Origin of the sequence: Pseudomonas peli, assembly GCF_900099645.1 — a bacterium.
Taxonomy (GTDB): domain Bacteria; phylum Pseudomonadota; class Gammaproteobacteria; order Pseudomonadales; family Pseudomonadaceae; genus Aquipseudomonas; species Aquipseudomonas peli.
On the sequence record NZ_FMTL01000001.1, the window covers coordinates 681,059 to 907,851 of the forward strand.

General features: G+C 60.6%; 219 protein-coding genes and 3 pseudogenes (2 of these 222 running past the window's edge). 121 read left to right on the forward strand and 101 right to left on the reverse strand.

Annotation, left to right across the window (positions count from 1 at the left end):
* The 14 genes from BLO50_RS03380 to BLO50_RS03445 all read right to left on the reverse strand — a co-directional run.
* On the reverse strand, positions 1–33 hold the 5' portion of the coding sequence (locus tag BLO50_RS03380; protein ID WP_090248690.1) for a head decoration protein. Its footprint begins 603 nt before the window's first position; 33 of the gene's 636 nt are visible here — the first part of the coding sequence; the start codon lies at positions 31–33; the stop codon falls past the left edge of the window.
* Positions 30–1,223, reverse strand: a complete 1,194-nt coding sequence (locus tag BLO50_RS03385; RefSeq protein ID WP_090248692.1) for a head maturation protease, ClpP-related — start codon at positions 1,221–1,223, stop codon at positions 30–32. The genes BLO50_RS03380 and BLO50_RS03385 overlap by 4 nt, the downstream gene beginning before the upstream one ends.
* Positions 1,220–2,671 (reverse strand): phage portal protein, encoded by a 1,452-nt coding sequence (locus tag BLO50_RS03390; RefSeq protein ID WP_090248693.1) that lies wholly within the window; start codon positions 2,669–2,671, stop codon positions 1,220–1,222. Before BLO50_RS03390 ends, BLO50_RS03385 begins: the two co-directional genes overlap by 4 nt.
* Positions 2,671–2,895, reverse strand: a complete 225-nt coding sequence (locus BLO50_RS03395) for a hypothetical protein (RefSeq protein WP_090248695.1) — start codon at positions 2,893–2,895, stop codon at positions 2,671–2,673. Before BLO50_RS03395 ends, BLO50_RS03390 begins: the two co-directional genes overlap by 1 nt.
* A 17-nt stretch (positions 2,896–2,912) precedes the next feature.
* Positions 2,913–4,898, reverse strand: coding sequence for a phage terminase large subunit family protein (locus BLO50_RS03400; RefSeq protein WP_090248698.1), 1,986 nt, complete (start codon positions 4,896–4,898; stop codon positions 2,913–2,915).
* A 3-nt stretch (positions 4,899–4,901) separates the two neighbouring features.
* Entirely contained in the window at positions 4,902–5,495 is a 594-nt protein-coding gene (locus tag BLO50_RS03405; protein WP_090248700.1) for a terminase small subunit, read from the reverse strand.
* 184 nt (positions 5,496–5,679) lie between these two features.
* The gene (locus BLO50_RS03410) at positions 5,680–6,447 is read right to left on the reverse strand and encodes a hypothetical protein (protein ID WP_090248702.1); all 768 of its coding nucleotides are present in this window, start codon (positions 6,445–6,447) and stop codon (positions 5,680–5,682) included.
* Entirely contained in the window at positions 6,444–6,758 is a 315-nt protein-coding gene (locus BLO50_RS03415; RefSeq protein WP_090248704.1) for a phage holin family protein, read from the reverse strand. The genes BLO50_RS03410 and BLO50_RS03415 overlap by 4 nt, the downstream gene beginning before the upstream one ends.
* Positions 6,751–7,143, reverse strand: coding sequence for a putative holin (locus BLO50_RS03420; protein WP_090248706.1), 393 nt, complete (start codon positions 7,141–7,143; stop codon positions 6,751–6,753). The genes BLO50_RS03415 and BLO50_RS03420 overlap by 8 nt, the downstream gene beginning before the upstream one ends.
* Before the next feature lie 279 nt (positions 7,144–7,422).
* The gene (locus tag BLO50_RS03425; RefSeq protein WP_090248707.1) at positions 7,423–7,968 is read right to left on the reverse strand and encodes a hypothetical protein; all 546 of its coding nucleotides are present in this window, start codon (positions 7,966–7,968) and stop codon (positions 7,423–7,425) included.
* Between the two features lie 340 nt (positions 7,969–8,308).
* Positions 8,309–11,029, reverse strand: coding sequence for a DUF5906 domain-containing protein (locus tag BLO50_RS03430; protein WP_090248709.1), 2,721 nt, complete (start codon positions 11,027–11,029; stop codon positions 8,309–8,311).
* The gene (locus tag BLO50_RS03435) at positions 11,022–11,228 is read right to left on the reverse strand and encodes a TraR/DksA C4-type zinc finger protein (RefSeq protein ID WP_090248712.1); all 207 of its coding nucleotides are present in this window, start codon (positions 11,226–11,228) and stop codon (positions 11,022–11,024) included. The genes BLO50_RS03430 and BLO50_RS03435 overlap by 8 nt, the downstream gene beginning before the upstream one ends.
* Complete coding sequence (locus BLO50_RS03440; protein WP_090248714.1) at positions 11,221–11,706, reverse strand: hypothetical protein; 486 nt, start codon at positions 11,704–11,706, stop codon at positions 11,221–11,223. The genes BLO50_RS03435 and BLO50_RS03440 overlap by 8 nt, the downstream gene beginning before the upstream one ends.
* Before the next feature lie 243 nt (positions 11,707–11,949).
* Positions 11,950–12,144, reverse strand: coding sequence for a hypothetical protein (locus tag BLO50_RS03445; protein WP_090248716.1), 195 nt, complete (start codon positions 12,142–12,144; stop codon positions 11,950–11,952).
* A gap of 95 nt (positions 12,145–12,239) precedes the next feature.
* On the opposite strand from BLO50_RS03445, the gene BLO50_RS03450 reads away from it, so the two are divergent.
* Genes BLO50_RS03450 through BLO50_RS03460 form a run of 3 tightly spaced genes read left to right on the forward strand, consistent with a single transcriptional unit; the run spans position 12,240 to position 14,734 of the window.
* Entirely contained in the window at positions 12,240–13,064 is an 825-nt protein-coding gene (locus tag BLO50_RS03450; protein WP_090248718.1) for an XRE family transcriptional regulator, read from the forward strand.
* Between the two features lie 44 nt (positions 13,065–13,108).
* A complete protein-coding gene (locus tag BLO50_RS03455; RefSeq protein WP_090248720.1) occupies positions 13,109–13,909 on the forward strand; it encodes a hypothetical protein in 801 nt (266 codons plus the stop codon).
* Positions 13,910–14,734, forward strand: coding sequence for a DUF3037 domain-containing protein (locus BLO50_RS03460; RefSeq protein ID WP_090248722.1), 825 nt, complete (start codon positions 13,910–13,912; stop codon positions 14,732–14,734).
* 57 nt (positions 14,735–14,791) lie between these two features.
* On the opposite strand, the gene BLO50_RS03465 is transcribed toward BLO50_RS03460, so the two are convergent.
* Positions 14,792–15,103: a DUF1654 domain-containing protein gene (locus BLO50_RS03465; protein WP_090248724.1), complete on the reverse strand. Its 312-nt coding sequence runs from the start codon at positions 15,101–15,103 to the stop codon at positions 14,792–14,794.
* Between the two features lie 185 nt (positions 15,104–15,288).
* Here BLO50_RS03465 and BLO50_RS03470 point away from each other — a divergent pair, with 185 nt between their 5' ends.
* Genes BLO50_RS03470 through BLO50_RS03525 form a run of 12 tightly spaced genes read left to right on the forward strand, consistent with a single transcriptional unit; the run spans position 15,289 to position 20,438 of the window.
* Entirely contained in the window at positions 15,289–15,483 is a 195-nt protein-coding gene (locus BLO50_RS03470) for a hypothetical protein (RefSeq protein ID WP_090248725.1), read from the forward strand.
* A complete protein-coding gene (locus tag BLO50_RS03475; protein WP_090248726.1) occupies positions 15,480–15,791 on the forward strand; it encodes a hypothetical protein in 312 nt (103 codons plus the stop codon). Before BLO50_RS03470 ends, BLO50_RS03475 begins: the two co-directional genes overlap by 4 nt.
* Positions 15,788–16,318 carry a hypothetical protein gene (locus BLO50_RS21910; RefSeq protein WP_186343797.1) on the forward strand — a complete coding sequence of 177 codons (531 nt, stop codon included), beginning with the start codon at positions 15,788–15,790 and terminating at the stop codon, positions 16,316–16,318. The genes BLO50_RS03475 and BLO50_RS21910 overlap by 4 nt, the downstream gene beginning before the upstream one ends.
* A 10-nt stretch (positions 16,319–16,328) precedes the next feature.
* Positions 16,329–16,601, forward strand: a complete 273-nt coding sequence (locus BLO50_RS03485; protein WP_090248728.1) for a phage antirepressor KilAC domain-containing protein — start codon at positions 16,329–16,331, stop codon at positions 16,599–16,601.
* Positions 16,598–16,960 (forward strand): hypothetical protein, encoded by a 363-nt coding sequence (locus tag BLO50_RS03490; RefSeq protein ID WP_090248730.1) that lies wholly within the window; start codon positions 16,598–16,600, stop codon positions 16,958–16,960. Before BLO50_RS03485 ends, BLO50_RS03490 begins: the two co-directional genes overlap by 4 nt.
* Positions 16,957–17,205, forward strand: coding sequence for a pyocin activator PrtN family protein (locus BLO50_RS03495; protein ID WP_090248732.1), 249 nt, complete (start codon positions 16,957–16,959; stop codon positions 17,203–17,205). Before BLO50_RS03490 ends, BLO50_RS03495 begins: the two co-directional genes overlap by 4 nt.
* Before the next feature lie 37 nt (positions 17,206–17,242).
* Positions 17,243–17,590 carry a hypothetical protein gene (locus BLO50_RS03500; RefSeq protein ID WP_090248734.1) on the forward strand — a complete coding sequence of 116 codons (348 nt, stop codon included), beginning with the start codon at positions 17,243–17,245 and terminating at the stop codon, positions 17,588–17,590.
* A 54-nt stretch (positions 17,591–17,644) separates the two neighbouring features.
* Positions 17,645–18,475, forward strand: a complete 831-nt coding sequence (locus tag BLO50_RS03505) for a DUF2303 family protein (protein ID WP_090248736.1) — start codon at positions 17,645–17,647, stop codon at positions 18,473–18,475.
* 55 nt (positions 18,476–18,530) lie between these two features.
* The gene (locus BLO50_RS03510; RefSeq protein WP_090248738.1) at positions 18,531–19,088 is read left to right on the forward strand and encodes a hypothetical protein; all 558 of its coding nucleotides are present in this window, start codon (positions 18,531–18,533) and stop codon (positions 19,086–19,088) included.
* Entirely contained in the window at positions 19,088–19,300 is a 213-nt protein-coding gene (locus BLO50_RS03515; RefSeq protein WP_090248740.1) for a hypothetical protein, read from the forward strand. Before BLO50_RS03510 ends, BLO50_RS03515 begins: the two co-directional genes overlap by 1 nt.
* Positions 19,297–19,866: a 3'-5' exonuclease gene (locus BLO50_RS03520; RefSeq protein ID WP_090248742.1), complete on the forward strand. Its 570-nt coding sequence runs from the start codon at positions 19,297–19,299 to the stop codon at positions 19,864–19,866. The genes BLO50_RS03515 and BLO50_RS03520 overlap by 4 nt, the downstream gene beginning before the upstream one ends.
* On the forward strand, positions 19,863–20,438 hold the full coding sequence (locus BLO50_RS03525; RefSeq protein ID WP_169852819.1) for a phosphohydrolase: 576 nt from the start codon (positions 19,863–19,865) through the stop codon (positions 20,436–20,438). Before BLO50_RS03520 ends, BLO50_RS03525 begins: the two co-directional genes overlap by 4 nt.
* Here BLO50_RS03525 and BLO50_RS03530 read toward each other — a convergent pair.
* Positions 20,414–21,034: a hypothetical protein gene (locus tag BLO50_RS03530; protein ID WP_208597418.1), complete on the reverse strand. Its 621-nt coding sequence runs from the start codon at positions 21,032–21,034 to the stop codon at positions 20,414–20,416. The genes BLO50_RS03525 and BLO50_RS03530 overlap by 25 nt on opposite strands.
* A gap of 71 nt (positions 21,035–21,105) precedes the next feature.
* On the opposite strand from BLO50_RS03530, the gene BLO50_RS03535 reads away from it, so the two are divergent.
* The 4 genes from BLO50_RS03535 to BLO50_RS03550 all read left to right on the forward strand — a co-directional run bounded on the left by BLO50_RS03535 (position 21,106) and on the right by BLO50_RS03550 (position 23,673).
* A complete protein-coding gene (locus tag BLO50_RS03535) occupies positions 21,106–22,587 on the forward strand; it encodes a DNA cytosine methyltransferase (RefSeq protein ID WP_090248748.1) in 1,482 nt (493 codons plus the stop codon).
* A 161-nt stretch (positions 22,588–22,748) separates the two neighbouring features.
* Complete coding sequence (locus BLO50_RS21785; RefSeq protein WP_167354423.1) at positions 22,749–22,904, forward strand: hypothetical protein; 156 nt, start codon at positions 22,749–22,751, stop codon at positions 22,902–22,904.
* A complete protein-coding gene (locus tag BLO50_RS03545) occupies positions 22,901–23,368 on the forward strand; it encodes a hypothetical protein (RefSeq protein WP_090248752.1) in 468 nt (155 codons plus the stop codon). Before BLO50_RS21785 ends, BLO50_RS03545 begins: the two co-directional genes overlap by 4 nt.
* On the forward strand, positions 23,365–23,673 hold the full coding sequence (locus tag BLO50_RS03550) for a helix-turn-helix transcriptional regulator (RefSeq protein WP_090248753.1): 309 nt from the start codon (positions 23,365–23,367) through the stop codon (positions 23,671–23,673). Before BLO50_RS03545 ends, BLO50_RS03550 begins: the two co-directional genes overlap by 4 nt.
* Before the next feature lie 40 nt (positions 23,674–23,713).
* On the opposite strand, the gene BLO50_RS21790 is transcribed toward BLO50_RS03550, so the two are convergent.
* The 3 genes from BLO50_RS21790 to BLO50_RS03560 form a co-directional block, all read right to left on the reverse strand.
* On the reverse strand, positions 23,714–23,872 hold the full coding sequence (locus tag BLO50_RS21790; protein ID WP_167354424.1) for a hypothetical protein: 159 nt from the start codon (positions 23,870–23,872) through the stop codon (positions 23,714–23,716).
* Between the two features lie 11 nt (positions 23,873–23,883).
* The gene (locus BLO50_RS03555; protein WP_090248755.1) at positions 23,884–24,435 is read right to left on the reverse strand and encodes a hypothetical protein; all 552 of its coding nucleotides are present in this window, start codon (positions 24,433–24,435) and stop codon (positions 23,884–23,886) included.
* A gap of 77 nt (positions 24,436–24,512) precedes the next feature.
* Positions 24,513–25,511 (reverse strand): tyrosine-type recombinase/integrase, encoded by a 999-nt coding sequence (locus BLO50_RS03560; RefSeq protein WP_090248757.1) that lies wholly within the window; start codon positions 25,509–25,511, stop codon positions 24,513–24,515.
* Positions 25,512–25,889: 378 nt separating this feature from the next.
* On the opposite strand from BLO50_RS03560, the gene BLO50_RS03565 reads away from it, so the two are divergent.
* The 15 genes from BLO50_RS03565 to BLO50_RS03630 all read left to right on the forward strand — a co-directional run bounded on the left by BLO50_RS03565 (position 25,890) and on the right by BLO50_RS03630 (position 36,621).
* On the forward strand, positions 25,890–27,098 hold the full coding sequence (locus BLO50_RS03565) for a tyrosine-type recombinase/integrase (protein ID WP_090248758.1): 1,209 nt from the start codon (positions 25,890–25,892) through the stop codon (positions 27,096–27,098).
* A 99-nt stretch (positions 27,099–27,197) separates the two neighbouring features.
* Positions 27,198–27,938, forward strand: coding sequence for a hypothetical protein (locus tag BLO50_RS03570; protein ID WP_090248759.1), 741 nt, complete (start codon positions 27,198–27,200; stop codon positions 27,936–27,938).
* A gap of 119 nt (positions 27,939–28,057) precedes the next feature.
* Positions 28,058–28,276: a helix-turn-helix transcriptional regulator gene (locus tag BLO50_RS03575; protein ID WP_090248761.1), complete on the forward strand. Its 219-nt coding sequence runs from the start codon at positions 28,058–28,060 to the stop codon at positions 28,274–28,276.
* Positions 28,277–28,654: a hypothetical protein gene (locus BLO50_RS03580; protein ID WP_090248763.1), complete on the forward strand. Its 378-nt coding sequence runs from the start codon at positions 28,277–28,279 to the stop codon at positions 28,652–28,654.
* Between the two features lie 296 nt (positions 28,655–28,950).
* A complete protein-coding gene (locus BLO50_RS21795) occupies positions 28,951–29,118 on the forward strand; it encodes a hypothetical protein (RefSeq protein ID WP_167354425.1) in 168 nt (55 codons plus the stop codon).
* Positions 29,115–29,411 carry a hypothetical protein gene (locus tag BLO50_RS03590; protein ID WP_090248767.1) on the forward strand — a complete coding sequence of 99 codons (297 nt, stop codon included), beginning with the start codon at positions 29,115–29,117 and terminating at the stop codon, positions 29,409–29,411. The genes BLO50_RS21795 and BLO50_RS03590 overlap by 4 nt, the downstream gene beginning before the upstream one ends.
* The gene (locus tag BLO50_RS03595; RefSeq protein WP_090248769.1) at positions 29,408–29,701 is read left to right on the forward strand and encodes a hypothetical protein; all 294 of its coding nucleotides are present in this window, start codon (positions 29,408–29,410) and stop codon (positions 29,699–29,701) included. Before BLO50_RS03590 ends, BLO50_RS03595 begins: the two co-directional genes overlap by 4 nt.
* Positions 29,698–30,027 carry a hypothetical protein gene (locus BLO50_RS03600; protein ID WP_090248771.1) on the forward strand — a complete coding sequence of 110 codons (330 nt, stop codon included), beginning with the start codon at positions 29,698–29,700 and terminating at the stop codon, positions 30,025–30,027. Before BLO50_RS03595 ends, BLO50_RS03600 begins: the two co-directional genes overlap by 4 nt.
* A 231-nt stretch (positions 30,028–30,258) precedes the next feature.
* The gene (locus BLO50_RS03605) at positions 30,259–31,893 is read left to right on the forward strand and encodes a DUF3987 domain-containing protein (RefSeq protein ID WP_244152861.1); all 1,635 of its coding nucleotides are present in this window, start codon (positions 30,259–30,261) and stop codon (positions 31,891–31,893) included.
* Positions 31,890–32,492: a hypothetical protein gene (locus BLO50_RS03610; protein WP_090248775.1), complete on the forward strand. Its 603-nt coding sequence runs from the start codon at positions 31,890–31,892 to the stop codon at positions 32,490–32,492. Before BLO50_RS03605 ends, BLO50_RS03610 begins: the two co-directional genes overlap by 4 nt.
* 346 nt (positions 32,493–32,838) lie before the next feature.
* Positions 32,839–33,018, forward strand: coding sequence for a hypothetical protein (locus tag BLO50_RS21630; RefSeq protein WP_143003797.1), 180 nt, complete (start codon positions 32,839–32,841; stop codon positions 33,016–33,018).
* A 561-nt stretch (positions 33,019–33,579) separates the two neighbouring features.
* Positions 33,580–33,903, forward strand: a complete 324-nt coding sequence (locus BLO50_RS21635; protein ID WP_143003798.1) for a hypothetical protein — start codon at positions 33,580–33,582, stop codon at positions 33,901–33,903.
* A gap of 159 nt (positions 33,904–34,062) precedes the next feature.
* Entirely contained in the window at positions 34,063–35,136 is a 1,074-nt protein-coding gene (locus tag BLO50_RS03620; protein ID WP_090248779.1) for a phage major capsid protein, read from the forward strand.
* 584 nt (positions 35,137–35,720) lie between these two features.
* On the forward strand, positions 35,721–35,933 hold the full coding sequence (locus tag BLO50_RS03625; RefSeq protein WP_090248782.1) for a cold-shock protein: 213 nt from the start codon (positions 35,721–35,723) through the stop codon (positions 35,931–35,933).
* 193 nt (positions 35,934–36,126) lie between these two features.
* On the forward strand, positions 36,127–36,621 hold the full coding sequence (locus BLO50_RS03630) for an RDD family protein (RefSeq protein WP_090248784.1): 495 nt from the start codon (positions 36,127–36,129) through the stop codon (positions 36,619–36,621).
* A gap of 61 nt (positions 36,622–36,682) precedes the next feature.
* Here BLO50_RS03630 and lptG read toward each other — a convergent pair whose 3' ends face one another.
* A complete protein-coding gene (gene lptG, locus BLO50_RS03635) occupies positions 36,683–37,744 on the reverse strand; it encodes an LPS export ABC transporter permease LptG (protein ID WP_090248786.1) in 1,062 nt (353 codons plus the stop codon).
* Entirely contained in the window at positions 37,737–38,858 is a 1,122-nt protein-coding gene (gene lptF, locus BLO50_RS03640) for an LPS export ABC transporter permease LptF (protein WP_090248788.1), read from the reverse strand. Before lptF ends, lptG begins: the two co-directional genes overlap by 8 nt.
* A 143-nt stretch (positions 38,859–39,001) precedes the next feature.
* Between lptF and BLO50_RS03645 the strand changes: the two genes are divergently transcribed.
* The 9 genes from BLO50_RS03645 (at position 39,002) to rlmF (ending at position 49,561) form a co-directional block, all read left to right on the forward strand.
* Positions 39,002–40,492: a leucyl aminopeptidase gene (locus BLO50_RS03645; RefSeq protein WP_090248790.1), complete on the forward strand. Its 1,491-nt coding sequence runs from the start codon at positions 39,002–39,004 to the stop codon at positions 40,490–40,492.
* A gap of 101 nt (positions 40,493–40,593) precedes the next feature.
* Entirely contained in the window at positions 40,594–41,013 is a 420-nt protein-coding gene (locus tag BLO50_RS03650) for a DNA polymerase III subunit chi (RefSeq protein ID WP_090248792.1), read from the forward strand.
* A 9-nt stretch (positions 41,014–41,022) separates the two neighbouring features.
* Positions 41,023–41,415 (forward strand): DNA polymerase III subunit chi, encoded by a 393-nt coding sequence (locus BLO50_RS03655; protein ID WP_090248794.1) that lies wholly within the window; start codon positions 41,023–41,025, stop codon positions 41,413–41,415.
* A gap of 112 nt (positions 41,416–41,527) precedes the next feature.
* Positions 41,528–44,359 (forward strand): valine--tRNA ligase, encoded by a 2,832-nt coding sequence (locus tag BLO50_RS03660; protein ID WP_090248796.1) that lies wholly within the window; start codon positions 41,528–41,530, stop codon positions 44,357–44,359.
* Positions 44,360–44,460: 101 nt separating this feature from the next.
* Entirely contained in the window at positions 44,461–45,924 is a 1,464-nt protein-coding gene (nhaC, locus tag BLO50_RS03665) for a Na+/H+ antiporter NhaC (RefSeq protein WP_090248798.1), read from the forward strand.
* A 213-nt stretch (positions 45,925–46,137) separates the two neighbouring features.
* On the forward strand, positions 46,138–47,514 hold the full coding sequence (gene nhaD, locus BLO50_RS03670) for a sodium:proton antiporter NhaD (protein WP_090248800.1): 1,377 nt from the start codon (positions 46,138–46,140) through the stop codon (positions 47,512–47,514).
* Between the two features lie 52 nt (positions 47,515–47,566).
* Positions 47,567–47,863, forward strand: a complete 297-nt coding sequence (locus BLO50_RS03675; protein WP_090248802.1) for a winged helix-turn-helix domain-containing protein — start codon at positions 47,567–47,569, stop codon at positions 47,861–47,863.
* 15 nt (positions 47,864–47,878) lie between these two features.
* Positions 47,879–48,442, forward strand: a complete 564-nt coding sequence (locus tag BLO50_RS03680) for a VTT domain-containing protein (protein WP_090248804.1) — start codon at positions 47,879–47,881, stop codon at positions 48,440–48,442.
* A 90-nt stretch (positions 48,443–48,532) separates the two neighbouring features.
* The gene (gene rlmF, locus BLO50_RS03685; RefSeq protein ID WP_090248806.1) at positions 48,533–49,561 is read left to right on the forward strand and encodes a 23S rRNA (adenine(1618)-N(6))-methyltransferase RlmF; all 1,029 of its coding nucleotides are present in this window, start codon (positions 48,533–48,535) and stop codon (positions 49,559–49,561) included.
* A gap of 10 nt (positions 49,562–49,571) precedes the next feature.
* On the opposite strand, the gene BLO50_RS03690 is transcribed toward rlmF, so the two are convergent.
* Positions 49,572–50,810, reverse strand: a complete 1,239-nt coding sequence (locus BLO50_RS03690) for an SLC13 family permease (protein WP_090248808.1) — start codon at positions 50,808–50,810, stop codon at positions 49,572–49,574.
* A gap of 233 nt (positions 50,811–51,043) precedes the next feature.
* Complete coding sequence (locus tag BLO50_RS03695) at positions 51,044–52,411, reverse strand: choice-of-anchor I domain-containing protein (protein WP_090248810.1); 1,368 nt, start codon at positions 52,409–52,411, stop codon at positions 51,044–51,046.
* Between the two features lie 172 nt (positions 52,412–52,583).
* On the opposite strand from BLO50_RS03695, the gene BLO50_RS03700 reads away from it, so the two are divergent.
* On the forward strand, positions 52,584–53,378 hold the full coding sequence (locus tag BLO50_RS03700) for a substrate-binding periplasmic protein (protein ID WP_090248813.1): 795 nt from the start codon (positions 52,584–52,586) through the stop codon (positions 53,376–53,378).
* 121 nt (positions 53,379–53,499) lie between these two features.
* The gene (locus tag BLO50_RS03705) at positions 53,500–54,642 is read left to right on the forward strand and encodes an ABC transporter substrate-binding protein (protein ID WP_167354426.1); all 1,143 of its coding nucleotides are present in this window, start codon (positions 53,500–53,502) and stop codon (positions 54,640–54,642) included.
* On the opposite strand, the gene BLO50_RS03710 is transcribed toward BLO50_RS03705, so the two are convergent.
* The 5 genes from BLO50_RS03710 to BLO50_RS03730 all read right to left on the reverse strand — a co-directional run bounded on the left by BLO50_RS03710 (position 54,639) and on the right by BLO50_RS03730 (position 61,972).
* Entirely contained in the window at positions 54,639–55,925 is a 1,287-nt protein-coding gene (locus BLO50_RS03710) for an ABC1 kinase family protein (protein WP_090251199.1), read from the reverse strand. The genes BLO50_RS03705 and BLO50_RS03710 overlap by 4 nt on opposite strands.
* Positions 55,926–55,994: 69 nt before the next feature.
* A complete protein-coding gene (locus BLO50_RS03715) occupies positions 55,995–56,786 on the reverse strand; it encodes a substrate-binding periplasmic protein (protein WP_169852818.1) in 792 nt (263 codons plus the stop codon).
* Positions 56,787–56,898: 112 nt separating this feature from the next.
* Complete coding sequence (locus BLO50_RS03720; RefSeq protein WP_090248816.1) at positions 56,899–60,333, reverse strand: SbcC/MukB-like Walker B domain-containing protein; 3,435 nt, start codon at positions 60,331–60,333, stop codon at positions 56,899–56,901.
* Entirely contained in the window at positions 60,330–61,550 is a 1,221-nt protein-coding gene (gene sbcD, locus BLO50_RS03725; RefSeq protein WP_090248818.1) for an exonuclease subunit SbcD, read from the reverse strand. The genes BLO50_RS03720 and sbcD overlap by 4 nt, the downstream gene beginning before the upstream one ends.
* Before the next feature lie 2 nt (positions 61,551–61,552).
* A complete protein-coding gene (locus tag BLO50_RS03730) occupies positions 61,553–61,972 on the reverse strand; it encodes an Lrp/AsnC family transcriptional regulator (protein ID WP_090248820.1) in 420 nt (139 codons plus the stop codon).
* Positions 61,973–62,100: 128 nt separating this feature from the next.
* Between BLO50_RS03730 and yjeH the strand changes: the two genes are divergently transcribed.
* Positions 62,101–63,369: an L-methionine/branched-chain amino acid transporter gene (yjeH, locus tag BLO50_RS03735; RefSeq protein WP_090248822.1), complete on the forward strand. Its 1,269-nt coding sequence runs from the start codon at positions 62,101–62,103 to the stop codon at positions 63,367–63,369.
* Positions 63,370–63,419: 50 nt separating this feature from the next.
* On the opposite strand, the gene mep72 is transcribed toward yjeH, so the two are convergent.
* A complete protein-coding gene (gene mep72 / locus BLO50_RS03740; RefSeq protein ID WP_090248824.1) occupies positions 63,420–65,276 on the reverse strand; it encodes a biofilm-associated metzincin protease Mep72 in 1,857 nt (618 codons plus the stop codon).
* Positions 65,277–65,296: 20 nt separating this feature from the next.
* Positions 65,297–65,989 (reverse strand): biofilm-associated metzincin protease inhibitor BamI, encoded by a 693-nt coding sequence (bamI, locus tag BLO50_RS03745; RefSeq protein WP_090248826.1) that lies wholly within the window; start codon positions 65,987–65,989, stop codon positions 65,297–65,299.
* A gap of 358 nt (positions 65,990–66,347) precedes the next feature.
* On the opposite strand from bamI, the gene BLO50_RS03750 reads away from it, so the two are divergent.
* Genes BLO50_RS03750 through BLO50_RS03765 form a run of 4 tightly spaced genes read left to right on the forward strand, consistent with a single transcriptional unit; the run spans position 66,348 to position 69,912 of the window.
* On the forward strand, positions 66,348–67,682 hold the full coding sequence (locus BLO50_RS03750; protein WP_090248828.1) for a TAXI family TRAP transporter solute-binding subunit: 1,335 nt from the start codon (positions 66,348–66,350) through the stop codon (positions 67,680–67,682).
* Between the two features lie 36 nt (positions 67,683–67,718).
* Positions 67,719–68,726, forward strand: coding sequence for a nucleoid-associated protein YejK (gene yejK / locus BLO50_RS03755; RefSeq protein ID WP_090248829.1), 1,008 nt, complete (start codon positions 67,719–67,721; stop codon positions 68,724–68,726).
* A gap of 2 nt (positions 68,727–68,728) precedes the next feature.
* A complete protein-coding gene (locus tag BLO50_RS03760; protein WP_090248831.1) occupies positions 68,729–69,547 on the forward strand; it encodes a polyphosphate kinase 2 family protein in 819 nt (272 codons plus the stop codon).
* Between the two features lie 47 nt (positions 69,548–69,594).
* Positions 69,595–69,912 carry a glutaredoxin family protein gene (locus BLO50_RS03765; RefSeq protein ID WP_090248834.1) on the forward strand — a complete coding sequence of 106 codons (318 nt, stop codon included), beginning with the start codon at positions 69,595–69,597 and terminating at the stop codon, positions 69,910–69,912.
* A gap of 33 nt (positions 69,913–69,945) precedes the next feature.
* Here the strand turns inward: BLO50_RS03765 and BLO50_RS03770 are convergent, their stop codons facing one another.
* The 3 genes from BLO50_RS03770 to BLO50_RS03780 form a co-directional block, all read right to left on the reverse strand.
* Positions 69,946–70,881, reverse strand: a complete 936-nt coding sequence (locus tag BLO50_RS03770) for a glutathione S-transferase family protein (RefSeq protein WP_090248836.1) — start codon at positions 70,879–70,881, stop codon at positions 69,946–69,948.
* A 66-nt stretch (positions 70,882–70,947) separates the two neighbouring features.
* Positions 70,948–71,268, reverse strand: a complete 321-nt coding sequence (locus tag BLO50_RS03775; protein ID WP_090248838.1) for a GIY-YIG nuclease family protein — start codon at positions 71,266–71,268, stop codon at positions 70,948–70,950.
* A 38-nt stretch (positions 71,269–71,306) separates the two neighbouring features.
* Positions 71,307–71,777, reverse strand: a complete 471-nt coding sequence (locus BLO50_RS03780; RefSeq protein ID WP_090248840.1) for a nuclear transport factor 2 family protein — start codon at positions 71,775–71,777, stop codon at positions 71,307–71,309.
* Positions 71,778–71,896: 119 nt separating this feature from the next.
* Here BLO50_RS03780 and BLO50_RS03785 point away from each other — a divergent pair, with 119 nt between their 5' ends.
* From BLO50_RS03785 to BLO50_RS03810, 6 genes are all read left to right on the forward strand, one after another.
* On the forward strand, positions 71,897–72,844 hold the full coding sequence (locus BLO50_RS03785) for a GlxA family transcriptional regulator (protein WP_090248841.1): 948 nt from the start codon (positions 71,897–71,899) through the stop codon (positions 72,842–72,844).
* Positions 72,845–72,943: 99 nt separating this feature from the next.
* Positions 72,944–73,897 carry an ornithine cyclodeaminase family protein gene (locus BLO50_RS03790; protein WP_090248843.1) on the forward strand — a complete coding sequence of 318 codons (954 nt, stop codon included), beginning with the start codon at positions 72,944–72,946 and terminating at the stop codon, positions 73,895–73,897.
* The gene (locus tag BLO50_RS03795; RefSeq protein WP_090248845.1) at positions 73,897–75,024 is read left to right on the forward strand and encodes an NAD(P)/FAD-dependent oxidoreductase; all 1,128 of its coding nucleotides are present in this window, start codon (positions 73,897–73,899) and stop codon (positions 75,022–75,024) included. The genes BLO50_RS03790 and BLO50_RS03795 overlap by 1 nt, the downstream gene beginning before the upstream one ends.
* An 81-nt stretch (positions 75,025–75,105) precedes the next feature.
* Positions 75,106–75,735: a helix-turn-helix transcriptional regulator gene (locus BLO50_RS03800; RefSeq protein ID WP_090248847.1), complete on the forward strand. Its 630-nt coding sequence runs from the start codon at positions 75,106–75,108 to the stop codon at positions 75,733–75,735.
* Positions 75,736–75,939: 204 nt separating this feature from the next.
* Positions 75,940–77,778: a sulfatase-like hydrolase/transferase gene (locus tag BLO50_RS03805; protein ID WP_090248850.1), complete on the forward strand. Its 1,839-nt coding sequence runs from the start codon at positions 75,940–75,942 to the stop codon at positions 77,776–77,778.
* A 66-nt stretch (positions 77,779–77,844) separates the two neighbouring features.
* Entirely contained in the window at positions 77,845–78,276 is a 432-nt protein-coding gene (locus BLO50_RS03810) for a group II truncated hemoglobin (RefSeq protein ID WP_090248852.1), read from the forward strand.
* A 58-nt stretch (positions 78,277–78,334) separates the two neighbouring features.
* On the opposite strand, the gene BLO50_RS03815 is transcribed toward BLO50_RS03810, so the two are convergent.
* The 6 genes from BLO50_RS03815 to dmeF all read right to left on the reverse strand — a co-directional run bounded on the left by BLO50_RS03815 (position 78,335) and on the right by dmeF (position 83,399).
* Entirely contained in the window at positions 78,335–79,111 is a 777-nt protein-coding gene (locus tag BLO50_RS03815; protein ID WP_090248854.1) for an ABC transporter substrate-binding protein, read from the reverse strand.
* Between the two features lie 277 nt (positions 79,112–79,388).
* Complete coding sequence (moaE, locus tag BLO50_RS03820) at positions 79,389–79,847, reverse strand: molybdopterin synthase catalytic subunit MoaE (protein WP_090248856.1); 459 nt, start codon at positions 79,845–79,847, stop codon at positions 79,389–79,391.
* A 2-nt stretch (positions 79,848–79,849) separates the two neighbouring features.
* Entirely contained in the window at positions 79,850–80,092 is a 243-nt protein-coding gene (locus tag BLO50_RS03825) for a MoaD/ThiS family protein (protein WP_090248858.1), read from the reverse strand.
* Positions 80,089–80,565, reverse strand: coding sequence for a cyclic pyranopterin monophosphate synthase MoaC (moaC, locus tag BLO50_RS03830; protein WP_090248860.1), 477 nt, complete (start codon positions 80,563–80,565; stop codon positions 80,089–80,091). Before moaC ends, BLO50_RS03825 begins: the two co-directional genes overlap by 4 nt.
* A gap of 145 nt (positions 80,566–80,710) precedes the next feature.
* Complete coding sequence (locus tag BLO50_RS03835; RefSeq protein WP_090248862.1) at positions 80,711–82,102, reverse strand: PhoH family protein; 1,392 nt, start codon at positions 82,100–82,102, stop codon at positions 80,711–80,713.
* Positions 82,103–82,403: 301 nt separating this feature from the next.
* Complete coding sequence (dmeF, locus tag BLO50_RS03840) at positions 82,404–83,399, reverse strand: CDF family Co(II)/Ni(II) efflux transporter DmeF (protein ID WP_090248864.1); 996 nt, start codon at positions 83,397–83,399, stop codon at positions 82,404–82,406.
* 139 nt (positions 83,400–83,538) lie between these two features.
* On the opposite strand from dmeF, the gene yaaA reads away from it, so the two are divergent.
* The 5 genes from yaaA to BLO50_RS03865 are packed head-to-tail and all read left to right on the forward strand — an operon-like array spanning position 83,539 to position 86,956.
* Positions 83,539–84,318 (forward strand): peroxide stress protein YaaA, encoded by a 780-nt coding sequence (gene yaaA, locus BLO50_RS03845; protein ID WP_090248867.1) that lies wholly within the window; start codon positions 83,539–83,541, stop codon positions 84,316–84,318.
* A gap of 3 nt (positions 84,319–84,321) precedes the next feature.
* On the forward strand, positions 84,322–84,786 hold the full coding sequence (locus BLO50_RS03850; RefSeq protein WP_090248869.1) for a multidrug transporter: 465 nt from the start codon (positions 84,322–84,324) through the stop codon (positions 84,784–84,786).
* 34 nt (positions 84,787–84,820) lie between these two features.
* Entirely contained in the window at positions 84,821–85,651 is an 831-nt protein-coding gene (locus BLO50_RS03855; RefSeq protein ID WP_090248871.1) for an SDR family oxidoreductase, read from the forward strand.
* A gap of 11 nt (positions 85,652–85,662) precedes the next feature.
* Positions 85,663–86,052: a hypothetical protein gene (locus tag BLO50_RS03860; RefSeq protein ID WP_090248873.1), complete on the forward strand. Its 390-nt coding sequence runs from the start codon at positions 85,663–85,665 to the stop codon at positions 86,050–86,052.
* Between the two features lie 43 nt (positions 86,053–86,095).
* The gene (locus BLO50_RS03865; RefSeq protein WP_090248875.1) at positions 86,096–86,956 is read left to right on the forward strand and encodes a DMT family transporter; all 861 of its coding nucleotides are present in this window, start codon (positions 86,096–86,098) and stop codon (positions 86,954–86,956) included.
* Between the two features lie 29 nt (positions 86,957–86,985).
* On the opposite strand, the gene BLO50_RS03870 is transcribed toward BLO50_RS03865, so the two are convergent.
* The gene (locus tag BLO50_RS03870) at positions 86,986–88,983 is read right to left on the reverse strand and encodes a peptidase U32 family protein (RefSeq protein WP_090248877.1); all 1,998 of its coding nucleotides are present in this window, start codon (positions 88,981–88,983) and stop codon (positions 86,986–86,988) included.
* A gap of 152 nt (positions 88,984–89,135) precedes the next feature.
* Here BLO50_RS03870 and BLO50_RS03875 point away from each other — a divergent pair, with 152 nt between their 5' ends.
* Positions 89,136–91,505 carry a DNA polymerase II gene (locus BLO50_RS03875; protein ID WP_090248879.1) on the forward strand — a complete coding sequence of 790 codons (2,370 nt, stop codon included), beginning with the start codon at positions 89,136–89,138 and terminating at the stop codon, positions 91,503–91,505.
* A 48-nt stretch (positions 91,506–91,553) separates the two neighbouring features.
* Positions 91,554–92,735, forward strand: coding sequence for an AAA family ATPase (locus BLO50_RS03880; RefSeq protein WP_090248881.1), 1,182 nt, complete (start codon positions 91,554–91,556; stop codon positions 92,733–92,735).
* Here BLO50_RS03880 and BLO50_RS03885 read toward each other — a convergent pair.
* The 6 genes from BLO50_RS03885 to BLO50_RS03910 all read right to left on the reverse strand — a co-directional run bounded on the left by BLO50_RS03885 (position 92,732) and on the right by BLO50_RS03910 (position 98,174).
* Positions 92,732–93,637 (reverse strand): DMT family transporter, encoded by a 906-nt coding sequence (locus BLO50_RS03885; RefSeq protein WP_090248883.1) that lies wholly within the window; start codon positions 93,635–93,637, stop codon positions 92,732–92,734. The two genes, BLO50_RS03880 and BLO50_RS03885, sit on opposite strands and share 4 nt — an antisense overlap.
* A gap of 148 nt (positions 93,638–93,785) precedes the next feature.
* Entirely contained in the window at positions 93,786–95,006 is a 1,221-nt protein-coding gene (gene arsJ, locus BLO50_RS03890; RefSeq protein WP_090248885.1) for an organoarsenical effux MFS transporter ArsJ, read from the reverse strand.
* Between the two features lie 244 nt (positions 95,007–95,250).
* A complete protein-coding gene (locus tag BLO50_RS03895) occupies positions 95,251–96,252 on the reverse strand; it encodes an ArsJ-associated glyceraldehyde-3-phosphate dehydrogenase (RefSeq protein ID WP_090248887.1) in 1,002 nt (333 codons plus the stop codon).
* 24 nt (positions 96,253–96,276) lie between these two features.
* Positions 96,277–96,603, reverse strand: a complete 327-nt coding sequence (locus tag BLO50_RS03900) for a YnfA family protein (RefSeq protein WP_090248888.1) — start codon at positions 96,601–96,603, stop codon at positions 96,277–96,279.
* Positions 96,604–96,665: 62 nt separating this feature from the next.
* Positions 96,666–97,376 (reverse strand): arsenical resistance protein ArsH, encoded by a 711-nt coding sequence (gene arsH / locus BLO50_RS03905; protein WP_090248890.1) that lies wholly within the window; start codon positions 97,374–97,376, stop codon positions 96,666–96,668.
* 24 nt (positions 97,377–97,400) lie between these two features.
* Positions 97,401–98,174 (reverse strand): metalloregulator ArsR/SmtB family transcription factor, encoded by a 774-nt coding sequence (locus BLO50_RS03910; protein WP_090251206.1) that lies wholly within the window; start codon positions 98,172–98,174, stop codon positions 97,401–97,403.
* 150 nt (positions 98,175–98,324) lie between these two features.
* On the opposite strand from BLO50_RS03910, the gene arsB reads away from it, so the two are divergent.
* The 5 genes from arsB to BLO50_RS03935 all read left to right on the forward strand — a co-directional run bounded on the left by arsB (position 98,325) and on the right by BLO50_RS03935 (position 104,456).
* Positions 98,325–99,401 carry an ACR3 family arsenite efflux transporter gene (arsB, locus tag BLO50_RS03915; protein WP_090248892.1) on the forward strand — a complete coding sequence of 359 codons (1,077 nt, stop codon included), beginning with the start codon at positions 98,325–98,327 and terminating at the stop codon, positions 99,399–99,401.
* Between the two features lie 9 nt (positions 99,402–99,410).
* Complete coding sequence (locus BLO50_RS03920; protein WP_090248894.1) at positions 99,411–100,415, forward strand: permease; 1,005 nt, start codon at positions 99,411–99,413, stop codon at positions 100,413–100,415.
* A gap of 15 nt (positions 100,416–100,430) precedes the next feature.
* A complete protein-coding gene (locus tag BLO50_RS03925; RefSeq protein ID WP_090248896.1) occupies positions 100,431–100,664 on the forward strand; it encodes a thioredoxin family protein in 234 nt (77 codons plus the stop codon).
* A gap of 101 nt (positions 100,665–100,765) precedes the next feature.
* Positions 100,766–101,644 (forward strand): helix-turn-helix domain-containing protein, encoded by an 879-nt coding sequence (locus tag BLO50_RS03930; RefSeq protein ID WP_090248898.1) that lies wholly within the window; start codon positions 100,766–100,768, stop codon positions 101,642–101,644.
* A 175-nt stretch (positions 101,645–101,819) separates the two neighbouring features.
* The gene (locus BLO50_RS03935) at positions 101,820–104,456 is read left to right on the forward strand and encodes a DEAD/DEAH box helicase (RefSeq protein WP_090251208.1); all 2,637 of its coding nucleotides are present in this window, start codon (positions 101,820–101,822) and stop codon (positions 104,454–104,456) included.
* Positions 104,457–104,469: 13 nt separating this feature from the next.
* On the opposite strand, the gene BLO50_RS03940 is transcribed toward BLO50_RS03935, so the two are convergent.
* A complete protein-coding gene (locus BLO50_RS03940) occupies positions 104,470–104,973 on the reverse strand; it encodes a phosphate-starvation-inducible protein PsiE (protein WP_420875453.1) in 504 nt (167 codons plus the stop codon).
* A gap of 121 nt (positions 104,974–105,094) precedes the next feature.
* Positions 105,095–106,276 carry a diguanylate cyclase domain-containing protein gene (locus tag BLO50_RS03945; RefSeq protein WP_090248900.1) on the reverse strand — a complete coding sequence of 394 codons (1,182 nt, stop codon included), beginning with the start codon at positions 106,274–106,276 and terminating at the stop codon, positions 105,095–105,097.
* A gap of 144 nt (positions 106,277–106,420) precedes the next feature.
* On the opposite strand from BLO50_RS03945, the gene BLO50_RS03950 reads away from it, so the two are divergent.
* Positions 106,421–107,419 (forward strand): MBL fold metallo-hydrolase, encoded by a 999-nt coding sequence (locus tag BLO50_RS03950; RefSeq protein ID WP_090248901.1) that lies wholly within the window; start codon positions 106,421–106,423, stop codon positions 107,417–107,419.
* A 147-nt stretch (positions 107,420–107,566) separates the two neighbouring features.
* Positions 107,567–107,827 (forward strand): YebG family protein, encoded by a 261-nt coding sequence (locus tag BLO50_RS03955; protein ID WP_090248903.1) that lies wholly within the window; start codon positions 107,567–107,569, stop codon positions 107,825–107,827.
* Between the two features lie 65 nt (positions 107,828–107,892).
* Here BLO50_RS03955 and BLO50_RS03960 read toward each other — a convergent pair whose 3' ends face one another.
* Together BLO50_RS03960 and BLO50_RS03965 are read right to left on the reverse strand one after the other, a co-directional pair.
* Positions 107,893–108,912: a Leu/Phe/Val dehydrogenase gene (locus tag BLO50_RS03960; RefSeq protein ID WP_090248905.1), complete on the reverse strand. Its 1,020-nt coding sequence runs from the start codon at positions 108,910–108,912 to the stop codon at positions 107,893–107,895.
* A 66-nt stretch (positions 108,913–108,978) separates the two neighbouring features.
* Positions 108,979–109,710 (reverse strand): hypothetical protein, encoded by a 732-nt coding sequence (locus BLO50_RS03965; protein WP_090248907.1) that lies wholly within the window; start codon positions 109,708–109,710, stop codon positions 108,979–108,981.
* A 115-nt stretch (positions 109,711–109,825) separates the two neighbouring features.
* Here BLO50_RS03965 and BLO50_RS03970 point away from each other — a divergent pair, with 115 nt between their 5' ends.
* Entirely contained in the window at positions 109,826–110,629 is an 804-nt protein-coding gene (locus BLO50_RS03970; RefSeq protein WP_090248909.1) for a transglutaminase family protein, read from the forward strand.
* Here the strand turns inward: BLO50_RS03970 and BLO50_RS22225 are convergent.
* From BLO50_RS22225 to BLO50_RS03985, 4 genes and pseudogenes are all read right to left on the reverse strand, one after another.
* Positions 110,626–110,811, reverse strand: a pseudogene (locus tag BLO50_RS22225) (response regulator transcription factor); the annotation flags it as partial. The gene BLO50_RS03970 and the pseudogene BLO50_RS22225 sit on opposite strands and share 4 nt — an antisense overlap.
* 129 nt (positions 110,812–110,940) lie before the next feature.
* Positions 110,941–113,166 (reverse strand): annotated as a pseudogene (locus BLO50_RS03975) (winged helix-turn-helix domain-containing protein); the annotation flags it as partial.
* Positions 113,167–113,322: 156 nt separating this feature from the next.
* Positions 113,323–114,693 (reverse strand): DUF1329 domain-containing protein, encoded by a 1,371-nt coding sequence (locus BLO50_RS03980; protein ID WP_090248913.1) that lies wholly within the window; start codon positions 114,691–114,693, stop codon positions 113,323–113,325.
* A gap of 29 nt (positions 114,694–114,722) precedes the next feature.
* Complete coding sequence (locus tag BLO50_RS03985) at positions 114,723–116,474, reverse strand: DUF1302 domain-containing protein (protein ID WP_090248915.1); 1,752 nt, start codon at positions 116,472–116,474, stop codon at positions 114,723–114,725.
* Positions 116,475–117,041: 567 nt separating this feature from the next.
* On the opposite strand from BLO50_RS03985, the gene gcvH reads away from it, so the two are divergent.
* From gcvH to gcvT, 5 genes are all read left to right on the forward strand, one after another.
* Positions 117,042–117,425, forward strand: coding sequence for a glycine cleavage system protein GcvH (gene gcvH / locus BLO50_RS03990; RefSeq protein WP_090248917.1), 384 nt, complete (start codon positions 117,042–117,044; stop codon positions 117,423–117,425).
* Positions 117,426–117,434: 9 nt separating this feature from the next.
* Positions 117,435–120,287: an aminomethyl-transferring glycine dehydrogenase gene (gene gcvP, locus BLO50_RS03995; RefSeq protein ID WP_090248919.1), complete on the forward strand. Its 2,853-nt coding sequence runs from the start codon at positions 117,435–117,437 to the stop codon at positions 120,285–120,287.
* 118 nt (positions 120,288–120,405) lie between these two features.
* On the forward strand, positions 120,406–121,659 hold the full coding sequence (glyA, locus tag BLO50_RS04000) for a serine hydroxymethyltransferase (protein ID WP_090248921.1): 1,254 nt from the start codon (positions 120,406–120,408) through the stop codon (positions 121,657–121,659).
* Positions 121,660–121,757: 98 nt separating this feature from the next.
* Positions 121,758–123,134 (forward strand): L-serine ammonia-lyase, encoded by a 1,377-nt coding sequence (locus BLO50_RS04005; protein WP_090248923.1) that lies wholly within the window; start codon positions 121,758–121,760, stop codon positions 123,132–123,134.
* 81 nt (positions 123,135–123,215) lie between these two features.
* Complete coding sequence (gene gcvT, locus BLO50_RS04010; RefSeq protein WP_090248926.1) at positions 123,216–124,340, forward strand: glycine cleavage system aminomethyltransferase GcvT; 1,125 nt, start codon at positions 123,216–123,218, stop codon at positions 124,338–124,340.
* Between the two features lie 59 nt (positions 124,341–124,399).
* Here gcvT and BLO50_RS04015 read toward each other — a convergent pair whose 3' ends face one another.
* The gene (locus BLO50_RS04015; RefSeq protein ID WP_090248928.1) at positions 124,400–125,533 is read right to left on the reverse strand and encodes a M14 family metallopeptidase; all 1,134 of its coding nucleotides are present in this window, start codon (positions 125,531–125,533) and stop codon (positions 124,400–124,402) included.
* 230 nt (positions 125,534–125,763) lie between these two features.
* Here BLO50_RS04015 and BLO50_RS04020 point away from each other — a divergent pair, with 230 nt between their 5' ends.
* Positions 125,764–126,309, forward strand: a complete 546-nt coding sequence (locus BLO50_RS04020) for a tetratricopeptide repeat protein (RefSeq protein WP_090248929.1) — start codon at positions 125,764–125,766, stop codon at positions 126,307–126,309.
* Between the two features lie 10 nt (positions 126,310–126,319).
* Here the strand turns inward: BLO50_RS04020 and BLO50_RS04025 are convergent, their stop codons facing one another.
* A complete protein-coding gene (locus tag BLO50_RS04025) occupies positions 126,320–126,604 on the reverse strand; it encodes a hypothetical protein (protein ID WP_090248931.1) in 285 nt (94 codons plus the stop codon).
* A 339-nt stretch (positions 126,605–126,943) separates the two neighbouring features.
* Between BLO50_RS04025 and BLO50_RS04030 the strand changes: the two genes are divergently transcribed.
* Together BLO50_RS04030 and BLO50_RS04035 are read left to right on the forward strand one after the other, a co-directional pair.
* Positions 126,944–127,699 carry a substrate-binding periplasmic protein gene (locus BLO50_RS04030; RefSeq protein ID WP_244152836.1) on the forward strand — a complete coding sequence of 252 codons (756 nt, stop codon included), beginning with the start codon at positions 126,944–126,946 and terminating at the stop codon, positions 127,697–127,699.
* A gap of 243 nt (positions 127,700–127,942) precedes the next feature.
* On the forward strand, positions 127,943–128,155 hold the full coding sequence (locus BLO50_RS04035) for a hypothetical protein (protein WP_090251216.1): 213 nt from the start codon (positions 127,943–127,945) through the stop codon (positions 128,153–128,155).
* Between the two features lie 55 nt (positions 128,156–128,210).
* Here BLO50_RS04035 and BLO50_RS04040 read toward each other — a convergent pair whose 3' ends face one another.
* The gene (locus BLO50_RS04040) at positions 128,211–129,707 is read right to left on the reverse strand and encodes a helicase HerA-like domain-containing protein (RefSeq protein WP_090248933.1); all 1,497 of its coding nucleotides are present in this window, start codon (positions 129,705–129,707) and stop codon (positions 128,211–128,213) included.
* 122 nt (positions 129,708–129,829) lie between these two features.
* Between BLO50_RS04040 and BLO50_RS04045 the strand changes: the two genes are divergently transcribed.
* Positions 129,830–131,707 carry a methyl-accepting chemotaxis protein gene (locus tag BLO50_RS04045; RefSeq protein ID WP_090248935.1) on the forward strand — a complete coding sequence of 626 codons (1,878 nt, stop codon included), beginning with the start codon at positions 129,830–129,832 and terminating at the stop codon, positions 131,705–131,707.
* Positions 131,708–131,750: 43 nt separating this feature from the next.
* Here the strand turns inward: BLO50_RS04045 and BLO50_RS04050 are convergent, their stop codons facing one another.
* Genes BLO50_RS04050 through purU form a run of 3 tightly spaced genes read right to left on the reverse strand, consistent with a single transcriptional unit; the run spans position 131,751 to position 133,285 of the window.
* Positions 131,751–131,936 carry a hypothetical protein gene (locus BLO50_RS04050; protein WP_090248936.1) on the reverse strand — a complete coding sequence of 62 codons (186 nt, stop codon included), beginning with the start codon at positions 131,934–131,936 and terminating at the stop codon, positions 131,751–131,753.
* Positions 131,937–131,963: 27 nt separating this feature from the next.
* Complete coding sequence (locus tag BLO50_RS04055) at positions 131,964–132,389, reverse strand: CBS domain-containing protein (RefSeq protein WP_090248937.1); 426 nt, start codon at positions 132,387–132,389, stop codon at positions 131,964–131,966.
* 44 nt (positions 132,390–132,433) lie between these two features.
* Positions 132,434–133,285 carry a formyltetrahydrofolate deformylase gene (gene purU / locus BLO50_RS04060; RefSeq protein WP_090248938.1) on the reverse strand — a complete coding sequence of 284 codons (852 nt, stop codon included), beginning with the start codon at positions 133,283–133,285 and terminating at the stop codon, positions 132,434–132,436.
* Positions 133,286–133,580: 295 nt separating this feature from the next.
* Here purU and mvaT point away from each other — a divergent pair, with 295 nt between their 5' ends.
* A complete protein-coding gene (gene mvaT, locus BLO50_RS04065; protein WP_090248939.1) occupies positions 133,581–133,955 on the forward strand; it encodes a histone-like nucleoid-structuring protein MvaT in 375 nt (124 codons plus the stop codon).
* A gap of 103 nt (positions 133,956–134,058) precedes the next feature.
* Here the strand turns inward: mvaT and sbcB are convergent, their stop codons facing one another.
* Positions 134,059–135,489, reverse strand: a complete 1,431-nt coding sequence (sbcB, locus tag BLO50_RS04070) for an exodeoxyribonuclease I (protein WP_090248941.1) — start codon at positions 135,487–135,489, stop codon at positions 134,059–134,061.
* A 171-nt stretch (positions 135,490–135,660) separates the two neighbouring features.
* Here sbcB and BLO50_RS04075 point away from each other — a divergent pair, with 171 nt between their 5' ends.
* The 7 genes from BLO50_RS04075 (at position 135,661) to BLO50_RS04105 (ending at position 143,524) form a co-directional block, all read left to right on the forward strand.
* Positions 135,661–136,422 carry a hypothetical protein gene (locus tag BLO50_RS04075; protein ID WP_090248943.1) on the forward strand — a complete coding sequence of 254 codons (762 nt, stop codon included), beginning with the start codon at positions 135,661–135,663 and terminating at the stop codon, positions 136,420–136,422.
* A 101-nt stretch (positions 136,423–136,523) separates the two neighbouring features.
* Entirely contained in the window at positions 136,524–137,246 is a 723-nt protein-coding gene (locus BLO50_RS04080; protein WP_090248944.1) for an RDD family protein, read from the forward strand.
* A complete protein-coding gene (locus BLO50_RS04085) occupies positions 137,243–138,223 on the forward strand; it encodes a stage II sporulation protein M (RefSeq protein WP_090248946.1) in 981 nt (326 codons plus the stop codon). The genes BLO50_RS04080 and BLO50_RS04085 overlap by 4 nt, the downstream gene beginning before the upstream one ends.
* Positions 138,210–139,799 (forward strand): DUF4129 domain-containing protein, encoded by a 1,590-nt coding sequence (locus tag BLO50_RS04090; protein ID WP_090251218.1) that lies wholly within the window; start codon positions 138,210–138,212, stop codon positions 139,797–139,799. Before BLO50_RS04085 ends, BLO50_RS04090 begins: the two co-directional genes overlap by 14 nt.
* The gene (locus BLO50_RS04095; protein ID WP_090248948.1) at positions 139,796–141,043 is read left to right on the forward strand and encodes a DUF4350 domain-containing protein; all 1,248 of its coding nucleotides are present in this window, start codon (positions 139,796–139,798) and stop codon (positions 141,041–141,043) included. The genes BLO50_RS04090 and BLO50_RS04095 overlap by 4 nt, the downstream gene beginning before the upstream one ends.
* Complete coding sequence (locus tag BLO50_RS04100; RefSeq protein WP_090248950.1) at positions 141,040–142,152, forward strand: AAA family ATPase; 1,113 nt, start codon at positions 141,040–141,042, stop codon at positions 142,150–142,152. The genes BLO50_RS04095 and BLO50_RS04100 overlap by 4 nt, the downstream gene beginning before the upstream one ends.
* Positions 142,153–142,192: 40 nt before the next feature.
* A complete protein-coding gene (locus BLO50_RS04105) occupies positions 142,193–143,524 on the forward strand; it encodes a DUF58 domain-containing protein (protein WP_090248952.1) in 1,332 nt (443 codons plus the stop codon).
* Between the two features lie 58 nt (positions 143,525–143,582).
* Here BLO50_RS04105 and BLO50_RS04110 read toward each other — a convergent pair whose 3' ends face one another.
* The 3 genes from BLO50_RS04110 to BLO50_RS04120 all read right to left on the reverse strand — a co-directional run bounded on the left by BLO50_RS04110 (position 143,583) and on the right by BLO50_RS04120 (position 145,611).
* A complete protein-coding gene (locus BLO50_RS04110; RefSeq protein ID WP_090248955.1) occupies positions 143,583–144,320 on the reverse strand; it encodes a nitroreductase family protein in 738 nt (245 codons plus the stop codon).
* Positions 144,321–144,416: 96 nt separating this feature from the next.
* Positions 144,417–144,899 (reverse strand): glutathione peroxidase, encoded by a 483-nt coding sequence (locus BLO50_RS04115; protein ID WP_090248957.1) that lies wholly within the window; start codon positions 144,897–144,899, stop codon positions 144,417–144,419.
* A gap of 226 nt (positions 144,900–145,125) precedes the next feature.
* Positions 145,126–145,611, reverse strand: a complete 486-nt coding sequence (locus tag BLO50_RS04120) for an FKBP-type peptidyl-prolyl cis-trans isomerase (protein WP_090248959.1) — start codon at positions 145,609–145,611, stop codon at positions 145,126–145,128.
* On the opposite strand from BLO50_RS04120, the gene BLO50_RS04125 reads away from it, so the two are divergent.
* The 4 genes from BLO50_RS04125 (at position 145,580) to BLO50_RS04140 (ending at position 150,405) form a co-directional block, all read left to right on the forward strand.
* A complete protein-coding gene (locus tag BLO50_RS04125) occupies positions 145,580–145,951 on the forward strand; it encodes a DUF3565 domain-containing protein (RefSeq protein WP_090248961.1) in 372 nt (123 codons plus the stop codon). The two genes, BLO50_RS04120 and BLO50_RS04125, sit on opposite strands and share 32 nt — an antisense overlap.
* Positions 145,952–147,139 (forward strand): acetate kinase, encoded by a 1,188-nt coding sequence (locus tag BLO50_RS04130; RefSeq protein ID WP_090248963.1) that lies wholly within the window; start codon positions 145,952–145,954, stop codon positions 147,137–147,139.
* A gap of 27 nt (positions 147,140–147,166) precedes the next feature.
* Positions 147,167–149,260 (forward strand): phosphate acetyltransferase, encoded by a 2,094-nt coding sequence (gene pta, locus BLO50_RS04135; protein WP_090248965.1) that lies wholly within the window; start codon positions 147,167–147,169, stop codon positions 149,258–149,260.
* Between the two features lie 239 nt (positions 149,261–149,499).
* The gene (locus BLO50_RS04140; RefSeq protein ID WP_090248967.1) at positions 149,500–150,405 is read left to right on the forward strand and encodes an acyltransferase; all 906 of its coding nucleotides are present in this window, start codon (positions 149,500–149,502) and stop codon (positions 150,403–150,405) included.
* Between the two features lie 28 nt (positions 150,406–150,433).
* Here BLO50_RS04140 and BLO50_RS04145 read toward each other — a convergent pair whose 3' ends face one another.
* The 5 genes from BLO50_RS04145 to BLO50_RS04165 form a co-directional block, all read right to left on the reverse strand.
* Positions 150,434–152,584 (reverse strand): EAL domain-containing response regulator, encoded by a 2,151-nt coding sequence (locus BLO50_RS04145; RefSeq protein ID WP_090248969.1) that lies wholly within the window; start codon positions 152,582–152,584, stop codon positions 150,434–150,436.
* A 71-nt stretch (positions 152,585–152,655) separates the two neighbouring features.
* Complete coding sequence (locus BLO50_RS04150) at positions 152,656–156,417, reverse strand: CHASE domain-containing protein (protein ID WP_090248971.1); 3,762 nt, start codon at positions 156,415–156,417, stop codon at positions 152,656–152,658.
* A gap of 171 nt (positions 156,418–156,588) precedes the next feature.
* Entirely contained in the window at positions 156,589–157,245 is a 657-nt protein-coding gene (locus BLO50_RS04155) for a YiaD family glycine zipper/OmpA-like lipoprotein (protein WP_090248973.1), read from the reverse strand.
* A gap of 107 nt (positions 157,246–157,352) precedes the next feature.
* A complete protein-coding gene (locus BLO50_RS04160) occupies positions 157,353–158,000 on the reverse strand; it encodes an MBL fold metallo-hydrolase (RefSeq protein ID WP_090248975.1) in 648 nt (215 codons plus the stop codon).
* A gap of 2 nt (positions 158,001–158,002) precedes the next feature.
* Positions 158,003–159,022: an AraC family transcriptional regulator gene (locus BLO50_RS04165; RefSeq protein ID WP_090248977.1), complete on the reverse strand. Its 1,020-nt coding sequence runs from the start codon at positions 159,020–159,022 to the stop codon at positions 158,003–158,005.
* Positions 159,023–159,410: 388 nt separating this feature from the next.
* On the opposite strand from BLO50_RS04165, the gene BLO50_RS04170 reads away from it, so the two are divergent.
* Positions 159,411–160,250, forward strand: coding sequence for a metal-dependent hydrolase (locus tag BLO50_RS04170; RefSeq protein ID WP_090248979.1), 840 nt, complete (start codon positions 159,411–159,413; stop codon positions 160,248–160,250).
* A 106-nt stretch (positions 160,251–160,356) separates the two neighbouring features.
* On the opposite strand, the gene BLO50_RS04175 is transcribed toward BLO50_RS04170, so the two are convergent.
* Positions 160,357–161,298 (reverse strand): alpha/beta fold hydrolase, encoded by a 942-nt coding sequence (locus BLO50_RS04175; RefSeq protein WP_090248981.1) that lies wholly within the window; start codon positions 161,296–161,298, stop codon positions 160,357–160,359.
* A 79-nt stretch (positions 161,299–161,377) separates the two neighbouring features.
* Positions 161,378–162,058, reverse strand: coding sequence for a TetR/AcrR family transcriptional regulator (locus BLO50_RS04180; protein ID WP_090248983.1), 681 nt, complete (start codon positions 162,056–162,058; stop codon positions 161,378–161,380).
* 99 nt (positions 162,059–162,157) lie between these two features.
* On the opposite strand from BLO50_RS04180, the gene BLO50_RS04185 reads away from it, so the two are divergent.
* Complete coding sequence (locus BLO50_RS04185) at positions 162,158–163,024, forward strand: hypothetical protein (protein ID WP_090251223.1); 867 nt, start codon at positions 162,158–162,160, stop codon at positions 163,022–163,024.
* Here BLO50_RS04185 and BLO50_RS04190 read toward each other — a convergent pair.
* The 4 genes from BLO50_RS04190 to BLO50_RS04205 all read right to left on the reverse strand — a co-directional run bounded on the left by BLO50_RS04190 (position 163,013) and on the right by BLO50_RS04205 (position 171,464).
* Positions 163,013–165,736 (reverse strand): winged helix-turn-helix domain-containing protein, encoded by a 2,724-nt coding sequence (locus tag BLO50_RS04190; protein ID WP_090251220.1) that lies wholly within the window; start codon positions 165,734–165,736, stop codon positions 163,013–163,015. The two genes, BLO50_RS04185 and BLO50_RS04190, sit on opposite strands and share 12 nt — an antisense overlap.
* A gap of 277 nt (positions 165,737–166,013) precedes the next feature.
* Positions 166,014–167,381 (reverse strand): DUF1329 domain-containing protein, encoded by a 1,368-nt coding sequence (locus BLO50_RS04195; RefSeq protein WP_090251225.1) that lies wholly within the window; start codon positions 167,379–167,381, stop codon positions 166,014–166,016.
* A gap of 34 nt (positions 167,382–167,415) precedes the next feature.
* Complete coding sequence (locus BLO50_RS04200) at positions 167,416–169,410, reverse strand: DUF1302 domain-containing protein (protein WP_090248985.1); 1,995 nt, start codon at positions 169,408–169,410, stop codon at positions 167,416–167,418.
* Positions 169,411–169,781: 371 nt separating this feature from the next.
* Positions 169,782–171,464, reverse strand: a complete 1,683-nt coding sequence (locus BLO50_RS04205) for a fatty acid--CoA ligase (protein ID WP_090248987.1) — start codon at positions 171,462–171,464, stop codon at positions 169,782–169,784.
* A 182-nt stretch (positions 171,465–171,646) separates the two neighbouring features.
* Here BLO50_RS04205 and BLO50_RS04210 point away from each other — a divergent pair, with 182 nt between their 5' ends.
* Entirely contained in the window at positions 171,647–172,822 is a 1,176-nt protein-coding gene (locus BLO50_RS04210; protein WP_090248990.1) for a thiolase family protein, read from the forward strand.
* 75 nt (positions 172,823–172,897) lie between these two features.
* Here BLO50_RS04210 and BLO50_RS04215 read toward each other — a convergent pair whose 3' ends face one another.
* From BLO50_RS04215 to BLO50_RS04240, 6 genes are all read right to left on the reverse strand, one after another.
* A complete protein-coding gene (locus BLO50_RS04215) occupies positions 172,898–173,509 on the reverse strand; it encodes a DUF2846 domain-containing protein (protein WP_090248991.1) in 612 nt (203 codons plus the stop codon).
* A gap of 90 nt (positions 173,510–173,599) precedes the next feature.
* On the reverse strand, positions 173,600–174,757 hold the full coding sequence (locus BLO50_RS04220; protein WP_090248993.1) for a phospholipase D-like domain-containing protein: 1,158 nt from the start codon (positions 174,755–174,757) through the stop codon (positions 173,600–173,602).
* Between the two features lie 123 nt (positions 174,758–174,880).
* Complete coding sequence (locus BLO50_RS04225; RefSeq protein WP_090248995.1) at positions 174,881–175,213, reverse strand: amidase; 333 nt, start codon at positions 175,211–175,213, stop codon at positions 174,881–174,883.
* Complete coding sequence (locus tag BLO50_RS04230) at positions 175,210–176,301, reverse strand: serine hydrolase domain-containing protein (protein ID WP_244152863.1); 1,092 nt, start codon at positions 176,299–176,301, stop codon at positions 175,210–175,212. The genes BLO50_RS04225 and BLO50_RS04230 overlap by 4 nt, the downstream gene beginning before the upstream one ends.
* Positions 176,302–176,527: 226 nt before the next feature.
* Positions 176,528–177,313 (reverse strand): oxygen-binding di-iron domain-containing protein, encoded by a 786-nt coding sequence (locus tag BLO50_RS04235; RefSeq protein WP_090249000.1) that lies wholly within the window; start codon positions 177,311–177,313, stop codon positions 176,528–176,530.
* A gap of 87 nt (positions 177,314–177,400) precedes the next feature.
* On the reverse strand, positions 177,401–178,288 hold the full coding sequence (locus BLO50_RS04240) for an acyl-CoA dehydrogenase middle domain-containing protein (RefSeq protein WP_090249002.1): 888 nt from the start codon (positions 178,286–178,288) through the stop codon (positions 177,401–177,403).
* Positions 178,289–178,579: 291 nt separating this feature from the next.
* Between BLO50_RS04240 and olsB the strand changes: the two genes are divergently transcribed.
* Complete coding sequence (gene olsB / locus BLO50_RS04245; RefSeq protein WP_090249004.1) at positions 178,580–179,338, forward strand: L-ornithine N(alpha)-acyltransferase; 759 nt, start codon at positions 178,580–178,582, stop codon at positions 179,336–179,338.
* Positions 179,339–179,421: 83 nt separating this feature from the next.
* The gene (locus BLO50_RS04250) at positions 179,422–180,201 is read left to right on the forward strand and encodes a lysophospholipid acyltransferase family protein (protein WP_090249006.1); all 780 of its coding nucleotides are present in this window, start codon (positions 179,422–179,424) and stop codon (positions 180,199–180,201) included.
* On the opposite strand, the gene BLO50_RS04255 is transcribed toward BLO50_RS04250, so the two are convergent.
* Positions 180,198–180,782, reverse strand: a complete 585-nt coding sequence (locus BLO50_RS04255) for an acyl carrier protein phosphodiesterase (protein WP_090249008.1) — start codon at positions 180,780–180,782, stop codon at positions 180,198–180,200. The genes BLO50_RS04250 and BLO50_RS04255 overlap by 4 nt on opposite strands.
* Positions 180,783–180,909: 127 nt before the next feature.
* Between BLO50_RS04255 and BLO50_RS04260 the strand changes: the two genes are divergently transcribed.
* From BLO50_RS04260 to BLO50_RS04270, 3 genes are read left to right on the forward strand one after another with little or no spacing between them, the layout of a single operon-like run.
* Positions 180,910–181,212 (forward strand): ArsR/SmtB family transcription factor, encoded by a 303-nt coding sequence (locus tag BLO50_RS04260; protein ID WP_090249010.1) that lies wholly within the window; start codon positions 180,910–180,912, stop codon positions 181,210–181,212.
* A 39-nt stretch (positions 181,213–181,251) separates the two neighbouring features.
* Positions 181,252–182,418, forward strand: a complete 1,167-nt coding sequence (locus BLO50_RS04265) for an MFS transporter (RefSeq protein ID WP_090249012.1) — start codon at positions 181,252–181,254, stop codon at positions 182,416–182,418.
* 17 nt (positions 182,419–182,435) lie between these two features.
* Positions 182,436–183,485, forward strand: a complete 1,050-nt coding sequence (locus BLO50_RS04270; RefSeq protein ID WP_090249014.1) for an alkene reductase — start codon at positions 182,436–182,438, stop codon at positions 183,483–183,485.
* Positions 183,486–183,738: 253 nt separating this feature from the next.
* On the opposite strand, the gene BLO50_RS04275 is transcribed toward BLO50_RS04270, so the two are convergent.
* Entirely contained in the window at positions 183,739–184,584 is an 846-nt protein-coding gene (locus tag BLO50_RS04275; RefSeq protein WP_090249016.1) for an ATPase, read from the reverse strand.
* Positions 184,585–184,895: 311 nt separating this feature from the next.
* Here BLO50_RS04275 and BLO50_RS04280 point away from each other — a divergent pair, with 311 nt between their 5' ends.
* Complete coding sequence (locus BLO50_RS04280; protein ID WP_090249018.1) at positions 184,896–185,207, forward strand: hypothetical protein; 312 nt, start codon at positions 184,896–184,898, stop codon at positions 185,205–185,207.
* A gap of 17 nt (positions 185,208–185,224) precedes the next feature.
* On the opposite strand, the gene BLO50_RS04285 is transcribed toward BLO50_RS04280, so the two are convergent.
* A complete protein-coding gene (locus tag BLO50_RS04285) occupies positions 185,225–186,217 on the reverse strand; it encodes an NAD-dependent epimerase/dehydratase family protein (RefSeq protein ID WP_090249020.1) in 993 nt (330 codons plus the stop codon).
* Positions 186,218–186,383: 166 nt separating this feature from the next.
* Here BLO50_RS04285 and BLO50_RS04290 point away from each other — a divergent pair, with 166 nt between their 5' ends.
* The gene (locus BLO50_RS04290; protein ID WP_090249022.1) at positions 186,384–187,439 is read left to right on the forward strand and encodes a saccharopine dehydrogenase family protein; all 1,056 of its coding nucleotides are present in this window, start codon (positions 186,384–186,386) and stop codon (positions 187,437–187,439) included.
* Here the strand turns inward: BLO50_RS04290 and BLO50_RS04295 are convergent.
* A complete protein-coding gene (locus BLO50_RS04295; RefSeq protein WP_167354446.1) occupies positions 187,429–188,331 on the reverse strand; it encodes a LysR family transcriptional regulator ArgP in 903 nt (300 codons plus the stop codon). The two genes, BLO50_RS04290 and BLO50_RS04295, sit on opposite strands and share 11 nt — an antisense overlap.
* Before the next feature lie 92 nt (positions 188,332–188,423).
* Between BLO50_RS04295 and BLO50_RS04300 the strand changes: the two genes are divergently transcribed.
* The 3 genes from BLO50_RS04300 (at position 188,424) to BLO50_RS04310 (ending at position 190,200) form a co-directional block, all read left to right on the forward strand.
* Positions 188,424–188,825, forward strand: a complete 402-nt coding sequence (locus BLO50_RS04300) for an ACT domain-containing protein (protein ID WP_090251228.1) — start codon at positions 188,424–188,426, stop codon at positions 188,823–188,825.
* 5 nt (positions 188,826–188,830) lie between these two features.
* Positions 188,831–189,442 (forward strand): LysE/ArgO family amino acid transporter, encoded by a 612-nt coding sequence (locus tag BLO50_RS04305; RefSeq protein WP_090249026.1) that lies wholly within the window; start codon positions 188,831–188,833, stop codon positions 189,440–189,442.
* Between the two features lie 176 nt (positions 189,443–189,618).
* The gene (locus BLO50_RS04310) at positions 189,619–190,200 is read left to right on the forward strand and encodes a superoxide dismutase (RefSeq protein WP_090249029.1); all 582 of its coding nucleotides are present in this window, start codon (positions 189,619–189,621) and stop codon (positions 190,198–190,200) included.
* Between the two features lie 60 nt (positions 190,201–190,260).
* On the opposite strand, the gene BLO50_RS04315 is transcribed toward BLO50_RS04310, so the two are convergent.
* Together BLO50_RS04315 and BLO50_RS04320 are read right to left on the reverse strand one after the other, a co-directional pair.
* Complete coding sequence (locus tag BLO50_RS04315) at positions 190,261–190,905, reverse strand: hypothetical protein (protein ID WP_090249031.1); 645 nt, start codon at positions 190,903–190,905, stop codon at positions 190,261–190,263.
* Between the two features lies 1 nt (position 190,906).
* Positions 190,907–192,202, reverse strand: coding sequence for an ammonium transporter (locus BLO50_RS04320; protein WP_090251230.1), 1,296 nt, complete (start codon positions 192,200–192,202; stop codon positions 190,907–190,909).
* 256 nt (positions 192,203–192,458) lie between these two features.
* Here BLO50_RS04320 and BLO50_RS04325 point away from each other — a divergent pair, with 256 nt between their 5' ends.
* On the forward strand, positions 192,459–194,522 hold the full coding sequence (locus BLO50_RS04325) for a putative bifunctional diguanylate cyclase/phosphodiesterase (RefSeq protein WP_090249034.1): 2,064 nt from the start codon (positions 192,459–192,461) through the stop codon (positions 194,520–194,522).
* A gap of 60 nt (positions 194,523–194,582) precedes the next feature.
* Here BLO50_RS04325 and BLO50_RS04330 read toward each other — a convergent pair whose 3' ends face one another.
* The gene (locus BLO50_RS04330) at positions 194,583–195,479 is read right to left on the reverse strand and encodes a GIDE domain-containing protein (RefSeq protein WP_090249036.1); all 897 of its coding nucleotides are present in this window, start codon (positions 195,477–195,479) and stop codon (positions 194,583–194,585) included.
* 3 nt (positions 195,480–195,482) lie between these two features.
* The gene (locus tag BLO50_RS04335; protein WP_090249038.1) at positions 195,483–196,055 is read right to left on the reverse strand and encodes a LemA family protein; all 573 of its coding nucleotides are present in this window, start codon (positions 196,053–196,055) and stop codon (positions 195,483–195,485) included.
* Positions 196,056–196,255: 200 nt separating this feature from the next.
* On the opposite strand from BLO50_RS04335, the gene BLO50_RS04340 reads away from it, so the two are divergent.
* The 7 genes from BLO50_RS04340 to BLO50_RS04370 all read left to right on the forward strand — a co-directional run bounded on the left by BLO50_RS04340 (position 196,256) and on the right by BLO50_RS04370 (position 207,685).
* Positions 196,256–197,590: an imelysin family protein gene (locus BLO50_RS04340; protein ID WP_090249040.1), complete on the forward strand. Its 1,335-nt coding sequence runs from the start codon at positions 196,256–196,258 to the stop codon at positions 197,588–197,590.
* A 270-nt stretch (positions 197,591–197,860) separates the two neighbouring features.
* Positions 197,861–199,276 (forward strand): di-heme oxidoreductase family protein, encoded by a 1,416-nt coding sequence (locus tag BLO50_RS04345; RefSeq protein WP_090249042.1) that lies wholly within the window; start codon positions 197,861–197,863, stop codon positions 199,274–199,276.
* Positions 199,277–199,287: 11 nt separating this feature from the next.
* The gene (locus BLO50_RS04350; protein ID WP_090249044.1) at positions 199,288–200,349 is read left to right on the forward strand and encodes an imelysin family protein; all 1,062 of its coding nucleotides are present in this window, start codon (positions 199,288–199,290) and stop codon (positions 200,347–200,349) included.
* A 9-nt stretch (positions 200,350–200,358) separates the two neighbouring features.
* Positions 200,359–201,468, forward strand: a complete 1,110-nt coding sequence (locus BLO50_RS04355; RefSeq protein ID WP_169852829.1) for a DUF1513 domain-containing protein — start codon at positions 200,359–200,361, stop codon at positions 201,466–201,468.
* Between the two features lie 190 nt (positions 201,469–201,658).
* Positions 201,659–203,284, forward strand: coding sequence for a methyl-accepting chemotaxis protein (locus tag BLO50_RS04360; protein ID WP_090249048.1), 1,626 nt, complete (start codon positions 201,659–201,661; stop codon positions 203,282–203,284).
* A 189-nt stretch (positions 203,285–203,473) separates the two neighbouring features.
* Positions 203,474–204,610, forward strand: coding sequence for an efflux RND transporter periplasmic adaptor subunit (locus BLO50_RS04365; protein WP_090249050.1), 1,137 nt, complete (start codon positions 203,474–203,476; stop codon positions 204,608–204,610).
* A gap of 27 nt (positions 204,611–204,637) precedes the next feature.
* Positions 204,638–207,685 carry a multidrug efflux RND transporter permease subunit gene (locus tag BLO50_RS04370; RefSeq protein WP_090249052.1) on the forward strand — a complete coding sequence of 1,016 codons (3,048 nt, stop codon included), beginning with the start codon at positions 204,638–204,640 and terminating at the stop codon, positions 207,683–207,685.
* 74 nt (positions 207,686–207,759) lie between these two features.
* Here BLO50_RS04370 and BLO50_RS04375 read toward each other — a convergent pair whose 3' ends face one another.
* From BLO50_RS04375 to BLO50_RS04395, 5 genes are all read right to left on the reverse strand, one after another.
* Complete coding sequence (locus BLO50_RS04375) at positions 207,760–207,984, reverse strand: hypothetical protein (RefSeq protein WP_090249054.1); 225 nt, start codon at positions 207,982–207,984, stop codon at positions 207,760–207,762.
* 595 nt (positions 207,985–208,579) lie between these two features.
* The gene (gene groL / locus BLO50_RS04380; RefSeq protein WP_090249056.1) at positions 208,580–210,223 is read right to left on the reverse strand and encodes a chaperonin GroEL; all 1,644 of its coding nucleotides are present in this window, start codon (positions 210,221–210,223) and stop codon (positions 208,580–208,582) included.
* 59 nt (positions 210,224–210,282) lie between these two features.
* Entirely contained in the window at positions 210,283–210,576 is a 294-nt protein-coding gene (locus BLO50_RS04385; RefSeq protein ID WP_090249058.1) for a co-chaperone GroES, read from the reverse strand.
* Between the two features lie 221 nt (positions 210,577–210,797).
* Positions 210,798–211,247 (reverse strand): FxsA family protein, encoded by a 450-nt coding sequence (locus tag BLO50_RS04390; RefSeq protein WP_090249060.1) that lies wholly within the window; start codon positions 211,245–211,247, stop codon positions 210,798–210,800.
* Positions 211,248–211,310: 63 nt separating this feature from the next.
* Positions 211,311–212,042: a HugZ family pyridoxamine 5'-phosphate oxidase gene (locus BLO50_RS04395; RefSeq protein ID WP_090249062.1), complete on the reverse strand. Its 732-nt coding sequence runs from the start codon at positions 212,040–212,042 to the stop codon at positions 211,311–211,313.
* A 93-nt stretch (positions 212,043–212,135) separates the two neighbouring features.
* Between BLO50_RS04395 and BLO50_RS04400 the strand changes: the two genes are divergently transcribed.
* On the forward strand, positions 212,136–212,894 hold the full coding sequence (locus tag BLO50_RS04400) for an SDR family oxidoreductase (protein ID WP_090249064.1): 759 nt from the start codon (positions 212,136–212,138) through the stop codon (positions 212,892–212,894).
* 212 nt (positions 212,895–213,106) lie between these two features.
* Here the strand turns inward: BLO50_RS04400 and BLO50_RS04405 are convergent, their stop codons facing one another.
* Positions 213,107–214,111, reverse strand: coding sequence for a DUF481 domain-containing protein (locus BLO50_RS04405; protein WP_090249066.1), 1,005 nt, complete (start codon positions 214,109–214,111; stop codon positions 213,107–213,109).
* Positions 214,112–214,221: 110 nt separating this feature from the next.
* Complete coding sequence (locus BLO50_RS04410; RefSeq protein WP_090249068.1) at positions 214,222–215,220, reverse strand: DUF481 domain-containing protein; 999 nt, start codon at positions 215,218–215,220, stop codon at positions 214,222–214,224.
* 1 nt (position 215,221) lies between these two features.
* Here BLO50_RS04410 and BLO50_RS04415 point away from each other — a divergent pair, with 1 nt between their 5' ends.
* Genes BLO50_RS04415 through BLO50_RS04425 form a run of 3 tightly spaced genes read left to right on the forward strand, consistent with a single transcriptional unit; the run spans position 215,222 to position 217,979 of the window.
* Positions 215,222–215,611: an MGMT family protein gene (locus BLO50_RS04415; RefSeq protein ID WP_090249070.1), complete on the forward strand. Its 390-nt coding sequence runs from the start codon at positions 215,222–215,224 to the stop codon at positions 215,609–215,611.
* 43 nt (positions 215,612–215,654) lie between these two features.
* Entirely contained in the window at positions 215,655–217,202 is a 1,548-nt protein-coding gene (locus BLO50_RS04420) for an AmpG family muropeptide MFS transporter (RefSeq protein WP_090249072.1), read from the forward strand.
* Between the two features lie 51 nt (positions 217,203–217,253).
* On the forward strand, positions 217,254–217,979 hold the full coding sequence (locus tag BLO50_RS04425; protein WP_090249073.1) for a lipopolysaccharide kinase InaA family protein: 726 nt from the start codon (positions 217,254–217,256) through the stop codon (positions 217,977–217,979).
* 12 nt (positions 217,980–217,991) lie between these two features.
* On the opposite strand, the gene BLO50_RS04430 is transcribed toward BLO50_RS04425, so the two are convergent.
* Both BLO50_RS04430 and BLO50_RS04435 read right to left on the reverse strand, forming a co-directional pair.
* The gene (locus BLO50_RS04430) at positions 217,992–218,825 is read right to left on the reverse strand and encodes a mechanosensitive ion channel family protein (RefSeq protein ID WP_090249075.1); all 834 of its coding nucleotides are present in this window, start codon (positions 218,823–218,825) and stop codon (positions 217,992–217,994) included.
* Between the two features lie 112 nt (positions 218,826–218,937).
* A complete protein-coding gene (locus tag BLO50_RS04435; protein WP_090249077.1) occupies positions 218,938–219,417 on the reverse strand; it encodes a YajQ family cyclic di-GMP-binding protein in 480 nt (159 codons plus the stop codon).
* Positions 219,418–219,559: 142 nt separating this feature from the next.
* Between BLO50_RS04435 and BLO50_RS04440 the strand changes: the two are divergent.
* The 4 genes and pseudogenes from BLO50_RS04440 to BLO50_RS04455 form a co-directional block, all read left to right on the forward strand.
* Positions 219,560–220,436: pseudogene (locus tag BLO50_RS04440) on the forward strand (GGDEF domain-containing response regulator); the annotation flags it as partial.
* A 110-nt stretch (positions 220,437–220,546) separates the two neighbouring features.
* Positions 220,547–221,455 (forward strand): putative 2-dehydropantoate 2-reductase, encoded by a 909-nt coding sequence (locus tag BLO50_RS04445; protein WP_090249081.1) that lies wholly within the window; start codon positions 220,547–220,549, stop codon positions 221,453–221,455.
* Between the two features lie 45 nt (positions 221,456–221,500).
* Positions 221,501–223,519 carry a sensor histidine kinase gene (locus tag BLO50_RS04450; RefSeq protein WP_090249083.1) on the forward strand — a complete coding sequence of 673 codons (2,019 nt, stop codon included), beginning with the start codon at positions 221,501–221,503 and terminating at the stop codon, positions 223,517–223,519.
* 2 nt (positions 223,520–223,521) lie between these two features.
* The gene (locus BLO50_RS04455; protein WP_090249084.1) at positions 223,522–224,097 is read left to right on the forward strand and encodes a cob(I)yrinic acid a,c-diamide adenosyltransferase; all 576 of its coding nucleotides are present in this window, start codon (positions 223,522–223,524) and stop codon (positions 224,095–224,097) included.
* Positions 224,098–224,241: 144 nt separating this feature from the next.
* On the opposite strand, the gene BLO50_RS04460 is transcribed toward BLO50_RS04455, so the two are convergent.
* The 3 genes from BLO50_RS04460 to BLO50_RS04470 all read right to left on the reverse strand — a co-directional run.
* Entirely contained in the window at positions 224,242–225,135 is an 894-nt protein-coding gene (locus BLO50_RS04460; RefSeq protein WP_090249086.1) for an RluA family pseudouridine synthase, read from the reverse strand.
* A gap of 54 nt (positions 225,136–225,189) precedes the next feature.
* Positions 225,190–226,290, reverse strand: a complete 1,101-nt coding sequence (locus BLO50_RS04465) for an HPP family protein (RefSeq protein WP_208597420.1) — start codon at positions 226,288–226,290, stop codon at positions 225,190–225,192.
* A 79-nt stretch (positions 226,291–226,369) separates the two neighbouring features.
* On the reverse strand, positions 226,370–226,793 hold the 3' portion of the coding sequence (locus BLO50_RS04470) for a Nudix family hydrolase (protein WP_090249088.1). Its footprint extends 518 nt past the window's final position; the window shows 424 of its 942 coding nt (coding positions 519–942); the start codon falls outside the window, past its right edge; it ends in the stop codon at positions 226,370–226,372.

Genomic DNA, 226,793 nt, shown 5'->3' on the forward strand with positions numbered 1-226,793 from the left:
ACCGGCGTGCACGCCTTCTGTTTTGATGCTCATTGATGCGCTCCTTTCGAGGCATTGGGTTTGCGGCTGGCGTAGACAGCCTTGGGGGTTACTGCGTTGAGCGTCGGCGCCGGGTCATCCGGCAACGGCGGGTGGTTGTTGAGCTCAACCTTGTTGCTATTGGCGAGCAGCTTGTCGAACAGCTTGGCTCGGGCCTGATCGGCATTCAGGCCGTCTTTGATGAACTGCTCGGCCTCGCCGGGGTGCTTGGCCACCACGCAGATATCGCGAACAGCAATGGCGTTTTTCACCGCCGCCTGGACAGCGCCGACACTCTTCAAACCGCAGGCGTTGATGAGCACATGAGCAACGTTGGCTAGACCGGCGGCCTGGCAATCAGCAGTTAGCTGGGCAGCCAGGGCTACCAGGTCAGGGGCTGGTTCCGGATCAGGATCAGTCGGGGGGATCGAGGCGGGTTCGGGTTCCGGGTCAGACGGTTGGTTGCTGACCAGATCCAGTGCCGCCTGAGGCGTATTTCGGTAACGATTGAGGATTTTGCCGTGGGCACTGTTACTAACCTGAGGAAGGCTACCCTCAAGTACTTCGTCCACGAAGCCCATCGATTTTGCTTCGGTTGGTGTCAGCCAGGTCTCTTCATTGATGAGACGCCGAAGCTCCGCTTCATCAATTGTCAAAGGGCGGCGCTGATAGCTGACAACAATGCCATCCAGCGCCTTGTCCATCATGTCCGCCATTTTCCGAAGCTCATCGCTGCCACCAGCTATAAACGTCCAGGGGTTGTGGATCATGAACAGTGCGTTGTCGGCCATTTCCAAACGATGCGCACCACAAGCAGCAACACTGGCGGCGCTGAAGCAGGCACCCACAATCCGAGCAGTGCAACGTTCACCCAGCGCGTTGAGAGTGTTGTGGATAGCAATGCCGTCGAAGAGATCGCCACCGATGCTGTCAAAGAAAACCATCACCGGTGACGTGCCATCGTCCTTAGACTTGAGGTCACGGATAAAGTCGCCGGAGGTGATTCCCCAGTATCCGATCTCGCCGTAGAAGTAGATTTCAATGGTCTTCTGTTCGGCCTCACCGACTGCGCGGATGTTATACCAGTGCTCGGCTTGCAGTTCCGGAGCGCCGATTTTGTTCATGATGCGGGGATGATCGATGGTGCACGCCGCCATCCCCGCCATGGCGCAGGCTAAAGCCAGCGCACTTGGAATTCGTTTCATTTCTGATCCTCTTTTTCGGGTGCCAGGTCGGCGGTGTCAGTGGAGTAGTTGAGGCCGAGCTTTTCGGCGCGCTGATTGTCCTGGGCGTTCTCCTGGTCAATGAGCTCCGCGTCATAGCCGGTGCGCAGCACTTGTTCGCTACGGCTAGTGAGGCCTGCGCGGATTTCCAGAATCTTGCCCTGTGGATCTTGAACGGGATGAATGTAGGTCCAACCTTGCGGAACCCAGCGGGTGCGCAGGTAATCACGGCGGCGGGCTGCGTAGTCCGGCAGACTGACAACGCCCGAGAGCACTGCTGCGTCCATCCAGGCAGCACGGATGGGCCTGCACAGCTGGTGAACGTAAACAGCAAACTGCAGCTGCTCGATGCGCCGCCGGAAGTCGTTGAGCAACACGCGCAACACTCGGTCGCTGATGTCGCCCATATCACCGGTCAACAGTTCATAGGGCAGCTCAACACCCACCGCAGCGGCCTGTAGTTGCTGCCGCATAAAGTCGATATAGGTATTGCCTGCATCCGGCGGGTCAGAGAACTCAACCTCCTCGCCATCGAGCAGTTCCTGCATTGAGCCAGGCTCAAGGGCGACTAGCGGCGAACCGTCACGGTCGGCCTGGACCGGCTGCCCTGTCATCGGGTCTAACGCTGGTGGGCCTTCCGATGCTGGGCGTTTGATGAAGCCGGCGAACAGGTTGCTGACTTCCTGCCTGAACAGCACCGCATCGTCATAGTTGTCCAATGAACGCAGACGCAGCAGCACCGGAGCCAAGCGCGGAATGCCGCGTAGTTGACCGGCATCGACTACTTCATAGATATGCAGCACCTGGTCGGCTGGAACGCGGTGCAGGGTGTTGAAGCGGTACCCGGCCGAGATCGCGTCTCCGGGGTTACTTTGGTACATCCAGTACGCAACCCGCTTGCCGATACTGTTGAACTCAATGCCAGCGCGCACAGTGTTGCCAGCTCGGGTTTTGAAGTTCTTGTCCAACGGCACGAACTCCGCCGGCAGCAATTGCAGCTGCAGGGGAACCGCTAAGCCATCCTCGGGGCGACGAAGACGCAGGCGCACAAAACACTCGCCAGCTTCCTCAACCATGCGACATACCAGCGCCTGTAGGCCGTAAAAATCGGAGCGGTCGTCAGCATCAGCTTCGTCTACCCAGTCCTCCCACAATTGGTGCAGTGCTGAGCGCTGAGCAGCATCGGCCAATTGCGAGCGCGGCACGATACCGGTTCCGATGATGTTGGTTACGCGCTTGGAGATAGCGCTGAACGCATACGGATCATTGCGCACCGCGGCTCTGGCACGCTTACGCAAGGCTGGCAGAGCAGGGATCGCGACGGCGTTGAGTGCGGCGTCTGGGGCGTCCCAACCTTTGGCCCGGCGGCCAGTACCGGCGCCTTCGTAACTGTTGCGGATGCGCTTGGGGGTGTTTCGGATGTGATTCATCAGATGCCTTTGCCCCCGTGGTAAAGCCGCGTAATGCGCGGTCGCCCGTCCTTCGCGGCCGCCTCGCGGCCGGCCTGTTTTGCATACTGTTCTTCCAGCATGCGCAGGCTCGCGAGCTCGGCGCGCTGCACCTCACGGTCGCCCTTACGAAGCCGCTGGCCTTTGCGCAGGACTTCATCGATTTCCGCCCGGACGTTATCCAGACGCTCTTGTGCCGTTGTCATACAGGCCTCGTCTTGGCTCAACGCCGTTTCAGGTAACCGCTACTGGAACTGCGGCGGGTGCCGGTCTTCGCCGGCTGGGGAGCAGGCGTAGCAGCGCGCGACGGCTCAGCCTGGGAAGGCTCTTCGTCGTCTGCCGCACTGGGGACAGGTGCAACACGCTCGCCAAACAAGCTCCCTTGGCCTACTGCCGCGCGCAGGTTGCTCCACTGGGGTTCGTGGTATCGATGCAACCCAAGGAACTGGGCGGCAGCCAGGTTGTAAACCATCAAGTCGAGACCTTCGTTTCTCTCTGACTTAGCCTTCACCCAATCGATACGCTTAAAGCCCTTCACGAAGCGGACTACCTTGCGCTCCGCTACGCACTGGTCGAAGAACTCATCAGGCAAGTCCGCCGAAAAATGCAGCGCACCCGCCCCCTCTTCCAGGTGGTAGCGGTTGTAGATCCAGTCCTTCGCCGTGTCGGTGCCGATCATCCAAAGCTCGGCGCCATGCTTTTCTGTACGGCCGCGCGACGTAACGTCGACCTTGGAAGGACGCTGAGCCACCACGGGGCGACCACGCCGACTGGATCCCTTCACTGCCAGCACATTTCGCCAGCGGCGCAGGCGGGTGAATTGGTACACCTCGTCGGTGTGGTGACCACCAGAGTCGATGCAAACGGCACAGATGGACAAATCCACACCGCTGACATGGCGATATCGACCCTTGAGTTTCTCGTCGAGCAAGGCCCAGGTGCGCTCATCTGCTGGGTCTCCAGGGATCACCTGGAAATCCACCGTCCAGCGTTCCATTCCTTCACCCCACCCCATAACCAGCAGCTCGAGACGGTTATGCTGGGTATCTACTGCGGCTGTTAGGATCAGCGCACCCGCTGGCACCAGGCCGAGCCGGTGGCCTTCTGCCTCGGCACGCTTGCGCAGTTCAGTTGCCTTGGTAATTTCCTCGGCGCTGTCCCAGAGCCTGGAAAGACGGGTGTTGTAGAAAACTTGCATGGAGCCGGGGTCGCCCTTCTCCTGCAACTTCTTGGCTTCGTCGAATTCCTTGGCCATGTCCGTCCAGCTCAACCACCCGGCAGGCGCATACAGTGCGCTCAGGGTGAAGCTGACTGTCTCGCCATCGCCCGGGGCATGCGCGCGCCACTCGCCCGCCGCCAGCATCTTTGCCTTATGGTGTTCTTCGATCAGTGCGCAACCAGGGGTGACACACTGGTACTGCACCATCCGGTAGTTGTCGGTGTATTTGAGACCTTCCCACTCCAGCACCTGCATGGTTCCGCAGTGCGGACACGGCACGTAGTAGTGGCGCTGATCGCCCTGATCGAACAGATCCGAGATGCGAGAGATGCCCTTCAGCGTGGGAGAACTACAGTAGTAGAACTTCGCACGACGGCCGAATGTGGAACCACGAGCCTCAGCCTGTTTTACAGGATCACCGTCGTTGTCGACGTCCAGCTCCCAACGGTCGATCTCATCGCCCAGGATGTACCGGGCTGATAGTTCAGCAAGGTTGGAGGCGGATGCAGCTGTGAGGCAGTACAGGGCACCGCCCTCGAACTCTTTGGTGTCGAGCGTATTCCGCGCATCGCGAGAGCGGGATTTGGCCACTCGCTCCGTCAGGATCGGAACTGCCTTTATCGTTTTGTCGATGCGGCCCGATACGCGCTTGCTCAGCTTCTCAGTGGGCAGCAGCACCAGGATGTTGGCCGGAGCCATGTGGATGCACCCGCCGATCCAGTTCAACGCTACCTGCGTCTTCATGAGCTGGGAGGCGATCATGGTGACCACCCGCTTTGCTGGGTGGACCGGTGACAAGCAGCGCATCACGTCGCGGGCATAGGGTGTGCGATCGGTGTGGTACTTGCCAGGCTCGGCCGCGCCGGTGTCGGCCGGGATCATCTGATACTTGTCGGCCCACTCATCGATCCACAACTCAGGATCGGGCATCAGCCCTCGGCGGTATGCCGCCAGGTACGCGGCGGCACCATCAGCATACTGTTGTTCCATGGCTCAGTTCGGTTCCTTGCCTCCCTGCTCAATCTCAGCATCGAGTTGCAGCAGCCGGTCGGCGTCTTCAAGGGCGCGACGCAGCGCCTGTGTCAGACGCCGTTCAATTTCCCAGGGGTCAGTGAGGGTGACCAGTTCGCCCGCGATCTTCGGCGGGATACCCATCAGCAGGTCACGTAGTGCGCGTGCAGCAGTAAAAGCGGCGGAATCAACAAGCGCCCGCTCGACCAACTCGCCGCGGCTTTTTCGATGCTCGTCCTCAGCCAGCAATGCGAGAGCGAACTCTCGGCGTGCTCGGGCTTTCTGGTAGTCCGGTGGCACTCCCACACCAGTGCCCACCGAATGCAGTGCCGGGCTGGGTTCGGCGTTCGGGGAAATGTGTGCATAAACGCCTTTATCGACACGTTCTTGGTGGTGTCTTTCGACCACACCCACTTTGCTCGGGTCGGCGCTGGCAGCCAGTTTGGCGTCACTCGCATCAGCGTCGACTTTCCCATCGGCTGTGAGTACTAGTCGGCCCTGCTTCACCAGCTTGGAAACATACGCGCGTGACCAGCCGCGCCGATCCGCGTAATCAGCTTTGGTCATCAACGCCATGAGGAATACCTGTTAACCACAATGAACCACAGGGGTTAACCGGATTAACCCTGTTAACTAACTTGCAGGCCCAGCCACTAGAGCGAAAACGTGGCTTGAATTACCCTTGCCGCCTCCAGCGCCCCAGGGGCCCCGGCAGGTTGGGGCCCCGCCCCGGCCCGACAAGTCCGTGTGTGGCACGCCACTAGCCGCGCCTGCCGCGCAGTTTCGGCAGCCGCCCGGACAGTGCATCGGCAATCGCTTTGTCGATGTTCGCTTCAAGCTGTCCATCGTTCTCAGCCACCCGCCGCACCACGTCATGAAACTTGAAGCGCTCGCGGTACTGCGGCTGACGCACGAATGCGAGCACCATCACCACGTCCTTCCCGCGCCGCTCTGCAATGCCGATGGGCGTCTTGCCGCGCCTCAGCACGAAGAACGCCAGTGCGTTCCCCTTACGCAGTGAGCGCTTGCTGTCGGTCGCTGCGTTGTCCGAGCCTGATAGCTTCATCGCCTTGAGGCCGGACAATATCTGCATCATGTGGCCCTTCTGGATGTTCCCGTAGCTATCCAGTCGTGCACCGGCAGCAGGAACAACAAACCGGCCAGCTGGCAGAATCCCCGACTCGCGCAGGTATCCCTCGCTCCGACGCTGGAAGCGCTCGCCCCCTTCAACCTGGGGCATCAGGTAATCCTCAGCACTGAACGGATTCTTGCCACCCGACACGTCCTGCACCCACACCGCCGCCTCAGGTACAGCAGACGGCTTGGCCTGCAGGATGCGGATCGAGTTCAGCGCCCAAGGTGTGGGCCGGTCGAACACGCTGGCCATCTCAACCTGCAACTGCTGCCGCGCCTGGTTGGCAGTGTGGTTAAGCGCATCGGCCAGAGCGCGTGGCGCCAACCCATCACCTAGCCGGGCCAGCGCTGCCAGCGCATCGTCCAGACCATCAGCAGTGATCGACCCTCTCATACACGCCGGCCGGCGCGCCGATCAGTCCAGTCGAGCTGGATGATACGCGCCACGTTCCCGCGCGCCCGATACACCAGCATCAGCACGGCACCCAAGACGATCAGCAGGAATGGCGATATCGCCGGCAAAGGCTGCCGCCCGAACACGGCCAGGCAAACCGAAAGCGCATAACAACCCGTGCCCACAGCCAGCGCGTATGCCAACAAAGAGACTCCAGGCCGATATCGAGCATCACCGCGCCGGTACGAAACAATGCGCAGACAGATCGCGCCGCACATCGCAGCAGCCAGCAGAGTCCAGGGGTCAACCATTACGGCCTCCCGATGCGCCGAACGCCGCGCGCACCACACCAATCACATAGCCCAGCCAACCCGGCAGCTTGCCGCCCTCGACCCATTCCAAGAGGCTGACGCAAACCACCACCGTGAACAGCGCACCGCTAAATGCGACCACGCCCGAGGTTTTTGCCCAGGACTGGCCGACGACTTCAGCGGCGAAGTAGTACCCAAGAATCCAGCTGGCCACGAAGTAGCCGAGCCGTGCCCAACCAGACAGGTTCGCCTTCCACACGATGAAGAACAGCGCACCGGCAAACGCACCAATTACGGCGTTGGCATCAACACCCGGTACTAGGCTGGCAGTGGTAACGCCTACAACACCGCTGGCAGCAATCACTGCGGTCGTGGCATCAGCCATAGCAAAACTCCAATGCCAGGAATGAAAAAGCCCCGCCGATTGGCGAGGCCTTTGAATGAAAGCCCCTTGCGGGGCAGTGACCGGAGCAGGAACCGGTCGGGGCGCACAGCACGTGCTTGGTGTTTATCGCTGACGCAGCAATAAATCTTGGGCACTTTGTACCTCTTGACATGCAACCCCAGCAACCGCGAAAAATCAGCACCCTGCGCGAACCGTGTACGAACCTGCAACGAACTGAGTTAAACCCTGTTCACGACAAACCGCGCCGACGAACGGTAGCTAAGAGGCATCCTTAAACAACCACTGCGCCACCCGGCGATCCAGTTCTCGCTGCTCGGCACGGGAGACTTTCACCGCCTGCCGCCCGCGCTCAACCCGCGCCACTGTGGCAGGCAACTGCTGCTCAGCTTTACGCAAGGCCACCGCCACGCCCGGCAACACCCGCGCCAGTTCAACATGCAGCGCATCCACCCGTGTGCGATACGTGCGCACAGATACGCCCAACCGGTGCGCCTGCTGGGCAACGGGTACCGGCCGCTCTTGGCAGTAACGCACATGCGCCAACTGGACCATGGTGCGGCCAACAACCCCAAGCCCGGCAGGTGCATCAAGCGCCAGGTCATGCAGCGCCTTGTCCACCGCCTGAGCCGCGCGGCTCATCGCCACCCAGCACTCAACCGTCGAGAGGCAGCGACTACCCGGCGCCCTGACTGCGCCGCCCTCATCATCCATCCGGCCAAGCGGTGAAGGGATGCTCACCTCCACTGCAGGGTTCACAGCCTCACGGCCCCAGGCGCAAAGCAGCACCTCCATTGCCTTAATCATTGCGCCACCTCCGGTTTTTGCATCAACCCAACACAAAACGCCCAACCCAACACAAACCCAACACACTTAAAACCCTTACAAATCAACACTTTCAAAGCATCTGTGCTGAGTGTGTTGGGTGTGCTGGGTTTTTGAGTCCTCGCGTAGAGCTTTTTTTGCTGCCGTGATGCTGCTTTATCAGTTGTCGCGCATTTGTGTGCGCATGCGTGCGCGCGCGTACAAACCCAACACACCCAACACACACCCGGCAAAGCCGCGCCGTTGCTGGCCTCAACCTGTGTTGGGTAGGCAAAAGCAACCCAACACACACCCGACACACCCAACACACTTTTAGGCGTAGTCATGCTGCAGCCGCCTTGACGTGATCCCACGCCCCCACGCTCCAGCCCGCAGCCCGCGCGGAATCGCGCCACTTTTCCACCATCACACCCAACTGGGCTGCCGTGAAGGATGGGGCCGGGGAAGGTTCCAAGTCGTGCGGGAAGAAGAACGCACCAAAGCGCCGACTTGTGCCCTCATGCCAGGGGATACTGCGCGTCTTCTCAATCTCAGCGCTCACGAACAGGCTGAACTTCGTTTGGCTCAACGCATGCTCTTTGTTGCGCTGACACCACTCGGTAAACAGCGCGTAGAGGTCAGTGCTCAAACAACCGCCCCACAGCCCGCCGCCAAGTTCACCCACACGCCACAAATGCACAAAGGTCTGCCAACCCGCCCGGCTCAGGGCAACCAAGCGTTCACGCGCCTCGGTTTTGGGTGGGCGCGTGCGCTGGTCAAAGTCGGCCAGGTCAACACCCAACAGCCAGCCATACAGCGCCGCCACCCCGCCATTGCGCAGCTCAGCACCAATCGCCTTTTGCCGCGCAGCAGGCAGGGTTTCTTGTGGCCACATCACCAAAAAGCGGCGATCGCTCTCGCTGATCGGCCACGGCAGGATTTCGTTCGAGAGGAACACCGCATTCATGTGGTTGGCTTCTTCCCAACCGTTGATGAATTTGGACTCCATGCGCACCGTCTTACCGGTGATCAAATGCTTGATCTTGCCCACCTGGTTGTAACGCTGATCGCGGCTCACAACCTCTTCAAACACCGCCCACAGCTTGCGGCTCTGCCATGCGTTGAAGTTGCTCTCAAGCTGCGTCTGCCCAACCGTAGCCGCGTACTGGCCGTACAACTCACCCAGCGCATCCGCAAACAACAGGCTCTTGCCCGAGCCTTCCATGATCGAGTGCATCAGCACCGCCGTATCCATCTTCGCGCCGGGATGCTGCAGCGGATACGCCAACCAGCGCACCAACCAATCGCACGCCGCCTCATCGTGGTTACACAAAAAGCTGATCAGCCAGATCAAGTTCGCGCAGGCCGCATCATCACGCACCGGCTCAAGCGGCAAACCGTCATAGGTGTTGATGTAAACGCTGGGGTCTTTCGTCATCGTCGGGTCAAACACAATGTGGTCAACATCCACCACCCGCCGCTCAGCACTGTTCAACCACAACGCATAAGCATCACCGAGGGCCATCTTCACCGCGCCCTCAGGCACCCGGCGCTTCTTTTGCCGATCCCACACATCCTTGGTGCCATCGATGTACACATAGCGCTCAACCGGCGGCATACCTAAGGCACCGCCCTTCTTGCCGGTCAGCCGCTGGGCCTGCTGGATATCGCGCACCTGGTCAGCACTTACCGCCTTGCGCGTACCATCCACCAGCGCCATCCAATCTTTCGCCAAGGGCTTGCCCACCAACGCCTCAAAGGCTGGCTTCTTCATCAGCAGGGCTTTATCGATATCCCACACCTGCGTAGTGCCTTCCACCAACGCATAGCGCCTTACCACCTGGGCAAGCGCCAGCGCCTCCCCCGCGCCCCCGGTAGTGACGGTGGTGCGATTTTCCGGCGCGCAGTCATCAGATGGGGCGCGGGGAAGATCCACAGCAGGCTCCACGCTCAAAGCCGCCAGCAACTGCTCACGCACGGCATCCAAACCCAACGCCGCGTGCAGATCATTCCAATCCTTGCCATCAACCCCCAGCGGGAAGGCAGCCACGCCGCCGCATTGCGCAGCGGCCAACTCAGCCTTGGTGCGGCCGGGGTTGCCGTCCACGGTGGGGTCATCATCACCGCACAGCACAATGCGCGCGGCTGGGTTAAGTGCACGCAGCGCCGTGGCCACCTTCGGCAGGTTGCCCGAATCAATGCCCGCCACCATCGCCCAGCCGGTGGCCATCTGGCAGCTCGCCGCCGTGGCATAACCCTCGGCCAGGCCAATCACATCAACCTGCGCCAACTCAGCCTCACTCAACCGAGCCAACACATGAAAACAGCCGCTCTTGCGGCCGTACTTCGGAAACAGCTTCTTACCCGTACTGGTCACCTGCTGCAGGCTGTGCAACCGCCCGGCCTCATCGCGCAGCGGCATAATCAAATCACCACGGCGCAACACCAGCATCGACAAATGCGCAGGGCGCGGGTTTGGCACGCTCTTCAAGTAGCGCTGCGCATCCTCACCCACCCACAGCTGGCAGCGCTCGGCTTGGTCATCAATCTCCAGCACCACGGTGTGGCGCATAAAGGCCACACCAAAAGCGCCCACCTGTTTGTTGTCCAGGTAGGCGCTCTTACCGTCTGCTGCTGTGTGTTGCGCCCAAATCACCGCGCACTCGGCGGCAACCTTGGCGCGCATGCGCTCAAGCAACGCCTCATCGGCTTCAATCTCAGCTTGGCGGGCAATGCGGCGGGCTTCGTGCTCACGCGCAAAGCGGCGCTTATCCTCGGCTGTCAGCTCGGTTTTCTCCGGCGTCCAACCGTTATCCATCGCCAGCTTAATCACCGTGCCCAGCCCGGTACCGGCCTTGCGAAAGCTTTTCCACACCGTCTTCGCATCGCTCAACTTGTACCCGGTACCGGACTGGCTCCACGTGTCCCAGGCATCCCAACCGTTGGTGCCAAACTCAGCCTTGATGCCCATCCCAACCTGTACCCAGGTCTCGCGATCAGTCGCGGGGATGAACCGCAGCAGCACGCGCAAATCTTCAAGTGAAACCGGGATCTGATCAGCCACGTTTCAACTCCCGCAGCTGCTGGCAATCAATGCAGCACTGGCAACCCGGTACCGCCACACGGCGCGCCTCAGGTATGTCGCTGCCACACTCAACGCATTCAAGGGCGCTTACGCCCTGGTACTGCACACGGTTGGCCATTGCGGCTACACGCTGCTGCTCTTCGAGTTCCTGCGCGCGCTCAAATTGGTTCTCATCCATGCTGGCAGCCCTCCATTTCCTTGCGCGCCCCAGCCATGATGCCCAGCAGCTTGCCGATCAACGCATAGCCGTGCTCTTCCAGCTTGGCCACCTCTGCAGCCTCCCAACGGCTATCCGCTGCACCGCCTGCCAGGCTGGCCACAAACTCACCCTCTTTGGCCAACAACTTGCCCAGCGCCTGCATGGCATCGCGCGTGGCAGGCACAGGCGTAGGCTCATACGTCACCACCCCATACACCTGCTCAAACCACGCACGCACAGCCGGGCCGCGCACAAGCTGCACAACACGGGAGAGGTCATCGGGGCGTAAGTGGTGGTCCGGGTAAGCACCCGAAAGGCGCTTTTGGAAGGGGCCATACGGTTCGCCAAGAATGGCGCACACCGCCTTATGGCCACCGCGAAAATCACGGCAATCGTTATCGACTGCCACATCCAGCGGCATGACTGGCCCGCTGTAATCGTCGTGCTGATGCTTCATGGTAGTAATTCCTGCCAACTACCATAGCCACAGGCAGGGCCGCGCCCTATCCTATGCCTACAGCAGCCAAAACCCCCTGTGTACGTGCTGTGCCTCGGGGGCTTCGGTTGTTGAGGTGTTGCGGCTGGTAACCGCTCCACCGGAACGCCGTGACCAGGGCTGAAACTTTGGTGAGTGGACTGCCCTGTGTCCCGGCCTCTATTGCACCTGCCGCCGAGGCGTCAGGTTTGTTGCTCGCTCAACCTAAGCCGCCGTTTTTTTGGGTCTAATCACCGAGGTTTCATAAAGGCGCTCAATAGCTTTGCCGGTCTCATACAACACACCAGCGCCCTTTGCCGCTCTATGAATTGTTGGCTGCGTAGTTCCGACAAGATCGGCAATAGCCTTCTGGGAGAGTCCTGTGCCAACCAAGCCTGCGATCATTTCTTGTACGGTCACAGTGACCTCCAATTCGCATTCGTATGACCGATAATACGCAATCGTATTGAATCGAGCAATACACTCAACAAATACGTTTATTTATTGGCTTCGATATGAAAATCGGCGAACGCATTGAAGCGCAGATGAAGCGCAGGGAGTGGAGCGAGGCCGAGCTTGCCCGGCGCGCCTCTATTACTCAGCCCACCGTGCATCGAATCATCAAAGGCGAGTCAAAAAACCCGAGGCAAGACAACATCCAGGCCATTGCCAAGGCCTTTGGTTGTTCGGCCGAATGGCTCTGGACTGGCCAAGGCAAAGCTCCAAGTGGCATTGATGGCAGCCAGGAATCGTCGCCAGCCGGGGCTGCTGCCATAGTTCTCGACATGCTCAAGAAGCACGGCAAGGGATTGACTGAAGAGGCCCAGCAAAAGATCTGCACGGCCGTGACTGAAAGCCTCGCGGAAGCTACATCCAACGTCATCACTGCCGACTTCCGACGCGCCGGCCCGGTTGGCGATGAAATCCGCATAGCGCACTACGACGTCCAGGGCGCGATGGGTTCTGGCGAACTCGTGCACGATTTCCCGGAGATGTTTCGCGACTTGACGGTGAGCCAGCAGCACCTCAAAGAGCTTGGTGTAACCTACAAAGACCCGGCGCACCTGAAGCTGATCACCGGCACAGGCCAGTCCATGACCCCGACCATCCAAGATAAAGACCCTCTGATCAGCGACGCGAGCATCAGGGAGTTCGTGGGCGACGGCATATACGCATTCGCATGGCAGGGCCTGTTCTACATAAAGCGCCTACAGGTGGCTGATTCCGAGCACTTCGAGATGATATCCGACAACCCGAGCCACAAGGATCGGCTGATCAGGATCGACGAGACCTATATTCAGGCCAGGATTCTGCTGGTTTGGAATGCTAAACGGCTATAGTTGTGAAATTTACTCAGCACAGTGCACCTCAAAGGGAACCGAGAATGTCTCAATCCAAACATCTAGGAAAAGCGACAAAAAATACACAGGCTGCTAGTCAAGCCATAGGCAGCCAGAAGAGACTTTTCCCAGTAGACATTCTTACGGAGTACCCAAACAATCAAGGTAGCGCGGACTTACAGCTAATAATCAATGGTCGAGACGGCAGAGATTATGCAGTTAAAAAACCCAGCGACGGGAATGGGAAAATCCCTGCAAGCGAATTTTTTTGTTATGAGCTTGCCTATAGAGTAACAATCCCCACACCTAACTGGGCCTACATAAATTTAACAGATGGTGACCTAGGTTTTGGCTCTGCCTGGGAGGGGGGAGTTAAGTCATTCTCCCCAGCCTTGGTTCTACAGATTCTTCATAATAAAATTAAGGTTAGTAATTTAAAAGTATTTCTAAGCAGGCTTTATGCCTTTGACCTTTTCGTTAACAATGTCGATAGACATTGGGGAAATTACATTTGGCGAGAGGGCTACGATCAAAACCTGATCGCCTTAGCCTTTGATTTCAGCCGCGCGTGCTTCGAGGTTGGCCACACTGGATACGACGCCCTCAGACCTGGGTGTAATACCCAAGAATCGTTCAAGCTGATCAATCTCACTCTAAACTATGATAGGTCAGAAGCTTTAAGGTGTTTAGACATCATCGCCTCGATCACGGCGTCAGAAATAGAGGACATGATTAGTGAAATACCGACAACATGGATGACTGACAAAGACAAAACCAGCTATATTGACTGGTGGGGCTCTCAAGCAAGATTAGACCGAATTGTAATGATCAAGGGGAACATTTGAATGCTAAAGTTCAAATATTCGATTATCAAATACATGCCCGACCCTAGGCGCGGTGAAATCGTCAACGTCGGCCTTGTTGTATTCAAACCCAATCAGCTTGATGTTCACGTCATCAATGCTTCTGCAAAGCTTCGCATGCTTGACGGCTCATCTAGCGTTGACGACATCGAAAGCCTTAAGAGCGCAATGGAAGAAATCGGCGCAATTGCGGGGGACATTGAAACAGCCAAAGGTATTCTTCGCTCATTTAAACTTGCTAGTTTTCTATCGGAAGAAGCGGAGTTCGTGCTGGACAATATAAACCAGTATGACCAACGAGTAAGATCGCTTTTCAATCTTCTTGTAAAGCCACACGCCTCGAAAGAAAGAACCGTCAAAACACATAGAATTTTAACGAACATCAAGGAGCGCTTCGAGTCCCTGGACCTTCTTGCCAAGTCAACTGATGATCTAAGCCGCCACAAGGTTGTATACAACTACCCTTTAAATGAAAAAAGTGGTTTTCATGCGGACTTTCTCTTAAAGAATGGAAAGTTTCATATCACAGAGGCTATTGATTTCAACGTCAATGACTTGAACTCAAAATTTAAAGAAACCTCTTTGAAAATGATGACGTTCATGGAGGGCCGAAAAGCCCTTGGGGAGGATACTGGTAGCTTTTTCGTCTACTCAGCCAGTATGGCCACTAAAAAGGAAATCACCTCTCATTTAAACTTGGCCAGCGACTACAGTGACCAGATTTTCAATCTTGACTGCCCCAAAGAGAACGCAAGATATTTCGATACTATTTGTTCTCTGGCTGGCCAAAACCGGTTGATTCACTGACATTCGAAGCCCGGCCTAGAGCCGGGCTTTTCGTTTCCGGAAATCGCACAGTCAGCACTAGCAGTTTAACTCTTCAGCTCCCGGCACAGCCTTTTCAACATCCGCCACCCGGTCATCGTCGGCGATCGCATCCCAGCGCACAATAACGTCACCATCGGCTGCAAACTCTAAATGCAGTCCGTCTGTCTCCCCTAGCAGCTCCATGAGCCCATCCCACGCCTCGTCCGTATCTGAGTCAAGCCGATGAATCCTCGCCTGGCGTTCTAGCTGCGCCTTGGGCGAGCCGATCATCGCAGACACCCGCAGCCCCAGCTTCTCCAGTGGAGCTAGCTCACGACTTTCCTGCTGTTGGATTTTCTTCTTAGCCATTCGCCTTCGCCTCTCCTTTTGCTGTATGCACATACAGTATTAAATTATGAATACCCCTGCAATCCGGACCTGCAACTTTTCCGATCCATACGGAAACGGCAAATAAATGCATTTGCGTATTGATAAATGCAATACGCTTTCGTATTGTTGCACTCGTACCCCTTACCAAGGTCACGGAGCAACCCATGCACACAGCACAGCACGCCAACACCCGCTGCCCGGTGTACCTACACCCGGCCTGCGCATCCAAACCCGCCACCATTCTCAGCATCCAGCAGGCCACCGGCCAGTTGGTGGTGATCACTGGCACCCGCACCCAGCTCAAACCCGCCACCACCCACGCCGATGACTTCGGCCCGTTTGGGGGTGACGCAGCATGAGCACCAATCAGCTCACCATCGTCTTTCACCAGTTTTTGCAGGCGCTTCTCAACGAAATCAAAGAGTGCCGCCTAGCACCCTATGACTTTGCTGTGGAAAACCGCTGCTACCACGCCCTAGGGCAACTCGCCGCCGCGCTAAATCTGGAAGCCATCGACGGCCAGCAGTACGACCGCCTTTCAGCCCTACTGCTCAACGCCGCAGCGCTACGCAGCGAAGAGCTGCTGACCAAGCAGCCATTGCACAGCCGCCCTGCCTTGTACGCTTACCTGCAAGCCCGGGCCGACAAAAAGCAGGTGGCCGCATGAACTACTACAGCATCCCCCTCGCCAAGCAAGAGCTGCTCTACCACATGCTCCAAGTCGGCGGCGCTGCCACCGTGCACCTGCACAGCCGCGAGCAAGTCATTGAAGCCAGCTTTACCGTTGAGCTCACCGAAGCTCAGGCCATCAGCAAAGTGCAGCTTGGCCAGCACACCGGCACGCTGGCCCTGCGCCGCTCAAACCTTGCCAACCACCTCGCACTGCGCGACTTCATTGAAGACATGGCCAACGGCAGGCATGAAAGCGCAGCGCCACGCCCTGCGTCCGCCTGCCAACCTCTAAACACTGCGCCACTTTGCCAAGCCACGCTCAGCGAGCTAAACCGCGTCACCAAACACGGCGGCAGCTTCAGCCCATGGCAGGGCGCAGTAATCGCGGTGCACGCGCAGCCCGATCACGATGGCCGCACGGCCGTGGTGGTTCTCGGCAACGCCACCCGCATGTTTTGCGGCGGCTCAAGCGCATTGCACCTTGAGCTGGCCGACCACCTCATCCAGCACCAAGCAGCCTGAGGCCACGCCCATGAACCGCGACCTTAACCAGGCTGCCGCCGTGCTCGGCATTGGCCCGCGCAAGCTGCGCGACCAGCTGCGCGAGCGCGGCATCATCAACCACCAGGGCGAACTGGCCTGCCGCTACCGCGACAAAGGCCACCTCTACACCGAAACCCGCAGCCGCTGGAACAAAGCCATCAAAGGCTGGAGCCACTACGGCGTGGTGATAGTGACCGAGGCAGGCATTGGCTGGCTTGCACAGCAGCTCGCCAAGCCCATCGTCCAAAAGGATGCAGCATGACCAGCCCAGCCAACCACGCCATCGGCGCGCTCAAACTGGCCGTGCTGAACATCGACCACCCCGGCGTAGTCGCCCGCAGCACCGTGCAAAGCGCGTGCGCCGAGGCCATTGGCCGCCTGCAAAGCAACCAGCCCCACGCGGACGATCTGGTGCGCCTGTACACCCAGCTCTTCAGCGTCACGCCAGACGGCTACCTGCCCCACGTCACCCTGATTGACAGCACCCCGGCCAAGTTCGGCTGCGTCATCACCGATATCGACGGCAACGTGGTGGATCGCCAAGTGGGCAAAACCATTGAAGGCATCACCGAAATCATCCGCCTGCGCTTCACGCGCCCCAACGCGGAGGCCGCACCGTGAGCAGCACCCTCGAACAACTGCGCAAGCAATACGCAGCCAGCTACATCACGGCCGAGCAACTGCTGGCCGACCACCTGCCCCACATCGGCAGCGTGAACCACCTGCGCCGCAAAATCCGCGCGGGCCACCTTGACCTCAAGCTGCAACAGATCGACCCCAGCTCCAACCGCAGCCCTTGGGTCATCTACCTAACCAACCTGGCCGACTGGCTAGACAAACAAGCCGCCGCATCCGCAGCGGCCTAACCGGCCCACCAAGGCCATCACCACCGAGGCACAGCACATGAAAGCAACCGACACCACAGAGTTTTTGAACTCACTCAACGCCGGCGTATTCGCCCAACAAGTGGGCCGCGCCCTCTCGGACGTAGCAGCAGGCGTTATCGACCACGGCAAAAAGGGCAAGGTCGTACTCACCTTCGAGCTGAGCCAAATCGGCGAAAGCAACCAGGTGAAGATCAACCACAAGCTCGACTTCGCCCAGCCCACCAAACGCGGCACCAAGCGCGAAGACACCGCCCTCGACACGCCCATGTATGTCGGCCCCAACGGCATTGAGTTGTTCCAAAACGACCCAACCGCCCAGCTATTCAACAAGCAAGACACGCCCGTGCGCGCCCAAGAGGTTTAAGCGTCCGCTGCCTGCTTAACGCATCACAGAAATCACTCACCAAGGAACAAACCCATGCTTAACAAAGAAACCTTGCAGCACATCGAAGCCCAAGCACTGGCTGCTGCAGCCAAGCCCATTAGCATCGACGGCGGCAGCAACGTGGTTGTACTGCCCAACTCCGTCAACCTGCACAGCCTCGAACAGTACCAACCAGCCCGCGATCGCTTTCGCGGCGGCTTGAAAACCCAATCCCTGCGCGACTTCAGCAAGTATGTCGAGCGCCACATCCGCGCCGGGCTGGAAATCGAATCGGCGGGCTTTATTGATCAAGACGCCATGTCGGCCACCGTCATCTTCAACCTTGGCAACCCAGACTGGCCCGGCCACGGTGACGACCGCGCCACGCTCACCCTCAAGCCATCCGCTGCCTACACCGCCGTGCAAGCAATTGCGGGCAAAGCCCTTGGCCAGCAAGCCCTAGCCGAATGGCTGGAAGACTGGGCACCGCACATCATCGCCACCGCAAGCGACGAAACGCTGACCATCGCCGCCGCCATCAGCGGCATCCGCAAGATGACCATCAAAGCCACCAGCCAACGTGACAGCTCGGTTGGCGACTTCAGCGCCTCTCGCAGCGCGATGGACGACATTGAGGCCAAAAGCCAAGAAACCCTGCCGCAGGCTTTCATGTTCCAGGTCGTGCCGTTCGAGGGCCTGGGCGAATCCACCATCAACCTGCGCCTGTCGGTCATCACCGGCGAAGCCAACCCCGTGCTCAAGCTGCGCTGGGTGGGCGAAGAGGCACAGCGCGAAGCCTTTGCTATCGAGTTCAAGCACGTGCTTGAGCGCGAGGTAGGCGGCTTTGTACCGCTCACCATCGGCACCTTCGCAATCGGCAACTAACCCCACCCACCCCTGCCGGGCTTACCACCCGGCATCCACCCCAAAGGCACAGCACATGACCCTTACCAACTTCGTCTTTATCGCCCTGCTCAGCGCCGCATTTGCCGCCCTGCTCGCCTACCGCGTAGGCCTCGGCACCGGCGCACGCGCACAGCGGCTCAACAACCAAGCGCTGTTTAACCAGCAAGGCAAAGAACTCCAGAACGCCAAGCGCTCAATCGAGAGCCTCACCGCCCGCCTGGCCGCGCTGCTAACCCGCCAAACGGAAACAGCCGAACGCGCCACCCGCTGCGAGGCACAAGCAAGCGAGCTGGAAGCCAAACAGCAACACCACCAAGCCCAGCTTGAAGCCATCATGCAAGACGCCGACGCGCGTGTGGCCACCTACGCCCGCCGCGCCAACCCCTTTAACCATGATGACCGCATCACCCTGCAAGCCGCGGCTAACCAACTGGCCGAAGCTGCAGACACCTACCGCAAGCTGCAGCTGGACGACAACCGCCGCTTCGCCACACAAATGCAGCAGCGCGTGCTGAGCATGGCCGAGCGCCTGCAAACCACCCTCGCCGCCCAAGAAGCCACCGAGCAGCAAGCTGCCAAGGCGGCTGCCTAATGGACACCGCCATCACCACCAACGACCAACTGCGCGCCCGCGCCGCCCACATGGACAACCTCAAACGCCTGCGCCACCAGATTTACAGCCTCAACGCCAAAGACGCGGCCCGCGCAGAAACCACCATGGCCAACCTCATGCAGCAGGTCTACGACATCGACGAAGCCCTGCGCATCAAAGGCAAACAACCTGCAGAGTGGGGTGACGCATGATCAACTCAACCCACTACGTGCTCGACCTCGAAACCATGGGAAAAGGCCCGAACTCAGCCATCGTTGCTATCGGCTGCGTACGCATCGAGCAAGGCACCATCACCGGCAGCCTCTACCGCCGCGTCAGCCTGGAAACCTCCCTGCTGGCAGGCCTGCAGGTGGACGCCAGCACCATCGAGTGGTGGCTGCAGCAGGACGAAGCCGCGCGGGAAGAGATCCACAAGCCCGGCGCGATCCGCCTCGAGTCGGCCCTGGCCCAGCTGGCGGAGTTCATGGGCTGCAACCACCTCCACAAGCCAAACCCCAAGGCCCTCCTGTGGGGCAACGGCAGCAGCTTCGACAACGTCATCGTCGGCAACGCCTTCGACGCCTGTGGCATCCAGCGCCCTTGGATGTTCTGGAACGACCGCGACCTGCGCACCCTGCTGTCCCTCTACCCCGAGGCCAAGGCGCTGCCGTTCGAGGGCACCAAGCACCACGCCCTCGATGACGCCATGCACGAGGCCAAGCAGCTGCTGATGGCGCTGAACATTCACCAGACACTGCAAGTGGGGGCATTGGTATGAGCTGGATACTCACCCGCAGCGGCCGCAAGTTCGACCTCGCCAACCCCACCGCCGACATGGTGGACCCGGCCGATATCGCCCACAGCCTCAGCATGCAATGCCGCTTTAACGGCCACACCAGCAGCTTCTACAGCGTGGCGCAGCACTGCTACTTAGTGGCCGATCTGGTACCGGCAGAAGATCAACTCGCCGCCCTGCTGCACGACGCCACCGAAGCCTACGTGGGCGACATGGTGCGGCCCCTGAAAGAAGAAATGCGCGAGTGCGCCCGCTACAACGGCACCACCTGCATGTATGACGTGACCGAGCAGAGCGTATGGGAAGCCATCTGCGAGCGCTTCGACCTCTCCCCGGTTCTGCCTCCCAGCGTAAAACACGCCGACCTGGTTGCACTGGCCACCGAGAAGCGCGACCTCATGCCCAGCCATCCAGAGCCTTGGCCCTGCCTGGCAGGCATCACACCTGCACCGGAACAGATTCACACATGGACGCCCGCCACGGCCGCCATCCACTTCCAGGCGCGCCTAATGCAGTTGCTGAACACTACTCACAGATTGAGGTATGTCGTATGAACTCGCGTCTCAATGTGACCCTGCAGGATCCTGAAGTTGAGCCACGCTCCATGAAGGATGACCGAGATTGCTTTGAGGCTCTCAAGCTTATCTTGCGCCGCCTCCCTATCAACAAGTTCAGTTACCAAATCAGCACACTGGATCGCGTACTCAAGATTGGCGATAACGAGCATGACCTGATCAACCATTCTTGTATCGGGCAGGGAGAGCAGATCAATACGTTGAAACTCGCCCAACCGAGCCCTAACCGTCTCTTTCTCGTACTCCGCCCTTCTAGATGGGCCAAGCGCCTCACCCAGTTTTGTCACATAGTGCGTGGCTTGCCGGGCCATTTCCGTCAGCCCCTTTGCGGTAATCATGTACTGAAAGAGCAATTTCTGGCGCTCTGCCGCCTGCTGTTGCCTAACCGTCCATATAGCGGCGAAAACTGCGGCCACAGTACCAATTGCCTGAGCCCAGCCAGCCGCATCAGCTGCAATACCAAAAAAACTGAGCACAACCAAAAGCGTCCAGAAAAACGATCCAAGGCAGAACCATATCCACACGGTCGACAAACCAACCTCAGTCATCCATGGCTTCCATTTAGAAGGTTTCATCGCGAGCATTTCTCCTATCAATCAGAGTTGAGAGTGCACGGTTCCTCCGCATACGTCCACGGAGGTAAAACATGACCAACCTCTACCGCATCCACCCCCAGCCCAGCTTCAACTTCGGCGGTTTGGTTATCGACAACTTTGCAGGCGGGGGCGGCGCGTCCACCGGCATCGAGCTTGGCCTCGGTCGCCCGGTCGATATCGCCATCAACCACGCCCCCGATGCCGTGGCCATGCACACCACCAACCACCCGCACACCCGCCACTTTTGCGAATCAGTGTGGGAGGTAAACCCGCGCGACATCGTAGGCACGCAGCCGGTGGAACTGTGCTGGTTTAGCCCGGACTGCAAACACTTCAGCAAAGCCAAAGGCAATGTGCCGGTGAGCAAAGAGATACGCGGCCTCGCGTGGGTGGCCCTGCGTTACGCCGCCACCGTGCGCCCGCGCGTCATCATGCTGGAGAACGTCGAAGAGTTCGTGACCTGGGGGCCAATCAACCAAGAAGGCCGCCCATGCCCCAAGAACAAAGGCCGCACCTTCACCACCTTCGTCAACGCGCTGCGCCGCCAAGGCTACCAGGTGGAATGGAAAGAGCTGCGCGGCTGCGACTACGGTGCTGCCACCATCCGCAAGCGCTTGTTTATGATCTGCCGCCGCGATGGCCAGCCCATCACGTGGCCAGCCCCCACCCACGCCGAGCCAACACACCCCGCCGTCAAAAGCGGGCAGCTCAAACCGTGGCGCACAGCGGGCGATATCATCGACTGGTCCATCCCCTGCCCATCGATCTTCACCCGCAAAAAGCCACTGGCCGACAAAACCTTGGCCCGCATTGCCCGGGGCTTAAAGCGCTTCGTGATCGATTCGCGCACGCCTTACATCGTCAACAACAACAAGGCGGGTTTCATCACCGAGCACGCCAACGGCAGCAGCCAGCGCAACATGCCCGCCGCCGAGCCGGTGCGCACCATCTGCGCTGAGGTAAAAGGTGGGCACTTTGCATTGGTCACCGCGTTTTTGGCCAAGCACTACGGCGGCAACTACACCGGCCCGGGCAGCAACCTGACCGACCCGCTCTCAACCGTGACCACCGTTGACCATAACGCCTTGGTCACGGCCCACATCCAGCGCGACTTCGGTACTAGCACCGGCCACGCCAAGGATCGCCCACTCGGCACCATCACGGCAGACGGTGGCGGCGGCAAGTCTGCCTTGGTGCAGGCGTTCCTGATCAAGTACTACGGCCAAGTCCAAGGCCAAACACTGGCCGACCCGCTGCACACCATCACCACAGTAGATCGCATGGGCTTGGTAATGGTACGCGGCGAGCCGTGGCGCATTGTTGATATCGGCATGCGCATGCTTGAGCCACACGAACTGTTCGCCGCCCAAGGCTTCCCCGCCGACTACATCCACGACCGCCTGGCAGACGGCACCAAGCTGAGCAAAAAAGCCCAGGTGCGCATGGTCGGCAACAGCGTCTGCCCACCGGTTGCTGCCGCACTGGTTCGCGCCAACCTGGTGGATCAGCAAACTGGGGAGGTGGCGGCATGAGCCAGCTTGAACTATTCACGGCCCCAAGCCGAGGCACAGCCACTAGGCACGAACCCTACGCGCCGTTCGACAGCACGAAAGCACGCAGCCTCATACTCAGCCGCTTGCATGATGCAGCAGGTGGATGGGTTCGCCGGCAGGCATTGAGAAAGGCGACCGGGATGCGGCCAGCCCACGTGAGTGGCGTACTGGCTGAGCTGTGTAGCAGCGGCCTTATTGAGCAAACCTACACGATGCCCATCATCCACCCCATGCATGGCCACATGGGGCAAACCACAGGCTACCGCATCCGCGCGACCCTGCAGGAGGCCGCATGAGCAAGCGCAAACCCAACAGCGCCCACGCCCGCATGGTGCGCTACAGCCGCGCCATGCTGCGCACCAACCATGTGGCCGTACTGGATCTGGAGAGCAGCAACCTGCACACGCTGATCAACTGGAAGAGCGCAGCCGCCATCACCACCAACGCCCGCCGCGCCCTGGTGGATTCGCTCTGCGATATCCCGCACAACTGGACGATCTACTTGGCAGGCCTGCACCGCTCACCCAAAGGCGAGCACTACATGAAAAGCGAAGAACTGGCGCTGGACGGCATCTACCTCGCCGCCCACTTAGAAGACGTAATCGGCCCAAGGGCCGAGGTGCTTCGCGCCACCTGCAACCCTAAACACTTTGTCGGCATGGCGTGGATTGCCATGCCCTACGACACCACACTGACAGAAACCCACGCCGCCTACATCTTTGAACGGTTCGGCGCATGGTCTGCAAAGGAGGCCGCATGAACCAGATCGATCCAGCAGAATTGGTGGCGGCTATTCACTCGCTGGTCACCCAGCTAAGCACCCCGCGCGTGATGCCAGCCGATGAACTTTGGACGGCAGAAGACATTGCTGCCTATCTCAAGCTGGCCACCGACACCACAGAGCGCCGCGTGGTTAGCCGCCCGGACTTCCCAGCACCTCTGCAACCCTGCCTGACTGGCGCCAGAGCAGCAAAGCGTTGGTTTGCGGCCGAGGTCATCACTTGGGCTCGGCAGAACCGCAGCAAGTTACCTTTAAAAAGAGTACGGGTGAAAAATGCAGCATAAAAAAACCGGGCCTGAGCCCGGTTTTTTTTATAAATGAAGCTCAAGCCAGTACTACTGGCTGAGGCAGGCCTTGCTTAGCAAATTCAGCTTTCAGTTCTGCGCCGTCACGATTGAAGCGGCGAAACCGTTCCACCATATCTTCACGGCTGCGCTGCTGAATCTTCCGGGAGTCAATGTCTTTAAGGCCTTTAGTCAGCATAAAAACCCTCCTTAGGCTGGAAAAATACAGTCTTGATTAGCGTAGTAGGCCAGTTTCATGTGATGAAGCTGGTGCGTGTAATCTGTGCCATCTTTTGTAAGAGGGCTCCCGTTATTCTCTTCGTACCCAAAGCTACTAAGGACTAGGTCAAACAGGCTGTCAAATAGTTCTGTGTAATGACGAAGGTACTTGTGATAAGGGTCACCTTCGTTCAAGTGCTCAAGAAAAGCTATATGGTCTGAAATGCACATTCTAGGCCGGTGGTAGATGATTAGAGCCCTCTCCCCTAGGGTTCTAACTCTCACATGCTCCATCGGCTTGAAGAAAAACCAACAATAGATAAATGCTGCTGCGCTAGCTACATAGCGATCGATTTCAATCCAGACTTCAGCCTTGGTTTCGAGTATGGAATCGAGCACATCGATCGCAGCCTCTACGTCACCACCATCGTTATAAGGCATCCGGATTACAATAACATCGCCATCCACCGCCCCATCAAGATCCTGAACCAGGCTTCTGACGCCAGCGGGCGTGATGTTCTCCAATAGGACATGCTCAATCATTATAGGTCACGCATGCACGTCCATGTCGCCCTAAAAAAAGGTCGCTTATTCTACGCTAATTTTCTCATAGGGCAATATCAATCCAACCGACCGGCCACCTCGGTGGCCGTGGCGTTGTAGTACACCATCAGCGAACGCGGGTCACGGTGCCCAGTCATCCGGGCCAGATCAAGCACATCCAACTTCCTGGCCAAGCGCGTGGTCGCCTCATGCCGCGTGTCATGGAAGTGCAGATCCACAATCTCCAGCTCATCACGCACCTTGCGGAACATCGCATCGGCCGAGGCAGACTTGAGCCGGAACAGGTTTTGCCGATCGCCAGCCGCATCCAGCATCAGCTGCAGCAGACCTACAGCCCGCAAGCTCAAAGGCACGTCACGGCTGTCACCATTCTTTGTGGCATCCAGCCGCACATAGCGCTTGGCCAAGTGAGTGGTGGCCTTGGTTAACCCCAGAATCTCACCCTGGCGCATGGCCGTTTCGATGGCAATTAGGAAGGCATAGGCTAATTCCTGCTGCAGGGTCTCAGGCTTCGCACCCTCAACATAGCCAAGCCTATCGAGCAGCTTGCGTTCTTCCTCAGGCTGAATACGCCGGTCACGTGGCCGCGCATTGCTTGGGCGCTTCACTTCCCGCACCGGGTTGGTCGCGCACCAACGCCACTCACGCTTTGCGATCTCAAACACTGATGACAGCAACGTCATCTCACGCCGCACCGTTGGCGAGGCGACTTTCTTCAGCCGAGCATCGCGCCACTCTGCAATCTGGTCAGCCGTCACATCACCAATACGCTCGCCGGCAAACTCCAGGTCATTGTCCAGCTTGTCCAGCCGCACCTCTTCCCAGCGCTGCCCGGCTTTAGTCGGCGATACTTCTTCCTTGTATCGTTTGAGTGCATCTGAAAGACTCGAACTTACACCAGCGGAGTGCCCAGGAACGCCGGCCAGTATCTCGGCCTCGCGCTGAGTAGCCCAAGCCTGAGCCTGAGCTTTAGTCGGGAAAGTCTGCGACTCCCGCACACCGCGCTTAACGACCTCGGCACGCCAGCCACCGCTCCGTTTTCTGAATGACGCCACAACCGCCCCCTTGGCGTAATTTTGGCGTAAAGGCTATCACGGAACTGCACGAAACCGCCCGAAACTGACAGCAGCAAAAACCCTGAAAGCCCCACTAATGCTGGGCCTGACGGAAACTGCCGAAAACTGGCGACAACTGCCAAAGGCTTTAGAGTCCCCCCCGGGGCACCATTAGATTTTCTCAGGACGTACCGAAACGACCTGAAACCCTTGAAAACCGGCCACTTGAGCCGGTTTTTTATTGCCCGCAGTTCCCTACCCTTTCCTTGTAAGCCCGCAGTATTGTGAGTAGATTTGTGAGTAGATCGAGTTTGGTCTAGAAATCTACTCACACCTGAGCCGCCAAACGCCGCCCGGCGTGGCTCACACGGGGGCACCATGCCGCTGACTGATTCCGCCATCAAAACAGCCAAGCCCAAAGACAAGCTGTATCGCCTGGCCGACGGCAACGGGCTGTGCCTGGAAGTCACCCCCACCAGTTCCAAGCTGTGGCGCTACCGCTACCGCTTCAACGGCAAAGCCAAAATGCTGTCCCTTGGCGGCTACCCTGCCGTCACGCTGGCACAGGCGCGCCGCAAACGTGATGACGCCCGCCTTTTGCTGGACGCAGGCACAGACCCCGGCGCGGAACGGCAAGCCGCCAAGCAAGCGCAAGTGCTGGACTCGCTGACGTTCGAGGATCTGGCCAGGGAGTGGCACGCCTACCGCGCCCCACGCTGGGCGAAATCTACCGCCGACAAAGCCGCCGCCTATCTGGAGTCTGATTTGCTGCCAGCCCTTGGCCACCGACCGGTAAAATCAATCACACGCCCCGACCTGGTGGCACTGATCCGCAAAATCGAATCACGCGGCGCACACAACGTGGCCAAGAAGGCGCGCCAGTGGCTCAGCCAGATCTTCCGCTTTGGCCTAGCTCAGGGAATTGTCGAGGCAAACCCCGCCACTGACCTGGACGTAATCGCCGCCCACGCCCCAGCAACGCGCCACCACCCGCACGTCACGTTTGCCGAACTGCCCGAACTGCTGGGCAAGATCGAGGCGGCCAAGATCAACACACTGACCCGGCAAGCCATCCGCCTGCTGGTGCTGACCGCCGTACGCCCTGGTGAATTACGCGCCGCGCCCTGGGCTGAGTTCGACTTAGACGCCGCCACCTGGACCATCCCGAAAGAACGCATGAAAGCCAGGCGCGACCATCAAGTACCACTGCCCCGCCAGGCTGTGGCCATCCTGCGCAACCTGCAGGAAATAACCGGGCGCTATCCCCTAATTTTTGCCGGCCGCAACAGCACCAGCCGCCCAATGAGTGAAAACACCGTCAACAAGGCATTGGCAGACGTTGGCTATAAAGGGCGCCAAACCGGCCACGGCTTCCGCCACCTGCTGAGCACTGAGCTTAACGGGCGCGGCTATAACCGGGATTGGATCGAGCGCCAGCTTGCCCACGGTGACGCCGACGAGATCCGCGACACCTACAACCATGCAACCTACCTGGAGCAGCGCCGGGACATGATGCAAGCGTGGGCCGATTCGATAGACGCCCTGTGCGCTGGCGCCAACGTGGTGAGCATCAAGCGCAAGGCTTAACGGTTTTGGCTGGCCTAGCCCGACGGGGCGAAAAGCGGACACCCACCCGCCTGACCAGCCGATCTATTCACGCAGTGGGCGCGCCTGGGAGGGTGCCGAATGGCTTGCTATTACCTGCGCCATATCGACTTGTACGCAGTTTATGAGCAGTTGCCCGAATATGAATGCGGGCCGCTCGCAAACATCCCGCCGCCGCTGTGCGAGGCGCTGGCACTCTATTTTGAGCAAATCGCAGAAGTTGCCGCCGAAAGCAGCCCATTATTCCCTTACTGGCACCAATGGGACTCATCAGACCTGGCCGCCGAAGTGGGCGACCTGATCGAAATAGAGATAGAGCACTTAGGGCTAGCCACAAGCTGCTTAGCCCCTACGGACGAAGATGTATTAACTCACGGGGAGACGCTTGATTCTTTTCTGTCGTTTATCAACGACGCGCTGTCAATTGTGCAAACCGAAAAGAATTACTTTCCTTTGCTTTGCCTGCTGGTCTATCAATACGACGCCCTTTGCTCGCTCTACGCCAGCGGGCATATGGAGGCCGCTCTAGGGGTTTTCGAGTCGATAGCTGAGGCACGGGAAACGCTTACGCATAGCCACTGGCTTAGCCAAAAGGAGCGCATACGTTCACATGAGGCGTCCATTACTGCCAAGGCCAGGCACAAAGAAACAAACGCACACCGCGCCGCCGCTATCGAGCACTGGAATGCAGGGGGGCACCAATTCAGCTCTATGCGGGCATTTGCACGTAACAGGTTTAAAGACTTTGGCGTTACCGACTACATGACGGTTTACAACTGGCTGCGCAAGGCACGCCGGGAGAACGAAGACGACCAAGACTGAACCTGTATGGTCTGCATGCAGGCCATACAGCCTGCACGCAGCACACACTATGGCCTCCCAACTTTGCGGCATAACTTGCACATCGTCTGTTACCCAAACTGCCCAGGAGGGCTTAGACGATGGCTGCACATACCAACGCAAACCAGACCCCGCGCCGCTTTATCAAGCTGGCCGAAGTTAAAACCCTGACTACCCTTTCCACGTCCGAGATTTACCGGCGCATTGCCGCTGGCACCTTCCCCGCTCAAGTAACCCTTGGCCCTAAGTCGGTCGCCTGGATCGAGGCCGAGGTGCTGGCCTGGTGTGACGCGTTGGTCGCCCAGCGCAAGGCGGCCTAAATGAAAAAGGCCAGCCTCCCAATACATGCAGAAGCCAGCCCGTCGCAAGGCCAGAATATCACCAGCCCCGCAGAACTGCTGCGCAAGGCACCCAGCAAGATTGCCCGCGTCCTGGTGTACCTGCGCCACATCGACACGCTTAACCGGTTTGAGGCGGCCCGCAAGGTCGGTGACACCTGCCTTAACTCGACTATCCCGGCCCTGGAAAGCAACCACGGGCTGACCTTCGAGCACATACCGGAAAAGGCCGCCAACCATTGGGGCGACCCGTGCGGCGTCACCCGCTACCGCCTCCCAGCAAGCCAGCATGAGCAGGCTGACAAAGTGATCGCCATGATGTTTACCCGCCGCGCCAGAGCGCAGAAGGCCGCAGCATGAGCGCAAACCTCACCCGGGCCATTGCCAGGCACAACCAGTCGCGCTATGGTTTGACCGTCGCTGCAAAATCAGCGGCCAGGTTTGGCGACCTGAACACCTCTAGGCGCAACAGCGCCCATCATCCGAAAGCAGGCGCTTTTTTTGTGTCCGCGTTTTCGAGTTATGGCGGCTGTGCGTGGGATACCTTCGGGTATGCCGGGTGCCTAGAGTCCCGGTTCGCCAACCTGCGTACAGCTGCCACCCTAAATCGTTTGGCGACGATTCGTGGCAGCTCCTCAACTCTAGGAGCCGCAACCATGAAACACGCCCTCAATCCGTCCACCCCTAGCACCCATGCCGACGCCTACAAGGCTATGGCACTTGCCGCCCTGCGCGCTGATTCGTCCCTTTCTGTGCGCCTGGCGCGCTACAACAGTCACATGGCCAAGGCACGCACCCTGGAAGCTCAGGGGGTGGCCAAATGAGCAAGCCAAATACTGCCCTTAAACTGCATGCCCTACGCCATGAGCTCAACTGGCGCTCTGAAACTGTACAAGCTGCCGGCATTGGCCTTTGCGCTATCGCCAGCCTGCTGGGTGCGGACGGCGAAGATCACCAGCTAAGCGAAGAGTTGACGTCAGGCCTGGCTCACGCCGCCTTGGCGCTGGGTGAGCTGATCAAGGAGACCGGCTCCAGGATGTGGGAAATCAGTGCGCCGGCCGCGCCTACCGAATTCCAGAAACAAGATGGCGCAGCCGCTGTAGGGAGTGCCGTATGAGTAATGCACCCGCAATAGCCACCGTGGCTGGAGATGCAATCGACCTGCTGACAGCTACCTGTGAGCAGCTCGATATGCAGGCCGCCACCCTGCGCGCAATCCGCAAAGCCTACCCCGAGGTATTCGCTGAAATGAGCGACACAGTTCGGAGCGGCCTACTCGATACCCGCCACCTCTCAGACCTTGGGCTTAACGCTGTTACCGACTGGCGCGAGTACCTGGCCGAGCAAGCCAGCGAACTGACCGCCCAGCTCGACTACGCAACCGAGAATGCCGGGGGTGCGCAATGATCCGTCAACACCTGCAGCAAGGCGCCAGCCTTGGCCACGTCGTCACCGTTTGCCACCCAAGCGACGGCCGCCGCCGCGAACTACCACCGCTGACTATTGGCGGCCTGGCGCTGGAGTTGGCCGGCATGATCCGCGAAACAATGCCCGCGGCCCTGGTGAGCATCGTACGTATCGACCTCACGCCCAACACACGCCCCAAAGCCGAGCAACAGACGCACACCATCAAGCGTCTGGTTATTGAAGCCCGCGAAGCTGAGCAACCCGGGCACGCCTTCTTGAGCGCTTCCGGCTACTGGCCGCAAAACGCCCTGACGGCCAAGGAGTAACCCCATGCAAATCAAAAACGGCGCATGTGCGCCGACGGGTTCGGCTTGCCCAAATAAAGCCAATCAAGCGACCTGCGTAACCATCAGCACCACACGGGCCGGGGGTGAAAAGTGAGTATTTTGGAGAAAAACCCCGACCTAGCCGACGTGATCCGCAGCGACGAACACGCCCAAGCATTGATCGCAGAGAGTGAGGAAAACCGCCGGAGGCTTGAGGCTTGGGGGAGCACCTTGGCACCTGAGCCGCGCCCCCTTCTGCCGGACTTACAAGCGCCTGAACCCTACCCCCTGGAGGCACTGCCGCCGCTTATGCGCGATGCCGCCCAAGCAATTGCCGAGCATGTACAGGCACCGCTTGCGCTGGCCGGGCAGTGCGTTATTGGCGCGGGCGTATACCTAGCCCAAACGCGAGTGAACGCACCGCACATCCACCGACAAAGCGGCATGCCCTGCTCCATGTTCCTGCTGACCTTGGCCGACTCTGGCGACCGCAAAAGCGAATGCAGACGCCTGGCGTTCAAGACTGCCGACGAAGCAGAGGAAAAGGCCCGCACCGAGCACCGCAAAGCCTGCGATGAAATCACCAACATGGCCGGCGGCTTGAAGGGTAAGGCGCTCGAGCAGTTCAATGCCGAGCACCCGCTGCCCTTCGATCCACGCACGCAGTACAGCGACGCCACCTATGAGCGCATCGCCGGCGACATGATCCGGGGGGCGTCTGCCGCATCATGGGACACCGACGAGGGCGGGCAGGTATTGGGCGGAGTCTCGCTCAAGGCTGACACCCGCGCTGCTACCCTGGGCGGCCTGGTAAAGGCGTTCGATACAGGCACTTTCGAGCGCACCCGATCGCACGGCAACGCCGAGGGCTCAGGCTTTGCTTATAACCGCCGACTGAGCGTGCACCTGCTGGCTCAGGCCGTGACGGTAGCAGCGGCGCTTGATGATCCACTGTTACGCGGGCAGGGCTTCCTGCCGCGCTTCCTGTTCGCCAGCCCTGCCAGCCTAGCCGGCACGCGCTTTCTGACCACTGACCAGCTCAGCCGCAAGGCATACGCCGACCCACGCCTGCAGCGTTACTGGTCTCGCTGCGAGGCTATCAGCGCAACCCCTCAAGCAATCGACCCGCAGACCGGCGAAGTTTCGCCGCTGGTGCTGGATCTAGACGAAGAAGCCGCCGCCGAATGGCTGGAGTTCTACAACGAAGTGGAAGGCGAGCAATCAGCCTTTGGCAAGTTCGGCAATCTGCGCCCCTTTGCTGGCCGCGCCGGTGAGCTGGTGCGCCGCCTGGCTGCTGTATTTGCGTGCTTTGAGGGGCAACAGCTTATCGATGGCGAATGCCTGCGCCGTGCCGCCGTGCTGGTGCGGCATTCCCTGGGCGAATGGGCGCGCTACACAGACAGCGAGGCAGTAAACCCCAAGCTGCAACAAGCTGCTTTATTGCTGGATTGGCTGAAAGCAAATCAGTGGCATACGTTCGACGCCCGAGCGCTTCAACGGGAAGGCCCACGATTTGCGAGAAAAAGTGCGGCTTACCGCGACACGCTTCTGGGCATTCTTGCAGAGCATTGCCAGCTTCTTACGACAAATGGAAAACAGTTCACCATCAACCCACTGGCGACAACGGCGACAACGGCGACAACGGCGACAACGGCGACAACGGCGACAAGTCACGCAGCTAAAGGCTTTGCCACTGGCGACGCAATGGCGACAGTTGGCGACAAATCACCTTGCGCGCACATTTTGTCGCCAAGTGTCGCCAACCTGTCGCCGGTAGGTAGTCCAGCAACGGTGCGACCTGTCGCCAGTGTCGCCGCTGTCGCCAACACCAAACAAAAATATAAACACGGAGGCCGCGTCCAATGAGCCAAAACCTACTGCTGACGCTGGCCACCATTGCCGAAAAGCCGAACACCACCAAACGCGATGCCCTGACCATTACCCGCCGTGCCCTGCGCCACATCTGCCAACAAAAGGCACAGATTCAAGCAGAGCGGCGCGCCATGAATCGACAGGCCCGCAAGTTACGCCAGTACCTGCCATTCACGGCCAAAGCCGCCGACGACCTGGAGCAGCGGGCCAGCGACCACCACGCCGAAGCCCTGGCAGCATTCCGCCGCGTTCTGGTCGCCTATGGCGAGGTCATCATTCACGACCGGGAGGGAATCGCTGCGGCGCTTGGTTTTGACCAAATGGCCGACCTGCTGAGCATCAACCCAGCGCACCGGGAGCAAGCCAGGCAGGACGGCGGGGAGAGCCTGCAAGGGCTGGCGTATATCGCTCGCATGGAAGACAGCGCCGCAGGGTACGGCAACCAATGGGGCGCGGGCGGGCCGCTGTATCAGGCGTGCCAGGCGGCCATGATGGACTTTATCCGCACCTGCCCTGACCACCTGCTGCCGGACCCGTTCGCTCCTGGTGCGCCGTTCGGCCCGCCAATACCGCCTGAACTGCGCGTGGTCTGATCCACCTGGGCACTACCTTTTTTGTGTAGTGCCCAGCGCCCCTCAGCTTAAATGGTGCTGTTTCCTGCATATTCATAAAAAACCCCAAAGCCCCGCCAGCCGTGCGCCGCCGCTGATTCCTGCATATTCCAATTGAGAGGATGAAAGAGGGGCAAAAGGCGGGATATTCCCTCACTTTCAAGGGAGTTAAGCGGGCACAAGCAGAGCGCTTAACGTTAACCCAGCGTTAGCCAACGTTAGCCTGACTGCATAGTTACACCAGCAACACCGGGCACCAAAGCCCTGCGCCAGTGGCGCTCAGCCTCACTATTGCTATGCTGAGTGAGCAGGCAAGGAGGCCATACGCATGACCAAGACCACACCACCACGACTAGACCCCACCGCCCTGGCTGAGCTGCTGGAGCGCACGCGCCAAGACGTGAAGCGTTATCGTCTGTTGCATCCTGAGTGGTGCCGCCCCGTTGATGACACCAGCCCTGTACAACCAGACCAGCCCAACACGGCACCAGCTAAGCCGCGAGAGTGATCCCCTGATTGCTCAGGCCATCACATAGCTGAGAGCCACACCAAAGCCAGCACCAACCCAGCGGCATGGTGAAGGCACAGAGCATGGTCATCATGCCCAGCCAGCTCACACCAAACCCAGCGCTAACCCATCAGTAACCCAGCGTTAACCCACTGGGTTTGGCTATGCCCACCACCCACACAAAAGGTACTCCCGGACACCGCGGCCCCTGCGGGTAATTCGAGCCCCGCCGCCGGACTATGTACGAGTGTTTCATGCGCTGCCCGCTTCCGGTTCCTGGTGGCCCCGGAGGCTTCGCAAACACTGGCCGCAGCCCAACGCAGAACCGGAACCGAAAACCCGTCCAAACCGCTCCGCTCGCAGCCAGGGAGGGGGAGGGTAAAAAGTCCGCGCTTTGCCTGCCTCCGAACGACGGGGGGAGCCTTTTTCTCACGTCTCCAAAATAATGGTTTTCAAAAGCGGTCTATCGAACCCAGAAAACAGGTCAACATAGTTGACCTATTTTTGTATCAGGCGCTTAATTCAGCCTAATTAGGTTTTAAACCAGCATCAGGGGCCGACATGGAAACCAGCGCACGACCAACACGGGGCCGCCAAGCAGCCCCAACAAAACCCGAAATTAACGAGGCTTTAGCGGGGGTTCGCCAGGAGGCAACAGCCGGCAATCTGTACGCGATGATCGCACTGATTTTTTCGGCGAAGTTTGACGAGCAGACATCAACGCTTAAGGCTCTGCGTGATGATGTGAGCGACCTAGCGCTGACCATCAAGGCCGACTCAATGCGCCGCTTGAATGCTCAGCTAATGGGTGAGTTTACCGGTGCAATCGACAGCCTCCGGGTGGCCATGCTTGCCGCTGCAGAAACCGCAGCCGCGAAACAGTAAATAGCACTCGATTGCCCGTGCGCGATGCCCGCGGCAGTCAAAACCCAAGGTAAGCCGCTCGCTACCTGGGTAGCTCTTCAATAAGCAGAGTGATTCTGTGGCGCGAAGATCAAGAGCACAGACGCCCAACGGCGAATTTGATTTTCAGAGGAATCAGCAATGCCTGAAGTTATTGAAGTGGTACGCGATGGCCTTAAAAAGGTCGATGAAAAATTTACAGCTCAAATTTCCGAGCTGAAAAACCAGCTAGTAGACCTGGCTCAAAAAGGTCAAGGACTGACCCCAGGCGCTGGCGAGAATGCCACAGCCGCAAGCCAGTTCCTAAAGTCCGCCCAACTCGCAGCGATGATTCAGGGCGCTCCGAGCACTGGCCGAGTTGAGCTGAAAAGCGCTGCCGCCAATCAGAAAGCAGCCGTGACCAGTTCGACCTACAGCGTGCAACCTATGCGCGAACCTGGCCTGTTCAATAACCCGCAACGGCCGCTGACCCTGCTGGAAAGCATGGCAAGCCTAAAGGTTACGGCAGGCTCTTTTGAGTATGTCCGCCTTAATGGCTACACCAACGCCGCCGCCGTGCAAGTTGCCGAAGGTGACGAAAAAGCCGAGGCCAGTGTGCCGAGTGTTTTGGTCACTGCGAACATCGCGACCATAGCCCACTGGACGCGCGCCTCGCTGCAGGTGCTTAGCGATGCGCCGGCGCTGAGTCAGCAACTCGACAATCTGCTGTCTTATGGCGTGCGCGCCAAGCTGGAGAACGAGCTGCTTAATGGCCCTGGAGGCTCTGGCCGCATTCATGGCTTGGTTCCGCAGGCTACCGCCTTCACTCCGACCGCTGGCGCTAAAGCTGCTGACGCAATCGGGGAAGCCAAGACCGCACTCGAGGCAGCGGGCTGGGTTCCGTCGCTGATCGTGATGAATCCTGCAGACTGGTTTGCTATTGCCAGTGAGCGCGCTGACTCAGGTGATGGCCAGTATGTCTTGGGTAGCCCCCGTGATCCGTCCGGCCCAAGCCTGTGGGGCGTGCCGGTAGTCACCACCCCAAGCCTTGCATCAGGCACCACCCTGGTACTGGATGCCGGCCAAGTAGCGTTGCTGGATCGTGAAAACGTGACCGTGATGGCGAGTCGTGAGGATGGCACCAACTTCACCACAAACATGGTCACGCTACTGGCAGAAATGCGCGCCGGCCTGGCTGTGTTCTCGGCTGGGGCCGTGCTTAAGATCGTTGCTTAAGTGATACCGCTGCCGGCGCGGCCCGAAAGGGAAGCCGGCCGGGCGTTAGTCGATGAGTGGCCCGCTCCAAGATAACCTTCGACAGCCGGCGCAACACTGGCGTTGGTGGCCGGCACCACCAAAAATAGTGAGTAGATTTGTGAGTAGATCGAAAACCGAACAGATCAACAACCCAGTAATAAAGGCACTTTAGGCGCTTGGTTCGAGTCTCCCCCGGGCACCATAGATTCGAAGAAAGGCCTTGAGATTCAAGGCCTTTTTTATTGCCTACGAAAAAGCCGGGCGCATGCAGATGCGACCTCTTTCTCACGCGCAAACGCGACATAAAGGCACACTCAACGCGCCGCAGAAAACACCTGAACCCCAGCAATTACATGCCCTGCACGGGCTTGGCATTTGCCGGGAAGTTGGCGTAAAGTCTGCCCCACTGTGTTTGCATGGGTCGCCGAAAATCGTGACCTGGTGCAGTAGATCATCCAGATCCGCTACATCCCGCTCGACGTCGCCTGCCACCTTGCAACCAGTATTCAGCCCCTCATGTCGAGTAGCGGCTGTCATCAACTCAAGGTTCAAGGAAATACATCATGTCGAATCGTCAGAACGGTACCGTGAAGTGGTTTAACGACGAGAAAGGTTTTGGCTTTATCACGCCAGAAAGCGGTCCGGATCTGTTCGTGCACTTCCGCGCGATCCAAGGCAACGGCTTCAAGAGCCTGAAAGAAGGTCAGAAAGTCAGCTTTATCGCGGTGCAAGGCCAGAAAGGCATGCAGGCTGACGAAGTACAAATCCAGGAATAATCCTGCCGCTTTGAAGAACCCCTGATGGCAACATCAGGGGTTTTTTGTGCCTTGTTATCCATGATGACCATCCTTGGGAGCCGTCACTGGACAAGGCTAAAAATGATTACCGATCATTTTTTATGGCCGACCAGCCCCACGGATGCCTTATTGTTGCCGCCATTCCGCCAGCCGAATAACTAAAGAGCCGACCATGCCGAAACACCTGCTGCGCCCGCAGGGTGAATTCCCCAGCGCCGGGCTGCACCGCCGCCTCGCTGCGATGTTTTATGACTTTCTGCTGTGCATCGCACTGCTGATCGTCGTGACCTTTATCTACAAGCTGATCCTGATGGGTTTCTACGGCGAGGCGCAGCTCAAGCAGATGTCCGACGCTGGCGCTCTGGATGGCGATCCTCTGCTCTCGACTCTGCTGTTTCTCAGCCTGTTTGGCTTCTTCGCCAAGTTCTGGACGCATAACGGCCAGACACTGGGCATGCAGGTGTGGGGCCTGCGCATTCAGAATCCCGACGGTACGGCGATCAGCCTATGGCAGGCATTGCTGCGTTTTCTGGTTGCCATCGGCTCCTGGCTACTGCTGGGCCTGGGCTTTTTCTGGGTGCTTTGGGATAAAGAAAAGCGCAGCTGGCATGACATCTACTCGGACAGCCAGGTGATTCAACTGCCGAAGAACATCCACAAGAAGTAACTCGCAGGTACAAAAAAGCCGGCGTACACACTGGGTGTACGCCGGCTTTTTTACGCCTGAATCAACCGGCGCGGCGCAGCAACCAGACGCCGGCCAGCGCGCAGATACCGGCTGGAATCAACACCGCCAGCAGCGGCGAGAAGCCGAACACCAGGCTCGACGGGCCGAGCAAGTCCTGGCTGATCTTGAACACGAAACCCACCAGCACCCCGGTAAACACCCGCTGCCCCAAAGTCACAGAGCGCAGCGGGCCGAAGATAAAGGAAATCGCCATCAGCACCAGCGCCGCCGTCACCAGCGGCTGCAGCACCTTGGTCCAGAACGACAACCAGTACTGACTGTTATTCAGCCCCTGCTCGGCCAGGTAGTGGATATAGCTCCACAACCCAGTCATCGACAGCGCATCAGGTGCCAGGACCACGGTACCAAGCAGCTGCGGCGTCAACTCGACATCCCAGCGCTCATTGTCCTGCTTGATGACCTCACTGCTGCGCTCACGGAAGTACGTGGTTGCAACATCTTCCAACTGCCAGTGATCACCCTGGTACTGCGCACGTCGAGCGAAGCTGGAGGACTGCATACGCTTGTGGTCGTCGAAGCGGTAGCGAGTCACCCCGAGCAGCACGCCATTGGGCTGCACGGCGTTGATGTGCACATATTCCTGCCCCTGGCGATGCCACAGGCCACGCTTGGCGCTCTGTGCTTCGCCGCCGCCTTGGGCCATGGCGCGACTGGCCTGAGCCTGATTTTCGCTGTAAGGCGCCAGGTACTCGCCAATCAGCACGCCGACCAGCATCAGCACCAGCATCGGCTTCATCACCGCCCAGACAATCCGCCCGATCGATACACCCGCCGCACGCATGATGGTCAGCTCGCTGTTACTGGCCAGCGAGCCCAACCCGATCAAACAGCCAATCAAGGCGGCCATCGGCAACATTTCATAAATTCGCCGCGGTGACGTCAGCAGCACATACCCCAGGGCATCAAGCAGGCCGTAGTTGCCTTCGACATCCCCCAGCTCATCGATAAAGGCAAACAGCAGTGCCAGACCGACGATGATGCCTAGCACAGCAAGAATGGCGACAAACACCTGTGCGCCGATGTAGCGATCCAACTTAACCACGGGCCACCTCCAACGCCACACGACGGGCCGCCCAGCGCAAGCGCAACGGCTCCCAATACAGCAACAGCAGCCCGATCAATGCGAACAGCCCATGCACCCACCACAAGCCCAGGGCTGCGGGGATCTTTTCTTTATCCAAAGCACCGCGCGCGCCAATCAGCAGCGCCAGGTAAGCCATGTACAGCAGAATGGCCGGCAACAGCTTGAGAAAGCGCCCCTGCCGTGGGTTAACCCGCGACAGAGGCACGGCCAGCAGAGTGACGACAAAGACCAGTACTGGAATCGACAAACGCCACTGCAGCTCAGACTGCATACGCGGCTTGTCGCTGCCAATTAGCTCGCGCGTAGGCATGGCCTCGCGGTCGGTGATTTCCACTGCCACTTCCGGCTTGGGCAATAGCACGCCGTAGGTTTCGTACTGGATGGCGCGGTAGTCCGCCTGGCCAGGGTTACCGTCATAGCGGTAGCCATTTTCCAGAATCAGGTAGCGACTGCCGTCCGCTTGAATCTCCTGGCGGCCGGATTCAGCCACCAGCACGGAGATACCACGCTCCTTATCACCACTGCTGGACAGCTGCTTCTCAGAGATAAACACCCCAGCCAGCGAGCCGCGGTCCTCGGACAACTCCTCGGTGTAGGTCACCCGCGAGCCATTCTTCATCGACTGAAAACGCCCAGGCTCCAGGGTATCCAGCTCCGTCATGGCGCTCTGCTGGTTCAAAATCCGCGCCACATGCTCAATGCCTTGCGGTGCCAGTCCCAGGCTCAACCAGCCAGCCAGCAGTGCCACCAGGGTTGCGGGCGCCAGGCTGTAGGCAAACAAGCGTTGCTGGCTCATGCCGGTGGCCGACAACACGGTCATCTCGCTGTCGAGGTACATGCGGCCATACGCCAGCAGGATGCCGAGAAACAACGCCAGCGGCAGGATCAGCTGCAAAAAACCAGGAATGCGGTACGCCATGATCAGCAGCAGCACACCGGGATCGAGCAACCCTTGCGCTGCCTGAGCCAGGTAACGGATAAAACGGCCACTCATAATGATGACCAGCAGCACCGCGCTCACGGCACTCAGGGTCAACAACACTTCACGGGACAGATAACGGAAGACGATCAAACCAGACACTCCAGGGTTGTCAGGCTCAGGCGGCTAAGATCAAACTAGCCGCACTGCTTGCCGGCTCGCCCAACTGGCGAACCATCGAAAAATAGCCGGCATTATCCTGCAATACCGACGCCTTGTCTTGGGGACACCACGTAATGGAATTTATTGTTAAAAGCGCACGCCCAGAAACACTAAAAACCGCCACCCTGGTTATCCCTGTTGGTGAGGGCAAAAAACTCGGCGAAACCGCCAAGGCTATCGACACCGCCAGTGCTGGAGCGATCAGCGCTCTGCTCAAGCGCGGCGACCTGGCCGGCAAGGTCGGCCAGACCCTGCTGGTGCACAACCTGCCAAACCTGAAGGCCGAACGCGTACTGCTGGTCGGCACCGGTAAAGACAGCGAATTGTCTGACCGCCAACTGCGTAAATTGATCACCAGCGTTTACAGCAGCCTGAAAAACCTCGGCGGCAGCGACGCCGTACTCGCGCTCGACGAGCTGCAGGTCAAGGGCCGCGAAACCTACGGCAAAACCCGCCTGATGGTGGAAAGCCTGGCCGACGCCGGCTACTGCTTCGACCGCTTCAAGAGCCAGAAGGCCGAAGTCGGCGCGCTGAAGAAGCTCACCCTGCTCACGGACAAAGCCAACCTGGCCGACGCTGAGCGCGCTAGCACGCACGCCCAGGCGATTGCCGCCGGCATGGCCTTTACCAAAGACCTTGGCAATCTGCCGCCGAATCTCTGCCACCCAAGCTATCTCGCCGAAGAAGCCAAGAACCTGGGCAAGGCCTACAAGAACCTCAAGGTCGAAATCCTTGATGAGAAAAAGCTCAAGGAGCTCGGCGCCGGCGCCTTCCTCGCCGTGGCCCAGGGCAGCGACCAACCGCCACGGATGATCGTGCTCAACTATCAGGGCGGCAAAAAGAACGAGAAACCCTACGCACTGGTTGGCAAAGGCATCACCTTCGACACCGGCGGCATCAGCATCAAGCCGGCTGCCGGCATGGATGAGATGAAGTACGACATGTGCGGCGCCGCCAGCGTGTTCGGCACCCTCAAGGCCGTGCTTGAGCTGCAACTACCGATCAACCTGGTGTGCCTGCTGGCCTGTGCCGAGAACATGCCAAGCGGCGGCGCGACTCGCCCTGGCGATATTGTCACCACCATGAGCGGGCAGACCGTGGAAATCCTCAACACCGACGCCGAAGGCCGCCTGGTGCTGTGCGACACCCTGACCTATGCCGAGCGCTTCAAGCCGCAAGCGGTGATCGACATCGCCACCCTTACCGGCGCCTGCATCGTTGCCCTGGGCAGCAATGTGTCCGGTTTGATGGGTAACAACGACGAACTGGTGCAGCAGATTCTCGGCGCCGGCCTGACCGCCGATGACCGCGCCTGGCAGTTGCCGCTGTATGACGAGTACCAGGAACAGCTCGACAGCCCGTTTGCCGATATCGCCAACATCGGCGGGCCAAAAGCCGGCACCATTACCGCTGGCTGCTTCCTTTCGCGCTTTGCCAAGGCCTACAACTGGGCGCACCTGGATATCGCCGGCACCGCTTGGATCAGTGGTGGCAAGGACAAAGGCGCGACCGGTCGTCCGGTGCCGATGCTGACGCAGTATTTGCTGGATCGCAGCAACGCCTGAGTTCCGGGCGAATTAGTAGGAGCGGTGTTAACCGCGATTGACTGGTAAGCTGCGCGCCTGTCAGCAAGCCGCTCCTGCAACTAACGCCAAACCGTGCCGTCATGCCCCGAATAGAATTCTATGTACTGTCTACTGCCGTGCCGGCCGAGCGCCTGCGCGCAGCCTGCCAGCTGGCGATGAAAGCCTGGCGCGCCGGCCTGCCGGTGTTTCTGCGCGGCAGCGATGCGCAGCAATGCAGCGAGGTGGATGAACTGTTGTGGCGTTTCAAGGCGGAAAGCTTTGTGCCGCACAGCCTCTACCAGGATGACGCGCACGCACCGGTGGTGATTGGCCAGGACGAAGAACCCAGCAGCACTCAGGGCGTGCTGATCAACCTCGGCAGCACCCTTTCACCCCAGGTCGAGCGCTTTAGCCGGGTGATTGAAATCGTCAACCAGGAACCCGACCTGCTGACCGCCTGCCGGGAGAATTTCCGCAGCTACCGGCAGCGCGGGTATGATCCCAAACGAGTCGAACTCTAGTTGCACAGTATGGACACCCCAAAACCGCCGCAAAAACCCGCCCAACTGCTGAACGACCTGGAGTCGATCCGCCAACTGCTGGGCGATGAAAACCTCGAACCACCGCTGCTGGTCGACTCGCTCGACCCGGATAGCATCCCCCTGCTCTCGGAGATCGTCACTCCACCGCCCATGGCCGCAGCTGTCGCACCTATTGCTCCAGCCGTGCCAACCCTGCGTGAAACCGTCAACCAGAGCGTCAGTCGCGACAGCGAGATGAACCGCCTGGATAGCGAACTGCGCGCTGCAGCCCAGTTGATCCTGCAGGATGTGATCGACGATTTCGTGCCGCAGATCGAGGCCGAGCTGAAACGCCGCCTGGATGCGCGCCTGACGCGACTGCTTCCGCCGCGTCGTCCGTAACCACACGCACGCCCACCAGTCAGCCACACCACGCGCGCCCTTACGTCATATAGGCCATCCCCGCTATACTTGCCGGCTTTTCCGTCTAGCCGTCATAAGGGTCCCGCCGCGCATGGACAAGACCTACCAGCCGCACGCCATTGAAACCGCCCTGTACCAGAACTGGGAGGCGAACAACTATTTCGCCCCGCAGGGTTCAGGCGAGCCCTACACCATCATGATCCCGCCGCCGAACGTCACCGGCAGCCTGCACATGGGCCATGGTTTCAACAACTCGATCATGGATGCGCTGATCCGTTTCCGCCGCATGCAGGGCCGCAACACCCTGTGGCAGCCGGGCACCGACCACGCCGGTATCGCCACCCAGATGGTGGTAGAGCGCCAGCTGGCCGCCGATGGCATTGGCCGTCACGATCTGGGCCGCGAGAAATTCCTGGAGAAAGTCTGGGAATGGAAGGAACAATCCGGCGGCACCATCACCCGGCAGATCCGTCGCCTGGGCAGCTCGGTGGACTGGTCGCGCGAACGCTTCACCATGGACGACGGCTTGTCCGAGTCGGTTAAAGAAGCCTTCGTGCGCCTTCACAAAGATGGCCTGATCTACCGCGGCAAGCGCCTGGTCAACTGGGACACCAAGTTCCACACCGCTATCTCCGACCTTGAAGTGGAAAACCACGACGAGAAAGGCAGCCTGTGGAACCTGCGCTACCCGCTGGCTGACGGCAACACCACCGCCGACGGCAAGGATTACCTGATCGTCGCCACCACTCGCCCGGAAACCATGCTCGGCGACAGCGCCGTGGCCGTGCACCCGGAAGACGAGCGCTACAAAGCCCTGATCGGCACCTTTGTCGAGTTGCCACTGGTTGGCCGTCGTATCCCGATCATCGCCGACGATTATTGCGACCCTGAGTTCGGCACCGGCTGCGTGAAGATCACCCCGGCCCACGACTTCAACGACTATGAAGTCGGCAAGCGCCACAACCTGCCGCTGCTGAATATCTTCGACAAGAACGCCGCCGTGCTCGCACAGGTCCAGGCGTTCAATGTCGATGGCAGCGTCAACAGCCAGATCGACTGCAGCTTGCCGGCCGAATACGCCGGCCTGGATCGTTTCGAGGCGCGCAAACAGATAGTTGCCGCCTTCGAGGCCGCCGGCCTGCTGGAAAGCATCGACGCTCACGCCCTGAAAGTGCCGAAAGGCGACCGCTCCGGCACCATCATCGAGCCGTGGCTGACGGACCAGTGGTACGTCAGCACCAAGCCGCTGGCCGAAAAAGCCATCGCCGTGGTCGAGAGCGGTGAAATCCAGTTTGTGCCCAAGCAGTACGAAAACATGTACTTCAGCTGGATGCGCGATATCCAGGACTGGTGCATCAGCCGTCAGCTCTGGTGGGGCCACCGCATTCCAGCCTGGTACGACGATGCCGGCAACGTCTATGTTGGCCGTGACGAGGCGGAAGTACGCTCCACCCATAACCTGGGCGACGCCAACCTGCGCCAGGACGAAGACGTTCTGGACACCTGGTTCAGCTCGGGCCTGTGGACCTTCTCCACCCTCGGCTGGCCGCAGCAGACTGCCGAACTGAAGACTTTCCACCCGACCGACGTGCTGGTCACCGGCTTCGACATCATCTTCTTCTGGGTCGCCCGGATGATCATGCTGTCCACCCACCTGACCGGGCAGATCCCGTTCAAGACCGTGTACGTACACGGCCTGGTGCGCGATGGCCAGGGCCAGAAGATGTCCAAGTCCAAGGGCAACGTGCTCGACCCGCTGGATATCGTCGATGGCATTACCCTCGACGAGCTGCTGGAAAAACGCACCAGCGGCATGATGCAGCCCAAGCTCGCCGAGAAAATCGCCAAGCAGACCCGCGCCGAGTTCCCTGAAGGCATCGCCGCCTACGGCACCGACGCCCTGCGCTTCACCAACCTGGCGCTGGCCTCCACCGGTCGTGACATCAAGTTCGACATGGGCCGCGTCGAGGGTTACCGCAACTTCTGCAACAAGATCTGGAACGCCGCCAACTTCGTATTGGAAAACACCGACGGCCAGGACACCGGCGTCAACGGTGAACCGGTCGAACTGTCCTCGGTGGACCGCTGGATCATCTCCGCCCTGCAGCGCACCGAAGCCGAAGTCACCCGCCAGCTCGACGCTTTCCGCTTCGACCTGGCCGCGCAAGCGCTCTACGAGTTTATCTGGGACGAGTACTGCGCCTGGTACCTGGAGCTGGTCAAGCCCGTGCTGTGGGACGAAGCCGCGCCAATCGAACGCCAGCGCGGCACCCGCCGCACGTTGATTCGCGTGCTGGAAGTGGCGCTGCGTCTGGCCCATCCGTTTATGCCGTTTATCACCGAAGAAATCTGGCAGCGCATCAAGGCGCAAGCCGGCGTCAATGGCGAAACCATCATGTTGCAGGCCTGGCCGGTGGCCAATGAAAGCCGCATCGATGCCGCCGCCGAAGGCGATATCGAGTGGGTCAAGCAGCTGATGCTCGGCCTGCGGCAGATCCGTGGCGAGATGAAAATCTCCATGGCCAAACGCATCGATATCATCCTGCAGAACGCCAGCGCGGAAGACCTGCGTCGCCTGGCCGACAACGCGCCGCTGCTGAATAAGCTGGCCAAACTGGAGTCGGTACGCGTGCTGGAAGCGGGCGAAGAAGCGCCGATGTCCGCCACCGCCCTGGTTGGCGATATGCAAGTGCTGGTGCCAATGGCCGGGCTGATCGATAAGGACGCCGAGCTGGCGCGCCTGGACAAGGAAATCGCCCGTCTGAGCGGTGAAGTGCAGCGGGTTGGTGGCAAGCTGAGCAACGAAGGCTTCGTCGCCAAGGCGCCGGCCGAGGTGCTCGATAAAGAGCGCGCCAAGCTGGCTGAAGCTGAGCAAGCCCTGAGCAAGATGGTTGAGCAGCGCGGCAAGATCGCCGCACTCTGATCCTCTGGCAACACCCGCAGCCCGCGCCCTTACCGGCGCGGGTTTCGTTTTTTCTGGGTTGGGCTTTCCAGCCACAGTTTCATTGATCTACCGGTACACCCATGACTGATACACGCTCCCCTTCCCTGCTCGATGCCCTGCTGCCGATTGGCGTGCTGGTTTTGCTGCTGGGCCTCTCCGTCTACCTGTACGGCGACAGCTCCTCCAGCGGGCCGAACCAGATCGCGCTGATGAGCGCCGCCTTTGTCGCCGGCCTGGTCGGTCTGAAGAATGGCCTGCAGTGGGCGCAGATCGAGGAAGGCATCCTCGCTGGCATCCATATGGCGATGAAGGCCAACCTGATTCTGCTGGCGGTCGGCGCGCTGATCGGCACCTGGATTCTTTCCGGCACCGTGCCGACCATGATCTGGCTCGGCCTCAAGCAGATTTCCGCAGAATACTTCTACGTCACCAGCTGCCTGATCTGCGCCCTCACCGCGCTGTCCATCGGCAGCTCCTGGACCGTGGCCGGCACCCTGGGCATCGGCCTGATGGGCGTAGCGGCGGGCCTGGGTCTGGACCCGGCGATTACCGCCGGTGCGATCATTTCTGGCGCCTACTTTGGCGACAAGCTCTCGCCGCTGTCGGATACCACCAATCTGGCGCCCGCGGCAGCTGGAGCGGAGCTGTTTGCGCATATCCGCCTGATGCTGCGCACCACGGTGCCGGCCCTAGGCATTGCCCTGGTGCTGTTCTTTATCCTCGGTCAGCAGGCTGACGGTAGCCATGACACCGCGCGCATCGCCGAAGTGCTGCGGGCGCTGGAAAGCCAGTTCAGCCTGGGCTGGCATCTGCTGCTGCCAGTAGCCCTGCTGCTGTTTCTCGCGGTGCGCCAGTGGGCGGCCTTTCCAGCGGTGTTTGTCGCCGCGCTGCTGGGCGGGGTGTTTGCGGTGGTGTTCCAGCCGGAAGTGATGACGCGCCTGGCCGATCCAGCCGCCGGCAGCCTGGCGCCGCTGAAAACCGTGTGGACGGCGCTGTTCGCCGGTTATGAATCCAGCAGCGGTAACCCGGAGCTGGACGGCCTGTTGTCCAAGGGCGGTATGGCCAGCATGCTCACCACAGTGTGGCTGATCATCTGCGCCATGTGTTTTGGCGGCGTACTGGAAAAACTCGGCCTACTCCAGCGCCTGCTGCAAAGCACCCTGCACCTGGCGAAAAGCACCAGCAGTCTGATCGCCAGCACCATTGCCACCACCATCGGCACCAATATCATCACCGCCGACCAGTACATCGCCCTGGTACTGCCGGGTCGCATGTACCGCGCCGAGTATGAAAAACGTGGCCTGGCTCCGGTCAACCTGTCGCGCGCCCTAGAAGACGGCGGCACCCTGACCTCAGTACTGGTGCCATGGAACACCTGCGGCGCCTATATGGCTGCGACCCTCGGCGTGGCGACCCTGAGCTACCTGCCGTACTGCTTCTTCAACCTGCTGATGCCGCTGCTGGCAATCACACTGGCCTTTATCTTCCCGCCGCAGGCCATCATGCCCGTTCAGGCCGAACGCGACGACCAGTCGCAAGCCTGAAGCTAGGTTCGCCCGCCACCGCGCATCGCCGCGCGGTTCGTGCAGCATAGGACTAACCCATCAGTCAGAAAACACCCGCTTAGGTCTCAGTGGGACTCTCTGCACGATATTTACCCTCCCAATTTCTGAGCATTTCAGGCATCTTCGTCCACGCATCAAAAGCTCGCGGCACCTCTAAATCAATAAAAAAGCCCTGCAAATGGAATTCTGACCATGTATGCGTTGATGGCATTGATCTTTGTCCTCGGTTACCTGTGCATCGCCCTCGAACACCCCCTGAAAATCGATAAAGCCGCGTCGGCCATCCTGACTGCCGTCATTTGCTGGACCCTGCTGGTACTCGGCGCGGACAGCATTCTGCCGCTGATCGGAGCCGCCACCCCTGGCGCCACGGGCAATGACCATCACGTGACTGAAGAGCTGCGCCATCACCTGGGTGAGATCTCCGAGATCCTGTTCTTCCTCATGGGCGCCATGACCATCGTCGAACTGATCGATGCCCATGAAGGCTTCAAGGTCATCACCGACCGCATCCGCACCAACAAACGCGTCACGCTGCTCTGGGTGGTGGGGCTGATTACCTTCTTCCTCTCGGCCGTACTGGACAACCTGACCACCACCATCGTCATGGTTTCGCTGCTGCGCAAACTGGTCGATGACCAAAAGGAACGCTGGTTCTACGTCGGCATCGTGGTGATTGCCGCCAACGCCGGCGGCGCCTGGTCACCGATAGGTGACGTGACCACCACCATGCTGTGGATCGGCAACCAGATCAGCGCCAGCGGCATCGTCCTCAGCCTGTTCATCCCCAGCCTGGTCTGCCTACTGGTACCGCTGCTGATTCTGAGCATGACCATGAAGGGCGAAATCCAGCGTCCGCTGCTCAGCGAATCGGACGAGGAACGCCGCGACCCGACCACGCCCTTCGAGCGCAACCTGGTGTTTGCCCTGGGCATCGGCGCCCTGCTATTCGTCCCTGTATTCAAGACCGTGACCCACCTGCCGCCTTACATGGGCATCCTTTTCGGTCTCGGCGTGCTCTGGGTGGTCACCGAGGTGATTCACCGCGGCAAGAACGACGAAGACAAGCACCCACTCTCGGTGGTTGGCGTTCTGCGGCGCATCGACACCACCAGCGTGCTGTTCTTCCTCGGCATCCTGCTGGCAGTCTCCAGCCTGGCCACCGCCGGCCACCTGACCCAGGTGGCGACTCTGCTGCGCGAAAGCCTGGGCAATGTCTATGCGATCAACATTGCCATCGGCCTGCTCTCCGCCGTGGTCGACAACGTACCGCTGGTGGCCGGCGCCATGAAGATGTACCCACTAGTCACCCCGGAGGTGCTGGCGCTGGCCGGTGCCGACACCGCCTGGCTGAGCAATTTCCAGATTAACGGTACCTTCTGGGAAATGCTCGCCTACTGCGCCGGCACCGGCGGCAGCTGCCTGATCATCGGCTCGGCAGCCGGTGTGGCGGCCATGGGCATGGAGAAGATCAACTTCATCTGGTACCTGAAAAGGATCAGCCTGCTGGCCTTCCTCGGCTACATTTCCGGTGCTGCGACCTATATCGCGATTGCCACCTTGAGCTGACCCTTCATCAGGCCGTGCGCCCTGCGCATGGCATAACACCAGGTACATGCCCATGGATGTCAGCAAAACCCGCAGCAGCTTCTACCGCCGCCTGTACGTGGCCTGGCTGATCGACAGCGGCACGGCGACCAACGTACCCGCCTTGATGGACGCCACCGGCATGCCCCGGCGTACCGCCCAGGACACCCTGAGCGCCCTGGCCGAGCTGGATATCGAGTGCACCTTTGCCCAGCAAAGCGGTGAGCGCAATAACGCCGGGCACTACGAGATTCGTGACTGGGGCGCGATCAATCCGCAGTGGATTGCCGCCAACCTGGCGCAGATAAAAGCCGTACTCGGCTACCCCTGAAGCCACGAGGCCGCCATGCGCAGTTCCTCCCGCCTGCTGCTGGTCATCCTGTTTCTGCTGGCTCTGTTCGTGCTGTTCGAAACCCTGGGCATCCGCGCGCAGTTCAACCTCGACGCCTTGCAGGCGCTGCTCCTGATGCATCCGGCCGTCGGTCTGCTGCTGTTTACCCTGCTATTTGCCCTGGGCAATCTGATCCAGATTCCCGGCTGGGTATTTCTCGCCGCTGCGGTGCTGGCCCTGGGACGGGTGTATGGCGGTGTAGTCACCTATATCGCGGCCTGCGTGTCCTGCACCGTCACCTACATCACCATTCGCTATCTGGGCGGAAACGCCCTGCGTGAGTTGAATAACCCGCTGGCGCAACGCCTGCTAAGCGGCCTTGATCGCCATCCGCTGGCCAGCATCATCAGTCTACGCATGCTGTTTCAGACCGTGCCGGCCTTGAACTACGCGTTGGCCTTGTCTGGCGTGCGCTTTCGCACCTACCTGCTCGGCACCCTGCTCGGCCTGCCGCTGCCCATTGCCCTGTACTGCATGTTCTTCGACTACCTGGCCATGTTGCTCAATATTGCCCACTAGCGCCGGCATCCAGCGTTTACCTACAGTCGGCAAGCAACCTGCGCCCAGCTGTGGGAAAATCCCGCGCCCCACGCCTTAGATCCGTCTGCCATGTCCTTGCCGCCGAAACGCCCCAGCCGAAAACCTGCCGCACCGCGCACCGCGCCCAGTAAACCTGAGGCCAACAAGGCCGATGCGAGCAAAGGCCAGCTGCACCCACGCAATCGCCATCAGGGCCGTTATGACTTCCCCGCGCTGATCAAGACCAGCCCTGAGCTGGCAACCTTCGTGATCATCAACCCCTATGGCAAGGAAAGCATCGACTTCGCCAATCCGGCGGCGGTCAAGGTGTTCAACCGGGCGCTGCTCAAGCAGTTCTATGGCATCCAGCATTGGGATATTCCGGCGGATTATCTGTGCCCGCCGATCCCAGGCCGCGCCGATTACCTGCATTACCTGGCCGACCTGCTGGCCGCCAGTAACGGCGGCGAAATCCCGCGCGGCGCCAAAGTGCGTGCGCTGGATATTGGCGTAGGGGCCAACTGCATCTACCCAATGCTGGGCCACCGCGAATACGCCTGGCAGTTTCTCGGCTCGGACATCGCTGCCAACGCCATCGCCTCGGCCAAGACCATCGTGCAGGGCAATCCGGGCTTGAGCGATGCGATTGAGCTGCGCCAGCAGCGCGACAGCACGCATATCTTCCAGGGTTTGCTGCATGCCGATGAGCGCTTCGACCTGACTCTGTGTAACCCACCCTTCCATGCCAGTGCGGAAGAAGCCAGCAGCGGCAGCAAGCGCAAATGGCGCAACCTCGGCAAACTCGACCCCAAGCGCAAACTGCCAGTGCTGAACTTCGGCGGTCAGGCGGCAGAGCTGTGGTGCAAGGGCGGTGAAGCGGCGTTTGTCAGCCAGCTGGTCAAGGAAAGCGCCGAAATCGGCCAGCAGGTGCTGTGGTTCAGCAGCCTGATTTCCAAGGCCGGTAACCTGCCAGGCGTGTACAGCGCGTTGAAGAAAGCCGGCGCGCTGCAGGTACAGACCGTGGAGATGGCGCAGGGGCAGAAGCAGAGCCGCTTTGTCGCCTGGACCTTCCAGACGCCGGAACAGCAACAGCGCTGGCGGCAGAACCGCTGGCAATAACCGCGGAGACTTACCAGGGCAGCCAGCCGCCCAACGCCAGCCATACCCCAGCCAGGCCCATGCTCAGCAGGGTCACCGGCACGCCGCTGCGGGCAAAGTCGATAAAACTCAGCGGCACACCCTGACGCCGCGCGCTTTCGGCGACGATCAGGTTGACCACGCTGCCGATCAGCAGCAAGTTGCCGGCCAGCGTCGACATGATCGCCAGGCCCACCAACAAGGCCTCACTGGCCTCCGGCAACACGCCCAACAGCAACATCACATACGGCACATTGCCGATCAGGTTACCGGCAAACAGCGACAGGCTCGCCAGCGTGATCACCCCGTGCGGTAACAGGCCCAATTCGGCTAGAGTGCCCGCCAGACCCGCGACCTGCGGCAGGCTCATCGCCGCGCCCGTCACCACGAACAACCCGGCAAACAGCAGTAATAGGTTCCAGTCGACCTTCTGCACATAGTCGCGACTGTCCACCCGCCGCGAGATCATCACCAGCACCGCGATCAACAGGGCAGAAATCTCCCGCGGCATGCTGGTGGAAAACAGCCCGAGCAGCACCAGGCTGGCCAGCAGCGGTTTCAGGTAACTGCGCACACCATAAATATGCTGCACCGGGGTTTCTGCCTGCACCGCCGGCTTGGCCGTGCCCCAGCGTTTGCGCCACTGCAGCCAGATCACCGCGTAAGTAATAGCCAGTGCGGCCAGCGCAGGTGGCCCGGCGATAAAGGTGTAAGACCAGAAGTCCAGGCCGCCGGCCTGGCCGATCAAAATGTTCTGCGGGTTGCCGATCAGGCTCGCGGAGGAGCCGGCATTGCACGACAGCGCCAGGGCCAGGAGAAACGGCCGCGGATCGAGACCACGGGCCAGCAGGCTATGGCACAGCAACGGGGTCAGGGCAAAGGCGACGATGTCATTAACCAGCAGCGCCGACAGCACGCCGCCCAACAGAACCACGCCCAACAGCAGCAGCGCCGGCTGCTCGGCATAGTGGCTGAGCTGCTGGTTAAGCCAGGCGTACACGCCGGAGAAATCGAACTGCGCACTGATCAGCATCAGCGCCAACAGCAGCAAGAGTGCACCGGCATCCAGATGGCTGGCCGCCTCGGCCGGGGATTGTGCGCCGCTGACCAGCAGCAACACCGCCGCGCAGCCAGCAATCCAGCTGCGATCAACGCGCAAGCCACGGATGCCCCCGGCGGCCATGCCCAGGTAGGTCAGTACAAACAGAATTGAAACGACCCAAACGGTCATGCGTCAGCTATCCCCCTCATACCCGCGCGATTGCGCTGCAGCACTCTAAAGGGCCTGAAGCTGACGGGGAACTGGCCGTAAAGAAAAAAGCGTCTGCCGCGATTTCCAACCTCGCGCAGCGACGACGCGAGAGTTGGCCGCCAGGGATGGCAGTCCATAAAAAGCCGGCGCAAAGGCCGGCTTGTTTGAGACTCGGCCAGGCGCAGACAGCGCGCCTGACCGCAACAGGCGTATTACTTAAGCAGCTCGAACACCGCCACGTTGCCGCTCTTCTCCAGGCCAGTGACCAGGAAATGCCGACCCTCACGTTCAACATGGGCCAGCCCTTCCGGCGCCAGGTTGCCGGAGCCGGCGCCTTCACCGGCACCCACCACTTGCAGCACCTTGGGTTGCTCGGCCTGGTCCAGATCAATCAGGGCCAGGGCATCGGCGCGCTCCAGAGTTGCCACAGCCAGACGTTTGCCGAAGGCATCGAAACTCACCACACCTTCAGGCTCGCTGCCTTTGTTGGGGCTGCGCGCATCCGGGTAAACACCGGCCTGGGCGGCCATATCGTCGAGCTGGCTGCCGGTATCACCGAGCAGCTTGCCGCTCATGGCATCGAACACACTGACCGTGCGCCCGCCACCGCTGGGCAGGCCATCCTTAGTTTTAGCGATTTTCGGGTCGGTATCGCCTTCATCAGCGCTGACCAGGTAACGGCCATCGGCACTCACCGCCAGCGCATCGGGTTCGCGCAGAGCAAACAGCTCGGCCGCCGGGGCGTACTTGCCGTCATCGATGATGTCCGCGGCATGACGCACGGTGCCCAGGCCAAACACTTTGTCCAGCTTGCCTTGCAGCACATCCACCACAGCAATCGCGTTGTTCTCTTGCAGGCTTACGTAGGCGCGCGCGCCGTCCGGGCTGAAGGTCACGTATTCCGGTTCGATATGCTCAGGGCTGGTGCCGAACGGCACTTTCAACTCTTCGCCGTCGATCACCCGCTCCACCAGACGCTTGTGCTCAACCTGGATCGCGCCTTCGACACCTTTCAGGTCCGGCAGGGTGATCAGGCTGTGCTTGGCCGCCGCCACGCCGCCACGCAGGTCAATCAGGCTGATTGAGCCTTCACCGCTGCGGAAACCCTCGCCGTCACGCACATAGCCTTCGCCTTCGTTGGCCACCACGATGAAGTCGCCCTTGGGCGAAAACGCCAGGCTGTCAGGCCAGATGCCAATTTCAACGGTATTGAGCAGCTTGCCATCGGCCACCGAACGCAACTCGACGCGACCGTTTTTCAGGCCATCGCTGTTGCGGATGCACACGGCAAACAGGTCTTCGCTGGGGTGGAAAATCGCCGAGGTGATTTCCCCCGTGCCGGCTGCCACCAGGTTATGCCGGGCAATGCGATTGAGACCCTTGGCCGGGTCCAGGTGCAGCACATCGACCAGGCCTTCGGCGCTATTGGACACAATCACGCGCATGCTCGAGGCCTGCGCGCTGACAATTTCAGTGCCGGCCGCAAAGCCGCTCTCGTACAGTGCCAGGGGTTTAAGCTCAAGGGCAGAGGCCAACGGAGCCAGGGCAAACAGCGCGCAAAGTGTAGGGATTCGCAGCACAGCAACTATCCTTATGAAGAGACATGGGGATTGAACAAATCCGCAGCAGTCTTCACCCGCACGATGACGTTTTAATGAAACATTAATGGCGTTTTATCTGCGCCTGCGCAGTGGTATTACTAGGTCATAAACACGTGTAGGCGATATTCCCGGTAGTCACTAAGGGGCTTTGATGAAGTGGAAAAACCTGTTCATTGGACTCTGCCTGTTGCTGGGGCTGCCCGCGCAAGCCAGCGAACAGCCAGAACTGAAGATCAGCGTCGGCGACTGGCCGCCTTATCTGTCCAGCGAGTTGCGACACAACGGGGTAATCGCCCACCTGATCAGTGACCTGCTGGCCGATGAAGGCTATCGCGTCACCTTTCAATTTCTGCCCTGGCCACGCGCTTATTCATCAGCTGCGGCGGGCCGCTTTGATGCCAGTGCGGTGTGGATGCACAAGGCCGAGCGCGAGGCTGACTTTCTCTTCAGTGCGCCATTGCTCGACGAACAATTCGTGTTCTTTCACCTGAAAAGCCTGCCCTTTGACTGGCAGCACTTTGATGATCTCACCGGCATGACCCTCGGCGGCGGCCTGGAATACAGTTATGGCCCGCAGTTCGATGCCTTTCTCGCCGAGAACAAGGTAAAGATGGAGCGCGTCTCCAGCGACCAGCAGAACTTCGAGAAGCTGCTCAAGGAGCGTGTAGTGCTCTACCCGCAGGAAATGAACGTCGGCTACGCCGCCCTGCGCAGCCACTTCAGCGCGGAAGACCAAGCCAAGATCACCCACCACCCTAAACCGCTGCTGGTCAACCTCAGCTACCTGATGCTGCCGAAAAGCCTGGAAGGCAGTCCGGCGCTGCTCGAACGCTTCAATAAGCGCCTGCAGCTTTACCGTGACAGCGGCCGTTACCAGCGTTATTTCGATGATCTACAGCAAGGCAAGTACCAGCTGGAGCCGTCAGCATCACCCACAAATGAGTAAAAACCGGTCTTTTATGCACAACTGACTAGAGTGCTTTAGAGAATCATATGCACAGCCAGAACAAGAAGAAATGGACGAGCAGGCCCTGCAGTCGCCTGCGATCAGGGCAAGGAGCGTATCGATGACATCTCGACAGCTGCTGCGTGGCCTGGTGATCAGCTGCCTGCTGATACCGGGTTTTGCCAGCGCAGCGGAGCCAGGCCTGAGCACAAATGAAGTGCGGATCGGCATGGTCAATGCGCAGAGCGGCCCGGCGGCAGCTCTGGGGTTGGGCATGCTCAATGGCGCTCAGGCCTACTTCAAACGCGTCAACGCCGAAGGCGGGGTGCATGGCCGGCGGATCAACCTGCTCAGCCGGGACGATGGCTACGAGCCCAGCCAGACTGCCGCACACACCCGCAGCATGCTGAAAACCCAGCAGGTGTTCGCCCTGCTCGGCTATGTCGGCACGCCCACCTCACGCGCCGCCGTACCGCTGGCGTTGCGCGCGCAAGTGCCTTACCTGTTCCCCTTTACCGGCGCCGAGTTTCTGCGCACACCGGCAAGACCTGGGGTGTTCAATATTCGCGCGTCCTACATCGAGGAAACCGAGCATCTGGTCGAGCGCATGACCCAGGACCTCAAGCTGAGCAAGATCGCCATCCTGATGCAGGACGACTCCTTCGGTGAGTCGGTCAAGGGCGGCCTCAACGGCGCGCTGGTCAAGCGTGACCTAACGATTCATGCGCAGGCGCGCATCCAGCGCAATTCGCTGGACGTGACTGCGGCCATCCAGGCCCTTCAGCGCACCCAGCCGGAAGCGGTGTTCTTTGTCGGCACTTACAGGCAACTGGCGGCCGCGATCAAGCAGGCGAAAGCGCTGGGCTTCAATACACGCTTTGTCAGCGTGTCGTTTATCGGCACCGAGGGGTTTATCCGTGAGATCGGCAGTGACGGCGATGGGGTGTATATATCCCAGGTAGTGCCCTCTCCTGACGACAGCTCGCTGGCGCTGGTGCGCGCCTATCAGGCCGATATGCAACCCGGCGATTTTGACCATGCCTCGCTGGAGGGCTATATCGGCGCGGCGGTGTTTACTCAGGCGTTGCGCAAAGCCGGTACTGAGCCTACGCGCGAGACGTTTCTCGATGCGCTTGAACACCTCGAAACGGACCTGGGCGGCTTCAAGGTGGCGTTCTCGCGCAGCCAGCATCAGGGCTCCAGCGCGGTATACCTGACCCGTATCGAAAATGGCCAAGCCTTACCCGTCGAGACCATGCGCTAACGCCCAGCCAGCTGCACCTGCAACAGATCGGCCACCGGCAGCGCCACGCCGAGGCGGCTGAGGTTCCAGTAATGCCCTTCCAACGTGCGATTGACCAGCAAGGTGGCCGGTGCCGGTTGCAGGCTGCCCAACGCACCCAGCACATCGGGTAGCAGCCGTTGCACCTGTTCATGCAACGGCGTGGCGGCAAAGTCCCAATGCACACCAGGTTGCAACAGCGGACCGAGCAAACCATGCAGCTGACGGTACAAGCCATAGGGTGTGGTGGATTGCGGCTGGCGTGTTCCCAGCGCCTGGAAGGCCTTTTCCAGCTGCTCACCGTCGCGAGCCTGCAGCGCCTTGTAGGTTTGCACATAGGCCGCCAGCAAGGGCGCGGACAGCGCCTGTACACAGCCGAAGTCATACACCACCAGCTCACCGGCGGCAGTGTAGGCGAAATTGCCCGGATGCGGATCGGCATGCAGCAGGCCCAGCTCAAAGGCTTGGGCACTCAACCAGCGCACCAGCGTCAGGGCCAGGCGCTCACGCACTTCGGCACTGGCCTGGCTGACCTCGGCAAACGGCAAACCGGCCTCCTCACTGAGCGCCAGCACACCGGGCCGGCACAGGTCTTCCTGCGGCTGCGGCAGGCGCAAGCCAGGCCAATCGGCGAAATGCGCGCGAAAGTCCTGCAAGCGGCGCATCTCGGCTGGGTAGTCCAACTCAGCTTCAATCACGGCTGCCAGCTCTTGATACAGCCCTTCCAGCTGTGCGGCCGGCGCGCGGAACAGACGCCCTAGCGGCAATAAGCGGCGCAGCTGGCGCAGATCCGCCTGGCAGATCTCGGCGATGCCTGGGTATTGCACCTTGAGCACCAGCGCCCGACCATCCGCCGCGATAGCGCGATGCACCTGGCCAAGGGACGCAGCGGCGAAAGGCTGCTCATCAATCTGCTGGAAGAACTGCCCGAGGTCCGCGCCGTACACCTGCTGCAGGTGCCCGCGAAGTGCGCTAAAGGGCAAGGCCGGTACGCGGTTCTGCAGCGAGGCCAGCGCCTTGGCCACCGGCTCAGGCAACACACCCTGCCACTGCGAAGCCATTTGCCCCAGCTTCAGCACCGGGCCTTTCATCTCACCCAGGACATCGGTGAGCAGATCGCCCACCGGCTGCCAATCAATCGCGCTGCGCCCTGGACGCAACCGTTGTCCCAATACGCTACCGCCGATACGCGTTGCAGTGCCGGCCAAGGTCAGAAAGCGCCCAAGCGCAGAGGCAGACGGTGGAGCGGCGGGAGGCTTGGCCATGCAGCAATACTCATCGAGGCGAAGCACGATCATGCACCTGCCCTTGACAGGCTCCAAGCATTAACCGACTCAGGGCTGCGAGCGTGCCAGAAAATCCCGCACCTGCTGCCGATACGTCACCGACTCGCGCTGACGCTCAATTTCATCCCAGATACGCGCGGCATACGCGGGGTTATCCGCCACATAGGCGTTGGACAGCATCAGGTAGTAGGCCTTCTCTTCCAGCGGCAGTTTGACCTTCTCCAGCAGCGCTGCCAGCTCAGGATTGCTCTGCAGCACAAAGTCGCCACGCAGGCTCTGTAGCGCCGCCGCTTCGATGCGTTTAAGGCTGAGCATCTGCAACAGCGCCAGGGGATCACGGCTGGTTTCATCCACCTCGGCGCCCTGAGCGCGAATAAAATCGGCAATCGAAAAGCCGCTCAAAGCCCCCACCCGCCCATGCAGTTGGCGAAACTCTTCACCGTTCCAGCTCACCGGACTGTCTTTGCGTCGGTACAGGGCATAGATCGAGGTGTGCAGTCGCTTGCGTTCATCCAGCCGGCCATCGGCATCCTGTGGGTAGCGACCGAGAAGCAAACGTTCCTCCTTAAAGCTGGAGGCAAAAGCGCCGTCATAAGTACCTTGAGCAAGCCCGGACAGGCAGCGTTTCCAGGGTACGGCAACAAAGCTGAACTGCACTGGCAAGGCATCGGCAACCAGGCGCAGCAGCTGCAGATTGAGCCCGCGGCCGTCGGTCATCACCCAGGGGTAGGAGTTCTGATCCTCATAGCAGAGGGTCAAGGCCTCGGCCGAACGCGGGGCCGCATGGACATCAACAACCAGGCAACAGCAGCACAGCAGGCAGATCAACACCTTGGCCAAGTGCAATGCTCCGAGACAGTGGTAACCGCCGCTTTCTGGCGGATTTAAAGACCGCTTCCTGCGCGCTAACCCTCAGTATAGGTAGGCATGGCCAAGGCAACGCTGGCGCAGATCAATTGTCCTGCGCATTCACCGCAAAGCGCTTATCCAGGCCGCTGTAGCCCATGCCAACGCCCTTGTGCACTTTTAGCTGCACCGGGATGCGCTCCTTGAGTGCCTCGACGTGGCTGATCACGCCAATCATCTTGCCGCTGGCGTTGAGGTTATCCAGGGCATCCAGCGCCACCTCCAGGGTTTCCCCGTCCAACGTGCCGAAGCCTTCATCGAGAAACAGTGAGTCGATGCTGGTCTTGTGGCTGACCAGATCGGACAGCGCCAAGGCCAGGGCCAGGCTGACCAGAAAGCTCTCGCCGCCGGACAAGGTTTTGGTGTCGCGCGCCGCATCGGCCTGCCAGGTGTCGATCACCTCCAGCTCCAGTTCTCCGCTGCTGCGTCGCGCCAACTGGTAGCGGCCGTGCAGACGTTCCAGCTGCTGATTGGCCAGGTAGACCAGATGATCCAGAGTCAGGCCCTGGGCGAACTTGCGGTACTTGGCGCCATCGGCCGAGCCGATCAGGCTGTTAAGTTGCTGCCATAAGTCGTATTCACCCTGCTTGGCGGTGATCGCGGCAAACAGGCTTTGCTGTCCTTGCCGGCGCATGTCATCACCTTGCAGCTGGGCGCGGATTTCGCCCTGGCGTTCGCTTAGGGCTTTTAGCTGGGCGTTCAGAGCAAGCAGCTGCTCATCCAACTGCGCCAGGCTAAGCGCGGTGGCCGGGCTGGCTTGTAGAGCGGCCAATTGCTGCTTGGCGGCACGGACCAAGGCCTGCGCATCGTTCAAGGCTTTATCCAGACGCTGACGCAATTGCTGCAACGCGGCACGCTGCGCCTCATCCAGCAAGGCGACCAGATAATCAGCTTCGGCATTAAAGGGGCTGGCAACCAGAGCGGCCATCCACTGCTGCTCGGTCTGTTGCAGGCGCGCCTGATCATCCTGCAGACGGCTGGCTAGGGCCTGATGGCTACCGGACAGCTGCTGCTGGCGGCGCTGCGCCTCTTCCAGTTGCATCTGCGCCTGCTGCAAAGCCGCCTGCGCATCGGCGGGCTTGGCCAAGGCCGGTTGATCGGCCAGGCCCAATACATCCCAGCGTTGCTGCCAGAGCCGGGCAAGCTGAGCTGCGTTTTGTAGCCCATGATCCAGCTCGCTTAACTCGCGCTGTAAATCCAGGCTCTGCTGCTGATTGTGCTGCCAGCGCTGCCACTCGGCCTGACGCTCAGCCAGCCAGGCGCTGGCGTCGTCCGGCAGCTGATAGTCGAACTCGGCCAAAGCTTGGCTTAGGCTGGCGCTACGCTCGCTGGCAACCTCCAGCAACTGCTGCACGCGCAATTGCCCTTGCTCACTCTGCTCCTGACGTTGCTGCAGTAGCAGGCGATTAAGCGCCTGCTGCTGTTCCAGCTCGCTGCACAGTTGCTGCAAACCCAACCGCGCCTGCTGGCGTTGCTCAAGTTGGCTGTTGAGCTGTTGCAGCTGTTCAAGACACTGCTGCAGTTGTTGCAACTCAACGCTCTGCTGCGCCTGCTGATCAGCCAGGGCAATGGCATCGGTCAGCGGGTTTTCCAGCTGCGCGCTAAGCGCCTGCCAGCGCTCGCCCTGCTCGGCCTGGGTCTGCTGGCCACGCTCGAACTGCTGCTCTTGCTGCTCCAGGCGCGCGGCGAGCTTTTCCAGCTCGCCAGCCAGTTGCCGACCTTGTTCAGTCAGGGCTTCCAGCTCAGTGCGCTTGCTATTGAGCAGCGTCTTGGTCGCCGACACATCCAGGGCCTGGTAGGCGCTGATCGCCGGGTGCGACTCGGAGCCACACAACGGGCAGGCCTCCCCGGGTTGCAGCTGTGCACGATGGGCTTCCAGGGCCTGAATGCGCTGCTCCTGCTCCAGTAATTTCTCCTGGGCCTGCACCTGTTGCTGCAGGTCCTTGTAGCTCAGACGCAGCTGCGCCACTTCGGCGTTCTTGGTTTGATGCTGCTCGCGCAATAGCGTCAGCGCACGGGCCAACTGCTCTTGCTCGACCGTTAGGCGCTGTTGCGCACCGACCAACTCTCCCAGCTGAGTCAGCACACCGCCCTGGATATGCAGCTGCTGCCAGCGCTCACGCAGGGCCCCTTCGCTGCGCCCAACCAATAATTCATCGCGTTGCTGTTGTGCGACCTTTTCCTGCTCGCGGGCCTGCTGCAGGCGATTCTGTTCGGCACCAAGTTGCTCAGTCTGCTGGCGCAGTTGCGTCTGCAACGCGGTGATAGTTTCTTGCAGCTGCTGTTGACTGAGTTGCAGCTGGGCGATTTCTTCAGCCATCTGCTGACGCGCCTTTAGCTGCTCGCCCCAGCTACCCAGTTGCTCACCCAGACGGCCATGCTGCGGCTGCGCGGCCAGTTGTTGCTGCAACTGCTGCAGGCGTTCGGCCAGTTGCTGGCGCTGCGCCTGGCAATCGGCGAGCAGCGCCGCGCTAAGTTCGCGGGCCTGCCAACTGTGCTCGGCAATCGCCTGCTCAACCTGGCGCTGTTCGACGGCATTCTGTTGCAGGCCCTGCTCGGTCTGCTCCAGGCTCTGGCGGGCCTGCTGCCAGTCATGGTGCAGCGGCAGCAAACGCAGCGCCGGTTCGCTGGAAGCCAGTTGCGCCAACTGCGGCTGGGCCAGCTGTAAATCATCCAGCGCCGCCTGCTCGGCCTGCTGGCTGGTGTGCAACTGAGCCTGGGTCTTGCTCAGCTCCTCGCACCAGCGGCGCTGGCGCTGCAACTCGGTTTGCTCTGTGCCCAGGGCAGCTTCATCAATAGCCAGCTGCTCGGCCTGCGCCTGCAGCTCGCTACGCTGCTCTTCGCTTAGCAGCTCGACACCATCGGCACGGGCGCGCAGCTGGTCGAGAGCGACTTTCACCTCGCGACACTGCTCGAACACCCGCTGGGAAATCTGCCCGTAGATATCGGTGCCGGTTAGTTCTTCCAGCAACTCGGCGCGCTGGTTGGCGTTGGCTTCGAGAAAAGCGGCGAAACCACCCTGAGCCAGCAGCATGGATTTGGTAAAGCGCTCGAAATCGAGACCCGTGAGGCGCTCGGTCTCACGCAGCTTCTCGTTGATCTTGTCGGTGATGATCTGCCCATCGGCAGCCGCCAGCTCGACCTTGGGCGATTGCAGCGCACCATCGGCCTTGTCGCGGGCGCGGCGCTGGCTCCAGAAGGCGCGGTAACCCATGCCCTTAACCTCAAATTCGACCTCGGCCAAACAGTCGGCGGTGTGCCGGCTCATCAGTTCGTTGGCACTGGCCGACACCGTGCTCATACGCGGCGTGCGGTGGTAAAGCGCCAGGCAGATGGCATCCAGCAACGTGGTCTTGCCCGCGCCAGTCGGGCCGGTGATCGCAAACAGGCCGTTGTCCTTAAACGGCTCGGCGGTGAAATCGATCTTCCATTCGCCTTTCAGCGAATTGAGGTTTTTCAGGCGCAGGCTAAGGATCTTCATAGCTCGCCCTCGCGCAGCTCACTGACCACCTGTTGATACAGCCCCAGCAGGCGCGCCTGCTCAGTTTCGTCCAGGCTTTCGCTGCTTAGGCGTTGGGCGAATACATCCTCGACACTTAGCTCATCCAGGGTTTCCCTGGCCTGGCCCTGCAAGCTCGCGCAGGCATTACCGCGCTCGCGGCGAATGCGCAGCACCTCCACCGGCAGGCCCTCGCATAGGGCGGCGATACGCAACTGCAAGTCACTCAGGTAATCGTCGGTACCGACCAGCACTTCCAACCATACCGGCAGCTCGACACTGCCCTGCTCCGCCGCTTGCTTGATCTGCACGTCCAGCTCTTTTAGTGAGCCGCGCAAGGACAGCAGCGGCTGAAAACGCGGTACCGGCAGCGCGCTGATCTGGCGCATGCCACTGCTATCCAGCTCGACCAATAGCACTTCTTTCTGCTGTTTGGCTTCATCGAAGCTCAGCGCAATGGGCGAACCGCAGTAGCGGATATGCTCCAGCCCGCTGACCTTCTGCGGGCGGTGAATATGCCCCAGGGCGATGTAAGCAGCAGGCGGAAAAGCGCTGGTGGGAAAGGCCTCCAGGCTGCCGACATAAATCTCGCGCACCGAATCGCTGGCACTGGCACCCACAGTAGTGAGATGCCCCGTGGCAATAATCGGCAGATCGCCGCCCAGTGCATCGCGCTTGCTCACCGCCAGGGCATAGAGGTCCTGATAGTGCTGCTGAATAGCCTGTTGCAACGACTGCTGCTTGTCCTGCGCACTCTGCCCGGCCTGGCTAAGCAATACATCGCGTGGGCGGATAAAGGGGATGCCACAGAGAATCGCACCCGGCGAGCCGTCGCGCCGATGCAACACCAGCAGCTGTTCATCCAGCTGCTCGCAGACGCCGGGAATTACCCGCGTCCCCAACTGCGCCAGCAGCGTCTTGCTCTCACCGAGCATGGCCACTGAATCGTGATTGCCGCCCAGCACCACCAACTCGCAGCCGGTGCCACGCAACTCGACGATAAAGCGGTTGTACTGTTCGCGGGCGTAGCTCGGCGGCGCGCCGGTGTCGAAGATATCGCCGGCGATCAGCACGGCATCGACCGCCTGCTCGCGTACCCGATCGATTAGCCAGGCACAGAACGCCTGGTGCTCGGCCTGGCGGGTCTTGCCCATAAAGTGCTGGCCGAGGTGCCAGTCGGAGGTGTGCAGGATGCGCATGCTCAGAACACCCAATCCTTGACCACCATATGGGTCTTCACTTTCTGCATACCGGGGAAGTTTTCGATCTCGCCGCGAATCTCGCTCAGGCGTTGCATCGACGCGGCCTCGATGGACACCAGCATATCGGTCTCGCCGCTGATGCCGCTGCAACGGCGCACTTCCGGGTATACGCGCATCAGCTCGACATAGTGCTCGCAGCGACCGCCCTGGTAGAACAGCTCCAGATAGGCCTTGATCCCAGCAACGCCCGGCACCGTCACCTGGGCTTGATAGCCGCTGATCACGCCAGTGTGTTCCAACTGACGAATGCGCTCGCTGACTGCCGAACGCGACAGGTTGACCTCGCGGGCGATCTGGCTGACGGGTAAGCGCGCATCGGCGCGCAACAGGGCGAGTATCTGCTGATCGAACTTGTCCACGCGGGGCTCTCGAAAAAGGCAATTTGACGGCCAAATGCGCCAGATCGTCGGTTAAAGCCGACGCTTCGCCAGCAGCCTGTAACAGGCGGGCGATTTAACATGGCGAACGAAACCGCAGAGCATACAACATGAGTCGTCTGAACCCGGAATTGGGCCTGCTGCAAGGGATTGGCCTGCTAAGTACTTCACTGCTGGGCACCGGAATTTTTGTGATCCCAGCGCTGGCCGCCACTGCTGCCGGCGAGGCGTCGTTATGGGCCTGGATGCTGCTGATCGCTCTGGTGCTGCCAGTGGCGTTTACCTTCGCTCAGCTGGGTCGGCACTTTCCCCATGCTGGCGGCGCGCCGCATTTGATAGGCCGCGCCTTTGGACCGCGGATGGAGCGTATCAGCGCGCTGCTGTTTCTAGCGGTGTTGCCGGTGGGTTTGCCGGCAGCGCTGAATATTTCCACCGGTTTTTTCCAGGCCTTGTTTGCCATCGGCCGCGGTGAAGCGCTGCTGATTCAGCTCGCCACGCTGGGGGCGATGTTGCTCCTCGGCCAACGTCCGGCAAAGGCCTCGGGCATGGTGCAGGGGGCGATTGCCTTGGCGATTATTGCCACGGTGGGGTTGATCTGGTGGGCCGGTGATTTGCCCAACGCCAATCAACCTTTGCTGCCAGAACTGAGTGGTTCCTGGCATCTGTTGCCCGTCGCGCTGGGGGTGATGTTCTGGTGTTTTGTCGGCATCGAAGCCTTTACCCATATGGGCGAGGAGTTCAAGAACCCTGAACGCGACTTCCCACTGGCGCTGCTGTTGGGTGTGCTGCTGGCAGGCCTGGTGTACTGGGCCTTTTCGGTGGCGGTGTTGAGCTTTCAAGCCTACGGCGATGTGCAGAACGATGCCGCGTCCCTGCCGCGTATGCTCGACCAACTGTTCGGCGCCAAGGCCCGTTGGCTTAGTGCGCTGATCGGCTACTTGGCCTGCTTTGCTTCGATGAATGTCTATGTGCAGGGCTTTGCGCGGTTGATCTGGAGCCTGGCCGATGAAGGCAAATTGCCGCGCCCGCTGGCCCAACGCAACCATCACGGTGTGCCGGCTCGCGCCTTGTTGCTGGTGGTGATTATCTGCGCCCTGTGCGCTAGTTTGGCAGCGGTGATGCAACTGTCGGTGGACCAACTCATCCGCTATGCCAATGGCAACTTTGTGCTGATTTATCTGTTCAGCATGGCCGCTGGTTGGGTGCTGTTAAAAGGACTGTGGCGTTGGGTAGCGGCGTTTAGCGCGTTGCTCTGTGCCCTGGTGATGATCGCCCTGGGTAACGACGCCTGGTATGCCATGGGCCTGCTGCTGGCCTTGGCGGCGCTGGACTCTATTCGCAGCCGTCGTGCACCGACGTCACCCTCTTCGGCGCATTAACTGCAGGCAAAAAACCTGGCGCCCCAACCACGGGCGCCAGTTTTTTTCGGCTAGAGCCGGTTAAGGCTGATGTTATCCAGGTACAGCGATTGGTCTGGGCGGGTACCAAGCACCAGCAGTTCCATGCGTCGATAAGCGCCGGCCGGCACCTGGAAGGTCTGCTGCAACTTGCTCCAAACGCCGCCCTTGGTATTCACCACACCGAGTGACAGCGTACGAGCTTTGCCGGACGTGTCCTCAAGGTAGAGGTAGGCATAGGACAGCGCAGCGACGCTGGCGGTGCGGCTCACCATCACGTCAGCACTAAAGCGATACGACAAACCTGGCTGCACCTTGCCCGCTAGCAACAGGCTAGCGCCAGTGCCATCGGCCTTACGCGCATACACCTCCAGCGACTTGCCGGTCTTCGCCAGCGCGGTGAGCCGATTGCTGCCGTAGAAGCCAGTCCACTCCCCGATAGCGCTGTCGAACGTCCAACTGAATGCCGCTGGCGTAACTGGCTTGACCGCGGTGGTGGGCGTCACTTCGCTGAGCTGAACTTCGTCCAGCAGCACACCCAAACGGTTGACGCTTAATAGACCCAGGTAGGTGTTACGAATGACGGTGGGGGGCGGCTGGTAGGTAAAGGTCATGTCGATGGGCGTGAACTCGCTGCTGGTCACCGACTTGATCACGCCGTTGGCGCTGCTGTAGCTGATACCGGCGTTTTCCTCATGGACCATGCCCAGGTACACGTTGCCGCGCACGTTGGCGCCCTTGAGCATGACCTTGGCTTTCAACCGGTAGGTGGCGCCCACCTTGAGCGCGCCGACAGAGGTGGCGAGCATATCGTCGCGACCAGCCGGCAGGTCGAATTGCAACGCGTCGTCACGGCAGGTTTTACCGACGTTAAGTTGGCTCAGCTTGGCCACGTTAAGTAAGGTTTTCCAACCATCCAGGGTGCGGAACTCACCGTTGGTTACCAAGCTTGTGAGGGCGGGCTTGGCGCACCAGGCCGTTACCGGCGGTGCTACGGGCGGGGCCGGTGTGGTGGGTGCAGTGGGCGTGGTCGGCGTAGTAGGTTTGGTCGGCGTGCTGGTGGGGTTGACCGTTTCGGGCACTTTTGTCGGACGCAGTGCGGCGATGTGTGCGGCCATGTCATTTAGCGCGCGAGCGGAGTCAGCATAGCTGGCACGGCCACACGCCTGGTTGGCACAGGTACTGTCAGCCAGCGCTGGGGTGGAAAACAACGGCGCCTGCACCGACGCATTAAACGCCTGCGGGTAGGCCATGATGGTCGCGAAACGACCCTGTACGCCATAACCGCGGCCCCACTCATAGGTGCCTTGGTGAATGCCACGGGCCAGGTAGGTGTAGTAACCCTCGGTCTGGTCTTGCTCGTAGGAGTGACGCAGCCCAAGGTTGTGGCCAATCTCGTGAGCCATGGTGCTCAGGCTGCAATCCACGCCGGTGATGCCGTAGGCACTGGCCCAGGCGCCATTCTGGAACGTGCCGCTGTTCTTCGGGCCGGAGAGCACGTAACCAATGCCGCACACCCCATAGCCCTGGCCCACTTGGGTACGGCTGATCAGTTGCACCACGTCAGCGCCGTAGGTTTCACGCAGTTGTTGTACCCGCGGGTCGGCGGCGAACGCAGACAAATCTTTGCCAGATATGGTCGGGTAGCTGGCCCAGTTCAGCAGTTGCCGGTTGACCAAGCGCAGACGCAGGTTGACGTTACTTTTCTTGAACGCGTTGTTGGCAAATTCGATGTAGCTGGCGATGCGTGCGTAAATGTCACGCCCATTAGGCAGGGCTTGCGCCTCTTTGGTGTAGAGCACCAGCAGATCGACGGTGCGCGGTTCGGTGGCAGCTTGAGTCAACGGGGCCAGCAAGAGCATGGCCAGGCAGACGAATAATTTTTTCATGATGTCTAATCCTGTAGCACTCAGCCGCGGGTTGGCGGTGGGAGTGGCTGCAACGGCGTGGATTCAGGGGTCACGAGGGCGTCCGGGGTGGCACGCAGCAGCAGCTCGTTCTGGTCGGTAATCAGCGTGCTGCCGGTGGCGTTGTCCACCACAAACGACAGGGTCTTATCGCTGGTCGCCAGGGTGATGTGGGTCTCCAGTTGCCCGCGCACGACGGTCAGCGAGTCTTCCGGCTGCCCCCCTTGCACCGACCCGCTCCAAACGGCGACACCGGTGTTGTGGGTCTCGTCCAGCGTGGCGCGTAGCGGTTCTTTGCGCCCCGGCACGGCCAGCTGCAGGGTTTTGCCCACGGCCAGGGTGCCAAGGGCAGAAACCGGTATGTTGGTGCGGTAGAGGGTCATTTCGTCTTGCTGCTCAGGCACCAACGAACGGCTGTCCCAGAGCTCAATCACGTTGTCAGTCGGGGCAGCCGTTTGTACCGTGACATCTTTAACTGGCGTACTCGCAACCACGCCCGCAGCAGCAACCGACGGCGAACTGAACGGCCTGAACGGCAGCAAACCGGTGGACGGCGCCGCAGCAGCCAAGGCAGAAGGCAACGGGGCAGAAGGCGTAACAGCGACGTTGGCCGTTGAAGGCTCGTGCAGTAAAAATGCAAGCGTGGCACCTGAGGCAAGCAGGGCTACTGCAACATAAAGCAGGGTTCGGGGCATAGGCCACCTTCCTACGTTCAACCCGCAACAGCCGGGTTAGAGCGAAACCACGGAAGAGCATCCCTGACAGACCGCGGAACAGGTTAAACCGTCGTGGAGCTACGGCCGGTTGCTGTTCGTTTTATTGACGTCAAAATATTGATATCACAGTGCCATCACTGCCCACAAAGACGAATTCGCTATAGAGAAACCCTGAAAAACGCATTCCAGAAGCTTATAAAGCTGCCTGACGCTTCGTTTGCGCTCTAAATCGAGCGCCAGGCAAAGCCCCGCACGACGCACGTGTACAAAGGCAACAGGCGAAAAAGACGCCGGACGGTTAACCTTTACGCACTCAGAGCAAGGCCAAGGAACTGCAATGCGAAGAATCCTGCGCGACCTAAAGATTATGTTGTTGACCAACCTGTGGATCGTGCCCGTAGTGGCCGCCTTGGTCGGTGCCCTCTTCTACTTTGTCGCCCCACCACCGCCCATGCATGCCCGCATGGCGACCGGCGCGGTGGGCGGTGGCTACCATGCATTTGGCGAGCGGCTGCGGGACGAACTGGCGCTGCAGGGTTTCAGCCTGGAACTGGTGGAGAGCGCGGGCTCTGCAGACAATCTGGGCAAACTGGGTCGCGGCGACGTGGAACTGGCCATGGTCCAGAGCGGCCAGGAGCTGACCCTTAGCGACGAGGCGCGCAGCACCCTCAATGGCCTGGGTGTTATGTACCGCGAACCGCTGTGGCTGTTTCTCGGTGACACGGTCAAATTCGAACGCCTGAGCGATCTGATCAAGCTGCGCCTGGCCATCGGCTCCGCCAACAGTGGTACCCAGGCAGTAACCGCGGCACTTTTTTCCGCCAACCGCATCGAGCCGCCACAGTACCCACAGCGCTGGCAACAAATGGGCGGCAGCAAGGCCGCTGATGCGCTGATAGCGGGCGAGCTGGACGCGGCCTTCTTCGTGGGCCCCGCCGAAAATGCATTGATCCAGCGCCTGGCTGCGGAGCCCAAAGTACGCCTGGTCAGCTTGCGCCGCACCGAAGCCTACCTCGCACGCCTGCCCTACTTGAGTCAGTTGCAGGTGGGCGAAGGCATGCTCGATATGCAGCACAACACGCCAGACCGTGACATCGTCACCCTCGGCCCGGTTGCCACGCTGGTCGCCGGCGAGGAATTCCACCCGTCACTCACCCCGCTGATCCTCGAAGCGGCGAAAACCGTGCTGAAGAATGGCAGCCTGCTCGACCCAGCCGGCAGCTATCCAGCCAAGCCGCCGCTGTCACTCAATACCCTTAACGAAGCCGAGTACTACTACGACAAGGGTCTGCCCATCCTGCAGCGCTATCTGCCGTTCCGTATTGCCTCCCTGGCTGACCGCTACATCATCCTGGCTATTCCACTGTTGGTGCTGTTGTTCCCGCTGTTCAAGGCCATCGGCCCGATCTACCAGTGGCGCATCCGCGCGCGCATCTACCGTTGGTACAAACACCTGCGTGAGATCGACCAGCAGCTCTACAAAGGCAAACTGCCCAGCGACCTGGATGCTGAGATCCTCCGCTTGGAACGCCTGGAGGATGAGTTGGCGCGGATTGAAGTACCGCTGTCCTACTCCAGCGAGCTGTACCAGTTGCATATGCACCTGCGCTACATGATCGAACGCCTGAATGCACTGCAGCAGCGCACGACTGCCAAGCAGCTGGTCGGGTAAGATGCGCGCTTTCCGTTTACGCACCACGAGGCCGCTATGCCGATCCGCCACTGCATCGTTCACCTGATCGACAAAAAGCCTGATGGCACCCCCGCCGTGCTGCATGCTCGCGACACCGAGCTGGCCGCCTCGCAAGCCATTGAAAATATGCTCGCCGACCTCAACGAGAGCTATAACGCCAAGCAAGGCAAGGCCTGGGGTTTTTTCCACGAGGAGTCCGGTGCCTATCCGTTCAGCGGCTGGTTGAAGCACTACCTCGACGAAGGTCAGGACTTTGCCGCATTCAGCCGTCAGGCGGTCGAGCAGCTGCAGAAGCTAATGGAAGAATCGAACCTGTCCACCGGCGGCCATGTGCTGTTCGCTCATTATCAGCAAGGCATGACCGACTACCTGTCGATCGCCCTGCTGCACCACAGTGAAGGCGTGGCGGTGAACGAGGCGTTGGACGTGACCGCCGCCAAGCACCTGGACCTGAGCCAGCTGCACCTGGCGGCGCGCATCAACATCTCCGAGTGGCGCAACAACGCCAACTCCAAGCAATACATCTCCTTTATCAAGGGCAAGAACGGCAAGAAGGTCTCGGAGTACTTCCGCGACTTTATCGGCTGCCAGGAAGGTGTCGACGGGCCAGGCGAAACGCGCACCCTACTGAAAGCCTTCAGTGACTTCGTGGAAAGTGAAGACCTGCCGGAAGAACAGGCCCGTGAGAAGACCAAGACCTTGGTCAGCTATGCGGCGAACCAGGCCAAACAAGGCGAGCCCATCACCCTCGATGAGCTATCCGGACTGATCGACGAAGAACGGCCCAAGGCCTTCTTTGAGCATATCCGCAACAAGGATTACGGCATGGCCCCGGAATTTCCGGCGGACAAACGCACCCTCAGCCAGTTCCAGCGCTTTACCGGGCGCGCCGAAGGCCTGTCGATCAGCTTTGAAGCCCACCTGCTCGGCTCGAAGATCGAGTACGACGAAAGCACTGACACCCTGGTGATCCGTAACCTGCCGACGCAGCTGACCGATCAGCTCAAGCGCCGCAAAAACTAAGCATGAGCCGCCTGCCGGATAGCCTGCTGGATGCCTGCCGCTGTGACCCGGCAGCACCCTTTGCTCAGGATCCGGCGCGCGACTTCGGCCTGAACAAGCAGGCGGCGCAGCTAGCCCTGGCTGAACTGCGCCCCTGGCTCAATCAGCAACAGCGCATGCTCTGGGCCAACCGGCGTAATGCCCTGCTGCTGATCCTGCAAGGCACCGATTGCTCCGGTAAGGATGGCGTGATTCGCCGGGTGATCAGCAGCTTCGATCCCCAGGGTCTGCGCATCCACAGTTTTCAGAAACCCGATGCCTGCGAACAGCGCCATGACTTTCTCTGGCGCTATCAACGGCGTTTGCCGGGGCTGGGCCTGCTCGGGGTATTCAACCGCAGTTACTACGAAGGGCTGATCAGCGATCCGCTGGATGGCCTGTGCAGCGCCGCCGAACTCCCCGCGCGCCAACTGGCGATTCACGCCTTCGAGGCGCAGCTGATCAGCCAGTCGATTCAACCGCTGAAATGCTTTTTGCAGCTATCCAGAGATGAACAAAAGCACCGCCTGCAAGAGCGCCTGGAAAAACCTCATAAACGCTGGAAACTGCACAGCAGCGACCTGCAGTCCTACCGCGAATTTGACCTGCGCCAACAGCGCTGGGCCGAACAGCTAACGGTCAGTCAAAGCGACGCCGCGCCTTGGTATGTAATTCCGGCGGATCATCGCTGGCTGCGCGACTGGCTGGTGGCAAGCCTGCTGGCCCGCGAGCTGGAGCGGCTAAAACTGGATTGGCCGGATACCCCGCCGCCGTTCAGTCTGGAAGACTTGCAGCGCAGCTAGCACAAGCTTCACCAGATCATCGACACAAGCAGGCAAAGGAACGCCCCATGAAGAAAGTCATTCTGCTGCTTAGCGCCCTGGCGCTCTTCCAACACTGGGACACGGTGCAACGCTGGTTTCAACCGCCGCTGGCTGATCGGCCGGGCGAGGTGGTGTTGTATGCCACGCAATGGTGCGGCTACTGCGCGAAAACCCGCGAGCAACTGGCACAGGATCAGATTGCCTACCGGGAAATTGATATCGAGAAAGACCCCGCCGGCCAGGCGACCTTCAAGGCTTTGGGTGGGCGCGGCGTGCCCTTGCTGGATATCAAGGGCACGCTGATTCACGGTTACGATCCGCAGGCGATGCGCGCTGCCTACTGAAAAGCCAGCGCGCAGTAGGTCGTAACCTGGTGCTTACAGCGCCTTGATGGCAAAACCGAGTCGCGGGAAGTGCACATGCACCGTCCCCGCACGCGGATCTTCACGACGAAGGATAAGCTCTTCGCTGCCGCTGAACACCAGTTCACCCTCAACCGCATCCACACCGTAATCAATGGCAGAAATCGCCACCTGCTGACCAATAGCAAAACCGTTGGGATCAGCCAACGCGGCCGCCGGCAGAGCCGCTGGAGTGGCTTCACGGGCCACCTCGATGGCATCTGCAGCGCTCATTTCACTGAATGAGCCGTGACCGAAGTCCAACACCCGCGCCAACCAGGCCGCCACATCCGGGTAGGCATCAACCAGCGGCGCTGTCACCGGGGTGCCGCGCAGGAACCACAACGGGTGAGCCATGGCGATGTCGGCCAGCGACGGCTCGCCAAACAGGAAATCACCCGGCTCACGGGCCAGCTGTTGCTGCAGGCGCGTCATCAGCGTGGGCCACTGATGCTTGGCCACTTCAAGCGGGATGCGTGTCGCAAGGCCGCCGTTGAACAGCGTCGAGCGGTCAGCGATAAAGGTCTTGAGAAACTCTGGCGGTAGTTTGCCGAAACGCGCCGCGATGGATTCCGGCTGGAACACCAAGCTCACCGCATGCAGGAAGACCTGGGAGTCGGCCCACTGGGCGAAGCAGGCAACGTTAAATTCCTGGCCCTCGGGGAACAGCGCAGGGGTGGCTTTTTCGGCTTCCAGGCGACGGGCGATCAGCGCGGTATCGCAGTAGATATCCGCGCCCACCTGCAACACTGGCGTCTTGCGGTAGCCGCCAGTCAGGGCCGTCAAATCCGGCTTGGGCATGATCGGCGGGATCATCACCGAGCGCCAGGACAGCTGCTTGAAACCGAGCATCAGCCGCGCCTTCTCGGCAAAGGGCGAGGTCGGGTAATGGTGCAGGATCAACTCGTGCATGGCAGGCTCCGCAAGGGGTCAGGTAAACCAGCAGCTTAACCGCGCAAGCCGAAGCAGCCTACCCGCTTAGCCTGATGGTGCGTTATCAGCTACGGCGATAACAGGCACGGCGGCCACCAGGGTTTCCTTGGCCAACTTGCTCATGGCCTTGATCGCCCGTTCACGGCGTAATGCATCACCTTTGCCGGCGCACGGCTCGATATACACCAGTGCCTGCGCCGGACTGGAGTGGAAGAAACGCGCACCTTTACCGCTTTGGTGCTTGGCAAAACGCTTGTGCGGATCGTCGCTGATGCCGCAGTACAGCGCACCATTGGCCGCACGCACCAGGTAGACAAACCAGGGCTTGGCGACGGCAGGAGTTTCCACAGAGATCACATCAGGCATCACGAAGATCGGCAGACAGGCAAAGAAGGTCGCTGAGCTTAACGGCTCTTCTGAAAAGCCGCTAAGCCTTTGGCTGCCTGCTGGCGAATGGCGTTCTGTACAAAGGGCGCCCAGCCCAACAGCAGGCCCTTGATACCCAGCGCCTGGCCGGCCCAGCGCCACAGATCGAAGTGATCACGGTGCTCGACGATCTTGCCATCGCGAAAGCGGAAGTTGGCCTCGATATGGTTGACCACCTGATTACCGGTCTGGCTGAAGGTATAGGTCGCCACCCAGCGAGCCTTGCCGGAGTGCTCATCGGCGGTCACGCCATCAAAGGTCAGGGAAAAACCCTGGGCCTTGGCAGAGAGCATGCGCCACATATCGCCAGCAGACGCACCACGTAAATCGGTAAAAACCGGGTCGCTGAACTGCACATCCTCGCTGTAACAGCTGGCCATGGTTTCGGCATCCAGCTGCTGGAAGGCTTGGTAGAAACGGGTGATCAGCTCGGCGTTGGGGTGGGTCATGGGGCGAACTCCGGTAGGGAACGTGCGAGCAGTATTGTCGTTAAATCGCCGCCGCGCGATTGGCGCAAAAGACATACTTGTGTCAATAATCGCCAAATTTCATCGCACCTGAGCACGTCATGCTGAAGATCGCCCTGTACGTCTGCCCGCAAACCGTGTGCTCCAGCCTGAGCATGGCCATGGATGCTTTTGTGCTGGCCAACCGCCTGGCCGAGCAACGGTTGTTCGAGTTGCAGCGCGTCAGTCTGGATGGGAAGGCGGTTGATCTGGGCTTTGCGCAGATCCAGGTCGATGGCGACCTGAGCCTGGCCGAGGATGCCGAGCTGATTCTGCTCGCCGCCAGCGGCAGCGCCATCGATACCACCCTGAGCGATAACGCCGCCCTGCTGCCCTGGCTGGCGCAACGCGCACCCACCCAACACCTGGCCAGTCTGTGCAGCAGCGCCTTTCTGCTGGGCGCCGCCGGCGTGCTCGACGGGCGCCGCGCCACCACCCACTGGGCGCTGGCCAGCCAGTTCCGCCAGCGTTTTCCGCTGGTCAATTTGCAGATCGAGCAACTGATCTGCGAGGACGGCCATCTGCTCAGCTCCGGCGGTGCGCATGCCGGGCTCGACCTGTGCCTGCATCTGATCGCCCAGCATGGCGGCGACGGCCTAGCGCAACAGGTGGCCAATGCCCTGGTCTTCGACAGCCAGCGCGGCCAGCAATCACGCTTTGCCCCGCTACTGCCGCCGCCCAGCACGGATTGCCAACTCACGCCCGTGCTGCAGTGGCTGCAGCGTCATCATGGCGAAAATATCGACCTCAATCGCCTGGCCGCCCAAGCCAACTGCTCATCGCGCACTCTGCTGCGGCGATTCAAGGCCAGCACCGGGCTAACGCCCAACGACTACCTGCAGCGGGTACGCATCAGCGCCGCGCAGCGCGCCCTGCGCAGCCCGGCGTCATTGGAGCAGATCGCCGAACAGGTCGGTTACGCCGACCGCGCCACCTTCGCCAAGCTGTTCAAGCAGCTCTGCGGGGAAAGCCCAGGGGCGTTTCGCAAGCGCCTGCGTCAGCCAGGCTAAACGTCGCAGCAACGTATCAAGATGCCGCGTCGGCGCTTGTCGAAAAAGACCATAAAGTCCAGAATGGATTTAATTGTTTAATTCGTTACGGAGCCGCCCATGTCGACCACCCCTTATGTGCTGGATAAAACCGCCGCCGAGCAGTTGCTCGCTCAGGTCGATGTGCACCAGGCCATGGTCGCCATGTTCCGGGAGCTGGCCGCCGGCAATGCGGTGCAGCCGGCGCAGCAACTGGTGGAGTTTCCCAACGGGGCTGGCGACTTTATCAACTACCTCGGTGTGCTCGCCGGAGCGGGTGTGTACGGGGTGAAAACCTCACCTTATATCGTCCGTGAGCAAGGCCCGCTGATTACCGCCTGGACCCTGCTGATGTCGATGCAGACCGGCCAGCCGTTGCTGCTGTGCGACGCCGGCAGCCTGACCACCGCGCGCACCGCGGCCACCACCGCAGTGGCGGTGGATGCCCTGGCCGCGCCCGAGGCCAGCCGCCTGGCGGTGATCGGCAGCGGCGCCGTGGCCCAGGCCCATGTGCATTACGCAAAGCAGTTGCGCCCCTGGCAAAGCATCCGCATCTACTCCCCAGGCCTGGCTGGCAAAACTGGTGCGCAGCTGCTCAAGCTGCAGCAACTCGACTCGCGCATCCAGCTGTGTGCCAGCCAGGCGGACGCCATTCGCGATGCCGACGTGGTGATGCTCTGCACCTCCTCGGCGAAACCGCTGCTCGATCCCGCCGAGCTGGATAAACCGGCGCTGATCACCTCGATCAGCACCAACGCACCGCGCGCCCATGAGGTGACGCCCGCCAGCCTGCTGAATATGGATGTCTACTGCGACTACCGCGCGACCACACCGGACAGCGCCGGGGAAATGCTCCTGGCCAGCCGACTGGGCTGGAGCAGTGCCGACATCCTGGGTGATCTGGCCGAACTCGTCAGCGGTAAGGCAGCTCACCCGGACTACCGCCGTTCGGTATTTTTCCGCTCCATCGGCCTGGGCCTGGAAGATGTCGCCCTGGCCCACGCGCTCTACCAGCTCAAGCAGGAGGCCTGCTGATGCACCAGGCCGATTACCTGATCATCGGCGCCGGCATCGCCGGGGCCTCCACCGGCTACTTTCTCGCCGCCCACGGCAAAACCATCCTGCTGGAACGTGAGCAGCTACCGGGCTATCACTCCACCGGCCGCTCTGCCGCGCTCTACACCGTGGCCTACGGCACGCCCCAGGTGCGCGCCCTGACCGCAGCCAGCCGCGCCTTCTACGATGTGCCTCCGGCCGGTTTTGCTGAACACCCGTTGCTGAGCCCGCGCGGCGAACTGGTGGTGGACTTCACTGGTGATGCCGCCGAGCTGCAACACCAGTTCGACAGCGGCAAAGCCAGCGTGCCCGATATGCGTCTGTTGAGCGCCGATGAAGCCTGCGCCCTGGTGCCGGTGCTGCGCCGCGACAAGGTGCAGGCCGCCATGCTCGACCCCAGCGCCGCCGATATCGACACCGACGCCCTGCACCAAGGCTACTTGCGCGGCATTCGCCAGCAGGGCGGGGAAATCCACACTAGCTGCGAAGTGCTGCGCATCCAGCGCGACGGCGATGTCTGGTTGGTGGACTGCGGCAGCGCGCAATACCGCGCCAAGGTGCTGATCAACGCCGCCGGCGGCTGGTGCGACCAGATCGCCGCTCTGGCGGGTGTGACACCCATCGGCCTGATCCCAAAACGTCGTGCGGCCTTTACCTTTAACGGACCGGAAGGCATCGACTGCCATGCCTGGCCCTGCGTGGTCAGCCTCGACGAATCCTTCTACTTCAAGCCCGATGCCGGCCTGCTGCTCGGCTCGCCAGCCAACGCCGACCCGGTCGAGCCCCACGATGTCCAGCCGGAAGAATTGGACATCGCTCTCGGCATCTACCAGATCGAAGAACACACCAGCCTGAGCATTCGCCGCCCCGCACATACCTGGGCCGGTCTGCGCTCTTTTGTCGCCGATGGCGATCTGGTCGGCGGTTTCGACCCGCAAGTGGCGGGCTTCTTCTGGGTCGCCGCGCAAGGCGGTTACGGCATCCAGACCTCCGCCGCCATGGGCATGGCCTGCGCCGCCCTGGCCCATGGTGAATCGCTGCCCGAACACTTGCGCCAATTTGGCCTTACGGAAGCCATGCTCTCCCCTGCCCGCCTGCTCAAATAATCAGTCGCAGCGCCCGAGGATGACGCCTCGGGCGCTTTGCGGCACACTCGCAACGCCACCTGAGCCCGAAGAGTTAGCCGCATGACGCCGCCCCGCCCCGCCCCCGAGCTGGACAACTACCGCACCATCGCCGACGCCATCGCCACGCTGTTCTTCCCCCACGCCGAAGTGGTGTTGCACGACCTGCGCACGCAAAAGGTCGACTACATCGCCAACAACATTTCCAAACGGGTGATCGGTGATGACGCGGCGCTGGAGGACATGCTCAGCGGCGACGTCGACGAACGGACCATCGGCCCTTATGAAAAGCTCAACTGGGACGGACAGAAGATCCGCTCGGTCAGCAGCGTGCTGCGCGACGCTGCCGGCACGCCTATCGCAGTGCTGTGCATCAATCTGAATATCTCGCTATTCGAGACCGCCAAGCAGGCGCTGGACCTGTTTCTCTCCTCCAGCAAACTGGTGCCGCAGCCCGACGCCCTGTTCCGCGATGACTGGCAGGAGCGCATCAACACCTTTCTGCACAGCTGGCTACGCCAGCGCCAGCTCGGCCTCAACCTGCTGACCCGCGATCACAAGCGCGAACTGGTCGAAGCCCTGCACGCCGAAGGCGCCTTCAAAGGCAAAAGCGCCGCCAACTACGTGGCCAACGTGCTGAACATGGGCCGCGCGACGGTGTACAAGCATTTGAAAGAGATCAAGGGCGAGTGACCGCTACCGCGTGGTGACACACCTGTTAACGCATTAATGCTTTCGATCCGCCATCACCCAGTGGGAAACCCCAGCCACTTGTAGAGGTCTGAGTCGCGTTCGCACATCGCTTAAGCCGCAGTTAAGCCAGGGATGTTTTCCTGAGCAGAGAGACTGCCGGCACCATCGCCTTATTACGTCCCAAATCTATAAGAAGGACTGCCCATGCCTTTCGTTGCATCGCGTCACCCCTATTCCTTTTATTGGCTGCTGACCTGGCTGGCCGTGGCCCTGAATCTGGGCCGTTTCTTTGATCTGGCCGCACCGTCCTGGCTGCTGCTCTACCAACTGGTGCTGATTGGCAGTTATGCGCTGCTGTTTATAGCGCCGGTTTGGGCTATTACTCGCCTGATTCTGAAGTTCTCGCCGAGAGCCGCTGCGGTGCTGGCGGTGCTACTCGCCGCCGTGGTGCAGCTGGCGCTGTATGGCGACCATATGCTGTGGCAGCTCTACGGTTTTCACCTCAACGGGTTTGTCTGGAACATTATCAGCACCCCGGGCGGTATCGCGGCGCTAGGCTCGTCGGCCTCCACCGAACGCGAAGTGGCGCTGCTCGCAGTGGGTATCTTCGCCCTGCAGGCTGGCCTGCTTGCATTGGCCCATGGTCTGGCGCGTATGCGCGGCCTGCCCGTTGCGCGCCTGGCCTGGGTGCTGCCGCTGTTTATCGTGGTCACCCTAGGCGAACGCATCAGCTATGGCGTCAGCCACTTCTACGGCTACAGCCCGCTGTTGGAAAACGCCCAGCGCATGCCTTTCTACCAGCCGCTGACCATGCGTCGCGTGCTGGAAAGACAATTCGGCCTGGAACGTCCGCAACGCCTGGAAGTCGCCAGCGTCGAGTTGAAAGGCCAGTTGCGCTACCCGCAAGCCCCGCTGCGTATCGAGCCGCCAGCCAAGCCGCTGAATATCGTCTGGCTGGTCGCCGAATCCTGGCGCGCCGACAGCCTCAACCCGCGCGTGATGCCGCAGACCCATGCCTTCGCCCAGCGCGCCCAGCATTTCGTCAGCCATTACTCCGGTGGTAACGGCACGCGCATTGGCATGTTTAGCCAGTTCTACAGCCTGCCGGCGAACCTCTGGTTCCCGGTGCTCGATGCCCGCGTTGGCAGCCCGCTGATCGATGTCCTGCAACAGCAGAACTACCAGATCAAGCTGCTCACCAGCGCCCGCTTCAGCTACCCGGAGTTCGACAAGACCCTCTTCGTCAACGTACCGCGTGAGCAGATGGTCGAGGATGACCAGGGCCACACCTGGGAGCGTGATCGGCGCAATGTGGATCGGCTGCTGAAATTCGTCGATCAGCGCGACCCGACCAAGCCGTTTATGACCTTCCTGTTCTTCGAGTCACCGCATGCCAATTACAGCTTTCCGCCGGAGTCGGTGATCGAACCGGATTACCTGCCTGACTTCAGCTACGCCAGCATGGATTTGCAGCGCGATATCGGCGGCATCTACAAACGCTACCTGAACTCGGTCAACCACCTCGACAGCCAGTTGGCGCGTGTCACTCAGCACCTGGAGAAGAACGGCCTGCTGGACAACACCCTGGTGGTGATCACCGGCGACCATGGCGAAGAGTTTATGGAGCAAGGCCGCTGGGGCCACAACTCCACCTTTGTTGACGAACAGGTGCGGGTGCCGCTGGTGCTGTGGATTCCAGGCAAGGCTGCGCAGCAGGAAAAACTGCGCACCAGCCACACCGACCTGCTGCCCACTCTGATGCCCCTGCTCGGCGTGCAGAACCCGCAGCAGGATTACGCCGTTGGCCGTAGCCTGTTCGATGCTCAACCTGGACGCGTACTATTGGCCGGTGACTGGGATCGCCTGGCGTTCCTCAGTGAGCAGTACAAGGTGGTGCTGCCGTTTACCAGCGGCAGCTTTACCGCGCTGCAGGCCAGCCATGCCGATGACCGGCCGCTGCAAGACAGTAGCCGGGTATTGCAGAGCCAGTTACCGCAGATCCAGATAGAAATGCGTGACCTGCGCCGCTTCCTCGCCCACTGATCACCCTGGCCGAAGCGACCCTGACCGCGCGCCGTATACTGCGCGCTTTGCTCAGAGGCGCAGACGATGCAACAAACAGCGGTGTACGGTGTGGACGATGTGTCCTATCAGTCAGCGGGCGGTATCGAAGGCTTACGGCGCCTTGTGGCAGACTTCTACCGTTTGATGGATGAACTGCCCGAAGCCCGTGCGCTGCGTCAGTTGCACGGCGAAAGCCTGACGCTGGCAAGCGACAAGCTGGCCTGCTTCCTCAGCGGCTGGCTCGGCGGGCCCAAGCTATTCAGCGAGCAGTATGGCGCCATTGCCATCCCCAGCTTTCACGCCCAGTGGCCAATAGACGAAGCCCTGAGCCAGAGCTGGCTGAACTGCATGGCCCAGGCCATTACCCTGCAACCCTACGATCCGGCATTTGCCGACTACCTGTTGCGCCAACTGCGCATGCCGGCACAACGTATCGTGCAGGCCAGTCGCAACCGGCATGGCATAGCCGGCCAATAGCGCAGCGCAAAACACAAGGCCGCGCAATGTGCGACCTTGCCCTCTTCGCTGTCGCGGCTCAGTCGCCGTAGATATCGAAGGTGAAGTACTTGGCCTGAATCTTCTGGTATTCGCCGCTGGCGCGAATCGCCTGGATGGCCGCATTCAGCTTGCCGAGCAGTTCCGCATCGCTCTTGCGCACGGCGATGCCGGCACCTTCACCGAAATACTTCGGGTCGGTAAACGCCGGACCAACAAAGGCGAAGCCCTTGCCGTTGGCGGTTTTCAAAAAGCCTTCATCCACCGGGATGGCGTCGGCCAAGGTGCCGTCCAGGCGCGCAGAGATCAGGTCGAGGTAGATCTCGTTCTGCGAGCTGTAGCGCACCACTTCAACCCCTTGCGCGGCCAGCACTTCGCTGGCGAAACGGTCGGTGGTGGTCGAGCGCTGCACGCCGATGCGCTTGCCCTTGAGGTTGCTGAAGTCGGCGGCCACTTCGCTGCCAGCCTTCATCACCAGGCGCGCTGGGCTGTAGTAGTACTTGCCGGTGAAATCCACCGATTTGCGCCGGTCATCGGTGATGGTCATGGACGACAGGATGGCGTCGACCTTTTTCACCTTGAGCGAGGGGATCAGGCCATCGAACTCCTGCTCGACCCATTGGCACTCGGTCTTCATCTCAGCGCACAGGGCGTTGCCGATATCCACATCAAAGCCGGCGATCTGCCCGCTGGCTTCTTTATAGGCAAAAGGTGGATAGGCAGCCTCGATACCCAGGCGCAGGGGTTTGTCTGCGGCGAACAGGCTGGATGCAATCAGGCTCAGGGCGATACCGCCCGCCAGAACGATTTTCTTCATTGTGCGGATTCCTGCTGAGGGAGTGACAGGCCCGTGCCACCTGGCATTGCGGCGCAGGTCGAGCGGGCAACGACGGTTGCTGCAAGACAGAAGAAAGGCGCATCAGGTGTACACCTGAGCGAAAAGCGATGGCTGATTAGCACGCGTGGACGGGTCATTTGCCAGTCTCGATTTATACTTTAAATTCCATACTGGACTTATATGTACAAACCGTCAACCGGGCAAAAACCATCACTGCGACTGAAATATCAGCACAGGCGATGCATGCACAATGCGCTTAAGGTTGTTGTTTCCAGCGCTCAGCTGCAGCCTGATCGGAGCAGCGCCCTTCGACCCAGCGTGGGCCTTCGGCGGTGTCTTCCTTCTTCCAGAACGGCGCGCAGGTTTTCAGGTAATCCATGACGAAGTTGCAGGCATCGAATGCCGCCTGACGGTGGGCGCTGCTGGTGCCGACAAAGACGATTGGCTCGCCTGGTTCCAGGCGACCGATACGGTGGATGATCTCGATACCCAACAGCGGCCAGCGCTGAGTGGCTTCCTCGGCAATCTTGCCCAGGGCCTTCTCGGTCATGCCGGGGAAGTGTTCGAGAAACATGCCGCCGACTTCGCGCCCCTCGTTGAAGTCACGCACATAGCCGACAAAGCTGACCACCGCGCCAATGCCCAGGTTGGCGGCATGCAGGGCGTTAAGCTCAACGCCCGGATCGAAGGGTTGCGACTGGACGCGGATGGCCATACTCAGCCTCCGGTGACCGTAGGGAAAAACGCCACTTCATCGCCGGCGGCCAATGGCTCATCCAGGCTGCAGAGTTCCTGATTGCGTGCACACATCAGGTTCTGCTCAGCCAGTACTTCCCAGACCCCGCCACGCGCCAGCAAGTGTTGGCGCAGTTGATCAAGGCTGGTGAATTCAGCGCTCAGCTGCTCCCCATCCAGACCCAGGGCCTCGCGGTAACGGGCGAAATACTGCACGCGGATCATGCTTCGTCCCCAGCTAAAAAGTGTCCACTCTTACCGCCGACCTTCTCCAGCAGGCGCACGCTTTCGATCACCATGCCGCGATCCACCGCCTTGCACATGTCATAGATAGTCAATGCGGCGACGCTGGCGGCGGTCAGGGCTTCCATTTCCACCCCGGTCTGCCAGGTCAGCTTGCAGCGCGCAGTAATGCGTACGGCATCCGCGCCCTCAGGGGCTAGCTCGACCTTGACGCTGGTCAGCATCAACGGGTGGCACAGTGGAATCAGGTCGCTGGTTTTCTTCGCCGCCTGAATACCGGCAATACGCGCCACGGCGAACACGTCGCCCTTGGGGTGATCGCCCTGAGTAATCATCTGCAGGGTTTGCGGGCGCATGCGCACCAGGGCTTCTGCCACGGCTTCACGGACAGTCAGGGCTTTATCGCTGACATCGACCATATTGGCGCGGCCTTGGGCATCGAGATGGGTTAACACAGACAGACTCCAGGCAGGTGTCCGGCGATTGTAAACCCAGGGGTCAGGTTTCGGCACCTGTGAATGCCAGGGGATTCAGACGGGAGGTTACAGCGGCGTCCGGCCCAGCAGGCATAACGGCCTGCTGGGCGAACGCGGATAAGGGTTACATATGGGTTTCGGCGTACTCGGCGAGGATCGAGCGTGGCACCCCTTGCAGGGTGATATGCACGCCATGCTCGAAATCTTTGAAGCGCTCCGTCAGGTAAGTCAGGCCCGAGCTGGGCGCTGACAGGTAAGGCGTATCGATCTGCGCCAGGTTACCCAGGCACACCACTTTGGAACCGCTGCCGGCACGGGTGATAATGGTTTTCATCTGGTGCGGGGTAAGGTTCTGACATTCGTCGATCAGGATCAGACTCTGCTGGAAGCTGCGACCACGGATGTAGTTGAGCGATTTAAACTGCAGTGGGACCTTTTGCAGGATGTAGTCGACGCTACCATGGGTGTTCTCGTCGTCCATATGCAGGGCTTCGAGGTTGTCGGTGATCGCGCCGAGCCAGGGCTCCATCTTCTCGGCTTCGGTGCCGGGGAGAAAACCGATTTCCTGATCCAGCCCCTGCACGCTGCGGGTGGCAATAATCCTGCGATAACGCTTGCTGACCATGGTCTGTTCGATGGCCGCCGCCAGGGCCAGAATGGTTTTACCGGAGCCGGCCGCGCCGGACAGGTTGACCAGGTGGATGTCCGGATCAAGCAGGGCAAACAGCGCCAGTGACTGGTAGATATCCCGCGGGCGCAGGCCCCAGGCTTCCTGGTGCATCAAGGGTTCCTGGTGCATATCGAGAATCAGCAGCTCACCATGCTTGATGCCCTTTATCCAACCGACAAAGCCCTGCTCGTCGATGATGAACTCGTTGACGTGCACCGCCGGCAAGTTGTCGATGAGCTGCACGCGGTGCCAGGTACGGCCGTGGTCCTGACGGGTTTCCACCTTGTTCACGCGGTCCCAGAAGGAGCCATCCATGTTGTGGTAACCCTGCGACAGCAAGGACACGTCGTCGACCAACTGGTCGGTATGGTAGTCCTCGGAATCGATGCCACAGGCGCGCGCTTTGAGACGCATGTTGATGTCTTTGGTGACCAGCACCACGTTGAGACCGGGGCGGCGGGACTTCAGCTCGACTAGCTGGTTGATGATCTTGTTGTCGTTGAGGTCTTCCGGCAGCCAGGTGACCGGGGTGGCGCTCTTGCTCATCAGAATCGACAAATACCCACAGGGGCCGCTCTTGTCACGCTGAATGGCAACGCCGTGTTCCACTTCCTCCGGGTTGGCGCTGCCGAGAATTTTGTCGATAAGACGGATGGCCTGGCGGCACTCGGCGGCCACGCCCTGTTTGCCGGTTTTAAGCTTGTCCAGTTCCTCCAGTACGGTCATGGGAATCGCAACGTGGTGCTCCTGAAAATTCAGCAGCGCGTTGGGGTCGTGGATCAGCACATTGGTGTCGAGGGCGTACAGGGTTGGGGCGGTGGGCTTGGAGCGTCCGTGGTCATCCATACTCGGTCACCTTCTTGTAGTAGCCAGGCAACGCAGGGGCGAGTCTGCGCCGCGGAGGGGCCGTCGACTTCTCAGTGCCGGGGCTGAGAAGGCTGCAAAAAGGTGAGGGCCAATGGCCGCCACCTGTCTGCAGGGTTCGGCGGTCTTGCCTTTTAGATACTCCAAAAAAGATGACAGAAAAACGTTTTTTTCGGCATTTACCGGTTTATTTATCGGAGCGACAAATAGCGCTTGGCGACCTGTGCGGTCGCCGTTAAAGTCGGAAGTCCCACCGGCTTTCGGGCCGTCATATTTTTACCTGTCAGCCTCGCTTCACCCCGTGCTCATCGGCACAGCGATTGACCTCCACGGTCACATGCACCAACTCCGCAATCCCCGCCAGCCGCGCCTTGTAGCGATCCGCCGAGCCGTCGCCATGGGTCACCACGCTGACAATGCAGGCGAACTGCGCCCGACCTACACGCCATAGATGCAGGTCCGCCAGCTCAGTGTCCGCTTCCTCGGCCAAAACGCTGCGTACACGCTCGACCACCGGGCTGTCCATCTCGCGATCGAGCAGCACCTTGCCGGTTTCGATCAGCAGGCCCTTGGCCCACACCGCGATAATTACCGCGCCAATCACGCCCATCAGTGGGTCGAGCCAGTCCCAGCCCAGCAGCAGGCCACCGAGCAAGGCGATGATAGCCGCCACCGAAGTCAGCGCATCGGCCAGTACGTGGATAAAGGCGGCATGGCGATTAAGGTCCTTACCCGCCGCTGGCGCGGCGTGATCGTGATCGTGATCATCATGCGCATGCGCGCCAGCGTGACTATCACCCTGGCCGTGGGCATGCCCGTGATCATAGCTATCACGCAGCAGCCAAGCAGAAGCCAGGTTGACCAACAAGCCAATGACGGCGACCCACAGCGCCATCTCGAAGGCAATCACCTGGGGCTGTAACAGACGCCAGAAAGATTCGAACGCCAACATCGTCACCACCACCAGCAACATCAGTGAGCTGGCGAACCCGGCCAGTACCTCGACCTTCCAGGTGCCAAAAGCAAAACGTGGGTCGTTGGCGTAGCGTCGCGCTAGCAGGTAGGCCAGCGCCGTCAGGCCAATCGCGAGCATATGCGAGGCCATGTGCCAGCCATCGGCGAGCAAGGCCATGGAGTTGAACGCATAACCGGCGACAATCTCCACCAGCATGGTCACCCCGGTCAGCGCGGCAACGCGCCAGGCCTGACGCTCTGCAGCGGTTTCCAGCGGGCGGTAATCGTGGGACGGCTCCCAGCGCGAATGGTTGCAGGCGGTCATGGCAGCTCCTTGGAGAATTCGACCTGGGCAGACTACAACCCCGTGGCGGCCCCTGGGTCAAGCGTCTCAATCGTCCTTATAGGTAGTCTCAAGCGCCAGCAGCTTCTAGAATCGCCGCAGACTTTTAGGAGCACAGCTTATGTTGATGGTGATTTCCCCCGCCAAGACCCTCGATTACGAGACACCGCCAGCGACCCCGCGTTTTACCCAACCCGAACACCTGGACCACGCCCAGGAACTGATTCAGCAACTGCGCGACTTTACCCCGGCGCAGATCGCCGAGCTGATGCACCTCTCGGACAAACTCGCCGGCCTTAACGCTGCACGCTTCGGCAGCTGGGAGCGACCGTTCAATCCGTCCAATGCCAAACAGGCGCTGCTGGCGTTCAAGGGTGACGTGTACACCGGGCTTAACGCAGAGGATTTCAGCGAGGCCGACTTCGACTTCGCGCAGACGCACCTGCGCATGCTTTCCGGTCTGTATGGCGTGCTGCGCCCGCTCGACCTGATGCAGCCCTATCGCCTGGAAATGGGCACCAAACTGGCCAACCCGCGCGGTAATAACCTTTATGACTTCTGGGGCGAGCGCATCAGTGGCTGGCTGAATGAGGCGCTGGCGGCTCAGGGCGACGAGGTGCTGCTCAACCTAGCGTCCAACGAATACTTCAGTGCAGTGAAACGCAAAGCATTGAATGCACGGATCATCGACACCGAATTCAAAGACCTGAAAAACGGCCAGTACAAGATCATCAGTTTCTACGCGAAAAAAGCCCGCGGCCTGATGGCCCGTTACGTGATCAAAGAGCGCCTGACTGACCCAGCCGGCCTCAAGGACTTCAACTACCAGGGCTATCGCTATTCGGCGGAACACTCCAAGGCTGATAGTCTGGTGTTCCTGCGTGACCAACCCGAGGCCTGAATAATGCTATTCGGCGCAATTCTGCTGTTGAGCTGGCTGATACTGCTGATCCGCTACCCGAGCAAGGCACTGCCGATCTCCCTCGGCGCGCTGATCGGCCTGGGCCTGGTCGCCAGTTGGGTGCTCTGGCAGGAAAGCCGCGAGAACCGCCACCTGGCCCACCTCGAATTACGCCTCGATTATGCCCCCGAGCGCTGCCCGGCGGATCGCCCGCTGGCCCTGAACCTGAAGAATGGCAGCGAAGCCGCACTGCTTGAGCTGCATTGGCAGATCGCCGCCTACCGCCCTGGCGACAGCGTCAACCTGGCCGAGCGCCTGTATGAAACCCCGCACTACAGTGGCCCTGGTGAATTGTTGCCCGGTGACGACTGGCAAGCCTGCCTGCCGCTGCCCACGCTGCGCAGCGGCTACCGCGCCAAGACCCTGGAGTTTCGTGCTGAGCGCCTGCAAGGCAGCTTTAGCCGTTGACGGCGACCCCCATTAAAACAATAAGGAAAGTTGCATGACCAAGCCCAGCGTACTGATCACCGGATGTTCCAGCGGCATTGGCCGCGCCCTGGCCGAGGTGTTCCAGCAGGCCGGTTATCAAGTTTGGGCCACTGCGCGCAAAGCTGAAGACCTTAATGCCTTGAGCGAAGCGGGCTTTCACGCCGTGCAACTGGACGTCAACGATGGCCTGGGCCTGGGCCAACTGGCCGAACGCCTGAAAGCGGAGATCGGCGGGCTCGACGTACTGATCAATAACGCCGGCTACGGCGCCATGGGCCCACTGCTCGATGGTGGTGTCGAAGCCATGCGCAAGCAATTCGAAACCAACGTGTTCTCGCTGGTCGGCGTGACCCGCGCGCTGTTCCCGCTGCTGCGGCAGAACAAAGGGCTGGTGGTGAATATCGGTAGCGTCTCCGGCGTGCTGGTCACCCCGTTCGCCGGCGCCTACTGCGCTTCCAAGGCCGCCGTGCATGCTCTGACCGACGCCCTGCGCCTGGAACTGGCACCCTTCGCTATCGAGGTGATGGAAGTGCAGCCCGGCGCGATTGCCTCCAGCTTTGGCGCCAACGCCAGCCAACAGGCCGAACAGCTTATTGATGAAGCCTCGCCCTGGTGGCCGATCCGCGACGGCATCCGCGCCCGCGCCAACGCCTCGCAGGATAACCCCACGCCCACCAGCCACTTTGCCCGCAACCTGCTGGCCGCCGTGCAGAGTAAATCCCGGCCGAACCTGGTACGCCTGGGTAATGGCAGCCGCAGCATGCCGCTGCTGGCGGCGCTGCTGCCTAAACGCCTGCTCGAAGCCGTATTAAAGAAACGTTTCGGTCTTAATCGCAGCCTCTAGGAGCACGCCTCATGCGCGAGCCAAGCCCCAGCAGCGTCGCGGTTACTCGCCTGGCCCTTGGCGGCGTGGTGGCGGTTATCGTGCTCAACCTGCTGCTGCGTACCTTCGTCAAACTCGGCGGGTTGTTGACCACAGTGCTGATCGCCGCCCTGGTGGCCGCCGGTATGACTCTGTGGTTCTCGTGGCGCAACCGCCGCGCACCCTTGCAAGGCGAACGCCGTCGCTTGGTCGCGCTGTACGGCGGCATCCTGGCGCTGCTCTACCTGGGGTTACTGGCCATGATGGCGTGGAAGGATGATCCCAGCCCCATGGGTTTGCTGATCTTTGGCCTGCATTATTTCTGTTATCCGCTGATGGCCTGGCTGTTTCTTGCCAAGGGTTTTGGCAAGCGCAGTGAGTGACTGCATCCCCAAACGCCCCACTGACGCCGCCGTGGGAACGCCCATGTCATCCACCCGCCTTGTCTGCATGACGACACTCGCGCTGATCGCCTTCGCGGCCAACTCCCTGCTCTGCCGGGCAGCACTCGCCGACGGCAGCATTGATGCCGCCAGTTTTACCAGCATTCGCCTGCTCGCCGGGGCAGCCGTGCTCTGGCTAATTGTGCGTATCCGCGCCGGTAGCGCCGCTGGCCAAGGCAACTGGCTATCAGCACTGGCCCTGTTTGCCTACGCCGCCGGCTTTTCCTTCGCTTACCTCGAACTGTCGACGGCCACCGGCGCCCTGCTGCTGTTTGGCGCAGTGCAAAGCACCATGATCGGTTATGGCCTGTACCGCGGCGAACGCCTGCGAGTGCCCCAGCTTGGCGGCCTGTTGCTGGCCATTGGCGGGCTGGTTGGGTTGCTGTTACCGGGTATCTCTGCACCGCCGCCACTGGCTTCGGCACTGATGCTGGGTGCGGGCATGGCGTGGGGAATCTATTCGTTGCGCGGCAAAGGCACGGGCGATCCGCTGCAGGTCACCGCAGGCAATTTCCTCCGAGCAGTGCCGATTGCGCTGATTCTGAGTGTCGCCATGCTCGGCGATCTCTCGCTGCAACACTCCGCTGGAATCGCCTACGCCATCGCCTCGGGCGCGCTGGCGTCCGGGCTCGGCTATGCCGTCTGGTACAGCGCCTTGCCGGCCTTGAAAGCCACCACGGCCGCCAGCATGCAACTCAGCGTACCGGTGATCGCTGCGCTGGGCGGTGTGGTGCTGCTCGCCGAACCGCTCAGCCTGCGTCTGCTCCTGGCCTCACTGGCCATACTCGGCGGCATTGCGCTGGTGATCCTGACTGGCAAGCAGGCCAGCCCAACCAGCCGCTGACGCGGCGGTGTGCAACCGCTGACCGACACTTAGCGCTTGATGGTTTTGAGCAGATCATCCGGGGTGATATAGCCCACTACACCGCCGTTGCTTTGCGCGCTGCCCGGCTGTGGCTGATGCAGGATATGGCCCTTCATCTTGCCGATGATGTGCATCTCGCACGGCTTGCAGTCGAACTTCAGGGTCAGCACTTCGTCCTGATGGATCAGCTGCATGTCCGAGACCTTGGTGCGCACGCCGGTCACGCCTTTGGCCTGTTTGGGGCACAGGTTGAAGGAAAAACGCAGGCAGTGCTTGGTGATCATCACCGGCACGTCGCCCGCCTCTTCATGGGCCTCATACGCCGCGTCGATCAGCTGCACGCCGTAACGTTTGTAGAAGGTGCGCGCTTTGTCGTTGTAGACGTTGGCGAGGAAGGTCAGGTGCGATTCCGGGTACACCGGTGGCGGCACGCTGACCGGCTTACGCCCGCCACGCGGATGAGCGGCGACGCGGGCCTGAGTCAGCGCTTCGATGGCTTCGCGGCGCAGGGCTTTGAGTTGCGAGCCTGGGACAAACGGCACGGCCTCACAGTCAATCTGCGCGCCAGTGCTGTAGTAAATGGTGGTGCCCAGTTTGCTTAGGCCATCGGCCAGTTGCTCGCGAGCTTGCTCGGCATCCTTAGCGGCGGCGAACGGCCCGGCCAGGCTAACGCGAGCGCTGATGCCCTCCTCACTGGTGACGCTCACATTCAACTGATCGCCCTGCACCGCCAACTGCCAGCTGACCGCAATGCGGCGCTCGGCGGAGGTTTTCTGCAAGGCCTGTTGCCAGTTGTGGTCGAGGTTGCGGTTGAGCGGATGCTGCGGGCGCACGCGGTGCATGGCTTCGGGCATCTCATTAGGCTCGACGCGGTAGCGGTAGCGCTTCTCGCCGTCTTCTTCAAACTCGCCTTTGAGCTCGCAGATGTTGCTGCGAAAACCTACCACTTCACGCTTGATCAGCACGTTCAGGCCATCGCCGTTGGACAGCTGCGTATCGGTGACGGCAATCAGGTCGCGCTTGTTCACTTTCTCGATATAGCCCACCGCCAAGCCGGTAAAGGTCGGCGAGTCGAACGCGCCGATGTCCACCTTACGGTCGGTGACGAAATAATCAGTGCTGCCGCGGTGGAAGGTCTTGTCGGTGTCCGGGGTGAAGAAGTGCTCGGTGCGCCCGCTGGCGGCACGGGCCAGGTGCGGGCGCTGTTCGAGAATCGCATCCAGCTCGCGGCGGTAGTGCGCGGTGATGTTCTTCACGTAGCTCATGTCTTTGTAACGCCCTTCGATCTTGAACGAGCGCACGCCGGCATCGACCAGATGAATCAGGTTGTCGGTCTGGTTGTTGTCCTTCATCGACAGCAGGTGCTTATCAAACGCCACCACGCGGCCCTGATCGTCCTTCAAGGTGTATGGCAGGCGGCAGGCTTGCGAGCAGTCACCACGGTTGGCGCTACGGCCGGTTTGCGCGTGGGAGATGTTGCACTGCCCGGAGAAGGCCACACACAGCGCGCCGTGGATAAAGAACTCCACTGCCGAATCGACGTTGCGGCAAATGTTACTGATTTCTTCCAGGTTCAGCTCGCGGGCCAGCACCAGCTGGGAGAAGCCGGCATTGTCGAGAAAGCGGGCTTTTTCCAGGGTGCGGATGTCGCACTGGGTACTGGCGTGGATCTCGATGGGCGGCAGGTCCATTTCCATCACGCCCATGTCCTGCACGATCAGCGCATCAATGCCCGCTTCGTAGAGCTGCCAGATCATCTGCCGCGCCGGCTCCAGCTCATCCTCATGCAGGATGGTGTTGAGGGTGACGAACACCCGCGCATGGAACAGGTGGGCGAACTGCACCAGCTCGGCAATGTCCGCCACACTGTTGCTGGCGTTGTGCCGCGCACCGAAGCCGGGGCCGCCGATATACACGGCATCGGCGCCGTGCAGGATGGCTTCCTTGGCAATCGCGGTATCGCGCGCGGGGCTCAGCAGTTCGAGGTGGTGCTTGGGCAGGGACATGGTTTCGCTATCGGGCAGTCAATCAGGCCGAGCATTTTACTTGGAATAGCTGATTTGTCTGTGCCCGCTTGGCAGTCGCACAACAACTGTATAGGCATACAGATAAAAGCCTGCGTAGAATTGCCTCTCAATACAGACCCGAGAGCAACGCGGTGGACTTACAACAGGGCTTTCTGCTGACTCGCCACTGGCGTGATACGCCGGCCGGCACGCAGGTGGAGTTCTGGTTGGCCACCGACAACGGTCCGCGCCTGCTGCGCCTGCCGCTGCAAACCTCGGTGGCCTTTATCCCGGCTGCGCAACGCGAGCAGGCGCAAGCGCTGCTGGCCAACGAGCGCGGCGTCGAGCTACGCCCGCTGGGCCTCAAGGACTTTCATCTGCGCCCGGTGCTCGGCCTGTATTGCCAACAGCACCGTACCTTGATGGACCTCGACAAACAGTTGCGCCGCGCTGGCCTGGACGTGTACGAAGCCGATGTGCGACCGCCCGAGCGCTACCTGATGGAGCGCTTTATCACCGCTCCCGTGCAGTTCACCGGCACGCCCGATGCGACCAATCCAGCCCTACTGCTGGAGGCGCAGATCAAGCCCTGCGAGGGTTACCGCCCGACACTCAAGCTGGCCTCGCTGGATATCGAAACCAATGCCTTTGGTGAGCTGTACTCCATCGCCATTGAAGGCTGCGGCCAGCGCAACGTGTACATGCTCGGCCGCACGCCGGAGCAGCAGCCAGATGTGGATTTCCAGCTGCACTACTGCGCCAGCCGTGGCGAGCTGCTCGAATGCCTGAACCAGTGGATGGCCGACCATGACCCGGACGCGATCATCGGCTGGAACCTGGTGCAGTTCGACTTGCGTGTGCTGCACGAACACGCACGTAACCTGGCAATCCCCCTGCGCTTGGGCCGCGATGGCAGCGAGATGCAGTGGCGTGAGCATGGCAGCGGCAACGGTCACTTTTTTGCTGACGCCGCCGGCCGCTTGATCATCGACGGCATCGAGGCGCTGCGTTCGGCGACCTGGAGCTTTCCCTCGTTCAGCCTGGAAAACGTCGCGCAAACCCTGCTTGGCGAGGGTAAGGATATTTCCACGCCCTACCAGCGCATGGACGAAATCGACCGCATGTTCCGCGAGGACAAACCGGCCCTGGCGCGCTACAACCTGCGCGACTGCGAGCTGGTCACGCGGATCTTCGGCAAAACCGCGATCCTCGACTTCCTGCTGGAGCGCGCCACGGTCACCGGCCTGCCCGCCGACCGCAGCGGCGGCTCGGTGGCAGCTTTCGAGCACCTGTACATGCCGCTGATGCACCGCCGTGGTTTTGTCGCGCCAAACCTGGGGGACAACCCACCACAAGCCAGCCCCGGCGGTTTTGTCATGGAGTCGCAGCCGGGGCTGTATGAGTCGGTGTTGGTGCTGGATTACAAGAGCCTGTACCCGTCGATTATCCGCAGCTTTCTGATCGACCCAGTGGGGCTGATCGACGGCCTGCGCCAGCCGGACGATGCGCATTCGGTGCCGGGTTTTCGCGGTGCGCGGTTCTCGCGCAGCGAGCATTGCCTGCCGGCGATTGTCGAGCGCGTATGGCAAGGCCGTGAGGCGGCCAAACGCGAACACAACGCGCCGCTGTCGCAGGCGCTGAAAATCATCATGAATGCCTTCTACGGCGTGCTCGGCTCCAGCGGCTGCCGCTTTTTCGATACGCGCCTGGCCTCCTCCATCACCCTGCGCGGCCACGAAATCATGGCCCGCACCCGTGCGCTGATCGAAGCCGAAGGCTATGCGGTGATCTACGGCGACACCGACTCCACCTTTGTCTGGCTCAAACGCCCGCATGCAGAAGAGGACGCCGCACAGATCGGCCGCACACTGGTGGCCAAGGTCAATGCCTGGTGGCGCGATCACTTGCGTGATGAGTACGGCCTGGAAAGCGCCTTGGAACTGCAGTTCGAAACCCATTACCGGCGCTTTCTGATGCCGACCATTCGCGGCACTGAGGAAGGCAGCAAGAAGCGCTACGCCGGGCTGATCACCCAGCCTGACGGCGGCCACAAGATGGTCTACAAAGGCCTGGAAACCGTGCGCAGCGACTGGTCGCCGCTGGCCCAGCAATTTCAACGCGAGCTGTATGAGCGCATCTTTCTCGGCCAACCCTATCAGGACTATGTGCGTGGCTACGTCGAGCGCACCCTAAGCGGCGAGCTGGATGAGCAACTGGTCTACCGCAAACGCCTGCGCCGCCTGCTCACCGATTACGAACGCAACGTACCGCCCCATGTGCGCGCCGCGCGCCTGGCTGACGAGTTCAACGCCGCCCACGGCCGCCCGCTGCAATACCAACGCGGCGGCTGGATCAGCTACGTGATCACCACCGCCGGCCCGCAACCGCTGGAAGCGCGCAGCGCCGCCATCGACTACGACCACTACCTGACCCGTCAGCTGCAGCCGGTGGCCGACGCCATCCTGCCGTTTGTTGAGGATGACTTTGCGACCTTGATCGGCGGGCAACTAGGCTTGTTTTAGGCACGCCGCGCCACTAAGAACCCGTCATTAATTGTCAGGACGACACCCATGCTGCACACCCTCGCCGTCGCCAACTACCGCTCGATCAACAATCTGGTGCTGCCGCTGGGCCGCCTCAATCTGGTGACAGGGGCCAACGGCAGCGGCAAGTCGAATCTCTATCGCGCCCTGCGCCTGCTGGCGGAAACCGCCCAGGGCGGCGTGGTCAATGCATTGGCCCGTGAAGGCGGGCTGGATTCGACTTTCTGGGCCGGACCGGAAACCCTCAGCCGCCGCATGCTCAGCGGCGAGGTACCGGTGCAAGGCGGCCCGCGCAAGGAGGCTCGGCGCCTGCGTCTGGGTTTTGCCGGCGATGATTTCAGCTATGCCATTTCCCTCGGGCTGCCGGAGTCCAACTCCGGCGAAAGCCGCGATACTCCCAGCGCCTTCTCCCTGGACCCCGAGATCAAACGCGAATGCATCTGGGCTGGCGGTAGCTATCGTCCCGCCTCACTGCTGGTGGATCGCGCCGGCGCGATGGTGCGTATGCGTGAGGGGCGCAACTGGCAGGTGATGGCCCAGCACCTGCCGAGCTTCGATAGTCTGTATGAGCAGATCGGCAATGATCCGGCCTGCCCGGAAGTCTCCCACCTGCGCGAGCATATTCGCCGTTGGCGCTTCTACGATCACTTTCGCAGCGATGCCGAAGCGCCCGCGCGCCAGCCGCAACTGGGCACCCGTACCCCGGTGCTGCACCACGACGGCCGCGACCTGGCAGCGGCGCTGCAGACCATTCGTGAAATCGGCGATGCCGCAGCGCTGGATGCAGCCATCAGCGACGCCTTTCCCGGCGCACGTTTGCGCATCGATATGCAGGCCGGCGGGCGCTTTGCCGTCGAACTGCAACAGGAGGGCCTACTGCGGCCATTGTCGGCCAGCGAGCTGTCAGATGGCACCCTGCGCTACCTGCTGCTGGTCGCCGCCCTGCTCACCCCACGGCCTCCATCGCTGATGTTGCTGAATGAACCGGAGACCAGCCTGCACCCCGACCTGCTGCCAGCCCTCGGCCGGCTGATTATCGCTGCGTCGCAACACACCCAGGTCTGGGTGGTATCCCATGCCAGCCGGCTGATCGCCACCCTGGAGCAACACCCCGAGTGCAACGCCATCGTCCTGGAAAAACAGCTGGGGCAAACCGTGATCCAGGGCCAGGGCATGCTCGATGAGCCGGCGTGGAAGTGGCCGAGTTAACCCTTGGCGGCCAGGGCAACCGTTGCCGGTAGCGCCTTAGGCTTACGAAACACCAGCACATTACCAAGCATCACCAGCAGCAGGCCGAACAGCGCCGGTGCGGTCCATTGGTAGCCCTCGGCAAACACCGAGATATTCAGCGCTACCACCGGGAACAACACGGTGCAGTAGGCCGCGCGCTCCGGGCCCATACGCCCGACCAGGGTCAGGTAAGCGGTAAAGCCGATCACCGAGCCGGGAATCGCCAGGTACAGCAAGGTGCCGATGTAACGGGTGTTCCACTCGAAGCCGAACGGCGTGCCGCTGACCAGACAAATCGCCACCAGCATCAGCGCGCCATACAACATGCCCCAGGCATTGGTGGTCAGCGGTTTAAGACCGGCCTTCTGCTGCAGGCTGGAGAGCATATTGCCCGCGGAGAAACACAGGGTGCCGATCAGCGCCAGGCCGATACCCAGCAGGGTTTCACGACTGGCCTCCTGCCCGGCCAGCTCCGGCCAGAACAGCAGGGCCAGGCCGCCCAACCCCAGCGCGCCGCCGGCCAGTACATTGGCGGCGATCTTCTGCTTGAAGAACAGCCGCGCGTTGATCGCATTCCACAGCGTTGCTGTGGAAAAAATCACCGCCACCAGACCGCTGGGTATCCATTGGCTAGCGGTGTAGAAGCACATAAAGTTGATACAGAACAGACACAGCCCCTGCGCCAGGCAGATCAGCTGGCTGCGCTTATCGAGTTTCTGCAGGCGGCCGCTGAGCAGCAGAACGGCAAACAGCACGGCAGCAGCCAAGGCAAAGCGATAGGCGATGGAGGCAGCAATTGCCACCTCGCCCAGTTGCAACTTGAGGGCGATCCAGGTGGTGCCCCAGATCAGTACGGTCAACAGATAGAGCGACAGGTTCATCAACAGACTCCCAGTAGATGGTTGAGAGTCTGCGCCTGATCAGGCCTGGCGTTCTTGCATAAACTTGCGCTTTTATGGCCTGCCATCCCTGGCGGCCACCCTACGGGCCGTCGCTACGCGACGTTAAAAATTTGCTCCCGGCAATTTTTTAATCCGCCGCCCGATGCCTGGGCAGTCCAATGGAGATCAGCGCCGCCAGCAGAACAAAGGCCGAGGACACCCACAGGCAGGCCTCCAGACCATAGGCCTGATAGACCCAGCCCGATAGCAGCGTGCCGATCAACCGGCCGAGGGCGTTGGACATGTAATAGAAGCCCACATCCAGCGACACGCCGTCTTCCTTGGCGTAGCTGACAATCAGGTAGCTGTGCAGCGAGGAGTTCACCGCAAACAGCGCGCCGAAGACCATCAGCCCGCCGAGCAAGACCCACTGCGCCGGCAAATCGCTGCTCAGACCCAGGGCGATTGCAGCGGGCAAACCAGCCAGCACAGCAGCCCAGGCGAACGCCGCGCGACCATCCGGTAACTGGCCGCTGGCCTTGCCGGTGATGGCCGGGGCGAACGATTGCACCATGCCGTAGCCAATCACCCACGCAGCGAGAAAGCCGCCAACCATCCAGAAATCCCAGCCAAACACACTGGACAGGTACACCGGCAGCGCCACGACAAACCACACATCGCGGGCGCCGAATAAGAACAAGCGTGCGGCTGACAGTATGTTGATCGCCCGGCTCTTAGACATAATGTCGCGAAACTTCGGTTTGGCTTTCGCCTTGCCCAGATCCTTTTTCAGCAGCAACAGGCTGGCCAACCAGATCAGCGCCAGCACCGCCGCCATGGCCAGCACTGCGCCAGTGAACCCGAGCAGCGCCAGCAGCGCACCGCCCATAAAGAAACCCACGCCCTTCAGCGCATTCTTCGAGCCGGTAAGGATCGCCACCCACTTGTACAGCGTGCCCTGCTGACTGTCCGGCACCAGCAGCTTGATCGAGCTTTTCGCGCTCATCTTGTTCAGGTCTTTGGCGATACCGGACAGTGCCTGCGCACCCATCACCCAGGGAATCGTCAGCCAGGCCGCGGGCACGGTGAGCATCAGCAACGCCGCCACCTGCAGGCCCAGGCCGATATTCATGGTGCGATTCAGCCCCAGTCGCGCGCCCAGATAGCCGCCGACCAGATTGGTCACCACACCGAAAATCTCATAGAACAGAAACAGCGCGGCGATCTGCAGTGGCGTGTAACCGAGGCTATGAAAATGCAGCACCACCAACATGCGCAACGCACCGTCGGTGAGGGTGAAAGCCCAGTAGTTGCCGGTCACCAGCAGGTATTGGCGCACTTCGGGAGCGAGGCGGGATAAGGCGTACATGTGCTGATTTCCTGATCAATCGCGGTGTCTTTAGCCCTTCTCCCCAAACCTCTCCCCAAAGGGGCGAGGGAGCGGACTTCATGCGGCTTAAAGAAAGCCACGAAATGAAGCGGGAGGCGTAACACTCCCCTCTCACGCTTGCGGGGCGGTGCGGGGAAAGCGAAGCACTGCTTCGCCCGCTAACGCGCCCTGAGTTCTGCGAAGGGCTGGGGCGCAGAGCGGGGGTTGGGGGAGAGGGCCGCAGTTATTGCGCACCCACCATCCGCGCCAGCTCCACCGCGCGGTTGGCGTAGCCCCATTCGTTGTCGTACCAGGCGTAGAGCTTCACCTGGGTGCCGTTGACCACCATGGTCGACAGCGCATCGATAATCGACGAGCGCGGGTCGGTGCGGTAGTCGATGGACACCAGCGGACGTTCCTCATAACCGAGGATGCCCTTGAGCGGACCGTCAGCGGCAGCTTTAAGCAGTGCGTTGACCTCCTCCACCGAAGTAGCGCGTTCCACCTCGAATACGCAGTCAGTCAACGAGGCATTGGCCAGCGGTACACGCACCGCGTGGCCATTCAGCTTGCCGCGTAGCTCGGGGAAGATCTCGGCAATCGCCGTGGCCGAACCGGTGGTGGTTGGGATCAAGCTCATGCCTGAGGCACGGGCGCGGCGCAGATCCTTGTGCGGCGTATCGAGGATGCTCTGGGTATTGGTCAGGTCGTGAATGGTGGTGATCGAACCGTGGCGAATACCGAGGTTTTCGTGGATCACCTTAACCACCGGGGCCAGGCAGTTGGTGGTGCAGGACGCAGCCGTGACGATGCGGTGCTGCGCCGGGTCGAACAGCTGCTGGTTAACGCCCATCACGATATTCAGCGCGCCCTGCTCTTTTACTGGCGCACAGACCACCACGCGCTTCACGCCTTGGTCGAGGTATGCCTGCAGCACCGCGACGGTTTTCATCTTGCCGCTGGCCTCGATCACCAGATCGCAGCCGCTCCAGTCGGTGTCGGCAATGGCCTTGTTGGCCGTGACCTGAATGCGTTTGCCGTCGATCAGGATGCACTCGCCCTCACTGCTCGCCTCGCTATTCCAGCGGCCATGCACAGAGTCGAAATTGATCAGATGGGCGTGGGTTGCGGCGTCACCTGCAGGGTCGTTGATCTGCACAAACTCAAATTCCGGCCAGCCCCAGGCAGCGCGCAGCGCCAGACGACCGATACGACCAAAACCGTTGATACCTACCTTGATAGCCATGGACAGACTCTCTCGTTGAACGGGTTAAATATTGCGCGGCGCAAACATGATGATCGCCATGCCGAGCATCGCCACAGCGGCGCCCAGCAGGTCCCAATGGGTCGGGCGAATACCGTCCACGAGCCATAGCCAGATAATCGCCATCGCCACATACACCCCGCCATAAGCGGCATACACCCGCCCGGCGGCAGTTGGATGCAGAGTCAGCAGCCAGGCGAACAGCGCCAGCGCAGCCGCGGCCGGCACCAGCAGCCAAATGCTCTTGCCCTGCTTGAGCCACAGGTACGGCAGGTAACAGCCGATAATTTCGGCCAGGGCCGTAAGGGCGAAAAGCCCAATGGTGTTTAGCATGCTGACCTCAATAGCCGACCTGCAGTCGGTCTGGACGCGTGTGGAGGGTTGGCGGCTCAACCTTATATGGATGCCTGATTGACCCGTTTACTCAACTCGTCGGCCGACTCCTTGCGCTCGGAGTAGCGGTCCACCAGGTAGTCCGTTTGGCCGCGCAGCAACAAGGTGAACTTGACCAGCTCTTCCATCACATCCACCACCCGGTCGTAATAAGCCGAAGGTTTCATCCGCCCGACGTCATCAAATTCGAGGAAGGCCTTGGACACCGAGGACTGGTTGGGGATGGTGAACATGCGCATCCAACGCCCCAGCACGCGCATCTGGTTCAGCGCATTAAAGGATTGCGAGCCGCCGCTGACCTGCATCAGCGCCAGGGTCTTGCCCTGGGTCGGGCGCACCGCGCCCAAGCTCAGGGGAATCCAGTCGATCTGCGATTTGAACACCCCGGTCATCGCGCCATGGCGCTCCGGCGAGCACCAGACCATGCCCTCGCTCCACAGCACCAGCTCACGTAGCTCCTGCACCTTGGGGTGATCCTCGGGGGCGTCGTCCGGCAGCGGCAGACCGCTGGGGTTGAAGATACGCGCTTCGGCACCGAACTGCTGCAGTAGGCGCGCGGCCTCTTCGGTCAGCAGGCGGCTGTAGGAGCGCGCTCGGTTTGAGCCGTACAGCAGCAGAATGCGTGGCTTGTGCAGCGGGGCCGGCTTGGACAGTTGCTCCTGGCTGGGTGGATCGAGCAGTTCAGGGTCGATATTTGGCAGCTCGGGTGTCATGGTCTTGCTCCAGAAAACAGTGGCTCAGCCGCACAGTGAGGCGCGATCAGGGCGGTCACGCATACTGTGCAAACGCAAGCGATCCTCGGCCAGTTGTGGGTCTTCAGCCTGAAGCACCTGCGCCAGGATCTGACCAACCCAGCCCGGCAGTTGCGGATGCAGGCGGTAGTAGACCCACTGCCCGGCGCGGCGATCCTGCAACAGGCCGCTGCTGCGCAACTGGGCCAGATGACGGGAGATTTTCGGCTGGCTTTCCTGCAGAGCGGCGGTCAGCTCGCAGACGCACAGCTCGCCTTCCTGGGCAATTAGCTGGGTCATGCGCGCGCGGGTGTCGTCGGCCAGACATTTGAACAGGGTCACCGGGGCGAGCATCTGCGTGGGCTGGCTGACTTTGCTTTTGACCAGCACGAACATCTTGATGCGCTCGTGGATCTGCTGCAGACAACGCGTGTAGGCATTCTGCTGCTGGCTGCTGGCCGGGTCCTCGAAGTCCCAGGCGATGTATTCGCCAGCCCCGGGCAAGGTGCTGCACTCGAAGGCGGACTTGTCGCACAGGGTGATCACGTAATCGAACTGCTGGCCATCGAAGCTCTCCAGCGCCTTGCTGTGCAGGCCTTCCGTGCTGACGCCCAACTGCTCCAGGGCCTGACGTGCACGCGGATCAACCTCACCAGGCAGAGTGCCGGCGCTAAAAACCTCATAGCCTTCGGGATCGGTATGGCGTAGCAGCGCTTCGGCCATCTGCGAGCGGGCAGCATTGGCCATACAGAGAAACAGCACGCGAATCTTTTGGCTCATGGCGATGGGTGTCATGCAAATACGGTTTGGCAAATATATTGATATCCATATATCTTGTAAACCGTATATTCAGCCTAACCCAAGCCGACCCAGATCAATAACGAGCGCAGCGGGACTGGCTAGACTCGCCACTCACCCAAGGAATCCAGTATGGCCAATGCCCTAGAATCCTCCGCTCCTCAAACCCGCTCGCCGCTCGGTCTGTTCGAGCGCTATCTAACGCTCTGGGTATTTCTCTGCATTATCGGCGGTACCCTGCTCGGCCTGTTCGCCCCCGAAGCAGCGCAAGCGGTGGGCGCTCTGGAAGTTGCTCAGGTGAATATCCCGGTGGGATTGCTGATCTGGGTGATGATCATCCCCATGCTGATGAAGATCGACTTTAGCGCCATCGGCGAGGTCTACCAGCAGCGCGCCGGCCTGGGCGTGACGCTGAGCATCAACTGGCTGATCAAGCCCTTCACCATGGCCTTTCTGGCCTGGCTGTTTCTGCGCCATGTGTTCGCTGGCTGGCTGCCGGCCGAACAGATCGACAGCTACGTGGCCGGGCTGATTCTGCTCGGCGCCGCGCCTTGCACGGCTATGGTGTTTGTCTGGAGCAACCTGTGTAAGGGCAACGCCAACTTCACCCTGACCCAGGTGGCGATAAACGATTTGGTGATGGTGTTCGCCTTCGCCCCCATCGTCGCCCTGCTGCTGGGCGTGTCGTCGATCCCGGTGCCGTGGGACACCCTGCTGCTGTCGGTGGTGATGTATATCGTTATTCCCCTGGCCATCGCCCAGTTTATCCGCTCGCGCCTGCTGCGCCGGGGTGATGCGGCCCTGCAAGCGGTGCTCGCGCGCATCGGCCCGTTCTCCATCCTCGCCCTGCTGGCAACCTTGGTGCTGCTGTTCTCCTTCCAGGGCCAGACCATCGTTGCCCAGCCGTTGATCATCGCCATGCTGGCCGTGCCGATTCTGCTGCAAACCCTGTTTATCGCTGCGCTGGGTTACTGGATGTGCCAGCAACTCAAGGTGCGCCACGATATCGCTGGACCGGCGGCGATGATCGGTGCGTCGAACTTCTTCGAGTTGGCCGTAGCCGTGGCCATCGCGCTGTACGGCTTCAACTCCGGTGCGGCGCTGGCCACGGTGGTCGGTGTGCTGATCGAGGTGCCGGTCATGCTCTGGCTGGTGCGCATGGTCAATAACAGCAAGGGTTGGTATGAGCGCGCCCCGGCGCAAGGATAAGGAAGCCCTATGGAACTGTTCAGATGGCTCAATGACCAACTGCTGCGCATGGATTGGCTGGCCTGGCTGGTGCGTGCGCTGCTGGAGGATGGCTTCGGTCTGGACATGAGCAGTCGTGTAGGGGCCAGCCTGCACTTCTTTATCTACGACGTGATCAAGATTTTCATCCTGCTGGCGGTGCTGATCTTCAGCATTTCCTGGGTGCAGAGCTATTTCCCGCCCGAACGCACGCGGCGCATTCTCGGCGGCATGAGCGGTTTCAAGGCCAAACTGACCGGCGCACTGCTGGGCACCATTACGCCGTTTTGCTCTTGCTCGTCGATTCCGCTGTTTATCGGGTTTACCAGCTCGGGGCTGCCGCTGGGGGTGACCTTTGCCTTTCTGATCTCCTCACCGCTGGTGGACCTGGCCTCGGTGATTCTGCTGGCGAGCATCTTCAACTGGTCGATTGCCATCGCCTACGTACTGATCGGCCTGGTGCTGGCGGTGCTCGGCGGCACGCTGATCGGCCGGGCGAAGATGGAGCGTTACGTCGAAGCCTTTGTTATGCACAACCCGGTGCTCGACATTCCCCAGGCAGAACTGACGCGGCGTGATAGGGCGCAATTCGCCTGGGGCCAGGTCAGCGATATTTTCCGCCGGGTCTGGCTGTATGTGCTGATTGGCGTGGGCATCGGTGCGGCCATCCACAACTGGATTCCAGCAGACTGGATCGAAGCGCTGCTGGGGCAGAACAACTGGTGGTCGGTGCCGCTGGCCACCCTGCTCGGCGTGCCGATGTATGCCGATATCTTCGGCACCCTGCCGATTGCCGAAGCGCTGGTCGCCAAGGGCATAGGCCTGGGTACGGCGCTGGCCTTTATGATGGCCGTTACCGCGCTGTCGCTGCCCTCGCTGATCATGCTCAAGAAAGTGGTCAAGGCCCCACTGCTGGCCTTGTTCTTCGGCATCGTGACGGTCGGCATTGTGCTGATTGGCTATCTGTTTAACGCGTTCACCTACCTGTTTATCTGACTAATGGAGCACGCCATGATCATCAAAATTCTCGGTTCCGGTTGCAAGAAGTGCATCACCCTGACAGAGAACACCCAGGCCGCCCTGGCCAATCTGGGCCGCGAGGCGCAGGTCATCAAGGTCACCGACTTCGCCGAAATCGCCGCCCATGGCGTGATGTCGACGCCTGCCCTGGCGATTGACGACAAGGTGGTCTCGGTCGGCAAGGTGCTGACAGTCGGCGAAGTGGAAAAACTGCTCAGCGCCTGAGCCGTATATTGCGGCCACCCGCTTGCACAATCTTGCGCATTTCTCCAGTCAGGGGCTGGCAGCCGATGCGGCCCGGCGTAGCATGGAGCGACGGGGGATTTATGTCGCAACTTGAGCACCTACAGGTTTTCCAGAGCATGCACAGCTCGCCCAACACCCGCCTGCACCGCAGCGCAGAGTTGGGCGACGGGCTGGCAGCTGCCGTGTGGAGCAACCGTCATGATGCCCGCGATTACGAAGCACCCAGCCATCACACGCTGTCCTGCTACCTGGCCGGCGGTACCGGCACCTTTCGCCGCGAAAGCCCGCACAGCAAAGGCGCGCCGGACAAACTGTGCATTCTGCCGGCCGGCCATCAATCGGAATGGGTGATCAACGGTGAAATCCATCTGGCCCATCTGTATATCAGCCAGGAGCAATTTGCCCTGGCGGCCGTCAGCCTGTTGGACCGCGAACCACGGGAACTGGAACTGCGCGAAGGCACCTTTCTCGACGACCCGCAGCAAGCCCAGCGCTTTCGTCAGCTCAGCCAGCTGGATTGGCAGGAACCGGCCGAACGTCTGCTCAGCAGCAGCCTGGCCCACGGCCTGATCAACCACGCGTTGCTGTCCCAGGTCGGCCGCCGCGAAGGCTTGCGCCTGACCGGCGGCCTGGCACCCAGCCAGCGCCGCCGAGTGCGCGAGTTTATCCAGGCCAATCTCAGTGAAGCGCTCAGCCTGGGTCAGCTGGCCAGTTTGTGTGCGCTCTCCGAATACCACTTCGCCAGAATGTTCCAACTCAGCTTCGGCCTGCCGCCGCATCGCTATGTGCTGGCGCAACGCCTGCGCCATGGCCAGCAACTGCTGCAACACAGCACGCTGCCACTGGCTGAAGTGGCCCTGGCCTGCGGCTTTGCCAGCGCCAGCCACTTCAACAACCGTTTCCGCCAGGCCTTCAGCGCCACGCCGGGGCAATACCGCGCGGCCCTGCAAGGCCCCTGAGCCCACGCCAAGCAGCATCAGCCCGCCGCATACCCGCCTATCAGGCAACGCCGCTTGCGCGCCATGAGCCTGAAAACAGCCTGCTAATCCCACGCTGGCTGTGCAAGAATCATCGGCTGCCTTCGAGAAAGCTGCCCATGCCACGATTCATCCACTCGCCTGCCCGGTGCCACTGATGGCCCTCGATATCCTGCATCTACGCCAGGAAGACTGGCGTGCAGAATTCGGCGACGGCGACTTGCTGCGCGGTCAGGCCTATGCCGCCCAAGGCCGCAGCCGTTTGCTCAGCCTCAAAGACAGCACCCTGTTGGCCAGCTGCCGTGGCTCCGGTGCGCAAACCTATCAACAGCGCATCACCCTGCACCATTACGGCCAGGGCTGGGGTGTGACCGGCCATTGCAGCTGCCCGGTGGGCTTCAACTGCAAACACGTGGCCAGCGCCCTACTCACCCTGCAAACCCAGCAGGAACAAGGCGTCGACCTCTCGCCACTGATCGTCAGCAGCCCGCAGGCCCGCGAAGAGTGCCTGGAAAACCTGCAACCCAGCCCGGTACTGAGCCTCGGCAGCCTAGTGCGCGTGCACTTCGATGCGCGCAAGGGCCGCATGCAGGAACAAACCCAGCACCGCGCCGCATTGGCCTTCGACTACCAGGGCCACCTGGCATCTGGCAAACAGGGCAAGGACCTGCTGATCAAGCAGAGCGCCCAGCACAGCCTGCGCATCGTGCGTGACATCAGCGCTGAAACCCAGCTGCGCAAACGCCTGGAACAAACCGGCCTGCAAGTGGCACTGCGGCAGAGCGAAGCGCTGCCGGAAAGCGCCGGCGAAGCTTACGAGCAACCCAGTGAGACTGCCTGGTTGCAGTTTATTCGTGAGCATCTGCCAGCGCTGCGCGCAGAGGGCTGGCAAATCCGCATGCAGCCGGACTTCCAGTTCAACCTGGCCCAGGTCGATGACTGGTACGCCGAAGTCGAAGAAGACCCCGAGCAAACCTGGTTCGATCTGGAACTGGGTATCGAGGTCGAAGGCCAACGCATAAGCCTGCTGCCGATACTGCTGCAGGCCATCCGCCAAAAACCCTGGTTGCTCAACGGCGAAGCGCTGAACAAACGCGATGACGACGAAGTGGTGCTGGTCAGCCTGCCGCATAACCACAAACGCGCCGCCCTGCCGCTGGCACGGCTCAAACCGCTGCTCGCGACCCTGGGCGAGCTGTTCGTACGCGAGCCTAGCGAGTCCAACCAGCGCCTGCGCCTGTCGCGTCTGGATGCCGCGCACCTCAATCACCTGCAGGAAGGCCCAGCCATCAGCTGGCAAGGTGGCGACCAGTTGCGTGAGTTCGCCCAACGCCTGCAACAACTGGACAGCAATACCCTGCAAGCGCCCGCCGGCTTGCTCGCGGAACTTCGACCCTATCAACTGCAAGGCCTAGCCTGGATGCAGGGCCTGGCCGAGCTGGATGTCGGCGGTTTGCTGGCCGATGACATGGGCCTGGGTAAAACCCTGCAGACCCTTGGCCATATCCTCTGCGAGTTCAACGCCGGGCGTTTGCAGCAGCCGGCGCTGATCGTCATGCCCACCAGCCTGATTCCCAACTGGCAGGATGAAGCCGCGCGCTTCACCCCGCAGCTCAAGGTACTGGCGCTGCACGGGCCGAAGCGCCGCGCGCTGTTCAAGCAGATCGACGAGCACCAGATCATCCTGACCACCTACGCCCTGCTGCCGCGCGACCTCAAGGCATTGAGCGCCTACCGCTATCGCCTGCTGATTCTCGATGAAGCGCAGAACATCAAGAACCCACGCAGCAAGGCCGCCGTCGCTGCCGGGCAACTGCAGGCCGGGCAACGTCTGTGCCTGACCGGCACGCCGCTGGAAAATCACCTGGGCGAGCTGTGGTCGCTGTTTAACTTTCTGATGCCCGGCTGGCTGGGTGACAGCAAAAGCTTTACCCGCGACTACCGCACGCCGATTGAGAAGAACGCCAACCAGCAGCGTTTGGCGCACCTCACCGGGCGGATCAAACCGTTCATCCTGCGTCGCACCAAGGAACAGGTGGCCAGCGAACTGCCGCCGAAAACCGAAATCACCCACTGGGTCGAACTCAGCGCGGCCCAGCGTGACCGTTACGAAACTCTGCGCCTGGCCATGGACCAGAAGGTCCGCGCGGAAATCGCCCGCCAGGGTTTGGCGCGCAGTCAGATCGTAATTCTTGAAGCACTGCTGCGGCTGCGCCAGGCTTGCTGCGACCTGCGCTTGCTCAGCGAGGAAGCCGACAGCAGCCTGACCAGCGCGGATTCCGGCAAGCTCAGCGGCCTGCTGGAGATGCTCGAAGAGTTGTTCGCCGAAGGTCGGCGGGTGCTGCTGTTCTCGCAGTTCACCTCAATGCTGGCGCTGATCGAAGCTGAGTTGAAGGTGCGCAACATTCCCTACGCCAAGCTCACCGGCAGCACCCAGGATCGCCGCACCCCGGTGCAGCAGTTCCAGGCTGGCGAACTGCCGATCTTCCTGATCAGCCTGAAAGCCGGCGGCTCGGGCCTGAACCTGACCGCCGCCGACACGGTGATCCACTTCGACCCATGGTGGAACCCCGCCGCCGAAGCACAAGCCAGCGACCGCGCCTACCGCATCGGCCAGGACAAGCCGGTGTTCGTCTACAAGCTGATCGCCCGTGGCAGCGTCGAAGAGAAAATCCAGCAGCTGCAGCAGGCCAAAGCCAATCTGGCCCGCGGCGTACTGGAAGGTGGCAGCCAGAGCCAGCTGCAGCTCAGTGAAGACGACGTGCAGGCACTGTTTGCACCGTTAAACGACTGATCAGCCCGAAGCCTCAGTCATCGCTCTGCGCATAATCACGCTCTGCCGCTTCATCCGCAGGATTGGCCTTTTTTCGCGCCCCGCCAGCCTGCACTGCGGGGAAGCGCGAGGAGGCGAAACGCACCACAAAAATCGCTATCGCCAGCAACAGAATTGCCCCGGAGACCATCACCACGCCCATGTCGGGTTTGTGGTTGTGCGAAATGTCGGAAATCATCAGGCGGGTCAGCGCGGTAATCGCCACATAAATCATGAAGCGAATTGGCATGTGGTTGGTCTTGAAATAGATCCCCACCATCGCCGCCAATTCCAAATAGATGAACAGCAGCAGAATGTCATCGACCGTGATATGGCCCTTCTCCAGCATGCCGAGAAAGGCCATCACCGCCGCCCAGGCGGTGATGGCGCCGATGGCGAACAGCGCCAGGTAGTGGAACGCCTCCATCAACAGATTGCCCAGCGACTCCGCCAAGCCATGCATGCGCTCGCGGGCGCGTTCAGCCAGATTGTCCTTCACGATCCTTGCTCTCCTAAAATCGACGGCCCGCTCCAACGCGGAATGTACCTGCACCATGCAGAAACAAGACCAGCTCTCAGGAGATGGCGCTCAGGTACGCCAAGACACGTCCCAGGACGCATCAGAGCGCCGCGGTTGGAATGGCGCTGCTGGACTCAGGCCAGGCGAAACAATGCTTACCCGCTTCCTTGGCCCGATACATGGCAGTATCCGCCGCCGCCACCAGGCGACGCCGGTCTTCACCATGCTGAGGAAACTGCGCCATACCGATGCTCACGCCCACTCGCACATGCGGCAACTCTTCCAGCAGCGGCGTATCCAGTGCAGTAATCATACGGGCGGCCAGGCACTCGATAGCTGCAACATCCCCCTCGGCCACCACGGCAAATTCATCGCCACCCAACCGTGCCAACACCTCGCCCTCGCGCAGTAACGTCCGCCAGCGCTGAGCAATGGCCTTGAGCACAAGGTCGCCAGTGGCGTGACCATGTTCATCGTTGACCGGTTTGAAGCCATCAAGGTCCAGGTAGATCAGCGCCAGCGGCCGCTCGGCGCGCCGCGCCAAGGCCAGGGCCTGATCGAGGCTATCGTTAAAGGCGCGACGATTTGGCAGCTGAGTCAGGGCGTCATGCTGCGATTCAAAGGCTAGACGTTTTAGCAGCTCCTCACGCTCGCGCAGGTCACGGCGCAGGTCGAGGTAGGTCAGGCCGAGCAGTCCAAGCATCAGCAACGCCACCGCACTGCCGCCCCAGATGGCGACTTGCGAGCGAACATCGGTGCTTTCATGCAGCGCTTCAAGCTCATCACTGACGTTGCCCTCCAGGCTGCTAATCCGCTCACGCAGCTCATCCATGTAGCGCCGGCCCTGATTGTCCATCACACGCTGGCGGGCAGCTTCAGCGCCAGCCAAGCGACGCAGTTCGATTGTTTCGCTCAGCTCGGTCATTTTTAACTCGGCGAGCTGCTCAATCCGCGCGATGTCGTCGGCGTACATCTCCATCAACGGTATCGCGCGTAACGCCTGAAACTGGTTGTGCAAGTGCTGCACCGCCACGTTATAGGGTTGTAAAAATGAATCTTCGCCCGTCAGCAGAAAGCCGCGCTGCCCAGTCTCTGCATCCTTGAGCAAGGACAGGGTTTCACTGAGCTGATAAAGCGAGGTGTGCAGCACCTCGACACGCTGCCCATCGATCAAGTGGGCACGACTGCCCCAGATGGCACCGACAATGACGAATAGACTGAGATAGGCAACGGCCAACAGGGCCAGCAGTTTGCGCTCGACTCGACCCGCAGACAGCAACATGGTGCACCTCACAGAGAGCCGATGGCGTGCCAAATACTGTTGTTGGCCACTGCGACCAGCAATAGTTTACAGCGACAATGTACAAGTATTTCGCCAAAACCGTATAAGTTACGTATAGGTTTCTAACCACACGAGGACATCAGAATGCCAAGCTTATTCACCCGCACTCGGTTGTTTAGCGCACTGCTTGCAGCCCAGACCCTGATCCTGGGCTACACCCTGCCCCTGAGTGCCAATGCGGCGCCGGTGGCCAAACAGCAGAATCAGGTCGCCGGCTTCTACCGCATGGCCCTGGGCGAATTCGAAGTGACGGCGTTGTACGACGGCTACGTTGACCTCGATAGCAAAATCCTCACCGGCGCCAGCGCCGAGGATATCCAGAGCCTGCTGGCGCGCATGTTCGTTGACTCCAGCAAGGGCGTGCAAACCGCCGTCAACGCTTACCTGATCAATACAGGCAGCCACTTGGTGCTGGTCGACACGGGGGCGGCGCAATGCTTCGGGCCAACCCTGGGCGTGGTGCAGAACAACCTTAAAGCTTCCGGCTATAGCCCGGAACAGGTGGACACTGTGCTGCTCACCCACCTGCACCCCGACCATGCCTGCGGCCTGCTGAACAGCGCCGGCCAGGCCGCCTACCCGAATGCCAGCGTCTACGTGCCCCAGGCCGAAGCGGATTTCTGGCTTAGCGATGAGGCGGCTGCCAAGGCCCCTGAGCCCATGCGCGGCATGTTCCAGATGGCCAAGCAGTCCGTGGCACCCTACGACGCTCAGCAGCGTCTCAAGCTGTACGCCCCGGACAGCGCACTGATCCCAGGCGTCAGCCTGGTGCCGAGCAACGGCCACACCCCCGGTCATAGCTCCTACCTGTTCACCTCACAGAACCAGAGCCTGCTGGTCTGGGGCGATATTGTGCACAGCCACGCGGTGCAGTTCGCCAAGCCGGAAGTAGTGATCGAGTTCGACATCGACAGCACACAGGCCAAGGCTACGCGCCAGCAGATATTCGCCAACGCCAGCCGCGACAAACTCTGGGTGGCTGGCGCGCACATGCCCTTCCCAGGGCTGGGCCATGTGCGCAAAGAAGGTGCAGGCTACGCCTGGGTACCGGCCGAGTTCGGCCCGCTGCGCAGCGACCGCTGAACGGCTGTGACGCACAGAATCGGCTATGGTGTTAGCCGGCATGGCAATTGCTGCTGGTCAAATGCTGGCGAGTTCTTTATGCTCGCAACCACTGTACAGATAAACAGTTAACTGCAACCTATCAGCGTGAAGGCGTAGAGGTGATGAATGGCCGTCGAAGTGGTGTACCGCAGCAGCCGGGATTTGGAGCGTTTATTCATGGATAAAGCCGAAGCCGACCGTCATGACAAAATGCTCGAACTGGCCGAGCTGCTCACCGAAGTGCTGCAAAAAGCCGTGCCATCGCTGAATGAAACCCAGGGTGAAGAGCTGGGTATCTTCATGGCGAAGAACCGCGACATCTTCGCCAAGGCATTCAAGAACCAGCCTGACGCCTTGAGTGAACTGAGCGAACCGGCTGCCGAGTAACGCCGGCGGCAGTCAACAAAACCCCAGTCCATGACTGGGGTTTTGCGTTTTTATCAGCGCCACATTCAGCCATACAACAAGCGCTCGGCAATCGCATCGGCGACCCTTGCCGGTGAGCGCTTATCGGCCTGGGCATGGCCGAATATCTCGGTCAGCCGCCGGCTGATCTGCGTCAAGTGCGCGGTGATTGCCGGCAGAGGCTCCCCCTGATGCTTCAGCGCCACATAGATCAAGCCGCCCGCATTGATCACATAATCCGGCGCATACAAAATCCCCCGCGCCTGCAGGCTGTCGGAAATATCAGCACTGGCCAATTGGTTATTCGCCGCGCCCGCCACTGCCGAGCAACGCAGTTGCCCGACGCTTGTGCTGTTCAGCACACCCCCTAACCCGCATGGCGCCAGGATATCGCACGGCGTGGCGAGTAAGGCTTCGCTGGCCACCGGCCGTGCGCCCAGCTGCTCAACTGCAAGCTGAACGCGGCCGTGATCCAAGTCGCTGACCAACAACTCGGCCCCCGCAGCATGCAGCTGCTCGGCCAGCGCAAAACCAACATTGCCCAGCCCCTGAATCGCTACCCGCAAACCTTCCAGGTTGTCACTGCCCAGGCGCGCCAGGGCGGTTGCGCGGATACCGGCAAACACCCCCAGCGCCGTATGCGGTGAAGGGTCTCCTTCGGCCGTGGTGCTGGTGACATGCGGGGTGTGCTGAGCGATGCAGTCCATGTCAACGCTGGAAGTACCGCTGTCCATCGCGGTGATGTAGTGGCCGTTAAGGGTGTCGATAAAACGCCCGAAGGCTTCAAACAACGCGCCACGATTGTCGACATGCGCAGGACGGATGATCACCGCTTTGCCACCGCCCTGCGCCAAGCCGGCCAGCGCGGCCTTGTAACTCATGCCCTTGGCCAGCCGCAGGGCATCGTCCACGGCACTCTGTTCATCGGTATAGGGCAGGTATCGACAACCGCCCAGCGCAGGGCCAAGGCGGCTGTTGTGAATGGCAATGATGGCCTTAAGGCCTGTGGCCGGGTCATCGGCAAAATGCAGCGACTCCAGCCGAGCGCTTTCCATCAGGGTAAACATGCTGTCGCTCCCCTACTGCGTTGCTCATCAGTATAGGCAGCACTACTGATCACACCCCGCCGGTGATCAGTTCACCAGCAGGGCGACAATCTGTTCGCTGTAGCGATTCACGACAAAGGGCAGCGAGCGCTCGCGGTATTCCAGCAGCGGCTGTTCAATGTAATTCCAGATCACCTGCACCTGGCCCCATTTTTTACGTTGCTCGGCACTGCCGGCCAGGGTTGGCTGCAGCTGCTCAAGCTGCTGGCGAAAGGCCTTGGCCAGCACGTCCACAGGCTCAAAGCGTTCCTGCGCGCTGTCGTACACCGCCGATCCGGAGTCAAAACTGGCGGCCTCACGCACATACTCAGCAGCAATTTGCTGCATCAGGATGGCCTGACGCAGGTCCAACGTCGGTGATGCGGCCGGCGCTAACGCCTGCTGCTGCCGATTGAGTTGCAGCAGGTCATGGGCGCTCTGCGACAGCGTATCGAGGGCATAAAAATCAATCGCTTCGTAGTTCAACCGGGCATTGTTCAGCAACACCGCCTGAAAATGCTGCGCCTGTTGCTGCAACGGGGCTGGCAACGCCTCAGGGTGCGCAGTTAACAAACCGGCGAAATGCTGAACTTCTGTCTCCAGGCGTGCCTGCACGTCAGGTGACCCCTGCTCCAAACGCAATAAGTGAAACAGCGTTAGCAGCCGGTACGTTGACAACTCTTGAGCCAGGAGCGGCGCTTGCGAAGCCTGTGCCGCGCTCAGCACAGGGCTCATCAGTATCAGCACGATCAGGGTGTAACGGCGAAGGGTTGCAGGCATGCTTGGCGTCCTTGTTCAACAACACAGCAGCCACACTGGCACAGCCCTGAAACAACAATGTACTGGACGAAGGTTAGGCGCTTGACTACAAAGCCAGAGACCCTGGGAGAATGTGATGAGCCCACGCGCTGCCTGCCTTGCCTGCCTGGAACAAACACCACCTGCGCTGTTTGAGGCAGCGCTGTGGATTGCCGTGGAACACCAGCCCACGCTGCAACCGACCGACGTGCTGCAACGGCTCAACGGTTTGCAGCAGCAGCTCAGTCAGGGGTTGCCTAACCTGCCGCTGCAGGAACTGGCGCAACCGCTGCTGCGTCGGCTGAGTGAGCTGGACTTCCATGAGGACGACGAACGCCCGCTACGGCCAAGGGCCGCGTTGCTGGATCAGCTGTTGTTGCGCCGCCGCGGCCAGCCGCTCACTCTGGCCCTACTGGCACTGGAGCTGGCCAGGCGCCTGGGAATTCCATTACAGGGGGTCAATTTTCCCGGGCATTTCCTGCTACGCGTACCCGGCGCCGACCATCTACTCGACCCTTGCAGCGGCCGGCGGCTGTATACCCGCGAGTGCCGCGAGCTGCTGCAACGCCATCTGGGGCCGACTGCCGAATTAAACGCCAGCCAACTGCAGCCGTGCGACGCGCGCAGCATGTTGCAGCGCCTGTCGCGCAACCTGCGGCAACTGCATCAACTAGACGATGACCCGCTTGCCGCGCTGCGCGATGCCGAGCGCGTGCTGCTGCTTGGCACGCCGACATTGCAGGACCACCTGGCCCGCGCCGAGATTTATCAACGGCTCGACTGCCCGCATGGCGAGCGCTTCGATCTGCAGTGCGCCCTGCTGCTCAGCGATGACCCGGCGCAGCACCTGCAACTCAGCCAACGCCTACGCCTGCTCAGCGCCAGCCCAGCGCTGCACTAGAAGAAGCCCAACGCCTTGGCCTTGGCCACCGCCTGGGTGCGCCGCGCCACACCCAGCTTGCCGTTGATTCGGCGTGCATGGGTTTTTACTGTGTGCAGGGATATAAACAGCTGCTCGGCCACTTCCTGATTGGACAGCCCCTGGGCTATCAACCCGAGCACCGCCAACTCGCGGCTGCTCAGCGCATTGCTGCTGGCGACGGTCACAGCAGACGGCGTGCCCTCCACCGGACTCTTCACGCGGAACCACGGACGTCGATAACCCAGACGCTGCTGCAGTGCCTGGCCGGTGTGCCGAGCCTGTTCGGCACCCGTCTTATCGTCACAGGCCGCACAGGCATCGGCGTAGCTCAGCCATAAGTCGCTGACCAGGGCCTGCCTGCCCTGCTCGGCCACCTTCGCCAACAACTGCCGCAGAGGCTCGCGCACATCCTCACCCTGCATGCGGTCCAATTGCAGCAATAACGCTTGAAACCGCGGAATCAGCTCGGGAAAGTTCGGCGTCGGCAACACCGCTTTAACCCGCTGCTCATAACTCAATACCCGAGTCGCCGCGACGCGCGCCCGCGCATAGTGGCCCTGGGCAATCCACAGATGACTGCTGGCCAACAACAGGGTGCCGCGGTATAGGGTTTCGCTCACGCGCTGACGCTGCATCTGCCGTTCGGCCTGGCCAAGGTGGGCAAAGGCTGTGGCCATATCACCCTGCCCCATAGCCAACTCGGCCAGGCCGAGGTAGCCATGAAACGCGCTTGGATCGCCACAGACAAGGGCATTTTCAAGTCCGCGCTGCAGCGCTGCCTCCGCTTCATCGGCACGCCCCTGGCGCAGTTGCAGACGCCCCAGACGCAACTCAAGCCGCGCCAGCACCGGTGTGTTGCGCAAAGCGGTCGGTGCGGTTGCCGTCAGCACCCGCTGCAGCAACGTTTCGGCGCGGGCAAACTCACCCCGCGTTTCCAGCAACAGGGCGTGGTCCAGTTCCAGCAGGGCTTCAAACACCGGGTTGCCATGCAGGCGCGCCTGCTTCAAAGCTTCAAAACTGAGTTTCTGTGCCACCTCAAGCTGACCTTCACCAATGGCCACCAAGGTCAATGCCGAACGACACAGCAACGACTGCGCCCACGCACTTTGCGGCAGCCCTTGCAGGGCATCATGCAGGTGGGCGCGAGCATCCACGGCACAGACTCGGCCGTAGGCGATGATGCCCTGGATGGCTTGCCAGTGAGCGAACAGCTCACGGGTTCGCGCGCCATCGCTGCGCGGCTGAAAGCGTGCCAGTTGATTGATACAGGTCTGCGCTTCATCCAGACGGCCAACCAGTAGCAGCACCCAGGCATTCAGCAGAATCAGCCGTGGCGTGCTGCACAGCAGGCTGTCCGGCAGCTCGCTGCGCCAGCGCAGAATCAGCGCCAGGTCCTGGCCTTGCAGCACCTGCTCCTCGGTAAAACGCTCAAGAAAACTGCCGGCCACGTCCGGCTGCCCGGCCAGCAAGGCGTGCTCTACCGCTGCGCGAATATCACCATGACTGGCAAACCATTGACTGGCATGCACATGCAACGCGCTGTACGGCAAATTCATGACCTGCCGCTGCAGCAGCCGAGCCAGCGGTGGGAACAACACATACCAGCCCTTGGCTGTGTCCAGCTCCTGAATAAATACGCCACGCTCAATCAGTGCTCGCAACCACTGCGCGCCTTCGCCCACACCAAACAAGTGGTCACAGAGCGCCGGATTGAAGCGCGGCAACTGGGCCAGTTGCTCAAGTATGCGCAACAGCTCATCGGGCAGCGTTTGCAGCACCTCGCGCTCGACATACTCGACCAGCAGTTGGTCATGTTCGCCGTCCTGCGGTGCGCTCAGCGCAGCCGGCTCGGCTTGAGCCGCCAACAGCACCAGGCGCAAGGCCGCCGGCCAGCCTTGGGTCAGTGCATGCAGGGCCTGCGCCCAGGCGTTTCGGCCAGGGTCCAGCTGTTGCAGCCAGGCCAGCACGTCAGACTCGTTGAAGGCCAGCTCACTGCTACCCAATTCGAGCAGCTCGCCCTCCAGCAGCAGGCGGGAAAGGTTACAGACCGGCCGCCGCCGGCTGCCCAGCCACCAACAAATGCCAGGGGGAGTGACCATCAGCAGCTGATTGAGGTACGCATCGAGGGCGAGATTCGGCTGCGCCGGGTAGTCATTGAGCATGATCCACAGCGGCCGCGACTCCTGCGCCAAGGTCTCCAGCACCTCGCCACTGCTGAGGTCTGCGGGGTAATTGAGGAGTTTGCCGAGCTGCTGCGCCAGCTGTTCGACATGCCAGCCTTCACCTGCACAGCTCAGCCAGAGCAGGTGATGCGTGGCCGGGCACTCTCGGGCGCAATCTGCCAGCAGTACGGTTTTACCAAAGCCGGCTGGACCGACCAGCAAGCGCAGGCGACAGTCGCGCGACAAAAGCCGCTGCTGCAGGGATAGCCGAGCGATATGCCCAGGTGGCGGGCGCTGTACGCCGCCACACGCGGACGCTGTGGCGCTTTGCGGGAAAGGCGCTAATGCGTTCATGACGGCTCGTTTTATTGTTCTTACAGGAACCGGATTGTTGCAGGCTAAACCTCAACACCTATCGCTCACAGCTCTATCACGAGAGGTGATGGCCAACGATAAAAAAGGCGGCCCGAAGGCCGCCCAATCACGGAGTGTTTCGTGCAGCGTGCTGGCCTAACGAACGCCTGAGCTACGCAAGGCGGCTGGCGTGTAGTCGGCAGCGGTGGCTTTGAAACCAAAGTTATACGCCGACTTCTCTTCGTTTTTCATACCCAGAGCCAAGTAACGACCGGCCATCAGGTCATACAGCGCTTCCAGGGTGTAGCCCGGCACTTGATGGTTGTAGTAGTGCTGCGCATGCCCTTCGGCAACACGCCAGAGCTGACCACGGCCATCGTAATGATCAACCAATGCGATCTGCCAACTGTCCTCGTCGATGTACATATGGCGCTTGGCATAAATGTGCCGCTCGCCGCTCTTCAACGTGGCAACCACTTCCCAGACGCGGTGCAGCTCGTAGCGCGTCAGATCCTGGTTGATGTGCCCAGCCTTGATCACGTCGTCGTACGACAGCGCCGGCGAATCCAGCTTGTAGCTGTTATAGGGAATGTACATTTCCTTTTTGCCGACCAGTTGCCAGTCATACCGATCCGGCGCGCCAGAGAACAAATCGAAGTTATCGGCCGTGCGCATGCCGTCAGCAGCAGTACCTGGACCGTCGTAGGCCACCTGCGGTGCGCGGCGTACGCGGCGTTGACCGGCGTTGTAGATCCAGGCCAGGCGCGGCTCTTTCACCTGATCTATGGTCTCGTGCACCAGCAGCACGTTACCCGCCAGACGTGAAGGCGCAGTCACCCGCTGCTTGAAATACAGCAGGATATTGCTGCCCTTGGCCGGATCAAGATCAGGCATGTCCGCCGGGAAGGCCACTTCGTCCTCGAACTTCACCAAGCTGTAAGAGCCATTGGTTTGCGGCGTGGCCTGAGTCACCACCCGGCGTGTGTTACCGCCACGGTAACGGGTGATGTGGTTCCAAATCACCTCAACCCCAGTTTTGGGAATGGGGAAGGCGTAGTAGCGGCTGGCATTGAAGTTCTGCAGACCGTTCCCGCCGTCAACGGGCGTGGTATTGACCGCACTGACCCTAGCTGCCTCGCCGATCGCAGCGGGTACGGATGTAGTGCGATGAGTGGGGTATACCGGGATGGTATAGCTGTCCGAGTAACGCTTGAGCATCGCCATCTGCCCAGCGGAGAGTTTGTCTTTGTACTGCTCGGCATTCGCTGCAGTAATGGTGAAGAGCGGCGTTTCGCTGGCAAAGGGGTCAGCGAGAAACCCTTTGGCGTCGACCGCTGCCGCACTGGTAGACAGACCACCGTCCCAGGCTGGGATGGTGCCATCGGCATTCCCAGCCATTTCTCCGCCCAGCGGCGTCAAACTCGTGCCTAACTGCGCCGCTTCTTGCTCAGAGACTGCGGCCATCACGCTGCTGGCTAACAGGGTCAGCACCAGCGCCCCAGCTTGCAGGATTCTTGTATTTTTCATGGTGTACGGATCCTTTTGCACTGCGTTGATCAGAAGTTCACACCGAAGCTCAGAGCAACAAAGTCACGGTCGACGTTGGTGTTGTAATCCCCACCAAAGAAGTCGGTGTAACTCAGGCTGGCGTTGTAGGTGTTCTGGTAGTCAGCATTCAGGCCCAGGCTCACCGCCTTGCTGCCTTCACTGAAGTTGGGGCCATAGCCATCGACGTCATGCGACCAGGCAATGCTTGGCGAGAGGTTGACCCCGGCGAAGACGTTGCTGTAATCGAGACTGGCGCGCACGCGGTAGCCCCAGGAGCTGCTGGTAAAGAAACCATCGTCATTACACTGGTCAGGGTTGGCGGTGTTCACCCCTGCCGTACAGGTCGTGTTGGGGTTGAGCTGACCAATGCCATAGACCGGATCGCGACCGAAGCGCAGCTCGCCAAGATCATCACTGATGCCACTGACATGGTTGTAACCCACCTCGCCCACAAGGGTCAGGCGACTGGCTCCGAGCACTCGGTCGAAAAACTGCACCGCTGAGACTTGCGCCTGGGTCACGGGCTTGCGCACGTAACCGGCCACTTCCTCACCCACGGCATTGCGCCCATGGCCGCTGGTAAATACCGGTGAAAACCCCTGGCGCAGGGATGCAAAGGTCATGTCCGTGGAGTTGATACCAATTGGCATGTTGGGCCGGTAACTGAGTTCACCCGACAACGCAGTGCCTTCGACGTTGGTCTGGAAACTGACGCCGTAGAGACGAATATCTTCCGGGTACTCTAGAAAATAGCGGGCAGCCTGTGGCGCCCCGGTGCCGACAATGATGCTGCCGCTCGGGCTACGGCTGTGGTAGTTCATCGCATACAGACCGAATTCCGTGTCGTTCAGCGACTCGGCAAACCAGCGCAGGGCAACGCCGAACTGCCCACTGTCGCGCGCATCACGATCCCCTCCGCGCGGAATGAACACGGGGTTACCCGGCGCACCGGTGTTGTTTGACGCGTCAGGCGCGACGTCAGCCCCTGCGACCACCAGACGGTCGTTACAGCCATCGGCGGCCGTGTCGCTGGGTGCAAAGAACGTCCCGCAGTTATCGATAACAGTCTGGTCCCACTCCAGCTGGTAGAACGCTTCCATGCTGACGGTGTCGGTCAAGCTCTGCGAGACATAGAGCATGTTGACCGGAATCAGCCCCTCCTTGATCTCCGCGCCAGGCCGGCGGAACGCTGCAGCATCCACGGGGTTGATCGAGTTGATCGAGTTGCCGATAAAGGTGCTCTCACCCCAGCTGACCACTTGCTTACCGACCCGCACACTGCCCGGCATGCTGCCCAGGTTGTAGTTGTGATAGATGAAGGCATCGAGAATTTCCGCGCCGGAGGCTTGTGCCGCTGTCTTGCGGTTGTGGTCGTCGATGTCATACAGCAGACGGCTTTCGTCCTTGGTTTCGAAGTCGTACCAATACTTGCCGCGAATAAACACGCCGGTATCGCCGTACTTCAATTCAAGGTCGTGAATGCCTTTGAAGATCTTCGAAAAGGTTTCGCCTTTTTTGAAGTTCAGGCGGCCGTCATCGTTGGTCTGAGAGGACGCCTTGCCGCCGTTACGTGTACCGATAAAGTCAGGATCGGCACCGCGCACGCTCCAACTGGCCCCCACCGAAAGTGAAGAGTCGAACTGCGCTTCGACATCACCAATATTGAATGTAATAGCCTGGACAGGCGCGACACAGCCAACAGCAATGGCAATCGCCAAAACGCTGGGCTGGAAGATGGCATGTCTTGTTCTTGTTCTCATGCGGCTCTCCTGGAAAGCGGGTTTCGTGTTGAGCCTCCACGCTACCCAGCCACCTTGAGTGGGATAAGCGCCCGAAAGAGGTATTTGCCCTGTCAGCCAAAAGAGTGAATACGCCCCTAAAAAGCCGCCCCGCCGCCGATCCATCGACCCGTTCAATGGCGCTTTATAGGGTGGATGAATGACAGTGACGGCCCGTTACGTATTAACCACTGCTGACGTTGCTGCCCGCAGCTCCAGGCGGCGTGACTCCAACACAGCCCGCAAGCTCAACAAAAAACGTATCGATTTAAATACACCGTAATGAAAGCGACACAAACCGTTCAGCCCACGACACCAGAGCCTTTGCGCAGCGCGTGGCGAACGCGCCGATCAGGAACGTATTGAATTCAATACACACCAACAAAAACCCATACCAACTAAAAGCACTTAAGTTATTGTTTTTATTGATAAAAATAACAATGGCACCTACTTTGCTATGGTCTTTTCACCTTCCGCTCGTGCCCAGCACGCGCGTCCAGCACATCGCCCCCAGCAGAAAGGGCGAGTCACCACCCTTGAGGAGTACACATGAGCGAATTGCGTTTTACCGTTGAGCACGAATGGCTGCGTCAGGATGCCGATGGCCTGGTTACCGTGGGCATCACCGCCTATGCCCAGGAAGCCCTGGGTGACGTGGTATTCGTTCAGCTGCCGGAAGCCCAGAGCTACGCCGAGGGTGACGAAGTGGCGGTGCTGGAATCGGTAAAAGCTGCGAGCAATATCGCCATGCCGCTGGACGGTGAAGTGGTCGAGGTCAATGGCGAGCTAGAATCCAGCCCTGAGCTGGTCAACGAAGATCCCCTGGGCAAAGGTTGGTTCTTCCGTTTTCGTCCAGCCAATGCCAGCGCGGTAGCCGACCTGCTCGACCAGGCCGCCTACGAGCGCCTGCTCAACGCCAATGCTGACGCCTGAGAGATTGTGATGACCAAGCTGACCACCCAGAACGAATTTGTCGCCCGCCACATCGGCCCACGTGATGCCGATACCGCGGCCATGCTCGAACTGCTCGGCTACGCCAGCATCGACGCGCTGACCGATAACGTCATCCCCGAGAGCATCAAGGGCACCAGCGTGCTGGGCTCTCTGCCGGGCCTGTCGGAAGCCGACGCCCTGGCCAAGATCAAGACCATTGCGGCCAAGAACCAGCAGTTCAAAACTTATATCGGGCAGGGCTATCACGGCACTCACACGCCGAGCCCGATCCTGCGCAACCTGCTGGAAAACCCGGCCTGGTACACCGCTTACACCCCGTACCAGCCAGAGATTTCTCAGGGTCGTCTGGAGTCGTTGCTGAACTTCCAGACCCTGATCAGCGACCTCACCGGTATGCAGATCGCCAACGCCTCGCTGCTGGACGAAGCCACCGCCGCTGCCGAAGCCATGACCTTCTGTAAGCGCCTGTCGAAGAACAAGGCCAGCAACGCCTTCTTCGCCTCCCAGCATTGCCACCCACAGACCCTCGACGTGCTGCGCACCCGTGCCGAGCCGCTGGGCATCGAAGTTGTGATCGGCGACGAAGCTGCGATCACTGACGCCAGCGTCTACTTCGGTGCGCTGCTGCAATACCCAGCGAGCAATGGCGACATCTTCGATTACCGCGAGCTGGTCGAGCGTTTCCACGCCGCCAATGCGCTGGTGGCCGTCGCTGCCGACCTGCTGGCACTGACCCTGCTCACTGCACCGGGCGAATTCGGTGCCGACGTGGCCCTGGGCAGCGCCCAGCGCTTCGGTGTGCCGCTGGGCTTCGGTGGCCCACACGCCGCCTATTTCGCCACCCGCGATGCATTCAAGCGCGACATGCCGGGCCGTCTGGTCGGCATGTCCATTGACCGCTTCGGCAAGCCGGCCCTGCGCCTGGCCATGCAGACCCGCGAGCAACATATCCGCCGCGAGAAGGCCACTAGTAACATCTGTACCGCTCAGGTGCTGCTAGCCAACATCGCCAGCATGTACGCCGTCTACCACGGTCCGAAAGGGCTGACCCAGATTGCCAAGCGCGTGCACCAGTTCACTGCGATCCTGGCCAAGGGCCTGCGCGCTCTGGGCTACACGGTTGAGCAGGAATTCTTCTTCGACACCCTGACCCTGGCCACCGGCGGCAAAACGGCAGCCCTGCATGCAGCCGCCCGTGCGGCCGGCATCAACCTGCGTGAAATCGATGGCGAGCGCCTGGGCCTGTCCCTCGACGAGACCACCGATCAAGTCGCCGTTGAAGCCCTGCTGGCGGTCTTCGCCGAAGGCAAAGCTGTTCCAGCCTTCGCGGAACTGGCTGCCGGCGTAATCGCTCAGCTGCCAAAAGGCTTGCTGCGCGAAAGCGAAATCCTCACTCATCCAGTATTTAACCGCTACCACAGCGAAACCGAGCTGATGCGCTACCTGCGCAAACTGGCCGACAAGGACCTGGCGCTGGACCGCAGCATGATTCCGCTGGGTTCCTGCACCATGAAGCTCAACGCTGCCAGCGAAATGATCCCGGTGACCTGGGCCGAGTTCGGCAACCTGCACCCCTTCGCCCCGGCCGAGCAGAGCCAGGGTTACACCCAGCTGACCACCGAACTGGAGGCCATGCTCTGCGCAGCCACTGGTTACGATGGCATCTCCCTGCAGCCGAACGCCGGCTCCCAGGGCGAGTACGCAGGTCTCTTGGCCATTCGTGCTTACCACCTGAGCCGTGGCGATGATCAGCGCGATATCTGCCTGATCCCGCAATCGGCCCACGGCACCAACCCAGCCACCGCCAGCATGGTCGGTATGCGCGTGGTGGTGACCGCCTGCGACAGCAGCGGCAACGTCGACATCGCCGACCTCAAGGCCAAAGCCGAAGAGCACAAGGACCGCTTGGCTGCGCTGATGATCACTTATCCGTCGACCCACGGTGTGTTCGAGGAAGGCATCCGCGAAATCTGCGCGATCATTCATGACAACGGTGGCCAGGTGTACATCGACGGCGCCAACATGAACGCCATGGTCGGCCTGTGCGCCCCGGGCAAGTTCGGCGGCGACGTGTCCCACCTGAACCTGCACAAGACCTTCTGCATCCCGCACGGCGGTGGCGGCCCAGGTGTCGGCCCGATTGGCGTGAAAGAACACCTGATCCCATTCCTACCCGGCCACGGCCATATGGCCCGTAAGGAAGGTGCCGTCAGCGCCGCACCGTTCGGCAGCGCCAGCATCCTGCCGATCACCTGGATGTACATCAGCATGATGGGCGGCGAAGGCCTCAAGCGCGCTTCGCAGATGGCCATCCTCAACGCCAACTACATCGCCCGCCGCCTGGAAGAGCACTACCCCGTGCTGTATTCGGGCAGCAACGGCCTGGTGGCGCACGAGTGCATTCTGGACATCCGTCCGATCAAGGACAGCAGCGGCATCAGCGTTGACGATGTGGCCAAGCGCCTGATCGACTTCGGCTTCCACGCCCCGACCATGTCCTTCCCGGTCGCTGGCACCCTGATGATCGAGCCGACCGAGAGTGAATCCAAGGAAGAGCTGGACCGTTTCTGCGACGCCATGATCGCCATCCGCAACGAAATTCGTGCAGTGGAAGCTGGCCAGCTGGATGCCAACGACAACCCACTGAAAAACGCCCCACACACCGCACTGGAACTGGTCGGCGAGTGGACTCACGCCTACAGCCGCGAACAGGCCGTGTACCCAGTGGCCAGCCTGATCGAAGCCAAGTACTGGCCGCCGGTCGGCCGCGTGGATAACGTGTTCGGCGACCGCAACCTGATCTGCGCCTGCCCGTCCATCGAGGCGTACCAGGACGCGTGATAACAGCCCGCGGCCCGGAACACCTCCGGGCCGCGGGACTGCTTTCTCCCCAATTCTCGACTCACCTCTGCCCGAGGCGGGTTAGCTGCACCTCATATAAAAACCAGAGGGCCTCACCATGTTTAGCAAGCACGACCAACTGCAAGGCTACGATGACGCCCTGCTCGCTGCGATCAACGCCGAAGAGCAGCGCCAGGAAGACCACATCGAGCTGATCGCCTCGGAAAACTATTGCAGCCAGCGCGTGATGCAGGCCCAGGGTAGCGGGCTGACCAACAAGTACGCAGAAGGCTATCCGGGCAAGCGTTACTACGGCGGTTGCGAGCATGTCGACAAGGTCGAGGCCCTGGCCATCGAACGCGCCAAGCAGTTGTTCGGTGCTGACTATGCCAACGTGCAGCCGCACTCTGGCTCTTCCGCTAACAGCGCGGTGTACCTGGCCTTGCTCAATGCTGGTGACACCATCCTCGGCATGAGCCTTGCCCACGGCGGCCACCTGACCCACGGCGCCAAGGTGTCGTCCTCCGGCAAGCTCTACAACGCGGTGCAGTACGGCATCGACGAACAGGGCCTGATCGATTACGCCGAGGTCGAGCGTCTGGCCGTCGAACATAAGCCGAAGATGATCGTTGCCGGTTTCTCCGCCTATTCGCGCACCCTGGATTTCGCCCGTTTCCGCGCCATCGCCGACCAAGTCGGTGCCCTGCTGTTTGTCGATATGGCCCACGTTGCTGGCCTGGTGGCCGCCGGCCTGTATCCCAATCCGCTGCCCTTTGCCGATGTGGTCACCACCACAACGCACAAAACCCTGCGCGGCCCGCGCGGCGGCTTGATCCTGGCCAAGGCCAATGAAGAGATCGAGATGAAGCTCAACTCCGCCGTGTTCCCCGGCAGCCAGGGCGGCCCGTTGATGCATGTGATCGCGGCCAAAGCGGTGTGCTTCAAGGAGGCGCTGGAGCCAGGCTTCAAGACCTACCAGCAGCAGGTGATCAACAACGCCCAGGCCATGGCCGAGGTATTCGTTGCACGCGGCTACGACGTGGTCTCCGGCGGCACCGACAACCACCTGATGCTGGTCAGCCTGATCAAGCAGGGCCTCACCGGAAAGGCAGCCGACGCAGCCCTGGGCGCAGCGCATATCACAGTGAACAAGAACGCTGTGCCGAATGACCCACAGTCGCCGTTTGTCACCTCGGGCATCCGCATCGGCACCCCGGCAGTCACCACCCGCGGTTTCAAGCAGGGCGAGTGCCGCACCCTGGCCGGCTGGATCTGCGACATCCTTGATGAGCTGGACAACCCAGCCGTGATCGAGCGCGTTCGCGGTCAGGTTGCGGACCTATGCGCCAGCTTCCCGGTCTACGCTAACTAAGACAGCACGCAATTTTGCCACTCGCGGCGCGGTTACCCAGCGCGCCGCATTACCGCCGCCCCACAAGGGCGGCAGCAAAACACGCAGTCGGAGCAAGCATGTCACTTAGCGTTTTTGACCTCTTCAAGATCGGCATCGGCCCGTCCAGCTCGCACACTGTCGGACCCATGCTGGCCGCCCTGCGCTTTGCCGAAGGCCTGCGCCGCGATGAGCTACTGGCCGCCACCGATACCGTGAAAGTGGAGCTATACGGCTCCCTCGGCGCCACCGGCAAGGGCCATGGCAGCGACAAAGCCGTACTGCTCGGCCTGGAAGGCGAACAGCCGGACAGCGTCGACACCAGTAACGTCGACGCACGCCTGGCAGCGATTCGCAGCAGCGGCGAACTCAAGCTGCTCGGCGAAAAAGCTATCCACTTTGTAGAAAAGCAGCACCTGGCGATGATCCGCAAGCCGCTGCCTTTTCACCCCAACGGCATGATTTTTCGCGCCTTCGACGCCGCTGGCTTGCAGATCCGCTCGCGCGAGTACTATTCAGTGGGCGGTGGTTTCGTCGTCGATGAACAGGCCGCCGGCGCTGACCGCATCGTCGAAGACAGCACCGTACTGCAGTACCCCTTTACCACCGGCAAACAGCTGCTGGCGCATTGCGCCGAGCACAACCTGTCGATCAGCCAGGTGATGCTGGCCAACGAAGCCGCCTGGCGCCCGGAAGCCGAGACCCGCGCGCGCCTGCTGCATATCTGGCAGGTAATGCAGGATTGCGTCGAAGCCGGTTGCCGCAACGAAGGCATCATGCCCGGCGGCCTCAAGGTCAAACGCCGCGCCGCAGCCCTGCACCGTCAGCTGTGCAAGAACCCCGAAGCCGCGCTGCGCGATGCCCTCAGCGTGCTCGACTGGGTCAACCTCTACGCCCTGGCGGTGAACGAGGAAAATGCCAGTGGCGGCCGCGTGGTCACCGCGCCCACCAATGGCGCGGCGGGTATCGTGCCGGCGGTGCTGCATTACTACAGCCGCTTTATCCCCAGTTCCAACGACGACGGCGTGGTGCGTTTTCTGCTCACCGCTGCCGCCATCGGCATCCTCTATAAAGAAAACGCCTCGATCTCCGGCGCCGAAGTCGGCTGCCAGGGCGAGGTCGGTGTGGCCTGCTCGATGGCCGCTGGCGCCTTGTGCGAAGTGCTTGGGGGCAGCGTCAATCAGGTGGAGAACGCCGCCGAGATCGGTATGGAACACAACCTTGGCCTGACCTGCGACCCCATTGGCGGCCTGGTGCAAGTGCCTTGCATCGAACGCAACGCCATGGGCTCGGTCAAGGCGATCAACGCCGCACGCATGGCCCTGCGCGGCGACGGTCAGCATTTCGTCTCGCTGGATAAAGTGATCCGCACCATGCGCCAGACCGGTGCCGACATGAACAACAAGTACAAGGAAACCGCCCGCGGCGGCCTGGCTGTGAATATTGTCGAGTGCTGACACGGCATCCCATACAGCCTGTAGACGTGACGCTTTTAGCTCGCGCCTACACAAACAACCTTTACCAACATGGAGAACCGCATGACCACTGAAACCCTGGCGAAAACCCCGCTACATGCCCTGCATCTCGAACTGGGCGCGCGCATGGTGCCGTTCGCCGGCTACGACATGCCGGTGCAGTACCCGCTCGGGGTGATGAAGGAGCACCTGCACACCCGCGAAGCTGCCGGTCTGTTCGACGTCTCGCATATGGGTCAAATCGTCCTGCGCGGCGCAGATGCCGCCAAGGCTCTGGAAAACCTGGTGCCGGTGGATATCATCGACCTACCCGTGGGCATGCAGCGCTACGCCATGTTCACCGATGACAACGGCGGCATCCTCGACGACCTGATGGTCGCCAACCTGGGTGACGACACGCTGTTCCTGGTGGTCAACGCCGCCTGCAAAGAGCAGGACCTGGCCCACCTGCAAAAACATATTGGCAGCCAGTGCCAGATCGAAAGCCTGTTCGAGGCCCGCGCACTGCTGGCGTTGCAAGGCCCGAAAGCCGTCGATGTGCTGGCGCGCCTGGCCCCGGAAGTGGCCAAGATGACCTTTATGCAATTCGCCCCGGTGCGCTTGCTGGGTGTCGACTGCTACGTCAGCCGCTCCGGCTACACCGGTGAAGACGGTTTCGAAATCTCGGTGCCAAGTGAGCACACCGAAACCCTGGCGCGCAGCCTGCTGGCCGAACCGGAAGTGGCCGCCATCGGCCTCGGCGCCCGCGACTCGCTGCGCCTGGAAGCCGGCCTGTGCCTGTATGGCCACGATATGAGCACCAGCACCACGCCAATCGAAGCCAGCCTGCTGTGGGCCATGTCCAAGCCACGCCGCGCCGATGGCGCGCGTGCTGGCGGCTTCCCCGGTGCCGAGCGAATCTTCGCCCAGCAACAAGAAGGCGTTGCCAGCAAGCGCGTCGGCCTGCTGCCGCAGGAACGTGTACCGGTACGTGAAGGCGCAGAAATTGTCGATGCCGACGGCACTGTGATTGGCACCGTCTGCAGTGGCGGCTTCGGCCCTACCCTGGCTGCGCCGGTAGCCATGGGCTATGTGCAGAACAGCCATATTGCCCTGGATACCGAGGTATGGGCCATGGTGCGCGGCAAGCGCGTGGCGATGAAAGTGGCCAAAACCCCGTTTGTGCCGCAGCGCTACTACCGCGGCTAAAGCGACCTTAGCGACAACCTTGACGGGCAGGACAAACAACCCTGCCCGCCAGCGTCCTGTTAATCGCGCAGCTGTCCGACCATGGCGGCTGCAACGCTGAGCACATCCTTGCCCAGCTGCATCGACCGCTCGCCATTCCAACCCGTCAGCGGATTGGGCCGATCATCATGGTCTTTGAATGGCATCTCGATGGTGAAGGCCAAACAATCAAACTCCATACCCACCGCATTGCAGGCCAGGGTGGTATTGGCCTGACCCGGTTCGTCGCGCGGGTAGCCGAAGGTGGTCTGGAACTCGGCGCCGTTTTCGATCAATAACTGGCGGAACTGGTTTTCCAATCGCTCAAGGCGCGGGCTGTAGCCAGGATTACCTTCGCAACCAGCAGTAAACACGTGCGGGATTTCCTCGTCGCCATGGATATCCAGAAACAGATCGACACCCACCGCGCGCATCTGCTGCTGGACGAAATACACCTCAGGGCTGTCCACCTCGCTGGCCGACTGCCAGGCGCGGTTAAGGTCGCGCCCGGCGACATTGGTACGCAGATGGCCACGGAACGCGCCATCCGGATTCATGTTCGGCACCAGGTACAGATCGGCCTTCTCCAGCAGGGCATTCAGCTCGACATCATCGCGCCGCTGCAGACGCTCAAGCAGCCCCTGCATAAACCACTCGGCCATATGCTCGCCGGGATGTTGCTGGGCGATTAGCCAGATCTTGCGCAGCGCCTGCGGATTGCGGCTGATGCGCAGCAACTCGATTGGCCGCCCCTCGATGCTCTTACCCGTGGCAAACAGCTCGGCGCCCGCCAACCGCTGCGCATCCTCGATCAACTGGCTATGGCGCTCGCGGCTGTAGGGCTCGAAATAGGCGAACCAGATCTGTCCATGCTGCGGCTCGATGTCGAACTTCAGCGCGCCCTCTTCAAAGCGGCTGGGCACCCGAAACCAGTCGCGCTGATCGTAAGAGGCAACAGCGTGGTAACCGCTCCAGGCATTCTTGTAAGACGACTGCCCGGCATTGCCCAGGCTAAAGCCGTAAGGCTGACCAGGCTGCAAGCCCTCGACCTTGAAGTGGAACCACTGGAAATGTTCACTGTTGAGATCCGGACGAATCGCCAGCTGCACCTGCAGTGGGTTGCTGGCGTCGATGACCTCGATATTGCCGCTGTCGAAGTTGGAGCTGATCTGCATGGGGACCTCGATGGCTTGGGGCGCAAGAGTGAACAAGAATCGCAGCTCTGGCGCAGCAGCGAAACGCTGCAGGCGACAAACTGATATGGATTCTGCAACTGCGACCGACACTCGCGCCTGCAACAACCCTCGGACAACGCGCAACTTACCGGTAAGCCTGCAGTCTGGTGTTTAACCGCCTCAGGTTCTACTTAACCCCCAACGCCACCTTTAAGGGAGCAGCCATACGCATGATCAAACCGCTGCCAAGCCATCGTTCACTGGTAATCCTGCTCTGCGCAGGAATGCTGCTGGTCGGCTGCGCCAACCAGTCAGAGCAAAATCGTAACGCTCCGCCGCCACAGAAAACCGCTGCGGCCAGCGAAAATAGCGTCGACGAGGCCAACCTGCGCAGCCAGGCCAACCGGGGTGACCTAGACAGCCAGTTCCAGCTCGCCAGCCTGTACTTCGTCGGCAAACCGCACAAAGACCTCAAACAGGCTGAGTACTGGTGGAAACTCGCCGCCGACAAAGGCCACGCCATGGCTGCCGTGAGCCTGGCCTACCTGTACACCGGCCGCGACAATCCAGACTTCAACAACCCCCAACTGATGCTCAAGTACCTCAACCAATCAGCCGCTGGTGGCAACCCGATGGCTCAACACATCCTTGGCAACCTTTACCTCAAGGGCGCACAAGGCGTGCCGCGCGACCCGATCCAGGCCAAAGCGTTGTTCCAGAGCGCCTGCCAGCAACGCTATGCCGCCAGCTGTGAAGCCCTCAACAAGGCCCCTTAACAACCTCGCATCAAGCCTCGGTAGCGGGCTCTGCCAGCTCGCTTGCCGGCTGCTCAGGCTGTTGCGGCTCAGCCTCATCAACCGGCTCGCCCAACCACTCATTGGTTGACTGCTGCACCTCGTCCACCTGCTTATTGAGTTCTTTCACCGTCTCATCAACCGCTTCGCGGGCGACATCCACCACGGCTTGTTCGGCCTTTTCAGCCAGCTTTTGCGCAGACTGCTCAGCCGCCTCACAACCGACCAGGCCGATCAGTACCAACCCCAGCACACCCATTTGCATCGACTTACGCATAACGTTCTCCAGAAGCAGCCGTGAGCGGTCTGATTGACGACCGCGATCCAGTGACCATGACCCGGATTGATCTAGCACAAACAGGGACTCACTGGTGCGGGCGCAAATGTAGGGAGGCACACGGATTTACTCAATTGCATAGAGTTTGCAAGGTGTTACCAGTCCGCTAGGCGCGCACTGGCAATGCAGGGTGCTAGGCGTAATGCATCGTTCATTTCGCTGGCACAAAAGGACACTAGGCAATTACGCGCAGACGTGGTTAATAATGTTCCCTGTACACACCAGAAACACCAGGTCATGCAGACCCGCGAGCGTTCATCGCAACTAAAGGATTAAGTCGTGCTGTTACGCCATGCATTTTTCTTCGTCACGGCCTTGATAACTGCCGTCCCGGCTGCAGCCGAAACGGTGCACTTTGTAACCGAGGAATTCCCACCGTTCAGTTTTTCGCGCGGCGGTATTGCCAGCGGCGCGCTGCCCGAGATAGTTAATGCAACCTGTGGCCTCTTGCAGTGGCATTGCGAAATTGAAGTATTGCCTTGGCGGCGCGCCCTGCAACAAGCCGAAGACGGTGAAGTTGATGGTATTTTCACTGTGATTCAGTCGCCTGCACGACGTAAGGAATTTCTTATCACCCCCATGGTGGTGACCTCCGGCTACGACTTTTACACCCTGCGTTCAAATCACTTTCAATTCACTCAACCCGATGATTTGCGCGGGCGCCAGATCGGCGTATACGGACCGTCCGGAACTTCATTCGTCCTGCAGGAAAGCCTGAAAAACACCCCGGATGTCGACATTAAATTGGTGACCAACAACCATCGTCTGCTCCTGATGCTTAATGCTGGGCGCTTTGGTGAAAAGGGTTTGGTATTACTTAATCGCGATGTTGCTCGTCACTTGATCGAGCATGAATATCTCTACGCGCTGCGTAACGCCGGACATTTGACGTCAATTTCATACGGCATTGGTTTTTCCCGCAAGCGAGTCAGCCCAGTAAAGTTCCAGGCATTTAATCGCGGGCTGAATACACTGCGTAATAACGGCCAGCTTGCAACCATCGTGCAGCGTTACGGTCTACAACCTGCCAATTAAGCACGCTGGACATTTAACTTGACTTCGCCATAATTGCCGGGCGCAGCCTAATTAGCCCTTTAACAAACCTGACAACTCGTTCAGGTAATCCACAATAAAAGGGCAAACAGGCGCGGCAATAGTCATCAACACTATTGGCCACGCTTATTAAATGCGCGAACTAAACCTGTTTGGCGGCCTCAAGTGCCCAGGCCCTATGCCTGGCATCCAGCCACTATTCTGTTCAAGACCATGGGTAACTACGTGACGAAAGACGAACTGCGCGCCGAACTCGAGCGCCAGGCGCAGCGTTACAAGGATGTATACGGCGGAGAAGTGATTACCTACGCCGCTCAACCGGACCCCGAGCGCAAGCCGTGGCGCAAGAAGGCTAACCTTCTCGACCAAGCGTTTGAAAAAGAACTGGTAAAAATCGAAAAAGAGCTCCAATCCAAGGCCGACGAAGCAGCTGGCTGACGCCCCGCCGCATCAGTCAGATAGCGTGGCCATCCCTAACTGGATGGCCACGCCTTCAGCGCCGCTTACCGCCCATCAGCGACCCCAACAAACCACGTACCAACTGCCGACCAATCTGATTAGCCGCCTGGCGCATAGCGGTTTTCATCACCTGGCTGGCCAAACCGCCCAGCAGCTCGCCCGCGGCACCGGCCATACCGCCTCCGACCTCGCTCTTGCTCGCTGAACTCGGGTTATTGGACTCTGCCTGCTGCGCAGCTTGCTCTGCACGCGCCGTCAGCAACTCATAGGCGGACTCACGATCGATTGGCTTGTCATAACGTCCCCGCAACGCGGACTGCTGGATCAACGCTGCTCGCTCGCTTTCACTCAACGGACCAATACGCGACTGCGGCGGCGCCACAGCAACACGCTGAACCATGGCCGGCGTGCCTTTAGCTTCCAGCGTACCAACCAGGGCCTCACCTATACCCAGCTCAGTAAGCACCTTCAGCGTGTCGATGGCCGGATTCGGACGGAAGCCATCGGCCACCGCGCGCAGCGACTTCTGCTCTTTGGCGGTAAAGGCGCGCAGACCGTGCTGAATACGCAACCCAAGCTGCGCCAGCACATCGTCCGGCAGGTCACCTGGCGATTGGGTGACGAAATACACCCCGACGCCTTTTGAACGGATCAGTCGCACCACCTGTTCCAAGCGCTCCTGCAAGGCTTTTGGGGTATCGGCAAACAATAGGTGCGCTTCGTCGAAAAATAGTGCCAAAAGCGGTTTATCGGCGTCCCCGCGCTCCGGCAGCTGTTCAAATAACTCAGCCAACAGCCAGAGCAGGAAGGTCGCGTAGACCTTCGGCGCCTCATGCACAAGGCGGCTAGCGTCGAGCAGGTGAATACGCCCGCGACCATCGCGGTCTGGATGCAGAATGTCTTCCAGCTCCAGTGCAGGCTCACCAAAGAGTGCCTCGGCGCCCTGCTGTTCCAAACCGGCTAACTTGCGCAATAAGGCTTGCGATGAGGTGGCCGTGAACAAGGCGCTGTCTTCCCCCAACACCTCGGGGTGATTTTTCAAGTGTGCCAGCAGCGCTTTGAGGTCTTTAAGATCAAGCAGCAACAACCCTTCACGGTCTGCCACCTTGAACGCGGAATAGAGTGCAGCCTGCTGGCTGTCGGTCAGTTCCAGCAGCGCGCCGAGCAACAAAGGCCCCATTTCGCTCAGCGTAGTGCGCAGTGGATGGCCGCTCTTGCCATGCACATCCCACAGGGTTACCGGGTAGGCCATCGGCTGATGGTTAAGCCAGGGCATGCTGGCAATGCGCTCAGCCACTTTGCCTTGCGGTGCGCCAGCCGCCCCCAGACCGCAGAGATCCCCCTTCACATCGGCGGCAAACACCGCGACGCCAGCATCGCTGAAGGTTTCGATCAAGCGTTGCAATGTCACGGTTTTACCAGTGCCCGTCGCGCCAGCAATCAGCCCGTGACGGTTCGCCAGACGCAACGCCTGCCCCACCGGCAGCCCCTCAAGATCGGCCCCCACAACAAACTGATCGGTTTGCACCATCTTGTTATCTCCATGGTTAAAGCTTTACTGCAATTAGGCCGACATAGTTAGCGTGCCCTGCAATAGCCACTGCCCAACATCAGCCCAAGACTGATGCCAGAACTCACCGGACGCAAGACGCCATGACCAACAACCTGAAGTTCAGCCACAAGATTCTGCTCGCCGCCTCGCTGGTGGTGATCGCCGCATTCTCGCTGTTCACGCTTTACAACGATTACCTGCAACGCAACGCGATCCGTGATGATTTGGAAAGCTACCTAAAGGAGATGGGGAATGTCACCGCCAGTAATATTTCCAACTGGCTGTCAGGGCGCATTCTGCTGGTAGAAAACGTTGCTCAATCGGTCGCCCGCGACTCTTCCGGCGATGCTCTGACCGGACTGCTGGAGCAGAAGGTACTGGCCTCCACTTTCGCCTTCACCTACCTGGGCAGCGCTGATGGCAGCTTCACCATGCGCCCGGACGAGGACATGCCGGATGGCTACGATCCGCGTCAACGCCCTTGGTACAAGGATGCGATGGCAGCAGGCGGCACTACCCTCACCGAACCCTACGTCGACGCCGCCACCAGCGAACTGATCATCACCATCGCCACGCCCGCCAAAGCGGCAGGAGTGGTTGGCGGCGACCTGAGTCTCAACACTCTGGTAGAAATCATCAACTCGCTGGACTTTGCCGGCATGGGTTATGCCTTTCTGATCAGCGCGGATGGCAAGATTCTCGTGCACCCGGACAAGTCCCTGGTGATGAAGAACATCAGTGAGGTCTACCCGCAAGATACCCCGCGCATCAGCGGCGAGTTCAGTGAAGCGGAGCTCAATGGCGAGACGCGCATTCTCACCTTCGCTCCGGTCAAGGGGCTGCCCTCGGTTAACTGGCATGTCGGCCTGTCCATTGACAAGGCCAAGGCCTACTCAATGCTCAGCGAATTCCGCGCCTCGGCGATCGTTGCCACCATCATCGCGGTGGTACTGATCATGTTGCTGCTGAGCATGTTGATCAGCGTGCTGATGCAACCGTTGAATGTCATGGGTAAAGCCATGGAAGACATCGCCCAAGGCGAGGGTGACCTGACCAGGCGTCTGAGCATTCAATCCAACGACGAATTTGGCCGCCTGGCCAGTGCCTTCAACCAGTTTGTTGAGCGTATCCACAGTTCAATCCGCGAGGTGTCATCCGCCACCAGCCAGGTCAATGAAGTGGCAAAACTGGTGGTCGGCGCTTCTAACTCGTCGATGATCAACTCCGACGAGCAGGCCAGCCGAACCAACAGTGTGGCCGCTGCGATTAATGAGCTGGGCGCCGCCGCGCAGGAAATTGCGCGTAACGCTGCCGATGCATCGAACCAAGCCTCCGATGCACGCCACCTGGCTGAAGACGGCCGCCAAGTGGTGGAACAAACCATCAAAGCGATGAACGAACTGTCCGGCAAAATCAGCGCATCCTGCGGCAATATCGAAACCCTCAACAGCAAGACGGTGAACATCGGGCAAATACTTGAGGTGATCAAAAGCATCTCCCAGCAAACCAACCTGCTGGCACTCAACGCTGCTATCGAGGCAGCGCGCGCTGGTGAAGCCGGCCGTGGGTTCGCAGTAGTGGCCGATGAAGTACGCAACCTGGCTCACCGCACCCAGGAATCGGCGCAGGAAATCGAGAAAATGATCGAAGAGCTGCAAGTCGGCTCCCGCGAGTCGGTCACCACCATGACTGAAAGCCAGCGCTACAGCGAAGAAAGCGTGGAGATCGCTAACCAGGCCGGCGCCCGCCTGAGCAGCGTCACCGAACGCATCGGTGAAATTGATGGCATGAACCAGTCAGTGGCCACCGCAACCGAGGAGCAGACCTCGGTGATCGAATCGCTTAACGTCGACATCACCGAAATCAACACCCTCAACCAAGAGGGTGTGGAAAACCTCAACGCCACCTTGCGTGCCTGCGGCGATCTGGAGCAACAGGCTAGCCGCCTCAAGCAACTGGTCGACAGCTTCCGCATTTAACCCATGCGGAAAACAAACGGGGCGCTCAGTGAGCGCCCCGTTTTTATTTCTGCTTTTCGTGGTTCGTTGGCGACTGTTCGTCTTGCTGCAACTGCCGCCATAACTCGGCGGCATCGGCAAATTCGCTACCGTCCTCAGGACTTAAAGCCTCAGGGTCATAGCGCTGCGTACAACCCTCACCAAGCACTGGTGGCGCGCTGGATGTGCCACGCGCGAGTGGATCAGTCATAACACCTCCAATGAACGCTACCAGTCTTCAACTCAGCACCACACGGCCTTCGTCATGCTGGGCAAACTCTTTGACCGCACGCAGCACATCGCTGCGGCTGACCTGGCCAATCAAACGGCCGTCCTCGACCACAGGCAGGCGTCGGCGCCGGCCGCGCAGAAAGCGCTCGGATATTTCGATGATATCCGCCTCCGGCGAAATCACTTCCACCTCGGTGGTCATGTAGGCGCTGACATCACCGCCCGCCGACTCGTAGTAAGCGCCAGAAAGGATGCCGCGCAAGCAATCGCCCTCCGACAACAACCCCACCAGATGCCCTTGTCCGTCAACCACCGGCGCGCCAGAGATACGGTGCTCAAGCAAGCGGTTAATCGCGGTGAACAGGTTCATTTCAGGCCGGAAAGTCACCAGATTGCGGGTCATGTAATCTCGCACTTTGATTGACTTGAGCATCAGTAATACCCTCTATCTGCGCTGAACCGAACCCTACTGATGCCTCAGTCGAACACCACTGTTTTATTGTCGTGCACCAGCACTCGGTCTTCTAAGTGATAGCGTAGACCACGTGACAGCACCATCTTCTCGACATCTTTACCCAGACGCACCATCTCTTCGATGCTATCGCGGTGGCTGACGCGCACCACGTCCTGCTCAATGATCGGCCCGGCGTCCAGCTCCTCGGTTACATAGTGAGAGGTCGCACCAATCAGTTTGACCCCTCGCAACGATGCCTGGTGATATGGCTTGGCCCCGACAAACGACGGCAGAAAGCTGTGATGGATATTAATGACGCGCTGGGAGAACTCGGCGCAAAGTGGCGCAGGCAAAATCTGCATATAGCGCGCCAACACAATTACATCGGCGGCATGGGCTTTTACCAACCGCGCCACCTCATCAAATGCCGGTTGTTTATCCTGCGAATTAACTGGCACATGGAAATACGGAATGTCATGCCACTCCACCATGCTGCGCAGGTCATCGTGGTTGGAAATGACGCATGGAATATCGCAATCTAATTCGTCGCTGTGCCAGCGGTGCAGCAAATCGGCCAGGCAGTGCGATTCGCGACTGGCCATCAGCACAACACGTTTCTTAACCGCCGAATCGGTAACCCGCCACTCCATGGAAAACTCACGGGCAATCGGCGCAAAGGCCTGGCGAAAACCGTCCAGATCAAATGGCAGCGAGTCAGCGCGAATCTCGTGGCGCATAAAAAACCAGCCACTCTGATTATCCGAATGATGACTGGCTTCGGTAATCCAGCCGTTATAGGTGGCCAGAAAGTTACTCACCTTAGCCACAATTCCAACCCGATCAGGACAGGCAATGACCAATCGAAAAGTACGCATCAACGGCTCCGGGGCTCAAATAAAGTCGGCCATTCTAGTCTCAACATGGAAAAACTGCAGTACTCAGACAGCACATGCCAGAGCAGGCAACAGGACAGGACAGTTGTCGCTGGCGGAATAGTGCAGTACTTCCGCCCAAACAGTTAATAACTCGCTATATACAACAGGCCAAGCGGCCACCCAGTTACTTAACAATACAATTCATAAAAAATACCTATAAAGCGGTTTACTTGTTAAAAGTGCCTGACTACTATTGCTATCACTTAATCGCCAATCCCGAATACAGGTACCCATCATGTCGTTGATCAACGAATACCGCGCCACCGAAGAAGCAATCAAAGAACTGCAAGATCGTCTGAAAAATCTGTCGCAAGACGACAAACTGAAGAAAGAGCTGGAATTCGAAGGCAAACTGCGTGCACTGATGGGTGAATACCAGAAATCGCTGCGCGACATCATTGCCATGCTCGACCCAGAAGCCAAAGGCAGCAAAATCACCCGCGCCGCCAAAACAACTGGCACCAAACGCGCCCGTAAAGTTAAGCAGTACAAAAACCCGAATACCGGCGAAGTAATCGAAACCAAAGGCGGCAACCACAAGACGCTGAAAGAGTGGAAAGCCAAGTGGGGCGGTGACGTCGTTGAAGGCTGGGCAACCCTGCTGGGCTAAGCCTGCCGCTTAAGCGCCAAAAGCTTCACGCAAAAACGCCAGCAATGCTGGCGTTTTTTATGGGCATTGTTTCAGTCACGCCTACAGCATTTGGCCCTATCAACTACAGGGCATAACGCTGGCGTAACTGTTCTGCATGATCGCGCCACGCCAACAAAATAGCTTGTTGTGCCGAATCACTCTCTGGAAGAACGTCCGCAAGTGCTTGGTTGAACTGTTCAAGCGTATTCGGGGCACCGTATTCGGGCTGGGTCAGACGTTGCTGACAAAATGTTCGCCAACGTTGTTGCTCCTCAACACTCAACGTCGCGGTAAAGTTTCGCGCGCGGTATCGAAATAACAGCTCCGGCAAACGCCCATCATCAAATGGCCAAACTGCCTCGGCCAAACGCTGCGGTTCGGCACGCCTTACCTGCTCACACAGTCGGCGATCGCGATCGCCAATAAAGCCCTCATATAACTGCTGCTCAGGGTCTTGATTGGCGGCGAACTGCTCTTCGGCATACACCTGCACCAGTTTTTCCTGCCACTGCCCAGGACTACTGCGTAATTGTTCGGCTTGTGCCTGATATGCTGACACATCGAGCTGCAGACGCTGAATATCCTCGGCGCGCAATACATTCATCGGAGCAACAACGGGACAACGGTTGATATGCAGCAACTTCAGCGGTACCGGCAACTCGCCGTCGGCCAATTGATCGCGACGGGTGTACAGGCGCGTACGTAATGTTTCAGCTGACTCATTGAGCAGCGGCGAGATATCGGCCTGCAGATCACAAACAATCAACGCATTGCGATTACGCGGATGCCAAGCCAACGGCAAGACCACCGCCAGGTAATGCCGCGCACCGGCATAACGCCCGGAGATATGCACCAACGGCTGCAACAGGCGTATTTGATCCTGCACCCGCTGTTTACTGCGCAGTTGATACAGGTAGTCATAGAGTTTGCGCTGCTTGTTGCGCAGCAAGCGCGCCAGAGCGATGGTTGCTCGCACATCGGACAGCGCGTCGTGGGCCTGGCCATGCTCGATGCCGTTGGCCGCAGTCAGACGCTCCAGTTTGAGCGTCACCCGCCCCTCTTCTTCCGGCCAGACGATGCCTTCCGGGCGCAATGCGTAGGCCGTACGCACCAGGTCGATCAGATCCCAGCGGCTATTGCCGCCCTGCCATTCACGAGCGTAGGGATCGAAGAAGTTGCGATATAGGCTGTAACGCGTCACCTCATCATCGAAACGCAGGCTGTTGTAGCCCACCCCGCAGGTGCCCGGCTGCGACAACTCGGCATGCACACGGCTCATAAATTCGGCTTCATTCAGGCCATGCTGCGCCAGCTTGCTCGGGGTAATTCCGGTCACCAGGCAAGCTGCCGGATGCGGCAGGATGTCGTCGCTGGGCTGGCAGTAGATGTTCAGCGGCTCAGCAATTTCATTAAGGTCTTCATCGGTGCGAATCCCCGCGACCTGCAGCGGCCGGTCGCGCCGTGGGTCAATACCGGTGGTTTCGTAGTCGTACCAAAAGAGGCTGGAAGTCACAGTTATGTCCTGATGCTGAGGCGCAGGCAGTCTACCACCCCGTCAGCATCACGCAGACAAGCGCAGAACCTTGCGCCAGCGCACGCCGCACGTGGGGTCTGTGCCTTGTAGGGCACCCTGGCGGAGACTAAAGTGGGAAGCCCGATTAACCACTCTGAACAAGGACGCCCCATGAGTGAGATCAACCCCAGCAATCCCTACGCCGCTCCAGCCAGTGCACTGCAAGAAGCGCCGCGCGACAGCCAGGTGCCCAGCATCGAAGAAGCCCTGAGCCGTGGCTACGACTTCACCATTAGTGACCTGCTCAGCGAAGCCTGGCAACGGGTAAAAGGCACCAAGGGCATCATCATCGGTGGTTTTCTGGTGTTCTACGCCGTACTGCTGACTGCATCCTTCCTGATTGGCGGATTCTTCGGCCTGCTGGGCGTGGTCAGCGACAGCCCAATGCTCGCGGTCGTGGCCGAACTGGTCATCGGCATTCTGGCTTCGGCCCTGGCTTATCCCTTTATGGCTGGGATCAATATGATCGGTATCCGTCGCGCCGCCGACCAACCGATCAGCTTCAATGACATTTTCAGTCACTTCGGCCGCACCGTGCCGCTAGTGATCACCGCGATTATCAGCATGCTGCTGATCTACCTCGGCATGTTCCTGTTGATCATTCCCGGCCTGTACCTGGCCATCGCTTATATGCTGGCCATTCCGCTGGTGGTGGAGCGCGGCCTGACGCCGTGGCAAGCCCTGGAAGCCTCGCGCAAGGCGATTACCCAGCACTGGTTCAAGGTGTTCGGCTTGTTCCTGCTGCTGGGCCTGATCACGCTTATAAGCGCTATTCCGCTCGGTATTGGTCTGGTGTGGAGCATTCCGCTGTTTGTCATCGCCATGGGCGTGCTCTATCGCACCATCTTCGGTGTACTGCCCGCGCCGCAATAATCCTGACTAAATAACCCCGCTGCGCCGGTTCAGATCACTGAGCCGGTTGCTTCCCTGCCTGCTGCTGGCTAGCATCGGGCTTTCCTCGACGCAGTCTGCCGATGTCGCCCACGCCAACCCCTGCTTCAGTCGCCGCTCGCCCGCTGCTGGATACCCGCTATAAGGTGGAAACACCGGAAGGCATCGACCTGATCCTGCGCCCAGCTGGGGTAGTGCCGCGCGCGTTGGCATTTAGCATTGACCTGCTGATTCGCGGTGCGCTGCTCGGCGCATTGTTTGCCGTGCTGGCGTTGCTCGGCCAGTTCGGTATGGGCCTGGGCACCATCCTGCTGTTTCTGGTGACCTGGTGGTACATGGTGCTGTTTGAGGTGCTCAACCAGGGCCGCTCACCGGGCAAGCAGATGATGGGCCTGCGGGTGATTCATGATGACGGCACGCCAATTGGCTGGACCGCCTCGCTTACGCGCAATTTGCTGCGTTTCGTCGACATCCTGCCGTTTGGCTACACCCTGGGTATTCTCAGCTGCCTGAATCACCCAGCGTTCAAACGCCTCGGCGATATCGCCGCCGGCACCTTGGTGGTTTACCGCGATAACGCCCCAGCAGCACCCGAGCTACCGCAAGCCGAGCCCATCCGTGCACCGTTCAGCATGAGCCTGAGTGAGCAGCGCGCCCTGCTCAGCTTTGCCGAGCGAGCGCAGAGTCTATCCAGTGCACGGCGTCAGGAGCTGGCAAGCATTCTTGCCGAGCCCTTGCAGGTACCTGCTGAGCTGGCCGAACAGCAGATCCACGGGATTGCCCGTGGCTTGTTGGGGCCGACATGAAACAGAGCCTGTTTGAACACCAGCACCAAGCCGAGTGGCAAGCCTTTAATGCGCAGCTAGAAGCCATTGAGCGCGGCAAGGCCGATAGCCAGCAATGCAAGGCCTTTGCCGCCAACTACCGCAGCCTGTGCCAGCACCTAGCCCTGGCCCAGAGCCGGGGCTATAGCAGCCACCTGATCGAGCAATTGCAGCTGCTGGCCATGCGCGGCCATCAGCAGTTTTATCGCCATCGCAGCCCACTGGGGGCGCAACTGCTCGGCTTTATCCTGGCTGGATTTCCACGCCTGGTGCGCGCCGAGTGGCGTTTTGTCGTGGTCGCCAGCCTGCTGTTTTTCGGCAGCCTGCTGCTGATGGGCACGCTGGTGTATCACTTCCCCGACCTAGTCTACGGGGTGATGGCGACTGACCAGGTCGGCGAGATGGAAAAGATGTACGACCCCGACGCCAGGCGCATCGGCCGCTTCAGCGAACGCGACTCCGGCGATGACTGGATGATGTTCGGCTACTACATCATGAACAACATCGGCATCGCCTTTCAGACCTTTGCCAGCGGCTTGCTGTTTGGCCTGGGCAGCCTGTTCTTCCTGCTGTTCAACGGCCTGATGATTGGTGCGGTGGCCGGCCACCTGACGCAAATCGGCTACGGTGAAACCTTCTGGTCGTTCGTCATCGGCCACGGTTCTTTCGAACTCACCGCCATTGCCCTGGCCGGCGCGGCAGGCCTGAAGCTCGGTTGGGCACTGCTGGTTCCCGGCCGCCTGCCACGTGGTGAAGCCCTGCGCATAGCGGCGGGCATTAGCGTGCGGCTGGTCGGCGGGGTGATCGTATTTCTGCTGCTGGCGGCGTTTATCGAGGCCTACTGGTCATCCATGGACCTGGCCAGCCCCGCGATCAAATATGCAGTCGGCGCTGGTCTTTGGCTGCTGGTGCTGGCTTATCTCCTCCTGGCTGGCCGAGGTGCACATGCGCCTGACTGATGCCAGCGTCGCCATCCGCCCTCGTAGCGTCTGGGAAGCCGTCGACCTCGGCGTGTTGCTGGCCAAACAGCATGCTGGCCTGTTGATGCTCAGTTGGGCCTTGGTCACCGTGCCGATTTTCGCCCTGCTGTGCCTACTGCTGTGGGATTACCCAAGCATTGCTGTGCTGATTTTCTGGTGGCTGAAACCGGCTTACGAACGCCTGCCACTGTATATCCTCTCGCATGCACTGTTCGGCGCTACGCCAAGCCTCAAGCAGGCGCTAAAAGCCCTGCTCGGCCTGCTCAAACCGCAACTTCTGGCCAGCCTGACCTGGCGCCGGCTAAGCCCCACACGCAGCTTCGACCTGCCGGTGATGCAGCTGGAAGGCCTGTCCGGCAAGGCGCGCAGCCAGCGTCTGATCGTCCTCGGCCAGCGCGATGCCGGCGGCGCCAGCTGGCTCACCATCGTCGGTGTGCACCTGGAAATGGCGCTGTGGTTCGGCATCATCAGCTTCGTCTACATGCTGCTGCCGGCGCAGATTGAGCTGGACTGGACCTGGGACAGCCTGATCAATGCGGCGTCTGGCGAGTGGCTATGGCTGGAACATCTGTCCAACCTGACCTACGTTCTGCTGCTGATCCTCTGGGAACCGATCTACGTCGCCTGCGGCTTCACCCTCTACCTGAATCGCCGCACTGCTCTGGAAGCCTGGGACATCGAACTGGTCTTCCGCCAGCTACGCCAGCGCCTGACGGGCGTGGCTTATGCCCTGCTGCTGGGCTGCGGCCTGCTGTTGATGCAGCTGCCAAACAGCGCCATGGCCTCCGATACCCCAACCGCAACTGCAAGCAGCTGCCCGCTGCCGGTTGAAGACCCCATGGGGCCAGAAGCCGACCGCCTGCTCAAGCAGCCGCTGACCAGCGCCGAAGCGCAAAAAAGCATAGGCCAGCTGCTCGATCAGCCGCCCTTCGAGTACCGTGAAACCGTCACCCGTTGGCGCCTCGGCGAAGAGCCCAAGGAGCCGAGCGAGGAAGACGCCAAGGCCCTGATCGAACTGCTGGAAAAGTTCTTCAAACTTACCGAATTCTGGAAAAGCGTCGATGCTGTGGCGCTGTTCTTCGAGGTGCTGCTGTGGGTCGCGCTGTTCAGCCTGATCGCCTGGCTACAGTGGCGCTACCGTGATTGGCTGAGCGCCTTTGCCGGTCGCCTGCGTTTGCCGCAAGTCCGTACCTATCAGCCACCTGAACAGCTATTTGGCCTGGAAGTGGCGCCACAAAGCCTGCCAGCGGATATCCCCGGTGAAGTCGAAAAACTCTGGGATGAACAGCCACGCGCCGCCCTCGGCCTGCTTTACCGCGCCCTGCTCAGCCGCATGTTGCACGAACAGCGCCTGCCGCTGAAAAAGTCGCACACCGAAGCCGAAGTGCTGCAACTGGTGCAGGCGCTGCAGCAGAAAGACCTCAGCCACTTCAGCCAGGCTCTGACCCGCCACTGGCAGAACCTCGCCTACGGCCATCGACTGCCGCCCGCGGCACTCAAACAGGGCCTGTGCAATGCCTGGCGACGCCTGTTCGAACAAGGGGCGCAGGCATGAACCGGCGTCTCCAGTTCCTCCTCGGTGCCGGTCTATTGCTGGTGGTCGGTCTGCTCGGCATCTACTTGCTGGGCAAACTCACGCCCTATGAAGAGATCCTCGAGCACGGCCCCGCACCCGAGGCCCGAGCCAACCCTTATCTCGCTGCCGAGCATTTCCTGCGCAAACAGGGCCTGCAGGTACAACGTGCCGATGGCCTGGAGGTCATGAAGGATCTGCCGAGCGCCGGGCAAACCCTGCTGCTGCTCGGCGACCGCAACCGCATGACGCCCAAGCAGGCCGAACGCCTGCTGGCCTGGACGGCCAAAGGCGGCCACCTGCTGTTTGTCGCCGAGCGGCTGTGGGATGAAGAGGAAGGCAAAAGCGGCGATCTGCTGCTCGACAGCCTGGGCATCCAGCAATACGAAAGCGAAGAACTCGACGAGGACGCCAGCGAAGCAGCGCAAGAAGACGCCTCGACTGAGGACACGGCCGACGCTGAGCCGCAGGCTGAAGCGGAAGCTGCGGCAGAGGCAACCACAGGTTCAAACAATGCCTACCCGGAGTTGACCCAACTGTATCTGGAAAACGAAGAGGCGCCGGCCTACTTCAACTTCGACACCGACTTTCACCTCTACGATTCCGCAAACCGTGCCCACGCCTGGGCCAACAGCGACGCCGCCACCCATCTGTTGCAGCTCTATCATGGCGATGGCCTGATCAGCGTGGTCAGCGACAGCTGGATCTGGCAGAACCAAGGCATCGGCGAATACGACAACGCCTGGCTGCTCTGGTACATGACCCAGGACAGCCAGGTCACCCTGCTCTACCGCGCGGACCGCGATGACCTGTTCAGCCTGCTGCTTGAGCACTTCCCCCAGGCATTGGTTGCACTCGTGCTGTTACTGGCATTCGGCCTATGGCATCTGGGCATGCGCCAAGGCCCGCTGCTGTTGCCCGCCAGCCGCAATCGCCGCCAACTGCAGGAACACCTGCGCGGTAGCGCTGACTTCCTCCTGCGCCACAACGGTCAGCACAGCCTGTTGCAAGGTTTGCAACAAGACATCCAGCGCCGCGCGCGGCATCGTCACCCCGGTTTCGAACGCCTCGCGGTGGCCGAGCAGTGGCAGGTGCTGAGCCGCCTGACCCGCCAGCCATCCAGCGTTATCAGCCAAGCCATGCGGCCGCTGCCCAAGCAGCGCCTGGCCGCCGCCGACTTCACCCGCCAGGTCGCCAACCTGCAAACCCTCAGGAATGCCCTATGACGAGCGAACACACACCCGAACAGCCAGACAGCGACATCGAGTCAACCCCTGTCGCCGCTGAAACCGTCGAAGCTGCGGCCACCGAAACGCCTGTACCGGCCCCAGCACCAGCTGCCCCGGCAGCCGCAGCTGCAGCTGCCAACCCGAATGCGCAGCGCCAGCGCGCCAGCCAGTTGGCTCAGGCGCTGCGTGCGGAGTTGCAGAAAGCCCTGATCGGCCAGACGGCGGTGATTTATGACGTGCTCAGCGCCCTGATTGCCGGCGGCCATGTGCTGGTCGAAGGCGTTCCCGGCCTTGGCAAGACGCTGCTGGTGCGTGCCCTGGCACGCTGCTTTGGCGGCGAGTTCGCGCGCATCCAGTTCACCCCAGATCTGATGCCCAGCGACGTCACCGGCCACGCCGTGTATGACCTGCAGAGCGAGCAGTTCAAGCTGCGCAAGGGCCCGGTATTCACCAACCTGCTGCTGGCGGATGAAATCAACCGCGCCCCGGCCAAGACCCAGGCGGCGTTGCTGGAAGTCATGCAGGAACGTCAGGTGACCCTGGAAGGCCGCGCGCTGAATGTGCCGTTGCCGTTTATGGTGCTGGCCACGCAGAACCCGATTGAGCAGGAAGGCACCTACCCGCTGCCGGAAGCCGAGCTCGACCGCTTTATGCTCAAGCTGCGCATGGATTACCCCGAGCAGAGCGAAGAGCTGAACATGGTTCGCCAGGTGGCGCGCTCAAGCAAAGCCGACATGCTCGAAGTCACCCCGCTGCGCACCCTGCTGCAGGCCCGCGATGTACTGGCGTTGCAGAAGATCGCCAGCGACCTGCCGATTGATGAGCAGGTGCTCGACTACGCTGTGCGCATCGCCCGCGCCACCCGCACCTGGCCTGGCCTGGCCATAGGCGCCGGGCCGCGCGCATCGATTGCCCTGGTACGCTGCGGCCGCGCCCGAGCGCTGCTGCGCGGCGGTGATTTCGTGCTGCCAGATGACATCAAGGGTTGCGCCCTGGCCGTACTGCGCCACCGCGTGCGGCTGTCGCCGGAGTTGGATATCGAAGGCCTGTCGGTGGATCAGGTGCTGCAACAGCTGCTCGACCAGGTTCCGGCACCGCGCCTATGACCCGCAATTGGCAAAAGCCCGCATTGAAAGGCGCTCTCGCATGAAACCCTCACGCGCGCTGCTGGCGCTGCTCGCCGGTCTGTTCGTGCTCGGCATTGCCCTGGGTATCTGCAGCGCCCTGGGCGTTGCCGTGCCGCGCAGCTTCACCCCGATTTACTGGGGCCTGCTGCTGATGCTGCTCGGCCTGACGCTGATCGACGCCCTGCTGCTGCGCCAAGTACCTTCGCCGCGTCTCGAGCGCCAGCTACCCGGTAACCTGCCGCTGGGTCGCTGGAGCGACGTGAGGCTGAATCTGCACCACAGTTACACCCGTGCGCTGCAGGTGGAGGTGTTCGACCATCTGCCCGGCGATATGGCCTTCGAGCACCTGCCGCTCAAGGTCGATCTGCACCCCGGCGAGCAGACACAGGTCAGCTACCGCGTACGCCCACTGCTGCGCGGACATTTCCATTTCCCGCAGTGCGAAATCAGCCTGCCCAGCCCTATGGGCCTGTGGCGCGCCCGCCGCTACCTGCCGGTGGCCGGTGAAACCCGCGTCTACCCGGATTTCGCCCGGCTTTACGGCGCGCAACTGATGGCGGTGGATGACTGGCTCAGCCAGCTGGGCGTACGCCAGCAGCAACGCCGCGGCCTGGGGCAGGAATTTCACCAGCTGCGTGAGTTTCGCGACGGCGACACCCTGCGGCAGATCGACTGGAAGGCCACCGCACGCAAACGCACACCGATTGCCCGCGAGTATCAGGACGAGCGCGACCAGCAGATTGTCTTCCTGCTCGACTGCGGCCGACGAATGCGCAGCCAGGACGGCGAGCTGTCGCATTTCGATCACGCTCTCAACGCCTCGCTGCTGCTGAGCTACGTGGCACTGCGCCAGGGCGATGCGGTCGGCCTGTCGACCTTTGCTGGCGAGCAGAACCGCTTCCTCGCCCCAGTCAAAGGCCAGGCGCAGTTGAATGTGCTACTCAATGCCCTGTACGACCTGCGCAGCACCCAACAACCGGCAGACTTCACCGCCGCTGTGGAAAACCTGCTCAGCCGCCAGCGCCGTCGCGCCTTGGTGGTACTGGTGACCAACCTGCGAGATGAGGATGATCAGGCCCTTCTCGGCGCGGTCAAACGCCTGAGCCGCCAACACCGCGTGCTGGTCGCCAGCCTGCGTGAGGAAGTGCTCGACACCCTGCGCCACACCCCGGTGCAGGACCTCTCCAGCGCTCTGGACTACTGCGGCACCCTTGATTACCTGAATGCCCGCGCAGGCCTGCACGAACGCCTGATTGCCAACAAGGTACCGGTGCTGGATGCGCGGCCGAGCGAACTGGGACCGCAGCTGGTGAGCAGTTATCTAGCCTGGAAAAAAGCCGGCGTTCTCTAGCACTGGCCACGCCAACGCCGACCTAGGTTGGCGTTGAGCGCCCCGCCCCAACCTACGGCTATAGCCACGTCACGTGCTGCTCCAGCGGAAAGCGCAGACGAGGGTTGTACACGCCCTTCTCATCCTGCTTGCCCACCGCTAGCAGCATGATCGGCAAGGCCTGGCGCGGGATGCTAAGAGTCTTGCGCAATCGCACTTCATCGAAGCCTTCCATCGGGCAGGTGGCATAGCCATGGCTCTGGAAGGCCAGCATCAGGTTCTGCGCCGCCAGCGCCGTGGATTTCACCGCCCAGATGCGCATCTGCGCCTGACTGTTGGGCGCGCGCATCAACGGCTTGCGCCAGGCTGCCACCCGCAGCAGCTGACGTTTGAACAGCCCAAACAGACCGAATGTGCCCTGGTTGTACTGAAAGGGTGCGGTCTTGTTGTAGAAGCTGCGAATCCGCGCAGGTACTTCCGGCTCCGGCCAATAGTCGATGATGTTCTGGCAAGCCTGCTTCCAGGTGTCCGGCCGCGCCAGTACGGCAATAATCAGTGGCGCCTTGGCCGCATTCTGACTCATGCAAACCGGGTGCAAACGGGCCAGCAACGCCGGATCGCGAACCACCTGGAAACTCCAGGGCTGCAGGTTGCAGGAGTTGGGCGCGAGCACCGCCAGTTCTAGGCAATCACGCACCACATCATCAGGCACCGCTTCGGCGGTAAAACGGCGTACCGCGCGGCGACTTTCGATCAGCTCACGCAGTGCGGCGGGGGTCGCGGGAGAAATGGCGGTATCAGCGGGAAACAGGCTCATCAGGGGCATCCTCAGCAGGTTGCCCGATTAAGCCGAGATGCCCAGCCACGAACAAGCCGTATACCGGCTTAGTCCGCAGCCTTGGCGCAAATGGCCTTAACCGAGCGCCTTTTCGATCGCCTGGATCAGGCTCGGGTCATCTGGCGTGGTGCGCGGCGAGAAGCGCGCCAGCACACGGCCGTCGTGACCGACGAGGAACTTCTCGAAATTCCAGGTGATGTCACCTGGGAACTCGGCGCCCTCGCCTGCCAGCAGGCGATACAGCGGATGGCGGTCCGGCCCATTCACCTCAAGCTTGCTGCCCAACGGGAAGGTCACGCCGTAGTTGAGGCTGCAAAACGCGCGAATGGCGGCCTCGCTGTCGGGCTCCTGCTCGGCAAACTGATTGCACGGCAACCCGAGCACGCTGAAGCCCTGTCCTTTGTATTGCTGATAGAGCTTTTCCAGACCCGCGTACTGCGGTGTCAGGCCACATTTGGAAGCCACATTGACCACCAACACCACCTGCCCCTTGAAGGGTGCCAGCGGCAGCTCTTGGCCATCCAGTGCACGCAGGTTGAGGTCGTGAAAGGCACTCATGGTCTAACTCCTTGAGAACACAAAAGTTACGTGTAGCGGACAAAAAATGGCCGGGAGCCATTTTTAACGTCGCACCGCGACGGCCCACAGGGTGAGCCGCCAAGGATGGTGGCTCATAAAAAAGGCGCCTATCTGAAGGCGCCTTTCTTCTGTTGCAGCTTAGCAGTCAAGCCAACGGTTGATACGACCATAAGTCGACTCGTGGCGACCACATAAGGCTAAACCATCAATGATGATGACCGCCTTCGCCATGGATATGGCCATGCGCAACTTCTTCTTCGCTGGCATCACGCACGCTGACAACCTTGACCTTGAAGTGCAGGCGCTGGCCAGCCAGTGGGTGGTTGCCGTCAACGATCACGTCGTCGCCTTCCAGCTCACGAATAGTAACGATCTGCATGCCGCCATCCGGACCGGAAGCGTGGAACTGCATACCGACTTCCAGCTCATCAACGCCTTCAAACATAGAGCGATTGAGGGTGGCTACCAGCTCGGCGCTGTATTCGCCGTAAGCGTCTTCCGGCTCAACGGCAACGTCCAGCTCATCGCCAGCTTGCTTGCCCAGCAGGGCTTTTTCCAGGCCACCGATGATGTTGCCGGCACCGTGCAGATAAGCCAGCGGCGCGCCGCCTGCGGAACTGTCGATCACCTCACCGGCATCGTTAGTCAGGGTATAGTCGATGGAGACGGCCTTATTGGCGGCGATCAGCATGGGGCGAGACCTTTTGCTTGGAAATAAAGAGCGGGCAAGTTTACCCAAGGGCACGCGCGAAAGCGAACCGGACACAGACGGACGGCCACGCGCGGCCTCAGTGCGTGTGCTTGATTTTCGTCAGGATGAGCACGGCCATTGGGTGGCAGTATTGTCCTGCGGCCATACTCAGCACCTGCGCCACCAGCCGCCCTGGCAGAATCGCGCGTGGGTGCTGGATGCTCATCAACGCCAGGCGAACGTGGGAGGACCTTTCCTCTGCGGCTGGTGCGCGGCTGAAAATAGCGCAAGCGAGGCGACGACAGAACGCCTGAACCACGATTTGAACAAGGAGCGGTAAATGCCCGCACGCAATATTCTGGTGATCAACTGCGGCAGCTCATCGATCAAGTTTGCCCTGATCAACGAAGACCAAGATGCCTTTATTCTCAGCGGCCTGGCTGAGCGCCTGGGCAGCCCGGATGCACAAGTCCACTGGCAACAAGGCGATAGTAAAGACAGCCTGATACTGCCCCATGCCGATCACCGTTCCGCCCTCGCCCAGGTATTGCCCTTGGTGCAGGCCGCCGCTGGCGGCCAACTGCACGGAATCGGCCACCGCGTGGTGCATGGCGGCGAGCATTTCACTGCTGCCTGTCGATTGGATGCGCTGAGTCTTGCGGCGATTCGCGCCACCGCGCCGCTGGCACCGCTGCATAACCCGGCCAACCTGCTGGGCATCGAAGCGGCGATCAAGCTGTTCCCCGACCTGACTCAGGTGGCGGTGTTCGACACGGCTTTTCACCAGACCCTGCCCGAACACGCCTACCGCTATGCCCTGCCCGAGCACCTGTACCGCGAACACGGCGTACGCCGCTATGGCTTCCACGGCACCAGCCACCGTTTTGTCAGCCAGCGCGCCGCAGAAATGGCCGGGCTGCCGGTCAATGCCAGCAGCTGGCTGGTGGCACACCTGGGCAATGGCTGCTCGACCTGCGCCATCGTCGATGGGCAAAGCCGCGACACCAGCATGGGCCTGACGCCGCTGGAAGGCGTAGTGATGGGCACCCGCAGCGGCGATGTCGACCCCAACCTGCACAGCCACCTGGCGCGCACCCTGGACTGGAGCCTGGAGCAGATCGAAGCCATGCTGAATAAAGACAGCGGCCTGCTGGGCCTGTCTGGTTTATCCAACGATATGCGCACTCTGGAGCAAGCCCGTGAGCAGGGCCATGCCGGCGCCACCCTGGCCATTGAGGTGTTCTGCTACCGCCTGGCCAAATCCCTGGCGGCCATGAGTTGCGCGTTGCCACAACTCCACGGCCTGGTCTTTACCGGCGGCATCGGCGAGAACTCGGCACTAATCCGCAGCAGGACAATCACGCACCTGAAACTGCTCAACCTGGCCCTCGACGAACCGGCCAACGCCCGCACCGTGCGCGGTGCGGCCGGGCCGATCCAGGCCGACGGCCACCCGCGCGTGCTGGTCGTACCGACCAATGAAGAACGACAGATTGCCCTCGACACCCTGGCGCTACTTGAAGCCTGATCGTCACCTGACTACTACGGAGCGCGAATGCACACTTTCTTTATTGCCCCCACCGGTTTCGGTGTCGGCCTGACCTCGATCAGCCTGGGTCTGGTCGGTGCCCTGGAGCGTGCCGGCCTCAAGGTCGGCTTTTTCAAACCCATCGCCCAACCGCATCAGGGCGACATGGGCCCCGAGCGTTCCAGCGAGCTGATCGCCCGCACCCACGGCCTGCACTCACCCAAGCCGCTGGCCCTGGCGCATGTCGAGCGCATGCTCGGTGACGGCCAGCTGGATGAACTGCTGGAAGAAATCATCAGCCTCTATCAGCAGGCCGCTGCAGATAAAGACGTGGTGATCGTCGAAGGCATGGTGCCAACGCGCCAGGCCAGCTACGCCACGCGGGTCAATTTCCACCTGGCCAAAAGCCTGGATGCCGAGGTGATTCTGGTCTCAGCGCCGGAACAGGAAAGCCTCAGCGAATTGAGCGACCGAGTGGAAATTCAGGCCCAACTGTTTGGCGGGCCAAAAGACGAGAAAGTGCTCGGGGTGATCCTCAACAAGGTACGCAGTGACGATGGTATCGAAGCCTTCGCCAATCGCCTGAAAGAACTCTCGCCACTGCTCAAGGGCGATGACTTCCGCCTGCTCGGCTGCATCCCATGGCAGGAAGAACTGAACGCCCCGCGTACCCGCGACATCGCCGACCTGCTCGGCGCGCGAGTGCTGAATGCCGGCGATTACGAGCAGCGGCGCATGTTGAAGATCGTGCTCTGCGCCCGCGCGGTGGCCAACACCGTGCAACTGCTCAAGCCTGGCACCTTGGTAGTGACGCCAGGGGACCGCGACGACATCATCCTCGCGGCCAGCCTGGCTGCGATGAACGGCATGCCGCTGGCCGGTTTGCTGCTGTGCAGCGACTTTGCGCCTGACCCGCGAATCATGGAGCTGTGCCGTGGCGCGCTGCAGGGCGGTTTGCCGGTGATGACGGTGAGCACTGGCTCCTACGACACCGCGACCAACCTAAACCGGTTGAACAAAGAAATCCCGGTCGATGACAAGGAGCGTGCAGAGAAAGTCGCCGACTTCGTCGCCAGCCATATCGACCATGAATGGCTATTCGCCCGCTGCGGCACGCCACGCGAGCTGCGCATGTCGCCGCCGGCGTTCCGCTATCAGCTGGTACAACGCGCCAAGACAGCCAACAAGCGCATCGTTCTACCCGAAGGCAGCGAGCCACGCACCGTACAGGCCGCGGCCATCTGCCAGGCACGCGGCATCGCCCGTTGCGTGCTGCTGGCCAAACCGGATGACGTCCACGCCGTAGCCCGCGCCCATGGCATCGAGCTGCCGGAAGGACTGGAAATCCTCGACCCGGACCTGATCCGCGAGCGCTATGTCGAGCCCATGGTCGAGCTGCGCAAGGGCAAAGGGCTGAACGCGCCGATGGCCGCCGCGCAGCTGGAGGACACCGTGGTACTGGGCACCATGATGCTCGCCCTGGATGAAGTCGACGGCCTGGTTTCCGGGGCGATCAACACCACCGCCAACACCATCCGCCCGGCCCTGCAGCTGATCAAGACGGCACCGGGCTATAAGCTGGTGTCGTCGGTGTTCTTTATGCTGCTACCCGACCAGGTGCTGGTCTACGGTGATTGCGCGGTAAACCCTGACCCGACAGCGGTGGAGCTGGCGGAAATCGCCCTGCAAAGCGCGGCCTCGGCCAGCGCTTTCGGCATCATTCCTCGGGTGGCGATGCTCAGTTACTCAACCGGTGACTCCGGCAGCGGCGAAGAGGTAGAAAAAGTCCGCGAGGCCACCCGCCTGGCCAAGGCCATCGACCCACAACTGCTGCTCGACGGCCCGCTGCAATACGACGCGGCAGCGATTGAAAGTGTCGGTCGGCAGAAGGCCCCTGGCAGCCCGGTCGCCGGCCGCGCCACGGTATTTATCTTCCCCGACCTGAACACCGGCAACACCACCTACAAAGCGGTACAACGCAGCGCCGATTGCGTCAGCGTCGGCCCGATGTTGCAGGGCCTACGCAAGCCGGTGAATGACCTGTCACGCGGCGCGCTGGTCGACGATATCGTCTTCACCATTGCCCTGACCGCGATTCAGGCTGCCAACCTGCCGCAGTAACGCACAGCCAGGGCTGCTCAACGGCGGCCCTGGCCAGGCAAAAGTGCTAAACATCCGCGAATCGCTGCGATAACCCATATTTCGAGGGGTTGCAGTTCGGTGCACAGACGTTAACCTGTGCGCCGACCGATCTGCGGTGCAAAACCGCAGGCGTAGATAAGTCGGGGATCAAGCCGCTTGAGCGCCACAGCAGTGGCCCGCAACCAGCCTGGCCCCATTTTCTGGAGGCACCTGCCCCAATGCTGCATTTCCTGCCTGCTCCACTGCGCGGCCTGCTTGCCGGCCTGATGTTGGCACTCAATACCCTGTTCTGGTGTTGGCCGCTGTTTATCCTGGCACTGGTGAAACTGCTAGTACCCATACCTGAGGTACACCGCATCCTGCGCTTTATGATGCACGCGAGTGCCGAAGCCTGGATTTCCATCAACAAATTCTGGATGAGCCTGGTCGGCCGTACGCATTGGGATGTGGCCGGGCTGAGTGGTTTCGATAAACAGCACTCATACTTAGTGACCAGCAACCACCAGAGCTGGGTGGATATTCTGGTGCTGCAATACCAGCTCAATCGGCGTATTCCGTTTCTCAAGTTTTTCCTCAAGCAGGAGCTGATCTGGGTGCCGGTGATTGGCTTGTGCTGGTGGGCGCTGGAATTTCCATTCATGAAGCGCTTCAGCAAGGAATACCTGGCCAAGCACCCGGAAAAACGCGGCCAGGACCTGGCAACCACGCGCAAGGCCTGCGAGCGCTACAAGACCAACCCAGTGTCGGTGTTCAATTTCCTCGAAGGCACGCGCCTGTCGCCGGCTAAGCACGCGCAGCAGCAGTCACCGTTCAAACACCTGCTCAAACCCAAGGCCGGCGGTATTGCCTTTGTGCTGGACGCCATGGGAGAGCAATTGCATAGCCTGGTCAATGTCACCATTCATTACCCACAGGGCAACCCCGGTTTCTGGGACCTGTTGTGCGGACGGATTGATCAGGTAGTCGTGCGTTTCGATCAGCTGCAGATTCCCAAGGAATTTATTGGCGGCAACTATGATCAGGACGAAGCCTACCGCTTACAGTTCCAGCAATGGGTCAACCAGCTGTGGCTGGACAAGGATGCGCAGCTCGACGAACTGAAGAAGCGCTATCCCGCGCGCTAAGCCGCTATCGCTGAATCCTCAAGCCCGCCTAGCCAGCGGGCTTTTCGTTACGCAACGGCAAATTGTGCCAATCCAGCTGCGCGGGGAAGGTTTTGATATGCTCCGCGTTTAGCCCCGGCGCGACTAGAAAGCCCTGCATGATTGCGCAGTTGTGCGCCGCCAGCCAATCACGCTGAGCCATGGTTTCCACACCCTCGGCGATCACCTCCAATCCCAGATTGCGGCCCAGATCGATGATGGTGCTGACCACCGCAGCATCACGCGGCGAGTCGAGCATATTGGAGATAAACAGGCGATCGATCTTCAGCGTATCCAGCTCGAAATGACGCAGGTAAGCCAGTGACGAATAACCGGTGCCGAAATCATCGATGGCGATCCTCACCCCGAGCTTACGCAACTGACGCAGCTGTTCCTGGCTGGTTTCCAGATCCTGCATCAACGCGCTTTCGGTAACTTCCACTTCCAGCTGCCGAGGGTTCAACTGGTGCTCTTCAAGCACCCGGCGCAGGTCATCGACCAGCTGCGGCATGCCGAACTGCACCGGGCTGACATTCAGGCTGAGCACCAGTTCGTTGCCGAACTGCTGGCTCAGCTGTTGGCATTTTTCGATCCCGGCCTTGAAGATCCAGCCGCCCAGGCGGTTGATCAGACGAGTCTCCTCCAGCAGCGGAATAAACACCCCCGGCGCCACGGTACCGGCAACCCGATGCTGCCAACGCAGCAAAGCTTCGAAGCCACGCAGGCGCCCGCTTTCCAGGTAGATCTGCGGCTGGTAGACCAGGACGAAATCATCATTCTCGATGGCGTTGCGCAGGCTTTCCTCAAGCATCAACCGTGAGCGCGCGCGGCCGTTCATTTCCTGCGAGAAGAAGCGGTACTGCTGACGACCGGTGCGCTTGGCCTCGTACATGGCCATGTCAGCGGCACGCAGCAAGCCTTCCACGGTTTGCCCACACTCGGGGAAACAGGCAATGCCCACACTCGCACCCAGAGTCACCTCGATGCCGTCGAGGTTATGCCGCACCGACACCTGCTCGATCAGTTTTTCGGCGATGCGCGCGGCGTCTTCCGGATGTTCCAGACTGTCGAGCAGGGCAGTGAACTCATCGCCGCCAATCCGCGCCAGGCTGTCATAGGGGCGCAGGCTGGCCTTTAGCTGTTCACCGACCAGTTTGAGCAAGCGGTCGCCCACGTCGTGGCCGAGGGAGTCATTGATCCGTTTGAAGCCATCCAGATCGAGATACAGCACCGCCATACGCTGGCCGCTGCGTTCGATCCGCGATAACGCCGATTCCAGCGCCTGATAGAAACCACGCCGGTTGAGCAGGCCAGTCAGGGCATCAGTAATCGCCTGTGACTCCAGTTGCTGATGCAGATGGCGCACAACCGACATATCCAGCGCCATCACCACCATGGCGTGCTGCAGGCGCGGCAAGGGTGAACAGGACAGCGCCACCGGCACCTGCCCGCCGTTCAGCGTGCGCAGGTTAGCGTCATGCAGGCGATAAGCCTCACCGCGCCGCCACTGCAGGTAAAATTCGGACAACCGCCAGTCGCTGGTGACTTGCGGGCTGACCAGATAGGAGAGCATTTCACTGCCTTCCAGATCGCTTATCGAGCCCTCAAGCATGCGCGCCATGGCCGGGTTGGCGAAATTGATCCGGCCATCCTCGCCCACCACCATGATGCCTTCGGCGGCGTTGTCCAGCACCGAGGCGTTAAACGCCCGCGCGGTGTCCAGTTGCTGGGTCAGTTGCAGCAGCTCGCTGCGGTTGCGCTCATGTTCGAGCAGGGCGTGAATCTTATGGCGCAAAACGCTGGAGTCGAAGGGCTTGAGCATGAAATCCACCGCGCCGGTGGCGTAGCCCTTGATCACCGAATCCTGAGTCTGCGCGATGGCAGAGACGAAGATAATCGGGGTGTAGCGCGTACGCGGATTACCACGCATCAGCCGTGCCACCTCAAAGCCGTCCATGTGCGGCATCTGCACATCCAGCAGCACCAGGCCAACGTCCTCTTCGAGCATGCACTGCAGGGCACTCTCGCCCGAGTCGACACAACGCAGTTGCCAGTCGCCCTCCTCCAGCAGAGCTTGCATGGCCACCAGGTTTTCCTGACGGTCATCCACCACCAGCAGAATCTGCGTGCTGGGCACGCTCTTCAGCTGTACATGTGCCATAAATCCTCCCTTGTCCCTGGCGAGCGTCTTGCGACTCCTGTTGCGGTTGAGGTTAGCAGGCCACAGCAAAACTATTGCGGTGGTGCAGCAGATGCTGCAAATGAGCCATTTTGCGGACCGCTGTTGGCCAGCCAACGCACCAGTAAATCCAGCAAGGCCTCGCGACTGACCGGTTTGGCCAGGTAGTCATCCGCGCCTGCGGTGATGCATTTCTCCCGGTCACCTTTCATCGCATGGGCGGTCAGGGCGATGATCGGAATACTGCAACCGTGCTCGGTCTTGAGTAAGCGGGTGGCGGTATAGCCGTCCATGGTCGGCATGGCCATGTCCATCAGGATCAGATCAAACGGCTCGCGCTGATAACAGTTGATGGCCTCCTGCCCGTCCTTGGCTGAGCTGACAATCAGCCCGACCTCGTCAAGCAGGGCCGTCAGGGCGTAAACATTGCGCACGTCATCATCGACCAGCAGCACGCGCCGGCCCTCCAGCGGATTCTCGGCGCGTGGCGCTCCCAGCCGCGTGGGGTTGCGCACGTTGCCCAGGAAGCCTTGCACGGCCTCACTCAGATCCTGCATGTCCTCACCATCCTTGTGCACCACCACCGCGCTGTAACGACGCAGACGCTGCAAGGCCTGGCGGGTGACATCTACCCCGGTATTGATCACCACCCGCATGCCATTCAGCGGGCGCTGCCGGTTAAGGGTTTCCAGCAGTTCAAAGCCATCCTGATCAGGCAGATCAAGGTCGATCACCAACGCACTAAAAACTCCGCTGGCATAAGCTCGCTGCGCTTCATCAGCTCGCGCGCAGGCTTGCACGTCAAAGCCCAGCTGCTGCAGATGCTCGCGGTAATGTTCGCGCTCAACCTCAACATCCTCGACCAACAGCAAACGCTGGGCAGGCGACGGGGCAAGCTGTTGCAAGTCGACAAACACCTGCTCCAGATCAGCCCGCTGAATCGGCTTGACCAGATAGCGCGTGCCGTCATCATTCCAGTCCACCGGTTGCGGCACGCAGGAGATGATGTGCACCGGCGTGATGCGGTGGCTGGCCTGGCTGCGCAGGCGGCGAAACAGCTGCCAGCCGCTGATATCCGGCAGCAGAATATCCAGGATCACCGCGCTGAAGCACTCGCTCTGCAGCAAGTTGAGGGCTTGCACACCAGAACGGCAATGCACACTGGCAAAGCCGTGGGCGTGTGCCTCCTCAGCCAGTACCGCCGCAAAATTCACGTCATCTTCAACAATCAGTACCGCTGGGCCTTCACCACTGCGCTGCGGCGCGTCCACGGCCGACTCCACCTGAGTCTGCGCCACCACCCGCACCGGCAGTAGCACGCTAAAGCAGGAGCCCTCGCCTAAGGTGCTTTGCAGGTTGATCTCGCCGTCCATTGCCAGCACCAGCTGACGGGTAATGGCAAGCCCCAGACCCGTGCCACCGAAGCGCCGACTGGTAGAGCCGTCAATCTGCTGAAAAGCCTGAAAAATCTGCTCATGCTGCTCGGCAGGGATACCGATCCCGCTGTCGCGTACGCTGAAATTGAGCAGCTCATGCCCCTCCTCCGGCTCACCGCTGGCGCAGGACACCGTCAGGCTCACCTCGCCGTGCTCGGTAAACTTCAACGCGTTGGACAGCAAGTTACGCAGGATCTGCTGCAGGCGAATGCGGTCTGCGTGAATCACCCGCGGCACCCCGGCTTCCAGCTGGGTATGCAGGCGCAACCCTTTGATCTCCGCCATCGGCCGTAAGCTGGCATCCAGCTCAACGAGAATATCCTGCATGCTCAGCGGTTCGAGCTTGAGCTGCATGCGCCCGGACTCGACCTTGGCCAGGTCCAGCACATCGTTGATCAATTGCAGCAGGTCACTGCCGGCACGGTGCACGATGTCGGCATGTTTGGCCTGCTTCTCGGTCAGGTTGCCGGCACTGTTCATGCGTAGCTGATCACTGAGGATCAGGATGCTGTTGAGCGGCGTGCGCAGCTCATGGGACATGTTGGCGAGAAATTCCGACTTGTAGCGGTTGGCCAAAATCAGTTGCTCGGCCTGATCACGCAGGCGTTGCTCGGCGGCCTTGCGCTCGCTGATGTCGATGATCACGGCTTGCACCAAGGCATCTTCACTGCCTCGGATTGGTGATAAGCCGACCTCCAGAGGAATCTGTCGACCATCACGGTGCAGGCCAAACAGCTCGCGGTTATTACCCATGCGCCGCGGTTCCGGGTTGCGCTGATAGTCCTGGCGCATCGGCACATGGCTGCTACGCAAAGCCGTGGGCAGCAGGATCTCCACCGGTTGTGCCAGCAAGGCTTCGCGGTCGTACCCGAACAACTGCTCGGTCTGCCGATTGACCATGGCGATGCAGCCGTTCTCGTCGATCAACACAATGGCGTTGGGGGAGGCCTCGACCACCAGGCGAAAGCGCTCTTCAGCGCCTTTACGGGCGCGCAGGTCAATCAGGTTGATCAGGTAATTGACCCCGCCTGAATCGCCCAACACGCTCAGACTGAGTGCCACCGGCACTTCTTCCCCAAGGTCGCGGCGCGCCTGGTACTCGTTGGACAACTCCGCGCCGTCACGCTCAATCGCCAGCGAACTGAGCTGCTCGATACTGGGCAAAAAGCGCTTGACCCGCTCACCGACCAACCCTTCGGGCGTTGAGTCGAGTAAGTCGGCGGCGCTGCGGTTGGCCATTTCGATCCGCCCCTGGGCGTTGCACAGCAAGGTGGCCACGGGCAGGCGCTCGATCAACAGACGGAAGCGCTCTTCACGCTCACGCAGCTGGTCGGTCGCCAAGTGGTTGGCGTGCAACTCACGTTCGCGCAGGTACAGGTAGCCGCCAACCAGCAAGGCCAGCAAGGCGGCAGCCACCAGCCCCAGCCATAGGCTGGCATGCCCCTCTAGGTTGACCTGCGCAGCGTCATAGACAGCCGTGCTGCTAACTTCCAGCAGCCAATTACGCCCGTATAAGGGTAGCTCGATGGCATGACGGAACGAGGCGTCCGCGTCGGCGCCTTCTATACCGCCGCTGAGCAACAGCATGTCGGGAGCCTGCTGATCCCTCAAGGTGATGGCAAAACGGCTGGACTGGGCGCCCAGAATCCCTTCCATCAAATCATGGCTGCGAAAGACGGCGTGGAGCATGCCGAGCGCAGCAGCCCGCCGCTCTTCAGGGGTACTCAGCGGCCTGCCAGGCTGGTACACCGGCAGGTACAACAGTACGCCGGCCTGCACATTTTCTTCGGTTTCCTGCAGCAGGGTGACCGGCGCGCTCAGGGTTGCAACGCCACTGTCCATGGCTTGATCAACCGCCGCTCGGCGCACGGCCTCACTGAGCATGTCAAACCCCAGAACCCGTCGATTGCGCCAGTCCAAGGGACTGATGTAATCAATTAATAGGTAGTGTTCACGCTGCCCTGGCGGGAACACACGAAAGTTCTCACGCCCAGCCGCATGCTCCGCGGCGAGGAACGCTTCAAGCTGCTCGTGAGCCAGGTAACGGGACCACGCCAGCCCCTGAATACCGGGGTATCGATCCTGCAACTGCAGCTGATCAATCGCGCGCTCCCATTCTTCACGCGACACATAGTCACTGCCCGTCATCAAGCCCGACGTACCGCGCAGCACCATTTCATAAGCCTGCATGCGACTGACGACGCGCTGGCTGATGTCCAGCGCTTCCACCTCAAACTGTTGCTGACGCTGTTGATGGTCACGCTGGTTCCAGGCATGCCATTGCCAGAGCGACACGCTGCCAAGGCTGACCAGCACAAGCAGAGTGGCCAACAACGGTAGCCAGGGTTTGCGGGCGAGAAATATGAGTCGATCGTCCATGCGCTCTCCAGTCATCGTCCATGTCGGCGCAGTTTGGGCACTGCGGCAGCAGGGTTGAAATGAACCACTGCCAGCAGTCTAGTCACGATTTGAACGGCTGACCGAGCCTGAATCGCAGGCACAAAAAAGCCGCGCACTCGACTGAGTGCACGGCTTTTTTACAGCCTGCAGTTACAGTGGACGCAGGTTGATTTCTACCCGGCGGTTCTGTGCGCGACCGGCTTCATTGGCATTGCTGGCTATCGGCTGATTCGGGCCGGCGCCATAAGACGACAACCGCGAAGCCGCAACACCATTGGCGCTCAGGTAAGAGGCGACGCTTTGCGCACGACGGTTGGAGAGGTTCTGGTTCAACTCCAACGAGCCGGTACTGTCGGTATGGCCGACGATATCCACACCGTTCTTATCGAACTCCTTGAACACCGTAACCAGAGAATTGAGGGTTGGATAAAAGCTGCTGGAGATATCCGCCGAGTTACTGGCAAAGGTGATGTTGCCCGGCATGATCAGTTTCAGGTCATCGCCATTGCGCTGCACTTGCACGCCAGTGCCCTGCAGGGTCTGGCGCAGCTTGGCTTCCTGAGTGTCGACGTAATAGCCGTAGCCACCACCAGCCGCACCACCCACTGCTGCACCGATCAAGGCACCTTTGCCGCGATCCTTTTTGCTCGATGTGGCCGCGCCGATCACCGCGCCAGTGACTGCGCCAACACCACCGTAGATGCCCGCTTTGCCTGCCTCGCGCTCACCGGTATAGGGGTTGGTGGTACAGCCGGCGAGTACGCCAAGACCGAGGATCACAACAGCCAGATTTCGCCAAAGTTTCATGCGTACTTCCTTTGAATATCGGATCGGGACAAGCTTACCGTCGGGTTTCGAGCCCAATACCTGGCTAAAGTTCACTGCCAGGGATCATCGCGCCGACCAGCAACCGGCTAAGCACGAACAAATGGATTCTCACGCATCTCATCACCGAGGCGCGTGTCAGCGCCGTGCCCCGTAACCACGGTGGCGTCTTCATCCAAACTGTACAGGCGCTGCTTGATCGAGCGCTCAATGGTCGGGTAATCGCCGCCCCACAAATCAGTGCGGCCGATACCACGCTTGAACAGGGTATCGCCAGCGATCAGCAGCTTGTCCTGCGGGAACCAGAAGCTCATCGAACCTGGCGTATGTCCCGGCGTGTGCAGCGCTACGCCACAACCGCAGGCCAGCTCTTCGTCATCACTCAACCACTGATCCGGGGCCGGCACCGGGGTGTAAGGCACGCCGAACATGCGGCACTGCATTTCCAGATTGTCCCAGAGGAACTGATCCTCTTTATGCAAATGCAACGTCGCCCCGGTTTTCTCCTTCATCTGCCCAGAGGCGAGGAAGTGATCCAGATGGGCGTGGGTATGAATGATGCTCACCACCTTCAACCCGTGCGCCTCCAGACGCGCCATGATCAGATCAGGATTGCCGCCCGGATCGACCACGATGGCCTTCTTGGTCACAGGGTCACCGACGATCGTGCAGTTGCACTGCAAAGGCCCGACAGGGAAGGTTTCGCGGATCAGGGTCGGGGTTGCGGCAGAACTCATGGTTATTCCTCAGCGCGGTAATCGCTGGGCAGTTTACCCGTCCATTTCTTGAACGCACGGCGAAAATTCGACGGGTCGCTGAAGCCCAGCAGGTAGGCGATTTCATATAGCGGCAGGTGGGTGGTGGTGAGGTATTGCAGGGCCAGGCTCTTGCGTACTTCATCAAGCACTTGCTGGTAACTGGTGCCCATGCTGGACAGGTGTCGGCGCAGGCTACGGCCACTGGTGTGCAGGGCCGCGGCAGCACTGGCCAGGTCAGGAAAATCGCCGGGCCGCGCTAGCAGTAAGCGGCGCACACGGGTCAGCAGGCCATCTTGTACATCCAGGCTGGCCAGCAGGGCTTCGCATTGTTGCTCGCACATTTGCACCGTAGCCGGGTTGGCCAGGGCCATCGGCCGGTCCAGGTAGGTGATCGGCATGCTCAGGCGGTGATAAGGCTGCTCAAACGCCACCGCGACGCCGAACAGCCGTTCATAACGCTCGGCGTAATGCGGCGCGGCATGGGCAAAGCCCACTTCGACATCCTGCAAACGCTCGCCCACCAGAAAGCGCGCAATGGTGTAGAGGCTGGTCAGCAAACCTTCAGCAGCAAAGCGACTGAGCGGACCCAATGGCATGGTCTCACTGGCACGCAGTTCGATCCGCGCGCCCAGCTCGACCATTTCCAGTTCGTAGGTCAGGCCCAGTACGCGGTAGTACTTGAGGGCGAACTGCATGGCCTTGCCCAGGCTGGCGCTGGAGAGCACCGCATAACCGAGGATGCCGTGGGTCGAGACATTCAGCCGCTGGCCTAGCAACAGGCCCAGCGCTGGCTCATCACATAAGCGCAAAGCGCTGCTGGTGAGCTGGGTGAAATCAATAAAGGACAACCGCCCCTGCGGGTTGCCAAGCACTTCGGCGCGCACCCGCGCCTCGGCAAACAGCTGCGCGCGCGGTACGCCCAGCTCCTCGACCAGGTCAAGCAAGGCGGCGGCGTAGGCAACGGGAACCAGTTCAGCGGAGAAATTCAATGATGGCTTCATGGGCTTCTTATTATCTGGCCAGATATGACCACTGGCAGCGACGATAACCTTGTTCGACAAAAGCCGACAAGGGCACCCCGCCGCACCTTGCCACGTCAGTCGCCTGCGTCGGTTGAGCGAAGGCTTTGGCCATACTCAGGACTTAATCGGCCGATCACCACAACCGAAGGTTGGGCGCACGCGGGCCGCGAAATCCCTCAACGCTCTTTAAGCGCTCTAGCTCCGAGGCTTGGCATCACAATCACGCCGCCAACAAACCATTACGTTTGGTACACACGTGCAATATTGGCCATATATGACCGAAAGATTGGCTGTTGTGAACCTTTGCCGAAGCACGGGGCGAATCCATAGTTAGACCACGCTTCAGTCACAGACTCAGGGAGTCAGCATGGTCAGCACTACCCCGGCAGGTTTGCAGATTCGTCCACGGCATATGGATTTCGATTTCCCCAACCCGCTGCCGCGCCACTGGCACAGCGGTGATGCCTTCAAAAGCCATCTGTTCGACGCCATGTCGGTGTTGTTCCCCGACGGCGAGCGCTTCTTTATCGACTCGGTGCGGCACTTCCGCGACCAGATCGATGACCCGGTGCTGAAAGAGCAGATCCGTGGCTTTATCGGCCAGGAAGGCCACCACAGCCGCGAGCACCTGGAATACAGCAATCGTTTGCGCGACCTGGGTTACAACATAACCCGTATCGAAAAGCGTGCGCAGGCACGTATTCGCTATACCCAGAAGAAGTTCTCGCCACAGCGGCAACTGGCGGCCACGGCTGCACTGGAGCACATCACCGCAATCATGGCGGACGGCCTACTCAAGGACCCGAAACACTTGGAAGGCGCCCACCCCACCATGGTGCGCCTGTGGCGCTGGCACGCGCTGGAGGAAACCGAGCACAAGGCCGTGGCCTTCGACGTGTACAACCAGGTTTGCGGCAGCCGTAAACTGCTGCGTCGGGCGATGATCATGGGCACCTTCTTCTTCGTGCTCGATACCACTCGCGGGCTGGCGCATATGCTCAAACAGGACGGCCTGCTGTGGAACTGGCGCGTATGGCGCGACGGCATTCAGTGGATGTGGGGCAAGGAAGGCGTGTTCCGCCCGCTGATCAGCACCTACCGCGATTTCTTCAAACCCAACTTTCATCCCTGGGAGCACAACAACCTGGAGTTGCTCTACCAGACCCGCAGTGAATTCGACCTACCCGTGCAAAGCCAGGCGGCCTGAGCCAAACGCTGAAGTACAACGACAAGGGAGCCAGCTGGCTCCCTTTTTTATTCTTCTTTATTTACCGATTGCGACAGCGCTGCCGCCGCAGTCGGACTCTGCTTTATCAGCCCTGGAGAAAGCGCAGGGCATCAGCCGCGCTTTGCTGCGGGATTTCTTCCATCGGAATATGCCCAACACCCGGATAGGTTTTCACCTGAATCCCCGGCAGGTCACGTTGCCAGAGCGGCACATGCTTGGGTGAAATCCAGCGATCACGCTCACCCCACAGCAGCAGCGTCGGCGCCTGAATCTGAGCGACCCGCGCGGAAGTGCCGTGCAGCTCTTCCTTATTGACCTTGAGCAGCACGCGAAAGATATCCATCATCGCGCGGCGATTGCCCGGCCGGCGCGTCAAATCGTTGTAACGATCCACCACGCCCGGTTTGATCCGTGCTGGTTCACCGTAGACTTCCTTGATGCCCTGGGCGATCAACGCACGTGGCATCCACATCGGCATCGCCACGGTGGCACCGGGCAAGGCAGCGGCGGCAATCATCCACGGCACCTTGTGCATGTGATAACCGGCCGGGTCGATCAGCACCAGCTTCTCCACCCGCTGCGGCTGCGCCAGGGCGAAGTTCCAGGCGATATAACCGCCCAGCGAGTTGCCGACAATCGATGCCTTGTTTACGCCGAGGTAGTCGAGCAGCAGGCCGAATACCTTGATCATCCGCTCAGCGGAATACACACCATCGCGGGCAGGGCCGGTGAGGCCGAAACCCGGCACATCGAAGCGAATCACCCGGTAATCAGCGGCAAAGGCTGGCAACCAGTCATCCCAGGTGTGCAGCGAAGCCACCACGCCGTGGATCAGGACCAGCACCGGCTTATCGCGACTGCCCTCATCGCGGTAGTGCAGATTGAAACCGTCGAGTTCGATGTAACGCGAGCCATTGGCGGCATTGCCATAGCGCGCTTTGAGGCGCTCCAGCGGCAGGGCGCCGAAGCCCAGACGGGCAAAACCGGCCGCCAGCGGTGGCGTCAGCGAGAGACTGGAAGCAGACATGCAGGCACCTCTAGATTGTTGTTATGGGAAAGACGTATCCGGTCTATCAGAGCACGCCCACTTAAACCTGACGCCTAACCTAGGTTGAGCGGGGCGCAGGACACAGCGAGGCGATCAGCAGCTCACTGAGCACGCGCTTGGCTTGTTCGATTTCCACGCGACTGGCGGCGCGGCCAAGCAGTTCCAGTGATGCCGCTTCCATGGCCCAAATCAGCGCGCGGTAGGTCAGCGGCTCGGCGGTTTGAGTATCGCCATGCAGACGCTCAGCCAGCAGCCGCGCCATCTCGGCATGTGCCCGCTGGCGGTGGGCGGCCAAAGGTGAGTCGGCGCGCAGAGCCTCTTCCTGCATCAGGCGAATAATCGGCCCGACCGCCAGGTGATAGTCGAAATAACGACCGACCATGCCCTGCAACCAGGCCTGCGGGCTGCCGGCGATGCTCTGCATTTCACTGAAACGCGACAACAGCAGGGACACCGCCGTCTGGTAGATGCCTTCGAGCACTTGCATCTTGTTCTCGAAGTACTTGTAGAAGGTGCGGCGCGACACATTGGCCGCCGCCAGCAGGTCATTCACCGTAGTGTCAGCCAGGCCCTTGCGCGCAAACACCGGAATTGCCGCCAGTTGGATATTGGTGCGCTGCAGATGGCCGATCAGTGGCCCGTCACCATCCTGTTCCTGCTGCTGGGCCACCGCGCCGTAACCACCCAGATCCTCGAACACCGCACGAACAGCACCGAGCTCAGCCAAGGCTTGCTGCATTGCACACTTCCCAACCAAGGCGCGGGTGACGCAGCAGAGCAAGCTGGTTACTCTGCAGTTGATTACTCTGAACGCCATCGCCGCAGGATTATTGTTGTGCTGACCACGCTACCACGCCGCCTTTGCCTACCGCTGGCCATCCTTTTGCTGGTTCTGCTAACACCCGTACAGGCCACTGAGCTGTTCTACCTCGGGCAGAAGATTCCCGATATCCACAAGCCTTGGAACAGCGCCGACTACCAGCAACTGCTGGAAGCGCTGAACAAGGTCGACAACACCCAGCTCAACGCCCTGCCCCGGCGCAGCGGCGAGTTCACCGGGCCGATCTACCAGCGCATGGTCAGCGAAGAGAACTTCCGTCCTCAGCTCAACATCTACGCGCCCCTGGAACTGCGGCAGAACGAAGCCCGCGAAGCGCTGTTTCGCCTCAAAGAGCTGATGCGCCTGTACTTTGATTTCCGCGCCGTGCAACAGCCCTATGCCGCCGAAGCGCTGGGCCTGATGAGTTATTCACTGCGCCAGCAGGCGGTGCTGTTTACCCTAACCACCGAATTCTGGATGACCCTCTCGGAAAGCGAGCAAAGCAACCCGGTACGCCTGCAAGGCCTGCATGAAACCAAGGCGGCGGCAGCCATGCTCACCTCCAGCGCACTGGACTACCTGGGCCTGACTAAACAATTTGGCCGTGAAGAACTGGTGCTCTACAGCGCCGAGCTGAGCAAACAGCTGCCAGAGCTGTTTATTCATTTGAGTGGGGAGGTGCGTGAAACCCTGCTGCAACGCGTCGAGCAACTGGCGCAGCAGCATGCCTACGCAGAAGTACAGGCCAACATGCGCGAACTGCAGCCAGTGCTGCTGAGCATTCAGCAGGATGTTCAGGAGAAGCTCGCGGCCGCAGCCGCACAACCGCGCAAGGCACCTACGCGTAGCCTCGATCTTTCAGTACCCGTTGAGTCAGCGCAATAGCCCCAGACTCTTGGCCCGCGCCACGGCCTGGGTGCGCCGTTCCACCCCAAGCTTGCTATTGATGTGCCGGGCGTGGGTTTTCACCGTGTGCAGGGAGATAAACAGGCTGTCGCTGATCTCCTGATTGGAGCAGCCTTGGGCGATTAATTGCAGCACGGACAATTCACGCGAACTTAACGCATCGACCACTCCCGCGTAATCGTCTTGGCTGACGACGTTCGCTGACTGCGGCAAGTGCTGCAACAAGGCTTCAATCAACGGGCTGGCTTCATACGCCAGCAATTGCTCACGCAACCATTCAGGCTGCCGTGTCAGCAGGCCATGGAAGGGTAATAAACCACCGCCGGCCGCTGCCTGCAGCGCACTGCGCAACTGCTGCTGTGCTTCACGCTCACGCCCGTTGTCGCACAGCAAGGCGGTCAGCTGCATCTGCGCAATCGCCCCCAGCAGCTGGCCGCCGGCGTTCTGCGCCAGCTGGCTTAAACCGCGCAAACGCCGTTCGGCGAGTTCGTCTTCCCCCTGCAAACGTTCGTGGGTGGCCAGATGCAATTGGATATGCAGCGGCAGCTGCGGATGGAACTCCGGGGCCGCAGCGGCCTGTTCACCGCCGTAGGTATCCAACAGACGACTCAGCCAGACCCCCGCCAGCTCGGCTTGCCCCTGGCGCAGCCACAGCTCACATTTGGTCAGGGTGATCATCGCCAGGTAATAGATCGGCGGAATGTCCCAGATATGCATCAGCCGCTCAGCCTCGGCCAGCTGAGCAAAGGCCTCCGGCAAGTTACCGCTGCGCCCTTCCAGACTGGCCAGTACGCAGTAACCGATCAACACGCTGATATCGCGGCAACCACGCGCTTCGGCGATCCCGGCCAGCAACCGCTGCCGGGCCTGTTGCGGCTGAAGGCGCAGGCTCAGCAGATAACCTTCATAGAGGGTTAGTCGACCACGCGCTGCATACTGCCGCTGAGCCGGCAGACGGGCCAGGCGCTGCTGGCCGTGGCGCACTTCATCGAGCGCCCGCAGCACTTCACCGCGGGCTTGCAACACCCGCGCGCGGTCGTAATGGGCCAACGCCTCGAACAATGGGTTACCAACGCGCTGCGCCAGCTCCAATGCTTCGCGGTTCAGCCCACGGGCACGCCACAGGTCACCGTGCACAATCGCCAGGTTGGCCAGGCTAGACAGGCACATCAGGCGCTGCCCGTAACGGTCCAACGGCAAGCAACTCAACGCTTCGCTGCAATAGGCCTGGGCCTTGGCACTGTCACCGCGCCCCCGCGCAATTACCCCGCTCAGGGCCAACCACTGTGCCAGCAGGCCTTCTTGCTCGTTGCGCTCACGGGCAGGTAGAAAGCGCCCCAGCTCAGCCAGCAGTTCTTCTGCAGCATCCAGTTGGCAAGCCAACGCCAGGGCCCAGCCATACAACAGAATCAGACGCGGCGTGCTGGTCAGCAGACTGTCCGGCAAGTCCATCTTCCAGCGCAGTAAAGTGGCGACATTCTGCTCGGCCAGCAGTTGCTCTTCGGAGAGGTTCTGTACCAGGTTCGCGGCCACGTCCGGCTGACCGGCACGCAACGCCTGCTCAATGGCCTCATCCAACAAACCTTCGGCACTGAACCAGCGGCATGCGCGCAAGTGCAGGCCGGAAGTGGGCTGCGGACGACTGCGCAGCAGGTCGGAAAACAGGTGGTGATAGCGAAACCATTTGCCCTGCTCATCCAGCGGCACCAGAAACACCTGATGCGCCTGCAGATGACGGAGAATCGCGGCGCTGTCATGGGCATCACGCAGGGCATCACACAGCTCGGCGCAGAAGCGTTCTTGGCTGGCTGTTTCATAGAGAAAAGCCTGCACGTCCGCCGGCTGGCGCTCAATTACCTCCTCCAGCAGGTAGTCGTGAATCAACCCATCGCCACCCTGCACATGCGCCGGTAGCGCAGTCGACTCCTGTGCCTCACTGACAGCCAGGGACCAGAGGCGTAACCCTGCGACCCAACCCTCACTGCGCAATAACAAGGCGGTCAGCGCATCAGCCGACAGCTCAGCCCCCTGCAACCTCAGCAACTCAGTGCTTTCAGTGTCCGTCAGGCGCAAGTCCTGCTCATGCAGCTCCAGTAACTGACGCGACAAACGCAGCCGCGCCAAATGCCAGTCCGGGCGCTGACGGCTGGTCACCAGCATCACCAGACCAGCTGGTAAATGGCTTAGAAAAAACTGCAAACAACGGTCGAGCACAGCACCTTGGGCCAGGTGATAGTCATCCAGCACCAGCAACAGCGGCTTCTGCGGGTCAAGACAGAGCGCCAGCTCATCAAGCAGGCCGTCGAGCCATTCTTCGAAAGCAAACGGCTGATGCCGTTGCCGCAGCCGCAGCAGTCCGAGTGCTTCTTGCCCGAGCTCAGGGAAGAACTGCTGTAGGCCACTCAGCAAACGCTCCAGAAAGCGCCCAGGGTCACTGTCCCGCGAACTCAAACCCAGCCACAGGCTTTGCCACTGTTCTGGCAGATGCTCGCAAAACTCAGTGGCCAATGAGCTTTTACCGAAACCGGCCGGCGCAGTAACCAGCAGCAAACGACCCACCAGACCGCCCAGCAGACGCTCACACAACCCTGGGCGCGGCACATAACTGGCCGGCAAGGGTGGGCGATAGAAATGCCCGCCGAGCCCACTAGGCGCAGCCACTAAGCCAGAAATACGGGATAGATCAGTCATCAGCCAGTTCTTGTAGTAGTCAGGCAGAGGCACTACCAATGCCCCGCAGACTAGCCGCTTGATGCCTGCATTTGAAGCCCTTGCGACCATCCAGTAGCAAACAGCAATGATTGATTATCCATTTGCTGGATGATCACTGGCGTTGTCCAGGCCTAAAAAATAGCCGAAAGCCACTAGTAACGGCGCCTAGCGAGAACCCGACGGGGTGCCGCCAAGAATGGTAAGCCATAAAAAAACCGGCCCAATGGGCCGGTTCTTTATGCAGCGTGAGTCAGGTTTAGCGCACGCCAGCCTGGCGCAGGGCCGCTGGGGTGTAATCGCTTTCCTTCGCAGGGTAGTCGAACTCGTACGCACTCTTCTCTTCGTTCTTCATACCCAGAGCCAGGTAACGACCAGACAGCAGGTCATACAGGGTCTCGATGCTGTACCACGGCACTTGCTTGTCGTAGTAGTACTGAGCATGAGCTTCAGCCACACGCCACAGGGTGCCGCGACCGTCGTAATGGTCGATGGTAGCTGCTTGCCAGGTGTCCTCGTCGAGGTAGAAGTCACGTTTGGCATAGATATGACGCTCGCCCGATTTCAGGGTTGCGGTCACGTGCCATACGCGGTGCAGCTCGTAACGAGTCAGATCCTGGTTGATGTGGCCAGCCTTGATGATCTCGCTGTACTTCAGCTTCGGCGAGTCCAGACGGTAGCTGTTGTAAGGGATGTAGATTTCCTTCTTACCGTTGAGCTTCCAGTCGTAACGGTCAGGAGCACCGTTGTACATGTCGAAGTTGTCGGAAGTACGCAGGCCGTCAGCGGCGGTACCTGGACCGTCATAGGAAACCTGCGGAGCACGACGCACGCGACGCTGACCGGCGTTATACAGCCACGCCAGACGCGGCTCTTTCACCTGGTTAAGGGTTTCGTGTACCAACAACACGTTACCGGCCAGACGCGACGGAGCAGTTACCCGTTGCTTGAAGTAGAACAGTACGTTGCTTGGCTTGCTGGTATCGGCATCCTTCAGTGCACCACGGAAGGTGAACTCATCCTGGAAGTAAACCAAGCTGTAGGAACCGTTCGGCTGCGGAGTCGCCTGGGTTACCAGACGCTTAACGCTGCCACCACGGTAGCGGGTGATGTGGTTCCAGATGGCTTCCAGACCGTCCTTGGGAATCGGGAAGGGGTTAGCCTGCTCGAAGTTCTCCAGACCATTACCGCCCTCAACCATCTTGGTGTTAACTGCGTTGTTCTTCGCAGCAGACAAGATGAAGTCCGGCATGGTGGCCGTACGATGGGTCGCGAACACCGGCATTTTGTAGCTTTCCGGATAACGCTTGAACATCGCCAGCTGTCCAGGGGTCAGCTTGTCTTTGTACTGATCGACGTTCTGTGCAGTGATGGTGAACAGCGGCTGCTCACTAGGGAACGGGTCCGAGAGGAAGCCTGCGCTATCGGCAGTGCCTGCGCTGGCTGGCAGGCCTCCAGTCCAGGCAGGGATCGAACCATCCGCATTACCAGCCATTTCCGCACCGACTGGTGTCAGCGTGGTACCCAGTTTGGCTGCTTCATCCGGCGATACTGCCGCCATCACACCGCTGGCCAACAGCGAAAGTGTTAGGGCGCCAGTTTGCAGCAGACTTTTTGTTGTTTTCATAGTCATAGTCGTCCTCAAAATCTCGTCCGCTTACTTAGAAGTTCACGCCAAAGCTGAGCGCAACAAAGTCGCGGTCAATTGAAGTGTTGTATTTACCGCCAAAGAAGTCGGTATAGGCTAAGCTGGCGGTATAGGTGTTCTGGTAGTCAGCATCCAGGCCCAGGCTGACAGCCTTAGCACCTTCAGTGAACAGGCCATTTGGACCGTAGCCGTCAACGTCATGCGACCAAGAAACGCTCGGACGCAGATTCACACCAACAATTGCATCTGGATAATCCCAGATAGCACGAGCACGGTAGCCCCACGAAGTTGAGGTTACAAAACCATCATCATTACAATGCTTAGCTACGTTTTGTGTCGCCCCGGTATTACCAAGCGCACCACCAATAGTTGCGGCATTCAGCGCTGTACATGTGTTAACTACCGCACCATTTGGCAATCTAGTCGAAGGTAGCGCCCCAGGACCATAAATCGGGTCCCGACCATAACGCACATCCGAAGAGTCTTCCAAACCACCAACATGAACAACACCGATTTCGCCAACCAAAGTTAAACGACTAGCACCCATAACCTGGTCAAAGAAGTGCGTGAATGTTGTTTGAAACTGTGTAATTTCTTTACGGCGATAACCTTTCAAATCTTGACCTGGGACGCCAGACAATAGCGATGCATTACCATAAGGCAAAAAACCGGCCGTCTGTAATGCAGCATCAGCACTAGAACGATCAAAACTAGATGCCAAAGGCGTAACACCCGCGTAAAGAATATCCGTAGAATTCAATTGCACCGGCGCATTCGGGCGATAGCTCAACTCGCCACTCATTGCAGTACCGGTAGGCAGTGTGGTCGAGAAGCTCATACCGTACAGACGAATATCCTCAGGGTAATCCAAGTAATAGCTGGAATTACCTGCAACGACAGGGAGTGCCAAAGCAGTGTTATTTTGCACCCCATTGGCTGGGCTTAGATCTGCACGACCGACTCGAGTAGCAACGGTATAAATACCGGGCGCAGCACCAGTTGCGTTAAAAGTAGGAGTACGACTATGGTAGTTCATCGCATATAAGCCAAACTCAGTATCCAACGGCTCAGCAAAGTAGCGGAATGCAAGGCCCCACTGGCCATCGTCACGCGCATCTCTATCACCGGCTCTGTCAACCAAGAAACCTTCCGAATTCTGGTCAGGCATAGCATCCAAACGTCCCAACCCAGTCAAGACTTGACGTATGGCACCAGCACCCGCTGGGTTATTCGCCAGCAAACGCAAATTATTATCACAGCCATCAGCAACTATGTCAGCCTGCGAGAAGAATGTACCGCAGTTATCGACAACAGTTTGATCCCACTCAAGCTGATAGAACGCTTCCATGGAGAGGTTTTCAGTCAGACTTTGGGAAACAAAGAACATATTGACCGGAATCAAACCCTCTTTGATCTCAGCGCCTGGGCGGCGGAATGCAGCCGCATCGACAGGGTTGATCGAATTAATACTGTTCTGAATAAACGTACTTTCACCCCAACTTACAACTTGCTTACCCAAACGGACGGAACCTGGTTGATCAGCAATGGAATAGTTGTGGTAAACGAAGGCATCAAGAATTTGTGCACCGGAAGCCTGTGCACCTTCTTTGCGATTGCTGTCGTCGATATCTTTGAAGATGCGACTTTCGTCTTTCAGCTCGAAGTCATACCAGTATTTACCACGAACAAAGACACCAGTATCACCATACTTTAACTCGAGGTCGTGAATACCTTTAAAAATCTTGGAAAAGGTTTCACCTTTTTTGAAGTTAGCATGGCCATCATCTGAGGTCTGCGAAAGCCCCTGACCACCATTATTGACGCCAATCAGATCTGGATCTGCGCCACGCACCGACCAGCTTGAGCCAACCGACATCGAAGAATCGAACTGACCTTCAATTTCACCGATATTGAAAGTAACGCCGAATGCAGGTGCGGCGAGGGTGGATGCGAGGCTGACGGCCAGTGGCAGTTTTGCCAGGCGCCAGGTTTGTTTTGTTTTTGTCATCGACGCTACTCCATGTGTTTTTTGTTATGGATGGTGCGGACTATAGCCAGCGGGCACTTCTGCTTGATCCCTCTAAAGTGTGATTTGCAGCCCCCAGGCACTCTGGCTCGCAGGTTTCGGCGTGTTTGGCACGGCCGGCAGAGCCAAGAATGGCTTTGAATGAGCAATTAGCAAGCCAAACGCTTGTTTGACTGATCAGTCACCAAAAACGACTTGGCTTGGCGCGAATTGAACAGCCCATAACGTTACGCAAACCATCCAAAGAAAATCCTGCAAAATCAGCTGAAACCCTTTAATCATCTGGCTTCAGCGGTATTGCAAGGCAAACGCGCCAACGGGCGAGGTTTACGCCTCGCCCGCACCTCAAAGCCTTAAACAGTCGACAGGAATGGGCTGCCCGCAGCCTGCCACTGGACGATATCCAGGCGAATGCGTTTCTTATCCAGCTTGCCGACGCTGGTCTTGGGAACTTCGGTAACAAGGGCGATCTGTGACGGTATCGCCCACTTGTTGATGCTGCCTTGATCGACAAAAGGCTTGAGGTGTTCCTTGAGGCCCTTGGCATCCAGGCTCTGGCCTTCGCGCAATACCAACAGGGCAAACGGCCGCTCGCCCCACTGCGGATCGACCACACCGACCACCGCTACTTCACGTACTGCCGGGTGACGGCTGATCAGGTCTTCCAGCTCCAGGGAGGAAATCCACTCGCCGCCGGTCTTGATCACATCCTTGATGCGGTCGCGAATATCGATAAAGCCGAAGTCATCGATGGTCGCCACGTCACCAGTGTGCAACCAGCCGTGTTCCCACAGCTCTGCGCCCTTCTCCGGCTCACGGAAATAGCCTTGAGTCAACCACGGCGCACGCAACACCAGTTCACCCTGTGTTTCGCCATCAGCAGGTAACAAAGTGCCGTCGGCTGACATGATTGCCGCCTCCACCAACGGCACCGGCACGCCGGCCTTGATGCGGTAGGTGGTGCGTTCATCTTCACTACCGGCCATCAGCTCATCGTTGATATGGCCACAGGAGATCAGCGGACAGGTTTCCGACATGCCATACGCAGCAGTCAGCTGGATGCCCCGGGCCTTGGCGGCCTCATACAGCGAACGATTCAGCGCGCTGCCACCGATAATCATCTTCAGGCCACCAAAGTCGTGGCCCTGAGCACCTGGGGCGGCCAATACCATCTGCAGAATGGTCGGCACGCAGTGGGAGAAGGTCACCTTCTCTTCTTTGATCAGGCGGCAGAGCATGTCCGGCTCATAACGGCCGGGATAGACCTGCTTGATCCCCAGCATGGTGGCGACGTACGGAATGCCCCAGGCATGCACATGGAACATCGGGGTGATCGGCATATATACATCGTTGGTGCCCAGCAGGCGGATGCTGTCCAGACTGCCCAACACGCTGGCTTCAGCCATGGTGTGCAGCACCAGCTGACGGTGGCTGAAGTACACACCCTTGGGGTTGCCGGTGGTGCCGGTGGTGTAGAAGGTGGTGGCGACCGAGTTCTCGTCGAAATCCGGGAAGTCGTAGCGCGGGCTGGCGGCGGCCAGCAGGTTTTCGTATTCACCGACCAAGCCGCCCAGGTCGGCGGTTTTCTCGGCTGCATCGGTGAGCAGAATGGTCTTCTCCACCGTGGTCAGCTGGCTTTCGATGCCTTTGTACAGCGGTACGAACTCACTGTTGACCAGCACGAACTTATCGTCGGCATGGTTCATGGTGTAGAGAATCTGATCAGCCGATAGGCGGATGTTGATGGTGTGCAGCACCGCGCCGATCATCGGAATGGCGAACATGCACTCCAGGTAACGGTGGCTGTCCCAGTCCATCACGGCCACAGTGTCACCGGCCTTGACCCCGGCCTCGCTGAGCACGTTGGCCAGGCGCGCCACGCGCTCGTTGAGGGTGGCGTAGCTGTAACGCAACTGGTCGCGGTAGACGATTTCGCGGGTTTTTTCGTAGCGGATACCGGACAGCAGCAGGCGCTTGATCAACAGCGGCGCTTGGTGTGCATTGTCGGCGGGAGCAATCAGGCGGGTCTGCAGCATGGCGGTACCTATTGTTGGCTTTTTCAGTGCGGCCAATCTAGAGCCCCCGCAGCCTGCTCAAATCAGCCCAAAGAATGATTTTCCGCGTGACTCTTTGGGCATTTTTAGTCACGCAGTAGAATCGGCGGCTCGCATTCGATTTGTTTGGCCTGCGATCTACTACAAAAACGAGGAGTTTCCTGATGTCCGATATCGTCATCGTCAGCGGCGCACGTACGCCGATGGGTGGTTTTCAAGGCAGCCTGTCGAGCATTGCTGCGGTTGACCTGGGTGCGGCCGCCATTCGCGCGGCAGTTGAGCGTTCCGGCATTGCCCCTGCCGACGTGCAGGAAGTGATCATGGGCTGCGTGCTGCCTGCCGGCCTGAAACAGGGCCCGGCGCGCCAGGCCTCGCTGAACGCTGGCCTGCCCGCTGCCACCGGCTGCACCACGATCAACAAGCTCTGCGGTTCGGGCATGAAAGCCGTGATGATGGCGTTTGATTCGCTCAAGGCCGGCAGCAATAACGTGATGATCGCCGGCGGCATGGAAAGCATGTCCAACGCGCCCTACATCATGACCAAAGCCCGTGCGGGCCTGCGCATGGGCCACGGCGAGATCAAGGACCACATGTTCCTCGACGGCCTGGAAGATGCGCGCACCGGCCGCCTGATGGGCTCCTTTGCCCAGGAAACCGCCGATCAGTACGGCATCACCCGTGAGCAGATGGACGCCTACGCCATCGAATCGCTGAAACGTGCCCAGGCCGCCATCGCCAGCGGTGCGCTGGATGCGGAAATCGTCCCGATCACCGTCAGCGGCCGCAAGGGCGATGTAGTGGTCAAGGATGACGAGCAACCGCTGAACGCCAATCTGGAGAAAATCCCCGGCCTGAAGCCAGCGTTCCGCAAGGACGGCAGCATCACTGCGGCTAACGCCAGCTCGATCTCCGACGGCGCCTCGGCGTTGCTGTTGATGACCGCTGAAGAAGCCGCCAAACGTGGCCTCACGCCGCTGGCGAAGATCGTCGCCCATGCCACGCAGAGCCAGGACCCAAGCGAGTTCACCATCGCGCCGATTGGCTCGATCACTAACCTGCTGAAGAAAACCGGCTGGGACAAGGCCGACGTTGACCTGTACGAGATCAACGAAGCCTTCGCCATGGTCACCATGCTGGCTATTCGTGAACACGGTTTGGATCACGCTAAGGTCAACGTCTACGGCGGCGCCTGCGCCCAGGGCCACCCGGTAGGTTCCACCGGCTCGCGGATCATCCTGACCCTGATCAACGCGCTGAAAAACACCGGCGGCAAACGCGGCATCGCTTCGCTGTGCATCGGTGGCGGCGAGGCTACAGCTGTAGCGGTCGAGCTGATCTAAAAGGATCGACGCATGGCCGCAATGGCCATGTTTACGTTGCGGTAACGGGCCAGCCTTGCGCTGGTCCGTTGCGTTTTAGATGCCGATCTTATCAAGCGATTTGCCGACCTTGCGCCAGAAGCTGCGCTGCATGCGCTCGGTTTCGCCGCTAGCGGCGATCTGCTCGAAGGGCTGGATTTCACGGGTGGCACCGATTTCCGCCGCAGCCACTTCGCGGGACACCAGTTGCAGCGGACCATCACCCTGACTGACTGCCTGCTCATTGACTGGCGGCGGGTTGAGTTCGTCATAGCGCAGGTAATAAATGCCGCCGGCTTCGGCGTCCAGGGTAAAGCTGCTGATCAGGGTGAAGTCCAGCGGGCCGTCAGCGAAGAAGGTCCAGTGCGTGCCAAACAACGGCCGGCGCATTTCCAGCTGATAACTGGCGATATCAAACTCCAGCACCATGTAGGCATTGCTCGGCAAGCTGCCGATACGGGCGTTGTTCAGAAACAGCGCCGGAGCTTCCAGCTCCTGATCCGCCCAATCGCTTTGAGGGCGGTAGAGGTAAACCAGCGCGTGGTTGTCATCGCTGAGCACATGCTCACGAAACGCTTCGCCCTCGGTGGCGCCAAAGAACGCCCCAGGGGTCGAGCAACCACTCAAGGCAACCACCAACAGCACCGCAAGCCAGGGCAGACCACGCATCGACAGCATCCTTATTCGAGTTATGTACCGAGCATAGCGGCGCCCTGCCCGGCCTACACCAGACAAAAGTGCGGGCCGAGAAAGTGCGGGTTAGCGGCGACGATCGAGCAGGTTGACCAGCAACTGATCCAGCGCGCCCCAGATGGACTGCTGCAGCCACCGCCACCAGGGCCGTGCGCGCCAATCGGCAAGGGTGATTTCCTGGCTATCGGCAAAGTCCGTCTGAAAGCTCGCTGCCACGCTGGCGGTAAAGGCAGGATCGAGCGCTTCCAAGTTGGCGTCCAGATTGAAGCGCAGGTTCCAGTGGTCGAAGTTACAGGAACCGACACTGACCCAGTCATCCACCAGCACCATCTTCAGGTGCAGAAAGCGCGGCTGGTACTCGAAGATCTGCACCCCCGCTTTAAGCAGACTGGCGTAATAGCGCTGCCCGGCAAAGCGCACCGGCGGATGATCAGTGTGATGCCCGGCCAGCAGCAGGCGCACGTCTACACCCCGTTTGGCCGCTTGGCGTAAGGTGCGGCGCACCCGCCACGTCGGCAGGAAATACGGTGTGGCCAACCAGATACGCTGCTTGGCGCCACGCAAGGCGCGCACCAGAGAGAGCAGGATGTCGCGGTGCTGCGACGCATCGGCAAAGGCCACCCGACCTAAACCCTGCCCCAGCGCTGGCAAAGCCGGCAGATTCTTCAGGCGTAACGGCATGCGCGGTCGCCAGGCGATCCACGCCTGAGATGCCTGCCACTGACGCTCGAACAACTGTTGCCAGTCGGCCACCAGCGGCCCGCTGATTTCCACCATGACTTCATGCCAACGGCTGCTGTCTTGCTCCGGCTGCCAGAATTCATCGGTCGCGCCCGTACCGCCGACAAAGGCAAATTGCCCATCGACCAGCAGCAGCTTGCGGTGATCACGGTGAAAGTTGCGCACGCCATGCTTCCAGCGCAGCGGGTTGTACCACTGCACCTGCACGCCGGCCGTCTGCAGAAGCTGACGATCCGCCATTTGCAGCCCCTGCGCGCCAAAGGCATCCAACAAACAGCGCACGGCAACACCACGCTGAGCCGCCGCGCAGAGCGACTCGAGCAGGGCTTTGCCACAGGCTCCGCTTTCCACCAGATAGAGTTCCAGTTCGACCTGTCGCTGCGCAGCGTCGATGCGCGCCAGCATCTGCACGAAAAACTGCGGCCCGTCGATCAGCAGCGTCAGTGCGTTACCGCGTCGCCAAGGAAAGACGTTATGCGGCATGACGGTTCATGTTGCAGTTGATTCTGCGCATTGCGTCTCACGCAAGGGAAATGGAGACGCCACCATAGCCGCCCAGCAGGGCCTTGCAAACCCTGCCGGCGGAACGAACAGATCGCCACCTTGTTACGGCAGCGGCGCAGCCTGCGGTAACAACTGGCAACCCTGACGCGGGCCCAGCCACTGAGCACTCTGGGTGCTGCCCAGGCCGCGCGCGGTCACGCGCTTGTTGGCTTGGTCGTCGAAAAAGCCGGAGAGCGAAACATACTGCGCCACATACGCCTCACAGTAGTCGGCCGGGTTGTTCGCCACATAGCGGCACGAACAATATTCCTTAGCCGAGTAGGCGCCGATGATGCCGGGGAAGGCTTGCAGGTGTACGCGGTTCTGCCAGGCAAGAGCGGCGAGCAACAGCACAATCAGCAACAACAGGCTGCTGAACGGACGACGACGAATCATGGCTGCACCTCATCGGCCAACGCGGCGAGAACCAGTTTGAGGAAATGGTTGCGATCAAAGCTGCCATCGCGGTCATCGGCATAGCGCACGATCACCAGATTTTCGCTGGCGATCACATACAAGCCCTGCCCCCAGTGCCCGGACGCCACCAGGGTATCCTCCGGCGCATCCGGCCACGGCCTGCTTGCACCGGCTACCGCCGCGTTCAGCCACCATTGGCCGCCCGGTACAGCTTCGCCGGGCTTGTCGGCTTTCGGCTGGTAGTTGGCAAAGGGCGTGCGGTTGAAGTCGACCCAGGCCTTTGGCAGTAACTGCTGCTCGCCCCAGCGACCATCGTGCTGCATCAGCAGGCCGACACGGGCCAGGTCGCGGGCGCTCATATACACGTAGGAAGAACCAACAAAGGTGCCGGCGGCATCACGCTCCCATACGGCAGTGGTAATGCCGAGCGGATCGAACAATGCAGTCCAGGGGTAATCGGCGTAAGCCGCTTCGCCTACGATGTTTTTCAACGCAGCGGCGAGCACGTTGGTATCGCCACTGGAATAGCGGAAGCGCTCGCCCGGCTCAGCATCGGCGCTGTGCGCGGCGGTGAACGCCGCCATATCACTGCGACCGCGGGTGTAGAGCATTGCCACCACCGAGGATTTCAGCGGCGCATATTCATAGTCTTCCTGCCAATCCAGGCCCGAGGCCCAGTTGAGCAAATGCCCGACCTTGATCTGCGGATGCGCCGCAAACGGCGGGTAGTAATCCGCCACCGGCGCATCCAGACGGAAGAGACCCTGACCATAGGCCACACCCATGGTGGTAGCCAACAGGCTTTTGGCCATCGACCAGGTCAGGTGTGGCGTGGCGGCAGTGGTCGGCGCGGCGTAGCGCTCGTAAACCACCTGGCCATCGCGGATCACCAACAGGGCATCGGTACGTACGCCCTTGCGGGTGGCGTCATCGCGGGCCGGGAAGGCATAGTTTTCCAGCTCGCTGAGCGCGGCGCTGGGCGCGGTCAACTGGCTGTCCCAGTCGTTGCCAGGCCAATTCTCGGCGTGCGCCGTGGCGCAGCCTAGGGCGAAGATGCACGCCAGCATCAGCCGCCGCGCGGGAAAGGGAGTGAAGGACATGGAGCCGCCTCTGCTGGGATCGAAGGCGGCACCCTAGCATGGCGCTGATGACGACAAAAAGCGCCGAACACGCCGGTTTAGCCGGTGATTCGGCGCGAAAAGTCACTGTGCGAAAAGCTGTTTAAAGTCTCGCGAACAAGAGACCTGTTTTTAACGCTGCAGGGCCGATGCGCAGCAGACTTCAAGCTCGCGCTTATTTAGGCAAACGGAAATCTTCCGGCCCCATCAGATCCATGCCGCACTCCAGGTTCTCGATCCAGTAGAGAAAAGCATTGATCATTTCCGCGCCGACAAAAGGCCGGCCGTGCTGCGGCACGATCATCGCCACATCCATCTCTCGGACCATCGCCGCCCACAGGCGGCAGACCTTGTTACTGGCCATATAGCGTCGGTGAAAGCCGAGCATGTTCGGCACATGGTTGACGAAGTCACTCACCGGGTGCGCGTCATCAACCATCGAGGCGCCCATATCGCCGGAAAACAGGATCTTGCTCACCGGGTCATACAGCTGGAAGTTGCCCACCGAGTGGAGAAAGTGCGCAGGCACCGCCTTGAGCGTGCATTTGCCCAGGGCAAACGACTGGCCGCGGTCCGGCAGCGCGATGATCCGGTCAAAGGTGTTGATGCCACGGCTGAGTGCCAGGTAGTTGGCCGTCAGATGCGGCAGAAAACGCGCCCAGAGCTTGGAGCAGATCACCCGCGCACGCGTGTGCAGCAGCCATTTGTCCAGCGAGGCGATGATGTCCGGGTCCTGGTGCGAGGCAAAGATGTAAGTCAGGTCCTGCACTGGAATGTGCTTGGACAGCTCCAGCGACAACGGCGTGTAAGTCAGATCCCCGCCCGGATCGAGCAGCAGGTACTGCTCGTTGTCGGTGATCAGAAACTGGTTGGACTGCACGCCCTCCCCGCTGACCAGATCATCGAACATCATGCATTGATGCTCGCCGTTATCGAACAGCACTATGGGCTCGCGTCGCATGGCAGGCTCTCTCCCGAAAGCCCGCGAGCTTACTGACGCAGCGGCTCAGCCTTACTGATCTGGATCAAGCCGGCACGCCATGCCGAGTTAAAGGTTGATGCCGAGCACAGCCTGCGCCTTCTGCAGACGTTTACTGCGCGCGCTGCCGGCAATCGCCAGCAGGCCTTTGTCGCGCTGCCAGAGCTGCGCCCAATGCGCATCACCCGCAGCAAAGGCGTTGTCCAAATCAGGGCGCAGGCTGTCGAACTGGGCAAACAGCCCAGCCAGCATCACGTGACTACCGGCCGCACTTGGGCATTGCCGCGCCACTTCCGCGCATCCGGCCAGCAAGCCGAGCAAGCGCAATTGCAGGGCCTGCGGCCAGGCTGACTCCTGGCCCACACCAAACAGCCAGGCGGTCAGCGCCGCCAGCACGTGAGTGTCTTCCAATGTGCGGAAGGGTTTTACGTAGTCATCCCAGCCATCGCCGGCCAGACGTTCGCATTGCGCACCCTGCAGATGCAGGCGGCCATGGCTGACATCGGGCATCAACGGCAACGCTGGCAGCGTCTCGATCTGCACACCCGGCGCGCCATTGCGCACCACGCCCAGAGCCAGCTGCACCGGCGCACCGCCAGCTTCCTCACGCGCAGCCACCAAGAGCCAGTCAGCGGCTTCGGCGGCGGTGACGAAATCCTTGCGGCCATCGAGGATCAGCGCATCGATCCGCGTAGCCATATCAGCCGGGCGGGTGCTGCGGTTTTCGGTGACGCACAGTGCGCCCAGGGTCCAGGGCGCGGCCGGCCAGAGTGCGCGCAACGCACCTTGATAACCGGCGAGAAACGCCAACCCCGGCGTCGCTGCCAGCCGACCACCGAGCAAGGCCAGCTGCAACGGGGTCGGGTGGCCGATGCGTTCCAGCAGGCTGGCGTACCAATCATCCAGCCCCGCGACCGGCAGGCGCGCTTGCGGGCTCAACAGCTGTTGCCAGGGCATGCATTACTCCTTATTGGAATTATCGAAGTCACTGTCACACAAGCATCACCAAAGATTCACGGAGGTGACACCGCCGCTACCTAGCCTGAGCTTGCCCAACAAGATCGACCGGCTGCAAGGCAAAAAGCCGGCTAACTAGGCCAAGTGAAAACGTCGCGAGCGAAGGTTAGGCAAGGCGAAAGCAAACGAGGAAGCGGAGTGTACGAGTTGTACATGAGCATTCCGAGGTTGCTTTCAACGCGGCATAACCGAGCGCAGTAGTTTTCACACGGCCGAAATGGAGATGACGGCATGACCCAGATGGCAATCACCCGCGACCGCACCACCCCAGCTCGTCGCCTGCAGGCCGAGCGCTTACACGGCGCTGCCGCCCTGCGCGAAGCCCAGGCGCTGCGCTTTCGCGTATTCAGCGCCGAATTCGATGCCAAGCTCAAGGGTGCCGAACTGGGCCTGGACATGGATGACTACGACATTCACTGCCAACACATCGGCGTGCGTGATCTCAACAGCGGTGAGCTGGTGGCCACTACCCGCCTGCTCGACCACCGCGCTGCCGCCAGCCTGGGGCGCTTCTACAGCGAAGAAGAATTCAGCCTGCACGGCCTGCCGCACCTCGAAGGCCCGGTGCTGGAAATCGGCCGCACCTGCGTCGACGCGGCCTACCGCAACGGCGCAACCATCGCCGTGCTTTGGGGCGAGTTGGCCGAAGTGCTCAACGAAGGCGGTTACCGCTACCTGATGGGCTGCGCCAGCATCTCCATGCAGGACGGGGGCATCCAGGCCCAGGCGATCATGCAGCGCCTGCGCGAACGCTACCTGTGCACCGAGCATTTGCGCGCCGAACCGAAAACTCCGCTGCCGGCGCTGGATGTGCCGAGCAACGTGATCGCCGAAATGCCGCCACTGCTCAAGGCCTATATGCGCCTGGGTGCGAAGATCTGTGGCGAGCCGTGCTGGGACCAGGATTTCCAGGTCGCTGACGTGTTTATCCTGCTCAAGCGCGACGAGCTGTGCCCGCGCTATGCACGGCACTTCAAAGCGGCTGTTTAACAGCAGGTCGGAGTAATCTTGCACAACTCGCCGGCACTCTGTAGACAGTGCCGGCGTTTGTGTTTTTGTCGCGAGAGTGTTCGATGAAGAAAGTGCGTTTGTACCTGCGCCTGGCGCGCCTGCTGCTGGTGATCAGCCTCGGCACCCTGCTGGCCGGAGGCATCACTTTGCTTGAACGCCTGGTGCGGCATGACCTGATGCCGACACGTCAGCGCCTGACCCGCTGGTTTCTCGCGCGTCTGGCAGGGGCGCTGCCATTCCGCTTGCAGGTGAAGGGCGAGCTGCCGCGCCAGCCAATGCTGTGGGTCAGCAATCACGTGTCCTGGACCGATATTCCGCTGCTCGGCATGCTCACTCCGCTGTCCTTCCTGTCCAAGGCCGAAGTGCGCACCTGGCCGGTGGCCGGTTGGCTGGCGCACAAGGCCGGCACCCTGTTTATCCGCCGCGGTTCGGGTGATAGCGGCCTGCTCAGCCAGCAGCTGGGCAACCACTTGCAACGCGGGCGTAACCTGCTGATCTTCCCCGAAGGCACCACCACTGATGGGCTGGGGCTGCGCACCTTCCACGGCCGCTTGCTGAGCAGCGCGATCGACAGCGGGGTTTACATACAGCCAGTGGCCATCCGTTACCTGCGTGATGGCAAACCCTGCAGCGTGGCGCCGTTTATCGGCGATGACGACATGCTCTCGCACCTGCTGCGCTTGCTCGGCAGCGAGTTGGGTGAAGTGCAGATCCAGCTGCTGACACCGATTGCCAGCCGTGAGCTGAACCGCAATGCCCTGGCTCGCGCGGCGCAGCAAGCGATCAGCCAGGCGCTGTTTGGCACAGCTGTACTACGCGAGGAAGAAAGCCGGGCCGCTTAATCAACGAGTCCACGCTCGCGCGCCACGAAGGCCTGCAGCTCGGGATAGAACTGGCGAAAATCCTCCAGCAGCGGCTGATACAGCCGCTCCAGCTCGGCCGCACCGCCGGCCAGCAAGCCTGGCCGCGATAGCCGCCGATCAATCCCCGCGACCACCTGCTCCAGCACGGCAAATTCGCGGTAACTGCCCAGCCAATCCTGCGCGGCCATGCGCGGCGCAATGTGCGCCAGACGCTCAGGCAAACGCGGCTCGTCAGCAAGGACTTGATAAACCCGCCCGGTAAAACGCGGCAGTGGCTCGGCGGCATAGTCGCCCCAATTCAGCGCCAAGCAGTGATCGAAAAACACATCCAGCAAGATGCCGCTGTAGCGCCGCCGCTCAACCGGGAAACGCGCCCGCGCATGCGCTTGCAGCGGGTGGCTGTCGGTGAATACATCGATGCGTCGATGCAGGTGGATCGCCGCTTCGATATCCGCCGGCCACTGCCCGGCCAGCGGTCCTTTGACGAAATCGCCATACAGACTGCCTAGAAGTTGTGCCGGCGCGTCGCCGCCGAGGTGTAAATGTGCGAGGTAATTCATGGCCACAGCTTACACATCAGCCGCCGTGATGATGACTATCGCCACGAACGATCTGTATATCGTCAGCAGCCGATATAAAGTTCGCCCCATCGCGATATAGCGTTACGGCACACAGGGGATAACCTGCATGCAACTCGACATCGATGAAGTAATCAAGGCCCTGGCCCACCCTGTGCGGCGCGACATCCTGCATTGGCTCAAAGACCCGCAGACGTACTTCGCCGACCAAGATCATCCGCTGGAAATCGGCGTATGCGCCGGCAAGATCGACCAGCGTACAGGCCTGTCGCAATCGACGGTCTCCGCGCATTTGGCCACCCTGCAGCGCGCCGGCCTGATCAGCAGCAAGAAGGTCGGCCAGTGGAACTTCTTCAAACGCAATGAAGAAACCATCCAGGCGTTCCTCAGCCACATCAGCCAAGCGCTCTAAAACTAATTGTTCATTCACCCTTTTTCAGGAGCTGACGGCATGCCTGCAGCGCTTCTCGTCCTCGCTTTGTCCGCGTTTGCCATCGGCACCACGGAATTCGTCATCATGGGCCTGCTGCCAGAAGTGGCGGGCGACCTTGGCGTATCGATTCCCGGCGCCGGTTGGCTGGTCACCGGTTACGCCCTGGGCGTGGCAATCGGCGCACCGTTTATGGCCCTGGCCACCGCCAGCTGGCCTCGTAAAGCCTCACTGCTGACGCTGATGAGCATCTTTATCGCCGGCAACCTGTTCTGCGCCCTGGCCAGCGATTACCAGATGCTGATGCTCGCCCGGGTGATCACCGCCCTCTGCCATGGCGCCTTCTTCGGCATCGGCTCGGTGGTTGCCGCCAGCCTGGTGCCGGCCAATCGCCGCGCTTCGGCCGTCGCCTTGATGTTTACCGGACTGACCCTGGCCAACGTGCTGGGCGTACCGCTGGGCACCGCACTGGGCCAGTACGCCGGCTGGCGCTCGACCTTCTGGGCCGTGACCCTGATTGGCGTGATTGCACTGATTGGCCTGTGGCGCGTGTTGCCGAGCAAAACCGATGAAGCCAAAGCCGACTTCGCCAGCGAAGTGCGCGCCCTGCGCGGTGCCGGCTTATGGCTGGCGCTGAGCACCACGGTGCTGTTCTCTGCGGCGATGTTTGCCCTGTTCACCTATATCGCGCCGCTGCTCGGCGAGGTCACCGGCGTATCGCCCAACGGCGTGACCTGGACCCTGCTACTGATCGGCCTCGGCCTGACCCTCGGCAACGTACTCGGCGGCCGCCTGGCTGACCGCAGCCTGAAGGCCACCCTGGTCGGCGTGTTCGTCGCCATGGCGGTGATCTCCACCCTGTTCAGCTGGACCAGCCAGGCGCTGATCCCCGCCGAAATCACCCTGTTCCTCTGGGCCACCGCCGCCTTCGCGGCCGTGCCGGCCTTGCAGGTCAATGTGGTGGCTTTTGGCAGCGGCGCGCCGAACCTGGTGTCGACCCTAAATATTGGTGCCTTCAACCTCGGCAACGCCCTCGGTGCCTGGGTTGGCGGCCTGGTGATCGCCGAAGGCTTCGGCCTGACCCGCGTACCCCTGGCCGCTGCAGCCCTAGCTGTACTGGCGCTGCTGGCCACCCTGCTGACCTTCAGTACTCGTAGCCCTGAACCGCAACTTGCACTCAACGAATAACCTGAGAGGACCGTCCCATGACCACACTTTTCGACCCGATCCAGATTGGCGATCTGCAACTCAACAATCGCATCATCATGGCCCCGCTAACCCGCTGCCGCGCCGATGAAGGCCGCGTACCCAATGCGCTGATGGCCGAGTACTACGTGCAGCGCGCCAGCGCCGGCCTGATCATCAGTGAAGCCACGGCCGTAACCCCGATGGGCGTCGGCTACCCGGACACCCCCGGCATCTGGTCGGATGATCAGGTACGCGGCTGGAGCAATGTGACCAAGGCCGTGCACGCTGCAGGCGGCAAGATCGTCCTGCAACTGTGGCACGTTGGGCGCATTTCCGACCCGATCTACCTGAACGGTCAACTGCCGGTCGCACCGAGCGCCATCCAGCCGGCGGGTCACGTCAGCCTGGTGCGCCCGATGAAGGACTTCGTCACCCCGCGCGCCCTGGAAACTGAAGAAATCGCCGACATCGTCGAGGCCTATCGCCTGGGCGCGGAAAACGCCAAGGCCGCCGGCTTTGACGGCGTGGAAATCCACGGTGCGAACGGTTACCTGCTCGACCAGTTCCTGCAGAGCAGCACCAACCAGCGCACCGACCGCTACGGCGGCAGCCTGGAAAACCGCGCACGCCTGCTGCTAGAAGTCACTGATGCAGCGATTGAAGTCTGGGGCGCTGGCCGCGTAGGTGTGCACCTGGCACCGCGTGCCGACAGCCATGACATGGGCGACGCCAACCGCGCCGAGACCTTCACCTATGTCGCTCGCGAGTTGGGCAAACGCGGCATCGCCTTTATCTGCGCCCGTGAGAAGGAAGCTGACGACAGCCTGTCGCCAAGCCTGAAACAAGCCTTCGGCGGCGTGTTTATCGCCAACGAGCGATTCACCAAGGATCAAGCCAATGCCTGGCTGGCTGAAGGCAAAGCCGATGCAGTGGCCTTCGGCATTCCGTTTATCGCCAACCCGGACCTGCCGGCGCGCCTGGCGCAGGATGCCGAGCTGAACACCCCGCACCCGGAAACCTTCTACGGCAAGGGCCCGGTCGGCTACCTCGACTACCCAACGCTGTAATTAAGGTGATCAAACCGGCATAAAAAAGCCCGCCAATTGGCGGGCTTTTCTTTGCAACAGTTTTAGAACTACTTTAGGTCTAGCGAGCTAGAGCGAGACAAGGCAGAAATGGCCGAGGGCGCGGAGTTTACTGGTTGTAAATGAGCAGTATTCGTTTCCCTCGCCCTTCGGGCCGCGCTAAAGCGCGTTAGCGGCAAGCCGCTTTCCGAGGCCATTTCTAACGCCTTATCGCCGACGCGCAGCAGACCGATCCTTAGCGTGCGTCGATCTGCTGCTGCAGGTTCAGTACCTGCGCCTGCAGGGTGCTGATATTGCGGGTCATCTGCGCGCGGAACGCATCGAACTCGGCGGTGCTGCTGCCGGCGGAACGGGTTTCCAGGTCGCTTTTCAACACCAGCAGGTCCTGCTCCACACGGGCAATCGCCTGGCTGGAATTACCCTGTTTCTTGAGCGCATCAATCTCGCTGCGCAGACCGGCAATTTCCTCGTCGAACTTGCTCTGCCCGGCCAGTGCGCTTTTCAGGGTGGCTTGCTCGCTTTTCAGCGCGGCCTGCTCGGCAGTGAGCTTCTTCAGAGTGGCTTCGAGCTTTTCGCCACCACCTTCCTGGCCTTTCAGCTGCGCGGCCAGTTGCTCAAGGCGCTTGCTCTGTTCCGAATTCTGCCCACTGGCGCCCTGCTGTTGTTTGCTCAGCTCGGCCAGTTTGCTTTCCAGTTGCTTGACCTGCAGCTTCAGCGCTTCACTGCCGCTGGTGACCGAGGATTCGGTAGCCACCACCTTGCCGGAAATATCCTGAATACGACCGGCGGCTTCCTCGCTGATGCGCGCAAAGCTTTCCTGGGTCGCCACCAGTTGCTGCTCCATCAGGCTGATCTGCTGGAAACTCCACCAGCCGAGCCCGCCCAGGGCGATCATCAAGGCGCCAACCAGAGCCCAGAGCGGGCCAGTGCTGGCCGACTTCACCGGCGCAACGGCCGCCGCACGGCCATTGGCTGGGCTGCGCGCAGGCTCCGACTGCTCGGCGGCATAGTCATCGTGATCGCGGTGATCTGCCCGCAGGCTAGGCACGTGATCGAGTTCGTCGTTGGCATCGTTACGCATGGGTCAACCTTCAGTAGCAGAATGCCGCGCAGTATACCGATTCGCGCGCAGGGCTTCAGTGTCGCGCCATGCCAGTGCAAGGTGCACCGACGAAGGGCACGGCTCAGGCCATCGACCCGCTGTAGGCCTCGCAGTTCCGCAGAATGTGAGCTGGTACGCGCTTTGCACTTGTCTATTTGCGACGTTTTCGTAGCACCAGGGAGCAAAGGTGTTACAGGCGCGATCCGCACGCGGGAAACGCGGCGAGACCAGGCCGGTGGAATTCAGGATGGATGACACACAGCCCACTTGTACTGACGGGGGAAAGGTCCATGGAGCTGAACAGAGAAGTACTGGATTGCATGATGAGCTTGCGCCGCAGGCTGCGCGAAGAATTGACGGTGGACATCCGCATGAGCCAGCCGGATGCAATCAACAGCATGCTCAGCGCCTGTCTCACCTCAAGCAGCGAGGAAACCCGGCAACTGGGGCAACTGCTAGCCCAATACAGCGACCGTCCCTTCGGCGAGCCTGCGAGCACACCACGCATGCAGGCCGGACACCCGCTGCTGGTGGAAGAAAACGCACACCGCCCGTCTAGCGCCTCGGTGCGCATGTATCGCGGTCAGCGCGTTTACGCCTGAGACCTGTTTACCGGCAGTCAACTCGGGTGATGCGCCTGCCACCAGGCGCAGAACTCATCCAGTGCGCTCCATAAACTGGCCTTGGGTTCATACTCCAGATACTGCTGCGCGCGGCTGATATCCAGGGAGAAATCCTTAGCCATCACCGCCACACCCAGGCGGAACAGGGTCGGCTCCGGGCGACCGGGCAGCAGCTTGCACACGCCCTCGTTCAAGGCCGCCGCGCCATACGCCAGGCCATAAGGCAGATGGCGGGTCACCGGCGGCAGGTCGAGTTTGCGCAGCACATAATTGACCACATCCCACAGCGGCACCGGCGCGCCATTGCTGATGTTGTAGACCTGCCCCAGCGCCGGCCCAGCCGCCAGTAGGCAGCTCATCAGCGCTTCGTTGAGGTTGTGCACGCTGGTGAAATCAACCTTGTTCAGGCCGTTGCCGATGATCGACAACCGCCCCTTGCGTTGCATATTGATCAAGCGCGGAAAGATGCTGGTGTCACCCGCACCGGTGACAAAACGCGGACGCAGCGCCAGCACCTCCAGGCCGAATTCCTGGGCGGCAAACACCTGCTGCTCAGCGAGAAACTTGGTTTTGCCGTAGTGATCGGAAAAACGCTTGGGCAGCTGTTCTTCAAGCAGGCCGACATGCGCCTGACCATCGAAATACACCGACGGCGACGACAGATGCACCAAACGCCGCACCTTCTGTTTCAAACAGGCGTCGACCACGTTTTCGGTGACCGTGACATTGGCCTGATAGAAATGCTCGTAACGCCCCCAGACGCCAACCGCGCCTGCGCAGTGCACCACCATTTCAACATCCCGGCACAGCTGCTGCACCAGTTCCGGGTCGGACAGATCGCCCTGGACAAACTCCGCGCCACGCGCACACAGATGCTCAACACCCTCGGCACGCCGACCGTTGACCCGCACACTCAGGCCCTGCTCCAAGGCAAAGCGGGCGAAACGCCCGCCGATAAAGCCACTGGCCCCGGTTACCAGAATCTTCATTGCCGCCCCCTTTGCCGTGATTGCAGGCCACTCTAGCAGCGCACGCAGGGTGCTGCCGTGGCATTGCAAGCCAGAACAACGACTGCACACACCCTGCGATAGGCACGCACACGCTGCGGTAACCGCTAAGCTGTGCCCCAACATCACAGCATTGGAGGAACACGGGATGGCCATGCACTGGATGATCTATGGCGCCAACGGCTACACCGGCCACTTGATCGCCGCCGAAGCCAAGCGCCAGGGACTCACGCCCATTCTGGCTGGACGCAACCCGGCCGCCGTACACGCCCTGGGCAGCCTGCTCGGCCTGGAATGCCGGATATTCGATATCCACCAACTGGATCGTGCCAAGGAAGCCCTGGCGGATGTTGCCGTGGTTGCCCACTGCGCGGGCCCCTTCTCAGCCACCAGCGCACCGATGCTCGATGCCTGCCTGGCCAGCGCCACCCACTATGTCGACATCACCGGCGAAATCAGCGTGTTCGAAGCCGCTCACCAGCGCGATCAGCAAGCCAGCGAGCTGGGTGTGGTGGTCTGCCCCGGCGTGGGCTTCGATGTGATCCCCAGCGATTGCCTCGCCGCTTGCCTGCACCAGGCCCTGCCCGATGCAACGCACCTGGCGCTGGGCTTCGACTCTGGCAGCGGGCTGTCGCCCGGTACGGCGAAAACCTCGGTGGAAGGTCTGAAGTTTGGCGGTAAGGTACGTCGCGCAGGCGTGATCACCGATGTGCCGCTGGGCTATAAACGCCGCACCATCAACTTTGGCCGCGGTGAGAAAACAGCGGTGACGATTCCCTGGGACGATGTCTCCACCGCCTACCACTCCACCGGCATCGACAATATCGAGGTGTACCTGCCGACACCGACAGTGGCCGCGATTGTTATGCGCCTGATCGACCCGCTGCGCGGCCTGCTGGGCCTGGATGCGGTGCAAAACTGGCTCAAGCGGCTGATCGAAAAACGCGTCAGCGGCCCCGATGAAAGTAGCCGCGCACGTCAGCGCACCTGGCTCTGGGGCGAGGCGCGCAATGCAGCTGGTGAGGTAAAAACCGCGCGCCTGGAAACCGCCAATGGCTATGACGTAACCGTACACGGTGCCTTGCTGGCCGTGCAGCACTTACTCGATTACAGCGGTCCCGGCGGCTATTTCACCCCCACCAAGCTGCTTGGCGAGCGCTGCGTGGAACAGCTGCCGGGCTCGGGCAAAGTGGTTATTTCCTGAGGTCTACCAGGCTATGGCCTGCGGCCTGGGTGAGGTGGTGCGTCAGCTGATTAAGCAACTCACCACCATTACGCCAATGGTGCCAGTACAGCGGCACATCGATTGGCCGATCACTGATCAATTCGACCAGCTCGCCACGGGCTATTTCACCCTGCACCTGCAGCTCCGGGATCAGCCCCCAGCCGAACCCGGCCTGAGCCAGACGGATAAAGCCCTCAGATGACGGGCATAGATGGTGGGCAAACCCGCCCTCCACGCCGAGGCCAGACAGATAGCGGTGCTGCAGCAGATCATCCGGGCCGAATACGATGGCCGGCGCGTGGGCCAATGCCTGCGCGGTAACGCCTGTCGGGAAGTTCCGGGCAATAAATCCTGGGCTGGCCATGGCGCGGTATCGCATCGCCCCCAGCAACACAGCACGGGCACCGGCGACGGGGCGCTCGCTGGCGCACACGCAGGCCGCTACGTCTCCGGCACGCATGCGCTTGAGGCCGACCTCCTGATCCTCCACCACCAGATCCAGCAGCAAACGCTGTTCGGTACAGAATGCGCCCACCGCGCCGGCCCACCAGGTGGCCAGGCTGTCGGCGTTCAGCGCAATGCGCAGGCGCTCCGGCAAACCGCCCTCATCCAGCCCCGGCACCTGCGCCTGAATATCGCGCTCCAGCAACCGCACCTGTTGCACATGGTTAAGCAAACGCCGACCGATTTCCGTCGGCGCCGGCGGCACCGCACGTACCAGCACCGGCTGACCAACACGCGCCTCAAGCAACTTGATCCGCTGCGACACGGCCGATTGCGACAACCCCAGCACCTGCGCCGCCCGCTCGAAGCCGGCCTGTTCGACAACCGCAGCCAGGGCGGCGAGTAGTTTGTAATCCAACAAAATCAGATTTCCTAATGAGCGATCAGGATTATTTGTTTCTCTTATATACCCAGCCGCAGCAGACTGGCCAGCATCCCACCCTGAACAAGGCAATCCGCATGGCCGGCGAAACCTCACTGAAAACCCTACTGCGCAGCATGAGCCCGCAGTTGAACGATGGCGCATACGTGTTTTGCTGTTTAAGCGATGCCTCACAACTGAAGGGCTTACAACCGCTGGGTAGCTTTCAAGAAGCAGAAGGTCTCACGGTGATCGTGCAGCGCCAGCAAGCCGAGCATCTGGGCTTGCCCTTCAGCTACGTGGCCGCCTGGCTGACACTGCATGTGCATTCGGCACTCGAATCCGTCGGTTTGACGGCTGCCGTCGCCAGCGCACTGGCGCAAGCAGGGATTAGCTGCAACGTGATTGCCGGCTTCTACCACGACCACCTGTTCGTCGCCCACGCCGATGGGCCGCGTGCACTGGCCGTTCTGCAACAGCTCAGTGCACAGGCGGAGTAACCGAGATGTGGCAAAGCTATAGCAACGGATTACTGATCGCCGCCGGACTGATCATCGCCCTCGGCGCACAAAACGCCTTTGTCCTGGCGCAAAGCCTGCGCCGCGAGCATCACCTGCCGGTGGCGCTGCTCTGTGTGGTCTGCGATGCCTTGTTGGTGGCAGCTGGGGTCTTCGGCCTGGCCGCCGTGCTGGCGCAAAGCCCGATTCTGTTGGGTGTGGCGCGCTGGGGTGGCGCGGCATTTCTGCTCTGGTATGGCGCCCAGGCGCTGGTTCGTGCCAGCCGCCCACAGGCATTGAATCAGGCCAGTGAAAGCGACCCGCGCTCACGTAAGGCAGTGCTGCTGGCAGCGCTTGCGGTGACCCTACTGAACCCGCATGTGTACCTCGACACGGTGCTGCTGATCGGCTCACTCGGCGCACAACAACCGGTTCCCGGCGCCTATGCGCTTGGCGCGGCAAGTGCTTCTTTAATGTGGTTCTTCTGTCTGGCCCTCGGCGCGGCCTGGCTTGCACCCTGGTTGGCGCGCCCAAGCACCTGGCGCTTTATCGACCTGGGCGTGGCCTTGATGATGTTCAGCATTGCTTGGCAGCTATTGGGGAACCCCGGCATGCTCTAAAACGGCCCTGATGCAACATGCCGAGGTGGTTTTCCACACAGTTGCCGCGTGTTTAAGGCGCAGTGCCGGTGCTATGATCAAGGGCTTGCGGCGCAAAGAGATAACTCACGCCGCTGAGATGGCCGCCCGTGATCGGCCTCGCGCACACCGCACCTGACCTGATTAGGAGATAGACAATGGCTTTCGAATTGCCGCCGCTGCCCTACGCACATGACGCCCTGCAGCCGCACATTTCCAAGGAAACCTTGGAATTCCACCACGACAAGCACCACAACACCTACGTCGTGAACCTGAATAACCTGGTCCCAGGCACCGAGTTTGAAGGCAAAACCCTGGAAGAAATCGTCAAGACTTCTTCAGGCGGCATCTTCAACAACGCCGCTCAGGTCTGGAACCACACCTTCTACTGGAACTGCCTGGCGCCTAACGCCGGCGGCCAACCGACGGGTGCTCTGGCTGACGCGATCAACGCCGCGTTCGGTTCCTTCGACAAGTTCAAGGAAGAGTTCAGCAAAGTGTCCATCGGCACCTTCGGTTCCGGCTGGGGCTGGCTGGTGAAGAAGGCTGACGGTTCCCTGGCACTGGCCAGCACCATCGGCGCCGGCTGCCCGCTGACCAGCGGCGACACCCCGCTGCTGACCTGCGACGTTTGGGAACACGCCTACTACATCGACTACCGCAACCTGCGTCCGAAGTACGTTGAGGCGTTCTGGAACCTGGTCAACTGGGACTTCGTGGCGAAAAACTACGCCGCGTAACCTGCGTTACCCACAAAAAACCCGGCCTTGCGCCGGGTTTTTTGCTATCGGGGCCAAGGTTTACAGCAGTTTGCGCGGAGCAAATGCCAGGTGCAGCGCATCCACTTGCTGTACAGCCATAGACAGACGCTGATCGGCCACCACCGGCCCCAGGTATTCACACAGCCCGATATACAGCAAGTTGAGCAGTTGCCGCAGTTGCTCAAGCCCCAGGTTGGCCACTTCCAACTCGGCACCATGCTCCAGCCAGGCCCGCACGCGCAAACGCTGCTCATTGCTGCCACGCAGGTTGCTCAGATTACCTGCGGCGAAATGCTGTAGACGTGGCAGCAGACCAGCGTCCAGTCCGTTGAATAGCACTCGGCTTAACGCCTCAAAGGTATGCCGTGCATGCACATCTGCCGTATTGCTCGGCGGTGCGCTCAGGCCCATGCGTTGCCGCCAGCTGAGCAGCTGCGGTTCAGGGTCCGGCAGCAACGCCGATAACGGCCCCGTGAGTGCCCCCACCAGCTCGCGGTAGAGCTTGGCACGCTCCAACTTGCGCTCGCAGGTCGCCGCCACCTCACCGAGAAACTCATTCAGTGCAAACGGCGGTTTGTCCGCGTATTTACTTTCCCACAGGGCCAGCACCGCGAGCAGCTCATCTTCCGCAAAGTGCCCGGCCAGCCCGGTGTAGATCGCCCGTCGACGAGTTGCCAGGCTCATGTCACACCCTCCTCGGCAGGTCGTTACTGTCGAAGGTCACGGCCAGGTTGAACTCGGGATAACCCACCTCCGCGTGCTCGGCATAATCCAGGCCGCGCTGCTCATGTTGCGTGGATGTGCGCAGACCAAGTGTTTTCGCCAATAACAGGTAAAGCATCAGCGCCAGTGGGAAGGCCCAGATAAACGCCACACCCGCGCCGAGCAGCTGCACACCAACCCGCGACCAGTTGAACAGATCACCACTGAAGAACAGCCCGGCCGCCACGGTGCCCCAGACACCGGCAAAACCATGCACGGGAACCGCACCCACAACATCATCCAGCTGCCAGCGCTCCAGCAGGCGCATGCCGAACACCACCACACCACCGGCCACCAGTCCGGTCAGCAGGGCAAACAGCGGCGACATGGTTGCGCAACCGGCGGTGATGCCGACCAGGCCGCCGAGTGAGCCATTCACCGTAGTGGTCAGCAGCACCGGGCTGGAGGTGCTGCGCTGCGCCAGAAAGGCCCCCAACGCCCCGGCTGATGCCGCCAGATGGGTATTCAGAGCAATCAGGCCGAGGCTGACATTCATCTCCAGACTGCTGCCGGCGTTAAAGCCAAACCAGCCGACCCAGAGGATAAAACCGCCCAGCGCGACCAGGCTGAGGTTATGCCCGGGAATGCTGCGCGGTGTGCCGTCCGCAGCAAAACGCCCCAGACGCGGCCCAAGCACCAGAATACCGGCTAACGCACACCAGGCGCCGATGCTGTGTACCACGGTCGAACCGGCGAAATCGATAAACCCCAGCGCCGCCAACCAGCCCTGGCCGCCATAGATGCCGCTCCATACCCAGCTGCCGAACACCGGGTAGATAAACCCACTGATCACCACCGCACCAATCAGGTAGGCCGAATAGCGCGTACGCTCAGCCATCGCGCCGCTGGCGATGGTCGCCGCCGTGGCCGCAAACATCATCTGAAACAGCAGAAAAGTGAAATCCCACGGCTCGCCATCGTGCGGTGCAAAATGACTCATGCCGAACCAGCCAGTGATGTTGCTGCCGAACATCAAGCCAAAACCGAACAGCCAGAAGGTGATGCCCCCCACGCACCCATCCATGTAATTTTTCATCATCACATTGACGGCGTTCTTGGCCCTCGACATACCGCTTTCCAGCAAGGCAAAGCCGGCCTGCATGAAAAACACCAACACGCTGGCCAACACCAGCCAGGCGGTGTTGAGTGCCTCATCGCTGGCCGCTTGCGCCAGTGGCGAAACCGCAAATACCGCTATCCCTACCAGTCGACTTTTCATTGCAGCGTCCCCCATGAAGGTGAATACACGGGGCTTCGCAACTCTCATGCCAAGCAAGAAACCGCCAAACGGCGCTCAAGCCTCGGGCAACTCGCACCGACACAGTGCAGCAGGCCAATACAGCGGTCAGCAGCCGCGCCATCGCCGCGCAGATAATTTGTTCGACAAACTTTAGTAATGGCCCTTTGACTGCAAGCGCGACTTTGCCAATACTCACTAGCGTGTGACGCCGAAGGCCCGAACAAGGAACCGTCATTTGAAGCTGGAACTCAAAAACAGCTTGTCACTTAAGTTACTCCGCGTGGTGCTGCTCTCAGCGCTGATCGTTGGCGTGGTCTTGAGTCTTGCCCAGATTGTTTTCGACGTTTACAAAACACGTCAGGCAGTCGCCAATGACGCGCACCGTATTCTCGGCATGTTCCGTGACCCCTCCACGCAGGCGGTCTACAGCCTGGACCGGGAAATGGGCATGCAGGTGATTGAGGGCCTGTTCCAGCACGAATCCGTGCGAATGGCGGCTATCGGTCACCCCAACGAGCCGATGCTGGCAGAGAAAGCCCGAGAGCAGGTCGACATCCCCACACGCTGGCTCACCGACCCGATTCTCGGCAAAGAACAGAACTTCACCACCCAACTGGTTGGCCGCGGTCCCTACAGCGAGTATTACGGCGACCTCAGCATCACCCTCGACACCGCGCCCTACGGCGAAAGCTTTGTTACCAACTCCGTCATCATCTTTATCTCAGGCGTGCTGCGTGCGCTAGCCATGGGCTTGGTGCTGTATTTGGTCTATCACTGGCTGCTGACCAAACCGCTATCGAAGATCATCGAGCACCTGACAAATATCAATCCGGACCGCCCCAGCGAGCACAAGCTACCGATGCTCAAGGGCAACGAGAAGAATGAACTGGGGCTTTGGATTAACACCGCCAACCAGCTGCTGTCTTCCATCGAACGCAACACCAACCTGCGCCGTGAAGCAGAAAATAGCCTGCTGCGCATGGCCCAGTATGACTTCCTCACTGGCCTGCCCAACCGTCAGCAGCTGCAACAGCAGCTTGACCAAATCCTGGGAGACGCTGGCCGCCTGCAGCGCCGCGTGGCCGTGCTGTGCGTAGGCCTAGATGACTTCAAAGGCATCAACGAACAGTTCAGTTACCAGACCGGTGATCAGCTGCTGCTGGCCCTGTCCGACCGCCTGCGCAGTCACAGTGGCCGCCTCGGCGCCCTGGCCCGTTTGGGGGGCGATCAGTTCGCGCTGGTACAGGCTGATATCGAGCAGCCTTACGAGGCGGCTGAGTTGGCTCAGAGCGTCCTCGACGACCTCGACAACCCCTTTATGCTCGATCAGCAGCAAGTGCGTCTGCGCGCCACTATTGGCATCACCCTGTTCCCGGAAGACGGCGACAGCACCGAGAAGCTGCTGCAGAAAGCCGAACAGACCATGACCCTGGCCAAGAGCCGTTCGCGCAACCGCTACCAGTTCTATATCGCCAGCGTCGACAGCGAAATGCGCCGCCGCCGCGAGCTGGAAAAAGACCTGCGTGACGCCCTGGCGCTTAACCAACTGCACTTGGTTTACCAACCACAGGTCGACTACCGCGACCACAGCGTGGTCGGTGTCGAAGCGCTGCTGCGTTGGCAGCATCCGCAACACGGCTTTGTACCGCCAGATCTGTTTATCCCACTGGCCGAACAGAACGGCACCATCATCCCGATTGGCGAATGGATTCTCGACCAGACCTGCCGCCAGCTGCGTGAATGGCATGATCAGGGCTTCACCGAGCTGCGCATGGCGGTCAACCTGTCCACCGTGCAGCTGCACCACGCCGAGCTGCCACGGGTAGTCAACAACCTGATGCAGGTCTACCGCCTGCCGCTGCGCAGCTTGGAGCTGGAAGTCACCGAAACCGGCCTGATGGAAGACATCAACACCGCCGCACAGCACCTGCTCAGCCTGCGTCGCTCCGGGGCACTGATCGCCATCGATGACTTTGGTACTGGTTACTCCTCACTGAGTTACCTGAAGAGCTTGCCGCTGGACAAGATCAAGATCGACAAGAGCTTCGTGCAGGACCTGCTGGAAGACGAAGACGATGCCACCATCGTGCGCGCCATCATCCAGCTGGGTAAGAGCCTCGGCATGCAGGTCATCGCCGAGGGCGTGGAAACCGTCGAGCAGGAGGCCTATATCATCGCCCAGGGCTGTAACGAGGGGCAGGGTTACCTCTACAGCAAGCCGCTGCCGGCACGCGAACTGACGACCTATTTGAAACAGGCCCGGCGACTCAACAGTGCCGCCAATCCCGCGACTCTCTGACGCCAGTCGCCTACGAAAAGCCCGCCAACAGGCGGGCTTTTTTATACGCGGCGCTTTTACCTAGAAGCTGTTGATACCCAGCAACCAGGCCGCTGCCAGCGCGCCGGCCAGACACAGCACAACACCGCCAGCCGCCTGCCAGTAGAACTGACGCACCAGTTCATCCTCTCCAGCACAGGAGAGAATAAACGGCTGCGCCTCACGCGGTTTCGCCAGGTGATGCTGCACCGGCTGAGTACTTTGCCGACGATGCCGGTCTTCGGCCTCCAGGCTCGCAGCCAACTGCACGCGCTGCCACTCACGCTCATCCAGCTGGCCATTGCCGTCACTGTCAAAGCGCTGCAGCAGGCCGCCGAAGTCACCCTTCCACTCGCGAATTACTGCGCCTTGAGCGGCCGGCAGATCCAGGCCCTGACGGCCGCCACCGCTGCTGCGAAAATCACCAATGGCATACAGCGGCTGGCCGGCATGCAAACGCTCCTCGGTATAGCGATAGCGCTCATCATTGCTGAACAGCGCGCGCCAACCGGTTTTCGCCGCGCCCAGAGGATGACGCAAGCTGCCTTTCCACACTTCACGGGTCAGCGGCCGCACCTGTGCGCCTCGCGGGTCGATCAGACAACTGCCGGTGCTGTCGTCGAGTCGCAGCAACGCCTCGCTGCTGCCGCTTTCCAAGGTGCGCCAACTGCGCTTTTTGCCGTTTGAGGTGTATTCCTCGATCTTGTAACGCCACCACAGGCAAGGTGTATTGGTCAGCGGGCCGAGCAGTTGAGGTTCGGTGCTGTCATGCAGTACGCCATAGAATTCGACATAACCCTGAGCCGCAGAACGAATCTTCGACGTCGGCGTATCGAGCAGATGCCGCGCCTGGGAGAAACGCCGCAAGAACCACCACGCCCCGCCCGCGCTAACCGCCACACTGCAGGCCAAGCCAACAAGCTGCCCTTGGATATCCACGGCTTAGCTAAACAGCGACTTGAGGTCGACATCGGATTTCTCGCCCTCACTGAACTCCAGCAGCGCGGCCTCCTTGAAAGTGAAAGCGCGAGCGACGATAACGTCGGGGAACTGCTCGATGCGTACGTTGTTCAGGTTAACCGCCTCGTTGTACAGCTCGCGGCGGTCGGCAATACCGTTTTCCAGGCCACTGATGCGTTGCTGCAGATGCTGGAAGCTCTCATTGGCTTTCAGCTCCGGGTAGTTCTCCGCCAAGGCGAACAGCTGACCGAGACCAGCGCGCAGGCCCGTCTCGGCCTTGCCCAGGGCATTCATATCACCTTTGGCTTGTGCGCTGGAAACCGCCTGGCGCGCGGCAATCACCGCCTCCAACGTACCGCGTTCGTGCTGCATGTACTGCTTGCAGGTTTCCACCAGCTTGGGCAATTCCTCGTGGCGCTGCTTGAGCATTACGTCGATATTCGACCAAGCCTTGCTGACGCCATGCTTCAAACGCACCAGCGCGTTGTAGAGCATCACGGCATACGCCGCGAGCAGGACCAACAGCACAATGACGACAACACTGGTAAGGCTCATGCGGGACTCCTGAATGGTTCTTGAAGGCAGCTGTGCTGGCATTTTAGCCCTATCGAATTGCCCGATCGCAGACTTTGCCCACAGCTCGCGGTGAAAAAGCTGCATTGACCCTTTGCGCAAAATGAAAATCTTTCGCATTATGTTTCGGTTTTTGTACCCGCTTGCGTGGGTGCTTACTCTCACCAGCAAAGGATTCCGCCATGCTCCGTATGCCCCTGGCCTCTGCCAGCCTGCTCGCCATCGCCATCTCACTCGCCGGTTGCGGTGAAGACAAAGCGCCAGCCACCCAAGCTGCCGCACCTGCTGCCAGCAGCGCCAGCGCCCCGGCAGCCGCCACCAGCCAAGTCGATGGAGCCGCCAGCAAAGCAGTGGTCAGCCACTACGCCGACCTGGCCCTGGCCGTATTCAGCGACGCCGCCAGCACCGGCAAAACCCTGCAAGGCGCCATCGATGCCCTGCTCGCCAACCCGAGTGACGACACCCTGAAAGCTGCCCGCGAAGCCTGGCTGGCTGCCCGCGTGCCTTACATGCAGACTGAAGTGTTCCGCTTCGGCAACGCCGTGGTCGACGATTGGGAAGGCCAGCTGAACGCCTGGCCGCTGGACGAAGGCCTGATCGACTACGTCGCCAAGGACTACCAGCACGCCCTGGGCAACCCAGGCGCCAGCGCCAACATCATCGCCAACACCGAACTGCAGGTCGGTGAAGACAAGCTCGATGTCACCACCATCACCCCGGAACTGTTGGCCAGCCTGAATGAGCTGGGCGGCTCCGAAGCTAACGTCGCCACCGGCTACCACGCCATCGAATTCCTGCTGTGGGGCCAAGACCTGAACGGCAGCGGCCCAGGTGCCGGCGAGCGTCCTGCCAGCGATTTCGTCGTGGGCGAAGGCGCCACTGGCGGCAACAACGAGCGTCGCCGCGCCTTTATCAAAGCCGCCGCCGACCTGCTGGTCAGCGACCTCGACGCCATGGTTGTGCAGTGGCAAGCCGGCAAAACCGACAACTACCGCGCAACGCTGGAAGCCGACACGGCTGAAAATGGCCTGCGCAAGATGCTTTTCGGTATGGGCAGCCTGTCCCTCGGCGAGCTGGCCGGCGAGCGCATGAAGGTCGCGCTGGAAGCTAACTCCACCGAAGACGAGCACGACTGCTTCAGCGACAACACCCACAACTCGCACTTCTACAACGGCAAAGGTATTCGCAACGTCTACCTGGGCGAATACAAGAAAGTCGACGGCACCACCCTGACCGGCCCAAGCCTGTCGTCGCTGGTGGCCAAGATTGACGCCGCCGCTGACAGCACCCTGAAAACCGACCTCGAAGCCACCGAAGGCAAGCTGCAGGCTCTGGTCGACAGCGCCAACAACGGCAAGCACTTCGATCAGCTGATCGCTGCCGACAACGCCGAAGGCCAGCAGATCGTTCGTGATGCCATCGCCGCGCTGGTCAAACAGACTGGCGCAATCGAGCAGGCCGCTGGCAAGCTGGGTATCAGTGATCTCAATCCGGATACCGCTGACCACAGCTTCTAAGCTATGAAGGACTAGCTGCAACTCGCGAAGTCCTAGTTTGTAGTGATGAGAAAGCCGCGACGCCTTAACCGGAATCGCGGCTTTTTTGTGGACTGCTATCCCTGGCGCCCACCCCTTCGGGGCCGTCGCTACGCAACGTCAAAAATCGCTCCAGGCGATTTTTTATGCCCTGCGACCTTTGACCGCCACCGATAATGCAAATCCGTCTTATTTAAAACTGATCAGACTGTTAAGATCGGCCGCCTGTTTTTCTGCTGCGGATGTCCTTTCATGTTTGCGCCGCATCGCATTGCGCTGCTGTTGGCCTTGGGCCTGAGCCTGGCCGCCTGCGATAAAACCCCACAGTTCACCCAAGCCGAGCCTGGCGAAGCCCTGTCTGCGGGCAGCACTACCGTGCGCAAGGCCGATCAGAACGCCTTCTCCCTGCCATCCGCCAACCTGTCACCGTCACGCCGCCTGGATTTCAGTGTCGGCAACAGTTTCTTCCGCAATCCCTGGGTCACCGCACCGGCCACTACGACCGCGCGCGATGGTCTCGGCCCGCTGTTCAATACCAACGCCTGCCAGAACTGCCATATCAAGGACGGTCGCGGCCATCCGCCAGCGCCTGATGCGATCAGCTCAGTGTCAATGCTGGTTCGCCTGTCGATTCCTGCCGGCAGCGAACATGCCGAGATTATCCAGCGCCTCGGCGTGCTCGCCGAACCCACCTATGGCGGCCAACTGCAGGACATGGCTAATCCAGGCGTCGCGCCAGAAGGCAAGGTACGTGTCAGCTACAGCACACAGCGGGTCAGCTTGGTCGATGGTGAGCAGGTCGAGCTGCGCAAGCCCAACCTGGAAATCAGCCAGCTCGGTTACGGCGCCCTGCATCCCGACACGCTGTTTTCCGCGCGTATCGCCCCGCCGATGATCGGCCTTGGCCTGCTCGAAGCCATTCCCGAAGCGGCCATCCTGAGCAATGCCGACCCCGAAGACAGCAATGGCGATGGCATCTCCGGTCGCGCCAACCAGGTCTGGGACCGCGAGCAACAACGCACGGTACTCGGTCGTTTTGGCTGGAAGGCCGGCCAGCCCACGCTCAATCAGCAGAATGCTGAAGCCTTTGCCAATGACATGGGCCTTACCAGCACGCTGGTGGCCCATGACAACTGCACAATGGCGCAGACCGACTGCCGCAGCGCGCCCCATGGCGGCGAGCCAGAGGTCAGCGATAACATCCTCGCCAGCGTGCTGTTCTACACCCGTAACCTCGGCGTGCCGGCACGCCGCAGCGCCGATACGCCGCAGGTACTGGCCGGCAAGAACCTGTTCTACCAGGCCGGCTGCCAGGGCTGTCACACCCCGCAATTCACCACCGCTGCCGATGCTGCCGAGCCCGAACTGGCGAATCAGCTGATTCGCCCCTACAGCGACCTGCTGCTGCATGACATGGGCGAAGGCTTGGCAGACAACCGCCCGGAGTTTCTCGCCAGCGGCCGCGAATGGCGCACCCCGCCACTCTGGGGCATCGGCCTGACTAAAACAGTCAACGGCCACACCCAGTTCCTGCATGACGGCCGCGCACGCAACCTGCTGGAGGCCATTCTCTGGCACGGCGGCGAGGCCGAGGCAGCCAAGCAGCAGGTCATGACTTTTAATGCCGACGAGCGCGCCGCGCTGTTGGCTTTTCTGAATTCGTTGTAAAGGAGCCGCAGATGATCCGCTCACCCCTCACGCTCGCCCTGCTCAGCCTCACGCTTACCGCCTGCAGCCCAAGCGATCCGCAGCAGCAGGTCAGCCGCGCACTCACCGATGGCGTATTGCTACCGATCTACAGCGCCTGGAGCGAAGCTGACCGCCAGTTGGCCGCCAGCGGCCAAGCCTTCTGCGCTGGCCAACAGAATCTCGCCGAGGCCCGCCAGGCCTTTGCCAGCGCGCAAAGCGCCTGGGCAGCCGTGCAACCGGTGGCCTTCGGCCCACTGGCTGAAGGCAACCGTGCCTGGCAGGTGCAGTTCTGGCCGGACAAGAAGAACCTGGTAGCGCGCCAGGTTGAAGCGTTGGTTAACAGCAAACCCGAGCTGACCCCAGCCGATCTGGATAAATCCAGCGTCGTGGTGCAAGGCCTCACCGCCTATGAATACCTGCTGTTCGACCCGGCCATTGATCTGAACGTCGCAGAGCAGAAAGCCCGCTACTGCCCGCTGATCGTTGCCATCGGTCAGCACCAGCAAGTCCTCGCCACCGATGTGCAAAGCCAGTGGCAAGCCAAAGACGGTATGGCCGCGCTGCTCAAGGACTTCCCCAACGCGCGCTACGCCGAAGCCCCGGAAGCGGTGGCCGAACTGCTGCGCACCCAGGTCAGCGCCATCGACGGGCTAAAGAAGAAACTCGGCACGCCACTCGGCCGCCAGAGCAAAGGCCAACCGCAGCCTTATCAGGCTGAAGCCTGGCGCAGCAACGCCAGTTTGACCAACCTCGCTGCCAGCCTGGCCAGCGCCGAACGCATCTGGCTGGGCGCCGAACAGGATGGCATCCAGGCGCTGCTCGGCAGTGATCACGACGCACTGAAACAACGCATCAACGCCGCCTACAGCGACACCCGCCAGCGCCTGGCTGCCGCCCAGCGCCCGCTCGGCGAGCTGCTTAGCGACGAAGTCGGGCGCGCCGAGATCAACGCCCTGTATGACAGCCTGAATGTGCTGCATCGTCTGCATGAATCCGAGCTGGCCAAGACCCTGGGCATCCAGCTGGGCTTTAACGCTCACGACGGTGACTGAGTCATGCAGATCAATCGCCGTGCCTTTCTAGGGCTGAGCATCGCTGCTGTTGCCGCTACGGCAGCGGCCGCCGGCACTTACGGTGGCTGGACGCTGATGCACAGCGGCGCGCAGCCGCTATTGCTGTCGGCACGTAACGACAGCGCCGGTAAGCACTTCGCGGTCGGCTACCGACTGGATGGCAGCCAGGTATTTGCCACTCAGGTGAACGAGCGCTGCCACGATGTCATCGGCCACCCGTTTCTGCCGATGGCGCTGTTTGTCGGTCGCCGTCCAAGCACGCAAAGCTACCTGATCGACACCCGTGACGGTCGTCTGCTGCAAACCGTTCACTCACCCGAACAGCGCCACTTCTATGGTCACGCGGTTTTCCACAAGGATGGCGAATGGCTGTACGCCACCGAGAACGACACCTCCGATCCCGGTCGCGGTGTACTGGGCGTTTACCGCTTGCAAGGCGAGCAATTGCAACGTGTAAGCGAACTGTCGACTCATGGCATCGGTCCGCACCAGCTGCTCTGGATGCCCGACGGTGAAACCTTGGCGGTGGCCAACGGCGGTATCCGCACCGAGGCTGACAGCCGGGTGGAAATGAACCTCAACGCCATGGAGTCCAGCCTGGTGCTGCTGCGCCGCGACGGCAGCCTGGTCAGCAAGGAGCAACTGCCGGAACGGATGAACAGCGTGCGTCATATGGCCGTGGCCAACGACGGCACACTGGTCACCGGCCAGCAATACATGGGCGAACTCAGCGATGCGGTGCCGCTGTTGGCGATCAAACGCCCTGACCAGCCCTTCCAGCATTTCCCCGTGGACGACGCACAACGTCAGCTGATGAGCCAGTACACCGCCAGCGTGGCGATTCACAGCGAGCTACGCCTGCTGGCATTGACCGCCCCGCGCGGCAACCGGGTGTTTATCTGGGACCTTGACAGCGCCGCGCTGCGCCTGGACGCGCCGCTGGCTGATTGCGCCGGTGTTGGCGCCGTGGCGAATGGCTTTGTGGTCAGCAGCGGCGTCGGGCGCTGCCGCCTGTACGACTGCCGCAATCCCCAAATCAGCAGCACCCCACTGCACCTGCCGGCCGGCCTGTGGGACAACCACTTGCGCCTGGTTTAAGACCGTACAGCTAAACCTGTAATACGCCTGCGGCACGCTAAAGAACGCTGCCGCAGAGCCGATCTATACTCCTGACTAGCTGCTACTTCCGGCAATCCGGCCCAGCTGGTACCAGTCGATAGGGATCTTCGCAGTTTGGGCGCGCTCAGCGTCACTGGCATCCCGCCTTCCACACTCAGGGGTATCACCCATGTTTCTGCAAAAATCCTTGCGCGCGCAGATTCTCGCCTTACTTGGCGGCAGTCTGGCGCTGATTCTGGTCACGGCACTGGCCTGCTTCAGCTTTCTGTCCAATGGCATGCAGGCCTACCGCGGTCTACTTGAGGGCCCACTTGAAGCGTCATCCCTGATTGACTCGACCAACCTGAACTTCAAGACCCAGGTACAGGAATGGAAAAACGTCCTGCTGCGCGGCAGCGACAAGGCGCAACTGGACAAATACTGGAGCCAGTTTGAAGCGCAGGAGCGCAAGGTTCAGGACTTACTGGGCCAGCTGAGTGAATTGGCTAACACTGATCGCGCACTGAAGAGCAAAGTCGATGCTCTGCGCAGCGAGCACCAGACACTCGGCGCCAACTACCGCAAGGGACGTGATGCCTTTGTCGCGGCCGGCGGCGACGCTGCGGTGGGTGACAAGGCGGTGTCAGGCATTGACCGCAATACCGCCCAACAGATGGAAGCCCTGTCCAGCGAGCTGCATAAGCAGAGCCTGGAGCAAGCCGGCCTGATCAATGCCTCGGCCGACCGCACCATCACCTTTGGCACCCTGCTGATGCTGGGAGCCACCGTGGTGATCGCGCTGTTCAGCCTATGGCTGGTCAACCGTAACCTGATAAACCCAATTCGCGAGCTGATCGAGCACATTGCCCAACTCAGCCACGGTAACTTCGGCCAGCATGTCGACGCGAGCCGTCAGGATGAGCTGGGCAAGCTGGCCATTGCTGCGAACATTCTGCGCGACTTCCTCTCGGATACCTTCACCCGCTTGAAGCGCAGCACGGCTGACCTGGATATTGCCAGCGGCGAACTCAACTCCATCGCCACGCTGATGGCCCAGGGCACGCGTGAACAGTTTTCGCGCACCGACCAGGTCGCCACCGCCATGCATGAAATGTCCGCCACGGCCCAGGAAGTCGCGCGTCATGCCGCCGAAGCCGCCGGCGCCGCCGATGCCGCTGACAGCGCCGCACGCCAGGGCGAAACAGTGATGCAGGCCACGATCAAGACCATCACCGACATTCGCGGTGAGATCAGCAACACTTCGGAGGTGATTCGTCGCCTGGAAGCCGACAGCGGGCGCATCGGCAAAGTGCTGGAAGTGATTCGCGGCATCGCTGAGCAGACCAACCTGCTCGCGCTTAACGCCGCCATCGAAGCGGCGCGTGCCGGCGAACAGGGCCGCGGCTTTGCCGTGGTGGCGGATGAAGTACGCACCCTGGCCCAGCGCACCGCCGAGTCGACCGCAGAAATCCACCAGATCATCGACACTGTGCAGACTGGGGCGGTGAATGCCGTGCGCGCCATTGAAAGTGGTCAGAGCCGCAGCGAGGAAGGTGTAACCCAGGTGACCCAGGCCGGCGCCACGCTGCAGTTGATCACCAGTGCGGTGGAAGCCATTCGCGACATGAACAGGCAAATCGCCACTGCCGCCGAAGAACAGACCTCGGTAGCCGAAGACATTTCACGCAACCTGACCGAGATCACCGCAATTGCCACTGCCAACCAGGAAAACGTGCAACGCACCGAAAGCGCCGGGCAAAACCTGCACGTCCTCTCCGGGCAACTGAATGAAGTCACCCAGCGTTTGAGTGCCTGACACCCGACCTGCGCACAACAAAATGCCAGCCGATGCTGGCATTTTGCTTAATAGCGCCTTGAACCTTGAGGCAACTTTTGCACAACAATGTTTTGCAAATGCGAATCTTTGACAGGCCTCTGCGCGAGGTCTAATGTGCCCGTCTTGCCTATTCTCAGGCCTCTATCCGCCTCGCCAAGGATCCGGAATATGTTGCTTCGCCGTATGCTCTTTATGCTCGGCGCAGTACTCGTCGTGGTACTCGCCCTCGCCGCCTACAAAGGCTTCTCCATCTACCAACAAGTGCAGATGTTCTCCGCACCGCAACCGGCCATCAGTGTCGACGCCGCGACAGCAGAAGAACGTCCGTGGCAGGGTCGTCTGCCCGCTATCGGCACGCTCAAGGCTTTTCAGGGCGTTGACCTGACTGTGGAAGTCGGTGGCACGGTGCAGCAAGTGCTGTTCCGCTCCGGTGAGCAGGTCAGCCTGCAACAACCCCTGATCCAGATGGACAGCGATGTCGAGCAGGCCAGCCTGGGCACTGCCCAGGCCGAACTTGGCTTGGCCCGCGTGGAATACGAGCGCGGTCGCAGCCTGGTCAATCGCCAGAGCATCTCGAAAAGCGAGTTCGACCGCCTGTCCGCCAGCCTGCAGAAGGCCAATGCCAGCGTCGCCCAGCTGCAAGCGCAACTGGCGAAGAAACGCATCCTCGCGCCCTTTGCCGGCACCATCGGCATCCGCCAGGTAGATGTCGGTGATTACCTGTCCTCCGGCACCACCATCGCCACCCTGCAGGACCTGAGCAAGCTCTACGTCGACTTCTTCCTGCCCGAACAGGCGGTGCCTAAGCTGGCCGTGGGCGAGCTTGTGCGCTTCAGCGTGGCGGCGTACCCGAGCGAGATGTTCGAAGGCGAAATTGCCGCGATCAACCCAAAGGTCGAAGACACCACGCGCAACGTGCAAGTCCGCGCCATGTTGATCAACCCGGACAATAAATTGCTGCCCGGGATGTTCGCCAACCTGGAAGTGCTGCTACCGGGTGAGCAGAACCTGATCGTCGTGCCGGAAACGGCCATCACCTACACCCTCTACGGCAACTCGGTGTACGTGATCGGCGAGAAGAAAGGGGAAGACGGCCAGGTGGTCAAAGACGACAAAGGCCAGGCCGAACTGGTGGTCGAACGCCGCTTCGTTGAGACCGGCGAGCGCCGCGAAGGCCAGGTGGTGATTCTCAAAGGCCTGCAGGCCGGTGAGCAGGTGGTGTCTGCCGGTCAGCTGAAGCTGGATAACGGCGCCCACGTCAGCATCGCCAATGCCCTTGTCGAGGCCAAGCCGAGCGTCGAGTAATCGAGCACGGCACACAGGAACTTATTTATGGCTTTTACTGATCCCTTTATCCGTCGCCCGGTATTGGCGACCGTGGTCAGTCTGTTGATCATCCTGCTTGGCTTCCAGGCATTCAGCAAACTGACCATCCGCCAGTACCCGCAGATGGAAAACGCCCTGATCACGGTGACCACGGCTTACCCCGGTGCCAATGCCGAGACCATCCAGGGCTATATCACCCAGCCGCTGCAGCAGAGCCTGGCGAGCGCCGACGGCATCGACTACATGACCTCGGTGAGCCGGCAGAACGTGTCGATCATCTCGATCTATGCGCGCATCGGTGCCAACAGCGACCGCTTGTTCACCGAACTGCTGGCAAAAGCCAACGAGGTGAAGAACCAGCTGCCGCAGGACGCCGAAGACCCGGTGCTGAGCAAGGAAGCCGCGGACTCCACGGCGCTGATGTACATCAGCTTCTACAGCCAGGAACTGAGCAACCCGCAGATCACCGATTACCTGTCGCGAGTCATCCAGCCCAAGCTGGCCACGCTGCCTGGCATGGCAGAGGCTGAGATTCTCGGCAACCAGGTCTTTGCCATGCGCCTGTGGCTCGACCCGGTGAAAATGGCCGCCTACGGCGTGACCGCCGGCGACGTGAATGACGCGGTGCGCAAATACAACTTCCTCGCCGCAGCCGGTGAAGTGAAGGGCGAGTACGTGGTCACCAGCATCAACGCCGAAACCGACCTGAAATCGGCCGAGGCCTTTGCCGCCATCCCGCTGAAAACTGTTGGGGACAGCCGCGTGCTGATCCGCGATGTGGCGCGGGTGGAAATGGGCGCGGAAAGCTACGACGCGATCAGCTCCTTCGACGGTACGCCATCGGTGTACATCGCCATCAAGGGCACGCCGGGGGCCAACCCGCTGGACGTGATCAAGGAAGTGCGCAAGGTCATGCCGGACCTCGAAGCGCAGCTGCCGCCCAACCTGAAAGTCTCCATCGCCTATGACGCCACGCTATTTATCCAGGCCTCCATCGACGAAGTGGTGAAAACCCTCGGCGAAGCGGTGCTGATCGTCATCGTGGTGGTGTTCCTGTTCCTCGGTGCGTTCCGCTCGGTACTGATCCCCGTGATCACCATCCCGCTGTCGATGATCGGCGTGATGTTCTTCATGCAGCTGATGGGCTACTCGATCAACTTGCTGACCCTGCTGGCCATGGTGTTGGCCATCGGCCTGGTGGTGGACGACGCCATCGTCGTCGTGGAGAACATTCATCGGCATATCGAAGAAGGCAAAACGCCGTTCGATGCGGCCATTGAAGGCGCCCGCGAGATCGCCGTGCCGGTGGTGTCGATGACCATCACCCTGGCGGCGGTATACGCGCCTATCGGCTTCCTCGAGGGCCTTACGGGCGCGCTATTTAAAGAGTTTGCCCTGACCCTGGCCGGCGCAGTGATCATCTCCGGCATCGTGGCCCTGACCCTGTCACCGATGATGTGCGCCAAGCTGCTGCGCCATGAGGAGAATCCGTCGGGCCTGGCGCACAAGCTCGACCAGATTTTCGACGCACTCAAGAAACGCTACCAGCGGGCGTTGCATGGCACCCTGGATACCCGTCCGGTGGTGCTGGTATTCGCGGTAATCGTCATGTGCCTGATTCCGGTACTGCTCAAGTTCACCAAGAGCGAGCTGGCCCCGGAAGAAGATCAGGGCATCATTTTCATGATTGCCAACGCACCGCAACCGACCAACCTGGAGTACTTGAACAAGTACACCGACGAGTTCGTGAGCATCTTCAAGGAGTTCCCGGAGTACTACTCCTCGTTCCAGATCAACGGCTTCAACGGTGTGCAGTCGGGTATTGGCGGCTTCCTGATGACGCCGTGGAACGAGCGCGAACGCACCCAGATGGAGATTCTCCCGGAGGTGCAAGGGCGCCTGTCGCAGATCGCCGGCCTGCAGATCTTCGGTTTCAACCTGCCGTCCTTGCCGGGTACGGGTGAGGGGTTACCGTTCCAGTTCGTGATCAACACACCCAACGACTACCAGTCACTGCTGCAAGTGACCGAGCGGGTCAAGCAACGCGCCGTGGAGTCCGGCAAGTTCGCCTTCCTCGACGTCGACCTGGCCTTCGACAAGCCGGAAGTGGTGGTGGAAATCGACCGCGAAAAAGCTGCGCAGATGGGCGTGTCCATGGAAGACCTCGGCCTGACCCTGGCCAGCCTGCTCGGTGAAGGCGAGATCAACCGGTTCACCATCGACGGCCGCAGCTACAAGGTGATTGCTCAGGTCGAACGCGCCTACCGCGACAATCCGGAGTGGCTCGGCAGCTACTACGTGAAGAGCGAAAGCGGCGCGATGTTGGCCCTGTCGACACTGGTCAAGGTCAGCGACCGTGCGCGGCCGACCCAGCTCAACCAGTTCCAGCAGCTCAACTCGGCGATCATCCAGGGCGTACCCATCGTCAGCATGGGTGAAGCCGTCGAGACGGTAACGCAGATCATGCTGGAGGAAGCCCCAGCCGGTTATGCCTACGACTTCGCCGGTGCGTCGCGCCAACTGGTGCAGGAAGGCAACGCGCTGTACATCACCTTCGGTCTGGCCCTCGCGCTGATCTTCCTGGTGCTGGCGGCTCAATTCGAGAGTTTCCGCGACCCGCTGGTGATCATGGTCACGGTGCCGCTCTCGATCTGTGGCGCGCTGATTCCGCTGTTCCTGGGCCTGTCGAGTATGAACATCTACACCCAGGTGGGCCTGGTCACGCTGATCGGCCTGATCACCAAGCACGGCATCCTGATCGTCGAGTTCGCCAACCAGCTACGCCGTGAGAAGGGCTTGTCGCGACGTGAGGCGGTCGAAGAGGCCGCAGCGATTCGCCTGCGTCCGGTGCTGATGACCACTGCGGCGATGGTCTTCGGCATGGTGCCGCTGATCCTGGCAACCGGTGCTGGTGCAGTCAGCCGCTTCGACATCGGCCTGGTGATCGCCACCGGCATGTCGATTGGCACGTTGTTCACCCTGTTTGTGCTGCCCTGCGTGTACAGCCTGCTGGCGCAGCCCGATGCACCGGCCAAAACGGCAACCGCCCACTGATCCAAGGACCGGACAGAGAAAAGCCCTGCAATGCAGGGCTTTTCTCTGTCTATCGAATTTTCAGGTCAGCAGGCTCAACCTTGTGAACGGCCACCCTGAGACAGGCTGAACATAAACAGCAGCAGGTCCTGGTCCGGTTTTAGCACCTCGGCCGTTCGCGCCTGGGGCGGCAACGGGCAGTAGCCGCGCTCGTTGAGGGTGATGACCTGGGGGCTGGCTTCCTGCCAAGCCGCCGCCGCGAGCGAGGCCACGCTGAGCGCGGTCACCAGGAACAAACCTCGTGCGATTTCTAGCTTCATCACTGCAACCTCTTGATAGCGCTGCCAAACGCTGTTTGTAGACCCTAGATCACTGTTAACCATCGCGCCGTATCGGGCGACAAGTGGTCGTTACTGCCGGACGCTGCCGGCAATGCCATTCTGATCATCCTGATCCACACGCAGCCATTCAGCAGGCCAGGCTTCGAGCCAGATTCGCACCGTTGGTTCAATCGTTGAGCAAACCAAGGATGGGGATCGCATCACCGCACCTGGCGGTAACACCCTCACAGTCACTTAATTGCCCAATTGCATCAGCGTGGTGCGCAATAGAACCTGTGGTTTTAAAACAATCGCAGGCAAAACCGTAACCGGCACAATCACCAACCATCCATTGAAAACGGCGTGGTAGAGCACATCCAGGTGAGGTCAAAACACGGAGCGACCATGCGTAGCAGCAGCACAGCGCAGATTGACAGGCTCCAGTCCGGGAGCGCGCATCACACAAAGCAATTGGCGTACCGCTTTGCTGCGAGGGACTGTTATAGCCGAGAAAAATGAAAACCCCGTGACAGGCACGGGGTTTTCTTTACTGCATGCAGGCCATCTGGCGATGGCCTGCGGGAGCCGGGCTGGCTTACATCATGCCGCCCATGCCACCCATGCCGCCCATGTCTGGCATACCGCCAGCGGCCGGCTTGTCTTCTACCACTTCGGCGATCATCGCTTCGGTGGTGATCATCAGGCTGCCGATCGAAGCTGCAGCTTGCAGTGCCGAACGGGTGACCTTGGCCGGATCGAGAATACCCATCTCGATCATGTCGCCGTAGGTGTCGGTCGCGGCGTTGAAGCCGAAGTTACCCGAACCCTGCTTGACCTTGTCGACCACTACGCTCGGCTCGCCGCCGGCGTTGGAAACGATCTGACGCAGCGGAGCTTCAACAGCACGACGCAGCAGAGCGATACCGACGTCCTGATCGGCGTTGTCGCCTTTCAGCTCGCTGATGGCCTGCAGAGCGCGAACCAGAGCCACGCCACCGCCAGGTACCACGCCTTCTTCAACGGCTGCGCGGGTCGCGTGCAGGGCGTCGTCAACGCGGGCTTTCTTCTCTTTCATTTCAACTTCGGTGCCGGCACCGACTTTGATCACCGCAACACCGCCAGCCAGTTTGGCCAGACGCTCTTGCAGCTTCTCTTTGTCGTAGTCGGACGAGGTGTCTTCGATCTGCTTACGGATCTGCAGTACGCGAGACTCGATATCAGTCTGAACGCCAGCGCCGTCGATGATGGTGGTGTTTTCTTTGCTCAGGATCACGCGCTTAGCGTTACCCAGGTGCTCCAGGGTGGCGCTTTCCAGGCTCAGACCGATCTCTTCGGAGATTACGGTACCGCCAGTCAGCACAGCGATGTCCTGCAGCATGGCCTTACGACGATCGCCAAAGCCTGGTGCCTTAACGGCAGCAACTTTAACGATACCGCGCATGTTGTTCACAACCAGAGTCGCCAGGGCTTCGCCTTCAACGTCTTCAGCTACGATCAGCAGCGGACGGCCGGACTTGGCCACAGCTTCCAGAACTGGCAGCAGCTCACGGATGTTCGAAACTTTCTTGTCAACCAGCAGGATCAGCGGGCCGTCAAGCTCGGCGACCATGGTGTCTGGCTTGTTGATGAAGTACGGGGACAGGTAACCACGGTCGAACTGCATGCCTTCAACAACCGACAGTTCGTTTTCCAGGCCCGAGCCTTCTTCAACGGTGATCACGCCTTCTTTACCGACTTTTTCCATGGCTTCAGCAATGATTTCGCCGATGGAGGTGTCGGAGTTGGCGGAGATCGAACCTACCTGAGCGATGGCTTTGGTGTCAGCGCAAGGCTTGGACAGCTTCTTCAGCTCAGCAACGATGGCGATGGTTGCCTTGTCGATGCCGCGCTTCAGATCCATCGGGTTCATGCCCGCAGCGACGGCTTTCAGGCCTTCGTTGACGATGGCTTGAGCCAGAACGGTGGCGGTAGTGGTGCCGTCGCCTGCGTCATCGTTGGCACGGGAAGCAACGTCTTTAACCAGTTGCGCGCCCATGTTTTCGAAGCGATCTTTCAGCTCGATTTCTTTGGCAACGGAAACGCCGTCCTTGGTGATGGTCGGAGCGCCGTAGCTCTTCTCGATGATCACGTTACGGCCTTTCGGGCCGAGGGTGGCTTTTACTGCGTCAGCCAGAACATTAACGCCGACGAGCATTTTCTTGCGGGCGGAATCGCCGAATTTAACTTCTTTAGCAGCCATGATGGTTATTCCTTGATTCGTTCAAATAGAGCGGAATTCGTAGCGACGGAGCGCTGAAATCAACCTTCAACGACAGCGAGAATTTCGCTCTCGCTCATTACCAGCAGGTCTTCGCCGTCAACTTTGATGGTGTTGCTGCCGGAGTAAGGGCCAAACACCACTTTGTCGCCGACTTTAACGGCCAGGGCACGCACTTCACCGTTGTCCAGCACGCGACCAGTACCGACAGCGAGGATTTCACCGCTGTTGGCTTTCTCGGCAGCGGAACCTGGCAGCACGATGCCGCCTGCGGTTTTCTTTTCTTCTTCGCTGCGACGGATTACGACGCGGTCATGCAGAGGACGAAGCTTCATTGTCGATCTCTCCCAATAGTGATTTTTCGGCCGGTGCAATCACCGGCGGGTTAGCAAAGTCCGGCGAGGCCGGTAGCGCTACGCCAGGCGCAGCGCTGAAGTCTGAATCTGTCTGACGACAGAAAACCTTGCGGTGACCGCTACATAAGGGCGCACAAGAGGATTTCAAGGGCTGAGGGTGAAATTTTTACGATCTACAGGCTTTTCTTATGAGCCGAAAATCAGTCGCGGCGCTCAAATTCGCCTTCCAGCACATTGGGACGAACCTGCCCGGAGCGTGCGGCCTGGTCGTCAAAAAAGGCGCGCTGACGCATGGCTTGTTCGGCGGCGCGCAGACGCACCTTGTTGACCAGCAAGCGACGGGTGAACGGAATTAGGCACAGCAGGCCGAAAATGTCGCTGATAAAGCCAGGCAGCAATAGCAGACCACCACCGACGGCGATCAGCAGGCCTTCGAGCATTTCCTGCTCGGGTAACTCACCTCTGGCCAGTTTCTCGCGTGCACGCCACGCGGTGGCCACCCCTGCAACGCGCAGCAGAATGGCGCCGAGGATGCCGGTACCAATCACCAGCAACAAGGTCGGTAACACACCGATGGCACTGCCCACCTGAATCAGCAGGGCCAATTCAATGAACGGGAACAGCAGAAACAGAAACAGAAACGCACGCATCAAAGGATCCTTAACGGAAGATCAGCTTCCTATGGGACAGAAGTATGGGGTGTTGAGCTGAATTCAAGCTGAAGCCTGACCGTCGGTCGGCCAGACTTCGGCGCGGGCCAGTGCCACCAAGGCCTGGCGCACCTCCAGCGGACTGTTACAGGATGTTGGAAAGGCCAGCCAATAAAGGCCCTGACCGATCCGCAGGTGAAAGCCCTCACTGTCGACCCCAACCAGCTCAGCCGGCGCATGCTGGGGTAAACCTGCCAGCTCGACATAATGAGCGATAGCCTTGGCATGGTCGCTGTTCATGTGCTCAACCATGCTGATTTCGCTGTCGCCGGCAAAGGGGTTGGTCTGGGCCACCTCATCCAGCCAGTGAATCGCACCAAACCCGCCGATGTAGCGCCAGCGCACCGGCTCCAGCCGCCAAAAATCGAAATCGTGGGCCTTATGGTAGCCGCGCGACTCCGGGAAATAGCGGTAATAGCGCTGCGCAGCCGCAACAATCTGCGCCTCGTCATCTAATTGCCGCGCCTCGGCGAGCAGCGTAAGACGACCGACCGCCTGCACATCTTCCGCCCCACGCTCGCCCACCAGCAGCGAGCATTTACCATCCTGCTTGAGGTTGTGGGTGTGCTGGGCGATGCGACTGATCAGCATCAGCGGATAACCGTCAGCATCCAGGCAATAGGGCACCACTGATCCGAAAGGGAAACCCGGCATGGCTTTGGAATGGGTGCTGAGCACGCCCCGGTATTCCTTGAGCAGCAATTCTCGGGCATGCTTGCCGGCTTTCACGCTCACCTTATGACTCCTTGCATAGATTCCGTCACAGAACGGGAGGCGCCTAGATTAACCGCCGGCAAGGTCACACAACACCATTTGAGGGGACTCGCGATGCAACTCAAAGATAAAGTTATCGTCATCACCGGCGGCTGTCAGGGCCTGGGCCGCGCGATGGCTGAGTACCTGGCAGAAAAAGGCGCCAAACTGGCGCTGGTCGACCTGAACCAGGAAAAACTCGACGAAGCCGTGGCGGCTTGCAAGGCGCTGGGCGTAGAAGCGCGCGCTTACCTGTGCAACGTTGCCAATGAAGAGCAAGTGACCCAGACCGTGGCACAGATCGCTGAAGACTTCGGCGCACTCAATGGCCTGGTCAACAACGCCGGCATCCTGCGTGACGGCCTGACCATCAAGGTCAAGGACGGCGAAATCACCAAACTGAGCCTGGCGCAGTGGCAGTCGGTGATCGACGTCAACCTCACCGGCGTGTTCCTCTGCACCCGTGAAGTGGCGGCGAAAATGATTGAGCTGAAGAACGAAGGCGCGATCATCAACATCTCCTCCATCTCCCGTGCCGGCAACATCGGCCAGGCTAACTACTCGGCTGCCAAAGCCGGTGTAGCGGCCGACACCGTGGTCTGGGCCAAAGAGCTGGCGCGTTACGGCATCCGTGTCGCGGGCGTAGCACCGGGCTTTATCGAGACCGAAATGGTCGCCAGCATGAAACCGGAAGCACTGGAGCGCATGACCTCGGTCATCCCACTGCGCCGCATGGGCAAACCGGCCGAGATCGCTCACTCGGTGGCCTATATCCTGGAAAACGACTACTACACCGGTCGTATCCTGGAGCTGGATGGCGGCCTGCGGTTGTAATCCGCACCGATCTGCTGCGCGTCGGCCATCCGTCGTTAAAAGCACTCGCGGGCTTGCTCATTTAAAGCTCGTAAACTCCGCGCCCGCGAGTGCTTTGACCAGCCGGAGGCTGTTACTAACGTAGCGCCTAGGCTGACTCTAGCTCGCGATATCTAGAACGTTTAGAACAAAAAGCCCCGCATCTGCGGGGCTTTTTTGTGTACAGCCGAGGCTTACCAGCCCACGCCAAAACCTAGGCTATAACGGGTTTCGTCCAGCTCGCCTTCTGCACCGCTGACCAAGTCCTTCTCGGCCTTCATATTAAGCGAAGCCCAATCGGTCAGTTTGTAACGCAGGCCTACGGCGGCATCCAGGGTGTAGTCAGCGGCGTTGGCCAGTGGCTTGCCCACCTCGCCATCACTGAACAGCTCGACGCTCTTGCCGACCAGGTAGCGGTTGTAATCCCACTTCAGGCTCGCGGCGTAGAAGTTGTCGCTCTCGCCATTGCTGTACTCGTAGTCTGTGCGGTTAAGCAGGCCGGCCACCGAGAAGGCGCCCAGCTCGTTATCCCAGAACTGGTAACCCGGACCGGTACCCACGGTGCGCTGACGCTCAAGCTCTTCGACCATGTCGCGTTTGTACTCGAAGCGACCCTGCCAGAACCACTTCTCGGTCAGGAAGCGGTCGAGGGCGTATTCGGCGCTCCAGTTATCGGTGGTGACCACGTCGTCCTGGAACTCGCGGTTGTAGTCGGCTTGCGCGTTGTGGCGCCAGAGGCCATGGCGAGCCTGGGTCTTGAGGCTGACGTCATAGTCGTCGGTGTCGCGCTCGGCACGCTTGTAGTCCAGCGCCGCATCGATATTGCCCTTCCAGACCAAATCCTCAACCAATGGCTTGGGCTTGAGGATCTGCTTGATGCTGGCCAGCTCGATGGTCTTGGGCGCATCGCCATTGGCCAGGATCACCTTACCCGGCTCGGCCGGCTGCAGGGACTTGGCGCGCTCACCGGCGATGGCGTTTTCCTTGATCAGCAGCTCCTGATCGCTTTCCAGGGTGGCGATCTTGCTCCAGTCGAGGGCAATCGCACCGCCGTAGTCGGTCGCCAGCAACAGCTTGCCACCGTCGTAAAACTTGATCTTGCCGGTCAGGCGGTCGCCGTTCTTCAGCCAGACGGTATCCGCCAACGCGGACGTAGCAGCCACAGAAAGGGCCAGGCACAGCAGGGTTCTGGAAAACATAGGGATGACTTGTCTACTTCGGGTTCGCGGAAGGTCGCGCATTATCCGTAAGCACGACGCCAGAGCAAGCACTGACCGACAGAATCACCGCGAGTTCATCATTGCGTGACCTACCAGCCGACCCCCACACCCAACAGATAGCGGCGCTCACTGCTGGTTTGCCCGAGCGCACGCGCCTGATCCAGCTCATACAGCAGCGATAGGCGCGCCCAATCTGTCAGCCGGTAGCGCAGGCCTATTTCACTGTCGAGAACGTAGTCAATCTCTTCTATCGCAGGCAATTGCAGCTCGGCTGTGCTGTAAAACTCCAGACGGGTACCCCACAGCAGACGCTTGTAATCCAAGGCAAGCGAGTAGGTATTGAACGACCGCTCAGCATCACTGGCCTCCAATTGCAGGCGATTGAACTGGCCGATCACATCCAGCCGGCCCAGCTCGTTATCCCAGAAGCGATAACCCGGTCCGGTGCCCAGCGAACGCTGGCGAGTAAAAAAGGCAAACTCATCCTCGTCCTGCTCTGCCCCCACCCGCCAGAACCAGTGATCCGTGATAAAGCGGTCGAGGTCGTACTCCAGCTGCCAGTTGTCAGCGGTTTTCGCGTCATTCTTAATCTTGCGCTCCAGCTCACCGCCCAACACGTGACGCCAACGGCCGTGCTCCACACGCGTATTGCTTTTGAGCTTCCACTCGTCGGTGTCGTTGTCGTCGCGCTTCATATCGAGTTTGGCGTCCAGATTGCCCTCCCAGAAGCGGTCCTGCAGTACCGGGCGCGGTGGGATCAGACGCTTGATGCTGGAAAGCGGCACGGTTTGCGTGTTGTCGCTGACCACCCGCACCATGCCCTTGCCGGCTGCTTCCAGCTGGTTGCTGTGCTCGCTATCGAGCCCCTGGCGGCGCATCAGCAAGGGTTTCTCCGAGCGCAGGGTGTCGATATCCTTCCAGGCAATCAGCACCTGGCCGGCGTACTTGGTTTTCAGGGCCAGTTTGCCGCCATCGAGCAGAACTATCTCACCGCTCAGACGGTCACCATTGTTCAACCACACAGTGTCCGCCCACACAGGTGTGGTCAGAGCAAGAACCAGAAAGCACAACAGAGTACGTATAAGCATGATGGGAAAGCCGGATAACGAGCCAGAACAGGTGCCGAAGCATGCCGCGCCAGGCCAGCCAACAGCAAGCCAGCTCGAGCGTCGCACGGCACTTTATGCGGTGCTGGCGCAGATTCCACCCGGCTGCGTGGTGAGTTACGGGCAACTGGCTTCATACGCAGGCCTGGGTCGCGCCGCGCGCTGGGTCGGGCGCACCCTCAGCCAGCTACCGGACCGCAGCACCCTGCCCTGGCACCGGGTAATTGCTGCCGGTGGCCGCCTCAGCTTGCCGGCTGGCAGCCTCTCCGGCACAGAACAACGCAGTCGTTTACGTGAGGAAGGCGTGCAAATCCATAACGATCGGGTGGATATGCCGCGCTATGGCTGGCGCCCAATGGAGCACAGCGGGTAGAGTGCGCCCTTTATTAGGTCAATCTCAGGCTGATACCCCTTCAATGCCCCGTAAAAGCTGGCGTGATGCCATTGCTGCCTACTCCAGCCCCTCCACCTTGGTGCTGCTGCTTCTAGGGTTTGCCGCCGGCCTGCCTTATATGCTGGTGTTCTCCACCCTGTCTGTCTGGCTGCGCGAAGCCGGCGTGGCCCGCGACACCATTGGTTTTGCCAGCCTGATCGGCCTGGCATATGCCTTCAAATGGGTCTGGTCTCCGCTGCTTGATCAGTGGCGCCTGCCGCTGCTGGGCAAACTGGGCCGCCGACGCTCCTGGTTGGTGCTATCACAGATCCTGATCGCCATCGGCCTCGCTGGCATGGCCCTGTGCGATCCGCAGACCCACCTGACCTGGCTGATTTCCCTCGCGGTGCTGGTGGCCTTTGCGTCGGCCACTCAGGACATCGCCGTTGATGCCTACCGCCTGGAAATCGTCGACGACACCCGCCAGGCCGCGCTGGCCGCCAGCTATATGGCCGGCTACCGCGTCGCCGCCCTGCTGGCCACCGCCGGCGCACTGTATTTCGCCGAAGGCTTTGGCTCCACCGCACTGCTCTATCAGCACGGTGCATGGGCCGGCACCTACCTGCTGTTTGCCCTGCTGATGTTGCCTGGCCTGCTGACCAGCCTGTGGATGCGCGAGCCGGATGTGCCACTGCGCACGCAACTGGCCGCTGCGCGTTATGGCTTTAGCCACCAGATCGCCTCGGTACTGGTACTGATTGTGTTACTGGTATCGGTACCGGCGATGTTTACCCAGTTCTACAACACCGACTTCGCCAGCGTGATCAACGGCGAAGCCAGCATGCTTGACCTGCTATTGGAAGACCGCGCCTTCCTGCGCGCCCTGCTTTACACCATTCTCAGCGCCCTGTGCCTGTCGTCCATGGGGCGCCGTGGCCTGGCGCCGGTGCTGACACCGGTCAACGACTTTATCCTGCGTTACCGCTGGCAAGCGTTCCTGCTGCTCGGGTTGATTGCCACCTACCGCATGTCCGACACCGTAATGGGTGTGATGGCCAACGTGTTCTACATCGACCAGGGCTTTACCAAGGACCAGATTGCCAGCGTCAGTAAGCTCTTCGGCTTGATCATGACCCTCATTGGTGCAGGCTTTGGCGGCCTGCTGATCGTGCGCTTCGGTATTCTGCCGATCCTGTTTATTGGCGGCGCGGCCTCGGCAGCGACCAACCTGCTGTTCCTGATGCTTACCGGCATGGGCGCAGATCTGCAGATGCTGATCGTGACCATTTCCGCCGACAACTTCAGCGCCGGCCTAGCCACAGCGGCGTTCGTCGCCTACCTGTCGAGCCTGACCAACCTGAAGTTCTCCGCCACCCAGTACGCCCTGCTCAGCTCAATCATGCTGTTGTTGCCGCGCCTGATCGGTGGTTATTCCGGCGTAATGGTGGAGAAGTTCGGCTATGCCCAGTTCTTCCTGGTCACTGCCTTGCTGGGTATTCCGACACTGCTGCTGATCATCCTGCAATGGCGCCGGGAACGGCTGCAAACCAGCGACTTAAGCGTGACTAACGCCACCGAACAGCACCAATAGCATTACTGGCAAGACTCTTGCTCTACCCTGCTCACAACAAGAGGGCAGGCCATGACCGTAGCATTCAGTAACGCCACCCACCTCACCCACTACCCCAGCTTTGACAGCTGGTGGCAAACCCAGGGTGAATGGGTCGAAGAGCCTAACGAGCGCCGCGGTGGTTATAGCGGTGTTCAACGCCTCACCCAGCTGGGTCAGTCGCTTTACGCAAAAAAGCAAACCGGGCACACCTACCGCAGCCTGCTTCACCCTTGGGGGCGGCCGACGGTACTGCGTGAACGCGACGCTCTGCTCAGAGCACTCAAGGCTGGTGTCGCGGTACCCGAGATCGTTTACTGCGCCGCCGAGCGCAACCGCGAAGGCTGGCGTGCCTTGCTGGTGACCAAAGCCCTGGAAGGCTTTCAGCCTCTCGATGAATGGTATGAGCATCGTGCTCGCGAGGCGCTAGACGCCTCCCTGCACCAGCAACTGCTGCAGCAAATCGCGCAAAGCCTGGCCAATTTGCACAAAGCCCGCCAGCAACATGGCTGCATGTATGCAAAACATATCTTTGTGCGTATCCAGGCTGCAGATACGCCGCCATCGTGCGAAATCGCCTTGCTCGATCTTGAGAAGTCGCGCCGCCGCCTCACCCGCAAAAAAGCCGCCTTGCACGACATGCTGCAACTGCGGCGCCATTCGCCGTGGGATCAGGCCGACTGGCAAAGCCTGATCAACCACTACCAACTGGCGATGGGCCGCACGTTCAAAATGCTCTATAACGCCACCAGTCGCTAACTCGGCGTTCCTTCAGGTAGTGGGTTGCTGCACCAGATGCACCACCCGCTGCGGGAATGGGATGCCAATGCCCGCCTCGCTTAGGCGCTCCTTGGCCTGCTCGGTGAAGGCGAAAGTGACTGGCCAGAAATCCGGCGTCGCCACCCAGATGCGCAGTGACAGGTTGATCGCGCTATCACCCAAACCGGTAACAAACACCACAGGCGCTGGGTCCTGGCGCACACGCGGGTCCTTGGCGATGTCCAGCAACACCTCACGGGCCTGCTTGATATCACTTGAGTAATCGATACCCAGGTTGATATCCACACGCCGCGTGGATTCGCGCGAATAGTTGGTGATATGGCCGTTCGACAGGCTGCCGTTGGGCACGATCACCACTTTGTTATCCGCAGTTTTCAGCGTGGTGTGGAAGATCTGAATGCTGTCGACACTGCCCGAAACGCCTTGGGCCTCAATCCAGTCACCGGCGCGGAATGGACGGAAAAACATGATCAGCACACCGCCCGCGAAGTTCGCCAGGCTGCCTTGCAAGGCCAGGCCAATGGCCAGACCGGCGGCACCGATAACCGCAATAAAGGAGGTGGTTTCCACACCCACCATCGACGCCACGCTGACCAGCAGCAAGACCTTCAATACGATGCCGACCAGGCTGCAGATAAAACTGCTCAAGGCCCGATCAACCTGACGAAGGTTGAGCAAACGACCCACGCTGTTGATGAGTTTGCTGATCAGCCACCAGCCGATCAGCATGGTGATCAACGCCAGAGTCAACTTGCCGCTGTATTCCAGCACCACAGGCAACCAGGCCTCTGACACTTTCACCAGTTGTTCGATGTTCATATCCATTTGTTAATCCTTGTAAGCCTTTGAAAATAAAACGCCACGGCAAGCCGTGGCGTTTTTACTGCACCAACACCGTTGCGACGCTTTAGCGGCGGCAAGGTTCATTGTGCATGCATTAATCGCGGAAGTTATTGAACTGCAATGGCATACCGAAGTCCTTGGCACGCAAGGCGGCAATCGCTTCCTGCAGGTCATCGCGCTTCTTGCCGGTGATACGCACTTGCTCGCCTTGAATGGCGGCCTGCACCTTGAGTTTTATGTCCTTGATGTGCGCGACGATCTTCTTCGCCAGATCCTTCTCGATCCCTTCACGCAGGATCACCTCCTGCTTGACGCTCTTGCCGGACGGGTAGGCGTCCTTGAACTCCAGGCACTGTACGTCGATCTTGCGTTTGACCAGGCAGAGCTTGAGAATCTCAACCATCTGCTCCAACTGAAAATCCGCATCGGCTGTCAGGTTGACAGTCAGCTCTTTCAGCTCAAAGCTACCTTTACCGCGCAGGTCATAACGACGATCCAGCTCTTTGATGGCGCTGTCGATGGCGTTGGTAACTTCATGTTTGTCCAACTCGGACACCACGTCGAACGAGGGCATGGGCTTACTCCAGATAGACGGCGCGCCCTGCATCACGAACGGGACACGCCTGGCTTGACGGTGAAAAAACCCGGCCATTATATAGCGGTAGCAACACACACTGCCCGGCGAAGTATCGGGCCCACGCGATTTCCCCCTAGCGAGCCTGCCCATGCCGAACCCCCACCTGAGCATTTTGGTCGTCGATGACGCCAAGTTCTCCAGCGCCATGATTGGGCGCGCGCTTAGCCAGGCGGGTTATCAGGACCTTCGTTTTGCCAACAGTGCCGCCGAAGCGATTCGCTTGCTCGAACAGCGCCCCGCAAGCGTCTTGCTCGCCGATTGGTTGATGCCCGAGATGAATGGCTTAGAGCTGACAGTGCAGGTCCGCCAGTTTGATGAAATGACCCATCACTACACCTACGTCATCCTGCTCACCGGCAAGGAAGGCGAAAACGTATTGGGCGAAGCCTTCGACAGCGGTGTCGATGACTTCATCAGTAAGGCCGCGATGAACGAGCAACTGGTGCCACGCGTCTATGCGGCCGATCGCCTGTGCAACACCCTGCAACGCCTGTTGCAGGAAAACCGCTTACTGACCGAAAACATTGCCAGCCTGGAACAACGTAACCTGATCGACCCGCTCACCGGGCTGGGCAATAGCCGCTACCTGCACCAGAAGATGCTCGACAGCCTGCGCCAGGTGGAATCGCGTGGCGGTGCGCTGTGTTACCTGCTGATTGGTCTGCAAGACATGCACGAGCTGCACCAGCGCTATGGCGACACCTTCTACAACGAACTGCTCACCGGCGTGGCGCGCCGCCTGCAGCAGCTGGTACGGCCACTGGATGTGCTGGTGCGCTTGGATGAAAGCCACTTCGGCCTGATTACCTTGCTGACCGACCTGCACGAATGCTCGCCCAGCAGCTTCAAGCGCCTGCATGAAGGCATCAACCTCAAAGCCTTCAAGACCAGCGAAGGGTTTATCAGCCTCAAAGCGGGTATCAGCCTGGTGGGTCTGGATGCCAAAGGCCTCCCCATCACCCCAGAACAGATCATCGATAACGCGACCAGAATCCTGCCCGAATCACACAGCACGGGGCTGGTCACTGCCCTGCGCTTGTCGTTACCGCAATAAGCCACGTTCAGCATGTGGCATATCCTCGGTGCGGGGAGCCTCGGCACCCTATGGGCGACACGTCTGGCGCGAGCCGGCCTGCCAGTAGAACTGATCCTGCGTGACTCGGCGCGCCTGCATAGCTATCAACAGACCGGAGGGCTGACGCTGATTGAGCAGGGCCAGCCACAGCACTACGCCATCCCCGCCCAGACAACGGATCATCCCCAGCCGATCCAACGCCTGTTGCTGAGCTGCAAGGCCTATGACGCCGCCGCAGCCATAAGCCAACTGGCGCCACGCCTGGTCCCTGGGGCCGAAATCCTCCTGCTGCAAAATGGTCTGGGCAGTCAGGAAGAAGTCGCCCGTGCAGCGCCCCAGGCGCGCTGCATCTTTGCCTCCAGCACCGAAGGCGCGTTTCGCCAGGCGGATTTTCAGGTGGTATTTGCCGGCCACGGCCATACCTGGCTCGGCGACCCGCTGGATCTGCAGCCGCCTGACTGGCTGGAAGACTTGCAGCAAGCCGGAATTGTTCACGACTGGAGCCTGGATATCCTCAGCCGACTGTGGCGCAAGCTGGCGCTGAACTGCGCGATCAACCCGTTGACCGTGCTGCACGACTGCCGCAATGGCGGGCTGCGTGAACACCCGGCGCAAGTTGCCTGCCTGTGCAGCGAGCTGAGCGAGTTGCTGCACCGCTGCGGCCAAAGCGCGGCCGCCGAAGACCTGCACGACGAAGTGCAACGGGTGATCCAGGCCACCGCCGCCAACTACTCCTCCATGCACCAGGATGTCAGCCAGGGCCGCCGCACGGAAATCGCCTACCTGCTGGGCTATGCCTGCAACGCCGCGCAACGTCATCAACTGGTGCTGCCACATCTACAGGCGCTGCACAGCCAACTGCTGGCCCACCTCGATGCACGCGGATTGCCCAGCCACTGAGGCCCGCGTTAACCTGCCTGCACTTCCGCCATCACGACAGCCGCCATGCCCTTGCGTCAAAGCCTTGAAAACCTACCGGTCGGCCGCAAACTGCTGGTCGCTCTGCTGGCTTTGCTCGCCACCGTGCTGCTGGTGGCCAACCTGGCCTTTATCAGCGCGGCCTACTGGATCTCCCAGGAAAGCGTGGCGCCCCAGGCCCTGCACACCCTCGGCAGGCTGATTGCCAGCCCACCGCTAAGCAAGGAAGCGCTGAGTTCACCCGCTGCCGCCGAAGCCCTGCTCAGGCGCCTGGATGACTATGCGCCGCTGCGTGCGGCGGTGATCTATGACGCCGACGGCCTGAACCTGGCGCAGCTGCAGCGTGGCACCAAACTGCAGCTGCCGCAGCGCGTCGAAGAGGTCGAGTCCTGGCGCCACAGCGAGTTTCGTATCAACCAACTGGTCGAACTGCCGCAATCCACGGGTAACTCCGGCCATCTGCTGCTGGTGGCCTCCAGCGAACTGCCGGGGGTGTTTTACACCGGTACCCTGACCGCCAGCGGGGTGATTCTGGCCTTGAGCGTAGTGCTCTGGCTGATCGTCTCGCGCCAGGTGCGCCGCCTGATCACCCGACCGATCCGCCGCCTGGAAGAACTCTCGCGCCAGGTCACCCGCGAAGAGAACTACGCCCTGCGCGCGCGCAGCGGCAATCGCGACGAAATCGGCAGCCTGGCCGATGCCTTCAACACCATGCTGGTGCGCATCGAAGCCCGCGAGCAGCAGCTCAAACGCGCCCGTGACGATGCCCAGCAAGCCTTCGATCAGGCTCAGCACCTGGCCGAAGAAACCCGCCACTCCAACCGCAAGCTGGAGCTGGAAGTGCAGGTGCGTGGCAAGATCGAGAAGAAGCTCACCGGCTTTCAGAAGTACCTCAACAGCATCATCGACTCCATGCCCTCGGCGCTGATTGCCCTCGACGAGCAGCTCTACGTCACCCAGTGGAACCAGGAGGCCAGCAGCCTTTCCGGCACCCGCCTGGACGAAGCACTGAACCAACCGATCTTCCTCGCCTTCCCGCCGCTGAAACCCTTCCTGACGCAGCTAAGACGCACCGTCGAGCAGCATCAGGTGGAAAAGATCGAGCGGGTAACCTGGGGCAGCAACGAGCAGCCACGCCACTTTGCCCTGACCTTCTACCCGCTCACGGGCGGCAGCGGTCGCGGCGTGGTGATCCGTATCGACGACATCACCCAGCGTCTGAACCTGGAAGAAATGATGGTGCAGTCGGAGAAGATGCTCTCGGTCGGTGGCCTGGCCGCCGGCATGGCGCACGAGATCAACAACCCGCTGGGGGCCATCCTGCACAACGTGCAGAACATCCGTCGGCGCCTGTCACCCGAGCTGGAAAAGAACCGCGAACAGGCCGAACAGGCTGGCATCTGCCTGGAAGCTATCGACCGCTACCTCAACGCTCGGGAAATTCCGCGCCTGCTCGACGGCATCCAGCAGGCCGGCAGCCGTGCGGCGAAGATCGTCAGCCATATGCTCAACTTCAGCCGCCGCAGCGACCGCCAGCTCGCGCCCTGCCACCTGCCCGCGCTGGTTGATCAGGCGGTGGAAATCGCCAGCAATGACTTCGACCTGACCGAAAGCTTCGACTTCAAGAGTCTGAACATTCAGCGTGAGTTCGATGCCGACTTGCCCGCCGTGCCAGCCACCGCAAACGAACTGGAACAGGTGCTGCTCAACCTGCTGAAGAACGCCGCCCAGGCCATCCATCAGCGCGACGACAGCACGACTCCAGGGCAGATCACCCTGCGCGTACGCCTGGCGCCGCCTTGGGCGGAAATCCAGGTGGAAGACAACGGCGTCGGCATGCCCGAATCGGTGCGCAAACGCATTTTCGAGCCGTTCTTCACCACCAAGGAAGTCGGCCAGGGCACGGGGCTCGGCCTATCGGTGTCCTACTTTATCGTCACCAACAACCACAAAGGGCAGATGGAAGTGCAGTCCAAAGCCGGCCAGGGCACCTGCTTCACCCTGCGCTTGCCCATGACCGCCGCCACGCCAGACACAGGTCTCTGAACATGGGTTACCGCCTCTCGAAAATCTACACCCGCACCGGCGATGCCGGCGAAACCGGCCTGGCCGATGGCCGCCGCGTGACCAAGGACCACCCACGGGTGGATGCCATGGGCGAGGTGGATACGCTGAACAGTCATATCGGCCTGCTGCTGGCCGACCTTGCCGAACAGCAAGCCCAGTGGCCGGGTCTAGCCGAGATCATCGAAGTGCTCGCGCCCTGCCAGCACCGCCTGTTCGACCTCGGCGGCGAACTGGCGATGCCCGATTACCAGGCCCTGCAGGCCCCGGAAATCGAGCGATTGGAAGCCGCCATCGACCGCTGGAACGAAGAAGTCGGCCCGCTGGAGAACTTCATCCTGCCCGGCGGCTCGCGTCTGATTGCCCAGGCCCACGTGTGCCGCAGCCTGGCCCGCAGCGCCGAGCGCCGCTGTCAGCACCTGAACGCCGTGGAGCCGATTCGCGGCGTCGGCCTGGCCTACGTCAACCGCCTGTCAGACCTGCTGTTTGTCGCCGCGCGGCTGATCGCCAAGCGCCAGGGGATCGATGAAGTGCTCTGGCAGGCGGCTGCCAAGCAATAGCCAAGAGCCTTTTTACGATCTCGCGAGCTAGAGTCCTGCAAGGCGAAAACAGGCGAGGAAGCGGAGTTTACGAGCTGTAAATGAGCATTCCGAGCCTGTTTTCAACGCAGCAGGGCCGAAGCGCAGCAGATCGTAGAAAGGTTCTTAAAGCAGGCTGAGCTGGCTTTCGAAACTACGCCGCTCACCGGTTAGCGGGTCGATAAAGCTCAGCCCCCTGGCCAGCAACTTGAGCGGTTTGCTGTAGTCATCCGGCGCACCGGGAGCATCGGTGACCTCGGGATAGAACGGGTCATTGAGGATTGGCGCACCCAGCGCGGCCAGGTGCACACGCAGCTGATGCTTCTTGCCCGTTACCGGATACAGCCGGTACAGCCAGTGCTCGCCTAGGCGCTGGGCGACCTCGATGCGGGTTTCAGTATTGGCCTCACCAGCCACTTCCTGCATGCGGAAGAACGGCTCGGCGCCCTCCAGCCGCGTCGCCCGCAGCAGCGGAAAATCCAGTTGCGGCAGAGCCGCCGCCAGCGCCTCGTAGCACTTGTCCATCTGCCGCAGGCGAAACAGCGCCTGGTACTGACCACGGCTCTGCCGATTGGTGGAAAACAGCACCAGCCCGGCGGTGTGCCGATCAATCCGGTGCAGCGGCACCAGATCGGCATTGCCCAGGCGCTTGGCCAGCCGCGCCTGCAATGTCTGTTCGACGTACTCGCCGGCCGGCATCACCGGCAGAAAATGCGGCTTGTCGGCCACCAGCAGGTGCTCATCGACATACAGCAGCGACTCTTCGAAGGGAATCGGCGTCTCCGCTGGCACCTCACGAAAGTAATGCACCTTGAGCCCTTCGCGATAAGCCGTAGCCATGTCGAGCGGCTGCCCCTGCGCGTCTAGCACCCGGCCACGGGCGATCCGCTCCTGCCACACCGCCGGCGCAATCGCCGGGAAATGCGCGCACAGGCATTCGAACACCGTCGCCCAGTTGCCGCGCGGCAGATGCAGGGTGCTGGGACGCATATTCGAGGGGGAACGGGCTTCAACAGACATGAACACACTCAACAGCCAGGCGGCGGAAGTACACAGGATAACCCAGCCCCACGTCTAACCTGCGCCCGGCGCGGGACTCTGCAGCGACATGCGAAACAGCGCCGCCAGCAGGTCGGACTGGCTGACAATGCCCAGCAACTGACGATGGTCATCGACGACGGGTAGCCGATGCACGTCGCTATCTGTGAGCATCTGCAGCAGGTAGGTCACCGGCCAGTCGGCGCGACAGGTCGGTGTCTGCCGACGCATGCACTGGCTAACCGTCTGCGTATCGCCATCGGCCAGCAACAGGTCATGCAGGCTGAGCATGCCCTGCAATTCGCCCTGGGGGTTGAGCACCGGCATGGCGCTGAGCCGATGCTCATGCAGGCTCAAACGCGCCTCGGCGAGGCTGCTGTGCTCCGTCAGGGTCTGCACATCGCGGGACATGATGTCGGCGCAGCGCACCTCGCCAAAGCGGCGCTGATAAGCCCGAGCCTCGGTTTGCAGAAGAATCTCTTCCAGGTCTTCGCGGGAAATATCGAGCAACTCGCCGCGCGCCTTGAGCACCGCATCCAGGTCCGCCGGGGTGAAACCCAGGCGATCACGAGGGATCGGGTCGCGGGTCTTGTGCACGTTGCCATGTTCAAGCGGACGATGCGGGTATTGCCGGCGCAAGGCGTTATTGAACAGCAGCGCAATCAGCAGCAGGCCAATCGAGTTCAGCCCCACCGGGTAGAGGGCGAAGTGATAACCCAGCTGGGCCACTTCCGGCCCGGCCAGCACTGCAGTCAGCGCCACCGCACCACCCGGTGGATGCAGGCAGCGCAGGGCAAACATTCCGGCAATCGCCAGGCCACCGGCCAACGCGGCCACCCATGCGTCGTGACCGAGCCAGGTGGCGCAGGTCACACCAATCAGAGCGGAGATCAGGTTGCCACCGAGAATCGACCAGGGTTGCGCCAGAGGGCTGGCCGGCACGGCAAACAACAGCACCGCCGACGCGCCCATGGGGGCAATCAGCCAGGGGCTGGCACTGCCCAGCACCTCACGGCATAGCCAACCGCTGAACAGCAGGCCCAGCACCGCGCCCACACAGCTGAGCACCCGCTCGCTCAGGCTGACCGCCATCGGCGCCGGCCAGAAGCCTTTCAACCATGTTTTGATGCCTTGCACCGTTAAACGCCCACCTATCGCGCACCATTTGAGGGCGCGACTATAACGCTCTTTGCCCGCAGGCGGCCAACGGCGCTACCTACTCGGGCCAGAACGCGCGAATACCCGCCACGCCCTGGGCGCCGACCTGCCAAGCGCGCTCTACATCGGCCGGGGTAACGCCGCCCAGCAGGTAGGCCGGCTGATTGAAGCCCTGCAGCAGCTCGGCAACCTGTGCCCAGCCGAGCGGCTGCACATCGGGATGAGTCTGAGTCGGCTGCACGGGTGACAGGGTGATGAAATCCACACCCATCTGCGTAGCCAGCTCCAGCTCCTGCGCCGAGTGGCAGGAGGCCGCCAGCCAGCGTTGAAGCGGAAACGGCCGGCCGCCAGCACTCAACTCACGCAACTGCTGCGCCGTCAGATGCCAGCCAGCGGCGGGAAAGTCGCCCAGCCACTCCAGCGGACCTTTAAGCATCAACTGCGCCTTGCCGGCACAGAGGCCGAGGGCATCCACGGCAATA

Bases quoted from the DNA above. Each gene is read 5' to 3' on its own strand.
- BLO50_RS04275 (WP_090249016.1), bottom strand. From the start codon at position 184,584: ATGCGTAACGATGCCAACGACGAACTCGATCACGTGCCTAGCCTGCGG.
- BLO50_RS04225 (WP_090248995.1), bottom strand. From the start codon at position 175,213: ATGATTCGTCGTCGTCCGTTCAGCAGCCTGTTGTTGCTGATTGTGCTG.
- arsB (WP_090248892.1), top strand. From the start codon at position 98,325: ATGGCCAATGCCCTAGAATCCTCCGCTCCTCAAACCCGCTCGCCGCTC.
- BLO50_RS03460 (WP_090248722.1), top strand. From the start codon at position 13,910: ATGCTAAAGTTCAAATATTCGATTATCAAATACATGCCCGACCCTAGG.
- BLO50_RS03895 (WP_090248887.1), bottom strand. From the start codon at position 96,252: ATGGCTATCAAGGTAGGTATCAACGGTTTTGGTCGTATCGGTCGTCTG.
- BLO50_RS03415 (WP_090248704.1), bottom strand. From the start codon at position 6,758: ATGGTTGACCCCTGGACTCTGCTGGCTGCTGCGATGTGCGGCGCGATC.
- BLO50_RS04145 (WP_090248969.1), bottom strand. From the start codon at position 152,584: ATGGCACATGTACAGCTGAAGAGCGTGCCCAGCACGCAGATTCTGCTG.
- BLO50_RS03455 (WP_090248720.1), top strand. From the start codon at position 13,109: ATGTCTCAATCCAAACATCTAGGAAAAGCGACAAAAAATACACAGGCT.
- BLO50_RS04445 (WP_090249081.1), top strand. From the start codon at position 220,547: ATGTGGCATATCCTCGGTGCGGGGAGCCTCGGCACCCTATGGGCGACA.
- BLO50_RS04105 (WP_090248952.1), top strand. From the start codon at position 142,193: ATGAAACCCTCACGCGCGCTGCTGGCGCTGCTCGCCGGTCTGTTCGTG.
- BLO50_RS04455 (WP_090249084.1), top strand. From the start codon at position 223,522: ATGGGTTACCGCCTCTCGAAAATCTACACCCGCACCGGCGATGCCGGC.
- BLO50_RS04025 (WP_090248931.1), bottom strand. From the start codon at position 126,604: ATGCGTAAGTCGATGCAAATGGGTGTGCTGGGGTTGGTACTGATCGGC.
- BLO50_RS03860 (WP_090248873.1), top strand. From the start codon at position 85,663: ATGCGCGAGCCAAGCCCCAGCAGCGTCGCGGTTACTCGCCTGGCCCTT.
- BLO50_RS04125 (WP_090248961.1), top strand. From the start codon at position 145,580: ATGGAGACGGCCTTATTGGCGGCGATCAGCATGGGGCGAGACCTTTTG.
- BLO50_RS04150 (WP_090248971.1), bottom strand. From the start codon at position 156,417: ATGGACGATCGACTCATATTTCTCGCCCGCAAACCCTGGCTACCGTTG.
- purU (WP_090248938.1), bottom strand. From the start codon at position 133,285: ATGCGTACTTTTCGATTGGTCATTGCCTGTCCTGATCGGGTTGGAATT.
- BLO50_RS21785 (WP_167354423.1), top strand. From the start codon at position 22,749: ATGCGGCCAGCCCACGTGAGTGGCGTACTGGCTGAGCTGTGTAGCAGC.
- BLO50_RS04160 (WP_090248975.1), bottom strand. From the start codon at position 158,000: ATGAGTTCTGCCGCAACCCCGACCCTGATCCGCGAAACCTTCCCTGTC.
- BLO50_RS04255 (WP_090249008.1), bottom strand. From the start codon at position 180,782: ATGAATTACCTCGCACATTTACACCTCGGCGGCGACGCGCCGGCACAA.
- BLO50_RS03900 (WP_090248888.1), bottom strand. From the start codon at position 96,603: ATGCTAAACACCATTGGGCTTTTCGCCCTTACGGCCCTGGCCGAAATT.
- BLO50_RS03620 (WP_090248779.1), top strand. From the start codon at position 34,063: ATGCCTGAAGTTATTGAAGTGGTACGCGATGGCCTTAAAAAGGTCGAT.
- BLO50_RS21630 (WP_143003797.1), top strand. From the start codon at position 32,839: ATGACCAAGACCACACCACCACGACTAGACCCCACCGCCCTGGCTGAG.
- BLO50_RS04260 (WP_090249010.1), top strand. From the start codon at position 180,910: ATGCAACTCGACATCGATGAAGTAATCAAGGCCCTGGCCCACCCTGTG.
- BLO50_RS04205 (WP_090248987.1), bottom strand. From the start codon at position 171,464: ATGCTGCAGACCCGCCTGATTGCTCCCGCCGACAATGCACACCAAGCG.
- BLO50_RS03790 (WP_090248843.1), top strand. From the start codon at position 72,944: ATGTCGACCACCCCTTATGTGCTGGATAAAACCGCCGCCGAGCAGTTG.
- BLO50_RS04385 (WP_090249058.1), bottom strand. From the start codon at position 210,576: ATGAAGCTTCGTCCTCTGCATGACCGCGTCGTAATCCGTCGCAGCGAA.
- BLO50_RS04100 (WP_090248950.1), top strand. From the start codon at position 141,040: ATGACGAGCGAACACACACCCGAACAGCCAGACAGCGACATCGAGTCA.
- groL (WP_090249056.1), bottom strand. From the start codon at position 210,223: ATGGCTGCTAAAGAAGTTAAATTCGGCGATTCCGCCCGCAAGAAAATG.
- mvaT (WP_090248939.1), top strand. From the start codon at position 133,581: ATGTCGTTGATCAACGAATACCGCGCCACCGAAGAAGCAATCAAAGAA.
- yjeH (WP_090248822.1), top strand. From the start codon at position 62,101: ATGAGTCGTCTGAACCCGGAATTGGGCCTGCTGCAAGGGATTGGCCTG.
- BLO50_RS04360 (WP_090249048.1), top strand. From the start codon at position 201,659: ATGTTTCTGCAAAAATCCTTGCGCGCGCAGATTCTCGCCTTACTTGGC.
- BLO50_RS03390 (WP_090248693.1), bottom strand. From the start codon at position 2,671: ATGAATCACATCCGAAACACCCCCAAGCGCATCCGCAACAGTTACGAA.
- BLO50_RS04340 (WP_090249040.1), top strand. From the start codon at position 196,256: ATGCTCCGTATGCCCCTGGCCTCTGCCAGCCTGCTCGCCATCGCCATC.
- BLO50_RS04405 (WP_090249066.1), bottom strand. From the start codon at position 214,111: ATGTTTTCCAGAACCCTGCTGTGCCTGGCCCTTTCTGTGGCTGCTACG.
- arsJ (WP_090248885.1), bottom strand. From the start codon at position 95,006: ATGTACGCCTTATCCCGCCTCGCTCCCGAAGTGCGCCAATACCTGCTG.
- BLO50_RS03965 (WP_090248907.1), bottom strand. From the start codon at position 109,710: ATGCCTGCAACCCTTCGCCGTTACACCCTGATCGTGCTGATACTGATG.
- BLO50_RS04280 (WP_090249018.1), top strand. From the start codon at position 184,896: ATGGAGCTGAACAGAGAAGTACTGGATTGCATGATGAGCTTGCGCCGC.
- BLO50_RS04430 (WP_090249075.1), bottom strand. From the start codon at position 218,825: ATGGATATGAACATCGAACAACTGGTGAAAGTGTCAGAGGCCTGGTTG.
- BLO50_RS03395 (WP_090248695.1), bottom strand. From the start codon at position 2,895: ATGACAACGGCACAAGAGCGTCTGGATAACGTCCGGGCGGAAATCGAT.
- BLO50_RS03970 (WP_090248909.1), top strand. From the start codon at position 109,826: ATGAGCCCACGCGCTGCCTGCCTTGCCTGCCTGGAACAAACACCACCT.
- BLO50_RS03865 (WP_090248875.1), top strand. From the start codon at position 86,096: ATGTCATCCACCCGCCTTGTCTGCATGACGACACTCGCGCTGATCGCC.
- BLO50_RS03920 (WP_090248894.1), top strand. From the start codon at position 99,411: ATGGAACTGTTCAGATGGCTCAATGACCAACTGCTGCGCATGGATTGG.
- BLO50_RS03505 (WP_090248736.1), top strand. From the start codon at position 17,645: ATGCTTAACAAAGAAACCTTGCAGCACATCGAAGCCCAAGCACTGGCT.
- BLO50_RS04140 (WP_090248967.1), top strand. From the start codon at position 149,500: ATGCTGCATTTCCTGCCTGCTCCACTGCGCGGCCTGCTTGCCGGCCTG.
- BLO50_RS04310 (WP_090249029.1), top strand. From the start codon at position 189,619: ATGGCTTTCGAATTGCCGCCGCTGCCCTACGCACATGACGCCCTGCAG.
- BLO50_RS03710 (WP_090251199.1), bottom strand. From the start codon at position 55,925: ATGGCCAAGCCTCCCGCCGCTCCACCGTCTGCCTCTGCGCTTGGGCGC.
- BLO50_RS21790 (WP_167354424.1), bottom strand. From the start codon at position 23,872: ATGCTGACTAAAGGCCTTAAAGACATTGACTCCCGGAAGATTCAGCAG.
- BLO50_RS04290 (WP_090249022.1), top strand. From the start codon at position 186,384: ATGGCCATGCACTGGATGATCTATGGCGCCAACGGCTACACCGGCCAC.
- BLO50_RS04005 (WP_090248923.1), top strand. From the start codon at position 121,758: ATGTCACTTAGCGTTTTTGACCTCTTCAAGATCGGCATCGGCCCGTCC.
- BLO50_RS04460 (WP_090249086.1), bottom strand. From the start codon at position 225,135: ATGTCTGTTGAAGCCCGTTCCCCCTCGAATATGCGTCCCAGCACCCTG.
- BLO50_RS03835 (WP_090248862.1), bottom strand. From the start codon at position 82,102: ATGGATGACCACGGACGCTCCAAGCCCACCGCCCCAACCCTGTACGCC.
- BLO50_RS03885 (WP_090248883.1), bottom strand. From the start codon at position 93,637: ATGAACCTGTCGCTCTATCTGTTGACCGTACTGATCTGGGGCACCACC.
- BLO50_RS04055 (WP_090248937.1), bottom strand. From the start codon at position 132,389: ATGCTCAAGTCAATCAAAGTGCGAGATTACATGACCCGCAATCTGGTG.
- BLO50_RS03515 (WP_090248740.1), top strand. From the start codon at position 19,088: ATGGACACCGCCATCACCACCAACGACCAACTGCGCGCCCGCGCCGCC.
- nhaD (WP_090248800.1), top strand. From the start codon at position 46,138: ATGTATGCGTTGATGGCATTGATCTTTGTCCTCGGTTACCTGTGCATC.
- BLO50_RS03420 (WP_090248706.1), bottom strand. From the start codon at position 7,143: ATGGCTGATGCCACGACCGCAGTGATTGCTGCCAGCGGTGTTGTAGGC.
- BLO50_RS04200 (WP_090248985.1), bottom strand. From the start codon at position 169,410: ATGACAAAAACAAAACAAACCTGGCGCCTGGCAAAACTGCCACTGGCC.
- BLO50_RS04020 (WP_090248929.1), top strand. From the start codon at position 125,764: ATGATCAAACCGCTGCCAAGCCATCGTTCACTGGTAATCCTGCTCTGC.
- BLO50_RS03935 (WP_090251208.1), top strand. From the start codon at position 101,820: ATGGCCCTCGATATCCTGCATCTACGCCAGGAAGACTGGCGTGCAGAA.
- dmeF (WP_090248864.1), bottom strand. From the start codon at position 83,399: ATGACCGCCTGCAACCATTCGCGCTGGGAGCCGTCCCACGATTACCGC.
- BLO50_RS03980 (WP_090248913.1), bottom strand. From the start codon at position 114,693: ATGAAAAATACAAGAATCCTGCAAGCTGGGGCGCTGGTGCTGACCCTG.
- olsB (WP_090249004.1), top strand. From the start codon at position 178,580: ATGACCCAGATGGCAATCACCCGCGACCGCACCACCCCAGCTCGTCGC.
- BLO50_RS04180 (WP_090248983.1), bottom strand. From the start codon at position 162,058: ATGCAGCAAGCCTTGGCTGAGCTCGGTGCTGTTCGTGCGGTGTTCGAG.
- BLO50_RS03760 (WP_090248831.1), top strand. From the start codon at position 68,729: ATGAGCCGCCTGCCGGATAGCCTGCTGGATGCCTGCCGCTGTGACCCG.
- BLO50_RS04425 (WP_090249073.1), top strand. From the start codon at position 217,254: ATGACCGTAGCATTCAGTAACGCCACCCACCTCACCCACTACCCCAGC.
- BLO50_RS21795 (WP_167354425.1), top strand. From the start codon at position 28,951: ATGAAACACGCCCTCAATCCGTCCACCCCTAGCACCCATGCCGACGCC.
- BLO50_RS04410 (WP_090249068.1), bottom strand. From the start codon at position 215,220: ATGCTTATACGTACTCTGTTGTGCTTTCTGGTTCTTGCTCTGACCACA.
- BLO50_RS03675 (WP_090248802.1), top strand. From the start codon at position 47,567: ATGGATGTCAGCAAAACCCGCAGCAGCTTCTACCGCCGCCTGTACGTG.
- glyA (WP_090248921.1), top strand. From the start codon at position 120,406: ATGTTTAGCAAGCACGACCAACTGCAAGGCTACGATGACGCCCTGCTC.
- BLO50_RS04235 (WP_090249000.1), bottom strand. From the start codon at position 177,313: ATGCGACGCGAGCCCATAGTGCTGTTCGATAACGGCGAGCATCAATGC.
- BLO50_RS03500 (WP_090248734.1), top strand. From the start codon at position 17,243: ATGAAAGCAACCGACACCACAGAGTTTTTGAACTCACTCAACGCCGGC.
- BLO50_RS03960 (WP_090248905.1), bottom strand. From the start codon at position 108,912: ATGTTTACCCTGATGGAAAGCGCTCGGCTGGAGTCGCTGCATTTTGCC.
- BLO50_RS03690 (WP_090248808.1), bottom strand. From the start codon at position 50,810: ATGACCGTTTGGGTCGTTTCAATTCTGTTTGTACTGACCTACCTGGGC.
- BLO50_RS03625 (WP_090248782.1), top strand. From the start codon at position 35,721: ATGTCGAATCGTCAGAACGGTACCGTGAAGTGGTTTAACGACGAGAAA.
- yejK (WP_090248829.1), top strand. From the start codon at position 67,719: ATGCCGATCCGCCACTGCATCGTTCACCTGATCGACAAAAAGCCTGAT.
- BLO50_RS03780 (WP_090248840.1), bottom strand. From the start codon at position 71,777: ATGACCCACCCCAACGCCGAGCTGATCACCCGTTTCTACCAAGCCTTC.
- BLO50_RS03530 (WP_208597418.1), bottom strand. From the start codon at position 21,034: ATGAAACCTTCTAAATGGAAGCCATGGATGACTGAGGTTGGTTTGTCG.
- pta (WP_090248965.1), top strand. From the start codon at position 147,167: ATGCACACTTTCTTTATTGCCCCCACCGGTTTCGGTGTCGGCCTGACC.
- BLO50_RS03610 (WP_090248775.1), top strand. From the start codon at position 31,890: ATGAGCCAAAACCTACTGCTGACGCTGGCCACCATTGCCGAAAAGCCG.
- BLO50_RS03945 (WP_090248900.1), bottom strand. From the start codon at position 106,276: ATGTTGCTGTCTGCGGGTCGAGTCGAGCGCAAACTGCTGGCCCTGTTG.
- BLO50_RS03910 (WP_090251206.1), bottom strand. From the start codon at position 98,174: ATGAGCCAAAAGATTCGCGTGCTGTTTCTCTGTATGGCCAATGCTGCC.
- yaaA (WP_090248867.1), top strand. From the start codon at position 83,539: ATGTTGATGGTGATTTCCCCCGCCAAGACCCTCGATTACGAGACACCG.
- BLO50_RS04305 (WP_090249026.1), top strand. From the start codon at position 188,831: ATGTGGCAAAGCTATAGCAACGGATTACTGATCGCCGCCGGACTGATC.
- BLO50_RS03720 (WP_090248816.1), bottom strand. From the start codon at position 60,333: ATGAAGATCCTTAGCCTGCGCCTGAAAAACCTCAATTCGCTGAAAGGC.
- BLO50_RS03850 (WP_090248869.1), top strand. From the start codon at position 84,322: ATGCTATTCGGCGCAATTCTGCTGTTGAGCTGGCTGATACTGCTGATC.
- BLO50_RS03465 (WP_090248724.1), bottom strand. From the start codon at position 15,103: ATGGCTAAGAAGAAAATCCAACAGCAGGAAAGTCGTGAGCTAGCTCCA.
- BLO50_RS04315 (WP_090249031.1), bottom strand. From the start codon at position 190,905: ATGAGCCTGGCAACTCGTCGACGGGCGATCTACACCGGGCTGGCCGGG.
- BLO50_RS04215 (WP_090248991.1), bottom strand. From the start codon at position 173,509: ATGCGTGGTCTGCCCTGGCTTGCGGTGCTGTTGGTGGTTGCCTTGAGT.
- BLO50_RS03705 (WP_167354426.1), top strand. From the start codon at position 53,500: ATGACATCTCGACAGCTGCTGCGTGGCCTGGTGATCAGCTGCCTGCTG.
- BLO50_RS04170 (WP_090248979.1), top strand. From the start codon at position 159,411: ATGGTCAGCACTACCCCGGCAGGTTTGCAGATTCGTCCACGGCATATG.
- BLO50_RS04085 (WP_090248946.1), top strand. From the start codon at position 137,243: ATGAAACAGAGCCTGTTTGAACACCAGCACCAAGCCGAGTGGCAAGCC.
- BLO50_RS03565 (WP_090248758.1), top strand. From the start codon at position 25,890: ATGCCGCTGACTGATTCCGCCATCAAAACAGCCAAGCCCAAAGACAAG.
- BLO50_RS03405 (WP_090248700.1), bottom strand. From the start codon at position 5,495: ATGGCGTTGATGACCAAAGCTGATTACGCGGATCGGCGCGGCTGGTCA.
- bamI (WP_090248826.1), bottom strand. From the start codon at position 65,989: ATGCCCCGAACCCTGCTTTATGTTGCAGTAGCCCTGCTTGCCTCAGGT.
- BLO50_RS03475 (WP_090248726.1), top strand. From the start codon at position 15,480: ATGAGCACCAATCAGCTCACCATCGTCTTTCACCAGTTTTTGCAGGCG.
- BLO50_RS03825 (WP_090248858.1), bottom strand. From the start codon at position 80,092: ATGATCCGCGTGCAGTATTTCGCCCGTTACCGCGAGGCCCTGGGTCTG.
- BLO50_RS04415 (WP_090249070.1), top strand. From the start codon at position 215,222: ATGGGAAAGCCGGATAACGAGCCAGAACAGGTGCCGAAGCATGCCGCG.
- BLO50_RS03440 (WP_090248714.1), bottom strand. From the start codon at position 11,706: ATGAAGCATCAGCACGACGATTACAGCGGGCCAGTCATGCCGCTGGAT.
- BLO50_RS03680 (WP_090248804.1), top strand. From the start codon at position 47,879: ATGCGCAGTTCCTCCCGCCTGCTGCTGGTCATCCTGTTTCTGCTGGCT.
- BLO50_RS04110 (WP_090248955.1), bottom strand. From the start codon at position 144,320: ATGAGCCTGTTTCCCGCTGATACCGCCATTTCTCCCGCGACCCCCGCC.
- BLO50_RS04075 (WP_090248943.1), top strand. From the start codon at position 135,661: ATGAGTGAGATCAACCCCAGCAATCCCTACGCCGCTCCAGCCAGTGCA.
- BLO50_RS03535 (WP_090248748.1), top strand. From the start codon at position 21,106: ATGACCAACCTCTACCGCATCCACCCCCAGCCCAGCTTCAACTTCGGC.
- BLO50_RS04400 (WP_090249064.1), top strand. From the start codon at position 212,136: ATGCAACTCAAAGATAAAGTTATCGTCATCACCGGCGGCTGTCAGGGC.
- BLO50_RS03950 (WP_090248901.1), top strand. From the start codon at position 106,421: ATGCCAAGCTTATTCACCCGCACTCGGTTGTTTAGCGCACTGCTTGCA.
- BLO50_RS04420 (WP_090249072.1), top strand. From the start codon at position 215,655: ATGCCCCGTAAAAGCTGGCGTGATGCCATTGCTGCCTACTCCAGCCCC.
- BLO50_RS04040 (WP_090248933.1), bottom strand. From the start codon at position 129,707: ATGGTGCAAACCGATCAGTTTGTTGTGGGGGCCGATCTTGAGGGGCTG.
- BLO50_RS03925 (WP_090248896.1), top strand. From the start codon at position 100,431: ATGATCATCAAAATTCTCGGTTCCGGTTGCAAGAAGTGCATCACCCTG.
- BLO50_RS04090 (WP_090251218.1), top strand. From the start codon at position 138,210: ATGCGCCTGACTGATGCCAGCGTCGCCATCCGCCCTCGTAGCGTCTGG.
- BLO50_RS03870 (WP_090248877.1), bottom strand. From the start codon at position 88,983: ATGTCCCTGCCCAAGCACCACCTCGAACTGCTGAGCCCCGCGCGCGAT.
- BLO50_RS04195 (WP_090251225.1), bottom strand. From the start codon at position 167,381: ATGAAAACAACAAAAAGTCTGCTGCAAACTGGCGCCCTAACACTTTCG.
- BLO50_RS04350 (WP_090249044.1), top strand. From the start codon at position 199,288: ATGATCCGCTCACCCCTCACGCTCGCCCTGCTCAGCCTCACGCTTACC.
- BLO50_RS04345 (WP_090249042.1), top strand. From the start codon at position 197,861: ATGTTTGCGCCGCATCGCATTGCGCTGCTGTTGGCCTTGGGCCTGAGC.
- BLO50_RS03400 (WP_090248698.1), bottom strand. From the start codon at position 4,898: ATGGAACAACAGTATGCTGATGGTGCCGCCGCGTACCTGGCGGCATAC.
- BLO50_RS04390 (WP_090249060.1), bottom strand. From the start codon at position 211,247: ATGCGTGCGTTTCTGTTTCTGTTTCTGCTGTTCCCGTTCATTGAATTG.
- BLO50_RS04265 (WP_090249012.1), top strand. From the start codon at position 181,252: ATGCCTGCAGCGCTTCTCGTCCTCGCTTTGTCCGCGTTTGCCATCGGC.
- BLO50_RS03510 (WP_090248738.1), top strand. From the start codon at position 18,531: ATGACCCTTACCAACTTCGTCTTTATCGCCCTGCTCAGCGCCGCATTT.
- BLO50_RS03805 (WP_090248850.1), top strand. From the start codon at position 75,940: ATGCCTTTCGTTGCATCGCGTCACCCCTATTCCTTTTATTGGCTGCTG.
- BLO50_RS04435 (WP_090249077.1), bottom strand. From the start codon at position 219,417: ATGCCCTCGTTCGACGTGGTGTCCGAGTTGGACAAACATGAAGTTACC.
- BLO50_RS04230 (WP_244152863.1), bottom strand. From the start codon at position 176,301: ATGCTGGCGTGCATCTTCGCCCTAGGCTGCGCCACGGCGCACGCCGAG.
- BLO50_RS03795 (WP_090248845.1), top strand. From the start codon at position 73,897: ATGCACCAGGCCGATTACCTGATCATCGGCGCCGGCATCGCCGGGGCC.
- BLO50_RS03425 (WP_090248707.1), bottom strand. From the start codon at position 7,968: ATGATTAAGGCAATGGAGGTGCTGCTTTGCGCCTGGGGCCGTGAGGCT.
- BLO50_RS04285 (WP_090249020.1), bottom strand. From the start codon at position 186,217: ATGAAGATTCTGGTAACCGGGGCCAGTGGCTTTATCGGCGGGCGTTTC.
- BLO50_RS04080 (WP_090248944.1), top strand. From the start codon at position 136,524: ATGTCGCCCACGCCAACCCCTGCTTCAGTCGCCGCTCGCCCGCTGCTG.
- BLO50_RS03800 (WP_090248847.1), top strand. From the start codon at position 75,106: ATGACGCCGCCCCGCCCCGCCCCCGAGCTGGACAACTACCGCACCATC.
- BLO50_RS03810 (WP_090248852.1), top strand. From the start codon at position 77,845: ATGCAACAAACAGCGGTGTACGGTGTGGACGATGTGTCCTATCAGTCA.
- BLO50_RS03595 (WP_090248769.1), top strand. From the start codon at position 29,408: ATGAGTAATGCACCCGCAATAGCCACCGTGGCTGGAGATGCAATCGAC.
- BLO50_RS03630 (WP_090248784.1), top strand. From the start codon at position 36,127: ATGCCGAAACACCTGCTGCGCCCGCAGGGTGAATTCCCCAGCGCCGGG.
- BLO50_RS04175 (WP_090248981.1), bottom strand. From the start codon at position 161,298: ATGTCTGCTTCCAGTCTCTCGCTGACGCCACCGCTGGCGGCCGGTTTT.
- BLO50_RS03555 (WP_090248755.1), bottom strand. From the start codon at position 24,435: ATGATTGAGCATGTCCTATTGGAGAACATCACGCCCGCTGGCGTCAGA.
- mep72 (WP_090248824.1), bottom strand. From the start codon at position 65,276: ATGAAAAAATTATTCGTCTGCCTGGCCATGCTCTTGCTGGCCCCGTTG.
- BLO50_RS03410 (WP_090248702.1), bottom strand. From the start codon at position 6,447: ATGAGAGGGTCGATCACTGCTGATGGTCTGGACGATGCGCTGGCAGCG.
- BLO50_RS03525 (WP_169852819.1), top strand. From the start codon at position 19,863: ATGAGCTGGATACTCACCCGCAGCGGCCGCAAGTTCGACCTCGCCAAC.
- BLO50_RS04450 (WP_090249083.1), top strand. From the start codon at position 221,501: ATGCCCTTGCGTCAAAGCCTTGAAAACCTACCGGTCGGCCGCAAACTG.
- BLO50_RS04365 (WP_090249050.1), top strand. From the start codon at position 203,474: ATGTTGCTTCGCCGTATGCTCTTTATGCTCGGCGCAGTACTCGTCGTG.
- BLO50_RS03590 (WP_090248767.1), top strand. From the start codon at position 29,115: ATGAGCAAGCCAAATACTGCCCTTAAACTGCATGCCCTACGCCATGAG.
- BLO50_RS04120 (WP_090248959.1), bottom strand. From the start codon at position 145,611: ATGCTGATCGCCGCCAATAAGGCCGTCTCCATCGACTATACCCTGACT.
- gcvP (WP_090248919.1), top strand. From the start codon at position 117,435: ATGACCAAGCTGACCACCCAGAACGAATTTGTCGCCCGCCACATCGGC.
- BLO50_RS04155 (WP_090248973.1), bottom strand. From the start codon at position 157,245: ATGAAACTTTGGCGAAATCTGGCTGTTGTGATCCTCGGTCTTGGCGTA.
- gcvT (WP_090248926.1), top strand. From the start codon at position 123,216: ATGACCACTGAAACCCTGGCGAAAACCCCGCTACATGCCCTGCATCTC.
- BLO50_RS04300 (WP_090251228.1), top strand. From the start codon at position 188,424: ATGGCCGGCGAAACCTCACTGAAAACCCTACTGCGCAGCATGAGCCCG.
- BLO50_RS04015 (WP_090248928.1), bottom strand. From the start codon at position 125,533: ATGCAGATCAGCTCCAACTTCGACAGCGGCAATATCGAGGTCATCGAC.
- BLO50_RS03660 (WP_090248796.1), top strand. From the start codon at position 41,528: ATGGACAAGACCTACCAGCCGCACGCCATTGAAACCGCCCTGTACCAG.
- BLO50_RS04320 (WP_090251230.1), bottom strand. From the start codon at position 192,202: ATGAAAAGTCGACTGGTAGGGATAGCGGTATTTGCGGTTTCGCCACTG.
- BLO50_RS03450 (WP_090248718.1), top strand. From the start codon at position 12,240: ATGAAAATCGGCGAACGCATTGAAGCGCAGATGAAGCGCAGGGAGTGG.
- BLO50_RS03855 (WP_090248871.1), top strand. From the start codon at position 84,821: ATGACCAAGCCCAGCGTACTGATCACCGGATGTTCCAGCGGCATTGGC.
- BLO50_RS04115 (WP_090248957.1), bottom strand. From the start codon at position 144,899: ATGAGTGCCTTTCACGACCTCAACCTGCGTGCACTGGATGGCCAAGAG.
- BLO50_RS21635 (WP_143003798.1), top strand. From the start codon at position 33,580: ATGGAAACCAGCGCACGACCAACACGGGGCCGCCAAGCAGCCCCAACA.
- BLO50_RS03955 (WP_090248903.1), top strand. From the start codon at position 107,567: ATGGCCGTCGAAGTGGTGTACCGCAGCAGCCGGGATTTGGAGCGTTTA.
- BLO50_RS04130 (WP_090248963.1), top strand. From the start codon at position 145,952: ATGCCCGCACGCAATATTCTGGTGATCAACTGCGGCAGCTCATCGATC.
- BLO50_RS04045 (WP_090248935.1), top strand. From the start codon at position 129,830: ATGACCAACAACCTGAAGTTCAGCCACAAGATTCTGCTCGCCGCCTCG.
- BLO50_RS03880 (WP_090248881.1), top strand. From the start codon at position 91,554: ATGCTGCACACCCTCGCCGTCGCCAACTACCGCTCGATCAACAATCTG.
- BLO50_RS04270 (WP_090249014.1), top strand. From the start codon at position 182,436: ATGACCACACTTTTCGACCCGATCCAGATTGGCGATCTGCAACTCAAC.
- sbcD (WP_090248818.1), bottom strand. From the start codon at position 61,550: ATGCGCATCCTGCACACCTCCGACTGGCACCTCGGCCAGCACTTTATG.
- BLO50_RS03385 (WP_090248692.1), bottom strand. From the start codon at position 1,223: ATGAAACGAATTCCAAGTGCGCTGGCTTTAGCCTGCGCCATGGCGGGG.
- BLO50_RS04050 (WP_090248936.1), bottom strand. From the start codon at position 131,936: ATGACTGATCCACTCGCGCGTGGCACATCCAGCGCGCCACCAGTGCTT.
- BLO50_RS03765 (WP_090248834.1), top strand. From the start codon at position 69,595: ATGAAGAAAGTCATTCTGCTGCTTAGCGCCCTGGCGCTCTTCCAACAC.
- BLO50_RS03545 (WP_090248752.1), top strand. From the start codon at position 22,901: ATGAGCAAGCGCAAACCCAACAGCGCCCACGCCCGCATGGTGCGCTAC.
- BLO50_RS04095 (WP_090248948.1), top strand. From the start codon at position 139,796: ATGAACCGGCGTCTCCAGTTCCTCCTCGGTGCCGGTCTATTGCTGGTG.
- BLO50_RS03655 (WP_090248794.1), top strand. From the start codon at position 41,023: ATGGACACCCCAAAACCGCCGCAAAAACCCGCCCAACTGCTGAACGAC.
- BLO50_RS03645 (WP_090248790.1), top strand. From the start codon at position 39,002: ATGGAATTTATTGTTAAAAGCGCACGCCCAGAAACACTAAAAACCGCC.
- BLO50_RS03775 (WP_090248838.1), bottom strand. From the start codon at position 71,268: ATGCCTGATGTGATCTCTGTGGAAACTCCTGCCGTCGCCAAGCCCTGG.
- BLO50_RS03785 (WP_090248841.1), top strand. From the start codon at position 71,897: ATGCTGAAGATCGCCCTGTACGTCTGCCCGCAAACCGTGTGCTCCAGC.
- BLO50_RS04335 (WP_090249038.1), bottom strand. From the start codon at position 196,055: ATGAGCCTTACCAGTGTTGTCGTCATTGTGCTGTTGGTCCTGCTCGCG.
- rlmF (WP_090248806.1), top strand. From the start codon at position 48,533: ATGTCCTTGCCGCCGAAACGCCCCAGCCGAAAACCTGCCGCACCGCGC.
- BLO50_RS04370 (WP_090249052.1), top strand. From the start codon at position 204,638: ATGGCTTTTACTGATCCCTTTATCCGTCGCCCGGTATTGGCGACCGTG.
- BLO50_RS04375 (WP_090249054.1), bottom strand. From the start codon at position 207,984: ATGAAGCTAGAAATCGCACGAGGTTTGTTCCTGGTGACCGCGCTCAGC.
- BLO50_RS03435 (WP_090248712.1), bottom strand. From the start codon at position 11,228: ATGGATGAGAACCAATTTGAGCGCGCGCAGGAACTCGAAGAGCAGCAG.
- BLO50_RS03600 (WP_090248771.1), top strand. From the start codon at position 29,698: ATGATCCGTCAACACCTGCAGCAAGGCGCCAGCCTTGGCCACGTCGTC.
- BLO50_RS04220 (WP_090248993.1), bottom strand. From the start codon at position 174,757: ATGCCGCATAACGTCTTTCCTTGGCGACGCGGTAACGCACTGACGCTG.
- BLO50_RS03520 (WP_090248742.1), top strand. From the start codon at position 19,297: ATGATCAACTCAACCCACTACGTGCTCGACCTCGAAACCATGGGAAAA.
- arsH (WP_090248890.1), bottom strand. From the start codon at position 97,376: ATGACACCCGAGCTGCCAAATATCGACCCTGAACTGCTCGATCCACCC.
- BLO50_RS04165 (WP_090248977.1), bottom strand. From the start codon at position 159,022: ATGAAGCCATCATTGAATTTCTCCGCTGAACTGGTTCCCGTTGCCTAC.
- gcvH (WP_090248917.1), top strand. From the start codon at position 117,042: ATGAGCGAATTGCGTTTTACCGTTGAGCACGAATGGCTGCGTCAGGAT.
- BLO50_RS21910 (WP_186343797.1), top strand. From the start codon at position 15,788: ATGAACTACTACAGCATCCCCCTCGCCAAGCAAGAGCTGCTCTACCAC.
- BLO50_RS03650 (WP_090248792.1), top strand. From the start codon at position 40,594: ATGCCCCGAATAGAATTCTATGTACTGTCTACTGCCGTGCCGGCCGAG.
- BLO50_RS03930 (WP_090248898.1), top strand. From the start codon at position 100,766: ATGTCGCAACTTGAGCACCTACAGGTTTTCCAGAGCATGCACAGCTCG.
- BLO50_RS03550 (WP_090248753.1), top strand. From the start codon at position 23,365: ATGAACCAGATCGATCCAGCAGAATTGGTGGCGGCTATTCACTCGCTG.
- BLO50_RS03985 (WP_090248915.1), bottom strand. From the start codon at position 116,474: ATGAGAACAAGAACAAGACATGCCATCTTCCAGCCCAGCGTTTTGGCG.
- BLO50_RS04240 (WP_090249002.1), bottom strand. From the start codon at position 178,288: ATGCCCTGGCAACAGCTGTTGAGCCCGCAAGCGCGCCTGCCGGTCGCG.
- moaE (WP_090248856.1), bottom strand. From the start codon at position 79,847: ATGGCCATCCGCGTCCAGTCGCAACCCTTCGATCCGGGCGTTGAGCTT.
- BLO50_RS03750 (WP_090248828.1), top strand. From the start codon at position 66,348: ATGCGAAGAATCCTGCGCGACCTAAAGATTATGTTGTTGACCAACCTG.
- BLO50_RS03815 (WP_090248854.1), bottom strand. From the start codon at position 79,111: ATGAAGAAAATCGTTCTGGCGGGCGGTATCGCCCTGAGCCTGATTGCA.
- BLO50_RS03770 (WP_090248836.1), bottom strand. From the start codon at position 70,881: ATGCACGAGTTGATCCTGCACCATTACCCGACCTCGCCCTTTGCCGAG.
- BLO50_RS03470 (WP_090248725.1), top strand. From the start codon at position 15,289: ATGCACACAGCACAGCACGCCAACACCCGCTGCCCGGTGTACCTACAC.
- BLO50_RS03490 (WP_090248730.1), top strand. From the start codon at position 16,598: ATGACCAGCCCAGCCAACCACGCCATCGGCGCGCTCAAACTGGCCGTG.
- BLO50_RS03580 (WP_090248763.1), top strand. From the start codon at position 28,277: ATGAAAAAGGCCAGCCTCCCAATACATGCAGAAGCCAGCCCGTCGCAA.
- nhaC (WP_090248798.1), top strand. From the start codon at position 44,461: ATGACTGATACACGCTCCCCTTCCCTGCTCGATGCCCTGCTGCCGATT.
- BLO50_RS03575 (WP_090248761.1), top strand. From the start codon at position 28,058: ATGGCTGCACATACCAACGCAAACCAGACCCCGCGCCGCTTTATCAAG.
- BLO50_RS03700 (WP_090248813.1), top strand. From the start codon at position 52,584: ATGAAGTGGAAAAACCTGTTCATTGGACTCTGCCTGTTGCTGGGGCTG.
- BLO50_RS04210 (WP_090248990.1), top strand. From the start codon at position 171,647: ATGTCCGATATCGTCATCGTCAGCGGCGCACGTACGCCGATGGGTGGT.
- BLO50_RS04190 (WP_090251220.1), bottom strand. From the start codon at position 165,736: ATGACTGATCTATCCCGTATTTCTGGCTTAGTGGCTGCGCCTAGTGGG.
- BLO50_RS03570 (WP_090248759.1), top strand. From the start codon at position 27,198: ATGGCTTGCTATTACCTGCGCCATATCGACTTGTACGCAGTTTATGAG.
- BLO50_RS04250 (WP_090249006.1), top strand. From the start codon at position 179,422: ATGAAGAAAGTGCGTTTGTACCTGCGCCTGGCGCGCCTGCTGCTGGTG.
- BLO50_RS03485 (WP_090248728.1), top strand. From the start codon at position 16,329: ATGAACCGCGACCTTAACCAGGCTGCCGCCGTGCTCGGCATTGGCCCG.